Annotated in this window: 242 protein-coding genes, 4 pseudogenes and 3 riboswitches (2 of these 249 only partly in view); of the genes and pseudogenes, 188 read left to right on the plus strand and 58 right to left on the minus strand. The window is 42.6% G+C overall.

Annotated elements, in window-relative coordinates; all coding sequences use genetic code 11:
* From ACYH0O_RS05125 to ACYH0O_RS05210, 18 genes are all read left to right on the plus strand, one after another.
* Positions 1-281 carry the final stretch of a S8 family serine peptidase gene (locus ACYH0O_RS05125; protein ID WP_482631444.1) on the plus strand. 4,075 nt of this gene lie to the left of the window's left edge, so the window shows 281 of its 4,356 coding nt (coding positions 4,076-4,356); its start codon lies beyond the left edge, outside the window; it ends in the stop codon at positions 279-281.
* 408 nt (positions 282-689) lie between these two features.
* Entirely contained in the window at positions 690-1,694 is a 1,005-nt protein-coding gene (locus tag ACYH0O_RS05130) for a LacI family DNA-binding transcriptional regulator (protein ID WP_482631445.1), read from the plus strand.
* Positions 1,695-1,728: 34 nt separating this feature from the next.
* A complete protein-coding gene (locus ACYH0O_RS05135) occupies positions 1,729-2,679 on the plus strand; it encodes a sugar kinase (RefSeq protein ID WP_482632500.1) in 951 nt (316 codons plus the stop codon).
* Positions 2,680-2,724: 45 nt separating this feature from the next.
* Positions 2,725-3,270 carry a 6-phospho-3-hexuloisomerase gene (hxlB, locus tag ACYH0O_RS05140; protein ID WP_482631446.1) on the plus strand — a complete coding sequence of 182 codons (546 nt, stop codon included), beginning with the start codon at positions 2,725-2,727 and terminating at the stop codon, positions 3,268-3,270.
* 29 nt (positions 3,271-3,299) lie between these two features.
* Entirely contained in the window at positions 3,300-4,316 is a 1,017-nt protein-coding gene (gene allD, locus ACYH0O_RS05145; protein ID WP_482631447.1) for an ureidoglycolate dehydrogenase, read from the plus strand.
* Positions 4,317-4,424: 108 nt separating this feature from the next.
* Positions 4,425-5,417 carry a TRAP transporter substrate-binding protein gene (locus ACYH0O_RS05150; RefSeq protein WP_482631448.1) on the plus strand — a complete coding sequence of 331 codons (993 nt, stop codon included), beginning with the start codon at positions 4,425-4,427 and terminating at the stop codon, positions 5,415-5,417.
* Positions 5,418-5,473: 56 nt separating this feature from the next.
* Positions 5,474-5,950 carry a TRAP transporter small permease gene (locus ACYH0O_RS05155; RefSeq protein ID WP_482631449.1) on the plus strand — a complete coding sequence of 159 codons (477 nt, stop codon included), beginning with the start codon at positions 5,474-5,476 and terminating at the stop codon, positions 5,948-5,950.
* Entirely contained in the window at positions 5,950-7,224 is a 1,275-nt protein-coding gene (locus ACYH0O_RS05160; RefSeq protein WP_426891808.1) for a TRAP transporter large permease, read from the plus strand. Before ACYH0O_RS05155 ends, ACYH0O_RS05160 begins: the two co-directional genes overlap by 1 nt.
* Positions 7,225-7,254: 30 nt before the next feature.
* Positions 7,255-8,274: a zinc-binding alcohol dehydrogenase family protein gene (locus ACYH0O_RS05165; protein ID WP_482631450.1), complete on the plus strand. Its 1,020-nt coding sequence runs from the start codon at positions 7,255-7,257 to the stop codon at positions 8,272-8,274.
* A 36-nt stretch (positions 8,275-8,310) separates the two neighbouring features.
* The gene (locus ACYH0O_RS05170; RefSeq protein WP_482631451.1) at positions 8,311-8,970 is read left to right on the plus strand and encodes a bifunctional 4-hydroxy-2-oxoglutarate aldolase/2-dehydro-3-deoxy-phosphogluconate aldolase; all 660 of its coding nucleotides are present in this window, start codon (positions 8,311-8,313) and stop codon (positions 8,968-8,970) included.
* Positions 8,971-8,988: 18 nt separating this feature from the next.
* The gene (gene uxuA, locus ACYH0O_RS05175) at positions 8,989-10,059 is read left to right on the plus strand and encodes a mannonate dehydratase (protein ID WP_482631452.1); all 1,071 of its coding nucleotides are present in this window, start codon (positions 8,989-8,991) and stop codon (positions 10,057-10,059) included.
* A complete protein-coding gene (locus ACYH0O_RS05180; RefSeq protein WP_149154042.1) occupies positions 10,059-10,907 on the plus strand; it encodes an SDR family oxidoreductase in 849 nt (282 codons plus the stop codon). The genes uxuA and ACYH0O_RS05180 overlap by 1 nt, the downstream gene beginning before the upstream one ends.
* Before the next feature lie 213 nt (positions 10,908-11,120).
* Entirely contained in the window at positions 11,121-11,789 is a 669-nt protein-coding gene (locus tag ACYH0O_RS05185) for a GntR family transcriptional regulator (RefSeq protein ID WP_482631453.1), read from the plus strand.
* Positions 11,790-11,823: 34 nt separating this feature from the next.
* Positions 11,824-12,846, plus strand: a complete 1,023-nt coding sequence (locus tag ACYH0O_RS05190) for a TRAP transporter substrate-binding protein (protein ID WP_482631454.1) — start codon at positions 11,824-11,826, stop codon at positions 12,844-12,846.
* A gap of 14 nt (positions 12,847-12,860) precedes the next feature.
* Positions 12,861-13,373: a TRAP transporter small permease gene (locus ACYH0O_RS05195; RefSeq protein WP_482631455.1), complete on the plus strand. Its 513-nt coding sequence runs from the start codon at positions 12,861-12,863 to the stop codon at positions 13,371-13,373.
* Positions 13,358-14,635, plus strand: coding sequence for a TRAP transporter large permease (locus ACYH0O_RS05200; protein ID WP_148967751.1), 1,278 nt, complete (start codon positions 13,358-13,360; stop codon positions 14,633-14,635). Before ACYH0O_RS05195 ends, ACYH0O_RS05200 begins: the two co-directional genes overlap by 16 nt.
* 28 nt (positions 14,636-14,663) lie before the next feature.
* Entirely contained in the window at positions 14,664-15,671 is a 1,008-nt protein-coding gene (locus ACYH0O_RS05205; RefSeq protein ID WP_482631456.1) for a proline racemase family protein, read from the plus strand.
* 524 nt (positions 15,672-16,195) lie between these two features.
* Positions 16,196-17,812 (plus strand): collagen-like domain-containing protein, encoded by a 1,617-nt coding sequence (locus ACYH0O_RS05210; RefSeq protein ID WP_482631457.1) that lies wholly within the window; start codon positions 16,196-16,198, stop codon positions 17,810-17,812.
* Between the two features lie 366 nt (positions 17,813-18,178).
* On the opposite strand, the gene ACYH0O_RS05215 is transcribed toward ACYH0O_RS05210, so the two are convergent.
* The 3 genes from ACYH0O_RS05215 to ACYH0O_RS05225 all read right to left on the minus strand — a co-directional run bounded on the left by ACYH0O_RS05215 (position 18,179) and on the right by ACYH0O_RS05225 (position 21,012).
* Positions 18,179-19,276, minus strand: coding sequence for a hypothetical protein (locus ACYH0O_RS05215; protein ID WP_482631458.1), 1,098 nt, complete (start codon positions 19,274-19,276; stop codon positions 18,179-18,181).
* A 700-nt stretch (positions 19,277-19,976) separates the two neighbouring features.
* A complete protein-coding gene (locus tag ACYH0O_RS05220) occupies positions 19,977-20,168 on the minus strand; it encodes a hypothetical protein (protein ID WP_482631459.1) in 192 nt (63 codons plus the stop codon).
* 118 nt (positions 20,169-20,286) lie between these two features.
* The gene (locus ACYH0O_RS05225; RefSeq protein ID WP_482631460.1) at positions 20,287-21,012 is read right to left on the minus strand and encodes a MerR family transcriptional regulator; all 726 of its coding nucleotides are present in this window, start codon (positions 21,010-21,012) and stop codon (positions 20,287-20,289) included.
* A gap of 89 nt (positions 21,013-21,101) precedes the next feature.
* Here ACYH0O_RS05225 and ACYH0O_RS05230 point away from each other — a divergent pair, with 89 nt between their 5' ends.
* From ACYH0O_RS05230 to ACYH0O_RS05245, 4 genes are all read left to right on the plus strand, one after another.
* Positions 21,102-21,806, plus strand: a complete 705-nt coding sequence (locus ACYH0O_RS05230) for a CPBP family intramembrane glutamic endopeptidase (RefSeq protein WP_482631461.1) — start codon at positions 21,102-21,104, stop codon at positions 21,804-21,806.
* A 41-nt stretch (positions 21,807-21,847) separates the two neighbouring features.
* Positions 21,848-22,375, plus strand: coding sequence for a P-loop nucleotide/nucleoside kinase family protein (locus ACYH0O_RS05235; protein WP_482631462.1), 528 nt, complete (start codon positions 21,848-21,850; stop codon positions 22,373-22,375).
* 125 nt (positions 22,376-22,500) lie between these two features.
* Positions 22,501-23,076 carry a LysE family translocator gene (locus tag ACYH0O_RS05240; protein ID WP_482631463.1) on the plus strand — a complete coding sequence of 192 codons (576 nt, stop codon included), beginning with the start codon at positions 22,501-22,503 and terminating at the stop codon, positions 23,074-23,076.
* A 21-nt stretch (positions 23,077-23,097) separates the two neighbouring features.
* A complete protein-coding gene (locus ACYH0O_RS05245; protein ID WP_482631464.1) occupies positions 23,098-23,874 on the plus strand; it encodes an AraC family ligand binding domain-containing protein in 777 nt (258 codons plus the stop codon).
* Positions 23,875-24,065: 191 nt separating this feature from the next.
* Here the strand turns inward: ACYH0O_RS05245 and ACYH0O_RS05250 are convergent, their stop codons facing one another.
* Positions 24,066-24,719, minus strand: coding sequence for a lysozyme inhibitor LprI family protein (locus ACYH0O_RS05250; RefSeq protein ID WP_482631465.1), 654 nt, complete (start codon positions 24,717-24,719; stop codon positions 24,066-24,068).
* A gap of 330 nt (positions 24,720-25,049) precedes the next feature.
* Here ACYH0O_RS05250 and ACYH0O_RS05255 point away from each other — a divergent pair, with 330 nt between their 5' ends.
* The 3 genes from ACYH0O_RS05255 to ACYH0O_RS05265 all read left to right on the plus strand — a co-directional run bounded on the left by ACYH0O_RS05255 (position 25,050) and on the right by ACYH0O_RS05265 (position 27,795).
* On the plus strand, positions 25,050-25,673 hold the full coding sequence (locus ACYH0O_RS05255) for a DUF421 domain-containing protein (RefSeq protein WP_482631466.1): 624 nt from the start codon (positions 25,050-25,052) through the stop codon (positions 25,671-25,673).
* A 36-nt stretch (positions 25,674-25,709) separates the two neighbouring features.
* Positions 25,710-26,843 carry a zinc-dependent alcohol dehydrogenase gene (locus ACYH0O_RS05260; protein WP_482631467.1) on the plus strand — a complete coding sequence of 378 codons (1,134 nt, stop codon included), beginning with the start codon at positions 25,710-25,712 and terminating at the stop codon, positions 26,841-26,843.
* Between the two features lie 112 nt (positions 26,844-26,955).
* On the plus strand, positions 26,956-27,795 hold the full coding sequence (locus tag ACYH0O_RS05265; RefSeq protein ID WP_148967770.1) for a manganese catalase: 840 nt from the start codon (positions 26,956-26,958) through the stop codon (positions 27,793-27,795).
* A 62-nt stretch (positions 27,796-27,857) separates the two neighbouring features.
* Here the strand turns inward: ACYH0O_RS05265 and ACYH0O_RS05270 are convergent, their stop codons facing one another.
* A complete protein-coding gene (locus ACYH0O_RS05270) occupies positions 27,858-28,373 on the minus strand; it encodes a DUF3231 family protein (RefSeq protein ID WP_482631468.1) in 516 nt (171 codons plus the stop codon).
* A gap of 341 nt (positions 28,374-28,714) precedes the next feature.
* On the opposite strand from ACYH0O_RS05270, the gene ACYH0O_RS05275 reads away from it, so the two are divergent.
* Positions 28,715-30,436 (plus strand): aminoglycoside phosphotransferase family protein, encoded by a 1,722-nt coding sequence (locus tag ACYH0O_RS05275; protein ID WP_482631469.1) that lies wholly within the window; start codon positions 28,715-28,717, stop codon positions 30,434-30,436.
* A 275-nt stretch (positions 30,437-30,711) separates the two neighbouring features.
* Here ACYH0O_RS05275 and ACYH0O_RS05280 read toward each other — a convergent pair whose 3' ends face one another.
* Complete coding sequence (locus tag ACYH0O_RS05280) at positions 30,712-30,963, minus strand: hypothetical protein (RefSeq protein ID WP_482631470.1); 252 nt, start codon at positions 30,961-30,963, stop codon at positions 30,712-30,714.
* 262 nt (positions 30,964-31,225) lie between these two features.
* On the opposite strand from ACYH0O_RS05280, the gene ACYH0O_RS05285 reads away from it, so the two are divergent.
* The 6 genes from ACYH0O_RS05285 (at position 31,226) to ACYH0O_RS05310 (ending at position 37,132) form a co-directional block, all read left to right on the plus strand.
* Entirely contained in the window at positions 31,226-32,497 is a 1,272-nt protein-coding gene (locus tag ACYH0O_RS05285) for a S1C family serine protease (protein ID WP_482631471.1), read from the plus strand.
* 184 nt (positions 32,498-32,681) lie between these two features.
* Positions 32,682-32,930 (plus strand): hypothetical protein, encoded by a 249-nt coding sequence (locus ACYH0O_RS05290; protein ID WP_482631472.1) that lies wholly within the window; start codon positions 32,682-32,684, stop codon positions 32,928-32,930.
* 24 nt (positions 32,931-32,954) lie between these two features.
* Positions 32,955-33,839, plus strand: coding sequence for a peptidylprolyl isomerase (locus tag ACYH0O_RS05295; protein WP_482631473.1), 885 nt, complete (start codon positions 32,955-32,957; stop codon positions 33,837-33,839).
* A gap of 137 nt (positions 33,840-33,976) precedes the next feature.
* Positions 33,977-34,849, plus strand: a complete 873-nt coding sequence (locus ACYH0O_RS05300) for a hypothetical protein (RefSeq protein WP_482631474.1) — start codon at positions 33,977-33,979, stop codon at positions 34,847-34,849.
* A gap of 185 nt (positions 34,850-35,034) precedes the next feature.
* The gene (locus tag ACYH0O_RS05305) at positions 35,035-35,739 is read left to right on the plus strand and encodes a winged helix-turn-helix domain-containing protein (RefSeq protein ID WP_482631475.1); all 705 of its coding nucleotides are present in this window, start codon (positions 35,035-35,037) and stop codon (positions 35,737-35,739) included.
* A complete protein-coding gene (locus ACYH0O_RS05310; RefSeq protein ID WP_482631476.1) occupies positions 35,729-37,132 on the plus strand; it encodes a sensor histidine kinase in 1,404 nt (467 codons plus the stop codon). Before ACYH0O_RS05305 ends, ACYH0O_RS05310 begins: the two co-directional genes overlap by 11 nt.
* A gap of 130 nt (positions 37,133-37,262) precedes the next feature.
* Here ACYH0O_RS05310 and ACYH0O_RS05315 read toward each other — a convergent pair whose 3' ends face one another.
* Positions 37,263-38,198, minus strand: coding sequence for an iron-hydroxamate ABC transporter substrate-binding protein (locus ACYH0O_RS05315; RefSeq protein WP_482631477.1), 936 nt, complete (start codon positions 38,196-38,198; stop codon positions 37,263-37,265).
* Between the two features lie 271 nt (positions 38,199-38,469).
* Here ACYH0O_RS05315 and ACYH0O_RS05320 point away from each other — a divergent pair, with 271 nt between their 5' ends.
* Entirely contained in the window at positions 38,470-39,450 is a 981-nt protein-coding gene (locus ACYH0O_RS05320; RefSeq protein WP_482631478.1) for a DUF1835 domain-containing protein, read from the plus strand.
* Between the two features lie 25 nt (positions 39,451-39,475).
* Here the strand turns inward: ACYH0O_RS05320 and ACYH0O_RS05325 are convergent, their stop codons facing one another.
* Entirely contained in the window at positions 39,476-39,646 is a 171-nt protein-coding gene (locus ACYH0O_RS05325; RefSeq protein WP_482631479.1) for a hypothetical protein, read from the minus strand.
* A gap of 298 nt (positions 39,647-39,944) precedes the next feature.
* Between ACYH0O_RS05325 and ACYH0O_RS05330 the strand changes: the two genes are divergently transcribed.
* From ACYH0O_RS05330 to ACYH0O_RS05360, 7 genes are all read left to right on the plus strand, one after another.
* Positions 39,945-40,352 carry a YbaN family protein gene (locus tag ACYH0O_RS05330; protein ID WP_482631480.1) on the plus strand — a complete coding sequence of 136 codons (408 nt, stop codon included), beginning with the start codon at positions 39,945-39,947 and terminating at the stop codon, positions 40,350-40,352.
* Between the two features lie 28 nt (positions 40,353-40,380).
* Positions 40,381-40,563, plus strand: coding sequence for a hypothetical protein (locus ACYH0O_RS05335; RefSeq protein WP_262481860.1), 183 nt, complete (start codon positions 40,381-40,383; stop codon positions 40,561-40,563).
* A gap of 458 nt (positions 40,564-41,021) precedes the next feature.
* Positions 41,022-41,228, plus strand: coding sequence for a hypothetical protein (locus tag ACYH0O_RS05340; RefSeq protein WP_482631481.1), 207 nt, complete (start codon positions 41,022-41,024; stop codon positions 41,226-41,228).
* Positions 41,221-41,598 (plus strand): hypothetical protein, encoded by a 378-nt coding sequence (locus ACYH0O_RS05345; RefSeq protein ID WP_482631482.1) that lies wholly within the window; start codon positions 41,221-41,223, stop codon positions 41,596-41,598. The genes ACYH0O_RS05340 and ACYH0O_RS05345 overlap by 8 nt, the downstream gene beginning before the upstream one ends.
* Positions 41,599-41,943: 345 nt before the next feature.
* Complete coding sequence (locus ACYH0O_RS05350; RefSeq protein WP_482631483.1) at positions 41,944-42,618, plus strand: lysoplasmalogenase; 675 nt, start codon at positions 41,944-41,946, stop codon at positions 42,616-42,618.
* Between the two features lie 126 nt (positions 42,619-42,744).
* The gene (locus ACYH0O_RS05355) at positions 42,745-43,290 is read left to right on the plus strand and encodes a sigma-70 family RNA polymerase sigma factor (protein ID WP_482631484.1); all 546 of its coding nucleotides are present in this window, start codon (positions 42,745-42,747) and stop codon (positions 43,288-43,290) included.
* On the plus strand, positions 43,283-43,933 hold the full coding sequence (locus ACYH0O_RS05360; protein ID WP_482631485.1) for a hypothetical protein: 651 nt from the start codon (positions 43,283-43,285) through the stop codon (positions 43,931-43,933). Before ACYH0O_RS05355 ends, ACYH0O_RS05360 begins: the two co-directional genes overlap by 8 nt.
* A gap of 45 nt (positions 43,934-43,978) precedes the next feature.
* On the opposite strand, the gene ACYH0O_RS05365 is transcribed toward ACYH0O_RS05360, so the two are convergent.
* Positions 43,979-44,269, minus strand: coding sequence for a hypothetical protein (locus tag ACYH0O_RS05365; protein ID WP_482631486.1), 291 nt, complete (start codon positions 44,267-44,269; stop codon positions 43,979-43,981).
* A 568-nt stretch (positions 44,270-44,837) separates the two neighbouring features.
* On the opposite strand from ACYH0O_RS05365, the pseudogene ACYH0O_RS05370 reads away from it, so the two are divergent.
* The 6 genes and pseudogenes from ACYH0O_RS05370 to ACYH0O_RS05395 form a co-directional block, all read left to right on the plus strand.
* A pseudogene (locus tag ACYH0O_RS05370) lies at positions 44,838-44,966 on the plus strand (antibiotic biosynthesis monooxygenase); the annotation flags it as partial.
* 240 nt (positions 44,967-45,206) lie between these two features.
* Complete coding sequence (locus ACYH0O_RS05375; protein WP_482631487.1) at positions 45,207-45,605, plus strand: Rrf2 family transcriptional regulator; 399 nt, start codon at positions 45,207-45,209, stop codon at positions 45,603-45,605.
* Between the two features lie 212 nt (positions 45,606-45,817).
* Positions 45,818-46,720, plus strand: a complete 903-nt coding sequence (locus ACYH0O_RS05380) for an NAD(P)/FAD-dependent oxidoreductase (protein WP_482631488.1) — start codon at positions 45,818-45,820, stop codon at positions 46,718-46,720.
* Between the two features lie 713 nt (positions 46,721-47,433).
* Positions 47,434-48,603 (plus strand): MFS transporter, encoded by a 1,170-nt coding sequence (locus ACYH0O_RS05385; RefSeq protein WP_482631489.1) that lies wholly within the window; start codon positions 47,434-47,436, stop codon positions 48,601-48,603.
* A 418-nt stretch (positions 48,604-49,021) separates the two neighbouring features.
* Positions 49,022-49,615, plus strand: a complete 594-nt coding sequence (locus ACYH0O_RS05390; RefSeq protein ID WP_482631490.1) for a DJ-1/PfpI family protein — start codon at positions 49,022-49,024, stop codon at positions 49,613-49,615.
* A 197-nt stretch (positions 49,616-49,812) separates the two neighbouring features.
* On the plus strand, positions 49,813-50,262 hold the full coding sequence (locus ACYH0O_RS05395) for a 2-thiouracil desulfurase family protein (RefSeq protein WP_482631491.1): 450 nt from the start codon (positions 49,813-49,815) through the stop codon (positions 50,260-50,262).
* 209 nt (positions 50,263-50,471) lie between these two features.
* Here the strand turns inward: ACYH0O_RS05395 and ACYH0O_RS05400 are convergent, their stop codons facing one another.
* The gene (locus tag ACYH0O_RS05400) at positions 50,472-52,001 is read right to left on the minus strand and encodes a glycine betaine uptake BCCT transporter (protein WP_482631492.1); all 1,530 of its coding nucleotides are present in this window, start codon (positions 51,999-52,001) and stop codon (positions 50,472-50,474) included.
* A 592-nt stretch (positions 52,002-52,593) separates the two neighbouring features.
* Here ACYH0O_RS05400 and ACYH0O_RS05405 point away from each other — a divergent pair.
* The 7 genes from ACYH0O_RS05405 (at position 52,594) to ACYH0O_RS05435 (ending at position 56,110) form a co-directional block, all read left to right on the plus strand.
* The gene (locus ACYH0O_RS05405; protein WP_482631493.1) at positions 52,594-52,824 is read left to right on the plus strand and encodes a DUF3953 domain-containing protein; all 231 of its coding nucleotides are present in this window, start codon (positions 52,594-52,596) and stop codon (positions 52,822-52,824) included.
* A gap of 58 nt (positions 52,825-52,882) precedes the next feature.
* On the plus strand, positions 52,883-53,170 hold the full coding sequence (locus ACYH0O_RS05410) for a TIGR04104 family putative zinc finger protein (RefSeq protein ID WP_482631494.1): 288 nt from the start codon (positions 52,883-52,885) through the stop codon (positions 53,168-53,170).
* 198 nt (positions 53,171-53,368) lie between these two features.
* On the plus strand, positions 53,369-53,791 hold the full coding sequence (gene fosM / locus ACYH0O_RS05415; protein WP_482631495.1) for a FosM family fosfomycin resistance protein: 423 nt from the start codon (positions 53,369-53,371) through the stop codon (positions 53,789-53,791).
* Between the two features lie 348 nt (positions 53,792-54,139).
* Positions 54,140-54,352 (plus strand): hypothetical protein, encoded by a 213-nt coding sequence (locus tag ACYH0O_RS05420; protein WP_482631496.1) that lies wholly within the window; start codon positions 54,140-54,142, stop codon positions 54,350-54,352.
* A 58-nt stretch (positions 54,353-54,410) separates the two neighbouring features.
* On the plus strand, positions 54,411-55,067 hold the full coding sequence (locus ACYH0O_RS05425) for an HAD family hydrolase (protein ID WP_482632501.1): 657 nt from the start codon (positions 54,411-54,413) through the stop codon (positions 55,065-55,067).
* A gap of 42 nt (positions 55,068-55,109) precedes the next feature.
* Positions 55,110-55,421 (plus strand): hypothetical protein, encoded by a 312-nt coding sequence (locus ACYH0O_RS05430; protein ID WP_482631497.1) that lies wholly within the window; start codon positions 55,110-55,112, stop codon positions 55,419-55,421.
* Positions 55,422-55,540: 119 nt separating this feature from the next.
* Positions 55,541-56,110, plus strand: a complete 570-nt coding sequence (locus tag ACYH0O_RS05435; RefSeq protein ID WP_482631498.1) for a histidine phosphatase family protein — start codon at positions 55,541-55,543, stop codon at positions 56,108-56,110.
* A 172-nt stretch (positions 56,111-56,282) separates the two neighbouring features.
* Here ACYH0O_RS05435 and ACYH0O_RS05440 read toward each other — a convergent pair whose 3' ends face one another.
* On the minus strand, positions 56,283-56,738 hold the full coding sequence (locus ACYH0O_RS05440; RefSeq protein ID WP_482631499.1) for a hypothetical protein: 456 nt from the start codon (positions 56,736-56,738) through the stop codon (positions 56,283-56,285).
* Positions 56,739-56,764: 26 nt separating this feature from the next.
* On the minus strand, positions 56,765-57,769 hold the full coding sequence (locus ACYH0O_RS05445; protein WP_482631500.1) for a DUF3231 family protein: 1,005 nt from the start codon (positions 57,767-57,769) through the stop codon (positions 56,765-56,767).
* Between the two features lie 259 nt (positions 57,770-58,028).
* On the opposite strand from ACYH0O_RS05445, the gene ACYH0O_RS05450 reads away from it, so the two are divergent.
* The 5 genes from ACYH0O_RS05450 (at position 58,029) to ACYH0O_RS05470 (ending at position 61,405) form a co-directional block, all read left to right on the plus strand.
* Complete coding sequence (locus tag ACYH0O_RS05450; protein WP_482632502.1) at positions 58,029-58,244, plus strand: deaminase; 216 nt, start codon at positions 58,029-58,031, stop codon at positions 58,242-58,244.
* A gap of 151 nt (positions 58,245-58,395) precedes the next feature.
* On the plus strand, positions 58,396-59,340 hold the full coding sequence (locus tag ACYH0O_RS05455; protein WP_482631501.1) for an MBL fold metallo-hydrolase: 945 nt from the start codon (positions 58,396-58,398) through the stop codon (positions 59,338-59,340).
* Between the two features lie 116 nt (positions 59,341-59,456).
* Complete coding sequence (locus ACYH0O_RS05460; protein WP_482631502.1) at positions 59,457-59,954, plus strand: DinB family protein; 498 nt, start codon at positions 59,457-59,459, stop codon at positions 59,952-59,954.
* Positions 59,955-60,008: 54 nt separating this feature from the next.
* Complete coding sequence (locus ACYH0O_RS05465; RefSeq protein WP_482631503.1) at positions 60,009-60,380, plus strand: VOC family protein; 372 nt, start codon at positions 60,009-60,011, stop codon at positions 60,378-60,380.
* Between the two features lie 275 nt (positions 60,381-60,655).
* Positions 60,656-61,405, plus strand: coding sequence for a phosphotransferase family protein (locus tag ACYH0O_RS05470; protein WP_482631504.1), 750 nt, complete (start codon positions 60,656-60,658; stop codon positions 61,403-61,405).
* A gap of 228 nt (positions 61,406-61,633) precedes the next feature.
* On the opposite strand, the pseudogene ACYH0O_RS05475 reads toward ACYH0O_RS05470, so the two are convergent.
* Positions 61,634-62,218: pseudogene (locus ACYH0O_RS05475) on the minus strand (LOG family protein).
* A 74-nt stretch (positions 62,219-62,292) separates the two neighbouring features.
* On the opposite strand from ACYH0O_RS05475, the pseudogene ACYH0O_RS05480 reads away from it, so the two are divergent.
* The 3 genes and pseudogenes from ACYH0O_RS05480 to ACYH0O_RS05490 all read left to right on the plus strand — a co-directional run.
* Positions 62,293-62,403: pseudogene (locus tag ACYH0O_RS05480) on the plus strand (MBL fold metallo-hydrolase); the annotation flags it as partial.
* Between the two features lie 176 nt (positions 62,404-62,579).
* A complete protein-coding gene (locus ACYH0O_RS05485) occupies positions 62,580-63,098 on the plus strand; it encodes a YfiT family bacillithiol transferase (protein WP_482631505.1) in 519 nt (172 codons plus the stop codon).
* Positions 63,099-63,282: 184 nt separating this feature from the next.
* Positions 63,283-63,900 carry an NUDIX hydrolase gene (locus ACYH0O_RS05490; RefSeq protein WP_482631506.1) on the plus strand — a complete coding sequence of 206 codons (618 nt, stop codon included), beginning with the start codon at positions 63,283-63,285 and terminating at the stop codon, positions 63,898-63,900.
* Positions 63,901-63,989: 89 nt separating this feature from the next.
* Here the strand turns inward: ACYH0O_RS05490 and ACYH0O_RS05495 are convergent, their stop codons facing one another.
* Positions 63,990-64,631 carry a GNAT family N-acetyltransferase gene (locus tag ACYH0O_RS05495; RefSeq protein WP_482631507.1) on the minus strand — a complete coding sequence of 214 codons (642 nt, stop codon included), beginning with the start codon at positions 64,629-64,631 and terminating at the stop codon, positions 63,990-63,992.
* A 218-nt stretch (positions 64,632-64,849) separates the two neighbouring features.
* Between ACYH0O_RS05495 and ACYH0O_RS05500 the strand changes: the two genes are divergently transcribed.
* From ACYH0O_RS05500 to ACYH0O_RS05510, 3 genes are all read left to right on the plus strand, one after another.
* A complete protein-coding gene (locus ACYH0O_RS05500; RefSeq protein WP_482631508.1) occupies positions 64,850-65,395 on the plus strand; it encodes a GNAT family N-acetyltransferase in 546 nt (181 codons plus the stop codon).
* Positions 65,396-65,418: 23 nt separating this feature from the next.
* Positions 65,419-66,216: a class I SAM-dependent methyltransferase gene (locus tag ACYH0O_RS05505; RefSeq protein WP_482631509.1), complete on the plus strand. Its 798-nt coding sequence runs from the start codon at positions 65,419-65,421 to the stop codon at positions 66,214-66,216.
* 79 nt (positions 66,217-66,295) lie between these two features.
* A complete protein-coding gene (locus ACYH0O_RS05510) occupies positions 66,296-66,715 on the plus strand; it encodes a VOC family protein (RefSeq protein WP_482631510.1) in 420 nt (139 codons plus the stop codon).
* A gap of 160 nt (positions 66,716-66,875) precedes the next feature.
* On the opposite strand, the gene ACYH0O_RS05515 is transcribed toward ACYH0O_RS05510, so the two are convergent.
* Complete coding sequence (locus tag ACYH0O_RS05515) at positions 66,876-67,370, minus strand: GNAT family N-acetyltransferase (RefSeq protein ID WP_482631511.1); 495 nt, start codon at positions 67,368-67,370, stop codon at positions 66,876-66,878.
* Positions 67,371-67,607: 237 nt separating this feature from the next.
* On the opposite strand from ACYH0O_RS05515, the gene ACYH0O_RS05520 reads away from it, so the two are divergent.
* The 9 genes from ACYH0O_RS05520 to ACYH0O_RS05560 all read left to right on the plus strand — a co-directional run bounded on the left by ACYH0O_RS05520 (position 67,608) and on the right by ACYH0O_RS05560 (position 73,354).
* The gene (locus tag ACYH0O_RS05520; RefSeq protein ID WP_482631512.1) at positions 67,608-67,832 is read left to right on the plus strand and encodes a hypothetical protein; all 225 of its coding nucleotides are present in this window, start codon (positions 67,608-67,610) and stop codon (positions 67,830-67,832) included.
* Positions 67,833-68,189: 357 nt separating this feature from the next.
* Entirely contained in the window at positions 68,190-68,987 is a 798-nt protein-coding gene (locus tag ACYH0O_RS05525; protein ID WP_482631513.1) for a phosphotransferase family protein, read from the plus strand.
* Positions 68,988-69,434: 447 nt separating this feature from the next.
* Positions 69,435-69,578 carry a hypothetical protein gene (locus tag ACYH0O_RS05530; RefSeq protein WP_482631514.1) on the plus strand — a complete coding sequence of 48 codons (144 nt, stop codon included), beginning with the start codon at positions 69,435-69,437 and terminating at the stop codon, positions 69,576-69,578.
* Between the two features lie 69 nt (positions 69,579-69,647).
* A complete protein-coding gene (locus ACYH0O_RS05535) occupies positions 69,648-70,082 on the plus strand; it encodes a GNAT family N-acetyltransferase (RefSeq protein ID WP_482632503.1) in 435 nt (144 codons plus the stop codon).
* A gap of 76 nt (positions 70,083-70,158) precedes the next feature.
* Positions 70,159-70,497 carry a hypothetical protein gene (locus tag ACYH0O_RS05540; protein ID WP_482631515.1) on the plus strand — a complete coding sequence of 113 codons (339 nt, stop codon included), beginning with the start codon at positions 70,159-70,161 and terminating at the stop codon, positions 70,495-70,497.
* 29 nt (positions 70,498-70,526) lie between these two features.
* The gene (locus tag ACYH0O_RS05545; protein WP_482631516.1) at positions 70,527-70,970 is read left to right on the plus strand and encodes a pyridoxamine 5'-phosphate oxidase family protein; all 444 of its coding nucleotides are present in this window, start codon (positions 70,527-70,529) and stop codon (positions 70,968-70,970) included.
* A gap of 48 nt (positions 70,971-71,018) precedes the next feature.
* Positions 71,019-71,555 (plus strand): DUF4269 domain-containing protein, encoded by a 537-nt coding sequence (locus ACYH0O_RS05550; protein WP_482631517.1) that lies wholly within the window; start codon positions 71,019-71,021, stop codon positions 71,553-71,555.
* A 364-nt stretch (positions 71,556-71,919) separates the two neighbouring features.
* Positions 71,920-72,459, plus strand: a complete 540-nt coding sequence (locus ACYH0O_RS05555; RefSeq protein ID WP_482631518.1) for an RNA polymerase sigma factor — start codon at positions 71,920-71,922, stop codon at positions 72,457-72,459.
* On the plus strand, positions 72,449-73,354 hold the full coding sequence (locus ACYH0O_RS05560) for a stage II sporulation protein P (RefSeq protein WP_482631519.1): 906 nt from the start codon (positions 72,449-72,451) through the stop codon (positions 73,352-73,354). The genes ACYH0O_RS05555 and ACYH0O_RS05560 overlap by 11 nt, the downstream gene beginning before the upstream one ends.
* A gap of 50 nt (positions 73,355-73,404) precedes the next feature.
* Here the strand turns inward: ACYH0O_RS05560 and ACYH0O_RS05565 are convergent, their stop codons facing one another.
* From ACYH0O_RS05565 to ACYH0O_RS05575, 3 genes are read right to left on the minus strand one after another with little or no spacing between them, the layout of a single operon-like run.
* Positions 73,405-74,772 (minus strand): PTS ascorbate transporter subunit IIC, encoded by a 1,368-nt coding sequence (locus ACYH0O_RS05565; protein WP_482631520.1) that lies wholly within the window; start codon positions 74,770-74,772, stop codon positions 73,405-73,407.
* Between the two features lie 29 nt (positions 74,773-74,801).
* Entirely contained in the window at positions 74,802-75,068 is a 267-nt protein-coding gene (locus ACYH0O_RS05570) for a PTS sugar transporter subunit IIB (RefSeq protein ID WP_149158115.1), read from the minus strand.
* A 19-nt stretch (positions 75,069-75,087) separates the two neighbouring features.
* Positions 75,088-77,199, minus strand: a complete 2,112-nt coding sequence (locus ACYH0O_RS05575) for a BglG family transcription antiterminator (RefSeq protein ID WP_482631521.1) — start codon at positions 77,197-77,199, stop codon at positions 75,088-75,090.
* 263 nt (positions 77,200-77,462) lie between these two features.
* Between ACYH0O_RS05575 and ACYH0O_RS05580 the strand changes: the two genes are divergently transcribed.
* Positions 77,463-77,879 carry an HIT family protein gene (locus ACYH0O_RS05580; protein ID WP_482631522.1) on the plus strand — a complete coding sequence of 139 codons (417 nt, stop codon included), beginning with the start codon at positions 77,463-77,465 and terminating at the stop codon, positions 77,877-77,879.
* 51 nt (positions 77,880-77,930) lie between these two features.
* Here the strand turns inward: ACYH0O_RS05580 and ACYH0O_RS05585 are convergent, their stop codons facing one another.
* A complete protein-coding gene (locus tag ACYH0O_RS05585) occupies positions 77,931-78,113 on the minus strand; it encodes a CsbD family protein (RefSeq protein WP_482631523.1) in 183 nt (60 codons plus the stop codon).
* A gap of 190 nt (positions 78,114-78,303) precedes the next feature.
* On the opposite strand from ACYH0O_RS05585, the gene ACYH0O_RS05590 reads away from it, so the two are divergent.
* The 6 genes from ACYH0O_RS05590 to ACYH0O_RS05615 all read left to right on the plus strand — a co-directional run bounded on the left by ACYH0O_RS05590 (position 78,304) and on the right by ACYH0O_RS05615 (position 82,935).
* Positions 78,304-78,972 (plus strand): Type 1 glutamine amidotransferase-like domain-containing protein, encoded by a 669-nt coding sequence (locus ACYH0O_RS05590; RefSeq protein WP_482631524.1) that lies wholly within the window; start codon positions 78,304-78,306, stop codon positions 78,970-78,972.
* Between the two features lie 11 nt (positions 78,973-78,983).
* Positions 78,984-79,607: a kinase gene (locus ACYH0O_RS05595; protein WP_482631525.1), complete on the plus strand. Its 624-nt coding sequence runs from the start codon at positions 78,984-78,986 to the stop codon at positions 79,605-79,607.
* Positions 79,608-79,641: 34 nt separating this feature from the next.
* The gene (locus tag ACYH0O_RS05600; protein ID WP_482631526.1) at positions 79,642-80,352 is read left to right on the plus strand and encodes a zinc dependent phospholipase C family protein; all 711 of its coding nucleotides are present in this window, start codon (positions 79,642-79,644) and stop codon (positions 80,350-80,352) included.
* A 17-nt stretch (positions 80,353-80,369) separates the two neighbouring features.
* Positions 80,370-81,119, plus strand: coding sequence for a class I SAM-dependent methyltransferase (locus ACYH0O_RS05605; RefSeq protein ID WP_482631527.1), 750 nt, complete (start codon positions 80,370-80,372; stop codon positions 81,117-81,119).
* Between the two features lie 17 nt (positions 81,120-81,136).
* On the plus strand, positions 81,137-81,475 hold the full coding sequence (locus ACYH0O_RS05610; protein WP_482631528.1) for an NIPSNAP family protein: 339 nt from the start codon (positions 81,137-81,139) through the stop codon (positions 81,473-81,475).
* A gap of 278 nt (positions 81,476-81,753) precedes the next feature.
* Positions 81,754-82,935 carry a DHH family phosphoesterase gene (locus ACYH0O_RS05615; protein ID WP_482631529.1) on the plus strand — a complete coding sequence of 394 codons (1,182 nt, stop codon included), beginning with the start codon at positions 81,754-81,756 and terminating at the stop codon, positions 82,933-82,935.
* Between the two features lie 63 nt (positions 82,936-82,998).
* Here ACYH0O_RS05615 and ACYH0O_RS05620 read toward each other — a convergent pair whose 3' ends face one another.
* Positions 82,999-83,442 (minus strand): hypothetical protein, encoded by a 444-nt coding sequence (locus tag ACYH0O_RS05620; RefSeq protein ID WP_482631530.1) that lies wholly within the window; start codon positions 83,440-83,442, stop codon positions 82,999-83,001.
* Positions 83,443-83,645: 203 nt separating this feature from the next.
* On the opposite strand from ACYH0O_RS05620, the gene ACYH0O_RS05625 reads away from it, so the two are divergent.
* Positions 83,646-83,885, plus strand: coding sequence for a hypothetical protein (locus ACYH0O_RS05625; protein ID WP_149158123.1), 240 nt, complete (start codon positions 83,646-83,648; stop codon positions 83,883-83,885).
* A 239-nt stretch (positions 83,886-84,124) separates the two neighbouring features.
* Positions 84,125-84,955 carry a glycerophosphodiester phosphodiesterase gene (locus ACYH0O_RS05630; RefSeq protein WP_482631531.1) on the plus strand — a complete coding sequence of 277 codons (831 nt, stop codon included), beginning with the start codon at positions 84,125-84,127 and terminating at the stop codon, positions 84,953-84,955.
* 90 nt (positions 84,956-85,045) lie between these two features.
* Here ACYH0O_RS05630 and ACYH0O_RS05635 read toward each other — a convergent pair whose 3' ends face one another.
* Positions 85,046-85,579, minus strand: a complete 534-nt coding sequence (locus ACYH0O_RS05635) for a GNAT family N-acetyltransferase (protein WP_482631532.1) — start codon at positions 85,577-85,579, stop codon at positions 85,046-85,048.
* A gap of 583 nt (positions 85,580-86,162) precedes the next feature.
* Between ACYH0O_RS05635 and ACYH0O_RS05640 the strand changes: the two genes are divergently transcribed.
* The 4 genes from ACYH0O_RS05640 (at position 86,163) to ACYH0O_RS05655 (ending at position 89,457) form a co-directional block, all read left to right on the plus strand.
* Entirely contained in the window at positions 86,163-87,353 is a 1,191-nt protein-coding gene (locus ACYH0O_RS05640) for an MFS transporter (protein WP_482631533.1), read from the plus strand.
* Between the two features lie 131 nt (positions 87,354-87,484).
* Positions 87,485-87,928 carry a GyrI-like domain-containing protein gene (locus ACYH0O_RS05645; RefSeq protein ID WP_482631534.1) on the plus strand — a complete coding sequence of 148 codons (444 nt, stop codon included), beginning with the start codon at positions 87,485-87,487 and terminating at the stop codon, positions 87,926-87,928.
* A 409-nt stretch (positions 87,929-88,337) separates the two neighbouring features.
* A complete protein-coding gene (locus ACYH0O_RS05650; protein WP_482631535.1) occupies positions 88,338-88,856 on the plus strand; it encodes a hypothetical protein in 519 nt (172 codons plus the stop codon).
* Positions 88,857-88,950: 94 nt separating this feature from the next.
* Complete coding sequence (locus tag ACYH0O_RS05655; RefSeq protein ID WP_482631536.1) at positions 88,951-89,457, plus strand: DNA topology modulation protein; 507 nt, start codon at positions 88,951-88,953, stop codon at positions 89,455-89,457.
* A gap of 431 nt (positions 89,458-89,888) precedes the next feature.
* On the opposite strand, the gene ACYH0O_RS05660 is transcribed toward ACYH0O_RS05655, so the two are convergent.
* Positions 89,889-90,062: a hypothetical protein gene (locus ACYH0O_RS05660; protein WP_482631537.1), complete on the minus strand. Its 174-nt coding sequence runs from the start codon at positions 90,060-90,062 to the stop codon at positions 89,889-89,891.
* 205 nt (positions 90,063-90,267) lie between these two features.
* On the minus strand, positions 90,268-90,492 hold the full coding sequence (locus tag ACYH0O_RS05665) for an IDEAL domain-containing protein (protein ID WP_482631538.1): 225 nt from the start codon (positions 90,490-90,492) through the stop codon (positions 90,268-90,270).
* Between the two features lie 357 nt (positions 90,493-90,849).
* Positions 90,850-91,047: riboswitch (cobalamin riboswitch) on the plus strand.
* Between the two features lie 176 nt (positions 91,048-91,223).
* On the opposite strand from ACYH0O_RS05665, the gene ACYH0O_RS05670 reads away from it, so the two are divergent.
* The 18 genes from ACYH0O_RS05670 to cntE all read left to right on the plus strand — a co-directional run bounded on the left by ACYH0O_RS05670 (position 91,224) and on the right by cntE (position 110,872).
* Positions 91,224-91,448, plus strand: a complete 225-nt coding sequence (locus tag ACYH0O_RS05670; RefSeq protein WP_482631539.1) for a hypothetical protein — start codon at positions 91,224-91,226, stop codon at positions 91,446-91,448.
* A complete protein-coding gene (gene mmgD, locus ACYH0O_RS05675; RefSeq protein ID WP_482631540.1) occupies positions 91,449-92,564 on the plus strand; it encodes a citrate synthase in 1,116 nt (371 codons plus the stop codon).
* A 102-nt stretch (positions 92,565-92,666) separates the two neighbouring features.
* Complete coding sequence (gene prpD / locus ACYH0O_RS05680; RefSeq protein ID WP_482631541.1) at positions 92,667-94,100, plus strand: 2-methylcitrate dehydratase; 1,434 nt, start codon at positions 92,667-92,669, stop codon at positions 94,098-94,100.
* Between the two features lie 18 nt (positions 94,101-94,118).
* Complete coding sequence (prpB, locus tag ACYH0O_RS05685; RefSeq protein ID WP_482631542.1) at positions 94,119-95,033, plus strand: methylisocitrate lyase; 915 nt, start codon at positions 94,119-94,121, stop codon at positions 95,031-95,033.
* Positions 95,034-95,138: 105 nt separating this feature from the next.
* Positions 95,139-96,848 carry an acyl-CoA dehydrogenase family protein gene (locus ACYH0O_RS05690; protein WP_482631543.1) on the plus strand — a complete coding sequence of 570 codons (1,710 nt, stop codon included), beginning with the start codon at positions 95,139-95,141 and terminating at the stop codon, positions 96,846-96,848.
* Between the two features lie 15 nt (positions 96,849-96,863).
* On the plus strand, positions 96,864-97,751 hold the full coding sequence (locus ACYH0O_RS05695; protein WP_482631544.1) for an NAD(P)-dependent oxidoreductase: 888 nt from the start codon (positions 96,864-96,866) through the stop codon (positions 97,749-97,751).
* A 16-nt stretch (positions 97,752-97,767) separates the two neighbouring features.
* On the plus strand, positions 97,768-99,222 hold the full coding sequence (locus ACYH0O_RS05700) for a CoA-acylating methylmalonate-semialdehyde dehydrogenase (RefSeq protein WP_482631545.1): 1,455 nt from the start codon (positions 97,768-97,770) through the stop codon (positions 99,220-99,222).
* Between the two features lie 88 nt (positions 99,223-99,310).
* Complete coding sequence (locus tag ACYH0O_RS05705) at positions 99,311-100,096, plus strand: enoyl-CoA hydratase-related protein (protein WP_482631546.1); 786 nt, start codon at positions 99,311-99,313, stop codon at positions 100,094-100,096.
* A 14-nt stretch (positions 100,097-100,110) separates the two neighbouring features.
* Positions 100,111-101,181, plus strand: a complete 1,071-nt coding sequence (locus tag ACYH0O_RS05710) for an enoyl-CoA hydratase/isomerase family protein (RefSeq protein ID WP_482631547.1) — start codon at positions 100,111-100,113, stop codon at positions 101,179-101,181.
* Positions 101,182-101,601: 420 nt separating this feature from the next.
* Positions 101,602-102,450, plus strand: a complete 849-nt coding sequence (locus ACYH0O_RS05715; protein ID WP_482631548.1) for a histidine racemase CntK family protein — start codon at positions 101,602-101,604, stop codon at positions 102,448-102,450.
* Positions 102,450-103,253, plus strand: coding sequence for an SAM-dependent methyltransferase (locus ACYH0O_RS05720; protein WP_482632504.1), 804 nt, complete (start codon positions 102,450-102,452; stop codon positions 103,251-103,253). Before ACYH0O_RS05715 ends, ACYH0O_RS05720 begins: the two co-directional genes overlap by 1 nt.
* Complete coding sequence (locus ACYH0O_RS05725) at positions 103,253-104,569, plus strand: opine metallophore biosynthesis dehydrogenase (RefSeq protein WP_482631549.1); 1,317 nt, start codon at positions 103,253-103,255, stop codon at positions 104,567-104,569. The genes ACYH0O_RS05720 and ACYH0O_RS05725 overlap by 1 nt, the downstream gene beginning before the upstream one ends.
* A gap of 44 nt (positions 104,570-104,613) precedes the next feature.
* Complete coding sequence (gene cntA, locus ACYH0O_RS05730) at positions 104,614-106,206, plus strand: staphylopine-dependent metal ABC transporter substrate-binding lipoprotein (RefSeq protein ID WP_482631550.1); 1,593 nt, start codon at positions 104,614-104,616, stop codon at positions 106,204-106,206.
* A 51-nt stretch (positions 106,207-106,257) separates the two neighbouring features.
* Positions 106,258-107,190, plus strand: coding sequence for a nickel/cobalt ABC transporter permease (gene opp1B / locus ACYH0O_RS05735; RefSeq protein WP_482631551.1), 933 nt, complete (start codon positions 106,258-106,260; stop codon positions 107,188-107,190).
* A complete protein-coding gene (cntC, locus tag ACYH0O_RS05740; protein WP_482631552.1) occupies positions 107,191-108,090 on the plus strand; it encodes a staphylopine uptake ABC transporter permease subunit CntC in 900 nt (299 codons plus the stop codon). It abuts the gene before it with no gap.
* Entirely contained in the window at positions 108,087-108,893 is an 807-nt protein-coding gene (gene cntD, locus ACYH0O_RS05745) for a staphylopine uptake ABC transporter ATP-binding protein CntD (RefSeq protein ID WP_482631553.1), read from the plus strand. The genes cntC and cntD overlap by 4 nt, the downstream gene beginning before the upstream one ends.
* 1 nt (position 108,894) lies before the next feature.
* Complete coding sequence (locus ACYH0O_RS05750) at positions 108,895-109,641, plus strand: ABC transporter ATP-binding protein (RefSeq protein WP_482631554.1); 747 nt, start codon at positions 108,895-108,897, stop codon at positions 109,639-109,641.
* Between the two features lie 37 nt (positions 109,642-109,678).
* Complete coding sequence (cntE, locus tag ACYH0O_RS05755) at positions 109,679-110,872, plus strand: staphylopine family metallophore export MFS transporter CntE (protein ID WP_482631555.1); 1,194 nt, start codon at positions 109,679-109,681, stop codon at positions 110,870-110,872.
* Between the two features lie 95 nt (positions 110,873-110,967).
* Here the strand turns inward: cntE and ACYH0O_RS05760 are convergent, their stop codons facing one another.
* The gene (locus ACYH0O_RS05760) at positions 110,968-111,762 is read right to left on the minus strand and encodes a sporulation protein (RefSeq protein WP_482631556.1); all 795 of its coding nucleotides are present in this window, start codon (positions 111,760-111,762) and stop codon (positions 110,968-110,970) included.
* Between the two features lie 281 nt (positions 111,763-112,043).
* Between ACYH0O_RS05760 and ACYH0O_RS05765 the strand changes: the two genes are divergently transcribed.
* Positions 112,044-112,286: a hypothetical protein gene (locus ACYH0O_RS05765; protein ID WP_482631557.1), complete on the plus strand. Its 243-nt coding sequence runs from the start codon at positions 112,044-112,046 to the stop codon at positions 112,284-112,286.
* Positions 112,287-112,437: 151 nt separating this feature from the next.
* On the opposite strand, the gene ACYH0O_RS05770 is transcribed toward ACYH0O_RS05765, so the two are convergent.
* Positions 112,438-112,737 (minus strand): hypothetical protein, encoded by a 300-nt coding sequence (locus tag ACYH0O_RS05770; RefSeq protein WP_482631558.1) that lies wholly within the window; start codon positions 112,735-112,737, stop codon positions 112,438-112,440.
* A gap of 265 nt (positions 112,738-113,002) precedes the next feature.
* Between ACYH0O_RS05770 and ACYH0O_RS05775 the strand changes: the two genes are divergently transcribed.
* The 15 genes from ACYH0O_RS05775 to ACYH0O_RS05845 all read left to right on the plus strand — a co-directional run bounded on the left by ACYH0O_RS05775 (position 113,003) and on the right by ACYH0O_RS05845 (position 124,076).
* Complete coding sequence (locus ACYH0O_RS05775; RefSeq protein WP_482631559.1) at positions 113,003-113,197, plus strand: hypothetical protein; 195 nt, start codon at positions 113,003-113,005, stop codon at positions 113,195-113,197.
* 59 nt (positions 113,198-113,256) lie between these two features.
* Positions 113,257-113,802, plus strand: coding sequence for a ribonuclease FAU-1 family protein (locus ACYH0O_RS05780; protein WP_482631560.1), 546 nt, complete (start codon positions 113,257-113,259; stop codon positions 113,800-113,802).
* Positions 113,803-113,950: 148 nt separating this feature from the next.
* On the plus strand, positions 113,951-114,424 hold the full coding sequence (locus ACYH0O_RS05785) for a DUF2975 domain-containing protein (protein WP_482631561.1): 474 nt from the start codon (positions 113,951-113,953) through the stop codon (positions 114,422-114,424).
* A gap of 9 nt (positions 114,425-114,433) precedes the next feature.
* Complete coding sequence (locus ACYH0O_RS05790; protein WP_149157284.1) at positions 114,434-114,652, plus strand: helix-turn-helix domain-containing protein; 219 nt, start codon at positions 114,434-114,436, stop codon at positions 114,650-114,652.
* A 22-nt stretch (positions 114,653-114,674) separates the two neighbouring features.
* Positions 114,675-115,481, plus strand: coding sequence for a DUF817 domain-containing protein (locus ACYH0O_RS05795; protein ID WP_482632505.1), 807 nt, complete (start codon positions 114,675-114,677; stop codon positions 115,479-115,481).
* Positions 115,478-115,753, plus strand: coding sequence for a hypothetical protein (locus tag ACYH0O_RS05800; protein WP_482631562.1), 276 nt, complete (start codon positions 115,478-115,480; stop codon positions 115,751-115,753). The genes ACYH0O_RS05795 and ACYH0O_RS05800 overlap by 4 nt, the downstream gene beginning before the upstream one ends.
* Positions 115,754-115,989: 236 nt before the next feature.
* On the plus strand, positions 115,990-116,385 hold the full coding sequence (gene spxA, locus ACYH0O_RS05805; protein WP_149157287.1) for a transcriptional regulator SpxA: 396 nt from the start codon (positions 115,990-115,992) through the stop codon (positions 116,383-116,385).
* A gap of 96 nt (positions 116,386-116,481) precedes the next feature.
* Positions 116,482-116,895, plus strand: a complete 414-nt coding sequence (locus tag ACYH0O_RS05810) for an Rrf2 family transcriptional regulator (protein ID WP_482631563.1) — start codon at positions 116,482-116,484, stop codon at positions 116,893-116,895.
* Positions 116,896-116,985: 90 nt separating this feature from the next.
* Entirely contained in the window at positions 116,986-117,321 is a 336-nt protein-coding gene (locus tag ACYH0O_RS05815) for an IDEAL domain-containing protein (RefSeq protein ID WP_482631564.1), read from the plus strand.
* A 285-nt stretch (positions 117,322-117,606) separates the two neighbouring features.
* A complete protein-coding gene (locus ACYH0O_RS05820; protein WP_482631565.1) occupies positions 117,607-118,419 on the plus strand; it encodes an MBL fold metallo-hydrolase in 813 nt (270 codons plus the stop codon).
* Between the two features lie 84 nt (positions 118,420-118,503).
* Positions 118,504-120,243, plus strand: coding sequence for an ABC transporter ATP-binding protein (locus tag ACYH0O_RS05825; RefSeq protein WP_482631566.1), 1,740 nt, complete (start codon positions 118,504-118,506; stop codon positions 120,241-120,243).
* Entirely contained in the window at positions 120,240-122,018 is a 1,779-nt protein-coding gene (locus ACYH0O_RS05830) for an ABC transporter ATP-binding protein (protein WP_482631567.1), read from the plus strand. The genes ACYH0O_RS05825 and ACYH0O_RS05830 overlap by 4 nt, the downstream gene beginning before the upstream one ends.
* A 317-nt stretch (positions 122,019-122,335) precedes the next feature.
* Entirely contained in the window at positions 122,336-122,752 is a 417-nt protein-coding gene (locus ACYH0O_RS05835; RefSeq protein WP_149157293.1) for a GNAT family N-acetyltransferase, read from the plus strand.
* Positions 122,753-122,806: 54 nt separating this feature from the next.
* Positions 122,807-123,004 carry a hypothetical protein gene (locus ACYH0O_RS05840; protein WP_482631568.1) on the plus strand — a complete coding sequence of 66 codons (198 nt, stop codon included), beginning with the start codon at positions 122,807-122,809 and terminating at the stop codon, positions 123,002-123,004.
* Entirely contained in the window at positions 122,982-124,076 is a 1,095-nt protein-coding gene (locus ACYH0O_RS05845; protein ID WP_482631569.1) for an ATP-binding protein, read from the plus strand. The genes ACYH0O_RS05840 and ACYH0O_RS05845 overlap by 23 nt, the downstream gene beginning before the upstream one ends.
* A 27-nt stretch (positions 124,077-124,103) precedes the next feature.
* On the opposite strand, the pseudogene ACYH0O_RS05850 reads toward ACYH0O_RS05845, so the two are convergent.
* Positions 124,104-124,889, minus strand: a pseudogene (locus tag ACYH0O_RS05850) (putative hydro-lyase); the annotation flags it as partial.
* Between the two features lie 403 nt (positions 124,890-125,292).
* Here ACYH0O_RS05850 and ACYH0O_RS05855 point away from each other — a divergent pair.
* Positions 125,293-126,207, plus strand: coding sequence for a cupin domain-containing protein (locus ACYH0O_RS05855; RefSeq protein ID WP_482631570.1), 915 nt, complete (start codon positions 125,293-125,295; stop codon positions 126,205-126,207).
* A 173-nt stretch (positions 126,208-126,380) separates the two neighbouring features.
* Here ACYH0O_RS05855 and mce read toward each other — a convergent pair whose 3' ends face one another.
* The 3 genes from mce to ACYH0O_RS05870 form a co-directional block, all read right to left on the minus strand.
* Entirely contained in the window at positions 126,381-126,806 is a 426-nt protein-coding gene (mce, locus tag ACYH0O_RS05860) for a methylmalonyl-CoA epimerase (protein WP_482631571.1), read from the minus strand.
* 158 nt (positions 126,807-126,964) lie between these two features.
* Complete coding sequence (locus ACYH0O_RS05865) at positions 126,965-127,747, minus strand: YibE/F family protein (RefSeq protein WP_482631572.1); 783 nt, start codon at positions 127,745-127,747, stop codon at positions 126,965-126,967.
* Positions 127,744-128,883 (minus strand): YibE/F family protein, encoded by a 1,140-nt coding sequence (locus ACYH0O_RS05870; protein ID WP_482632506.1) that lies wholly within the window; start codon positions 128,881-128,883, stop codon positions 127,744-127,746. The genes ACYH0O_RS05865 and ACYH0O_RS05870 overlap by 4 nt, the downstream gene beginning before the upstream one ends.
* A 404-nt stretch (positions 128,884-129,287) precedes the next feature.
* Between ACYH0O_RS05870 and ACYH0O_RS05875 the strand changes: the two genes are divergently transcribed.
* Positions 129,288-129,614 carry a four-helix bundle copper-binding protein gene (locus ACYH0O_RS05875; protein ID WP_482631573.1) on the plus strand — a complete coding sequence of 109 codons (327 nt, stop codon included), beginning with the start codon at positions 129,288-129,290 and terminating at the stop codon, positions 129,612-129,614.
* A 49-nt stretch (positions 129,615-129,663) separates the two neighbouring features.
* Here the strand turns inward: ACYH0O_RS05875 and ACYH0O_RS05880 are convergent, their stop codons facing one another.
* Positions 129,664-130,347 (minus strand): response regulator transcription factor, encoded by a 684-nt coding sequence (locus ACYH0O_RS05880; RefSeq protein WP_482631574.1) that lies wholly within the window; start codon positions 130,345-130,347, stop codon positions 129,664-129,666.
* 18 nt (positions 130,348-130,365) lie between these two features.
* Positions 130,366-131,727 (minus strand): sensor histidine kinase, encoded by a 1,362-nt coding sequence (locus tag ACYH0O_RS05885; protein WP_482631575.1) that lies wholly within the window; start codon positions 131,725-131,727, stop codon positions 130,366-130,368.
* A gap of 173 nt (positions 131,728-131,900) precedes the next feature.
* Here ACYH0O_RS05885 and ACYH0O_RS05890 point away from each other — a divergent pair, with 173 nt between their 5' ends.
* The gene (locus ACYH0O_RS05890; protein WP_482631576.1) at positions 131,901-132,500 is read left to right on the plus strand and encodes a YdhK family protein; all 600 of its coding nucleotides are present in this window, start codon (positions 131,901-131,903) and stop codon (positions 132,498-132,500) included.
* Between the two features lie 426 nt (positions 132,501-132,926).
* On the opposite strand, the gene ACYH0O_RS05895 is transcribed toward ACYH0O_RS05890, so the two are convergent.
* Together ACYH0O_RS05895 and ACYH0O_RS05900 are read right to left on the minus strand one after the other, a co-directional pair.
* On the minus strand, positions 132,927-133,391 hold the full coding sequence (locus tag ACYH0O_RS05895; protein ID WP_482631577.1) for a DinB family protein: 465 nt from the start codon (positions 133,389-133,391) through the stop codon (positions 132,927-132,929).
* Between the two features lie 52 nt (positions 133,392-133,443).
* Positions 133,444-134,472, minus strand: a complete 1,029-nt coding sequence (locus ACYH0O_RS05900) for a serine hydrolase domain-containing protein (RefSeq protein ID WP_482631578.1) — start codon at positions 134,470-134,472, stop codon at positions 133,444-133,446.
* A gap of 202 nt (positions 134,473-134,674) precedes the next feature.
* On the opposite strand from ACYH0O_RS05900, the gene ACYH0O_RS05905 reads away from it, so the two are divergent.
* The gene (locus tag ACYH0O_RS05905; RefSeq protein ID WP_482631579.1) at positions 134,675-135,292 is read left to right on the plus strand and encodes an HAD family hydrolase; all 618 of its coding nucleotides are present in this window, start codon (positions 134,675-134,677) and stop codon (positions 135,290-135,292) included.
* Positions 135,293-135,440: 148 nt separating this feature from the next.
* On the plus strand, positions 135,441-136,643 hold the full coding sequence (locus ACYH0O_RS05910) for an ATP-binding protein (RefSeq protein WP_482631580.1): 1,203 nt from the start codon (positions 135,441-135,443) through the stop codon (positions 136,641-136,643).
* 104 nt (positions 136,644-136,747) lie between these two features.
* On the opposite strand, the gene ACYH0O_RS05915 is transcribed toward ACYH0O_RS05910, so the two are convergent.
* Both ACYH0O_RS05915 and ACYH0O_RS05920 read right to left on the minus strand, forming a co-directional pair.
* On the minus strand, positions 136,748-136,996 hold the full coding sequence (locus ACYH0O_RS05915; RefSeq protein ID WP_149157413.1) for a YueH family protein: 249 nt from the start codon (positions 136,994-136,996) through the stop codon (positions 136,748-136,750).
* 234 nt (positions 136,997-137,230) lie between these two features.
* A complete protein-coding gene (locus ACYH0O_RS05920; protein ID WP_482631581.1) occupies positions 137,231-137,533 on the minus strand; it encodes a hypothetical protein in 303 nt (100 codons plus the stop codon).
* Positions 137,534-137,719: 186 nt separating this feature from the next.
* On the opposite strand from ACYH0O_RS05920, the gene ACYH0O_RS05925 reads away from it, so the two are divergent.
* From ACYH0O_RS05925 to ACYH0O_RS05950, 6 genes are all read left to right on the plus strand, one after another.
* A complete protein-coding gene (locus tag ACYH0O_RS05925) occupies positions 137,720-138,208 on the plus strand; it encodes a DUF2798 domain-containing protein (RefSeq protein WP_482631582.1) in 489 nt (162 codons plus the stop codon).
* Between the two features lie 141 nt (positions 138,209-138,349).
* Complete coding sequence (locus ACYH0O_RS05930; RefSeq protein ID WP_482631583.1) at positions 138,350-138,853, plus strand: YehS family protein; 504 nt, start codon at positions 138,350-138,352, stop codon at positions 138,851-138,853.
* A 3-nt stretch (positions 138,854-138,856) separates the two neighbouring features.
* Positions 138,857-139,564, plus strand: a complete 708-nt coding sequence (locus ACYH0O_RS05935) for a M48 family metallopeptidase (protein WP_482631584.1) — start codon at positions 138,857-138,859, stop codon at positions 139,562-139,564.
* Positions 139,565-139,604: 40 nt separating this feature from the next.
* Complete coding sequence (locus tag ACYH0O_RS05940) at positions 139,605-139,994, plus strand: VOC family protein (protein WP_482631585.1); 390 nt, start codon at positions 139,605-139,607, stop codon at positions 139,992-139,994.
* A gap of 189 nt (positions 139,995-140,183) precedes the next feature.
* Positions 140,184-140,624 carry a Dps family protein gene (locus ACYH0O_RS05945; protein WP_482631586.1) on the plus strand — a complete coding sequence of 147 codons (441 nt, stop codon included), beginning with the start codon at positions 140,184-140,186 and terminating at the stop codon, positions 140,622-140,624.
* A gap of 149 nt (positions 140,625-140,773) precedes the next feature.
* On the plus strand, positions 140,774-141,196 hold the full coding sequence (locus tag ACYH0O_RS05950) for a VOC family protein (RefSeq protein ID WP_149157314.1): 423 nt from the start codon (positions 140,774-140,776) through the stop codon (positions 141,194-141,196).
* Between the two features lie 115 nt (positions 141,197-141,311).
* Here the strand turns inward: ACYH0O_RS05950 and ACYH0O_RS05955 are convergent, their stop codons facing one another.
* Both ACYH0O_RS05955 and ACYH0O_RS05960 read right to left on the minus strand, forming a co-directional pair.
* Positions 141,312-142,676 carry an MATE family efflux transporter gene (locus ACYH0O_RS05955; RefSeq protein WP_482631587.1) on the minus strand — a complete coding sequence of 455 codons (1,365 nt, stop codon included), beginning with the start codon at positions 142,674-142,676 and terminating at the stop codon, positions 141,312-141,314.
* Positions 142,677-142,735: 59 nt separating this feature from the next.
* Positions 142,736-143,578: a MerR family transcriptional regulator gene (locus tag ACYH0O_RS05960; RefSeq protein WP_482631588.1), complete on the minus strand. Its 843-nt coding sequence runs from the start codon at positions 143,576-143,578 to the stop codon at positions 142,736-142,738.
* Between the two features lie 424 nt (positions 143,579-144,002).
* Here ACYH0O_RS05960 and ACYH0O_RS05965 point away from each other — a divergent pair, with 424 nt between their 5' ends.
* Together ACYH0O_RS05965 and ACYH0O_RS05970 are read left to right on the plus strand one after the other, a co-directional pair.
* Positions 144,003-144,410, plus strand: coding sequence for a nuclear transport factor 2 family protein (locus ACYH0O_RS05965; protein ID WP_482631589.1), 408 nt, complete (start codon positions 144,003-144,005; stop codon positions 144,408-144,410).
* Between the two features lie 146 nt (positions 144,411-144,556).
* On the plus strand, positions 144,557-144,679 hold the full coding sequence (locus ACYH0O_RS05970; protein ID WP_482631590.1) for a hypothetical protein: 123 nt from the start codon (positions 144,557-144,559) through the stop codon (positions 144,677-144,679).
* A gap of 70 nt (positions 144,680-144,749) precedes the next feature.
* On the opposite strand, the gene ACYH0O_RS05975 is transcribed toward ACYH0O_RS05970, so the two are convergent.
* Together ACYH0O_RS05975 and ACYH0O_RS05980 are read right to left on the minus strand one after the other, a co-directional pair.
* Positions 144,750-146,327, minus strand: a complete 1,578-nt coding sequence (locus tag ACYH0O_RS05975) for a glutathione ABC transporter substrate-binding protein (RefSeq protein WP_482631591.1) — start codon at positions 146,325-146,327, stop codon at positions 144,750-144,752.
* A gap of 165 nt (positions 146,328-146,492) precedes the next feature.
* Positions 146,493-147,167: a DUF421 domain-containing protein gene (locus tag ACYH0O_RS05980; RefSeq protein ID WP_482631592.1), complete on the minus strand. Its 675-nt coding sequence runs from the start codon at positions 147,165-147,167 to the stop codon at positions 146,493-146,495.
* Between the two features lie 227 nt (positions 147,168-147,394).
* On the opposite strand from ACYH0O_RS05980, the gene ACYH0O_RS05985 reads away from it, so the two are divergent.
* Positions 147,395-148,243, plus strand: a complete 849-nt coding sequence (locus tag ACYH0O_RS05985) for an STAS domain-containing protein (protein ID WP_482631593.1) — start codon at positions 147,395-147,397, stop codon at positions 148,241-148,243.
* A 55-nt stretch (positions 148,244-148,298) separates the two neighbouring features.
* Here the strand turns inward: ACYH0O_RS05985 and ACYH0O_RS05990 are convergent, their stop codons facing one another.
* The 8 genes from ACYH0O_RS05990 to ACYH0O_RS06025 all read right to left on the minus strand — a co-directional run bounded on the left by ACYH0O_RS05990 (position 148,299) and on the right by ACYH0O_RS06025 (position 155,868).
* Positions 148,299-149,012: a Dph6-related ATP pyrophosphatase gene (locus ACYH0O_RS05990; RefSeq protein ID WP_482631594.1), complete on the minus strand. Its 714-nt coding sequence runs from the start codon at positions 149,010-149,012 to the stop codon at positions 148,299-148,301.
* Positions 149,013-149,194: 182 nt separating this feature from the next.
* Positions 149,195-150,496, minus strand: coding sequence for a hypothetical protein (locus ACYH0O_RS05995; RefSeq protein ID WP_482631595.1), 1,302 nt, complete (start codon positions 150,494-150,496; stop codon positions 149,195-149,197).
* Between the two features lie 4 nt (positions 150,497-150,500).
* A complete protein-coding gene (locus tag ACYH0O_RS06000) occupies positions 150,501-151,190 on the minus strand; it encodes a response regulator transcription factor (RefSeq protein ID WP_482631596.1) in 690 nt (229 codons plus the stop codon).
* Between the two features lie 16 nt (positions 151,191-151,206).
* Positions 151,207-151,971: a sensor histidine kinase gene (locus ACYH0O_RS06005; RefSeq protein WP_482631597.1), complete on the minus strand. Its 765-nt coding sequence runs from the start codon at positions 151,969-151,971 to the stop codon at positions 151,207-151,209.
* A 70-nt stretch (positions 151,972-152,041) separates the two neighbouring features.
* Positions 152,042-153,022: an ABC transporter ATP-binding protein gene (locus ACYH0O_RS06010; RefSeq protein ID WP_482631598.1), complete on the minus strand. Its 981-nt coding sequence runs from the start codon at positions 153,020-153,022 to the stop codon at positions 152,042-152,044.
* Positions 153,019-154,014, minus strand: coding sequence for an ABC transporter ATP-binding protein (locus ACYH0O_RS06015; protein WP_482631599.1), 996 nt, complete (start codon positions 154,012-154,014; stop codon positions 153,019-153,021). Before ACYH0O_RS06015 ends, ACYH0O_RS06010 begins: the two co-directional genes overlap by 4 nt.
* Positions 154,015-154,025: 11 nt before the next feature.
* Entirely contained in the window at positions 154,026-154,946 is a 921-nt protein-coding gene (locus tag ACYH0O_RS06020; RefSeq protein ID WP_113970311.1) for an ABC transporter permease, read from the minus strand.
* 16 nt (positions 154,947-154,962) lie between these two features.
* Positions 154,963-155,868, minus strand: coding sequence for an ABC transporter permease (locus ACYH0O_RS06025; RefSeq protein ID WP_482631600.1), 906 nt, complete (start codon positions 155,866-155,868; stop codon positions 154,963-154,965).
* 239 nt (positions 155,869-156,107) lie between these two features.
* On the opposite strand from ACYH0O_RS06025, the gene ACYH0O_RS06030 reads away from it, so the two are divergent.
* The 19 genes from ACYH0O_RS06030 (at position 156,108) to ACYH0O_RS06120 (ending at position 173,801) form a co-directional block, all read left to right on the plus strand.
* Positions 156,108-157,628: a glutathione ABC transporter substrate-binding protein gene (locus tag ACYH0O_RS06030; protein ID WP_482632507.1), complete on the plus strand. Its 1,521-nt coding sequence runs from the start codon at positions 156,108-156,110 to the stop codon at positions 157,626-157,628.
* A 66-nt stretch (positions 157,629-157,694) separates the two neighbouring features.
* On the plus strand, positions 157,695-158,939 hold the full coding sequence (locus ACYH0O_RS06035; protein ID WP_482631601.1) for an amidohydrolase family protein: 1,245 nt from the start codon (positions 157,695-157,697) through the stop codon (positions 158,937-158,939).
* Between the two features lie 18 nt (positions 158,940-158,957).
* Entirely contained in the window at positions 158,958-160,193 is a 1,236-nt protein-coding gene (locus ACYH0O_RS06040) for an amidohydrolase (protein ID WP_482631602.1), read from the plus strand.
* On the plus strand, positions 160,190-161,125 hold the full coding sequence (locus ACYH0O_RS06045) for a DMT family transporter (protein ID WP_482631603.1): 936 nt from the start codon (positions 160,190-160,192) through the stop codon (positions 161,123-161,125). Before ACYH0O_RS06040 ends, ACYH0O_RS06045 begins: the two co-directional genes overlap by 4 nt.
* A 202-nt stretch (positions 161,126-161,327) precedes the next feature.
* Entirely contained in the window at positions 161,328-162,650 is a 1,323-nt protein-coding gene (locus tag ACYH0O_RS06050) for a D-serine ammonia-lyase (RefSeq protein ID WP_482631604.1), read from the plus strand.
* A 254-nt stretch (positions 162,651-162,904) separates the two neighbouring features.
* Complete coding sequence (helD, locus tag ACYH0O_RS06055) at positions 162,905-165,232, plus strand: RNA polymerase recycling motor HelD (protein ID WP_482631605.1); 2,328 nt, start codon at positions 162,905-162,907, stop codon at positions 165,230-165,232.
* A gap of 207 nt (positions 165,233-165,439) precedes the next feature.
* Entirely contained in the window at positions 165,440-165,652 is a 213-nt protein-coding gene (locus ACYH0O_RS06060) for a hypothetical protein (protein WP_482631606.1), read from the plus strand.
* Between the two features lie 145 nt (positions 165,653-165,797).
* Positions 165,798-166,226 (plus strand): flavoprotein, encoded by a 429-nt coding sequence (locus tag ACYH0O_RS06065; RefSeq protein WP_482631607.1) that lies wholly within the window; start codon positions 165,798-165,800, stop codon positions 166,224-166,226.
* Positions 166,207-166,830, plus strand: coding sequence for a class I SAM-dependent methyltransferase (locus ACYH0O_RS06070; protein WP_482631608.1), 624 nt, complete (start codon positions 166,207-166,209; stop codon positions 166,828-166,830). Before ACYH0O_RS06065 ends, ACYH0O_RS06070 begins: the two co-directional genes overlap by 20 nt.
* Positions 166,831-167,392: 562 nt before the next feature.
* Positions 167,393-168,358 (plus strand): DUF2268 domain-containing putative Zn-dependent protease, encoded by a 966-nt coding sequence (locus ACYH0O_RS06075; protein WP_482631609.1) that lies wholly within the window; start codon positions 167,393-167,395, stop codon positions 168,356-168,358.
* A 30-nt stretch (positions 168,359-168,388) separates the two neighbouring features.
* Complete coding sequence (locus tag ACYH0O_RS06080; RefSeq protein WP_482631610.1) at positions 168,389-168,625, plus strand: hypothetical protein; 237 nt, start codon at positions 168,389-168,391, stop codon at positions 168,623-168,625.
* A 106-nt stretch (positions 168,626-168,731) separates the two neighbouring features.
* Positions 168,732-169,199 (plus strand): DinB family protein, encoded by a 468-nt coding sequence (locus ACYH0O_RS06085; protein ID WP_482631611.1) that lies wholly within the window; start codon positions 168,732-168,734, stop codon positions 169,197-169,199.
* A gap of 111 nt (positions 169,200-169,310) precedes the next feature.
* Positions 169,311-169,754 (plus strand): cell wall hydrolase, encoded by a 444-nt coding sequence (locus ACYH0O_RS06090; RefSeq protein WP_149157337.1) that lies wholly within the window; start codon positions 169,311-169,313, stop codon positions 169,752-169,754.
* A gap of 107 nt (positions 169,755-169,861) precedes the next feature.
* Positions 169,862-170,254 carry a nucleoside 2-deoxyribosyltransferase gene (locus ACYH0O_RS06095; RefSeq protein WP_482631612.1) on the plus strand — a complete coding sequence of 131 codons (393 nt, stop codon included), beginning with the start codon at positions 169,862-169,864 and terminating at the stop codon, positions 170,252-170,254.
* A 30-nt stretch (positions 170,255-170,284) separates the two neighbouring features.
* A complete protein-coding gene (locus ACYH0O_RS06100; RefSeq protein WP_482631613.1) occupies positions 170,285-170,773 on the plus strand; it encodes a hypothetical protein in 489 nt (162 codons plus the stop codon).
* Positions 170,774-171,116: 343 nt separating this feature from the next.
* On the plus strand, positions 171,117-171,707 hold the full coding sequence (locus ACYH0O_RS06105) for a kinase (RefSeq protein ID WP_482631614.1): 591 nt from the start codon (positions 171,117-171,119) through the stop codon (positions 171,705-171,707).
* A 176-nt stretch (positions 171,708-171,883) separates the two neighbouring features.
* Positions 171,884-172,324: an NUDIX hydrolase gene (locus tag ACYH0O_RS06110; RefSeq protein WP_482631615.1), complete on the plus strand. Its 441-nt coding sequence runs from the start codon at positions 171,884-171,886 to the stop codon at positions 172,322-172,324.
* 80 nt (positions 172,325-172,404) lie between these two features.
* Positions 172,405-172,590: a hypothetical protein gene (locus tag ACYH0O_RS06115; RefSeq protein ID WP_482631616.1), complete on the plus strand. Its 186-nt coding sequence runs from the start codon at positions 172,405-172,407 to the stop codon at positions 172,588-172,590.
* Between the two features lie 431 nt (positions 172,591-173,021).
* Positions 173,022-173,801, plus strand: coding sequence for an SDR family oxidoreductase (locus ACYH0O_RS06120; RefSeq protein ID WP_482631617.1), 780 nt, complete (start codon positions 173,022-173,024; stop codon positions 173,799-173,801).
* A gap of 55 nt (positions 173,802-173,856) precedes the next feature.
* On the opposite strand, the gene ACYH0O_RS06125 is transcribed toward ACYH0O_RS06120, so the two are convergent.
* Positions 173,857-174,777 carry a helix-turn-helix domain-containing protein gene (locus tag ACYH0O_RS06125; protein ID WP_482632508.1) on the minus strand — a complete coding sequence of 307 codons (921 nt, stop codon included), beginning with the start codon at positions 174,775-174,777 and terminating at the stop codon, positions 173,857-173,859.
* A 180-nt stretch (positions 174,778-174,957) separates the two neighbouring features.
* The gene (locus tag ACYH0O_RS06130) at positions 174,958-175,797 is read right to left on the minus strand and encodes a LysR family transcriptional regulator (RefSeq protein WP_482631618.1); all 840 of its coding nucleotides are present in this window, start codon (positions 175,795-175,797) and stop codon (positions 174,958-174,960) included.
* A 103-nt stretch (positions 175,798-175,900) separates the two neighbouring features.
* Here ACYH0O_RS06130 and ACYH0O_RS06135 point away from each other — a divergent pair, with 103 nt between their 5' ends.
* The 5 genes from ACYH0O_RS06135 (at position 175,901) to ACYH0O_RS06155 (ending at position 181,897) form a co-directional block, all read left to right on the plus strand.
* A complete protein-coding gene (locus ACYH0O_RS06135) occupies positions 175,901-176,749 on the plus strand; it encodes a sulfite exporter TauE/SafE family protein (protein WP_482631619.1) in 849 nt (282 codons plus the stop codon).
* A 507-nt stretch (positions 176,750-177,256) separates the two neighbouring features.
* Positions 177,257-178,546: a M20 family metallo-hydrolase gene (locus ACYH0O_RS06140; protein ID WP_482631620.1), complete on the plus strand. Its 1,290-nt coding sequence runs from the start codon at positions 177,257-177,259 to the stop codon at positions 178,544-178,546.
* A 53-nt stretch (positions 178,547-178,599) separates the two neighbouring features.
* On the plus strand, positions 178,600-180,210 hold the full coding sequence (locus ACYH0O_RS06145; protein WP_482631621.1) for an amidohydrolase: 1,611 nt from the start codon (positions 178,600-178,602) through the stop codon (positions 180,208-180,210).
* A complete protein-coding gene (locus tag ACYH0O_RS06150; protein ID WP_482631622.1) occupies positions 180,207-180,428 on the plus strand; it encodes a DUF3311 domain-containing protein in 222 nt (73 codons plus the stop codon). Before ACYH0O_RS06145 ends, ACYH0O_RS06150 begins: the two co-directional genes overlap by 4 nt.
* A complete protein-coding gene (locus tag ACYH0O_RS06155) occupies positions 180,428-181,897 on the plus strand; it encodes a sodium:solute symporter family protein (RefSeq protein WP_482631623.1) in 1,470 nt (489 codons plus the stop codon). Before ACYH0O_RS06150 ends, ACYH0O_RS06155 begins: the two co-directional genes overlap by 1 nt.
* A 162-nt stretch (positions 181,898-182,059) precedes the next feature.
* Here the strand turns inward: ACYH0O_RS06155 and nagZ are convergent, their stop codons facing one another.
* Entirely contained in the window at positions 182,060-183,748 is a 1,689-nt protein-coding gene (nagZ, locus tag ACYH0O_RS06160; protein ID WP_482631624.1) for a beta-N-acetylhexosaminidase, read from the minus strand.
* Between the two features lie 300 nt (positions 183,749-184,048).
* Between nagZ and ACYH0O_RS06165 the strand changes: the two genes are divergently transcribed.
* The 12 genes from ACYH0O_RS06165 (at position 184,049) to ACYH0O_RS06220 (ending at position 199,404) form a co-directional block, all read left to right on the plus strand.
* Positions 184,049-185,338: a spore germination protein gene (locus tag ACYH0O_RS06165; RefSeq protein WP_482631625.1), complete on the plus strand. Its 1,290-nt coding sequence runs from the start codon at positions 184,049-184,051 to the stop codon at positions 185,336-185,338.
* Positions 185,331-186,404, plus strand: a complete 1,074-nt coding sequence (locus tag ACYH0O_RS06170) for a GerAB/ArcD/ProY family transporter (RefSeq protein ID WP_482631626.1) — start codon at positions 185,331-185,333, stop codon at positions 186,402-186,404. The genes ACYH0O_RS06165 and ACYH0O_RS06170 overlap by 8 nt, the downstream gene beginning before the upstream one ends.
* The gene (locus ACYH0O_RS06175; RefSeq protein ID WP_482631627.1) at positions 186,401-187,471 is read left to right on the plus strand and encodes a Ger(x)C family spore germination protein; all 1,071 of its coding nucleotides are present in this window, start codon (positions 186,401-186,403) and stop codon (positions 187,469-187,471) included. The genes ACYH0O_RS06170 and ACYH0O_RS06175 overlap by 4 nt, the downstream gene beginning before the upstream one ends.
* 72 nt (positions 187,472-187,543) lie before the next feature.
* Positions 187,544-187,990: a hypothetical protein gene (locus tag ACYH0O_RS06180; protein WP_482631628.1), complete on the plus strand. Its 447-nt coding sequence runs from the start codon at positions 187,544-187,546 to the stop codon at positions 187,988-187,990.
* Positions 187,991-188,287: 297 nt separating this feature from the next.
* A complete protein-coding gene (locus tag ACYH0O_RS06185) occupies positions 188,288-189,121 on the plus strand; it encodes an STAS domain-containing protein (protein ID WP_482631629.1) in 834 nt (277 codons plus the stop codon).
* 162 nt (positions 189,122-189,283) lie between these two features.
* Positions 189,284-189,820, plus strand: a complete 537-nt coding sequence (locus tag ACYH0O_RS06190; RefSeq protein ID WP_482631630.1) for a hypothetical protein — start codon at positions 189,284-189,286, stop codon at positions 189,818-189,820.
* Between the two features lie 122 nt (positions 189,821-189,942).
* The gene (locus ACYH0O_RS06195; protein WP_482631631.1) at positions 189,943-190,275 is read left to right on the plus strand and encodes a hypothetical protein; all 333 of its coding nucleotides are present in this window, start codon (positions 189,943-189,945) and stop codon (positions 190,273-190,275) included.
* A gap of 214 nt (positions 190,276-190,489) precedes the next feature.
* Positions 190,490-192,553, plus strand: coding sequence for a DUF4179 domain-containing protein (locus tag ACYH0O_RS06200; RefSeq protein WP_482631632.1), 2,064 nt, complete (start codon positions 190,490-190,492; stop codon positions 192,551-192,553).
* Positions 192,554-192,763: 210 nt separating this feature from the next.
* Positions 192,764-194,671, plus strand: a complete 1,908-nt coding sequence (locus tag ACYH0O_RS06205) for a PTS mannitol transporter subunit IICBA (protein ID WP_482631633.1) — start codon at positions 192,764-192,766, stop codon at positions 194,669-194,671.
* An 84-nt stretch (positions 194,672-194,755) separates the two neighbouring features.
* Entirely contained in the window at positions 194,756-196,822 is a 2,067-nt protein-coding gene (locus ACYH0O_RS06210; protein WP_482631634.1) for a BglG family transcription antiterminator, read from the plus strand.
* A gap of 5 nt (positions 196,823-196,827) precedes the next feature.
* A complete protein-coding gene (locus ACYH0O_RS06215; protein ID WP_482632509.1) occupies positions 196,828-197,967 on the plus strand; it encodes a mannitol-1-phosphate 5-dehydrogenase in 1,140 nt (379 codons plus the stop codon).
* A gap of 786 nt (positions 197,968-198,753) precedes the next feature.
* Complete coding sequence (locus ACYH0O_RS06220) at positions 198,754-199,404, plus strand: 2OG-Fe(II) oxygenase (RefSeq protein ID WP_482632510.1); 651 nt, start codon at positions 198,754-198,756, stop codon at positions 199,402-199,404.
* 36 nt (positions 199,405-199,440) lie between these two features.
* Here ACYH0O_RS06220 and ACYH0O_RS06225 read toward each other — a convergent pair whose 3' ends face one another.
* A complete protein-coding gene (locus ACYH0O_RS06225) occupies positions 199,441-200,400 on the minus strand; it encodes a DMT family transporter (protein WP_482632511.1) in 960 nt (319 codons plus the stop codon).
* 92 nt (positions 200,401-200,492) lie between these two features.
* Between ACYH0O_RS06225 and ACYH0O_RS06230 the strand changes: the two genes are divergently transcribed.
* The 3 genes from ACYH0O_RS06230 to ACYH0O_RS06240 all read left to right on the plus strand — a co-directional run bounded on the left by ACYH0O_RS06230 (position 200,493) and on the right by ACYH0O_RS06240 (position 203,357).
* Positions 200,493-201,083, plus strand: a complete 591-nt coding sequence (locus ACYH0O_RS06230; protein ID WP_482631635.1) for a helix-turn-helix domain-containing protein — start codon at positions 200,493-200,495, stop codon at positions 201,081-201,083.
* Positions 201,084-201,436: 353 nt separating this feature from the next.
* A complete protein-coding gene (locus ACYH0O_RS06235; RefSeq protein ID WP_482631636.1) occupies positions 201,437-201,973 on the plus strand; it encodes a sigma-70 family RNA polymerase sigma factor in 537 nt (178 codons plus the stop codon).
* Positions 201,954-203,357: a DUF4179 domain-containing protein gene (locus ACYH0O_RS06240; protein ID WP_482631637.1), complete on the plus strand. Its 1,404-nt coding sequence runs from the start codon at positions 201,954-201,956 to the stop codon at positions 203,355-203,357. The genes ACYH0O_RS06235 and ACYH0O_RS06240 overlap by 20 nt, the downstream gene beginning before the upstream one ends.
* A gap of 53 nt (positions 203,358-203,410) precedes the next feature.
* Here the strand turns inward: ACYH0O_RS06240 and ACYH0O_RS06245 are convergent, their stop codons facing one another.
* Entirely contained in the window at positions 203,411-204,199 is a 789-nt protein-coding gene (locus ACYH0O_RS06245; protein WP_482631638.1) for a DUF2935 domain-containing protein, read from the minus strand.
* Between the two features lie 150 nt (positions 204,200-204,349).
* Positions 204,350-204,526: riboswitch (Lysine riboswitch) on the plus strand.
* Between the two features lie 111 nt (positions 204,527-204,637).
* Between ACYH0O_RS06245 and lysA the strand changes: the two genes are divergently transcribed.
* Positions 204,638-205,924 carry a diaminopimelate decarboxylase gene (gene lysA, locus ACYH0O_RS06250; RefSeq protein ID WP_482631639.1) on the plus strand — a complete coding sequence of 429 codons (1,287 nt, stop codon included), beginning with the start codon at positions 204,638-204,640 and terminating at the stop codon, positions 205,922-205,924.
* Positions 205,925-206,199: 275 nt separating this feature from the next.
* Here the strand turns inward: lysA and ACYH0O_RS06255 are convergent, their stop codons facing one another.
* Positions 206,200-206,949 (minus strand): GTP pyrophosphokinase, encoded by a 750-nt coding sequence (locus ACYH0O_RS06255; protein WP_482631640.1) that lies wholly within the window; start codon positions 206,947-206,949, stop codon positions 206,200-206,202.
* 374 nt (positions 206,950-207,323) lie between these two features.
* Between ACYH0O_RS06255 and ACYH0O_RS06260 the strand changes: the two genes are divergently transcribed.
* A complete protein-coding gene (locus ACYH0O_RS06260; protein WP_482631641.1) occupies positions 207,324-211,046 on the plus strand; it encodes a S8 family peptidase in 3,723 nt (1,240 codons plus the stop codon).
* 371 nt (positions 211,047-211,417) lie between these two features.
* On the opposite strand, the gene ACYH0O_RS06265 is transcribed toward ACYH0O_RS06260, so the two are convergent.
* Positions 211,418-212,131, minus strand: a complete 714-nt coding sequence (locus ACYH0O_RS06265; RefSeq protein WP_482631642.1) for a DUF1836 domain-containing protein — start codon at positions 212,129-212,131, stop codon at positions 211,418-211,420.
* 154 nt (positions 212,132-212,285) lie between these two features.
* Here ACYH0O_RS06265 and htpX point away from each other — a divergent pair, with 154 nt between their 5' ends.
* Both htpX and ACYH0O_RS06275 read left to right on the plus strand, forming a co-directional pair.
* Positions 212,286-213,167, plus strand: a complete 882-nt coding sequence (gene htpX, locus ACYH0O_RS06270) for a protease HtpX (protein WP_149157375.1) — start codon at positions 212,286-212,288, stop codon at positions 213,165-213,167.
* Positions 213,168-213,400: 233 nt separating this feature from the next.
* Positions 213,401-214,549 carry an N-acetylmuramoyl-L-alanine amidase family protein gene (locus ACYH0O_RS06275; RefSeq protein ID WP_482631643.1) on the plus strand — a complete coding sequence of 383 codons (1,149 nt, stop codon included), beginning with the start codon at positions 213,401-213,403 and terminating at the stop codon, positions 214,547-214,549.
* Positions 214,550-214,675: 126 nt separating this feature from the next.
* On the opposite strand, the gene ACYH0O_RS06280 is transcribed toward ACYH0O_RS06275, so the two are convergent.
* Both ACYH0O_RS06280 and ACYH0O_RS06285 read right to left on the minus strand, forming a co-directional pair.
* Positions 214,676-215,293, minus strand: a complete 618-nt coding sequence (locus ACYH0O_RS06280; RefSeq protein WP_482631644.1) for a LysE family translocator — start codon at positions 215,291-215,293, stop codon at positions 214,676-214,678.
* A 63-nt stretch (positions 215,294-215,356) separates the two neighbouring features.
* On the minus strand, positions 215,357-216,283 hold the full coding sequence (locus ACYH0O_RS06285; RefSeq protein ID WP_482631645.1) for a DMT family transporter: 927 nt from the start codon (positions 216,281-216,283) through the stop codon (positions 215,357-215,359).
* A gap of 118 nt (positions 216,284-216,401) precedes the next feature.
* Between ACYH0O_RS06285 and pdxR the strand changes: the two genes are divergently transcribed.
* From pdxR to ACYH0O_RS06335, 10 genes are all read left to right on the plus strand, one after another.
* The gene (gene pdxR, locus ACYH0O_RS06290) at positions 216,402-217,787 is read left to right on the plus strand and encodes a MocR-like pyridoxine biosynthesis transcription factor PdxR (RefSeq protein WP_482631646.1); all 1,386 of its coding nucleotides are present in this window, start codon (positions 216,402-216,404) and stop codon (positions 217,785-217,787) included.
* Positions 217,788-217,898: 111 nt separating this feature from the next.
* A complete protein-coding gene (rlmD, locus tag ACYH0O_RS06295; protein ID WP_482632512.1) occupies positions 217,899-219,263 on the plus strand; it encodes a 23S rRNA (uracil(1939)-C(5))-methyltransferase RlmD in 1,365 nt (454 codons plus the stop codon).
* Positions 219,264-219,445: 182 nt separating this feature from the next.
* Positions 219,446-220,903 carry a protein adenylyltransferase SelO gene (locus ACYH0O_RS06300; protein WP_482632513.1) on the plus strand — a complete coding sequence of 486 codons (1,458 nt, stop codon included), beginning with the start codon at positions 219,446-219,448 and terminating at the stop codon, positions 220,901-220,903.
* Between the two features lie 130 nt (positions 220,904-221,033).
* The gene (locus ACYH0O_RS06305) at positions 221,034-221,606 is read left to right on the plus strand and encodes a cysteine hydrolase family protein (protein ID WP_482631647.1); all 573 of its coding nucleotides are present in this window, start codon (positions 221,034-221,036) and stop codon (positions 221,604-221,606) included.
* Between the two features lie 162 nt (positions 221,607-221,768).
* Complete coding sequence (gene thiM / locus ACYH0O_RS06310) at positions 221,769-222,563, plus strand: hydroxyethylthiazole kinase (RefSeq protein ID WP_482631648.1); 795 nt, start codon at positions 221,769-221,771, stop codon at positions 222,561-222,563.
* A gap of 20 nt (positions 222,564-222,583) precedes the next feature.
* Complete coding sequence (thiD, locus tag ACYH0O_RS06315; RefSeq protein ID WP_482631649.1) at positions 222,584-223,396, plus strand: bifunctional hydroxymethylpyrimidine kinase/phosphomethylpyrimidine kinase; 813 nt, start codon at positions 222,584-222,586, stop codon at positions 223,394-223,396.
* Positions 223,393-224,049, plus strand: a complete 657-nt coding sequence (gene thiE, locus ACYH0O_RS06320; protein ID WP_482631650.1) for a thiamine phosphate synthase — start codon at positions 223,393-223,395, stop codon at positions 224,047-224,049. Before thiD ends, thiE begins: the two co-directional genes overlap by 4 nt.
* A 139-nt stretch (positions 224,050-224,188) precedes the next feature.
* Complete coding sequence (locus tag ACYH0O_RS06325) at positions 224,189-224,812, plus strand: TetR/AcrR family transcriptional regulator (RefSeq protein WP_482631651.1); 624 nt, start codon at positions 224,189-224,191, stop codon at positions 224,810-224,812.
* Between the two features lie 2 nt (positions 224,813-224,814).
* Positions 224,815-225,516 (plus strand): ABC transporter ATP-binding protein, encoded by a 702-nt coding sequence (locus ACYH0O_RS06330; protein ID WP_482631652.1) that lies wholly within the window; start codon positions 224,815-224,817, stop codon positions 225,514-225,516.
* The gene (locus tag ACYH0O_RS06335) at positions 225,516-227,732 is read left to right on the plus strand and encodes an ABC transporter permease (protein ID WP_482631653.1); all 2,217 of its coding nucleotides are present in this window, start codon (positions 225,516-225,518) and stop codon (positions 227,730-227,732) included. Before ACYH0O_RS06330 ends, ACYH0O_RS06335 begins: the two co-directional genes overlap by 1 nt.
* A 548-nt stretch (positions 227,733-228,280) precedes the next feature.
* On the opposite strand, the gene ACYH0O_RS06340 is transcribed toward ACYH0O_RS06335, so the two are convergent.
* A complete protein-coding gene (locus ACYH0O_RS06340) occupies positions 228,281-228,520 on the minus strand; it encodes a hypothetical protein (protein ID WP_482631654.1) in 240 nt (79 codons plus the stop codon).
* 12 nt (positions 228,521-228,532) lie between these two features.
* Entirely contained in the window at positions 228,533-228,682 is a 150-nt protein-coding gene (locus ACYH0O_RS06345; RefSeq protein WP_482631655.1) for a hypothetical protein, read from the minus strand.
* A gap of 136 nt (positions 228,683-228,818) precedes the next feature.
* Positions 228,819-228,925: riboswitch (SAM riboswitch) on the plus strand.
* A 94-nt stretch (positions 228,926-229,019) separates the two neighbouring features.
* On the opposite strand from ACYH0O_RS06345, the gene mmuP reads away from it, so the two are divergent.
* On the plus strand, positions 229,020-229,909 hold the 5' portion of the coding sequence (gene mmuP, locus ACYH0O_RS06350; protein ID WP_482631656.1) for an S-methylmethionine permease. It continues 523 nt past the right edge of the window; 890 of the gene's 1,413 nt are visible here — the first part of the coding sequence; it begins with the start codon at positions 229,020-229,022; its stop codon lies beyond the right edge, outside the window.

Below are 229,909 nucleotides of genomic sequence, written 5' to 3' on the forward strand. Positions count from 1 at the left end.
TGAAAAAAGGTGAATCGGTTAAAATTGAATTTGACAGTGAACCGGGGCTGGATGCAACATTCGTCATTCAAATGCCTCTGACAAATGCAAGAGCCCAAGTGTCAAACGCAAATGAGCTGCCGATGATGGAAATCTCAGAAGGACATTATGTCGGATACTATACCGCCACTTCAAATGTAAAAGCACCTGGAGCAGTCATTGAAGTGAAGGTGTCTGATGATTATGGAAATGTAACCACAAAGCGTGCAGAAGGAAAATTATATATTAACTCCAAGAAATAACTGGTGATAAGAAGAAGAGTTGATTCGTCAACTCTTCTTCTTTATGTTGTGCTTGCATCTCAGCTGATCCTTAAGCGGGTTGTTGGGGTTAGATCCTGTAACGGTCGGACCCTATTTTCTGTATACACCACACACTTGGTAATAAAATAATCCAACTATCCTTTGTCTCAACCGTGCGAACTTTACCGTAGTAAAAATCTAATTATAAAAATATTTTAAAAACTTTCTAAAAACCATTGTAAAACGCTTTCAATTTTCTTATAATTGAAAACAATCAACAACTAAACCGATTTAGTAAACCGATTTACTCATTTAAAGATTACGACAACAAAAAGAAAAAAGAATATAACCAAAATTTTTTCCTTTGTTACTAAACCGATTTAGTAAAAAGGGTATGGAGAAGGATTTATGAAAAGAATAACGATTTCAGATGTGGCACAGCATGCCGAAGTATCAAAAAGCACCGTCTCTCAATATATGAATAAACGATTCGACTACATGGCGCCGAAAACGAAGGAGCGCATCCGGATGGCGATCGAGGAATTGGGCTATCAGCCGAATATCGTGGCCAGAAGTTTGAAGCAGAAGTCGACGTCCACCATTGGCGTGATCGTGGCGAATATTTTACACACCTTTTCAACACAGACGATCAGGGCAGTGGAGGACATTTGCAATGAGCAGGGATTCCATATCATTGTCTGTAATGCAGATGACAATCCTGAAAAGGAACGTGAATATATCGAGATGTTGAGAGCGAAGCAAGTAGACGGTCTCATCATCTTTCCGACGGGCGGAAACATCGAGTTGTATCAAAGGATGGTAAAGGAAAAGTATCCTCTCGTATTTGTCGACCGGATCGTGGAAGGTCTCGAAACGTCATCGATCATGCTTGATAATGAAAGCGCTATTAAAATGGCCGTCAATCATTTTGCTGAAAAGGGATACGAACGGATCGGCATTATGACCACTTCCTTGCATCGACATGTGACTCCCCGTGTGGAACGGATCAATGGATTCAGAAGAGCGCTGCAAGAGAAGGGAATTCCTATTCGAGAAGAATATATCAAGTCTATGGAAATTGAATTCATACAGGATGGTCTCCATGACATGCTTTCAGCCGATGAACCGCCACGGGCATTGATTGCCGGGAACGACCTGACGTTGATCGAGATCTTAAGGTATATAAAGACAAATCATATCCGTGTGCCGGAAGAGTTGGCTTTGATCGGGATAGACGATGTATCATTTGCAAGTTTGTTTACGCCGGAATTGACAACGATTGCTCAACCGACGTTCGAGATGGGGAAACAGGCTGCAGAATTATTATTGAACAAAATAAAAGACCCGGACTTTATCGAGGAAAAGCATATTTATCGATTCCGACCGGAGCTGATGATTCGGCAGTCTTGCTGAAAATGTGGAAGAAAGAGGGGATGGCACCATGACCATGAAAGATGTAATCACCATTGGAGATGCCATGATTACGATGAATCCGACATCAAAAGGACCTATGAGATTCGTTCATTCATTTGAACGGAATGTAGGGGGGGCGGAATTGAATGTCGCCATCGGATGTGCGCGGCTGGGGTTGGATACCGGCTGGATCAGCCGATTGGGGAATGATGAATTCGGCCGTTATATCCAGCATTTTGTGAGGGGGGAAGGAATCGATACTTCCCAGCTGAAGCTGGTAGAGGGATATCCGACTTCCGTCAATTTCAAAGAAGTGCTGGAGGATGGGGCGGGCCGGACGTTTTACTACCGGTTGAATTCTCCTACGCTGACCCTTACGCCTGATAGTTTGGAAGAATCCTATATTGCCAATGCGAGAGTCTTACATATAACGGGAGTATTTCCAGCGATCGATGAAAAAAATGTGGCGATCATCAAGCATGCGGTCACGCTCGCGAAACGGAATGGCATCCTCGTTTCCTTCGATCCAAATATCCGATTGAAATTGTGGAGCAGAGAGAGGGCGAAGGAAGTGCTATTAGACATCCTTCCATTCGTGGATATCCTGCTGACGGGAACGGATGAAGCCGAGCTCCTGTTTGATACAAAGGATGAGAAGGAAATCATCGAAAAGTCGAAATTGCTCGGAGTCTCCTATGTCGCCTTGAAAAAAGGTGAGGAAGGTTCAGTGGGCTACCACAATGGTGAAATCATTCAATCAGCTCCTGTCACAGCCAGGAAAGTAGTCGACACAGTGGGTGCGGGAGACGGCTTCGATGCTGGCTTTCTATATGGGGTCCTGCAGCAATGGCCATTAAAGAAGATACTGATGTTTGCAAACACAATCGGTTCCATGGTGGTCAGTGTTTCAGGTGATAATGAAGGGCTTCCTTATCTGGAAGATGTGCTGGTCCAGCTGGGGGAGAAAGAATTTATCGAACGCTGATTCACTGGATTCCCATGCCGGAGAGAAGAAAGGGGAACACACTCGATGATGAAGAGGATGATCGAAACGATTCTGGATGAGAATGCACTTGTGCTAGCGGGGGTCGACAAGAAAGAAACCGATGAGCTGCTCAAGAAGATCAAGGAAGCAACGCGCATCTTTTTGTATGGTGAAGGACGTTCCGGGTTGATTGGCAAAGCATTTGCGATGAGGTTGATGCACTGTGGATACAACGTATATGTTATTGGCGAGACGATCACGCCGAGCATCGACAAAGGTGATCTTTTTTTGGGAATCAGTGCATCGGGCACTTCCCCTTCGCTCATACATCATTTTTCGAAAGCGGAAGAAGTTGGTGCGGCTACCTTTGTAGTAACCGCTTCTACCGAACATGGACTGCTTTCGGATGGAACAGTTGTGATTCCGGCAGCGACGAAACGCCGGCGCAAGGAAGAACCTGAAACTATTCAGCCGCTTGGAAGCCAATTCGACCAAAGCGCACACCTGCTGCTGGATGCCATCATTCTTGTCCTTCTTGAAGGAAGGGATCATAACGACGAACTGTTGCAAAGACATGCGAATGTAGAGTAGTAATCCAAATTTAGGATGGTGGTGAGAACATGGGGGAAGTGAACCTATCACATGAAGAGCTGCGGGAATTGGCTGCCGCTAAACTTGTCGGGGCAGGACTGGATTCACAACATGCCGGGGTTGTTGCCGATGTCCTGGTTCATGCCGACCTCCGAGGCGTCAGTTCCCACGGGGTACTGAGAACCGAACACTATGTCAGAAGGCTGCATGAAGGGGGACTGAATAAGAACCCTTCGTTCTCGTTTGAACAGACCGGACCTTGTTCAGGAATTTTCAATGGGGATGACGGTCTAGGTCATGTCGTGGCAAAAAGCGCGATGGAAGAGGCAATCAAACTCGCGAAGCAAAGTGGGATCGGAATGATCACCGTCACAAACAGCAGCCATTGCGGGGCATTATCCTATTTTGTCCAGCAGGCAGCCGCAGAAGGGCTGATCGGTGTCGCGATGACGCATACCGATAAGATCGTTGTCCCGTTTGGAGGAGCGGAGCCCTTTCTGGGAACGAATCCGATCGCGTATGGATTCCCGGCAAAGAACCACAAGCCTATCATTTTGGATATGGCGACGAGCAATGTCGCTCTTGGAAAAATCCTTTACGCAAAGGAAGCAGGGAGGGACATCCCTGAAGGCTGGGGTGTGGATGAACAGGGAAGTGCCACGACGGACCCCAATAATGTAAGCGCATTAACCCCATTTGCAGGTCCAAAAGGATATGGACTCGGCATGGTGGTGGATATCTTCTCAGGATTATTAGCCGGTGCAGCCTTTGGTCCCCATATTTCAAAAATGTATGGCGACTACAACCAGCATCGGAAACTGGGGCACTATGTCTGCGCGATCAATCCTACCTTTTTTACCAATAAAGATGAATTCCTTGGCTCGATGGACGAGATGATCGATGAACTTCATGGGATCAAGCCCGCTGAAGGTTTCGAGCAGGTATTCGTACCAGGGGAACCGGAACAGATTAAGGAAGAGAAACATCTGAGAGAAGGGGTACTGATAACCGAAACCGTTTATCAGTATCTGCAATCAGGAGAGTGACGCTTTACCTTGAAAGGGGTGATTTAGGAGAGGGGTATTTTCTTCAGGAAGATCAAACTCTTTAACGCATGTTCAAGGCGAAAATGAAAAAACAAGGGGGAAATGAAAATGAAAAAATTCAAATGGGTTGCGATGATCACAGCGATCATGCTGCTTCTTTCAGCTTGTGGATCGGAATCATCTTCAGGCAGCGGAGGAGAAAAAATAAAATGGAAATTCGGACATCTGGCGGATGAGAATCATATCTGGCATAAAACAGCTTTGGAGTTCGCTGATTTAGTCAAAGAAAAGACGGATGGCCAAATTGAAATAACGATCTATCCTAGTAATCAGTTGGGCGGGGAAACCGATACGATCAACAGCATCAAAGCGGGAACGGCGGACCTGGTCATTTCAGGTGAAACGATGGCGAACTGGTCACCGAAAGCTGCCTTGATGGCGGTACCATACGCATTCAGAGATGCAGACCACCTTCAAAAAGTGGTAGAGGGAGACATCGGTAAGGAGATTGAAGAAGAGATCAAAGATAAAGTCGGTCTGACACCTCTTTATTACCATACACGTGCACCTCGTAATTTAACGTCCAAAGAACCGATCAGCACGCCTGACGATTTGAAAGGATTCAGCATGCGCGTTCCGAACGTCCCATTATTCCTTGATGCATGGAAAGCGGCAGGAGCGAAACCGCAGGTCATGGACTTCAATGAAGTATTCACCGGCTTACAGCAAAATGTGATCGATGGTCAGGAAAATCCTGTTGACCTTATCCACAGCGGCGGATTATATGAAGTGCAAGACTATGTGAATGAAACAGAGCATGTGTATTCATGGATTTATATCCTTGTAGGAAACAAGCAATTTGAAAAATTGAGCGATGAAAACAAGAAAGCGGTTCAAGAAGCGGCCAAGGAAGCTCAAGTATTCGGAAAAGACCTTTTTGATAAAGAAATCACAGAATATGAGAAGAAGCTGAAAGATGAAGGCATGAAATTCAATGAAGTCGATCAGGATGCTTTCCGTGAGGCGATGAAGCCGGCGATCAAAGAGAGCTTGACCGACGAACAGTACAAATTATATGAAGACATCCTGGAAGCGGAATAAACCATGTAAGGCATATGTGAAGCATATGCCTTCTTTATAGAAAGGAGTGGGGGAGAATGAAGGGGACAAACATCCTTACACGGACATTGGAAGCGGCGACGATCTTATCGTTTCTCGGTGTCATCGTAGTAGTGCTGATACAAATCCTTTCCCGGTATTTGCCATACACAGCCGTTTGGACAGAAGAACTCACGAGATTTCTGTTTATCTATGCAATTTCCTTCGGGGCGCCGCTTGCACTGAAGAATAAAGAATTCATCAGCGTGGATATCTTAACGGGGTTATTGCCTAAAAAAATTCAAGAAATATACGAAGCGTTCATTTATTTAGTCGTTGTCGTTCTTTCCTTTGTCATTGCCTATCATGGATATACGTTCATTTCTGTCGGAAAAGGGCAGACATCAGCGACAATGGCCGTGGATATGTCCGTCATACATGCAAGCATTACGATATCCTTTGTGTTCATCGCCATCTATGCATTCATGCATGTCATGAATGCATTCTTAAGTCCGAAAGAAAGGAGTGAAAGCTGATGTTAGCAGCCATTTTATTTATTTCATTTTTAATTCTTATCTTTATCAGTGTGCCCATCGCATTCAGCTTAGGGATCTCTTCCATCATTTATCTGCTTATCGCCGATATCCCTCTTTCCATCGTCCCTCAAAAAATGTTTGCAGGGCTGAATTCCTTCGTACTGCTGTGCATACCTGGATTCATTTTGGCAGGAAACTTGATGAATGCAGGCGGGATCACAGAGCGCATCATCGGCTTTACGAATAATTTCGTCGGTCATATCAGAGGAGGGCTGGGTCTTGCGAATGTCGGTTCTTCCATGGGGTTTGCTGGTATTTCGGGTACCGCCCTCGCAGATACGGCGAGTATAGGGGCCGTGATGATCCCGGCGATGAAAAAAGAGGGGTACGATGCGGACTTCTCAGCAGCCGTCACCTCGTCATCATCGACTGTGGGTCCGATCATTCCGCCGTCATTGCCGATGATCATTGTGGGAACTCTCGCGAGTGTATCGATCGGGGATCTGTTCTTGGCCGGTGCCGTTCCTGGTGTACTGCTGGGATTAAGTTTGATGCTCGTCACGTATGTCATTTCGGTGAAACGGAAATATCCGAAAGGTGAACGACAGCCGATCGGTGTGATCGCTAAATCGTTTACAGGTGCTTTCTGGGCATTATTAATGACCTTTGTTATTTTATTTGGGATTCTGGGAGGCTATTTTACGCCAACAGAAGCTTCCATCGTAGCCGTCGTCTATGCGTTAGTGGTCGGGATGTTCGTCTATAAGGAATTGAAATTGAAAGATCTTCCCAAGATCCTACTGGATTCCATGGTCAGCACAGCCTCCATCATGTTCCTGGTCGGCTTTGCCAATCTGTTCGGATGGATCTTGGTGAGTGAGCAGATTCCGGTTCTCGTTGCAGATGGGATCCTCGGTATTTCGGACAATCCGATTGTGGTCATTCTCTTAATCAACTTGTTGCTGCTGTTTGTCGGAACATTCATGGAAACCATCGCAGCGCTGGTCATATTATTCCCAGTCTTGTTACCTGTGGCATCGAGTGTCGGAATGGATCCGGTTCATTTCGGCGTGATGATGGTGCTGAATCTGGTCATTGGATTATCCACCCCGCCAGTCGGTGTGTGCTTATTCGTTGCCTCGAGTATCGGGAAGGTATCCATAGGGAAAACGTCAAAGGCATTGCTGCCCTTCTTGGGAGCGAGTCTCGTCGTGCTCTTACTGGTCGCCTTCATTCCTGAAATCACTCTATTCCTGCCTGGTTTATTCAAATAGATTACTGGAAAGAAAAGGAGTTGCTTATTCATGAAAGCCGTTCAAGTAACCGGACCACATCAGTTGAGCATTGTGGAAAGAGAGAAGCCTGTCATCACCCATGAACAAGATGTTTTAATCAAAGTGAAAATGGTCGGCATCTGCGGATCGGACATTCATATTTATCACGGTACCAACCCCCTTGCCACCTTACCGAGAGTCATCGGACATGAAGTCACAGGGATCGTGGAGGCTGTCGGGGGTAAAGTAGACACGCTTTCTGTCGGGGATAAGGTAGTCCTTGAACCGATCGAGTCCTGCGGTCAATGTTATGCGTGCCGGTCAGGCAGGGGAAATGTGTGCAGTAACCTGGAAGTTTACGGAGTCCACCGTGACGGAGGCATGCAGGAATACATGGTCATTCCGCAAAAGCTGGTTCATAAAGTGAAAGAAGAACTGGACTATAAAGAATCGGTCCTGGTCGAACCGTTTACCATCGGGGCACAGGCGAATTGGCGTGGTGATGTCAGGGATGGGGACACAGTCTTCATCATGGGCGCCGGACCGATCGGGCTATGCTGTCTTAAAGTCGCGAAAACAAAAGGCGCAACAGTGATCATCAGTGATTTAAATGAAAGTCGCCTCGCTTTTGCCAAAGAGTGGGGGGCGGATCATACGATTGATGCTTCCCGGGTCCATGTCATAGAAGAAGTCATGGAGCTGACGAAACAGGAGGGAGCAAACGTGGTCATCGATGCCGTCTGTATCCCGCAAACCTTTGAACAAGCCATCGAAGCAGCATCAGCAGCAGGACGGGTCGTGGTCCTCGGGTTCGCTGAAAGGCCATCCCAAATCACGCAGTTGCCGATCACGAAAAAGGAAGTGACGATCACCGGGTCAAGACTTCAGACGAATCAATTTCCGGTAGTCATCGAGATGTTCAATGACAGGACAATCGATACGAGGGGAATGGTGACGCAGGAATTCCCGGTAGACCGAATTGAAGAAGCGATCCGCCTAATCGAGACATCACCAGAAGACGTACGGAAGGTGGTCATTTCATTCGGGTGATGCAAAGACTCTAAAAGAAGGAAGGAAAGATGCGCTATGATCAAAAAAATCGACATACTGAATCGAATGATGGAGTCCGGAGTAGTGGCAGTGGTGCGTGCAGAAAATAAGAGAGACGCTGAACGGATATCGGATGCCTGCATTCAGGGCGGGATCAAGGCCATCGAAGTCACCTTCACAGTCCCGGGGGCTGAAGAGGTGATCCGCTCTCTGAAAAGCACGTTTAGAACAGAAGAACTCATCCTCGGGGCTGGAAGTGTCCTCGATAGCGAGACAGCAAGAATTGCCCTATTGGCGGGAGCAGAATATATTGTCAGTCCCTGCTTTGATAAAGAAACGGCAAAGCTGTGCAATCGGTATGGGATTCCGTACATGCCGGGCTGCATGACGATTACAGAAATGAAGACCGCTATGGAATATGGTGCCGATGTCGTGAAATTGTTCCCGGGGAATACGTTCGCTCCTTCCATCATTTCATCCATTAGGGGGCCGATTCCTCAAATCTCTGTGATGCCTACAGGAGGGGTCAACCTCCAAAATGCGGCAGAGTGGATCAAAAGCGGGGCGGTTGCCATAGGAATAGGAAGTGACTTGACCAAGCCTGCGTCCCTTGGAAACTATGATGAAGTGACAAAACTGGCAACACAATATTGTGAGATTGTGAGAGAAGCAAGAGCGGCAAAAATGTATACATAAGAAGAGGAGGTTCTATCGATGAAGATGACATTCAGATGGTATGGAGAAGGAAATGATAGTATTTCCCTCCAGCAAATCAAACAGATTCCTGGTGTGGAAGGGATCGTCTTGGCGCTCCATGATGTCCCTGCCGGGGAAGAGTGGCCCTTAGACAAAATAGAGGAAGTCAGGAAACAGGCTGAACAATTCGGTTTGAACATTGATGTTGTGGAAAGTGTAAACGTTCATGAAGATATAAAGCTTGGCTTGCCTTCCCGCGACCAATACATTGAAAACTATAAACGGACGATCGAGAAATTGGCCGCTGCCGGTGTAAAAGTAATCTGCTATAATTTCATGCCGGTATTTGACTGGACAAGAACCGAATTATTTAAGGAAATGGAAGATGGTTCAACGGCCCTATTCTTCGAAAAAGCAAAAGTGGAAGATATGGATCCATTCGAATTGGTCGATAAGATCTCCAGTAACTCAGCCTTCACTATGCCTGGATGGGAGCCTGAAAGATTGTCGAAACTGAAGGAATTATTTGAAGCCTATAAACAAGTCACAGAAGAAGACTTATTTCATCACCTCGAATATTTTCTAAAAGAAATCATACCGGTTGCCGAGGAAAACAATATCAAAATGGGAATCCACCCAGATGATCCACCTTTCTCCATATTTGGATTGCCAAGGATTATAACAAATAAGCAAAATATCAAGAGAGTCCTTTCCCTTGTGGACAGTCCTTCCAATGGAGTGACCCTATGCAGCGGATCCCTCGGTGCGAACCCTGATAATGATGTAGCGGAAATGGTAAGAGAGTTCTCCGATCGAATTCCATTTGCTCATATCCGTAATGTAAAGGTATATGAAAATGGAGATTTCATAGAGACTTCCCACAGATCGAAGGATGGGACTGTCGATATCCTTGAAATCATGACAGCCTACCATGAAAAAGGATTTACAGGATATGCAAGACCCGACCATGGCAGACATATTTGGGGAGAAGAGTGCAGACCTGGATATGGTCTTTATGATCGAGGGCTTGGCATCATGTACTTATGGGGAATATGGGATTCACTAGAACGTGCGGGGAGGAATGCATAATGCTACCTCAACATGAAAGCTTGAAAGGTAAAGTGGCAGCAGTTACGGGAGGCAGCGGGGTACTCTGCCGTTCGATGGCTCTTGAACTCGCCAGGCAGGGAGTGAAGGTCGCGATCCTTAATCGGACAGCAGAGAAAGGAGAAGCAGTGGCCAAGGAAATCAGAGAGTCAGGCGGTGAAGCCATAGCCATCTCTTGTAATGTACTTGATGCTGAAAATGTGAAGGAAGCGGAAAAGGTTATCATCGAAGAATTGGGCATTTGTGATATCTTAATCAATGGAGCAGGCGGTAATGACCCTCGTGGTACCACTTCTAATGAAACATTAAACGTGGAAGACTTGGACACAGAAGGAATCAAAACGTTCTTTGACCTTTCTCCAGAAGGATTTGGATTTGTCTTTGACCTTAATATCCTCGGTACGCTGATTCCGACCCAGGTATTCGCGAAAAATATGGTGAATCGGAAAGGTGCCGTCATTATTAACATGTCCTCCATGAGCTCACCGTCTCCCATGACGAAAGTACCCGCCTATAGCGCAGCGAAAGCAGCGATCGATAACTTTACCAAATGGCTCGCGGTTCACATGGCGGACTCTGGAATTCGCATCAACGCCATCGCTCCCGGCTTCTTTTTGACCGAGCAAAACAAGGCATTATTAACCCATGAAGACGGCAGTTTAACAGAGAGATCAACCAAGATCCTTTCTCAAACCCCCATGCGCAGATTCGGTACTCCCGAGGACTTACTGGGTACGTTACTATGGCTTGTAGATGAGGACACGGCAGGGTTTATAACAGGTATTACGGTTCCTGTTGATGGTGGATTTATGTCTTATTCGGGGGTTTAGTGGTGTTAGAAATCCATTCGTTACTAAAATATTTATGAACTTAAAAACAAGAGTGAACCGGAGTTTAATTCAATTCCGTTCACTCTTGTTTTTTATGTAATTGAGGAATTTTGATAAGGGATATATTTTTATCTGAATATTAAAAGTTATCTAAAAATAATATTGAACTGGGATACAGTATGTCATATAATGAAAGTGCAAAGGAGAGATAACATGAAAAAAATATCAAATACTCTTATAAGAGAAAACGCCTTCGCTGAATTAAGAAGAATGATTCTCTCTCAAGAAATTAAGCCGGGTGAAAAGCTGAATGAAAAGGAGGTAGCAGAACAATTAGGTGTTAGTAGAACCCCTGTCAGAGAAGCATTTCATAAATTAGAATTGGAAGGATTAGTGGAAATCTTCCCAAGACGTTATTGCTTGGTTAAAGGTGTGACTCACGGCTGTATTCGTGAAATTCACCTGATTAGGTCCCAGTTAGAGCCTATGGCTGCTTACCATGCTGTTGACCATTTGTCGGATGAGGATATTGATCAATTAAGTAGTTTAATAGAAAAAACAAAAGAACTTATGGTTGAAGGCAATGCTCAAAAAATCATGGAACTGAATGATCAATTTCACAGGACCATCAATGAAGCATCGAACCTTTCTAGAATCGTATCAATATTGAATAACATGCAAGATTACATTGTATCTTTCAGATATTCTTTCATTTCAAGACCGGAACTCGCACAAAGGTCAATAGACGAACACGAAGAAATATTGTTTGCATTGAGAAAGAGAGATAAAGAATTGGTGAAAAAGTTAGTAACGCAACATTTAGAGGGCATCTCGGAATATGAAGATGTGATCTTGGAAGATTTAAAACCGGTCCCTAATTAATCAAGTGAAATTCACGAAAAAGGAGTGTGTTTCTATGATAAGAAAAAAATTGGAGTTAAGATGGATGGTTTCTATTCTGTTCACAATGGCTATTTTGTTGTCGGCATGCAGCAATGAAGCTGGAAAAGCGGGAGAAGATAAGCCAATTACTTTAAGCTTTGCTTATGAATTACCAGAGGACCACCCTTGGGGACATGGTGCTACGAAATTCAAAGAGATAGTAGAGGAAAGAACGAATGGGGAAGTGAAAGTAGAGGTTCATGGAAATGGGTCTCTTGCAGCATCCGGTAGAGAGATACAAGAAGGTGTGAAAATTGGAACAATCGATATAGGTATTTCATCTACACCGCTATCTCAAATGAATCCATATCTGGATTTGTTCTCATTGCCCTACATTTTCGGTAGTCGTGAACAAGCATGGGAAGTATTAGATGGACCTGTTGGAGATGAGGTAGGGAAAAAGTTAAGCGAGCACAATTTAACCTTCTTAGCTTATTGGGAAGATGGGTTTAGACAGATAACCAATAATGTCCGACCAATATCAGAAATTGATGATTTCAAAGGATTGAAGATTAGGGTACCTGAAAGCGATGTCAGACTTGAAACATTTAAAGCTTTAGGGTCGAGCCCTTTACCGATGGCATGGTCTGAAGTATTTACAGCTTTACAACAAGGATCCATCGATGGTCAAGAAAATCCTTTATCCGTTGTGAACAGCTCCTCTTTCTATGACGTTCAGAAATATTTAACGATTTCTAATCACGTTTATTCCCCGGCGACACTATTTATCAATTCTTCTAAATGGGATTCACTAACAAAAGATCAACAGGACATCATACTCGAAGCTGCTGGTGAAGGAAGAGATTTGAATCGTAAAATGAACCAAGAACAAGACGAGGAAATGGTAAAAGGGTTAGAAGAGAAAGGGATGGAAGTAACAGTGATTGAAGACGTCAAACCATTCCAGGAAGCTACCAAACCAGTATGGGATCAAGTATCAAAAGAGATTGGCGGAAATTCAAAAGAACTAATAGATGATATTACTAAGACACAGTAAAGGGTTGGTGTTACATGAAGAAAGTACGCCACTATATACATCTTTCTGTTAAAAGCATAAACATTCTGGTCATGTTTTTCATGTTTTTAATCTTGCTAATACAGGTCTTAACGAGAAAGTTTTTTAATTATCCTTTATCCTGGCCGGAAGAATTATCATTGATCACAATGATTTGGATTACTTTTTTTGGAGCGTATCAATGCACAATTGAGGGAAATCACTTGAAAATGGATTTCCTGGAAAGTAAAATCCCTGAAAAAATCAAGCCTTATCTTTTGATCATTTCTAAAGGATTCGTCATCTGGTTTTTATTCATCACTTGTTACTGGGGATGGACCTTTATTCAAAAGGCTGGAAATATAAAAATGCCGGTATCCGGTCTTCCTATGGGTCTTCCGTATTGTATTATTTGGATTAGTTTTCTTCTAATGTTATGTGAGTTTGTGATTCAAATAATCTTCCATATTAAAGAAATATCAAACCCGAAAAGCGATAAAGAGGAGGGTGAAGAATGCTCCCACTCTTAATGTTACTATTAATTCTCCTTTTTCTTGCTATAGGGGTTCCAATTGCATTCACACTTGGTCTAACAGCTGTAATCTTCATTATGTACTACTCGGACATCACGTTAGAACTGATTATTCAACAACTTTATTTAGGTACAAATAGCTTTCCGCTTTTGGCCATTCCCTTATTTATGTTGGCCGGGGCATTAATGAATCACGGTGGAATATCGGTGAGGTTGATTAATTTTGCTCTCGCCATTATTGGAATGGTAAGAGGCGGTTTAGGAATGGTCAATGTTGTGGCGTCGGTCTTCTTCGGTGCGATAACCGGAACTGCAGCTGGAGCGAGTGCCGCAGTAGGACAAATCATGATCCCAGCCATGAAAGAAAAGGGGTATTCACCAAGTTTCGCCGCAGCGGTAACCTCTGCAGGATCATCACTTGGCATTATCATTCCTCCTAGTGTACCAATGATTCTGTACGGCTCTATCTCTGGATTATCCGTTGCGAGCTTGTTTTTAACAGGCGTTCCTATTGGCATTGCGATTGCGATAGGTTACATGATTGTCGTCTATATCATATCTACTAAGAAGAAGTATGATTTTAAAGAAAATCCGTTTTCCTGGAACCTGGTATTTAAAACCTTTATCAGTGCCCTACCTGCATTACTCGTCCCAGTGGCCATAATGGGTGGCATCTTAACGGGATTCGCAACCCCCACTGAGTCGGCTGCTATTGCTGTACTATGTGGAATCATTGCAGGATTAATTTATAAACAATTAACATGGTCAAGCTTTATTAAAGCTTTAAATGAAAGTGTCGTCAATACGGCACTGGTGATGCTGATAGTAGCGACAGCCAAGATACTCGGATTTTCATTTTCATCTCTTGGAATCGGGCGAATGATGCTGGAACCGATTATGGGCTTCACAGATAACACGATCATGTTGATGTTAATTGCCAGTCTGATTCTATTCATTGGTGGATTCATATTTGATGGAACCGTCATGGTCCTTGTCATTGTGCCCCTGTTCTTACCTTTGGTTCAAGCCACATCCATTGATCCTATGCAATTTGCTATGGTGGTTATCATCGTTTGGGCAATCGGACAGCAAACACCCCCTGTTGCCAGCGGGCTTTACATAACAACCGCAATAGCAAAGGTCAGTATGCTTCAGGTAAGCAGGTACAATGTCTGGTTTATACTCGTTCTATTTATAGCCTTAATCGGAATGATTTTCTTCCCGGATGTAATGTTATATATTCCAAGATTAATGATTTAATCATTTCTAATAAAAAGGAGAATGCTAAATGAATTTTACAAATGTCGTTCAAGTGATTGATACCCACACATACGGAGAACCTACAAGGGTCATTAATGGGGGATTATTAAAGTTAAAAGGGAATACAGTGGCAGAGCAACGGGATTATATGGTTGAGCACTACCAATGGTTCAGAAACTCACTGATTCAAGAGCCAAGGGGTCACCGTGATATGTTCGGGGCAGTATTACTGCCTCCATTACAAGAAGGAGTGGACTTTGGCGTTATTTACATGGATAACGCGAACTTCTTGAATATGTGTGGTCATGCAACAATCGGAGTGGCAACGGCAATTGTGGAAACGGGACTAGTAGAAGTGAAAGGTGATGAGACAGAACTTGTTCTTGAAACCCCTGCTGGTCTGGTTTATCCGCGTGTGAAGGTTGAGAACAATCGAGTCACTTCTGTAACATTTAAAAATGTTCCCGGGTTCCTTGAAAAGCAGGATGTTGTCATAAACGCAGGAGAACTTGGTGAGATCAAAGTAGATATCAGTTTCGGAGGCAACTATTTTGCCTGGGTAGACATTGACCAATTAGGAGAGACAATTCATGTGTCCAATGGATCGAAATTAAAAGCAATGGCAAAAATCATTAAGGAAGAAGTAAATAAAGTGGTAAAAGTCCAACATCCAACGAAACCATATATCAATCATATCGATATTGTAACGTTCTTTGGAAAACCTACCATTCCAGAAGCAACCTATAAAAATGTTCACGTCTTTAGTGAAAATCAAGCTGACCGTTCACCAGGTGGCACTGGGACAACAGCAATGGTTTCAAGAATGATTGGAAGAGGCGAACTGGAAGTGGGGCAGGAAATTGTATGTGAAGGGTTTGTTGGCGGAAAGTTCTACGGAAAAGCGATTGAAAAAGTCGCTCTCGGAAAAAAAGAAGCGTATTTAACGGAAGTGAAGGGATCAGCCTTCATCACAGGGTTTAATAATATCTTAATTGATTCTAATGATCCGTTTAAGCATGGGTTTATGGTGGATTGAGTAAATAAAATGTGTATTCAGTTGTACTGATGTTTCAATAAGGAAAGCCGGTAATCATGGCGATTACCGGCTTTCCTTATTGTTTGAACATTGGCAAGGAAGGTTCCTATGCTTCCAAAGCAAGAGAGCACCCCTATACTTTGTTCGCATTACTGGTAGTTGATAATGGCAGGGCTCGGGTCCATTTTCAACACATTCTCGGGCTTCATGACTGGCTCATCTTTATCAAAAAAGATTTTGAATGCCCCATTCTGTCTCGTTTCGATTCATTACGTAAGTACTTCCGGTACGGGCCATGCTTGTCCACAGATGCTCCACATCCGTCAAAGTTTATTTTATTTGTAAGGACGGCACCGGGGAATTGGTGGACGAGGATTATCCGGGAGGTTGTTCTTTTCTGTAAGCTCCGATACATACTCGACTGCTTTCTGGCTTTCCAATTGTGTTTCTTTGATTGTCCAATCGAATTGGAATTTTTGTAAATATAATAATATAGATGTCGTATTTAAAAGGATGTGAAGCGCATGAGAGAGTTTTCGAATAATCGTTTTTTAAAACTAAGAAAAAAGAAATCATATTTTAATCCTGTCCCCATTGAAGTGGATCATTTGTTTGCTCCTGCTTCTTGTCAAAATTTATATCCATTTAAAACATTCAATTGTGAGGGACCACCAGGGCCAAGAGGTCCACGCGGATTTCGTGGCCCAGCCGGTCCTCAGGGAGATCCCGGTCCAGCGGGCCCACAAGGGGAACAGGGGATCCAGGGAGAACCAGGTCCGGCCGGCCCCCAGGGAGAGCAGGGTCTCCAAGGTCCACAAGGGGAAATCGGTCCAGCCGGTCCGCAGGGAGATCCTGGTCCAGCGGGCCCACAAGGGGAACAGGGGATCCAAGGAGAAACAGGTCCCACCGGCCCCCAGGGAGAGCAGGGTCTCCAAGGTCCGCAGGGTGAAATCGGTCCAGCCGGTCCTCAGGGAGATCCCGGTCCAGCGGGCCCACAAGGGGAACAGGGGATCCAGAGAGAACCAGGTCCGGCCGGCCCCCAGGGAGAGCAGGGTCTCCAAGGTCCGCAGGGTGAAATCGGTCCAGCCGGTCCTCAGGGAGATCCCGGTCCAGCGGGCCCACAAGGGGAACAGGGGATCCAGGGAGAACCAGGTCCGACCGGCCCCCAGGGAGAGCAGGGTCTCCAAGGTCCACAAGGGGAAATCGGTCCAGCCGGTCCGCAGGGAGATCCTGGTCCAGCGGGCCCACAAGGGGAACAGGGGATACAAGGAGAAACAGGTCCCACCGGCCCCCAGGGAGAGCAGGGTCTCCAAGGTGAAATCGGTCCAGCTGGTCCTCAGGGAGATCCCGGTCCAGCGGGCCCACAAGGGGAACAGGGGATCCAGGGAGAACCAGGTCCGACCGGCCCTCAGGGAGAGCAGGGTCTCCAAGGTCCGCAAGGTGAAATCGGTCCAGCTGGTCCTCAGGGAGATCCCGGTCCTGCGGGTCCTCAAGGGGAACAGGGGATCCAGGGAGAACCAGGTCCGACCGGCCCTCAGGGAGAGCAGGGTCTCCAAGGTCCGCAAGGTGAAATCGGTCCAGCTGGTCCTCAGGGAGATCCCGGTCCAGCGGGCCCACAAGGGGAACAGGGGATCCAGGGAGAACCAGGCCCTGCATTTGCCCAAGAAGGGTTTTCTGCAACGTCCAGTGCTCTGGGGGTATCTTCCACCCAACAAATTTCACAATGGTCAGTCAACTCTCCCTACTACAGCAATGTTAACTTCGACGCACCACAGGGGATTTATACGGTCCCTTCAGCTGGAAGGTATGCCATATATGCCACGCTCAATTATCAAACAACCGCAGCACTCTCAATCAGCCTGGGCTCGAACGTCAATCCTGCTTTTATCATCCGGAGGATCAATGATAATACAGATTTGGTCTCAGGATTATTCCCGATCTTAAATGTCAATGTCGTTCTTGTTTTGACATTACGGGCAGTACTGGGAAGTGGAACGGTTACATTGGCAGGAGATGTGGAATTAAATGCAGGGGACGAAATAGGTTTGTTTTATGAGGCGAATGGATTGAACATTTCTTTGAACATAGGGGGAGGAACAGGAGGAATGGTCTGGTCGGTTCATAAAATAGCTGAGCCCTAAAATTCATGAAATAAAGCTTATAATCTTGTAGTCTTCCAGGCATTTTTCAGGGTAGAGCGGGATAGTTCCCACGTTACTTTATGCATAAATATAGAGAGCGAATTTTGGGACATGCTCCCCGCCCAGTAATACTTTAACGTGCTGGGATCATATCCAGATTTCGAGCCAGTAGGACCTATCCCGGTGGTTCCATGTACATCACCAACTTTGATTTGATTATCTTTATCATAAATTTTTGTATGGAAGTATGGTGGGGATCAGGGGCACGACATTCCATAACCTATCTCAGGGATTACATTGTATGGGAGTACACGGCGGATCTCATGCTTCCAAAGCAAGAGAACCGCCCCTGTGCACTGCTTCCCACTATTGATAGTTGATGATCGCAGGGCTCGGATCCATTTTCAACACATCCTCGGGATTCATCACTGGCTCATCTTTATCATAAAAGATCTTGAATGCCCCATACTGATTCGGTTCATCACGTATGTACTTCCCGTACAGGGCCTGCTTGTCCGCGGATGTTCCCCAGCCGTCAAAGTTTATGGCGACTTCGACGTTGTCTGTCGGTTGGATCGAATCTTTATTCGTCAGTACGGCACCGGTGAACTGGTGTACGAGGACGAATTTATCCGGAAGGTCATTCTTTTCTGTGAGCTCTGAGACATACTCGACAGCCTTCTGGATTTCCTTACCATCCACTTGTCCGAGATCCTCTCCGGGTTTCTCCCCCTCAGCTACGTGGAATTCCGTATCGATAGCCAGGTGAACATGAGGATGTTTAAGCCACTTCTTGACCATTTCCACCTGCTCCATGACCGTGTCCGTTCCGAGCTGAATATCGAGCAGTACCAGTGCATCATGCTTTTCTGCAAGCTCCACATACTTTTCAATATTTTCCTCTGACGTCATGCGCACATAGTCGCCATCAGGACCTGGCTCACTCTGGGCCATTGTCGTGATCAACTCGATCGTCGGGACCGCCGGCCGGTCGGGATCAGCGTCGGAGTAAGCCTGCGTCTGTTCCTTCAGCTTCTTCATGTACTCCTCAGGCTCCAACTCTCCCAGAATCCCCATATTTTCAGAATCTGGCGTTCCGTAATAGGCGACTAACCGATAATCCTTCAATGGTCCGTCGGATATGTCTTTTACTCCGTCGGCAAGCGTCTCACCCGCAGGAACCGTACGCTCGGGATTTCCGCCCAGCGCGGCCTGCATTTCAGGGATTTCCTGTTGTTCCTTTTCTGATAGGCTTTTATCCAAGGAAACAGCATCTTGAGACGGTTCCAACGGTTTGAAGGGTTGTTCGTCTTTTTCTGATTCTTCGTTATCCGTTTTTTCCTTTTTGGATTCGTTTTGATTGGAAGACGGTGCTTTCTCCTTACTCTCCTCTGTGGTCGAAGGATCAGCACAACCTCCCAAAATAAGTAAGCCAGCTGCAAGTAGCATCCATAATTTTTTCATTGCCTCACACATCCTTTTATATAGAAGAATATGGAGGACTTTAACACATTTTCCTGTAGATGAAACCTATGTAAAGAAATTGATAGAAATTCTTAATGAGACAGGTCGCTTGTCCTTGAAGAATAACTTCCATATTTATAAAAAAGAAAAATAAGAATTTGTCTTGAGTATGATTCTTCAATTTGAAATAATTGGTACTAAGATAAGTTAGTCATATGAAAATTGAGCAAATAGAATCCAAACAAAACTAATAAGCTATTAATAAACCGATTTGATCTGGAAATCTATTTCTTGGTATTTTCTTTCATTCTTTAATGGAAAGGGTTGCTGGTTTTGTAGCTGCAACAAAGGGGGAATTCTAATTAAAAAGCTTTGGATTTTATTTATTATTAGTTTACCGATATTTGTTGTCTCATATGTTTATTCGTTTTTTATTTCAAGTAAAATCGCATATTTACCACATTCAGAATGTAAGCCTGAATTCATTTTCACACCACAAGATGTTCAATATTGCAGTGATATTTATGCAATTGATGTCTTTTTAATAGCCTTACAGACAAACCCGATTTCATATATATGTTTATTATCAGGGATTTACATCTTCAGCTTTTTTGCAAATATCATTTTTACAAACTTAAAGAACAGGATATAAGAGAGTCTCCTTGCTTATGAGGGAAGAAAGGGGGAGGTATTATCTAATTTACCAAATTCTATTAAACGACCAAACTATAAGAATGATACTCGTTACTCCCCAAGCTGTCGTTCCCGCGATCAACCAAATGATCGATTGGATAGTTGATTTATTCTTACCTTCCAGCTTTCTTTTAATAAAAGCGAGTACTGCAAATCCGATTATGAAGAAACTAACACTCATCCAAAGAAATAAGTCCAATCTCGATTCTCCTTTTTTCTTGAATTATTATCCAACAGCATAAGCAAAGAACTGCTTGCACAATTGCAAAACAATAGTATTGTAGAAGTTATTTTATCGGGGACTGATCTCAATGACCTTAACTCATTGCATACTCCATACAACGTTCCGCAAACTCCAATACATCATCCGAAATCGGGTATAGGCCGGTATCCTCTACAGGCTGTTTTCGTACTTCCCAGAATTTATCCATCAACTCTTTATCTCCTTGGAACATATCATTTGATAGTTCCAGTAACCTGGTCCCGGTTTGAAAGCCTTCTTCTGAATCCGCCTTGACATTGTGTTTGATGCACAATTCCATTCGCCGGATTAATGAAATATATTGCTGGGTTGTTTCGTCGTTGTTACTAAGGTTTGGAACGGACTTTTGTAAGAGGACCTGTTCATTTTCTTGGAAATAATCCATCCACTTCTTTGAGCTGTGTGGTGAACGGCGGACCAGTTCGGAGACGCGTTCCCAGGGTAAAGATTCTTCCAGATCCATCATATGAATTAATGAAGTCGTATTGGAGATGCTTGTTTGAAGTGTCGAGAGTTGTTCTTGCAGGTAATTGTAGTGTGAGACTAGAACTTGTTTGAAAGATAGTTTATCTAATATATTGCGAATATCCTCCAAGGGGAGTGAAAGAGATTTTAGGATGATGATTTTCTCTAATGTAAATAAGTCATCTTCTGAATAATAACGTTTTCCGCTTGCATCCTTGAAACTTGGTGTAAGGAGATCAATCTGATCGTAATAGCGAAGTGTGCGAATCGATATATTCCGCTCTTTGGCTACCTCCCCGGTGGTCCATCTTTTCATTCCATTCCCTCCCGAAAAAAATGCTTGCAGGTGACGTAACGTCACCTCCTATGGTTGGATTATACCATATATAGGAAGAGGGAAGATGAATGGAAAAGAGTCAAATGAACTGGAGAGGACAGGACCCGTGGGGTTGGAAAGAATTCGTATTATTGATGTTACTTGAATTTGGTTTGGTGATCGGATGTATTAAATTCGTGGTTAAGCCCCTATGTTCTGGGTGGCTTGACAATGAACTGTATGCCGGAACGTTAATGGGGCTAACCATAGCCATTATTCTCCTTTTAGGTGTTTATCTGATTGCACTACGTCCAAAACAGCTTTCCTGGAGCGAAGTAGGGGTCAAACCATACAATGTGAAAGATTGGAAAATCATAATCATCTATTCTGTCATCTTACTAGTTGGTGCCGTAATCATCGTCGTTTTGACCAGTTTCATAGGCAATTCGTGGGAGAACAGCAAAACAGAGGCCATGAAGCAAAATGCAACGTTCTTTACGATACTGATCGCCTTTATCTCTGCTGCAATCATCTCACCGGTATACGAAGAGATTTTTTATCGGGGTTTCTTATATCGCTGGTTGCGTACACGCATAGGATTGACTGGAGCTCTCGTACTTAGCTCGCTCATCTTTACCATTATCCACATCCCGACATACAACGTCATGCCGGTAAATTTCTTTAGCGGGATCCTTTTTGCTCTAGCGTATGAACGTACCAATTCCATCTGGCCATCGGTTTTGATCCACGGTTTGACGAATGGGATAATGGTTTTGCTGGCAAGTTTGGGGTAACTACAAAGAAACGCCAACTTATATAAAGGGAGAGTGCCCACATGTTCAACGATTTTAATTTTGAAACGATTTATCGTGAACGGAGTGTTTCTACACCACTAGTCGTCATGATGTGTGGTGTGGCCGGTTCCGGGAAAACGACATTCTCACAACAATTAGAAAAAAACGGCTTTGTGCGTCTTTCCATTGATGAAGAAATATGGGCGACTCATGGTCGTTACGGGATTGATTTCCCTATGGAAAAGATGGAGGAATACAAGAAAGAGGCAGAAAGTAAATTGCGCAATGTCTTATTGAAGCTCATTCACGATAAACAACAGGTGGTCATTGACTTCAGTTTTTGGGACCGTGCAAGAAGGGAGCAATATAAACAACTCATCGAAAAGTCCGGTGGCAAATGGAAGCTGATTTATATAAACGTTTCTCCTGATGATTTGCGTGAACGGCTTAAAATAAGGAACAAGCGGTTTGATGCCAATGCGTTCCCGATTACAGAAGAATTGTTAGCTTCCTATCTTAAGGGTTTTGAAATTCCTGATGGTGAGGGGGAAATGGTTGTTGAAAATTAGACTTTGCTGATACAGCAGACAGTGTTCAACGAAAGTAAGGAAATGGGATCCTGCAATAATATACTATAAGAAAGCTCAAAGACAGATGTATGATTACATGAGATCACTTGGAAAGGGGTTTCTCTATGAATTTTACATCTTTTTTAATTTACTGCATTATTATTACTTTTACTCCCGGCCCCACAAATATTGTTATATTATCCACCGCACATAATTTAGGGACGAAAAAGGCCATGCAATTTACGTATGGTGCTACGATTGCTTTCGGACTGCTGCTGGTTATTTCAGCTATATTGAATACTGTCCTTCTGACGATTCTCCCTAAAATCCTCATTGTGATGAAGATAGTTGGAAGTTGTTATATGTTCTATTTGGCTTATCAAATATACAAGATGGACACATCGAAGCCTACTGTACATCAATCGGGTACTTTTATGTCCGGCTTCCTTATGCAATTTTTAAATCCAAAGGTAGTACTGTTTACCATGACCGTCATTCCGAGTTTCATTTTGCCATTCTATATCTCAAAACCTGCGGTGACAGCAGGGGTTATCGTGATAACGGTTATTGGATTTATGGCCTTTACGACTTGGGTGCTCTTCGGTACCATTTTCAAAAAATTCTTACTGAGGTACAATAAGGCTGCTAATGTAATCATGGCGTTATTTTTAGCCTATTCTGCCTTCATGCTATGGATATAGGCGAGTGAAGAGGTGAAAAAATTGGAGAAATTCATTTATAAAAAAAGGGCAGACATTACCGCATTGTCAGCAAGTATTAATGAATTTTCATATAAAAAGCACGCCCATGAAGAGTATGCCATAGGTGTAACAATTCGTGGCATCCAGCGCTACAACTTGGATGGCAGCTTGCAACTCTCCTATCAGAACGGGGTGATGCTTTTTAACCCGGAACAGGCACATGACGGAATGGCCAATGATGAGTCCGGCCTTGATTACGTGATGTTATATATTAAGCCGCAATTGCTTTTAGAAGCCCTTGAGAAGAAGGATATGATACGTTTTCCTTCTCCGATTGTATATGATGATAGACTGAAACAAAGCATTTTAAATCTCGCTCATGGGATATTAGCTGATAAAGACGATGCGTTTTGTAGTGAACTATTTTTATCTCTAACGGATAGTCTCATTAAAACCGATCTTTCTACAGAAATGAAGAAAGATAACACCTTAATAAAAAAAGCGAAAGATATCCTTCATGCCCATTTGGCAAGTGGGCTTAAACTGGATGATATATCTAAAGAGCTCGGTTTATCGAAATATCAGTTCATCAGACTATTCAAGGCACATACAGGAATTTCCCCGTATCAGTACTATCTTAACGTCAAAATAGAACATGCTAAGCAAATGATAGAGAAAAGTGGAGATATTTATTCAGCAGTAGCTGAATGCGGATTTGTAGATTTAACGCATTTAAACAAACACTTTAAAAATGTATATGGTACAACGGCATTTGAATATAGTTCCTATCTAAATTGAGTGAGGAACCCAAGAGACATTCCTTTTGGTACCTTGCCTTGCTAAAGGATTACGCTATGACTCAGTTGAGATGACTGGGTTTTCTTTATGTGAAAAACGCAGAAACCGGTGGACCAAGGTACCTGTCCCTGTGGTTCAAAGGCGAAAAGAGAGGAAGTCCTGATAACTTCCTCTCTTTTCGCCATCATTATCTAATCCCTCATATACTCATTCACCAACTCATAACACCGATCCTTCGTCGACTCATATAAAGAGATGAGTAAAGCCACATTTTCAAACGTACCACCTTCATACTTCAGTCTTTCTTTCTCAGCTTTTTCTTCTTTCTGTTCGATCCATTTTAATTGTTCCGCTTTTAACTCCTTCATGACCTCTGGAGAAAGCTCTTTTTTCAGAAGTGAATAAATCTCATTTAATGCATTGTCATATTTGTCGTAAGATACTCCATAATAGTTTTTCATCGCGTTTGTGACACCTTTATCTGAATCCTTTTTATACGGCATTGCATCCATCTCTTTTTGGATGTTGTCCAGTTTGTTCAGATATTCTTTTCTTCCCCCTACTTTTGATATGGCAGTCGGATCTTCCTCCTGAATACTGTCTACCTGGACGTTGCTATCTTCCATTGATGATTCTTCCGATTGATTCTCCTCGTTGTTATCGGATTCCACTGTGCTTTCTGTAGATGAATCATTGGATTGAGAAGAATCATCTGTACTTGCTGGAATCGTATCAGACTCAGATTGATTAGATGCATCCTCTTCAGGTGAATGGCTACATGCAGACATGAAGACGAATAACATGGTTAAAAAGGATACCACAATAAACATTTTCGATTTCTTCATTTTTACAGCTCCAATTCCTTGTATAAAATGTACTATATGGTTTATTTTAACATATCTGGAAATAACCTTCTAACCTGTTTGGATTCGATTGTTCTGCTCCGCGGGGACGGTTCTTATGATGCTTTCTCCATAAATATGAAAGTTTTATTTATGAAATGGTTTATAACAATAAAAATCAATAGGTGTGGAATTTACCATGGTACCTGTCCCTGTGGTTCTTCGAATAACTCCATCCTTGTAGGAAAAGCTAATCCAGAACACACCTTTATCCCTCTTCAGTCTGAGAAGAGGGTTTTTGGCGATGAAAAGGTCGAAAGGATGGAATGTGTAATGGATTGGGATTGGATTTGGAAAGCGATTCTTATTGTTGTGGCGGGGACCTTATTGTTACGAGTCGCCGGGAGGAAGTCGATTTCCCAGATGACGCTTGCACAGACGGTCATTATGATCGGAATCGGGTCATTATTAATTCAACCGGTAGCTGGAAAGAATATCTGGACCACGATAGGTGTCGGGCTTGTCCTTGTCTTAACGCTGATGGTCATGGAATATTTGCAGGTGAAATCAGATCGTGTAGAACAAATGATCACAGGAAAATCAAAGCTTCTCATGGAAAATGGCATATTGATTGAAAAGAACTTTAAGAAGCTACGAATGACGGTTGATCAACTTGAAATGAAATTAAGGCAGCAGGGAGTCAGTAAACTTTCGGATGTGAAATGGGCGACGCTTGAGCCGAATGGACAAGTCGGGGTGGAATTGATGCCCCAGGCGAAGCCGGTGACGAAGAAAGATTTCGAACAACTCCAGGCCGAAGTGCAGAGACTGATCAATATGCTCGATGTCCCACCCACAGCAAAGAGGCCAGTCAGTCAGGAGGTGGGAGGGGAAGATATATTTAAAGAGATCAAGCAGAAGTCTTCCGTTAATCCTCCACCAAAACACCTTGAGTAGTAAAAGTAAGAATCTTCGAATGGAGGAAGGAATCTCATGAAAGCAGTCACGTATCAAGGAAAGAATTCTGTAGCCGTAAAGAAAGTGGACGACCCGCGGATACAAGATTCACAAGACGTCGTTGTCAACATTACATCCACAGCCATCTGTGGATCCGATTTGCATCTTTACCAAGGGAATTTCCCACTTCCGATCGGGTACGTCATTGGACATGAGCCGATGGGGATCGTGGAGGAAGTCGGAAAAGATGTGACCAAAGTGAAAAAGGGAGACCGTGTCATCGTCCCTTTCACTGTGGCGTGCGGGACATGTCACTATTGTGAGCATCACTTGGAAAGTCAATGTGATCATTCGAACCCCCATTATGACTCTGGAGGACTGTTCGGATACTCTGAGAAGTTCGGTAATTATCCCGGGGGACAAGCGGAATATCTCCGGGTTCCATACGGGAACTACACCCCTTTTTTAGTACCGGAGGATTGTGAACTGGAGGATGAGCAGCTTCTCTTATTATCCGATGTTTTGCCGACAGCTTACTGGAGTGTAGAGAATGCCGGTGTGAAAAAAGGGGACACGGTCATTGTTCTCGGATGCGGACCGGTCGGATTGATGGCCCAGCAGTTTGCCTGGAAAAAAGGTGCTGAGAGAGTCATAGCCGTCGATTATTTCGATTATCGCTTACGTCACTCGAAGAAGATGAACCATACGGAGACCTTTGATTTCACCCAATACGATGACATGGGAGAAACATTGAAGGAGTTGACCAATGGCGGAGCAGATGTGGTGATCGATTGTGTCGGGATGGATGGGAAGAAGTCGCCTCTTGAATACGTGGAGCAGAAATTGAAGTTGCAGGGAGGAACGATCGGACCGATACAGATCGCCACCAAAGCAGTCAGGAAGTGCGGAACGGTTCAACTGACCGGGGTATATGGCGGGCTTTATAACATGTTCCCCCTAGGTGCATTCTTTGCCCGTAATGTTACGTTGAAAATGGGACAGGCACCTGCGAGAGCCTATATGGCCCCTCTATATGAACAAATCGTCAAAGGGGAAATCGACTCCACTTCCATCATCACACATATACTTAAGCTTGAGGAAGCGGCAAAAGGGTATCAACTATTTAACCAGAAAGAAGACGACTGCATCAAAGTCATATTGAAGCCTTAACGGTAAGAAGGAGGGATTTAGTGTCCCTCCTTCTTTTTGTTCACGGGACACTATGAGCTTACATAAAGTGGAAGAGTGTTGTAAAAGAGAGATTGACAGAGGGGATGAGACTGTGTTTTACCATATTAAAGAGCTTCAGTATGAGGCAAAACCATGCAAGCCAAACCCGGCTTATGCAAACCAGCTGCAAGAAATTCTTGGTGGACAATACGGGGAAATTTCAGTTATGATGCAATATTTATTCCAGGGATTCAACGGACGTGCGGACAAAAAATTCCGTGATTTGTGCCTGGACATCGGGACGGAGGAAATCGCCCATGTGGAATTACTGGCCACCCTCATTGCCCGCCTGCTGGATGGTGCCCCCGTATCTGAACAGGAAGCGATGTATAAGAGTAATCCGGTTCTCGCGGCAGCGATGGGGGGAATGAATCCACAGCATGTGATTGTGAGCGGGTTGGGTGCGATGCCGGTGGATAGTGTGGGAAATCGCTGGACAGCGTCATATATCGGTGCAAGCGGGAACCTCCTGGCCGATTTCCGTGCCAACTTAACGGCAGAATCAATGGGCCGGTTGCAGGCAGTGAGACTGTATGAACTGAGTGATGACCCGGGTGTCCGTGATACGCTTTCCTTCTTGATCGCCCGTGACACGGCTCATCAGAATCAATGGGCTGCAGCCATCGCGGAACTTGAGGAGCGTGAAGGGGATATTGTCGTACCGACGACGTTCCCGAGGGAGCTTGAGAAGCAAGCGGTTTCTTACGATCTTTATAATCTATCCAGAGGGGAAGCGAGTGCCGAAGGACGATGGGCGAGCGGCCCGAGCATGGACGGGAAAGCGAATTTCCAATATATCAGTGAGCCTGGTCCATTCGGATCGAAACCTAAACTAGCCCCGGCTCCTAAATATGTACATGATACCGTTCCGATGCCCCCAATGATGAAATAACTAAAAAGATTCTCAAGATACTGGAATGTCACAGCAGCATGAGAATCTTTCCAATTCAGTGATTACTCACAATGTTCATTTTTGTTTTTGTGAAGGGGTGGAGGGATCAACCATCCCTTTTCTTTGTTTAACTTAAGTACTTTAGCACCCATCTGCGCTTTTTGCATATGAAATTGGCCGAACATCATCGCCACATCTTCACGGATGCTTTGTCCTATGATTGTGCTACATGCAACTAAGCCTGAAGCGATATTAGCAGATAACCCTGCTGCAACGGCAGGATCCGGCATGCGGGCACCTGTCGGAATATCATCAAGGCAGGCATGTGGAGGCTCTGGAGGTGTTGGAGGCAATCCAATCCCATTTTCCTTCAGAAGTTTTTCTACTTGCTTGATTTCTTCTTGCCCACCCTCGATGCTGTCCTTCAGTAACTTTTTCAGATCATCATCTCCGGCATGGTTAAGCTGCATCTGATATCCTGCAACAGTGGCTTTAGCCGTCAACAAATAGTTCCACGATCCAAATACTTCACCATAATGCAATGGTTCTTCCTGTGGATTCCCGCTTAAAATACCCATAATCATCCTCCTGATTGTCATATTGTGCCGCCTTTCAAAGTGAATGTTTCGAGCACAATGAGTATTTTCTCACTAATTAGATGGAAGTATGTATGTGATTTTTTACATTTTTTGTATATTTTAAAGAGGGAACGGTTCTCATGCTGTAGAAAAGTCCATACATCGCACAGCATCGGAAATCTGACTTCGGAAATAGTAAGCTGACGAGAACGAAAATTCATGATCATTCCTATATCTTTATGAGTCATCTGTTGGTAAAATTAGGATATCACTTAAACTAATCATCGTTTTTCATTATGTATAATTGAGCAAGGAATTCACGGCTAACAGGAGGTCTCGCCATGATTGATATCAAAACTGACTATATATTTAAAACGATCAAACCGATCAACAAGGGCTGGTCGAGTGATAAGAAATATTTTATTGAAACGGTGTCGGGTGAAAGACTGCTGCTTCGGACAGCGGACCGTTCAGAATATGAGAGAAAGAAGAGCGAGTTTGAAGCGATGAAGCGTTTGGCTGAAACGGGAGTACCCATGTCGAAGCCGCTGGAGTTTGGTACGTGTGACGATGGCGATGGGGTGTATACTCTTTTTACGTGGTGTGACGGGGAAGACGCGGCGGATATGCTGCCTAAGTTGACCAATACGGAGCAATACGTGCTCGGGCTGAATTCGGGTCGTTATCTCCGGGAAATCCACTCGATTCCTGCGCCAGCTGATCATGAGAAGTGGGAAACGAGGTTCAATCGCAAAGCGGACAGCAAGATCAAGCAGTACCAGGACTGTCCGGTGAAAATCGAAAACGGCGATCGAATCATTAAGTACATAGAGTCAAACAGGCATCTCCTGCGAGGACGGCCGCAAACGTTTCATCACGGGGATTATCACGTGGGGAATATGGTCATATCGCAAGAAGCAGAACTTTCCATCATCGATTTCAACCGGCATGACTTCGGTGATCCGTGGGAAGAGTTCAACCGCATCGTGTGGAGTGCTTCTGTCAGTCCTCATTTTGCGACAGGGCAGCTCAACGGCTATTTCAACGGACGGCCGCCGGAGGAGTTCTTCAAGCTCATGCTCTTTTACATAAGCAGCAATATGCTGTCGTCGGTTCCATGGGCCATGGCGTTCGGGGAAGAGGAAGTGGCCGTCATGAAGGAGCAGGCGAAGGAAGTGCAGGGCTGGTTTGACGGCATGGATAATCCAGTGCCGACATGGTATTTGGAAGACTTTTATATTCAGTACATCCATCAGACACCATACAAATTAAAGTCTCCTTTCGATTTCTCTTTTATAGAAGAATATGGGGAGGTCTTCAAGGTGTATGACGATCAGGACTCCGGAAATATCTGCTTCGGGGTAAAAAATGGCGACCAGAAAATGTTTATAAAATTCGCCGGGGCCAAGACAGCGCGATTTGAAGGCAAACCGGAAGAGGCGGTCGCAGAGTTGAAGGATGCCGTAAAGGTTTATGAAGATTTGGCACATCCCCATTTGGTCAAATTGCTTCGTTCGGAAGAAATCGGCGGTGGATTTGCCGCCATATTTGAATGGACAGACGGAGAATGCATGGGGAAGATGTATCCCCTGTCCAGGGAGAAATTTATGCAGATGCCGGACAGCACAAAAATGGACGTATTCCATGACATCCTCGACTTCCACATTCATGTGATGGATCAGGGGCATGTGGCCATTGATTTTTATGATGGCAGTATTCTGTATGATTTTTCAAAAGATGAGACCCTGATTTGCGATATCGACCTCTATTCCAAACGCCCCTATATCAATAAAGTGGGCAGGATGTGGGGATCCTCCCGATTCATGTCACCGGAGGAATTCGAACAAAGGGCTGTGATCGATGAAATCACGAATGTGTATCTGATCGGAGCCACCGCCTTTGCGCTGTTTGGTGGGGAGAAAGACCGGTCCATCGATAAATGGCGACTGAGTGAGAAGTTATATAGAGTGGCCTTGAAAGCTGTGAGCGATGATCGTGAGAAGCGTCAGCAGTCGCTGGTGGAGTTTAAGAAGGAGTGGATCAGGGACGATCTTGGAATATAGGTCCGTCCCTGTTGTTTTCCCGTTAAGGTGTTATGAAAATTCACCGAATGTCTCAATTGAAAGGGACGGACCTCCGCCTTTTTCAGGTGTGTTCCCCGACATGATGCAGCTCAGTCACCACTTTTTGTAGGAAATCAACAGCTTGTTTCACTCAACCACCATTCAATGGGTGGTTCTTTTTTTAGGCTGTTTTCCCATAAATTGGTGCTTTCAATTATAGAACAGGAAATGTTTAAGAAGTATTGAATAAAGGGAAAAAAGCCGTCAATTAATGACTATTTTGTAGGAGTGATTTTTCTTTTTCGCTGAATAACCAGAGCAACTATTACAATTAAAAACCAAAGTAAAAACACACAAGCATAATAGGGGTAGGAAGACGAATTAAAGGCATAAATAGTTTTGTCAAATATTGAGGGGTCTTTCTTAAATTCAATTGCGTAGCTTCCTACAATTCCACTAAAGAATGAAAAAAATAAAAAACCCAATGAACTTATAACAAGGTGAATGATGTAAATAAGTTTTTCCATTTGGTTTACCCTCCATTAAATAACTCATCTTCCTCTTTGGTGTAATTTTACACTGAAGAGGGAGATTGTCAATTATCATTAATGCTTTCATAACTAAAACCACAAACTTTACGAAAATAGTTTTTTTACAAAAATCACCCTCCCCATTCCAAAAAACTTCCCACCCTGTACACACATTGTTAATAGTTTCGTAATATTTTCCCTCTAACATGAAATCAACAGAAAGGTTCAACAGTGCAAAATCAATAGAGGAGGAAATTACATGCTAGAACATAATAATCAAAATGAAGAAATGAACTATACGGAAACAAACGATACAGAAGTCATTCAAAAAGAAGAGATGCAACGGACTCCAAAGCCGAAAAAGCCGTTTAAAGGAAGAGGGTTTCTATCCACGTTGGGTGCCGGGATCATCGGTTCGGTCCTGACAATGACGGTATTGCCTCAAACCGATTACTATCAGAACCTCGCTCAGTCGGGCATCGAACAATCAGCAGGTGACAACGGGCAGATAGAGACTTCGGGAGATTCAGGAATCAATCCTACAACGGTTTCAACGGGTAGCGGCGATGTGACAAATATTGTGGAAGATGCCTCTGAATCGATCGTCGGAATCGTCAATTATCAGCAGCAGAATGGCATGGGTGCTTCACAAGAAGCTCAAGCAGGGACAGGTTCAGGGGTTCTCTTCAAGAAAGAAGGGGACAGTGCATATATCATCACCAACAACCATGTCATCGAAGGGGCTTCCAAGATTGAAGTGTCTCTCTATGATGGTGAAAAGACCGATGCGGAGCTGATCGGAGCAGATCCACTGACGGATCTTGCCGTATTGAAGATCGATGGGAAATATGCGGACAATCTGTTGGAAGTGGGGGATTCCAGTGCATTGCGTGCTGGTGAACAGGTGATAGCGATCGGGAACCCACTCGGTCTCGATTTATCAAGGACGGTTACACAAGGGATTGTCAGCGCCGTCGATCGTACCATTCCAGTACAGACATCTGCTGGTGAATCTGAATTGAATGTCATCCAAACAGACGCGGCCATCAATCCGGGTAACAGTGGAGGGGCACTCTTGAATTCAAAGGGAGAGTTGATCGGGATCAACAGCGCGAAGATCTCGAACTCCGGTGTAGAAGGGCTCGGGTTTGCCATTCCAAGTAAGGATTTCCTGCCGGTCGTCGATGAAATCATCGAAACGGGGAAAGTGGAGCGACCGTATATTGGGATCGGAATGACGAATCTTGCCGATGTTCCGCGCCATTACCTGCCGGATCTGCCTAATGAAGTAGAAGGAGGTGTAGTCGTCGCGAGTATCGATCAAACATCAGCGGCAGCTGAAGCCGGTGTTAAAGAGGGTGATGTCATTACGGAGCTGAACGGAAATGCAGTAGCGGATGTGGCCGACTTGAGAAGGCAGTTGTACGGTGACCTGAAAGTAGGGGATAAGATCGACCTGACCATCTTCCGGGACGGTAAAGAAATGAAGGTCAGTCTGACTCTTACTAGTAATGCAATGATGAATGGATAAAGTTGTGGTCTGGAGAGTGCCTGGTACAAAGTGAGTGGAATGTACCAGGCACAGATCAAGTGAAATGTACCAGGTACAGGTCAAGTGAAATGTACCAGGCACAGAACAAGTGAAATGTACCAGGTACAAATCAAGTGAAATGTACCAGGTACAGATCAAGTGAAATGTACCAGGTACAGAACAAGTGAAATGTACCAGGCACAGAACAAGTGAAATGTACCAGGCACAGAACAAGTGGAATGTACCAGGCACAGAACAAGTGGAATGTACCAGGTACAGATCAAGTGAAATGTACCAGGTACAGATCAAGTGGAATGTACCAGGCACAGAACAAGTGAAATGTACCAGGTACAGATCAAGTGAAATGTACCAGGTACAAATCGACCAAACTGTACCTGGCACCAGAAACAACAATCGAAAAGAATACAAATAATTAAAGATAAAGGAGTACGGGTGAGTGGATAAAAAGAAGCGTTCGATCACATTATGGAGTGTAATAGGAGGCGTTGTCGTCGTCGGCACGATGCTTGTTATGTTCGGCTTTTCGAAGGATGAAGTGGTGGCAAAGGTGGGGGACAAGTCGATCAGTAAAGAGGACTTGTATACGACGCTTGTGGACCAGTATGGGGATGCAGCCCTGGATACTCTGATTGCCGAGAAGATTGTGGAGCTTGAGAGTGACGAGAAAAAGATCACAGTCAAGGACAGTGAGATCGAGGAGGAACTGGAGTCGCTCAAAGATTCCTATGGGGGCGAAGAGGCATTTAATGAGGCATTGGCCTCAAGTGGAGCGAGTCTTGATAGTGTCAAAAAGAATGTCCAATCGTTTTTGTTAACTGAAAAGTTGCTGAAGGACAGAGTCTCGATTTCGGATGATCAGATAAAGGAATATTTTGAAGCGAATAAAGAATCGTTTGCACAACAAGAGCAGGTAGAGGCAAGCCATATTCTTGTAGAAGATGAGGAAACGGCAAAGGAAGTGAAGAACAAGCTTGATGACGGTGGAGATTTCGCGGAGCTTGCCAAAGAATACTCTACTGATACGTCCAATGCCGAGTCAGGCGGAGAGCTAGGTTTTTTTGCAAAAGGTGAAATGGTGACGGAATTTGATGATAAGGCGTTTGCCATGAAGAAGGGTGAAATCAGTGAGCCAGTGAAGACGGAATTTGGCTATCATATCATCAAGGTGACGGATAAAAAAGAAGCGAAAGATGCGGTTCTTGATGATCATAAAGAGGAAATAAAGGATATTCTGTTTGATCAGGCACTTCAAACGGAGTATGGGACTTGGCTTGAGGAACAGAAAGAGGAGTACCAAATCGAAAATTTATTGAAAAGTTAATGATCCGGCAACTGTTTGTTCATACATTGGTCATAACTTCTGGAGAAAATGACAGGGCATGGGATTGAATCTTGACTTCATCGTCAGCTACATAGATGGGTTCGATCCCTGCAAAACCAATAAAGGAGGAAATAAAAATGAATAAGAAAACACTAACGTATGTACTGACAGGTGCCTTATCTATCGGGATCCTCGGGGCTATTCCAGCCTTTGCTGCCGAGGAGGATACGGCGAAGACGAACGAATCGGCGGTTGTAAGCGGAAAGTCGGAGTTTGGCGGACATCGTGGCGGTGGGCATGGGAAGTTCCATCTGAATGAGGAACAGTTGAAGGAAAAAGCAGAAGAACTTGGAATCGACAGCACCGATAAGGATACACGAGAACTTGCCAAAGAGATCATGGGTGCTGAACTCGAAAAAAGAGCAAAAGAATGGGGCATTGAAACCGAAGGAAAAGATCACCGTGCCGTCATGGAAGAAATCCGGCAAGCGGAACTGAACGAAAAAGCGAAAGAGCTGGGCATTTCCACTGATGGAAAAGACCAGGAAGAGCTCTCTAAAGCGGTAAGGGAAGCACTAGTTAAACAAAAAGCTAAAGAACTTGGAGTGGAAACTGAAGGCAAGGATCTGGATGAACTTGCAGATGAAGTCAGGGAAGCAGCACTTCTGAAGCAGGCAAAAGATCTTGGAATTGAAACAGAAGGAAAAGAGCATCATGAATTGAAAGAAGAGATATTCGAAGCGTCTATTCTAAAAGCTGCTAAAGAACTGGGAGTTGAAACAGAAGGCAAAACGTCGAAGCAACTGATGGAAGAGATCATGACCAATCATGCCGACGAAGCGAAGAAATTGGATTTCTTCCCTTTCAATAAAGAAAAGGGTTTCTTTTTCCACAAGGGCGGTAAGGGCCATCATGGTGGTCCAGGCCATGGAAAAGGTCCTCATGGATCTGCGCCTGAGACAGAACAGAGTGAGGAACCGGCAGCCGAATCTCCAAGTGACACATTATAAGGATTGGAATCCCCGCCAAGTGAGCGGGGGTTTTTCGTTAGGAGGAAACAATAGAATGAATCAGTCAAAACGGCTATACTTTAGATAGGGAGCCATGGGGACAGGTACCTTGGCACAGTCTTGGATAGGAGCCACGGTACCTGTCCCCATGGTTCTAGAAAGAAGTCGGGAAAGGAGCGATGTTGATGAACGTGCTGGTAGTAGAAGACAATAAGAGTGTCACGTCGATGCTTGAGATGTTTTTTATAAAAGAAGGGATTCAAGGAGAATTTGTCCACGACGGGGCTGATGGGTACCGGCGTTATAAGGAAGGTGAGTGGGATCTGGTCATCCTGGACTGGATGCTGCCGGGGATGGATGGCGTCACCATATGCAGAAAGATCAGGGAGGATGGGTCCAAGGTCCCGGTCATCATGCTGACGGCGAAAGACAGTGAATCGGATCAAGTGCTCGGGCTCGAACTCGGAGCCGACGATTATGTAACAAAGCCCTTCTCGCCCCTTGCCCTGATGGCAAGGATACGGGCTGTTACGCGGCGGTATCAAGGGGAGAAAAACAGTGGGGCAGGAACTCAGGATGTTTCGACGACAGACTTTCAAATCAGTAAGGAAACCCGTGAAGTCATTCTGAAAGGCGTTCCCCTTACGAATCTGACACCGAAAGAATTTGAATTGCTCTATTACCTATCACGACATCCGCGTCAAGTGTTCTCGAGGGAGCAGCTTCTCGAGCGGGTATGGGGATATGATTTCTACGGGGATGAGCGGACGGTCGATGTGCATATCAAGCGGCTACGCAACAAAATCGGCAGCAAGGAAAAGCCGTATCTACATACGGTCTGGGGAGTAGGATATAAATTCGATGAGACGGCGGCCGGGGATGAAATTTAGGTATCTTTATCAGCTGCTTCTCAGTCATACAAGCGTACTCATCATCGCCTTCATGATACTCGGTCTCCTGTTTTCCCAGTATGTCGAGAATCTTGTCTACGAAAATAAGGTCACGGAACTCAGGTCATATGGGGAGAAAATTTTATCAGACCTTGAAAGACCAAGCCCGAGAAGACCTCTCTATCTGGAGGAGTACAGCAGCTTGCTTCATGCCCGGAACATCGATGTGATCACGTTCAATCGCCAGGGGGAGGTATCATTCTCAAGGGGAGGGGTGTACCCGCGGATTGAGCTCTCCAAAGAAGAGTGGCAAAAAATCGAACGCGGTGAAACCGTCCCCCTGAAAAAAGATTTCGGCCGGTTTGACCAGGCTGTATCACTCGTCATCATGCCCCGGATCATCAATGATCAGCTGGCTGGCGGATTGATCCTGATTGCCCCGATCAGCGGCTCGAGGGAAATGCTGAGTGAGATCAATAAATATCTTCTATATATCGTGCTCCTGTCACTGGCGATTTCACTCTTGATCAGCTTGTTCTTATCAAAGCTCCATGTGAAAAGGATTCAGCGGATCAGGGATGCCACTTCCCGTGTGTCATCCGGTTATTACGATGTTCACGTCCCAAGCTCCAACTTCGATGAAATCGGCGATCTTGCCGAAGACTTTAATGAAATGGTCACGAAACTCCGGGCATCCAAAGAGGAAATCGACAGCCTGGAGAACCGGAGAAGGCAATTCATGGCGGATGTATCACACGAACTGAGAACACCGCTGACCACGATTCGCGGTGTCATCGAAGGAATCAGGAACGACATGATCCCCGAAGAACAGAAAGAGAAGAGCTTCGGTCTCGTAAGCGAGGAAACGAGACGGTTGATCAGATTGGTGAATGAAAACTTGGACTACGAAAAAATCCGTTCCAACCAGGTAGCGATCACGAAAGTAACCTTACCTTTACTGGATATCTTCGAAGTCATCAAGGAACAGCTCGACTTGCAGGCTGAAGAAAAGGGGAACGAAATTAGGGTGGTTGCAGATTCCGGAGCCACGGTACATGCGGATTATGATAGGCTCATCCAAATTCTGATCAACATCACGAAAAACAGCATTCAATTCACCTCTGGAGGAACGATCACGTTAAGGGGCTCCTCTTCCGGGACAGAAACCTTCATAGAAATCGAAGACACCGGAATAGGTATGGATCCCGAAGAAATCCAATCGATTTGGCGCAGGTTTTATAAAGCGGACCTGTCCAGGACGAATAATCCCTACGGTGAATTCGGTATCGGACTCTCCATCGTGAAGCAATTGGTGCTCATGCATGAGGGGACGATTGATGTTTTTAGTGAGAAAGGGAAGGGGACGAAGTTTGTGATTCGGCTGCCGTTGTAGGTAGTGGTGCTTGTTTCGACCAAGGGGATAGGTACCATGGCCATTTTCGTCATGATTGACTAAACAAGGGAAATAAAAAAACCGCATGGACTCCAACAATCAATCCATGCGGTTTTCATATGTTGTAAGATTAGTTCAGCTCTTCAAGAAATGCTTTTTTAAACACATCCAGAAGATATTCCAGTGTGATTGGATCACTATACGTGATCGCTTTCGTATCTAATTCTATGACTCTATTGTTTTGAACGGCAGGGATGTTCTTCCATGTCTGAGTTTCCAAAAATGAACCGTCACCGTCCTGGTTTTTACTAAGGACGATATAATCTCCCGCAAACTCCGGAAGGACTTCTGTACTTAGTGCAAAGTAGCCTGGTTCTAATGCATTTTCTTTCACTTTTTCAGGCATTTCCAGTTTCATTGTTTGATATAATAATTCGGTGCCGCGAGCCCAGTTATTCCCAAATACATAAGCTGACTTCGTATCGTATTCAAAGACCGATACAGTGGCATCCTCACCGATTTTTCCTTTAATCTCTTTCCCTGCTTCTTCCGCACGGGTAGTGAAATCTTCAACCCAATCTTTGGCTTCCTGCTCTTTATTAAGGAGCTTACCGATTTCGATTTGCTGTTCCAAGTAATCCAATTTCCCCCACGTGTAGGCAACCGTAGGAGCGATTTCACTCATTTTATCAATGTTTTTCGAGTGGGAACCCACTATGATAAGATCTGGATCCAGCTCAACGATTTTCTCGATGTTTTCTTCAGATACTACTTCAATTCCCTCCAGCTTCTCTTGAAACAGGGGATTCATATTCGTCCATTCATCGACGCCGACAATTTTTCCTTCCAAGGCAAGCACGTTTGGAGCGTTCGAAAGCGCCACAATACGGGTAGGATTCGCAGGTACCTCAACAGGACCGGTTTCTGATTGATATGTAATGGTTTCTGATGCTGTTTTCTGATTCGCATTCTCTTCCTTTTGTTCAGTCATTGCCGTCTCGGTGCTGCCACAAGCCTGAAGAATAAAGATTGCCAAGAGCAGAAACGGGATGAGTATTTTTTTCAAGTTGTTTTCCTTCTTTCTAATTAATATTGATAATCATTCTCATTATAGTACTAAATATACAGAGAACGATTATCATTGTCAATAAAATTTATCAGTGATTCTAAAGTTTGGATTTGGATGATGGCTTTAATGGGAGGGGGCTTTTTTAAAAAGGATCATTAACGGTTTGGTTTATTGGTACATCTGGGTTAACGTGGAGCTCCTTTTGGATTTTTTATGATATCATTACAAAATATGGATAGATTTTTCTATGTTAAGGCGGTGAAATAAATTGATTGATCAATTAAAAAAACTAGTGGAGCATTCAACGGAGGACGAAGTGAAATCCCTGCTATTCCACATGCTATTACGAATCAATATGGCGGAAGAGACAGAGCAAGCCCAGCTGGTGAAAGATTTGAAGAACACCTATCGTGGTTTTGTGGAGTTTAAAAGAAGTCAGGCTGAGACGGAAAAGACCTATCGAGCCGTCCATATCCTATTCGGAGATTCTACTTCCGGTAGTTTGAAAATAGCGTTAAAAGAAAGGGACGAGAGAGAGGTAAAGGTGCTCTCTTTTTCAGATGTGTTCTCCATCGGTCCGGTTTGGAAACTGCATGAAGAACGGGGGCTTCGACACCGGTATGAATGGCTCAATAATCACATTCTGTTTGAAGGTGATGATCTAACGGAACACCATGAAAGGTTCAATGAAACGATCTCGAAGATTGAGGCGATTCCTGACCATATCCCCATTACGATTTGGGCCGGGGGAAATGCTCACGAACAAACTGCAATGCGGTATGTTCTGTATCTATTAAAAGAAAAGCAAAACGATTTATTTATCATGAATACTACCCATTCTCATACCTTGCGCACCGGAGAACTTTCACCAGAAAAAGTAGGGATGCTGTATGGAAAAAACTCTGCTCCATTGAATAAAGAACAAAGATTAGCATACGAAGAAGAGTGGCAAGAGCTGTCTGCCACACAGGAAATTCTGAGAATATGGGAGAATGGCGAAATAAAAAGGGTCCGTGAAGATTATTATGATCAGTACATCATCCATACAGCTGAAAAATTACATAAAGAGCTGGAGAATCATGGGTTCATGAAATCAGCGCGACTTATAGGTGAAGTGCTGGGACATGTGGATCAATATATCGATGACGGATATTTTGAGTATCGAGTAAGGCATTTAATCATGAATGGCGTATTTGAGATCGAAGGGGTTCCGAAAGCGATGAGGTTTTATAGTGTGAAACTTAAATAGAAGGGGCGGTCTTTCACGCCCATAACTAATCCTGAAGCTTCTTATCCAGCTTGTCAGAAATGCATTGCAGGATCCGGTTCTTCTCTTGCTGGATCTTCAGGAATTTCATCAAGAACCAGATGATGAATACAATGGGGGCCAGGTAAAACAAAAGGGTCAATAGCGGGAAAATGCTAAACAGGACATGATTGGACATGGATGGGTCTCCTCTCGGTTATTGGATAATTATAACATAAACGTAGATACATGCTTTTTTATAGTCTGAGATTTTCCTTTTTTGAAAGAGGAGGAGAAAGATTGAAACAGAGCTACAGATTCTATTGTCACTTTCTTATAGTAATAGCGTCAGACCTTTTCCACATCCACCCGTCAATCGCCACACAATTAACATAAATCACCTAATCCACTAACCGGACCTTCCTGTTATAGTTATAGTACAATGGATGGAAGTAGAAATATGTCTATTAATCTAGCGATGGTAGGGGAAATCAATCATGACACTGAAAAAGATAAAGAGCATCCTGTTTATGCTGCTTGGTTCGATATCCCTGGTGTTCGGGATTGCCGGCACTGTACTTCCGGTTCTGCCGGGTGGCCCGTTTTACTTATTTGCCGCGTATTGCTTTGCGAAAAGCTCCAAGCGGATTGATCGTTGGTTTAAGAGCACAGTTATATATGATAAATATGTTCTGGCCTTCCTTCAAAAGAAGGGGATGACCCGGAAAGAGAAGATCAGGATCAACGTGACGGCTGATTTCTTTATTCTCCTCTCAGTAGTGTTCGTCGATATCCTGTTCGTTCGGATCATCTTAATTGGGCTCGCTTTATATAAACATTATTATTTTATAAAAAAAATCGAGACGATATATCCGAAGTCATATCAGGTGGAAAAGAGCCAGTGAGTAATGAACCAAGGAGTTACTAGAGACAATGCTGAAGAGTTATCAATTAAAAAGTGATTTCAGAGGGTTCAAAAAGGGAGCAGATTTCTATTTAATTGCTGAATCTGAGTATATTGGCATCAAGGAGTTTGTTTTACGAACGAAAGACTTATCCACAAGAATGATTATCTCTGAAAGGGAAATGGAGAAATATTTTATTCCTTTGAAATGATACTGTAAAAGATTCGTCGATGAGACGAGTCTTTTTTAATGACAAGATAAAGAACATTCGACAACCTGGCATGATTATGAACGAAAGTGGCATGATTAATGGAAATCCGGCACGATTTTTCTAAAACCGGCATGATTACTTCAAATCCGGCATGAATGTCCTCGAAACCGGCATGATTAGTAAGCGAAGGTTATCTTCACTCCATGATTCAACCCCAAGACCGGCCTGAGCACCCATGTAATATCGATTTTCCAGCTAAAACAGACAATCTTAGGGTTCTTCCATCGGAAAGTTTAAAATATCGATAAGTTTGAGGGGATATGCAAAGGAATTGCATCTGTGCTCCTTAAATGCAGCCAAGCCCCTTTGCCCTTTTTGTGAATAGGTATTGCCCAACACTATAACATTTGAAATAATTGACATTAATCATACATAAAGAGTAGTGAGGGGGAAACCAAATGATGTATTTTTTTCTTTTCGTCGGAATTCTAGTCCTTTACTTTGGCATTAGAATTTGGATTGGTTCCAGGAAGATGGAGTTTTATGGAGATAGCATCAAGAATACGTCCCGAAATTCCAGGGATGAAGCATACGAAAAGTCCGCCCGGCATACCCAACAAGCCATGAATTCGAATCACCATTCAGGTGGAAGTCCCAATGTTTAAGGGGAATGGGAAGTTTCATTTAAAAAGAATCATGATTCTTCTTGTAAACTTGATCACAGTGCTTTCATTGTTAGGATGTGCGGATGATGGAACGGGAATCATTGAAAGTGAGAAAGCTGAAGCCATTGCCATGGAACAATTTGAAAAAGATGTAGAGGAACATAATGAATCAAGCTTTAAAAAAATCAGTATGGATGACGTTGAACTCCTTTCAAAAGAAACCCATTTCAGTAGTGATTCAAAGGCCTGGGAAATAACGTTTAATTATAAGGATGGGCTCACTAGGGAAGGCTCAGTAACCAACTCGATTGCTCATTACAGTGTAGGGACAGGGGGAGAAATCATTAAAAAGTCAAATTCATTCAAATGAAAGACGCAAGGACCACGCATCTTTTGAATGGTTTTTGCGTTCATTTTTTATAAGAAAGGGGTCGGCATCAAGAAAATTCGACACGGAGGACCAATATGTGAATAAGAGGCTTAATAAATCAGATCCCAGCATGATTAATCTGAAACCGGAATGATTATTTCAAATCCAGCACGATTATAGCCCAAACCAGCACGATTATAGATCTCCCTGTAAAAGAGAAGCTGGTTCACATACTAAAATAAGATTCAACTAGATATTTATCCTGCCCATAGAAGGAATCCCCTCCCAAAAACAAGTATATATATGTCAATGGACTAAAAAAATTGCATAAACAGGATGTGAACGATGTTGAATAAATGGATCCTCCCAACTCTGATTGGAATCATGGCCGCAATCTACATATTCATCATTCCCCAAGAGCCATTAGCATTGAAAATCGTCTTTAAGCTGATTCCGATGCTACTCATCATTCTCTACGCATTCCGTCAGCTGCCCTTCAAACCAGTTCCGGCCATGCGCCTCATCATCATCGGCCTGTTTTTCTGCATGTTGGGCGATGGGTTTATTGCCGTGTCATTTGTTGCCGGGCTTGGAGCCTTCCTGGTGGGACACGTCTTCTATTTGATGGGCTTTATCAAAATGCCCCGTCTAAACATGACGCACCTCGCCGCCTTACTGCCGATTGGGTTGTATTCCTTCATCATCGGCCGACAACTGATTACCGCGCTCCAAACTGAAGGAAATGATGGGCTCGTGATCCCGGTTATTGCCTATATGCTGGTTATTTCCCTGATGGCACTAACCGCCATCCTGACCGAAAACCTATGGGCAACTGCCGGTAGCATCCTGTTTGTCATCTCGGACTCCATCCTGTCATGGAATATGTTCGTTTCAGCCATCCCTTATTCGGATGTCCTGATCATGACAACCTACTACTCGGCGCAGTTCTTGATTGCCAAAAGCCTCGCAAGCTTAAAGAAGTCAGTCGGGCATGAAGAGGGAAGAAGTATGAATATGTAAACAGCGTTTGCGCCTGTCGAGAGGTCTCGCCAGGCGTGTTTTTTTGACAAATTGTAAAAAAATCCAAACTTTCTCTATATAAGAAACGTCTTATTTAGTGAAGATACATACAAAGCAGGTGAGTGTTTGAAAACCGGAATTATTTCTAAATCCGAGAAAGATCGACTACTAGAGAAAGCCATGACGGAATACGGAAATGATGTTTATTATATTGTTTATTCCTATGTGAAGGAGCACAGCCTGGCTGAAGATCTGACACAAGAGATATTCATCAAGTTTTATCAAAAGATGGGTACCTTTCGCGAGGATTCCTCTCTCAAAACATGGATCATCAGCGTGGCTGTCAATCATTGCAAAGATTATTTAAGACGGTGGGATACACGTATGGTCAGTATAACGAATAAAATCAATGACATGGTCAAAGGAAAGATGGGCGCGCCGGAACAAACCGTGATCGAGAAGGAAAAGAATTCAGAGCTGATCCAAAGCGTGTTGTCCCTTCCCATCAAGTATCGGGAGGTCATCTTTCTATATTATTTTGAAGAAATGAAGCTATCTGAAATCGGGGCCTGTATGGATTTGAACACCAATACCGTGAAGACACGGTTGACAAGAGGGAAAGCGCTACTCGGTTCAACGATTAAACGGAACGAGGTGTATAACAATGGATGAGCTTAAACGTTTGCGTGGTCTGATGAAAGAAGAAACGTTCAAAGGGCATGGATTTACCAATAAAATGAGGGAAAATATTTTAAACGAGATTCATTCTAAGCGGCCAAAATCGTTCACCTTCAATAATAAACCAGTCCTGGCTCCGTTGATGTCCTTTTTATTCGTTGCGGCATGCCTTTCTTTATTCGTTTATTTCGGTGGGACCCAATTGGGACTCATTGACGGAAATAATGCTAGTGCACCTTTTTACCAATACGAGGCCAAAGATCGTCCCGAATCCCTCGGAGATGAATTCAAGTTTCTCACAAAGGCTCCATTTGAAGTAGAGAAGGTCACGACGGAAACAGGTGAGGATCCTTCAGGAAAAATAGAATTGGTGACCTTGACGGGAAAGGAAAGACAAACGATCAAACTGACGTTTCAATCCATTGAAGCAGAAACCAATCTAACCTTGTCTCAGGATGAAGTGAAAGTCGGTCAATCCAAAGGTAGCTATTATGAGTCTGAAGGTCCGGCAAAGGTCAGCCACCTGACATGGATTGAAGGGGATACCATCAAATACGAAATGGAATATTTTCCAGGGGGATCTGACGTCACTTTGTCCAAAAAGGATATGATTAAGATGGCTGAGTCGTTTCGTTAATCAAAGAAAAGGATGACAGATCCCAAATCCATCATCCTTTTCCCCTTAATATGTTCCATACACAACCTTAACGATGTTTCCGTACTTGTTATAGGTCACTTCTTTCCACTGATCCCCACCGTTTGCACTTCGATACATGATGATGGAATAGCTGCCTGAAGTTCTCCGATAATACTCCATCCAGGTGACTCCCCCTTGGCCGCCGCCATCTTCTATGACCTTTGTACTGTCATTCTCGGCTGCGAATGTCTGCGTCACCCCTACGGCAGCACCAGCAGAAAGAACCAGTGAACACGCAACCACATACTTTACTGAACATTGAAGGAAACCTAACACTATTGCCATCCCCTTTTGTTAATAAATGTAATTGTGTAGTCAATCATACTACAAATATCATTATCTGGATTAGGTCTAATTCTCTATTAATCGGGAGTGATGACCACTGAATAGGACGATAGCTTTATGATTCTAGTTGAGATATAAATATTTTAATAATTCAATTTCACTTAGTTGTGTGAAATTGGTGTCATTGAAGTGATGAATAAAGGATTGTGTGATTTTGAATATTTTGAAATAATTGGTATTTAGTTGAAAGACAGTTGTTGAGAATTCATTGAATTGAGGTGGAGTTGTGTCTAAATCCTTTTGGCAACCGTTAATTGCCGCAATTGGAACGATGGTATTGCTATACGTAATTGGTTTTATAGGAAATATAGATTTCCTTGTGTTCAAAATTTCACTCTCAAACACTGAAATTGCTTTATTACCAATCGCTATCGGGATAGTAGTGGCAATTGTTAGTGACCGGATTGTTAAATCCAGGTCTCTAGAATAGGGGGAATCATCGGGACGGTTCTACTGCTTCGGAAGCAAAAGAACCGTCCAGCCGGCGTATTATGTCCTAATATTTCCTTCAAAGCGAACGGAAGGGGATAGAGGCTATGGGGGAATGGCAGAAAAAATGGTGGATTAAGCCTCTCAACAGAAGGGATTCTTAGGCATAGAAAGTGCAAGCGATAATGAGTTGGGAATTAGGAGTCTTTAGATGCAATAAAGAGTTGGAAAGTTCCAGAATAAGAAATGCTCTTTTTCTTTATGAAAGGGCCAGATTTGTGAGGAAAGTTTTCAATACAATTTAAGATTTATACTAAATATAGGGTCAAAATGGTGAAGAATTTTTCGTCTGCATTCTTATTTAGGAAGCAGTAGTCTTGACAGATAAATATATTTAAGGATATTGTAGATATAATAAATCTATAATAGAGGTGTTAACATGAAATTTTCAAAAGCGACTAATTATGCTTTACACACCATGCTTTCTCTCGTTACTGCTTCTTCGATTGAACCTATAGGTGTCCAGAAACTGGCAGAATCCCAAGGTGTTTCAACAACGTATCTGTCTAAAATTTTAACCAAACTCGTAAAAGCAGGAATGATTGAATCAATTTCCGGAGCTCATGGAGGTTATCGATTATCTCGTCTAAAAGATGATATTACATTTTTAGATATCATTCACGCCATAGAAGGTACAGCTTCCTTATTTGAATGTGATTTTGTTCATGGAGATGAATGCTTAATTCAAGCCGAAATGAAAGAAGCAGAAGAAAAGATGAAGCAACATTTAAAAGAAGTTAACTTAGTGGACATAGCTCAAAAGCAAATGGGAATTTAACATAAGTCATTTTTTTAGTTTGCTTTAAAGATGAATATTTTCGTTTAATAATAGATTTAATGTATCTTTGATGTATTTTGGGGTGGATGATGAATTATTCTACACTCTTAAGAGCACCATCAATCTATATACCTTTAATTCTTTAAAAATGGAATCTTTTGTTTAATTACAGATATAATATATCTATATTATCTATTTAGGTGGTGTAATTTATGATTTATGAATGTGCGATTATTGGAGGAGGCCCTGCAGGGTTGAATGCAGCCCTTGTACTCGGGAGAGCAAGACGAAGTGTAGCATTGATTGATAATAATCAGCCTAGAAATGCTGTGACGCATGCCACTCACGGTTTCATTACAAGAGATGGTATAACACCGTCCGAATTCCGTCGTATTGCTTATAGAGAATTGTTGAATTATCCTTCTGTCAATCATCTACAAACTGAGATAGTTTCAGTCAACAAAACAGCTATGGGATATGAAGTAGTCGATATATCGGGAATTTGTATTCGGACAAAAAAATTAATTGTGGCAACAGGGGTAAAAGAGATTTTTCCTCACATCGAGGGCTTTTATTCGTTCTATGGAAAAAGTTTGTTTAATTGTCCTTATTGTGATGGATGGGAACTGCAGGATCAGCCGATTTTCGTTGTTTCTGAAAATCCATCTATCTTCCATATGGCGAAACTGCTCTTCAATTGGAGTAAAGATTTGGTTGTTTGTACAAATGGTCTTACACTTTTATCGGAAGAGCAAAAAAAGCAACTGCAATCAAAAGGGATTACTATGATAGAGAAACCCATTCTAGCCTTTACCGGACAAAACGGTAGATTGGAACATATTCGCTTTACAGATGGAACTAGCACTGCGAGAACTGGAGGCTTTGTCATGCCACAATTTGTTCAAAGCGCACCGTTCAGAGAGCAGTTGGGGTATGAAATGACAAAGTCGGGTGGGATCAAAACAGATGAATCAGGAAGAACCTCAATACCTGGTTTGTATTCTGCTGGAGATGCTTCCTATGTAAAACCATCTCAAGTGGTTTTTGCAGCAGCTGATGGGAGCCGTATTGCTATGACCGTTAATATGGATTTAACAGAAGAAGAGTTTGAATGACATCCAAACCTTTTAAAGATTGTTTTAGTCTATGTATTTCCTTAGTTGTTAGCTCACTATTTTGTTTTTTCTAAGATCGTATATTGAAAATTCATTTCCTTGGACTTCTTGCTAATGAACATTATCGATATGATGAAAAAGTTCTTTACAATAGGCTCTTTTCGTAAAGTTTGTTGCTATTTTAATGAAGAAAGTAGTAGTTGATTTCCGCTACAGGATGCTCGCTTTCCGCGGGGCTGGCGGTGAGCCTCCTCGGCTCCGCCTCCGGGGTCTCACCTGTCCAGCTATTCCCGCAGGAGTCGAGCATCCTTCCGCTCCAATCAACTATCTGAGCATGTATCCTTAATAGAAATCAATAAAAACAAGAATTTTAGCAAACAACCTTATTTAAGGTGAGTACAGATTGATTTCCCTTTTATTAAAAAAGAATTATTTTTTCTAGTTACATTGTTTTCTTGCACACCTTTAAGCTCTGTCACAAAAATTCTCTTAAAGATGGTGAGGGGAACTGCGCAGACTCCGGCGGATTTTGGGCGTGCCGAGACCCCGTTCGGCCAAGCTGAGGAGGCTCGACCAAACGCTAGCTGCAAGCGGGACAGTTCCCCACACCATCTAGCATACGCTAATGGACAGAGCCTTGCAGAGCTTATGTTAAAAAGCAACAATCTTTGAGAAAAGAGCCTTACAATAACATTGAGAAAAAGGAGAAAGAAATGAATCGTTTTGCAATATATTTGCTAGCTTTAGGAGCCTTTGGAGTTGGAACCGCAGAATTTGTTGTTTCTGGTATTTTAGAGATGATTTCAGAGGATTTAGGCGTATCAATCTCAATGACTGGGCAATTAGTTACCATATATGCTTTATCCCATGCAATAGGTGCGCTAGTGCTTGTTATGCTGACTGCAAAATACGAAAGAAAAAAAGTGTTAATGTATTCAATGCTTATTTTTGTTTTTGGAAATATCATTGCGTTTTTTAGTTTTAATTTCGGTATACTTATGTTTTCACGCATTGTCTTGGCAATGAGTGGAGGTTTGTATTTTGTTGTGGCAACCAATTATGCTGCACAACTTGCTCAGCCCACAAAGCGGGGTAGTGCAATTGCAACGGTTATTACCGGTTTTACCGTTTCTTTAATCTTAGGTGTACCGATTGGGACATTAATTGCTGCTTATATGGATTGGCGTTATATCTTTCTGTTTATTGCTGTCGTTACACTGTTCAATTTAGTGCTTCTAAATAAGTTCATTCCAAAATTAGCTGGAAATAAACAGATTTCTTTAAAGCAGCAATTGTTATTAATTCTAGACAAACAAATCATAACCGGTTTATTAACAACGGTATTTTGGATTCTTGGCTATACAATGGTATTTACTTACATTGCACCACTTTTAAGTAGTTTAGCTGGTTTCTCTATAGAAGATATTAGTACAGCTCTTTTAGTGCTTGGTTTGTTTGCTTTCATAGGCTCACGTGTCGGCGGATATGCCGTTGATAGATGGGGACCTGTTCGCACTATCTCTGTCAGTTTAATCGTTCACTCAATAATCTTAATGATATTCACGTCTATATCTACATCAACGATAGGTATTCTTTTTGCCATTATGATCTGGGGAACATCTGCATGGTTAACCACTCCTGCAAACCAATTTTATTTAATTTCTTTGAAACCGCAGTCATCAGAAATTGTTTTAAGTTTCAATACTGCTCTAATGAATATTGGTATGACATTAGGCGCTGGCTTAGGAGGAGTGGTAATTGAATATACATCTGTCTTGAATTTAGGGTGGATTGCGGGATTAACAGTATTACTAGCGTTATTAACTGCATCTATTTCGTTTGGATTGGATAAAAGGAGAAAAGAAAACTTTGTGAATAGTTGATTTATAAATACCTAGAATAGTGTTGATTAATAATAACCTTTTCTTATTCAACAACGAGTGCGAGAGTTAAATAAGTAAGATCTAGCTTCAACAGCCTTTTGATCTTCAAAAATCGGGCGCGTTTATCGAATGACGCGTCTTTTCGTTTATCGGGCCCAATTCTTGTATAATAGAAGGAAATATTAGAATTCGGTGAAGTGGTATGGCTGTACATAATCGTGTGCTTCCACCACCTAAAATAAAAGCAAAATCAATTTATATTTAATTATCACTATTAATAAGGTAATTGAGTCTTGCGATTTTGATCATCTGACCCATAAAAGGAAATATCGATTATTTAGCTAAAGACAAGTCTATTTTTAATAATTCTATATTTATATATAACTGTTACAAATATTTTTTTCAGGAGGTTTAAAAAATGCAACAGCGTACAGTTGGTATTTTACTATTTAACGATGTAGAAGTATTAGATTTTGCAGGACCATTTGAAGTTTTTTCTGTAGCGACTTTACCTAATTCAAATGAAAAGCCGTTTATTGTTAAAACAATATCTGAAAATGGAGACTTAGTTACTGCAAGGAATGGTTTGAAAGTTTTTCCTGATTTTAGTTTCGCTAACCATCCTTCATTAGATATTGTGATTATTCCTGGGGGGTATGGTGCTGAACAGATTGAAATAAACAATCCTAGTATCATTGAATGGATTAAAGCCCAGCAATCAAGAACAGAGTTTCTGACTTCAGTCTGTACTGGTGCGCTTCTTCTTGCAAAAGCAGGAATTCTTGATGGAAGAAAAGCGACAACGCATTGGATGGATATTGATAGATTAAAACATGAATTTCCTAAAGTATCAGTCCAGCGTGATGTTAAATTTGTCGATGAAGGATCAATTATAACATCTGGAGGAATATCAGCAGGGATTAATATGTCGTTTCACCTGATATCTCGACTGCACGGAAAAGATGTAGCTTTAGAGACAGCAAAACGAATGGAGTATGAAATTAAGTTGTAACTTTCCATTAACGAGTGAAAGAGGGACGATACTTCTGTGTGGTTAGGTTCTTTTGTTTAACGATCTTCCGAAATAGGAGAGCGATTCTGGAATAAGAAAAGGAATTATTCGAGAGTAAAACGAAGCTTTAAGTTATTCATTTAACGTGGAGTTAGTTGTACAAGTTTATTAGATGTTATTAAAATGAGGTGTCATCAATGATATTAGTGAGTTCTTGTTTAGCAGGATTGGAAGTAAGATATAACGGTACTCATTGTCTAGATCATAAGATTAGTAAACTAATAGAAGAGAATAAGGCAATACCTGTATGCCCGGAATTACTTGGTGGATTTTCAACCCCCAGAGAACCTGCTGAAATAGTAGGTGGTAACGGGGAAGATGTATTGGATGGGAAAGCTAAAGTAGTCGAGAAGTCAGGTAGAGACGTTACGGAACTGTACATAAGAGGGGCTTATGCTACTTTAAAAAAGGCCAAAGAGGTTCATGCAAATGTAGTTGTTCTTAAAGAGTATAGCCCATCGTGTGGAAGTTCAATGATTTTTAATGGTGAATTTAAAAGTAAGAAAATTGTTGGAAATGGAGTCACGACTGCATTACTCAAAAGAAACGGATTACAAGTAAGTTCTGAAGAACAGTTTTTTCTATAATCTCATGAGTTAGATCGAGTTATTTTCCATTATAGGGCGCTTTAATGAAAATTCAAAAACCCAGAACCACACTTGGTTCTGGGTTTTTACTGTTTAAATACAGTGCTAAATGCTGTGCCAATTTCTCTGTTATTTCCATAACTAATTAAGGTGTAATTTGAGTTTTTCCCTCCAAAAACGGAACCGCTTATATGGGACAGGTAATTTCCTTAGCCTGCCTTTTGATTTGATTTATCCTTTTCATTCGTTTTCCAATTATTCATTTGGATGTCATATTCTTTTCCAAGCTGCTTGACCAATCCATAGCACATGACAAGCACGACGAATGTAAGCGGAAGTGAACTTACGATGATTGCTGTCTGCAGTCCTGACAGGCCGCCGGACGCCATCAGAACAAGGGTGGATGCGACCAGGATAATTCCCCATACCATCTTCACACCGTTAGGAGGGTTTAATTTCCCACCTGTTGTGAGCATTCCAAGAACAAAGGTTGCGGAGTCGGCTGATGTGACGAAGAAAGTTGTGATAAGTGCCACAGTCAACACCGATAGAAGCGCACCAAACGGAAGATGTTGATAAATAAAGAATAGAGCCGTTTCTAGGCTTTGTCCTGAAACATCCAAGCCCTCCACCATCTCGAGGTTAATTCCTGTTCCGCCGAATACAGTGAACCATAAGGCACATACAAGGGATGGGACTAATAGGACCGCGATCGTGAACTCACGGATGGTACGTCCTTTGGACACACGTGCAATGAACATTCCCACAAACGGAGTCCAGGAAATCCACCAAGCCCAATAGAACACACTCCAGCCTTGGGTCCACGCAGCTTCATCCGCATTGAAAGGAGACAAGCGCAAGCCCATTTGAACGACATTTTGCAAATAGCTACCCATGGTGGTGGTAAACATGTTCATCAAGAATAACGTTGGACCAAGTATGAGCATGACAATAAACAATAAAACAGCTAACGACATATTGATATTACTTAATAACTTGATTCCTTTCGAAATGCCTGTAGTCGCTGAAACAATGAAAAGTACAGTGATGATCATCATGATGATGAACTGGACAAAAAAGTTGTTCGGAATTCCAATCAGATACTCCAGTCCAGCATTGATCTGTTGAGATCCCAATCCTAATGATGCCGCAACGCCAAATAATGTCGCAAACACGGCGACAACATCAATTGTCTTACCGATTGGGCCTTTCACCTTTTCACCAATTACAGGATGAAGAGTCGCGCTCATTAATCCAGGAGCCCCTCTGTTAAACTTCTGATAGGCCAGTGCCAATGCAACGATGGCATAAATCGCCCAGGCATGCAGTCCCCAATGAAGCCAGGTATATCGCATTCCCATAATTCCCGATTGGGCCGTCCCGCCTTCTCCTGCAGGTGGCGAGGAAAAGTGAGAAATTGGTTCAGAGACTCCGTAAAATAACAAACCGATCCCCATTCCGGCCGAAAATAGCATAGCAAACCAAGTCGGTCTGCTGAATTCGGGTTGTGAATCTTGTTTTCCTAATTTGATTTTTCCATATTTACTGAAAATCATAAACACGGCAAATATTAGAAAAAAGGTGGCGACCAGCTGATAAAACCAGCCGAATTTCTCAAGTACGAATCCCTTTGCTACGTCCATTGCAGATCCCAATTGTTCAGGTATCAATACCCCTATCAGGACAAAAACCACTGCAATTCCTACCGAGATCCTAAAAACGGACCTGTCCATTTGCATCAATCCTTTACTACTTTAATAGATAATCTTTAGTACCCAGTACAAATATCCATTAAATCATAGTTTGAATAAATAGAAAAAGACCTGACGCTTTCATATTTCGTCAAATTTCGCGATTTTCAACATAGAGATCAGTTCATCCATGTTAGGTATACAATTACTAGGGGATGGTTGTGAATGCTCCCTCATTCTCCTCCTTGAAGCTCATTCACTGGCACAAACCAGCATCCTTCTGCCTCCAAGGTCTCTAAGATCTCCTCAATGACCTTTCGTACTTTTCTGTATTGATCATAGGTGTGTTCTTAAATGAACTGTTCGAAATGGTGCATAAAAACCCTATTGAGCAAGGTAGTGAACTCGTCTAAAGATTTGTTGAACATGGATAGCAAAAGAGAGAGCTTCTATTTTTGTTCCGCAATATGGCCAGCGTGAAATAAAATCTGTAACGAAATTCAACTTCAAGAGTGCTTAATCTGGAACAAAATAAGCTTCTTTATTGTGAAATTAATCATTGAGTTACAGGTGATATTTTGAAATAATTGGTATTGACTTAAAGGTCTGTTTTATCAAAGAAGTTGACGGGGGGATTTTGTTGAAGATTTTACGATATGTTCTATCAATAGTTACTTTATCATTTGCTATCTTTGGACTGATTACAAACAATTTTCAGTTTAACCATATTATGATTTTTCTCTTAGGTCTAACAATGTTGGTTATGGGTATAGAAGAAATTCAAAAAGAACGAAAAGCAAATGGATTGTTACTTGTTGGTGTATTTTTATTTTCATTATTTGTATCAATTAAAGGCTTTTTACTAAGCTAACGGAGGAAAAAACAGGATGTAGTTTATTCGAGAAACTCTAATATCGAGGTGTTTTATTTTGCAGAAATGCGATAAATGTAATACTCAATTTAGCTGGAGTGAAATCTATACTTCTTTTGTATGGATATACAAACCAATAGAGTGTAATAACTGTAGAACGGAACACAGAATAACCATTTTGGGGAGGTTTTCATTTGTTTTTTGCACAATTGTACCTTCACTGATTTTTTTTAATTTCCTATCCCCTTTTGAAAATTTTATTCTAACTTTTGTAATAGGGATATACATTCTCTTGGTTGGTTCGTTGTTAACACCATTTCTTGTTAAGTATAAGGGGGTATTGTGAGATTATTCACTTAAGCCAAGGGGGCGATCGAACAACTGAACTCCAGATTTTCGTATTATTGAGCATGACTGATAATCGCCCCTACATTGTTATTGATTGTGTACATAAAATATTCCAGGAGTAGATAGTAGGATGCGAAGATAACAACAGTGAGTTCCTTCTTCATTTTAAAATGTAGTAAAGGATTGAGGTGAATAAATGACAATCAAAGGGCTTAATCATTTTCTATTTTCAGTTGCAGATTTAGAAACGTCCATTAAATTTTATCAAAAAGTATTTGATGCAAAATTATTAGTAATGGGTAGAAAAACGGCTTACTTGGATGTACAGGGTATGTGGTTTGCCCTTAATGTAGAGAAAGACATCCCCCGCAATGAAATACACCAATCCTACACCCATATTGCCTTTTCCATTGAAGAAAAGGATTTTGATAGTATGTACGACAAACTAAAGAAATTAAATGTAAATATCTTGTCAGGTCGTCCAAGAGATGAAAGAGATAAAAAGTCCATCTATTTTACTGACCCGGATGGCCATAAATTTGAATTTCATACAGGTACATTACAAGACAGATTGGATTACTATAGAGAAGAGAAGGCACATATGAAGTTTTTTGATTAAAAGGGTATCCAGGATAGAAGGGCGATTACTACATAACAGTGATCTGCTCGAATGCTACAGTTTATCAGCCACCCTTTTTACTTAGATAAACGGGCGGTTAAACGGAATAAGTTTGTGAAGGAGTTAATAGTTTGAATAATTTTGCCCTGATGTGTATCTTGCTTCTACTAGGTGTAATAATTGAATTTATCGGAACGAAATTCATTAAATATGCTAATAAAAGAAGAACTTTTTCATTTATTGTGTGGGGTGTTCTATTAATCACCTTCATTGTACTATGGTTTCTGGAAAATTCTTAATTCTAACCTAGATTAATAAGTAAACAGATCTTATTAGAGAAGGTGAAAAATGTTAGGTAAAATTAAAGCAATACCTGAGAAAGTGGCATTTACAATAGGCTTAGCTTTAATATTATTTAGTCCATTATGTATATTTTTCTTGTCACTTTTATTCCCTTTAGGCAATGGGACAAAGATGATTATAGGAAGCGTTGTTTATTTTTTTGCCATATTATTGATACTAAGTGCGGCTGATCAAAGACATTCTAGAATTGGTAAGTAAATGTGAGGATTATACAATGCAAGAAAGGCCGTGAAGTTATTTGAAAAGTTATAAAGCCATGCTATTTGATTTAGATGATACCTTACTTGATAGGGATCAGGCAGTAGATAAAATGTTTTCGGTTATTTTAGAAAAGTGTTATGAGGATGTTCCTCATCCAGCAAAAATCGAAATGTTGCATAGGTTCAAAGAATACGATAAAGGGAGCTATGGAGATAACAATAAAATAAACGTTTTGGAATCATTATTTGATGTGTTCCCACCGCATAATAGATTACCGCGCCATGACATTCAAGATTTTTGGAATCATCATTTCCCTCATTGTTTTTCTATAAATCAGCATACTTTGAATATCGTAAATACCATAAAGCAGCACGTTAAAGTTGCCATTATAACCAACGGCTCCACTCAGAGACAAAAAGCTAAAATAATGAACACTCGTTTAGAAAGTTGTTTTGATACAATCATTATTTCTGAAGAAGTGGGATTTAGTAAACCAGACAAACGCATATTTGAATTAGCGTTGCATAAGCTGAATGTGCAACCGGAAGATGCATTATTCGTAGGAGATGACTTAGAAAAGGATATTGCCGGCTGTCAACATTCACATATTAAGGGGATATGGTTCAATCCTAACAGGATCAAGAATGATAGCGATATCAAACCATATACCGAGATCGATTCTTTTGATAGATTAATAAGCTATATTACATAGAGTCATTCGTCTACTAAACAATAAGAAAAAAGGGGATTAAATATGTTTGGTTTACTTAATCTTGGGAGCCTCTTGCTTGGGCTGATTGCTTGGATACTCCCTATTTTGAATCTTACCCGGGATAAAAAACAGAATATAAATTGGGTTGTTCTTTCCATGATCAGTATCTGTGCTTGTGGTATTTCCCTATGTTTCCAGATTTTTTATACCTACTATAAAGTAACGGTTGAAGATTGGAGTGCTCTTATGGACACAATGTATGCCGTGGCTTATGTCTCAGCAATTCTTCTCACCGTTACGATTCTACTAAATGTCATCACTCTGAAAGTTTATCGTGGCAGAGCAGTAGAGTAGGATAGTTTTTTCATTATTATGGCATGACCCCAAGCACGGTGAAGCTTTAACCTGCCGGGGTTTTGGCCATGATATTGGGACAATGTTATAAATCGAACTTTAATGGAGGCAAATAAACGATGAGTACGTTTGTTTACATGGTGAGACACGGTGAGTCACCAAAGGAAGGAAATGAAAGAACAAGAGGATTAACTCAAAAAGGTCATTTGGATGCAAAACGGGTAACTGACATATTGAAAGATGAGAAGATTGACGCAGTTGTTTCAAGCCCCTATTTACGTTCCATCTTAACTGTCGAAAAGTTGGCTGAACAAATAGGTCAAGAAGTTTTAGTATATGAAGATTTAAAAGAGAGGATCTTTTCTTCTGAAGATAATCGAGTTTCTGATAAGGAATTGGTTCCACTGTTGAAGAAGTCATTCGTGGATTCAAATTTCGCTCCAGAGGGAGGAGAATCAAATGCTGATTGTCAAAAAAGGGCAACTAACGTTTTAAAAGAACTATTAGAAACTTTTAGAGATAAACATATCGTAATAGGATCACACGGGGCTGTTATGACCTTGATGATGGGATATTTCGATAATAACTATGACTTGGATTTTTCACATAGCACATCCAAACCTGATATTTATAGAATGGAATTCATAGAAAAGGAGTTAGTGGATGTTCGAAGACTGTGGGGTGTATAATCATTTTATTGTGGTGCTAGTTGTTCAATATTTACTTATTCATACTGATACACTAGAAGAAGGTGTGAGAATTAACAAAATTGAAAGAGGTATCTCTCAAAGAAGTTTAGTTAAACTTTCATGCAATTCAACATAAAAAAACCATCTTCAAAATATTATAAGTGATGGTTTTTTAAGATATTATATTTGAGATTTTTCCAACAATAAATCCGAATATTATTCCAGGAAAAACAAACAACATTGGGAGCCATATAGGACCCAATAACACGCCAAATATCGTTAAGTCAGGGGAGAAAATTAATCCAACAGTTACAAAAAACGCAGTGAACACATACGGAAGGAAAGAGTAAGGAGCTTTGTCTCCTCCTGCGTCTTTAACTGCATCCCACATAGAAAAAAAGTACAAGCAGGGATAAAACATCAACCACGGATAATTCGCATATTTTATTGCATTGGCAATTTCTCCGTGAAAACTCATAAGTATAATCTGATTGAAATTGGATTGTATATTAATCAGAAATTCAAGTATTAATAAAACGGTTCCTTTAAAATACTTTCCGTTTATATACTGTCCGAATCCGGGGAGTGCAATGCTCCATAATAATTTTTCAAATATATTCTTATTCACTCAATAAACCCCATCAATTGTACTTACTAGACTTCTTTTGCAATTTCTTTTCTATTAGGAGCAAGTGGGGGTTGTTCCAACCATTTATTTTGTACCATAATATTATACCATTTCTTTGTTACCATAAGATTTTTGAGAATAGTACCCTCATAAGCGGTCACAAGGTCTGTACGCATGGCTGATGCTAGTCCTGCCCCATGATAGTTTTGTGCAGCTTGAAATAAGAAACCGATATGATACATCATTAACTTATCGGAAAATGGAGAGTCCGTTGAAGTTGTCACTTCTGTTTCCCAAGATTTCGGAACTGGTAAGTTATCTGTTTGCATTATTCTTGAAAATGTTTTTATTTGACCATCAGCCGTGTTCTGGGAATCCGTTAAGAACTTTCTTACTTCTTTTATTTGAGCGACTTGACTGAATGCAATAGAAAGAGTTTTAGCCATAATGCTTTTTTTAAGGTTGAAAGAAATACTAATGATTTCTGTCGCTGCTAACTTTCTACCTTTTCGGAAAAATCCATCAGTGAAATCTTGGCTGGAAATAAATTCAGGGTTTTTAGCTGGATAAAATAAAGGATCTCTCTGAAAACTTCCCTTCTCAAGCAATAACTCAATTGTTTGATGATACATTTTTTTTGCATCGTTATTGCAGGAGTCATAAAATTCTCTTAAGTCTTTTCTAACAGAAACAGCTAATGAAGTACTGTGCCCTAACAAACCATGTAATGTCATGATATGTAAATAATTCAGGCAAAATATATCCGTGAACAATCTCTGTTTACTTTTAAAAAGGTCAGACTCAGTAAATCCAATTGGAACTGGAAACCCCTCGTTCTCAATAAAGGTTACTATTTGTTTCTTTTGTTTCCCAAACGTCTTAATAGCATCCTCAAAAATAGCCTTAATTGACTCGTCTTCAATAATGGAGACCATATATCTATTTACAATATCAACGGCTGTGCCATTTACATACTCTCCCCAAAGTGTTCCTATTTCGGAAGATGTGAGTTTAAATTTATTCTCATCCACATTATCACCTCATGGATACTATTTACCAATTCAGCAAGTAGTATGAATTTATGTGAGAGATAAGAGAACGTTTCGCTTAATTTTCTAAGAAGAACTTTATGAAGAAGTGTGAAAATCACTAGAAAGGTGAATTCTAATCAATAATAAGCGGCAAGAACCGAAATTAGTCGCGGTTCTCTTTTATTTAGGAAGATTTTCGGTGGATGGGGAATAGTGTCTGAGGGGAGAAATACCATGAAAAAAGCATGAATAAAGATAGATATCTTATAGAGTTTGCTCTTCAGAAAAATCTTTTGATGAGAATACATATCCACTTGGGGCTATTAGAGTGGATGAAAATCAGTACATCATTTCAAAAGGGCATAATAGATTACATCCGGAACGAGATGCGACTGCCCACGCTGAAATTGACGCTATCCGTAAGGCCGGCAAGTCAATATGTAATGCTAAAAATAATCGTGAACGTTTACAATAGAAAAGCTATCATTCCAGAGTAGGGGGCTTATCTGCATTAGGATAAGTTTCTTTTTTATGGGAATTAATTATTGAGTTTCTATCATTGATTTGAAATAATTGGAATTAAGTAATAGCTTCAACAACCATTATAGTTCCTGAGGGTGAGAACAGTGAAAGAGAAAATAAAAGACACTGATTATTTTAGTCTATACGCCTTATGTGACGGAGTCTATGCAGCTATCGCTAAGCCGGGAAAAGGTGCTTGGAGTAATGCCGGTATTGTTGACCTGGGTGAGGAATTGCTGGTGTTCGATTCACTTGCCACTCCTTCCGCTGGCTATGAGTTGAGGAAGCAGGCTGAAGAGATGACTGGGAAAAAAGTGAAGTACCTGATCAACAGTCATTATCACGGAGATCATATATTTGGAAATCAAGCATTTTCAGATACAACGATTATTTCCACTTCTCTAACAAGGGAATGGCTTGAAGAGAAAAATAAAATTGTAGATTTGCAGACAGAAATAGAAGAAACGGAAGGCTATTTGAATAAGCTAAAAGGTCAAATCGTGATAACTACAGATAGAGTCTTGAAAGCCAGTCTCACTAATCAATATAAGGAAATGGCAGCCATTCTAAAAGACTTACCTACTATGAAGCTCGTGCTCCCAACCGTTCTTTTTGAAGAAAAGATGGTGATTGAAGGCTCAAAAAGAAAGGTTGAACTGCACTGTTTTGGAGGAGGCCATACCCCCAGTGACACATTTCTGTACTTACCCCAAGAGAAGGTTGGGTTTATGGGTGATCTGGTAACAGTTGATTTACATTTACCGATTTATGATACGGAAGAATTTTGTGCCATTCTAAAAAAGGTGAAGCTACAGGATATTGAAATTGTCGTACCTGGTCATGGATCTCCAGGGGGGAATGAATTGGTGTGTACTCTAGAGAAGTATCTGTCCTTTTTGATTGAAAAAACTAAAGAAGCAGTGAAAAATGGTGTGCCATTCGAAGTCTTTGTTTCTAGCTTAGAAATACCTGACGAGTATGCCGAATGGAAAGGGGTTAATGGGATAAGAGGTAATCTATCTAAAGTGTATGCGTTTTATGCGGGGTAATTATCCTGGTTATCCAGGAAGTGGTGGTGAGGATGTAACCCATGCTACTTTTTTCATCAACTTGGAAGCCTCAGAACCTTCACTGGAAATCCAGTAAATAGAAAGGAAGTATTTATATGAATGACATTAAATTTCTTATTACTTTCAAAGGTGACCTAAACAATTATTCATTAGAACAGCTAAGGTATATATCAGAAGAACAGGTGTGGTCAATTGGACAGATGTATGACCATTTAATTGTTGTTGGCCATGAGTATCTTGATAGTATGGAAGAATGTGCTGCATTGAATGAGGAACAACCCCTTGGGAAAACAAAATTTGGTGAGCAATTATTTGAGAACGGAGGTTTTCCACCTATTAAAATAAGGTTACCAGATGAACTAAATGCTCCACCAAATAATTCAGACAGCAAGGAAGAACTAATTAGCAGGATGGAACAATTAATCCAACGATTGACTTATTGGGAAACGAAAGTGGATTATATACACCCAGAAAATAAAGTTGAACATGGAGGATTCGGCTGGCTGAATGCAAAGGAATGGTTTGATTTGGTCGGAATGCATTTTCGTCATCATTTACGTCAAAAAGATGAGTTGGAAAGGTACTTAGTATAGGTGGAAATTAAGGAAACTATTTGATATACCAAATGAAATAAAGGAGAGAAGAGTATGAGTAAATCATTTATTGAACAAGTACATTATATTAGAATTCCTGTAAAAGATTTAGAACTGTCTGCACAATGGTATAGAGATATATTAGGGCTCCAGTTAGTAAACATTACTGAGGGACTTGCGGTTATAAAAGTAAATGAAGGATCTTTCTTACTTATCTTAGTTCCTACTGAAGATGAAACATTTGCACATTTTACAATTGATAATGAACCAGAATTTAGCATTGGCTTTACAAGCCCGGAATTATCTAAATTTCATCAATATTTAATGGATAATCAAGTTAAGGTCGAGGATATAAAAGAAGATAATGGTCATGCCTTTTTCCACTTTTATGACCCAAGTGGTAATAAACTTCAAGTACACTGGTGAGATTAGACCAGCTTCATGAGTTGGGCCGATTGTGGAGAATACTCATGAGCAACAACTGCAAAGTGGAGTGACGTTTGAATAGGGAGAATAAATTCTATCGAATCAGATGAGTCTCTCGATTCTTTTATCATCTCTATGTTTAATAGAGTCCTTCAAAGTCAACAAGATACCAATATCTGTAGGGGAACCCTATTCTCGGAAGCAGATTATAGGCAAAAGGAAGCGTGAGACACATCCATCCTTTTTAAAAAAACAAGTAAAAGGAGTGAAAAACAATGAATTTAGGAACTCCTATTGCCATCGGAAATACAGCAAAAGTGTATCACTGTGAAAACAAGGTTTTCAAAGTTTTTAATGACTCATTACCAGATCAGGAATCTACTAATGAAGCTTATAAGCAAAAGTATGCTTATTCGTGTGGACTCTCTGTGCCGGAAATAGTTGATGTAACAAAAATAGATGGTAAACAAGTAATCATAATGGAACACATAAAAGGGAGAACTATAGGGGATTTTCTAACAGATAACATGGAAAAAACGGAATATTATATGAACATTTCGGTTGATATACAAATGAAAATACATAAAATCAAAGCTGATTCTATTGAACCTATGTCTGAAAAATTAAGTAGACAAATAGAAATTGCACCAGGATTGGATATTAAACTTAAATCTACCTTAATTAAAAAACTGGATTCAATGACCTTCGACGAAAAGCTCTGTCATGGGGATTTTCATTTATTCAACTTAATTCTGTCAGATCATAACGTCACCATTATCGACTGGGTTGATTCTAGTGCAGGGGATATACGTGCTGACGTATATCGAACGTATCTTTTGTATTCCCAGTTTTCAGTGGAATTGGCTGATATGTATATGCGTCTATATTGTGAGAAGAGCGGTTTGTCTAAAGATGAAATTTATCAATGGGCGCCAATTATAGCCGCGGCGAGATTGTCTGAGTGTGTTTCATCAGAAAAACCAAAGCATCTTCTGGAGATTGTCAATCAGTATTGTCCTATTTAACAACTTTGGCTGTACTTTTGAAAGCAAATTTGAATATGTTAGGACTGCTAAAAGAATCGATCTCAATTTTTCAGTAATATATTATTCTAAGAAAGCGCCGGGACAGATCTAGTCATTCATTTTTGCAATACTTTAGAAGCATTAGAACCATCCCGACGCTTCCCCTGTTGTCTATCTTTAAACTAAAAACACAGACCAAAGAAATTTTCTTTGGTCTGTGTCTTCTTATTAAGTCTCGTCTTTAGAAGTGATATAAGTTTTTACCTTTGGCGGCTCAAAGGCATAAAATTGATCTAATAAACGGGATGGGTTAGAATCTGACATTGCTATGGACAGATATTTTTCATTTAGGAAGTGCTCTTTTGTCATATGTTTAAACAAAGCTAATAGTGGATCAAAAAAATGATTAATATTCAAAAGACCACAAGGCTTTTGATGAAGCCCTAATTGTGACCAAGTAAAAATCTCGAAGTATTCCTCCATTGTTCCTGGACCACCTGGTAATGCAATAAATCCATCAGCCAAATCGGACATTTTGGTTTTTCTTTCATGCATAGAATCTACAACGATGAGTTCAGTTAGACGTTTATGTGCTATTTCTTTCTTTTCTAGAAAGCTGGGCATAACACCAATTACATTTCCGCCTTCTTCTATTACAGTATCCGCAATGGCTCCCATCAGTCCTACACGTGCCCCACCATAAACGAGGGTAATATCCCTTTTAACAAATTCTTTTCCTAGATTTTTTGCCCCCAATATATAAGATTCTGAAGCACCAGGGCTAGATCCTCAGAATACAGCTAATTTTTTCATCTTATGCCTCCTTAAATCACCACGAATATTATACAAAATTTAGAATTGTTTGTTAAACTATAGCTATGTAATGTGATCCACACTTTTGTTTAAATGTTGAGCAAGCAGAACAGTCTTTGACCAAGATTAAAAATCTTAAAGCTGAAAATTACTATTGCTATCATGGTGGGAAATTCACTTTATAATTATTTCTACATGCAAGCCAGGTTTTACATTCTCTATAATATATTAGATCTTCAGAAATCTTAGGATTATATTTAATAAGTAGTTAAATTCAATGAAGTGATGTAATCAAAATGGTACAACCCAGTTTTCATCCCTTTTCTAATCTTAGAAAACCAAATAGGAAGGAGTCGTTTAAATGGATTTACGTTATCCGATTGGAAAGTTTAATTATGAAGGTGAGCCTACAATCGAAGTATTAGAGAAGTGGATAATAGAGATTGAAGAACTTCCATTTCAATTAACAGAAGCTGTGAAGGGTTTAAAAGGTGAACAGTTAGATACACCTTACCGTTCTGAAGGGTGGACCATTCGTCAAGTAATCCATCACATTGCCGACAGTCATTTAAATAGCTACACTCGTTTTAAGTTAGCCCTCACAGAAAACAATCCCACCATTAAACTTTATGAAGAAGGGAAATGGGCTGAGCTCCCTGATTCAGAGTTACCAATAGACATTTCATTAAAACTTATAGAAGCGTTACACAGTAGATGGGTTTGTCTGTTACGTTCTATGAAAGCAGTTGATCTAGGGAAGACTTTCCAACACCCAGAATCAGGTGTTGTTAAGTTAGGTATTAATATTGGGATCTACGCTTGGCACGGGCGACATCATGTTGCGCATATCACTTCGCTTCGAGATCGATTAGGTTGGTAATGTGATAATATTCTGCAGTAACGTTTGCTAAAAGAATAGTTAGGGCGCACTCATCGAATTACGCGTCTTTTCGTTTATCGGGCCAGATTGAGTAAGTCAGAGTGGAAGAAAACCATGAAGTAAGGGGTGACGATTGTCCGTTAACATACTCATGTGTAAGAAAGTATAAGGTGGTGCAAGAACTATGAGTGACAAATGGCTAGAATGGGCAAAAAGGATTCAAGCATTATCTCAATCAGGGCTGACCTTTTCAAAGGATGTTTACGATATTGAGAGATATGAAGAATTACGAACGATCAGTGCGGAGATCATGGAGGAATACACGGATTTAGAAATGATAAAAATAAGGGAATTATTTACGAACGAATCAGGTTATCAGACACCGAAAGTTGATGTGCGCGGTGTCGTATTTAAGGATAACAAAATTCTAATGGTAAGAGAGAAAATTGATGATAAATGGTCTTTGCCAGGTGGATTTTGTGATGTAGGTTTGTCTCCAAGTGAAAACATCGTAAAAGAAATAAGAGAAGAATCTGGATATGATGTAACTCCTGTAAAATTACTTGCACTGCTCGATATGAACAAGCATCCCCATCCCTCGCAACCGTATCATTACTATAAAATATTTCTTCAATGTGAGGTGACTGGTGGAAAGGAAAGGAGTGGAATCGAAACAAAAGGAGTTCATTTTTTTGAACAAGGGAATTTGCCGGAGCTATCAATCGGAAGGAATACAGAAACTCAGATTAACATGCTATTTGAATTCTTAAGAGATCCTAGTAAAGAAACCGTATATGATTAATGATCATGAAGTTAAAGGGCGGCAGTTTAATGAGATATTGACCATAGAATTTGAAAAGAATAAGAGAAGCCCAAAAGGACATCTCTTATTTAAAATTCATCTTTTAATGAAGAATTTACAACGTCCAAGAAAAATTCAGGGGCTGATTGAAACTCTAAGCCATTGAAATCCTCATCGGGCATAAACTTTTTTAATATCGGTAAACTTTCATTCAGGTCATTTGTCCTTTGGCCAATGACTGAGTCAGTCAACAATTTGAACCCTAAATCTGAATATAATTTTATTGCTCTATAACTGGTAGGATGTGTGTGTAAAAACACTGGGTATTCCCCTTGAGATAAGGTATGCATGACATATGATAATAAACTGCGCCCAATACCTTTTCCCTCATAATGTTTGTTTACCTTGAACCAATGAACGGTCCAGACCTTGTTATACGCTTTCCATAAAAAGCAGGTTCCTATAGGCGTATCACTCTCATCACATACAAATAAACACCTTTTAAAGAATAAGTCACCAAATGGTAAATAAACTTGATTGAAAAATTCCGTCATGAAATTATGGTATTGAGTAGCTAAATCTATTGTATCAAAGGGCATTCTCTTCCATATATCTACTTCATCTATTCTACAAAAACGAACGTGAAAGCCTTCAGGTATTTTAGTTGTAGCAGAGGTATCTAATTTATTACATATCATAAATAAATTATAATCTGGTATTTCTTCTCTCATTTGAAACCTCCATTAATTATTATTTTTTAGAGTATATTTCAAATGAGTAGAAGCGTAATCTCTCAAAATTCATAAATAATCCTCCTTAATCAAAGCACAAGTGCATTATATATACTTATTATATTTGTGGTCAAATTCATGTAAAGAGAACATTAATTGTAGATATTCAAGTAAATAATGATCAGTTTGTAAATTTTATTAGGTGGTGTGGTGAATTCATGAACATTACAGAAAAATTTGGTGATGTTCCTCAAATCGAAACGGAACGTCTCATCCTTAGAAAAATCACATTAGATGATGCAGAAGATATGTATGTATATGCTTCGAATGAAGAAGTAACGGATTATGTAACTTGGGATACTCATTCTTCGTTGACAGATACAAAGAAATTTATAAATAGGTTTTTATCTCAATACGATGCTCCATGGGGGATTGAGCTTAAGGAGAATGGTCAATTGATTGGAACCGTTCACTTTGTTTGGTGGCAGCCGGAACACAATAGTGCTGAAATTGGATATGTTCTATCTAAAGAATACTGGGGCAAAGGTTTAATTACCGAAGCAGCAAATGCAGTCATATCTTTTGGATTCGAACATATGGATTTAGTCCGTATTCAGGCGAGATGCTTTTTAGAAAACAAGGGTTCAGAGCGTGTTATGGAAAAGTTAGGTATGTCTTTTGAAGGGATAAGTAGAAAAGTAATGTATGTTAAAGGGGAACATAAAGACTTGAAGGTGTATTCCATATTAAAATTTTGCGAATAGAGATTGAAGGGAGGATTACAAACTTGAACAAGTACGGGCAAGATTTATTTAAGGGCTCTGCAGGATATTATTCGAAATACAGACCTATGTATCCATCTGCTTTAATAAGATTTCTGGTTGAAACGTTCTCTTTAAATGGGGAGCAGAACCTCCTTGATTTAGGCTGTGGTACAGGGCAGCTTACCATAAGGTTTTCAGATTGGTGTCATAAAATAGTCGGTATAGATGTTGAACCGGAAATGATTGAAGAAGCTACGCGTATTCACCAGGAAGTAAGAATTGGTCAGATTCAATGGTTCAATGGAACCTTGGAACAGTACAACACTGAGAATCATGAGCATTTTTCTCTCGTGACGATAGCCAAGGCTTTTCATTGGATGGACAGACCAAACGTATTAGAGGAATTATTTGATATGATTTCCCCTGGTGGCGGGGTAGCGATCATTGATAATTATGAGCCCAATAAAACGTTGAAACCTTGGCAAATAAGGTTTAATGAAGTGATCGAAAAATGGTATGGAAAAGATCGAAAAGCTGGAAATTCAACCTATACTCATCCTGTTACCAGTCATGAAGAAGTCATATCCCAATCTAAATTTAACCTTGAAGTTCACACTTTACCGACATACGAAACCACTTGGACTATTGAGTCATTATTAGGGAACCTTTATTCAACATCCTATGGGTCTAAGCGTTTTATTGGAAGTGACGTCTCATTATTTGAACGTGAAGTGAAAGAGGCCATGCTCGATATTTGTGAATCTGGAGAATATAGAGAAGAATCAACGTCATCAGTGAAGATTGGGAGAAAAGTATTATGAAAAATATGGAAATTCCTGCAGGGTAAACACATATGAAAAGAGAATGTTTACTATATCTGAATGCGGGAGGGAATTTTAAATGAGCGAAAAATTATTAAGGGTTGGTACTACCTATATTCCAGTAACGAATGTGGATCTTTCATCTGAATGGTACATAAATAAATTGGATGCAGAATTAAGCTATAAAGATGAAGATAAAGCCATCTTGAATCTTGCAAACCAAAGTATTTTTCTTGTTAAATCAAAAGAAAATCAAAGTGCTAATTTCATAGATGTTTATGGAGAGGAACGCTTTTCTTTAACATTTGAAGTGAATGGTTTAGAAGCTTTAGAAACCATGCATAGGGATTTTATAGGTAATGGGATTCGGGTTGGCAATATAGAAAACAGAGGACACTCTGGAAGGAATTTTGTTTTTTATGATTTAGATGGAAATAAGTTTGATGTGTGGAGTGAACTTAGTCCAATTTTCCGGGAGAAATATTACATTTCACAGTGATCAGGAACGATTATTTCTTGTCCAAGGAGTGGCTAAGAAAAGCTGAAGATCATGCAGTTGATCTTTAGCTTTTCTTTATTCTGTTAAAGGCGTTTGTATAATGGAAGAAACGAGATCCATCCATCTAGCACAATAAGGAGCTTATGCCGCCCCAGGTAAATTAAATAATCAAGTGTAAAACATGTTGGGGTCCTTTAGGTCCCTCGTACATTTGTTTTTTATCTACGAAACCACATTTCAGGTAGAGATTTATGGCAGCAGTGTTCCTTTTGTTAACCCCAAGAACCACTTCATTGATATCAGGCAGAACGTTTTTCACAAAAGAAGGAAGGAGTTTTAATCCTTGTTTTGCCAGTCCTTTTCCTTGAAACTTCGAATCAATTGAAAAAGATGTTAAGATTCTGGCCTTTGGATTGTCACTATACTTAAGAACCTTTTCCCCATCTTCTAGTGCAAAATATCCGACTGGTTCATTATTACTCATGATTAATAAATGAATAGAAGTTTTGGAGACTTTCGGATGATTGATTTTTTCTAAAGGGAGACTAGTAAATTCTAGTTGATCTTCAGGCAAGTAAAAGTTGGACAATTGAGGTGTGTATTGTTCATTAAACTCAACTAGTTTAACTGTAGGGGTTATAGCATTTGACTTCATGATTTTCATCTCCAAAAAATATAATATTTTCCATTATAGGATATCGTGAGAGGCTATACAAGCTATATACTGTGTACTTCATAAGGGGTGATCACGCAGAATGTTAAAATCTGAGATTACAAATAGAATCATATCGTTAAAATAGAAAATTGTGTATTGCTATAGCTAAAGATTGGGAAAGGAATCCCTCCTTTTACCACTCGTATAGTAATCTCTCAATTGTCAATGAGGTGTTTAATGAAAAAGCAGATTGCAATTATATTAGGAGTATCTGTACTGTTGATCTCGTTGCTATTTTATATTGGCCCATTTGAACAATCCTTAATGATGCAGATGATATTTTTATTCTCCACTACTGTCATGTCCTATGCTTCGTTCAAAAACGGACATGCAAAGCCTTTCGTCGTTTTGTCCATTTGTTCCCTGGTTTCTCTTAGCTCGATATTGTTGATGTTAGTCTAGAGGTTACGGAAAAATCCCGACGTTTCCACGAAGGAATTATCGAAAAACTTCGACATTTTCTGTGTTTTTAGTTAGCGATATTTGTTATTATATAATGTAGAGATGTAAAGAAAGGGGAATCTATAGTACACATGTGGAATACCTTGAAATGATTAGTTAATTGGATAGAGACAGGCGGCGGTCCTTGATTCTTAAGGATGCGTTTATTTGTCTATCTGAAATCATTCAAGGGATAAATGATGTGGACAATTATATTCCCATTGCCAAGCAGATACCTTTGTATATCTGCTTTTATTTATGGGTGAAAATACATCTCAATTGACACAATCACAGCGTCCCTAAATTGGGGGAATCTAAATGAAAAGTCAGAATGAAAACGAAGAAATGCTAACAGGAGGGAATGTCTCGGACGTATATCGTTCGGGAGATACTATTCGACGGGAATTGAAGCCTGATAGTGGTAAAATCCATACGTTATTGCAGCATTTGGAAAGTAAAGGTTTTGATTTTGCACCGAAGTTTTTAGGCATTGATGAAAAAGATAGAGAGATATTGTCGTTTATTAATGGAGAAGCCGGCAATTATCCTTTAAAAGAATACATGTGGTCTAATGATGCTTTAAAAGGAATAGCGAAGATGCTCCGGTGTTACCATGATGCTGTGAGTGACTTTCCATTATCGGATGAATGGCAACCCATGGACAATACACCAGCAAGCATTGAGGTAGTATGTCACAATGATTTTGCCATTTACAATATTATTTTTAATCAAGAAAAACCAGTAGGTATCATTGATTTTGATGTTGCGGGACCAGGTCCGAGACTTTGGGATATCGCTTATACTCTCTACACCTGCGTTCCTTTAAGCAGGCATTATCATACCGAAACGGGTGAAGCTATTCACTACGACCCAACACATGATGCCGACCGTATAAAACAAAGAGTGACATTGTTTTTTGGATCCTACGGTATGGAGGGAATGGAAGAAGGTTATTTGGAGATGGTATTGCTCCGATTAGAGGGATTATGTAAATACATGAAAAGAAAAGCCGGTGAAGGTGACCTTGCTTTTCAAAAGATGATCGATGAAGGGCACCATGAGCATTATCAAAAAGATATAAAGTTTATTCGTGAACATGGGGAAGAATGGGTTTAAGAGGCAGGTCAGCAGAAAAGCGCGATTATTTGATATTTGCTGGACGGATTCATGTGAGGATTCATCACCCTTAAAGTAATTGGTATGGGGTTTAAACAGGATTTGACCGAAGTTTTTTAGAGAAGCGCAGGGACGGAACTCGTGCTTTTTTTCATTACGTAGGAAGCATTAGAACCATCCCGACGCTTCTCGTCACATACAAAGAAAACCCACCTCTAAAACAGAGATGGGTTTTCTTATTGAAACTTGAGGTCAATTTCAAGATGGTTTATATAGTATCACACACAGCCCGTTAATACAAAGGATAATAGTAAAGTGGGGAGAATTTCCTAATACAGGCATAGGGATTGTTAAAACATAGATAGTTTGAAATAATTGGAATGTGTGCTTTGGTGGTATCACATGGAACTGAAATAACGATCGTGACGTTTTGTTAGGAGGAGTCAAATGTTGATGAAGGTTTTTTTTATGCTTGCAGCGTTATCCATACCTGTTTCTATGTTATTTAACCAAGAAGCAATCGGGATGCTTTCGGCGATGTTATTAATGTTACTAGGAGCTTTCTTTAGTAAACCAAGGTTCAGTAAATAAGGGACTCCTAATCCAGTATTTTCTTGACTAAATCCAATGGAGGAATAGAATGTGAAACAAAACCCATACATGATCATCCAGTATCATCCCAAATATGCATCAGAGACCGTGAAAATGTGGCGGGAAAGCAAGGAGCAGGCTATCGGACAAAAAGAAGTTCACACCTTTGAAGATCATGTTGATTTTATCAATCATAGATTATCCGAGCAGTTCCAAATCGATTTAGCGATAATCGATGAGAAAGTAGTTGGCATGATTGCCTATAATAAAACAGAAATCAGCCAACTGTATATTCATGTTGGATATCAGGGGATCGGTATCGGTAAAGCACTGCTTAATAAAGCAAAAGAGCATTCAAGTGGAAGACTTACCCTCTATACATTTGATATAAATCAAAAGGCACAACGATTTTATGAAAAGCATGGATTTATCATCATTGGCAGAGGAAATGAGAATGAAGAAAATTTACCGGATATTCAGTATGAGTGGACAACAAAAAAATAAACAAATTGGTTTCGAATTAAAACCATTTACTGGTATTGACGTAGTGTCATTAAATGACTAGGTGTGTCTCAATTATATGCGTTGTTTTTGTGAGCAAAAAGAAACCTTTAACTTGAAAATGGAAGCGGATGTTGGAGCAGATCCTATCTGGTGTGTTGATTGCGGTTGTAATTTGGAGTTAGAGGACACTCCGTTATCAATTGAGTTAAAGAAGAAATTGATAGATTGGGCAAGTAAGTACGGGAAATGGATTGATTGGGATATAGATGAAATCATTTCAAATGGAATCGAAATGGAAGAGGAACATAATAGGGAAGGTGAAATTTTAACTGAACATGCCAAGCAGGAGCTTGGTGATAAATATAGAATAACATTTTCTCCTTCTACAATGGGACGAAGGTATAAAACATTGTAAGTTTTATATAATGAGAGGATGAAATAGACTTGGAAATTATTAATGGTAATAAAAGCTTTGATCTGGATGAATTGCTTAAAAAACCTCTATTTGCGCACCTTTCTACATTATCGAAGGAAGGGCCGAGAGAGTCACCTGTTTGGTTCTACTGGAAAAATGAACATATCTATATTATTGGGACTCCGTCTTCAGACAGTTTTCCCGGGAGAATCGAAGAAAATCCGGGGTGTGCCATTGGTATCGTAGATCTCGATCATACAACAGGAAAAGTATTACATGCAGGGTTCAGAGGTAAAGCCACGGTTGAGCCTTTTAATAAGACGATTGCATCACGGTTACTCGAGCGTTATCTTGGATCAGAAGAAGAGAAGTGGGATCCCAGATTTCAGGGGTTAGGCGATAGCAATATTTTAATAAAGTTTGTGCCTGAAACAGTGGTGGTAAGGGATCAATCTTTTATACCAAGCATTTAGGTTTTATATATTGCATTTTGAAGATTGTCAGGCAAGGGTGGTGTACCGATGATAGATTTATTTGAAAGAATGAAAATGGGGACGGAAAAGCAACAAGACGCATACTCAGCCATCAAGGAACTGGATATTATGAATGAGTTGAGTGCCTACAATCCTGTTCTATGCGGAACGCTGCCCATTGGTATAGACATTCCTGGCTCAGACCTGGACATTATTATGGAAGTACAAGAATTAGAGTCATTTGAAGAATTACTTCAAACGTTATACAACAAAATTGATGGCTTTAGAATCAAAAGGAAAACGATTAATGGGAAAGAAGTCGTGAAGGCGAATTTCACCTTTAAAGATTTTGAGTTTGAGCTGTTTGGCCAAGCCCAACCGGTACATAAGCAACATGCGTACCTCCATATGATGATTGAACATGAACTGTTGCAAAGATATCCTGCACTTCAACAGAAAGTGATACATCTTAAAAACCAAGGATACAAGACAGAGCCTGCGTTTTGTAAGCTATTAGACATTACGGGAGATCCTTATGAAGGTCTCATCCGGTTTGGGGTTGAAGAAGGGATTATCACAGGGTAGATAGGTAGTTGAAATCCATTGAACTAAATGATGCTGGAATCGATACTGAGCAGATGAAAGGCACTTCATCACCCCTATTTACATAGAAAACCCCGTTGTAGACATGATTTTGATGAAAATAGTGTGTAAATCCTTCAATCTAAGGGCTTATAGAGGTCAATGGAAGTCCTGCACCATCCATTGACCTCTATAAGCCTAATTTATGTTCCGTTTGTCGAAAAAACTTCAGTTGACGACAATACCTTGTCAACTGACATGTCTACAGAAGCGTCAGGTCACTTGTATTATAAAAGTTGGAAAAAGTTGTAACCTTTTAGTGGGTTCATTCGAATAATATATGAATGGAGAAAAAGGGGGGAGAAGCTTGTTTGATTCAGAGGATCTTGAGGTCACCATTTCCAAACTATATCAGGCGCATTATTTAGACGTGTATAAATTTCTGATCTGTTTCTCAGGTAACCGAAACGACGCTGAGGATTTAACACAGGAAGTATTTATCCGCGTACTCAATCATCTATCCCATTATAATCAGCAATCATCCATTAAAACCTGGATTCTATCCATCGCCAAACATGTCGCCATTGATCATTTTCGAAAGAAGAAATTTGTTTCCATCTTCAAAGAAGGCTTCTTCAAAAAAATAGTTTCCACTACTAAACAACCAATCGAACAGATGGAAGAAAAAGAATTACAGAAAACGGTGCATGATGCCATTTCCAGCTTGAAACCCGATTACAGATCCATCGTTATCCTCAGGGGGATCAATGAATTCTCAGTAAAAGAAACCTCTGAAATTCTTCAGTGCAGTCAATCCAAAGTAAAGGTAAGCTACCATAGGGCTTTAAAAGAGCTGAAAAAGAAGATAAACGTAGATGCAGAGGAGGTATTAAGGCATGCAAGGTGAAAAGGAAATCATCCAACTAATAAAAGAGACGTATCCTTTAGAACCGAGGAAGGATTTTGTTTCCACCACTCAGCATGTATTAGAGAAGTCTGCGAGAAGGAAAAGCAAAAGGCGTCGGTATAAAAACAGAACCTTGACCTCAATCGGATTAACCCTTTGTTTCATCGTAGCTTCCTGGCTTTTATTTTTCGACGGAACCACCACCATCAATCGAAATGTGGCATCACTCTTAAACGATGACTCCTTTCTTATCGGTGAGCAGCAACAACCTGCTGTTTACGTATATCACTCACATAACAAAGAGTCATTTATCCCCGAATTATCCACAAATCAAGCTTCTGAAGCGTTCGATGATTCAACGAATATTACATTAGTGGGAGAACGGCTTCAACAACAATTAAACAAAAAAGGTATAAACGTCATTCATGAACAAAAAGATTTCGTGGAAATATTAGACGAACGCAATTGGTCATTTGAGGATTCGTATAAAGTGTCGAGAGAACAATTCAAAGAGGTACTTAGAGATCATCAAACTATAGAGATGGCATTGGATATCCATCGGGACTCAAGGGAAAAGGCTGAAACGACTCTTAAAGTAGAAAATGAAGAGTATGCAAGAATGGTGTTCATTGTATCAAGGTCCAGCAGCAACTTTGAAGAAAATCTGAAATTTGCGAAGTTTGTGAGTGGAAAAATGGAAGAAAAAATACCTGGGCTATCCCGAGGAGTTTTAGTGAAATCGAAAGAAAATCCTGAAGAACAGAATACCTACAATCAAGATTTATTGGATCAAACAGTATTATTGAATATAGGCGGAGTGGAAAATACTCTTGAAGAAGAATTTCGGACAATAGACGTCCTGGCAGATGTAATAGAGGAAACAATGAAAGATTAAACAAAATAAAAAGCCACCCTCAATAAACAAAGAGGGAGGCTGAATTCATCTTATGCAACTTCAGTTTCTTCCTTCTCCCCAGTCCCCTTTGACTTAAAGCTGATGAAGAACAGGATAGCAAGAAGGACGATGATCGACGCGAAAACAATCATATTGGATTCGATCATGCTGACGAGATTCCCAAGCACGATTCCGACCAAACCGAAGTCCGCATCTCCAAATGTTGTTCCCTGGAATCCTAATGAGCCTAAAACGGGCAATAAGAGGGCGGGAAGAAAGCTGATCATCACACCGTTCGCCATGGAGCCGATGACTGCGCCTCTTCGACCACCCGTTGCATTGCCGAAGACTCCGGCAGCAGCACCTGTGAAGAAGTGAGGGACGAGTCCGGGAACGATTACTTTTAATCCTAATAGAGGTAAAAATAGCATGCTGACGAGACCGGCAATGAAGCTGAATAAGAAACCGATGATGACGGCATTACCTGCGAAAGGGAAGATGGCCGGGCAATCAAGAGCGGGTTTCGCATTCGGGACGATTTTGTCCGCGATCCCTTTGAAGGCTGGAACGATTTCACCAAGGAGCATACGTACCCCTGCTAAAATGATATACACACCAACTGCAAATGTGATTCCCTGCATAAAGGCAAAGACGAGGAAGTTCTGTCCGCCGCTTAGTTCTCCTTCAACGAAGGCCGGACCTGCTGCACCTGCAACGATAAAGAACAGGATGACCATCGTCAGGGATACTGAGACAGATGTGTCTCTGAGAAAGCCGAGTGACTTTGGAACTTTGATTTCCTCAGTCGATTTTGATCCTTTACCGACCGCTTTACCGACCATGGCGGAAGCCAAATAACCAATCGATCCGAAGTGGCCAACGGCAAAGTCGTCCGACCCGGTGACTTTGCGTGTGAAAGGCTGAAGCATCGCAGGCGATAGGACCATGAGTGCCCCGAGGATAATGGAACCGAGAATGATCAATGGTACTCCGGTAAATCCTCCAGTGGTTAAGATGACAGCGATTAGACAGGCCATGAACATAGTATGATGTCCGGTTAAGAAGATGTATTTAAAAGGACTGAATCGTGCAATAAGAATATTGACAACCATACCGAACAGCATGATCATCGCTGTCTCCGTACCAAAGCTTTCCTGTGCCAGGGCTACGATCGCTTCGTTGTTCGGGATCACCCCGTCGACTTCGAAGGCTTTATTGAACATGCTGCTGAATTGCCCCAGTGACTGGACTAGTACATTCGCACCCGCCCCAAGGATGACGAAGCCCATGACCGTTTTGAGGGTCCCGGAAACGACATCTCCTGAATTCTTACGTTGAATAAGGAGCCCGATTAAGGCGAATAGACCGACAAGGATTGCAGGTGTACCTAATATATCCTTCATTATGATATCAACCATTTGTATCGCTCCTTCCTTTTAATAGTGGACTAGATATTTTGTTCCAATGCAGCTCGGAGTTCGTTCTTATCCATCAGGTTCTTCAATTTCACGATATGTTTACGGCCATCTTCCAAGCTTTCTACAATATCCTCTGAACCGATGAAGAGATCCGCTTGCTCCGTCTTGGCTGTTGTCAGGTCCGTGTGGGATACCTCAGCTTCTTTTCCCATTTCCTTAAGAGCCGCTTTTACATTCATTTCTACAATCATGCTGCTGCCTAAACCATTTCCACATACGACTAATACTTTTTTCATCTTTTCTTCCTCCTCTAATTTATACTTCAATTGTTTGGTTGATTAATTCAATCACGGTTTGACGATCACTTGCTGAGATCAGCTGTTCCACGTTGTCTTCATTGGATAGCAGTTCTGTGAGCTGAGCAAGTGCTTTTAAGTGGGTTTGATTATCGATTGCCGCCAGTACGATGACCAGCTGAGCGCGATGTTTTTCTTTTTCTGAGAAAAAGACGGGTTCTTTAAGTCGCAAGAAACTCATCCCCAGTTGTTCGACACCGGTCTCCGGACGTGCATGGGGGATGGCGATATTTGGTGCGATGACAATGTAAGGGCCCAACTCCTTCACGTTCGTTATCATGGCCTCTACATAATCCGGGCGAATCGATTGCAGGTCGATCAGTGGTTGACTAGCCACCTTGATGGCTTCCTCCCAACTGCTTACTCGGTCTTTGATTTGTATGGTTCGTTCTGTCAATAATTCATTGAGCATAGGCTTTCTGATCTCCTTTATTCGTGGAGTATTTTGTTCTAAAAGGTGGACCAATTCTTTTTTCAGGTCTTCCTCTTGATGGATGGTCGCATGACGTTTGATGACATCCATCAGGTGATCGGTCACATTCTTTTCCTGTGGCTTCGAATCGAAAAGCTCATTCATACGTTGGATGACCCGTTCCTTTTCGAGATTAGTCAAGATGGCTGGAACGTGGACAACGGGAATGTCCTTCTCTTTGATATAATTGGTGGAAAAGATGATGTCTGCCTCGTACTCTTTCGTTCGATATTCCCTCATCGAAATCGTGGTGATGACATTCAGCCCGGCAATCAAATTTTCTAATTGGGTGCGGAGCATATTCGAGGTTCCGATCCCATTTTCACACACAATGAGGGCCTTGAACTTCGTCTCGACTTTCTTTTTCTCTTTCGTCAACCAGCCTCCGAAGTGGAGGGTAATGTAGGCTATTTCTGCGTATGGGACGGTCTTCCCGACATACCGCTCCAAGTGCCTCATCACCCGTTTTGTCAAATGAAAGATGTCCTGGTAAGTCTTTTGAATGCTGTCAGCCAGATCATTCGCGATAGAGAGCCCGTACTTGAGCCGGTAATACGTCGGCTTGATGTGGGAAATCAGATTTTCTTCCAGTCCACTTTTATCATCGAACACCACACAGGAGTAAAGCTGGAAATCATCAATCATCTGTTGCACGACTTCCTTCAGCCCTGATAATTCCTGTTCTGTGTAACGGTTGAAGTTATCTTGCTGGACTTTGGATCCCAACAGATTCATCGTAATAAAGCAAACCTCATCATCTGGAAAAGAGACTCCCTTTACGTTTTCAAGTTTATTCGTAATATGGAGGGCTGCCTTGTATGCTTCTGTTTGCTGCAGGACCTGCTTTTCTGCTTCAGGAACAAGAATATACTCTTGCAGCTCGATTCTCTTCATGATCATCAAGATGTGCAGGGACAGGATCTCCACCATCTCATCTGTCAGCGTCAATCCCAATTCTTTCTCAGCTTCATAAAGAATTTCTCTCACCAATCGCCTTTGATCCGTTTCATGTGACCACGTGGCCGCTTCCGGCTGGATCATCTTATGGACTTCATTCCGGACGTTCTGCCAATCCGGGTGTGAGAAGATGGTTGCCAGTATATTCGAAAGCATCGTTCTTTTAGCATCCTCTGGACCACTCAATCGGTAGCCTGAACCTTTCTTGTAATACAACCGCAAACCGGCTTCGCTGAACTCTTGCTTGATCTCTTTAATCTCCTTGGCGATCGTCCCCCGGCTCATGCTTGTCAGGCCCATAAACCGTTGCATCGATGCATCTTGTTCTTCTAATAATATTTTCGCTTTAATCAGGACTTCGCGTTCCTGCTTGGATAATTGATACTGCCAACCTTCGAAACTTTGATCCTTAGAAATCATCAACTTCGATTTCGATACAGGAGGCAGAAACAGTCCCTTGCCATGCATACTTACAATGGGTTCTAATCCTTGAGTCCGTAACCAACTATTAATCTGATCAAGGTCGTAATAAATGGTTCGTTGAGACAAATTCGTCCTGGCCACCAGATCTTTCGTCGGAATCGGATCAGTCGAATGTTGAATGATGGATAATAAGTGTGCACGCCTTTTATCCAATACCATGAGGATCCCCCTCTGTTATCATTTTTGCATAATTATATTGTTAGTTAATTAGATGATCATCTTATAAATCTAGTATAGGGGCTATTTATAGGTTTTGAAAGGGGTTTCAGTGTGCAGAGTTTGTAGGGGATGATTTTGCAAATTTGAACAGATGGGTGAAAAGACTGAGTTTTTTGTATAATAGAGGAATTGAGATTGAGAGAATAACGGATACCTATCCGTCCAAATTAGAAGAACAATAACAATACGAAAGTGGAAGTCATGTGAGTTATGAAGAGAATTGTCCATTCTGCAATCCAGACAAGGACAAAGACCAAAACATCGTATTTGAAAATGAATCCTGCTATTACCTGCAGCATAACAAGCACCAGGATGTATTAGAAGGGTCCGGGGTCATTGTTCCGAAAAACCATCATGCGGAGGTATTTGAATTAACGGAAAAAGAGTGGAACGATACATATGAACTATTACAAAAAGCAAAGAAATACTTAAACGAAGAATTTTCCCCAGATGGCTACACACTTGGGTGGAATGTCGGAGAGGTGTCTAATCAGTTTATCTTCCATTGTCATTTACACGTCATACCGAGATATAATGACGAACCGCTGGCTGGAAAAGGAGTTCGTTATTGGTTAAAGCAAACTGAGAATAAAAGAAAGAGACTGAAATCCAATGAATAGTCTATGACACGCCTAAGAACGATCCTTCTGCAGGCAGCAACTTAACTGCCGTTACCACCTTTTTTTAATAGATCCCTTCACATCGCCAACCTTCTCTTGAATCTTTCCTTTATCTTTGTCGCGTTCACCTTCCGCTATCTTTTTGTCGTCGTTGGTAAGCTTGCCCCAAGCTTTCTTCAAATCTCCCTCTGTTTGCTTTCGCTTCCCTTTTACTTGATCATGATTTTCTCGCATTTTCACTACCTCATTTCTTTAATTTGATGTTTTATTATTCAATATCCAAATGGGATAAAGTATAAACAAAAAGGGTGATAGCAATTTATGTTAACTCAGTAACAAGAAATAAAAATAATCATTGAGTTAAAAGGGGTGATTTGAAATAATTGGTAGTATGAAAAGGGCATTCAGATTAGGGGGGATATTCATGATTAACATATTCCTGTCTGGCGGCGGTAATGAGGAACAAACAGAGATGATAGATAAGGAGTTTGTTAAAGCAATTGATCATAACAAGCCGTTGCTTTATATTCCAATTGCGATGCAAGGCGAAATTCCTTATGAAGACTGTTACAAATGGATACATAGTGTGTTTAATCCTCTAGGCATTACTGAAATAGAAATGTGGACTGATTTAGAAGCTAAGTCTCTAGAGGATCTAAGGAAATTCTCCTCCATTTATATCGGCGGAGGGAATACTTTCTATTTGTTGAACACCTTACGTGAGACAGGCTTTGATGAAATTTTAAAAGAGTATACAGACAAAAAGGGTATTGTATATGGAGGGAGTGTCGGAGCTATTATTTTTGGAAGAGATATTTTAACAGTTTCACATATGGACCCAAACAATACAAATTTGAAGACCTTTGAAGGATTTAACTACATAGACAACTATTCAGTTTGGTGTCACTACAAAACTAGCAATGATGACTTAATCAAAGAATACATAAGCAAATTTGGATTTTCTGTCATTGCGTTACCAGAGGAAGCGGGCATTGTTATGAATGAGGGGGGACTGAAAGTAATCGGTTCGTCTCCTGCATATATTTTTAGAAATATCGACAAATATGTGTTTGAACCAAATGGGGAGAAATGAGGTGAAGTAAGATGTCCATCGAACAAGTAACAGAAATGTTGTTATCCCGATACCAAAAAGAGTTCTCGGAAAAACGCCGTTTCATTGTGGGTATCGATGGGTTAGGGGGAGCAGGTAAGACCACGGTTGCAAAAGAGCTTCGACATGCATTGGAGCTGGCAGATCATGAGGTTTTCATCGTTCATCTTGATGATCATATTGTTGAAACATATGAACGATATGGGACCGGGAATGATGAATGGTTTGAATATTATTTTCTCCAATGGGATATCAGATTAATCGAAACAGAGCTGTTCAGAAAGTTGCATGCTAGCGGTTCTATTACCCTGCCTTACTATCATTCTCCAACGGATACGGTCATAACGAAACCAATCCATCTGGCTCCGTCTGCCTTCATCCTTATTGAGGGTGTCTTCTTACAAAGGAAAGAATGGCGGCGATATGTTGATTTTATGGTCTATATTGATTGTTCACATGAATTAAGAGCTGAAAGAGTATTGGACCGTGACGTCTATCTCGGTGACGATCAAGCAAGGCTTGATAAGTATAGAAGAAGATACTGGTTGGCTGAAGATTACTACGTCGATGAGGTGGATCCGATAGGGAGTGCGGATTATGTGTACAGAGGTAGATAATCAAATAATAATACAATAAAGGGACTGAACGAATATGGCGACTTGGATGGTACATTTCAGAATTGCAGAGAACCTCCTGAATAAGGGAGTACTAGTATCTGAAAAAGAGTTTGTAGTAGGGAATATCGGACCGGATTGTGGTTTGCCTGATCAAGTGACGGGAGAATTTTTTCCTGACAAAAGAGTAACTCATTTTAAGGTGGATGGGAAAATCAATCCAGAATTGTTTCTGGATCAGTACATAAAGGAAGATAGAGTCGATGTTACCAGCCCGGGGTTCTCATTCTACTTAGGGTATTATCTTCACCTCGTCACGGATGTGGAATGGAGTCGGATGCATAGGGAAAAAAAGAAAGAGCCTATGTATCAAGACATACTGGGAACGCCCGAATACACTAGAAAGATAAAAGGTGACTGGTATGGTTCAGATTTTGTGTATTTACATGAAAATAGGGATACGATTTTTCATCATGTATTTCAACATATTAAGAGTTTCCCGGATTACCTGGATATTTTTCCTCAAGAACAGATTTCAAAACAGATCAAGAGAATTACAGAATTTTATTTAGGTGATTCTTATGCTTTTGCATTGGATCCGGAATATAGGTTTGACTATTTAACACCCGATGAAGTTACTCAGTTTGTTAACACGACGACCGAGAAATTATTGGCTCATTTACATTCAACTTTTGATGAGGAAATGTTGTGGGGGCAACGACAAATGATGAAACATGAGACGAAATAAGAAAAGGGGATGCTGAGATGCTGGATATTCTGAAACAAAATAAAAAAAGCTGGGATAAAGTCGCAAGCCATTTTAACGGAAAGGATGCATTACCGAGTTACGGGCCGTATACACAGACGGAAGATGAATTGAGGCTGTTTGATGAAATCACCAGCAAAAAGGTGCTTGATATTGGGTGTGGCAGCGGGCACTCGTTACTTTATATGAAGGAAATGGGTGCGGGTGAATTATGGGGCATTGACCTGTCAGAGACTCAAATCGAGACGGCAAAAGAAACGTTAAAGGGCTTGAATGCCAACTTATCCTGTTCTCCTATGGAAGAAGAGATTGGACTACCGAAGGATTATTTTGACATCGTATACTCTATCTATGCCATTGGCTGGACAACAGACCTCCCATCTACTTTAAGGTTGATACACTCATATTTGAAAACAGGTGGTTCAATGATCTTTAGTTGGGATCATCCCCTGTACCCTCATATGAAAAGTGAAGATGGCCAAATCTATCTGGATGGTTCTTACCAGGAAGAGGGAATCACCACGTACCCGAACTTCAAAGGCGAAGACGCTCCTGTCGTCATCCCGAAACGAAAACTGAGTACATATTTAAATGAAGTCATTAAAGCAGGATTTACGATTGAATCGGTTATTGAAAGCGACGTATCAGCTGCTTTTGACTCAGTGGAAGAGGAAGTTTCTGATCGCTATTATTCATTATATAAAGCGAGGAAATTTCCTACTACGATGATGATAAAGGCAAGGAAATAGATAAAAGGGGGACCATCATGTTCTATAGAAGAAAGTTCTATCTCGTCAAAAAAGAGTTCGTCGAAACGTTCAATGATCATTTCAATCACACCAATCTTCCGAACCAGCTTAAACATGGCTCGCGACTGATTGGGCGCTGGATGATAGATCATGATGGAGAGACAGTTGAGATTTTTGCCATTTGGGAATACGACAGTCAGGAAGATTATGTGAAGATTGAATCCAGCATCAGGAATGATGAAGAGCATCTGAATCGTATCAGGGGTTGGTACGAAGAGCATGGCGGGAGGGAACATGTCGCTAAGGAATATATCATAGAAATGAGAAATGAGGCGTTGGAGTCGACTGTTCGATGAATGGATTCACTTTTTGGGGAACGACAAAGTTCGGATCATAAGAAAATGGGTAACGGGTCAGATCCTCTAAATGTTGATGATGAATCAGATGAAGCTTGAATGAAAGGGGCTGACACTCAATAGGCTAAAGGTGGAGCAATTTTTATTGCTATATTATTTCATTTTTTCTGAACCTACATATTAAGGAAATGAAGATCATAAGGGACACTTTGTGGCGGATAACTTTTTTTGCATGTTAAAGAATCGTTAAACCGATACTATCTGTTGAGGTGAAAAATATGTATAAACTGTTGTCTCATAATGATCTCGATGGAGTCGGCTGCGGTATTTTAGCCAAACTTTCTTTTGGCGAGCGGGTCAGTGTACGCTACAATTCGATTGCAGGTCTTAATCGTGAAGTGGAATGGTTTTTAGAAAATGAGGGGAAAGATACTTCCTTATTGATTACAGACTTGTCTGTCAGTGAAGAAAATGAAAAAAGGCTGGAAGAATTCTTTCAATCAGGTGGAAAGGTTCAGTTGATCGATCACCATAAAACGGCTCTCCGGTATAATGATTATAAATGGGGCCACGTTGTGGTGGAGGATGAGGAAGGGAAGTTAACGTCAGCTACTTCTTTATTATATGAATACCTCATTTCTCATCAATTACTGGAGCCGACAGATGCTATAGCTGAATTTGTTGAACTCGTAAGGCAATACGACACGTGGGAGTGGGAGGAAAATGAAAACTACCATGCACAGCGACTGAATGCCTTATTTTTTCTCATTTCAATAGACGAATTTGAAGAGAAAATGATTTCACGACTGAAAACGAGTGACCATTTCCACTTTGATGAATTTGAAACAAAAATTCTTGATATTGAAGATAAGAAAATCGACAGATATATTCGCAGGAAAAGAAGGGAGCTCGTTCAAACAGAGACAGGGGGATTGTTTGCAGGTGTGGTTTATGCGGAATCGTATCACTCGGAACTCGGGAATGAACTCGGTAAAGAACACCCGCACCTGGACTATATAGCGATTCTAAATATTGGCGGCAAACGAATGGGCTTTCGAACCATCCACGATCATATTGATGTATCTGAAGTTGCTGCACAATTCGGTGGCGGGGGACATGCAAAAGCAGCCGGGTGCACGTTAACAGAAGATGCCTACAGGCAATTTGTAACCGATACCTATCATCTTGAATCGATACCAGAGGATGCGAAAAGAAATCGATATAATGTAAAAGGATCCACTTTTGGTACCATGTATAGAAACAGAAGGAATGAGACCTATTTTATCCATCCTTTAGAAAACGGGAAATGGATGATTGAAAAAAATAAAACAAAAATCAAACAGACCCACACAAGTTTTGAAGAAGCGGAAAAGTTCTTAAAAAGAACCGACTCAGCATGGCTTATAAAAGATGATGATTTCGTCAGAAACTTAATAGATGAGGTAAAAAAAGCTAGATAGTTTAAAAAAAGCGAACGGCGACAGCGTTCGCTTCTTTGAGGTTTTCAGTATTTTAATACTATGTTAAGAAGTGAATGAAACCCCCATAGATCGCAGAGCTTCTTTTGCTTGAAGTAAATAGGCCTCTGCTTGATCTTGCCATTGAATAATGATTTGAATGACTGGTTTAAATTCAGGGCTTGCGTTTTCTTCCATCACCGTTAACCCCTCACGCACCTGTTTATCTTGTTTTTCAGCATTGATGATACAGGTAACCATTGTTGTGATGATTGTTTGTTGTTGCTCTCCATTGACTAGTCTCACAGCAGATCCTACGGCGGTTACACGGTGGTAGGAGGCAGGGACTAAATGACTGTGCATTTCATTATTTCCCTCTAAGTTCTTTGTTTGTGGTATATGGAATAGCTCGCTGCTTATGGCACAAACCATCTCTTCTGCATTCAGGCTTTCCTGCAAGACAGTCATTATCGGTTCCCAGCCGTTCACTCTAAAGTAGTGTGGATACATATCAATCATCTCCTATATTTGATAAATGTAATGTTCATACCATAGATATGACGCAGTAAGTCCATTCATGTAAAAGGATTATTTTCTATTAGTAAGAAATGGTGTTCTAGGTTTTCACTAGGACAAACGACCAAAATACAAATTCATCATAAGATAGAAGGTGAGCATGAAGTATTTACTTGAAGGAAGGATGAGGAAGATTCATGTATTATGGTCACCCCTTTCATACAAGAGTTTATAACCCTCATATGAACCTGAAAAATGAGACCTTGAATGCCGTCAAACCGTTTGTTGATTATGGATTACATGAAGCAAGTTACACATCGTATTCTCATGCCCTCACCGAAGTAGCCGCCATCGCATATTTGCTTGGAAAAGGATATGACCCCCATACGGCCTATCATACGGTTGAATCATGGGAAAAGAATGAAAAGTTTTATTAAAGGTACAGAGGTCTGATTCCCCGTACGTGAGATCGTCATCGACGGGATGTCAGACCCCTTTTGTAAGTAAAATGAATCAGTAGCTAATTTCCGACAATAGATTTGTGAAAAAACGTAAGGAAAAAGGTCGGATTTTGTTAACAAAATCTATATTAAGCTGTATTGATATCTTCACACCAATACAACATCCCTTTTCTAAAATACAGTGGTATCCATATTTCAGATGGGAGATGAAGAATTTGAACAAAAAATTATTAATCGGTACAGGTGTTGCGTTTTCGCTGTTATTCAGCCCGTTCAGTCAAGTTTTTGCAGAAGAACCAACAGCAGGGGAAAGAAAGCAAGTGGATAATGTAGCACACCGCGGAGCTGCAGGTTATGCCCCTGAAAATACGATAGCTGGTTTTGATCTGGCGGTTGATATGAAGGCGGATTACATTGAAATCGATGTTCAAAGAAGTCAAGATGGTGAATTGGTCGTAATCCATGATACAACTGTGGATCGCACTACAGATGGAACGGGGAAAGTAGGGGATTTAACACTTGAACAGCTTCAAATTCTTGATGCAGGTAGTTGGAGGGGAGAAGCATTTGCAGGAGAGCCGATTCCGACCTTTGAAGAGGTTCTGGATCGTTACCATGGAAAAGTTGGAATTTTAATAGAGTTAAAGGCTCCAGAGCTTTATCCTGGTATTGAGGAACAAGTGGCTGAAGCATTAAAAGAACGGAATCTCGACAAACCCCAAAATGAAAAAATCATTCTTCAATCGTTTAACTTTGACACGATGAAAGAAATGGACAGGCTGCTTCCCCGAGTGCCGGTAGCTGTATTAACTTCTAACCTGGCGCTTACTACAAAGGAAGCTTTGCAAGAAATCTCCACCTATGCGGAATGGTTCAACCCAAGCTATGGAATCGTGACAGAAGAAGTAGTTGATCAAGTACACGCCCAAGGGATGCAAATCGGATCATGGACGGTACGCAGTCAGGAAACAGCAGACTTTCTGTTAGACATGAAGGTTGACGCGATCATTACGGATTATCCGGATTATGTAGATCCTGGAAACTAATATTCTTGTGAAAGGGGAGTAATAAGGTTCCGGTTACTTCAAAAAAAGAGGTTGTCCCAATACTTCATAAAGGACAACCTCTTATTAACTTTATTCTAAAAAAGCTTTTGAATAATGCACGACACCTCGTACATTTCTAAGAGAATGCTCAGATAATTCCAGAGCCATAAATACTTCATCAGGCACTTCAAATGGAGGCTTGATATTCCATAATACCGCTTGCTTAAAGCCAAACTTCGGATAATAATCTTTATGACCTAACACAATCACTGATTGAAAACCGAGCTCTTTAGCCTTTTGCAGGGCTGCACGTATCAATTGGCTTCCTATTCCCTTTTTTTGAAATGAGGGTGCTACAGACACGGGAGCCAGTGCCAGAGAATCTGCCACTTTATCGTGGTCTATAATAGTGATTTTAGATAGTAGGATGTGACCGACCACTTCATGGCTTTGGTTGATGGCAACCAATGAAAGCTCGGGTATAAATGCATCTGATTTTCTAATTTTATTTACAAGCAGATGTTCTTTCTTATCGCTATACTCCTCATGTGAAAATGCTTGTTTAGTCATTTCTTCTGTCGAGCTATATTCTTCAGGGCGTTCTTGTCTAATGAAGATATCCATTTATAGTCTCCTATTCTTTAATAAAAGTTGTTTGGTTCAAATATAAATGGTACTTTCTTAATGAATAGTGTCATTAAGAAAGTTTTCACCCCAGTAATAAACATATGTTATACAGACAAAAACCTCCAAGTTAGTATGTACTTATTTTATTCAGTTAAGAATTCGGGGTCAACCTCGGATAAGGATTGCTTGTCCAGAACCGGAAAGAACTATATAATAAAAAAGGATCTTAAACATAAAGGAGGGAAAATTCATGCATTCGTTTACTGTAGACATCAAAGCTGAGAAAAAATATCTTGTTTTCATGATGTCTATTTTTGGAATTTCAGCTGTCCTCGGGACAAGTATGTCCTTTTTTAGCTGAATTTCAATAATGTGAACGTACGTATGATTTCCTGAAAATAGCGAAAGCCACGGGGAATGCTTCCCTGTGGCTTTTTTTGATCTAGCTACGGCGGCTAGAGGCTCGAGGTCATAAACTAAACATGCAAAAAAGGCAATATGCGCCTTTCCGGCATGTTCATCTTATGCTTGTCGCCTCCGCTTTTCTATTAACCTTATGTTTATGAGAGGACGAAATGAAATGATAAAGACAAAAAACAATATTTATCTGCTATATTTTTATATATTCTTTGCCCAGTTATTCTTTGACCGGGCGTTGTGGGTCATCTACCTTGGTGATAAGGGGATGACATTCGGTGAAATCGGTATATTGGAGGCGTTTCTCCATTTAGCCATCGTCCTGTTTGAGGTTCCGACTGGGATGATCGCAGATTTGTATGGGAGGAAGGTCAGCCTGGTGATCGGGAATGTGTTCAGTCTCCTTTATGGGTTGTTCATGCTGATGAGCGGTACGTTCTCGATGTTTACCTTGGCCTTTCTATCCATGGGTCTAATGGTCACCTTTCATTCCGGCGCCGAGCAGGCGTTTGCTTATGACACGTTGAAAAATGAAAAACGTGAGAAGGATTATACGAAGGTAATTGGAAGCATGACGGCCATTTCCCTCTTATCATTGAGCCTTGCCAAATTCCTTGGGGGATTCATGGCAGAAATCAGCTGGGAATGGGTATACGGTGCAACCATCGTCACCCATGTCCTTGCTGTGATTCCACTGTTCTTCATGAAGGAACCGGAACGTGAAAAGACGGAGGATATCGGCGGACGATGGTATAACCAGTGGGTTCATCAATTTAAATTAGGGGTTGCCGCTTGGAGAAATAACAAGGTCATTCACCAGCCTGTTGTGCTATTCATCTTAGCGAGTGCAGTCATGGTGATCATGGTGTTCTACGGACAGGAATACTTCATTCAATTAGGTTACTCCCCTGTTGTCGTGGGTGCTGTGTTTACAATTGAAGGGCTCCTTGGCGTCGTGATGGCGAAGATCGCTTACAGGGTGGAGGCGCGATTTAAGTTCTTTAATATTTTATATTATGGCTTAGGTCTTTTCCTCTTCTTTTTCATCCTGTTCATCTTCGCCACGGACTGGGCGATCCTGTTATCGTTTTTGATCCTTGCACAGCTCTTGAGTCTGTTCGAACCGATCTTCAGCTCATTCGTGCAAAACTTTCTGCAGAGCAATATCAGGTCAACTTTCCTTTCCCTGATCGGATTAATGGAGAGCTTCGTCATCATGATCAGCTTTCCGATATTCGGATTTGCCATTGAACGTACGGGGTTTACCGACGGATTTGCGGGCCTGCTTCTGATTTTCTTCGTGCTGGCAGGCGGGTATTTGGTTGGTCAGAGATTTATTGAACGGATAAGGTAAAGAAGGAGCTTCTCACTTTTAGGTGGGGGGCTTTTTTTACATCAGAACAGGAAAATTATGTTAAAGTTGAGAGGTTAGAACTCAACTAGGGGGTCAAAATGAAATTATCCTAAATAAAAGGAGAGATTAAAGTGCATGGTGAAAAAATGAAAAAAACGTTCCGAGTAGTAGGTCTAAAAGGGGAAGGGGCTTTCACTGAATTTAGCACGGAGGTACCAAAACGTGCCCGGCAATTTCTAGAGAGGTTACATGAAATCGAAGCATTGCATGGTCCTGAAATCACCCTTTATGAACCCAAGAGGGATACGGACCATATGGAAGGGATCTATTATGTCGGGATCATGGTGGACGAAGCCCTCACAAAAGTTCCGGTGGGAATGGAATATATCGAACTGGACGAAGAGTATGTTACGGCGAGTGGGAACGTACAACATATTGGCGAGCTTCATAACGATCTTTTGAATTGGATGGATGAACAGGGATATAAAAGGAAACCTGAGTCTTATATTGTGGAGACCTATCATCCTTTGGAAAATGGCGAGGAAGAAGTAGCGATATACTTACCTATTCAATAGTAGGATTCTCCCCACGTCATTTTTCGAGATCATAAAAAGAAAAAGTGGATCATATATCAAAATTCCGGGTAATAAATGGTTGAAACCGGATCATAGATATAACTGAAAAGTGGTTCATAAGTCGTGAATACCGGTTGATATATTGGATGAGAGATGATTATCTACTCAAATAAGCTCATTGATGATCATAAAACGTGATATTTTCATAGGTCTTGATCAAAAACAATTGAAAGGGTGTTTAGTTGAAAGATTTTTATGGTCCTTATTTTAGTAGGTTCATGGAGCCCCGGGGAAAGGCACCTTGGCTTTAGGTGAAAAAGGATACCAACGGGATTGTCTCTGTGGTTTTTTTAGAATAGCTTAAATATACATGACCTATCTTGTCGTGTGACCAGAAAGGGGGAAATTCGTGTTTTTATTTATCGCATTTGCGCTGCTATTTCTAAATGTGGCGTTTCTTATTTTAAAGCTTGTGGCTCCTTACTCTGAAATGATGAACTCTTTTAAAACAGTGAATGGATTTTGGAAAGCTCAGGTGGCTTGTTTGGCTTTTGTCTTGCTCTTCGTATTTCTCCATTTTTCAGGGGAGGAGAGGGCCAAATGGCATATTAGCCCTGACTATGTTTCAGATGGCAATTTGTATTTAGGTGATGAGAAGGGGAGCATCGAATACAATTCATTTGTGATGGAGGAAGATAACTTTAAAACGAATCTGATACTTCCAGAGAAAGCCGTAGGTGCAGATAAAGTGCGCCTTCTGTTCACTCACGATGGCCGCGGAAAAAAAGCACCGATCGCGTTACCGCATTCTCGGGAGAAGGAACAACCAGTGACGCTGTGGTTTCCTGACAGTGGGAAATGGAGAATGGATATTGAAATAAATGGTTCCGTCTATTCTTCAGTCGTGTTGCCCGTCAAAGAGAAATAACCGAATCATAGGGATAGGTCCCTTGGCTTTTTTCCGGAATAAGGGCCAAAGGGCCTGTCCTTATGATCTTGAGAAAGAGAAAAAGGGGGTCCCCATGAAAAAGGTTGTACTTATTGGTTCAGGTGGATCGGGGAAATCTACACTGGCAAGGCAATTAGGTGAAAAACTAAAGATAGATGTTTATCATCTTGATGCGATGTTTTGGAAACCTAATTGGGTTGGTGTTCCAAAGAATGAGCAGAAAAAAGTTCAAAATGATTTAGTTAGAAAAGAAGAATGGATCATTGATGGGAACTATGGCGGGACCATGGAGATAAGACTGAATGCAGCAGATACCATCATCTTTCTCGATATTTCCAGAATAATTTGTGTCTACCGTGCTTCCAAAAGATTGTTGAAGTACAGAAATAAAACAAGACCGGATATGGGGGAAGGTTGCGAAGAAAGATTTGACTTGAAATTTTTTAAATGGATATGGAAATATCCGAAAACCAGCAGACCGGAAATTTTAAATATACTTAAACAATTGCCTAAAGATAAACAAGTCATCATGTTGAAGTCACCAAGAGAAGTTCAACAGTTCTTGGAAAAAGTAAGATGACTTTATTTATCTAAAGGGGATGAACGTCGTGAATTGCAAATTTTAAATATCTTATCAATCCTTTGTAGGGTTTCATTAGGAGCTTCAGCTTTCTTCTTGTTCAAAGCATTTTTTGAAACAGCCAAGGAAAATTCGACACGCTGGCATGATTACGATGGAAAGTGGCATGATTATTGTCATTCCGGCACGATAAATCTGAAACTGGCATGATTATCCGAAATCATGCTTGAAAGTAGCCTAAACCGGCACGATTACCGCGTAAAGATTACAATTTTCTTTTAAATCGCTTGTTTTTTTATACATAGTTGTTTCCACCTGGCGAATAGCAGGTTCCGATTAGAAAATCTTGAACACTCCCTGCGCTTTTTGAATTAAAAAGTAACCCAAAAATGGCTTGGTTCAAACCTCAAGCCATTTTTGGGTTGAATCAGCTATTCATTGATCTTTTGTTGCACCTGTTGGATTTTCTGTTGTGCTTTTTCAAGTTCGCTTTGAGCAAAATGACACGCATCTGCTTCAGAACCGTTTGAATTAACTTGCTTTAAATGAAGATGTGCTTTATGGATAATATCTTGGGCTTCTTGTAATTCGCTTTTAAAGTTCATAGCCGTTCATCCTCCATTAAATTATTCACCATTATCATGTGCAGGTCTTCAATGAATTACTCATCTCATATCATCAGGAGAGGATCATTCATCTCTTTCAGGTGAAAATGAAAAAGGAGAGAAACTCCTGCCAAAGTCAGCAAGAGAATTCTCTCCTTTTCATTATCCATAAAAACCAGTGGCTTATTTATATCCAATCAATCGATTATACCGTTACATCCTTTTCCTCGTGATCTTTACGGATCTGATTTAACTCCTCCGTGAACCGCAGGAATTCTTCTTTGTTTCGATCACGTAATGATTGGTCGATTTTCTGTTCGAGTTGCTCTTTCCGGAAAGTTAGCAGGGCCTTGTCCAAAATCATTTCTGCAAAAAGAGAGTCTATGCCGGGTACCTCGGACTGTGGTGAATTTAGCAAATACTTCTTCATGAAAAATCAACTCCTTGACCTTTTTTATATTATACTAACCATTATCTCAATATTCAAACATTTTAATCGAAAATAATAAATTAATTGAAGGGAAGGAAGTTGGAACCAGTTTCATTTAAGATTTTGTTAAGTTTGCTTTTCCTTATTCAGCTACTAATCCTCGGTGTTGAAACCGCCATTTACTCAGGTTTCGTATCAAAATTAATGAACTTTAAAAAATATTTCCCCGTGGCTTGGAAGTATTTAGCTGATTTGCTTGTCCCATACAAAAAAGCTTCAGAATTAAAAAGGAAAATATATCAAACAATAAAATTGTTTGTAATTTTTAGAAATATTTGATATGTTTGATTGGAAAACTGAATACGTGTAGAAGCAGGTGTAGAGGGATATGACGATCCTCTACTTAATAGGGAAGTTCGGTTAGAGTCCGACGCTGTCCCGCAACTGTAATTGGGAGCGATTCGAAAAAGCCACTGTCTTTAGAAATTTGAAGATGGGAAGGTTCGGAGAGTGATGATCATAAGTCAGGAGACCTGCCTGTTTCAGCACACATCAATACCTACGAGGATAGGGGGTGTTAAGTGCGAACGAGTGATCAACATTTTTTGTTTTGGCTTTTTGGGGGAACAGAAAATGTTTATTTAAGCATCAGTTCGATCTTAACAACTTCTTTTTAGAAGTTGTTTTTTTATTGTCCATTTTTAAACAAGACGGATTCGAGGTGAACTTCTTTGTATGGAACAGTTGAGTATTTTACTGATTACTTCAAAACGTGCATTATGAACAACTTCAGTGGAGAAAAGCCACTTATGCTTCCTTCTAATTATCAGCGATTGACAGAAGAAATCATAATGCGGATAGAAAAAAGAGAAGATAAAGAAGTTTGTCTGAGCAATCTTGAAAGGGCTTACAACAAAATAAATGATGAGTTATTTGGAGATAGGAGGAAGAGATGATTGGAAGCTAAAGAAAAATTTTTCCCCGGACTTGATGGTGTTGTTGCAGCAGAAACAAAGATCTCGTTTTTAGATACGGTACAAAGTGAAATTGTCATCCAGGGCTATGACCTTATTAAACTATCACAATCTAAAGAGTACATGGATATTGTCCATTTACTGCTGGAAGAGAGTTTACCTGATTCTGCAGAGAAAGAAGCGCTGGAAAAGGTGTTGAAAGGTGAATATGAAATACCTGGGGATCTGATTGAAATATTCAAACAGCTTCCTGGAAATACACATCCCATGGATGGGCTTAGAACAGGAATTTCAGCTCTTGCAGGATATGACAACAAACTCGATGATCGTTCATTACCCGTGAATAAAGGGCGGGCTTATCAACTTCTTGGAATGGTGCCCAACGTTGTGGCGAATAGCTATCGGATCATTCAACAAATGGAGCCGATCCGTCCAAACGAAGATCTATCATACAGTGCAAATTTCTTTTACATGATCACTGGGCGAGTCCCTTCTCTACTGGAAGAAAAGATATTTGACCGCTCTTTAGTCCTTTATAGTGAGCATGAGATGCCGAATTCCACTTTCACGGCAAGGGTGATCGCGTCTACTCATTCTGATTTATACGGTGCCTTAACCGGTGCGGTGGCTTCCTTAAAAGGGAACCTGCACGGAGGAGCGAATGAAGCGGTTATGTACATGCTTAATGAAGCAGGCAGTGTGGAAGCATTTGAAGAGTTGCTCGAAATGAAAATGATGAAAAAAGAAAAGATCATGGGGTTTGGGCATCGCGTGTATATGAAGAAGATGGACCCTAGGGCATTAATGATGAAGGAAGCGTTAAAAGAACTATGTGATGTAAAAGGCGACCACCTTTTATATGAAATGTGTGAAGCCGGTGAGAGAGTAATGGAGAGAGAGAAAGGAATCTATCCGAATCTTGATTATTATGCAGCTCCGGTCTATTGGATGTTGGGGATACCGATTCCACTATATACTCCAATCTTCTTTAGTGCCAGAACAGTCGGACTTTGTGCGCATGTGATTGAGCAGCACGCCAATAATCGACTCTTCCGTCCGCGAGTACATTATACAGGCGAGCGACGTGTATTTAATTAAACAACTGGGGAGTTGTAACGTCGCCCGCCTGATGCAAATGGATATTTTGGCGAATACCCATTTATATCATAAATAACTTTTAACAGAAAAGGAAGGTATCTCATGCTGAAAACGAACGAAACGACGAAAACCGATGTGTTATTGGAAGAAATAGCCGATTACGTATTAGATAGAGACATCACAAGTACGGAAGCATATGAAACGGCACGCTATGTATTGTTTGATACGCTTGGATGCGGAATTCTCGCTTTGAAATACCCGGAATGTACAAAGCTTCTGGGACCTGTCGTACCCGGGACAATTGTACCGAATGGGACTCGAGTGCCAGGTACATCGTTCGTCCTTGATCCTGTGAAAGGGGCATTCAACATAGGGTGCATGATCCGCTGGCTGGATTACAATGATACGTGGCTCGCTGCTGAGTGGGGACATCCATCTGACAACCTTGGAGGCATTCTTGCTGTAGCGGATTATGTAAGCCAGGTACGGATTTCTGAAGGGAAAGAACCCTTACAAGTTCGGGATGTGCTCGAAATGATGATCAAGGCCCACGAGATTCAGGGAGTACTGGCCTTGGAAAATAGCTTGAATCGTGTAGGTCTCGATCATGTTCTATTTGTGAAAATCGCAACGACAGCTGTTGTAACGAAGATGTTGGGTGGATCTCGTCAGGAAATCATTAATGCGTTATCAAATGCATGGATTGACAATTCAAGCTTGCGAACATACCGACATGCACCCAATACAGGCTCGCGAAAATCCTGGGCAGCAGGAGACGCAACAAGCAGGGGCGTTCACTTGGCAATGATGGCTTTAAAAGGCGAGATGGGCTATCCAACCGGACTTTCAGCACCTGGATGGGGATTCCAGGATATACTCTTCAATAAAAAAGAATTGGTACTTGGCCGTCCACTTGAATCGTATGTAATGGAAAATATACTGTTCAAAGTATCTTATCCGGCAGAATTTCATGCACAGACAGCAGCTGAGTGTGCGGTAAAGCTCCACCCATCAGTGATTAACCGACTTGACGAAATCGATGAAATCAGGATCATGACCCATGAATCAGCTATACGCATCATTGATAAAACAGGTCCTCTTCATAATCCGGCGGATCGCGATCATTGTTTGCAGTACATCACAGCCATCGGATTGCTTAAAGGCGATATCAAAGCGGAAGATTATGAAAATGAAACAGCCCTGGATCCAAGAATCGATTCCTTGCGTGAAAAGATGACCGTGGTAGAAAACAAACAATACAGTGAAGATTACCTTGATCCGAGCAAGCGCTCAATCGCAAATAGTGTACAAATTCGTTTCACAGATGGATCCGTTACCGAAAATGTAGAATTAGAGTTTCCATTAGGACACCGATTCAGAAGAGACGAAGCGATTCCAAAGATTAAGGAAAAATTCATGAACAATATCAAGACCCACTATTCTAGCAAACAACAGAGATTGATAGAAGAAGCCTGCTATGACAGGGACACATTAGAAAACATGAAAGTGAATGAATTTGTAGATTTATTCATTTAGAAAAGGAGGATGGCCAAGATGGCATGGATTGTAGACCAACCGTTAGCACAAACAGAGCTTGCGGACCAATTTCAAAAAAGTATGTCCAGTGAATCCATTTTGCAAATACCTGGCGCTCATGATGCGATGGCTGCCCTCATTGCAAAGGAGGCCGGTTTCTCAGCGCTTTATTTATCGGGAGCCGCTTATACAGCAAGCAGGGGACTCCCGGATCTTGGGATGCTGACGTCAACTGAAGTTGCAGAACGCGCCAAAGACCTTGTTCGTGCTACTAATTTGCCGGTATTAGTCGATATCGATACGGGATTCGGAGGATATCTGAACGTAGCACGTACGGCTAGAGAAATGGTGGAGGCCCATGTAGCTGCGGTTCAATTGGAAGATCAGCAATTGCCTAAAAAGTGCGGACATCTAAATGGGAAACAACTCGTATCTCCGGAAGAGATGGTTCAGAAGATCAGGGTGATCAAAGAGGTGGCTCCTTCATTAATTGTCGTAGCGCGTACGGATGCCCGCAGCAGCGAAGGACTGGAAGGTGCGATAGAAAGAGCGGCTATGTATGTAGAAGCAGGTGCCGACGCAATCTTCCCTGAAGCCCTTGAATCTGAAGAAGAGTTTCGACTGTTCCGAAACCGAATCCGAGTTCCGCTTCTTGCTAACATGACAGAGTTCGGGAAGACCCCTTACCATACTGCTGAAGAGTTTCAGGACATGGGTTTTAAGATGGTCATTTATCCTGTGACTTCATTGCGGGTGGCGGCAAAGGCATATGAACGGATCTTCCAGCTGATCAAAAAGGAAGGCACTCAAAGAGAAGGAATCCAGGACATGCAGACAAGAAGCGAGTTATATGACACCATTTCCTATTATGACTTTGAAAATCTTGATAAAGAAATCGCAAAGACTCTCCTAACCGATGAACATAAATCGTAAAGCATAAATGGTAAAAGGGAATCGTGATTCGCATCTATTGTAGGATGTAATCGATTAAACGCTTTTGGTAAATAAGCATAACAAGTCAAAGCGAGGAGGAAACGGATGGGCGAAGCAGAACTTCAAGCTAGTGAACGTTTATTTACTCATCATGGAGAGGAAGTATTTACTCCGGAAGATTTTAATGAGGAAGGTCATCTCATATCGAAAACAACAGAACGATTCGTCAAAAACGATGTAATTCCCCTGCTTGATTCGATTGATCAGCATGATTATGCCAACGTTAAAAAATTGTTTAAAGGAGCAGGGGAGCTTGGCTTGCTCAGTATTGAGGTTCCAGAATCGTATGGTGGCCTGTCACTGAACAAAAAACTTTCAGGGCTTGTAGCAGAGAAGATGGGATTTGGAGGTTCGTTCAGCGTATCCTTTAATATTCATGCAGGCGTAGGTACACTTCCCTACGTATATTATGGAACAGAGAAGCAAAAACATATGTACCTGCCTAAGCTCATATCGGGAGAATGGATTGGAGCCTATGCCTTAACGGAACCTGATGCAGGATCGGATGCACTAAATGCTAAAACGACTGCAGTGTTGAACGAAGAAGGGACATCCTGGCTGTTAAATGGTGAAAAACAGTGGATAACCAACGCACAAGTGGCGGATGTCTACGTCGTCTTTGCCAAAACCGGTGACGGCATGACTGCCTTCATTGTAGAGAGGTCTTTCAATGGGGTTTCAGTTGGCCCAGAAGAGAAGAAGATGGGGATAAAAGGATCTTCGACCGCCACTTTAATCTTGGAAGATGTCCATGTGCCGTCACAGAATGTCCTGGGAAAAGTTGGGCAGGGACATCATGTAGCGTTAAACATTTTAAACATGGCTCGGTTGAAGCTCGCCTTCTCGAACATCGGTACATCGAAGCAGGCACTGAAGCTTGCAGTGGACTACGCGAAACAGCGTACGCAATTTGGTAGACCAATCATCCGTTTTTCCATGATACAAGAAAAGATTGCGGAAATGGCGATTTCGATTTATGGGGCAGAGAGTGCCGCATACAGGACGGCTGACAGCTTAGACCAAGTGCTGGACTCTGCCGCCCCCTTAGATGATCGATTGAGAAAACTCGCACACTACGCAACCGAATGTGCAATCAATAAAGTAAACTGCTCCGAAGTCCTTGACGGGATTGTAGATGAGGCCGTACAGATTCATGGTGGGTATGGATACATGCAGGAATATGAGGTGGAAAGACTTTATCGGGATGCTCGGATAAGCCGGATTTTCGAAGGAACCAATGAAATAAACCGACTGACGATTGCTAAGCTTTTGATCAAAAAAGCATACCAATCTGCCGATTCAAGGAAGGAACACCTAATCCATAAGCATATAAACCGAAATCAGGAATACATCCACTTGTCTAAAATGCTTCTCGACAAATCTTTGAGAGCACTGACACATTTCCACATTAACATCCAGCAGGAGCAAGAATATTCCCGCTTGCTCGCCAACATGATGAAAGAAATCTATGTGATGGAATCTGCGTTCATTCGCTCAGAAAAAGCCATACAAAAGAACGGGATAGACAAAGAGCTATTGAAAACGAACATGACGAACATCATCTGTGAAGAGGGTTATCGAAGAATGGAAGAGATGACAGTCTTGATCATATCGGGAACAGAAACAGATGAAGCCCGCAGAAAAGGGATACTGGATGAAATCAAAAGCCTTCCTGTTCCCCTTTACAGAAATCTGTTTATTCAAAAGCGGGAAATCGCAGAACGCGTGTCTGAACATGAAAAATATATCGTGTGAACGGAGTGAAGTCTTGTGAAAAAGATCGGATTTATCGGTTTGGGCAACATGGGTCTACCTATGTCGCAAAATTTGCTTCTGTCTAACTTTACAGTGTATGGAATGGATCTGAATAAAGAAGCTGAGTTGTCCTTTCTTAAATCGGGAGGTACGGTCGGCGTATCGCTTGATGAGATGGTTGAACGATGTGATGTAATCCTGACAAGCCTTCCATCGACAAACGCAGTGGAGGAGATTTTCCTGGGGGAAAAAGGACTCGTTAACATCTCGGGTCCAAGTGTTATGCTCATCGATACGAGTACGGTAGCTCCAGAACTGAATAGCCGGATAGAAGAGGCGGCTAAGAAAAAGGGTGTGGAATTTCTGGCGGCACCAGTCAGCGGGGGTGTAGTAGGGGCAGTAAATCGAACACTCACTTTCATGGTCGGTGGTGTAAGGTCTGCCTTCGATAAGGCACTGCCTGTATTCAACGCGATGGGTGAGAATATATTTCATGTGAGTGAAAAGATCGACAGTGGTACAAATACGAAGCTCATCAATAATCTACTGATCGGATTTTATACAGCGGGTGTAAGTGAAGCCCTCCATCTTGCTAAGAATAGTGATCTTGATCTTGAAAAATTGTTCGAGATGCTCAACGTCAGTTATGGACAGAGCAGAATCTACGAGCGCAATTATAAAAGTTTCATAGCTGATGATACGTATGAGCCCGGTTTTTCTTTAAAGCTGCTGAGGAAGGATCTCGGGTTTGCTCTTGGACTTGCCGAAAAAAACAACGTGGAACTGCCGGTCAGCAAAATCCTCTTAGACCTATATGAAGAAGCTGAAAAGAACGGTTACGGGGAAAAAGACATGTCCATCTTATACAAAAAAATTAGTGAAAAGACGACAACCATTTTATAAGAAGGGGTGAGAATAGATGATTACAACAAATATTAAAAAAATGCAGAACAACATCAACGGAGAATGGGTAGATTCTACCGGAACGGATGTTGAAGAAGTAATCAATCCTGCGAATGGAAAAATCATTGCCTATGTACCTCTATCGACGAGAACGGATGTCGATCACGCCGTACAGGCCGCTCAAAAGACGTATGAGACTTGGTCATTAGTCCCTGTGCCGAACCGGACAAGACTATTATACAATTACTTAAGGGTTCTTCAAGAACAGAAAGAACAATTGGCTGAAATCATCACGATGGAAAATGGAAAAACGCTAAAGGATGCTCGTGGAGAGGTTCAGCGAGGGATAGAAGTCGTTGAGCTTGCGACTGCGACACCAACTCTAATGATGGGAGAGTCACTACCTGGGATTGCGGATGGAATTGATGGTTCGATTTGGCGTTATCCATTAGGAGTCGTTGCAGGAATTACACCTTTTAACTTTCCGATGATGGTACCACTTTGGATGTTCCCACTTGCGATTTCCTGTGGAAATACGTTTGTTCTGAAGGCATCAGAAAAAACTCCGATCCTAGCAGGTAGACTTGTAGAGCTGTTCTATGAATCAGGTTTCCCTAAAGGTGTCCTTAACCTCGTACACGGAGCAAAAGACGTGGTGAACGGTTTACTGGAGAACGAAGACATCAAAGCCATTTCTTTCGTTGGTTCCGAACCTGTGGCAAAGCATGTTTACCAAACGGGTACAGCTAACGGAAAGCGTGTCCAGGCACTTGCCGGTGCAAAAAACCATGCTGTAGTCCTATCGGATTGCCAGCTTGAGAAGTCGGTTCAAGGCATTATCGGTGCCGCGTTCGGCAGCAGTGGAGAACGCTGTATGGCGTGCTCAGTCGTTGCAGTCGTAGATGAGATCGCTGATGAGTTTATGGAAATGCTCGTTTCTGAAACACGCAAGCTGAAAACAGGAGACGGCAGGTCAGAAGATAACTTTGTAGGTCCCTTGATCCGGGAAGTCCACAAAAACCGTGTGCTCCATTATATTGACACCGGGGTAAGAGAAGGGGCTTCATTACGAGTGGACGGACGGGATCCTGAAGTAGGGGAAGGGTACTATGTCGGGGCGACCATTTTCGACCATGTGAAACCGGATATGAAAATATGGCAAGAGGAACTCTTCGCGCCAGTATTGAGTGTCGTACGAGTAAAAGACCTTGATGAAGGAATCAAACTCACCAATCAATCCAATTTTGCCAATGGTGCTGTTATCTATACGTCGAGCGGCAAAAGTGTCCAGAAGTTTCGCGATAAAATTGATGCCGGCATGATCGGTGTGAATGTCAATGTGCCAGCTCCAATGGCATTCTTCTCATTCGCCGGAAACAAAGCATCATTTTATGGAGACCTTGGAACAAATGGAAAAGACGGTGTCCAATTTTACACACGGAAGAAAGTAGTAACAGAACGCTGGTTCTAAACCTGACCGTAGGATCCCTCTATTTGTAGGATATAGGCATTTAGAGGGATCTATTTATCTTGAAATCTTTCAACTGGAGGGGAAAATCTTGAGTTACACATACGCAACGATTAGAAAAGAAAATGATATCACAATGGTCACATTGAACAATCCGCCGGCGAATACATTATCTTCTTCCTGTATCTCCGAATTGCGTTCCCTTTTTCAGGAACTGGTCAGGGATGATGAAACAAAAGCCATCATCCTTACAGGGGAGGGCCGTTTCTTCGTTGCGGGAGCAGACATTAAAGAATTCGTATCTAAATTAGGGGATCATGAACAGGGGTTGGAACTGGCGAAAAATGGTCAGGCTCTTTGCGATGAAATCGAAGGTCTTCAGAAACCTGTCATTGCCGCGATAAATGGGCCATCTCTCGGGGGTGGCCTGGAGTTGGCGATGAGCTGTCATTTCAGAATCATGTCAGATCATGCTACGGTTGGTCTTCCTGAATTAAAGCTTGGGCTGATTCCGACTTTCGGCGGCACACAACGGCTTCGCAAGATAACAGATACAGCAACCGCACTGGATATCATCCTTACAGGGAGGACCCTCTCTGCAAGAGAAGCCGTAGATCTTGGGATAGCTCAGTTAGCTGTAAAAGAAAGTGAATTGTTACAGACGGCAAGAGTAATTGCAACTTCGTTTGTGGAAGGGAAAAGCATGACCAGTGTGATGCGGGCAGTGGAGTGTATTGTACAGGGCAGTAACGTAAGTATGGAACAAGGATTAGAAAAGGAACGTAGAAGATTTGCTGAGTTGTTCCTGACAGAGGATGCGAAAGAAGGGATTCACGCATTCATCGAAAAACGCAAACCAGACTTCACTCATTCATAAAAGGAGGAGATAGAATGTCCGATGAAGTATTGTTTTCCGTTAACCCAAATGGTGTTGCTACGATTTTACTTAATCGCCCGAAAGCACTCAATTCTCTATCTCATGAGATGGTCATCGCTATCGGTGAAAAATTAAGAGAATGGAAGACAGACAATAGTGTATCAATCGTCGTCATGAAAGGTGCGGGTTCAAAAGCGCTATGTGCAGGCGGTGATATTAAATCACTCTATGAAGCGCGTTTGTCTGAATCCGCACGGCGAAAAGCAGAGAATTTTTTTGCTGAAGAATATGAGGTCGATATGGCCGTGTATCAATTTCCGAAGCCAGTCATTGCCTGTTTAGACGGAATCGTAATGGGTGGGGGCGTTGGACTAACATATGGGGCTAGTCATCGCATCGTAACGGAGCGGACAAAATGGTCGATGCCCGAGATGAATATCGGTTTCTTTCCGGATGTTGGCGCAGCTTACTTCTTAAATAAAGCTCCCGGGCACGCAGGTCGTTATCTCGCTTTAACGGCCTCAGTCATACAGGCTCAGGATGTTCTATATGTAAACGGTGCAGACATTTATATGGAAAGTGAGGCATTAGAACGTTTTATTGAAAAAGTGGAAAATACGGAATGGCGACATTTGAAGATGGAGGAAATTCTTGATCAACTGATTGATGAATACAAAACATATTCTTCTAATGAAAGAAAGATTGCCTCTATTCAAAGTGAAATCGATCGGCATTTCGCGTTTGAGACAGTTGAAGAAATCCTTCAATCCCTCGACAGTAAGAAAAGCGATTTTAACTTGAATGTGAAGAAATTGCTCCTTTCAAAGTCCCCTTTTTCATTGAAGATCACGTTAAAACAAATGATTGACGGCAAACAAAAGACAATGAAAGATTGCTTTGCAACCGATCTTCTTCTAGCCAAGAACTTCTTAAAACACGGAGACTTTTATGAAGGCGTTCGGTCTGTCCTCATTGATCGGGACCAGTCACCGAATTATGAGTACAAACATGTTTCAGACGTTACGAACGATGTGGTGGATTCATTTTTCAAACCGATTTCTCCTGTTTCAAAAATTGATAATTGATTTAATTCTAGTCATTGAGTAGTTAAGAGAGATGCTTAATTTACTGAGGGACTACCCGCTTGGAATTGAAAACGACAAAGCCTATAGGTGAGGGGTCTGTCTGACTGCAATAATAGTGAAAATGTAGACGGAATCTGCCTTCCCCTCACTATGTAGAGGGGAAGGTTTCTTTTTGATGCTAGCTAGAAGACCCCCTGATAGAAAACAAGATATGAGGGTAGCCCCTTTTTCCTAATTATGCTTATTGGATAAAATCCGATTGACAGAAACTAAAAAAAGTCATAGCATAATAAAGGTAAATCGTAACTATTACGCTTTAATGATGTTTCTTATATTTTTTTACATAATAAATCGTAATGGTTACGTATTAGTGATTTATCCTTTCAGTATCTCATTACCAAAAGAAGCAGAGGGGTCGAAATGATGCAGGAGATCGAGTTTATCAAATTCAACCCGACGGAGAATATGACAGTACTTGTAAAGACCAAACACCTCAAGGAAGAATATCATCAGATTGCGTCAAGGCTTATGGCATATGACAGTTTATATGCTGAACAGGTGGGCTTCATTGAAGAGTCAAAGAATACGGGTGCGGATTCCAGACTGCAGATGGCCGGGGGAGAATTCTGTGGGAATGCCTGCATGTCGTTGGCTGCCTTCATTGCTTCGGGAAATGCGCTGCCCCTCGGTTGTTCGACCACCATCCTGATGGAGGTCTCGGGCACCGACGAGTTAGTCCGGTGTGGTGTGAAGAATGAAATGGGCTTGTACCGTTGCAGCATGACAATGCCTATTCCCGCTAGGATCAAGAAACAAATGTGGGTGGTGGATGGAAAAGAACTTCCCGTCACGATGATCCATTATCAGGAGGCGGTTCACGCTGTATGGGAAGCGGGACAAGTGGACCCTTCATTGCGCCGGTCGGCGGAAACACTTGCGCGAATGATCAAGTCGTCCTATGAAGGGAATCTGGTCGGTGTTTTGCTCTATGATTCCCAAACCAACGAACTTGCCCCCCTCATCCATGTACCGGATGTAAACAGCATGATGTGGGAACGGGGGTGCGGATCAGGGACCGGATCATTGGGTGCTTATCTTGCATGGAAGCAGAAACGCTGCATCTCGTTGCAGGTCAAACAGCCAGGAGGGGAAATGCATGTAACCGCAGATTGGGATGAAGGGTCCATCACAGCGGTCAGGATTGAGGGGACCGTCGGAATTGTGGCAGAAGGAAAAGCATTTATACACATGATTGAGGAGGTTATATGATGAAGGCGAGCAAGACCTTTGAAGAAGATCTGCGCATCTATTTGGAACGGTTTGATGAAGCCATTCAAAGAAATAGCCTTATGGAAGGGGAGGCTGTGGCGTTAGAGGAATTAATCAACGAGTATTCACGATTCATTCTTAATGAAGAGTACATAAAGAGGTGGGATCAGTTAGCGGATCCACACCTGGTAGATCAGTTAAGAAATCTATCCGCCTTATCCGTGGCCAAGATGGAGAAGTTTCGTGCCCGGAAGCTATTGAGGGGAGATGGAGTGATAGCAGATTACTTTCAAAACATCGAGTCCTGCATTGAAGAGGAGTTCGGGCAGTTTCAGGTGACACGGGAATCGACTGTACTCCTTGTCGGCTCAGGTTCTTTTCCGATGACACCGCTCCTTATTGCGGGGCGCACAGGCTCGAAGGTAATCGGGATCGACATTGACGAAGAGGCGGTCACCATGGGACGGCAGGTTGTTGATCAGTTAGGCAAGGGTTTGAACATCACACTGGAATTTTCGTTAGTAGAACAGCTCAGAGATCTCAAGGAAGTGTCGCATATCATCTTCAGTTCGACGGTTGAAGCGAAATATGACATCCTGGATCAGCTATATGAGCTGACCAACGAAGAGGTAGTTGTGTCGATGAGGTACGGGGATGGTCTGAAATCCCTCTTCAATTTCCCTTCCCGTGAAGTAGATAAGAAGAAGTGGAGAATAGCAGAAAATAGTCTGCGTCCCCAGCAAATATTTGATATCTTAATCTATGAAAAAATTCGTCCCGCTAAAAGTCAGGAGGGTAATTGATGAAAATGGGTAAACGGGTGCTGGTCATAGGCACTGGACCCGCTTCGTTGCAAATTTGTATGATCGTAAAGAACCACCTGGGATGCGAGGTGGGGCTCGCAGGGAGGAATTCCGTCCGGTCGGAATCATTTTTTCAATCGTTAAAGATGAATGGAAATCAGATTCGGGTGTCCGTTCAAAATCACCAGAATGAGAGATTACAAGGTGAATGCCTGATTGATCATGTGTACCGCGGTCTCGGCACGATAAGGGGAGAGTGGGATGTCGTCGTATTGTCCGTCACTACAGACGCGTATCTGGACGTGCTCCACACTATTCCGAGGGAAGTATTCAAAGGCGTCCGGTCGATCGTATTGGTTTCACCGACTTTCGGATCCAATAGTCTTGTGAAGCATGACCTGGCTGATGTTCAACCCGAGGCGGAAATCATCAGCTTCTCTACTTATTTAGGAGATACGAGGTGGATTGAGAGGGATCCTTCTCACCATATCGTTACGACGGCGGTGAAGAAGAAGCTCTATATCGGATCGACCCATCGTCAATCGAAGACGGTTCAAAGCCTGATTTCGTTAGGGCAGGAGCTCGGGGTAGAGTTAGTGCAGACTGAATCCCCATTAGAAGCAGAAACACGCAATATTTCCCTCTATGTCCATCCTCCGCTCTTTATGAATGATGTGACACTGCAGGAGATATTTGACGCGGAACCTTCCATGAAATATGTGTATAAGCTGTATCCCGAAGGACCGATTACCCAGCATCTGATTAGGGATATGCTCGCCCTATGGCAGGAAATGATGGAGATCCTGAAAAGAGTGAATATCAAGCCACTCAACCTACTCCGATTCATGACGGACGATAACTATCCAGTAAGATTGGAAAGCTTATCAAGGAGTGACATCGAAAGGTTTGAACAGCTTGATAGAATCCACCAGGAGTATTTACTTTACATACGCTATACCTCACTGTTGATCGATCCATTTTCGACTCCTGACGAGGCAGGAAGGTATTTCGATTTCTCGGCCGTTCCGATCAGGAAGATGTACAGGAACTTAGAGGGAGAGCTGGATATCCCGAGAATGCCTAAGGAAGATTATTACCGGATCAAGATCATCCAGGGAATTGCACGATTCCTGGAAGTACCGAGCCCTACCATGGACAAGCTGATCAGGATCTATGAGGACAAGCTGACAGAAGTCGCGGAAGTCCATCATGATCAAAAACTTTCCGAAGCCTTTTCCATTCGAAGCTTCGAAGAGGATCTAACGAGGATTACTAGTGAGATGGGAAAAGAGTTGGTTACAAAATTTAAATCGTAATGATTTTGTTTTGTAGAGAGAGTACAAAAGGAGAGAAAAATGGGATGAAGAAGAGATGGACATTAAGCGTAATGATTCTTTTGATGATGATCCTCACTGCCTGCGGAGCGAAAACAGAAGGTGAACAGGACGCAGATAAGGATGAACTGGTTTATGCGACAGCCAAGGATATCAATGATATGAACCCTCATTTATACACGGGGTCTATGGCGGCTCAGGGAAAAGTGTATGAATCATTGGGTGAAAATACAGAGGATGGCATCAAGCCCCTGCTTGCTGAGTCCTGGGAGATTTCAGATGACGGCAAGGTGTATACATTCCACCTTAGGCAAGGTGTTACCTTCCATGATGGGGATCCGTTCAATGCCGAGGCAGTGAAGAAGAACATTGAAGCGGTACAGCGGAATGCGGAGAAGCACGCGTGGATCAAGCTTTCCACTAAAATCGAGGAGGTTCGGGTCATTGACGAGCATACGGTGGAACTTGCCCTGTCTGAACCCTATTATCCTGCCCTTACAGAGCTTTCGATGACAAGGCCTTATGTGTTCCTGTCACCCAATGACTTCAAGAATGGAGAAACGAAGGATGGAGTGAATGGTTATCATGGCACCGGACCCTATATCCTCGGGGAACATAAGGTAGACGAGTTCGCCCGGTTTAAAGCAAACGAAGACTATTGGGGAGGGGCGCCTTCCATCAAGGAAATTACGGCGAAGGTGCTTCCTGCAGGGGAGACGACATTCCTGGCTTTACAAAAAGGGGAGGTCAACTTTGCCTTCACAGATGATCGCGGTGCAGACAGCCTGAATGTGGAAGCGATGAACCAACTGGTCGATACAGGAGATCATCAAGTGGAAAGAAGTGAGGCGATGAATACGAAGATGATCGTCGCCAATAGCAGCAAAACGGATAGTCCCGTTACGGAGACGGCGGTTCGGGAAGCGATCTGGTACTCCATTGACAGGAAGACGATCTCAGAAGATATTTTGGACGGGACGGAAACAGAAGCCCATACCTTATTTTCATCCAATGTCCTTTATGCAGATATTGATCTGCAGAAGAGGGACTTCGATGTCAATAAAGCTAAAAAATTGTTAGAAGAAAATGGCTGGAAGTCCAGTGGTGATGGGGTCCGTGAAAAGGATGGCCGTCCTTTGGCCATGAAGCTATATTATGACGTCAATTCACCTTCTCAAAAAACAGAGGCTGAATTCATCCAAAGCTCATTGAAACAAATCGGTGCGAGTCTTGAAATCGTCGGTGAGGAATCCTCATCCATTGCAAGTAGACGATCAACTGGTGAATATGAATTATTATTTAATCAAACATGGGGTCTCGCGTATGATCCGGTCAGTACGATCGCGGCCTTCACTTCCGATGCTTCTTACCTTCATACAACCAAAGGCATTAGGCAGGCGGATGAACTTTATAGAAAAATCGAAGAAGTGATGGTGACAACGGACGAGGGGAAGAGGAAATCCCTCTATAAGGATATTTTGACGATCGTCCACGATGAAGCCGTATTTATCCCGATATCGAATGGCCGGATGACGGTGGTGGCTCCTGAAGGATTAAAGGGCCTATCATTCAAACAAACACAGTTTGAACTGCCATTCGAACAGATGAGATTCCAATAATGAAAAGGGAAGTGGTTTCCCTATATTGGAATATCCGAGAGGAGGATTGATTTGATACGCTACATCATTAGAAGGTTGTTGATTTCGATTCCGGTCCTATTGATGATCTCCTTTTTAACCTTCGTGTTGATGAGTCTGTCCCCGATGGATCCGGCCGAGGTCGTCCTCAAGTCCCAGGGGGTACCGGTCATTACGGATGAACTGATGGAAGAAACGAGGGAGGATCTCGGGTTTAACCAGCCCTTCTTCCTTCAGTACGGGGACTGGCTGTTAGACTGTCTCCGATTGGATTTTGGAACGTCCTTTGTTACGGGGCAGCCGGTATGGTCGCTCCTTGGACCGGCTTTAATCAATACAGTGAAGTTGACGCTCATTTCATCTGTTGCGGTCATGATCCTGTCGGTTCTCCTTGGAGTGATCTGTGCATTGCAGCAGGACAAAGCGGTGGATCAGTTTGTCAGGGGCATCTCGTTCTTCTTGACGGCCATGCCTTCCTACTTACTGGCATCTTTATTGATCTGGTATTTTTCCGTGAAGCTCGATCTATTTCCGACAAATGGCATGGACTCCTATACAAGTTACATCCTCCCTGTCCTGGTCATTACCATCAGTTATGCGGGGATATACTTCCGGGTCGTCCGAAGCTCGATGCTCCGTCAATTAAGTGAGGATTATGTACTTTATGCCAGGGCATGCGGCATGAAGGAATGGCGCGTCACCGTCTGTATCATACGTAACTCCCTACAGGTCGCCATTTCGGTCTTCTGTATGGCTGTACCGATTATATTAGGGAGCACGGTCGTCGTGGAAAGTGTGTTTGCCTGGCCGGGAGTAGGAAGTTTGAGTATCAGATCCATTGTCAGCAGGGACTTTCCGGTCGTTCAGGCCTATGTACTGATTGTGGCGGTGGCATTCGTGATGTTCAATGCCATTTCTGACATCTTGAATGCCGCTATGAATCCTAGAGTAAGGAATGATCATTAAATGAGACAATTAACGAATTTACGTCATGATAAGCTGGCGATGGTATCGTTGATCGTCATTTTCTTAACCCTACTGAGTGGTCTGTTTGCGCCATTCATTGCTCCACATGACCCTGCGGAAGTCGATATGGGCTTACGTTATGCACCCCCTTCATGGGATTATCTGTTAGGGAATGACCATTTGGGACGCTGTATCTTATCGAGGATCCTTTATGGCATCCGGCCGAGTGTCTTGTGGGTGTTGCTGGCACTGGCCATTTCCGTGGTGATCGGGACGATCGTCGGTTTCCTGTCGGGATATTTCGGGGGAAGGGTAGATGCGGTTCTGATGAGAGTCTGTGATATCATGCTGTCGTTTCCGGGATATGTCATGGCTCTTGCCATTATCGGTGTACTTGGGGTCGGGCTTGAAAATATTTTGATTGCCTTTATTGTCACAAAGTGGGCCTGGTTTGCCCGGGTCATCCGGACTTCAGTCAAACAATTTGCGGAATCTGATTATGTGAGGTATGCAAGGGCCATCGGGGTGGGACACGGCAGGATCATGCTGAAGCATATCGTACCCGTGACGCTTGCCGATATCGCGGTCATTTCCAGCAGTTCGCTTTCCTCGATGATTATGCAGATTTCAGGTTTCTCATTTCTCGGATTGGGGGTCCAGGCCCCTACTCCGGAGTGGGGGATGATGCTGAACGAAGCCCGCTCCGTGATGTTCACCCGGCCGGAGCTACTGCTTGCACCCGGGTTAGCTATCATCGTCATTGTAATGGCCTTCAATTTTCTCTCGGATTCCCTGCAGATTGCATTGGATCCAAGGAGCCGGGGCACAAAGGTTCAGAGGAGGAGCAACCTGTCATTTATCAACCAGGTATCAAGAAAAGAGGTGGCTGAATCAAAATGAATATTCTCGAGGTAAACGAACTGTCCATCGTCGATGAAAATACGGACCAATGGCTTGTGAAGGATAGCTCCTTCCACGTGAAGAAGGGGAGGACACTCGCCATCGTCGGGGAAAGCGGAAGTGGTAAATCCCTGACATGCCGGTCGCTGATGAGGTTGAACCAACCATGGCTGAAAGAAACCGGGACCGTCCTTTTTAAAGGGGAAGATCTCCTTACCCTTTCGAAAAAAGGAATGAGGAAGAAACGGGGCAAACAGATGTACATGATTATGCAGAATGGGATGACCGCATTTGATCCATCCCGTGTCATAGGCGTTCATCTACGTCAGGCGACAACGGAACATTTCAACTGGTCTAAAAGGGAGACGGAACGAAAACTGAAACTCGCCATTGAAAGCGTCATGATCAAGAATCCTGACGAAGTGCTGAACAAATATCCTCATCAATTATCGGGAGGTATGCTCCAAAGGATCATGATTGCTCTTGCCCTTATCTTGGAACCAGATCTCATCATAGCCGATGAGCCGACGACAGCACTTGATACCATCACCCAGTATGAAGTGGTGAATCAGTTGATCGAGTTACGGGAAAGAATGGGGTGCTCCATGATCTTCGTCTCCCATGATCTGGGAGTGGTCCGTCACATAGCAGATGATCTATTGGTGATGAAGACCGGCAGGATCATTGAACGGGGGAAGGCTCAATCGGTGTTCAGAGAGCCGGAAAAGGAGTATACGAAATACCTGGTATCCACCAGGAAATCGTTGAGTCACCATTTTAACAGTCTGATGGGGAGTCATTAATATGCTGAACGCTTATCATGTAAACAAATCATATCAACGTGGAGGCCTCTTTTCGAAAGAGAGGAAGCAAGTGCTGACCGATGTCAGCTTTGAAGTGAAGCGAGGAGAATGCCTGGGCATCATCGGGGAAAGCGGCAGCGGCAAATCAACACTGGGGCGGCTCCTGATCGGGATTGAAAAGCCGGACCGGGGAAACGTTACCCTTGATGGTGTTGATATAGCAGACACGAGCCGACGAATCGGGAAGATCAGCGCGGTGTTCCAGGATTACAAATCCTCCATCAATCCATTTTTTACAGTGGAGCAGGCCATCCTTGAGCCTCTTGAGCTGCAGAGGATATCAGAGGATCAACAGACCAAAAAGGTCGACGGATTGTTGAGTGAAGTTGGGTTGCCTCATACATACAAGCATAAATATCCCCATGAATTGTCCGGTGGAGAGATTCAAAGGGTGTGCATCGCGAGAGCAATCTCCACTGAGCCTTCTTGCATCCTCTTTGATGAAGCTATCAGTTCCCTTGATGTGTCGGTTCAATTACAGGTATTGGATCTCCTCCGGAAACTGAAAGAAACACATAGCATGACTTATGTGTTCATCACCCATGATATTCAGGCAGCCGCCTATATCTGCGACCGCATCCTCATCTTTCGCTACGGACAGGTGGAAGAGGTGGTGGAAACTGAGAGCTTAAAGGACGTTCAATCCGATTATGCGAAACACCTGTTGCGGGCATTGGTCACGTTTTAGTCCCGAAAATCATCAAGATGTCAGGAGGCGATAGACAGTGTATGGAGCATTATCGTGGCCATTCTTACGACTATATCTGGTAGTCCTTTGTTATTTCAGTTCCAACGCCATCCTGAATGTGCTCATCCCCCTTCAAGGAAAAGAGTGGGGAGCAAGCAACACGACGATCGGCCTGGTGATGGGGGCATATCTATTTACGACGATGTTCTTCCGTCCCTGGGCTGGTCAGATCATTCAAAAGTACGGACCGACCCGGATCCTGCGCATCATCCTGATCCTGAACGGGCTAGCCCTTGCCCTATACGCTATTTCAGGCCTGGGAGGCTATTTAGTGGCACGGATGCTGCAGGGGGTGGCGACGGCCTTCTTTTCCATGGCCATGCAGATCGGGATCATTGATGCACTGCCTGAGAAAGACCGGTCGCAAGGGATTTCGCTTTATTCTTTATTTTCCTATATCCCGGGAATCCTTGGTCCGCTACTAGCCATCGGAATCTGGCAGGAAGGAATGGATTCATTCGGTTACGTTATGATTGGGCTTGCCGTTGTGACGGGCTTATTTGGGTACAGCGCCAAGTTGGAAACGAAAGAAGATGAACCGATACCGGTAATAGATGGAAAAGGGGGAAAGATGTTTGCATCCTTTTCCAAATTGGTGGAAAATCCTTTCTTATTTAAATGCAGCGTACTCATGCTTGGTTCTTCAATCATTTTCGGGGCAATCACCACCTTCATCCCTCTATACGCATTACAGATGGAGAGTGGAAGTGCCGGAGTATTTCTCATGCTGCAAGCTGCAACCGTTGTGTTTGCACGGTTCACCTTGAGAAAACATATTCCATCTGACGGTAAATGGCATGCCCCCTTTGTCATGGGGACCATGCTTCTTCTAGCACTGGCAGCCCTATGCATCAGCTTCTCACAGATGTTCGGCAGCGTCCCGTTCTATGTGGGGGCTGTCGGGATCGGAATGGCACAGGCATTGATTTATCCAACGCTCACCACGTATTTATCTTTTGTGCTTCCGAAAGTGGAACGGAATGTCCTTCTGGGGCTCTTCATTGCAACGGCCGACTTAGGAGTTTCCCTTGGTGGGGTGCTGATGGGACCACTTGCCGACCTCTCGTCTTACTCGTTCATGTATGGGATGTGTGCCATATTGGGGGGCATGATGACCTTCTTTTCATTCAATAGAGGCAAAAGGGTATCGGTAAGGGAGGAAACATCTTGATATGTTCAAGAGGTGGAAGTTCGAGTCAATAGAAAGAAACGATCAGGGATTTATAGCCCCTGATCGTTTTTTAGTGGTTATGTTAATGTTCTTGGTTAAAGAACCTCATCAATAATCTCTTCAAACACATCACTCACACAGCTTCTCTTAAGCAGGATTTCCTGGTTATTGAGAGTCACGCTTCCTCTGTGCTCATCCAAGTTGAACTTTTCTTTTAAGACCGCCATCGATCCTTTGCTGCGTTTGTCGATTTCGAAGTAGATGGTGGAATCATGGTCGCCCTGAAGGATATAGACTTCGAGTTCGTCGAGCTTCCGACTGTATTTGCCGAAGGATGGAGTGAATTCATATTGCTGCACAAAAGGACGATTCGTTTTCACCCATGCGGGGGTGTTCTGACTCTCCATCTGCTTGAATTTAAACCCGATGACCTTGATGGCATCCATAATATTTTCATGTACGGTTGTCGGTTCAACGGATATATAAACCCTGTCCTTTGAATCAACAGCATTCTTGATATCGACACCTGTATCAATCCAGACCGGCGGAACATTCTTCTGCGTTTCAGGATGTACCATCGTGATCGGCGTATCCAGAGGAACCTTGAATGAGAATGGAATATGCTTCTTTTCTCCCTTAGAAATAGTGAAGGGCTCATTGAGCTGGTGGACTTCCACAACGGCAGGTGACAGTCGATCTCCGCCTTCATGACCGTACATCGTCATCAGCTTCAAATCGATTGATTCGATTCGCTGATCTGTATTTCCACCTTTCACCTCTACGACTCCCTCGAGCAGCTCACCCTGCTGAATATAATCCCGCTTCACCTTCGTATCAACCGTCGCGGAACCAATCCCAATACTCGCAACCACTTTATTGAAAATGGACATATGCATTCATCCCCCTTCTTATTATCCCTATCGTAGCATAGATTGTCAGGTTGGGAGGAAGGGGAAGTGTTCAAGATATATGAACACTTCCGATAAGCATCTATGATTGTCACGCCGCCGGAAATGCGTTACGCCAATCAGATCCTCCTTTTTAGACTAATGTATGAAACGCGTTTCATAGCAAGGGGAAAATAAAATAATGAGTCAAGCAGCTGGGCCTGTCATGTAAACTCCAATCCTCTCATATTCATAATAAAGACATCATAAGGGGGTGTGACATTTTGAATAACTTGATGATACCTGCTTTCATCGTGCTTATAATCCTTATTTTTATTATCTGTATCTACTTTATGACCAGGTACAAGCAACAGGCTGTTCAAGTCTTTACATTAGAGAGTTTCCTTCATTCGTCTAAACTGGGTGAAGATGAGGGGAAGGATCATAGCTTAATAGAAAAGGTGAATGATTATTTTGATGATGGAGATAGCGATGGGGATGGAGATGGTGGGGATGACGGGGCGTGAAATTCCCCGTCTTTTTTTATTTATGGAAGCGAGTTGCATGGGCCCCTGGATGGGCAAAGCATGTAAAGATTTAAAGGGAAATCGACACAGATGCTCAATTATTCGAAAATCGGCACAATAAAACATCGAAAGCTGGATACGTTCTTTCTAACTAGCCAGGCTCATTATCTGCATCTTCTATTGTATTCTCTCCGCCATCTCTAACAACCTGTCCAAACTGGTTGGCATTTTGACCACCTTTATCCGCGATCTGTCCGCCTTGGCTTGCATTCTCTCCATCTTTTCCAGTCAGGTTCTGCGACCCTTCCGATGCGGTTTGTTCCACACCGGCATTGCCACCTTCATTTGCAAGATTATTCGTATTATAAATATTGATATAAATTTTAATTCCATCTTTATCGTGCTTGAAGGAAACTTCTGAATTTTTAGGATCATCTTTATGTTTACCCAAGTTACATTCACCTCCCGTCTGGTATGTTACTACTAAAATATTCATTGCACTCGTAAGTGATTGTGAACTTGTCCTAGTGTTTCTGTTTTCTTTCTATTAACAGAAACACTGGTTTGTATATTCCAAAAAAGAAGGAACTCTTCTTCCAGTTAATAGAGATAACAAATAGCAGGATGTTTCAAATAAATGTAGAAGCATAAACATAGGGGTTTCCTGGATATACCAATTTATAAAGTGACTGAAATAATTATTGAAAGAGATGATCATGATGCTAAACTTCAACCGTCTTAATCACATAACAAACGCGGATGAATGGAAACAAGTATATGACGAGGAAATTCATAAACTCGACGAACTTTATCAAGAGGAAGAGCGCTTATATTATAAGATGTATGCGGAAGGGATTGAGAGTGAACGAATCAATGAAATCCTTTGCTTATTTGGCGGAAAGGTTATCTGAAGAATAATTCATGGAGACTGATTGCATGAGGACATAAACAGAAAAAGGTTTGAGGGATAATGATGCTTAAAAGAAAATATGGAGACCGTGCGGATTGGAAACGAGTAATCAAACGAAAATATGCACAGACGTATCTCGATAACGGGGAATATAAGGGCTATATCACATTATTGAATACAATAAAAGTAACGGAACCATTATCTGTTCGTTATGGGGAAAAGAGTGTATGTATTGTGGATGATGGTTATATGTGGCTGCAGCAATTTCCAATCGGTAAGAATCATTCAGTAACGACGATGTTTGATGCAGGTGGTGATATCGTTCAATGGTATATCGATGTTTGCCTTTGCAATGGAATAGAAAATGATATTCCCTGGATGGACGATTTATTCTTAGATATTGTCCTATTACCAACGGGAGAAATCATTGAAAAGGATGCGGATGAGCTTGAAGATGCTTTATTGAAAGGAATCATAGATAAGCCTCTATACGATCTGGTATGGAATGAAGTGAAAACCCTAAAAGGTCTCATAAGGAAGGGCAGCTTTGACTTGATAAAATGGTCACATAGCCATAAGGAAATCTTATCTAACCTTTGGCAGTAGCATGCATTAAAGCATTTCTTTATCACCAGGAATGCTTTTTATATTGTCTAATACAATAATAATCAACTTATTTTCAATAAGTTTTTATTGTAAAACGATAAATTATATATTAAGATTAAATTGAATTTAAATAAGCGAGGTGCTTTTGATGAAACGAGAAACACTCTTTTTGAAAATAGCTGTTTTTCTTATAGGAACCCCGGTTCTTGCTTTATGCGTATTCGGGTTGCCCTGGTTAGCGAAGGATTCGGCTGGTTCGGAGCTGGCATATTTGATATATGGTATCTTAGTCGTGATGTATGTATCGGCGATCCCGTTTTTCGTTGCCTTGTATCAGGCGATCAGACTATTAAGCTATATTGACAAGAACAACGCGTTCTCGGAATTATCGGTTAAGGCGTTAAAGAATATTAAATATTGTGCAACCACCATCTCGATCGTGTATGTGGCAGGGATGCCTCTCTTCTATCTCATGGGAGAGAAAGACGACGCCCCAGGGGTCATATTGATCGGGATGATGTTTGTTTTCGCTCCGTTGGTAATTGCGGTATTTGCGGCAGTTCTTCAAAAGCTATTAAAAAATGCCATCGATATAAAATCAGAAAATGACTTAACGGTCTGAGGTGAAAATATGGCGATTATAATCAATATTGATGTGATGCTGGCGAAAAGGAAAATGAGCGTGACAGAGCTATCGGAGAGGGTTGGAATCACGATGGCGAACCTTTCTATATTGAAAAATGGAAAGGCAAAGGCGGTTCGATTATCCACTTTAGAGGCGATCTGTAAGGCATTGGAGTGTCAGCCCGGAGATCTATTAGAATACCAAAGTGAGGAAGACATTCAATAAACAGGGTTTGGAGGCAAAAATCATGAGAGCATTAAAACAACTCGTTCGATTTGGTTGGGAGCAGGCCCTGTCCTGTTTGTTCCCTGTCGTCATTTTTGCCTCTTTGGCTTTGACACAAGTCATCCCGCTGCCCTTCTTGCCGCGGTATGACTGGCTGCTCATCATCTGCCTCCTGATGCAGTGGGGGATGCTGCGTTCCGGGCTTGAAACACGGGATGAACTCAAGGTGATCACCTTGTTTCACCTCATCGGGCTTGCCCTTGAACTTTTTAAGGTCCATATGGGCTCATGGTCTTATCCCGGGGAAGGGTATTCCAAAGTGTTCGGGGTGCCTTTGTACAGTGGATTCATGTACGCAAGTGTGGCGAGTTATCTTTGTCAGGCGTGGAGGAGGCTTAGGGTGGAACTGGTGAAGTGGCCACGGTTTTTAATCGTTTTCCCTCTTGCTGCTGCCATTTATTTAAATTTTTTCACCCACCATTACTGGATCGACGTTCGCTGGTGGTTATCGGGACTCGTTCTGATCGTCTTTTGGCAGACATGGGTCCTGTACGAAGTGGGCGGAATCCGTTACCGCATGCCACTTGCCCTTTCATTTGTGCTCATCGGATTTTTCATATGGATAGCTGAAAATATCGCCACGTTCTTTGGTGCATGGGAATATCCAAATCAAACCGATGCCTGGAGTCTCGTTCATCTAGGGAAGGTGAGCTCTTGGCTCTTACTGGTGATCGTCAGCTTTCTGATCGTGGCGATGTTGAAGCGGGTGAAGGGGAACGGTTCGGTTCAGGTTGGGGCGGATCCACTTTCCACCGGACATAACCAATGAGGTCAGGAGAGATAGGTTTAAAAAATATAGCTTTCTTTATCATCCTGGTACATACCATCATTTTTATTCTGTGGATCATGAACTCAGGGTACTTGTTTTCAACGGTTGGAACGACATTTTGGATTACGTCGGTAGCTTTAGGGTTCCTCATTCAAAAACAGCTGGATGATGTCATGATGTTAAGAAAGATATTGGTTATATCTAATTGGTGGATGGTGTTTTTGATGATCATGACTGTGGGAATTTATTTTGTTGTGAGTTCAATGCCTTAACCTTGATGAATGATTAATTGTAGATAAAATGATTATTCAGGTAAATGGTAAAAATAATTTCTACTTTTTGTAGAGGTGGAATTCTTCCTTTAGCCGGGAAGGGTTCTTTGTTTTGAAAAAAGATAGTTGACAAACCAAACTGTAAATTATATTATTACAGTGTATCCAAAAGACAACAAATTTTTTTAGGGAAACTGTTACTTTTTTTATTACAATTAAGAAGGAGTGAGTAAATAATGGTCAATTTATATCTGACACCGAGCTGCGCATCCTGCCGTAAAGCAAGAGCATGGCTTGATGAACACTCAATCGAATATGTGGAACGAAATATGCTGACAGAACCGTTGACACCTGACGAGATCAAATCGATTCTTCGCCTTACGGAAAATGGAACAGAAGATATTATTTCCACTCAATCAAAGGCTTTCCAAGAATTAAATGTAGACGTTGATTCGTTGCCACTCCAGGATTTATATACATTAATCAGAGAGAATCCACAAATGCTGAAGAGACCCATCATTCTGGATGAAAAAAGATTGCAGGTTGGTTATAACGACGAAGAAATCCGCAGCTTTCTTCCGAGAAAGGTTCGTACTTTTTCATACAAAGAGTTGCAAAAAATGGCCAACTAGGAGCACGTATCCCATGCGGTATTCTTGACTATTTAAACTGTAATATGTAAAATTACAGTAAGAGTCACAAAGCGCTTTTGATTTAGGAGGCAGGCCATGAATAGCGACTTTACTTTAGCCATTCACAGTTTAACGTACCTGGCACTGAAGGCAGATCGCATGTCGACAAGTGATGCGATTTCAGAAAGTGCCGGGGTCCATCCAGTCCGCATTCGTAAAGTCCTGAGTTTGTTAAAAAAACAAGGATTTATCACATCAAAAGAAGGAACGGGCGGTGGATTTATCTTTGTCAGGGAGTTAAGAGAGATCAATCTTTGGGATATCTATAAGATCACCTCTGAAGGCTCACTGCAGCCGAAATGCACGGATTCTAATGAAGAGTGTGTGGTAGGGGCCAATATGAAAAGCGTTCTTTTTCACATTTTCCTTGGTGCAGAAGTAAAACTGGGGGACTATTTAAAGCAATACACCATCAAAGATATTGTCGATTTGATCAATGAAGGAAAATAGAAGAAGGCTGGGAGACAGCTTTTTTCTGGTTTAAATGTAATTTAAAATATTACAGTTCAGTTGAAATTTTTTATAAGAAGGTGAATAAGGATGATGTCAGACAATCAATCAATCTTAAAAACGGGAGATTGGATCAAGGGTAAATCACACTCAGGTGAATTAATCATCGGATACATTGAGAACCTTGATATCCAAGGCACAACCGTAAAAGCCAAAGTTGTGACCAGTGATAATAAAACCATTGAAGGCAGTACCATCCCCCTATTGAGCAAACAGGTGAAAAAAATACCAGAAGCGAATGTGAAAAACAAGGAACAAATCCAGTACCTGATTGACCTGGCGCTTGCAACGGGTGATCAAGAGTGGTTCTTGGAATTGACCACCAAGTTGAATTCCATAAGGGAGCTTGCAGAGGGTATAAAGTGAACGTCATGAAAAGGAGCTGAAGAGCGGGATTCTTCACACCTTTTCATTTAGTGCGCAAATATAAACAGCGTTTTAATGCTATCCCTCAATTCCAACTATAAAGAAGCTGCTGATCCATTTTATTGGGTCGGTAGCTTCTTTTTTCTTAAGAATTTACCATACAGGGAGTCAACCACCTTCTCCTTCTAAAGTCGTAGAATACATTTGACCATTCGGTGGAAGAGGATTACTAGAAAATGGAATAGAATAAAAGAAGTGGTTAATAAAAAAAGGAGGAGATTTACGATGAACAAATATGTGTGTTCAACATGTGGAACCCAATACCCTAAGAGTCAGGAAGAACCTGAAAGATGCCCCATTTGTGAGGAAGAACGTCAGTATGTCAATCCAGATGGTCAAAGCTGGACGACTCTCGATGAAATGATCTGGAGAGGAATCTATCAAAATACCATTCTGCAAGAAGAACCGGGACTGTACAGCATCACCACTACGCCGAAATTCGGCATCGGACAGACGGCTTACCTGATATCGACTGGCGGCTACAATGTTTTATGGGACTGTGTCACGTATCTGGATGAAGTGACGATCCGGACCATTGAAGAGTTGGGCGGCATCGATGCAATCGCGGTTTCCCATCCGCATTATTACTCTGCACAGCTGGAGTGGGCTGACCGGTTTGATGCGGACGTTTATCTTCATCGGGATGACCAGGCCTGGGTCATGGAACCGGGAGAGAGGATCAGGTTTTGGGACGGGGAAGAGCTGACGTTGAGCGAAGGGATTTCACTGCACCGTCTCGGTGGGCATTTCAAAGGAGGAGCGGTCCTTCACTGGAGTCAGACAGGGGTTCTCTTGACAGGAGATATCATCCAGGTGGTGGCGGATACGGACTGGGTCAGCTTCATGTACAGCTATCCCAATTTCATTCCCCTGCCGGCAGGTAAAGTGAAGGAAATGGCTGAAAAAGTAAAGCCTTTATCTTTCCACAAGCTGTATAATGCCTTTCATCGGGTGATAGAAAAAGATGCCGATCAAGCGGTCCAACGATCTGCAGAACGATATATAAATGCTTTAGAAGGGAAACTGTTCTCTACATAATCGAAGGGTCCCCTCACTCTATTCGAATTATAGTGAATATTATAAAAAATAGGTATAAAATATAATTTTGTGAGGGGGTCAATCATGAACTTATTAAAAACAACTCTAAATCATTTTAAGCCTTATTGGCGGAAGCTATTAGTGGCTCTTGTGTTTTCCATCATCGGCGGGCTCTTTACGATCGTGCCATCGATTCTAGTGAAGCGGTTGGTGGATGATGTGATCGTTGGTGGGGACTTGAATTTCTTAGTCTGGGTCGTGGCCGGGATTCTCGGTGCGTACTTAGGAAAGTCCCTGTTTGAAACGATGCAGGAATATGTGCAGGTGAAAATCGGGCTCGATGTGATTACAGATATGCAGATCCGTGCGTTCAGAAAGCTACACCGGACGCCGATGTCGTTCTTTTCAAAGACACCGAGGGGAGATATGCTCTTCCGTCTGACTCATGATGTGGAATCAATCCAGAATCTGAACAATACGGTTGTTCCCCGTATCCTCCAGCAGGTTGTAGGTGCAATTGCGGCCTTTTCCACGGTGTTTGTTTTATTCTGGCCTGCTGCCATCGTGATGTTTGCCGTATTTGCGATTTATATCGTTCCTTCTTTTACATTAGGGAAGAAGATGCGAAAGATGAGCGCGGTCCAGCGTGAGATGAGTGCTGATATGTATCAGCATCTGCAGGAAAGCATTGAGAGTGTGAGATTGGTGCGGACTTATCAGACACAGGATGTAGAAGTGGGAACCCAAGAGAAGAAGCTCTCGGATTGGAAGCAGTTCTCGATTCGGGCGGCCCTCATCGGGAAGGTGAATTGGCGCTTGGGGAACCTATTCAATATCGCAGCTCCTGGTGTCGTTATGCTGATCGGTGGATGGGCGATTTGGGACGGGACGATCACGGTCGGAACCCTCGTTGCGTGCCTGAGCTTCATCCCCATCATGTTTCTGCCGGTCAGGTCCATGGCGGAGCATGCCTTGACGATTCAGCAGGCGATTCCGGCCCTGCAACGAATCTATGAATATTTTGATTTACCGGAAGAACATGAGGAGAAACTTCCTTCTTTTGGTCCGGTAAAAGGAAAGATTGACTTGGAGAATCTATGGTTTTCGTATCCTGGAAGTGATAAGCCGGTCTTGAAAGGCGTTTCCTTATCATTGAATCAGGGGAATCACATCGGGATCGTCGGTACGAGCGGCGGAGGAAAAAGTACCCTGGTCCAGCTTTTATTGGGGCTGTATGAACCTCAGCAGGGCTCCGTGATGATCGATGATAAGAATCTATTAGAATACAACCGGAACAGCTTTCGCCAGCAGGTTGGGGTGGTGTCTCAGGAAACCTTCCTATTGAACAGCACGCTCCGGCAAAATCTGTTGTACGGAAAAACAGATGCAACAATGGAGGAATTGGAGAGGGCTGTGGAAGCTGCGGGCTTGAAGGAATTGATTGATTCCCTGGACGAGCGATATGAAACGGTCGTCGGGGAGCGGGGCTTGAAGCTTTCAGGTGGTCAACGACAGCGCGTTGCCCTTGCCCGTGCGATCTTGAGACAGCCGCCTGTGCTGATCTTCGATGAAGCGACTTCTTCCCTGGACGGGGAAACGGAAGAACGGGTGCAGGCATCCTTAGAGAAGCTGATCCCGGGCCGGACGACGATCACGATCGCCCACCGTCTCGTCACGGTGAGGAATGCCGATGTGATCATCCTTCTCGATCAGGGAGTGGTGGCTGAAAAAGGAACGCATGAAGAGCTGCTCCTCATGAGGGGCAAGTATTATGAATTATACAAAGCCCAATACAGCGAGCTTGAAAAGGAGATGATCGGATGACAACCACCCAAGTGAAGAATCGTGACGGACGAAGGGTGCTTAGCTTCCTTCGTCCCTATAAAAAGTGGGTAATAGCAGACTCCATCGTCATTGCGATCAGTCAGGTATTCTCTGCCCTGATCCCGACACTCGCCCTCAGCTGGCTAGTTGATACGATCCTCCCGAATGAAAACTATAATTGGCTTTGGGGTCTCATGTGGCTCCTAATATTATCAGCGGTATTGGATCTTGTCATGATGGTGATCGACGAATATTTCTGTCACCAAACCGCGAAGACTGTGACGAATTGGCAGAAGTTGAGGTTGTTCCGTCATCTGCAGATCATCCCGTATTCGTTTTATCACCATAATTCCACAGGGGAAATGCTTGCGAGGGTGTCGGATGATCCGGATACGCTCCATAATTTCCTGGCGTGGGAAGGCTCGACGTTCATGGCGAGCGTGCAGGGGGTCTTCATTTACAGCCTGGTGTTGTTATGGATTCATCCTTACTTGATGATTACTAGTGTTGTCCTTGGCGTGATTTTCTATTGGACTTCTAATTATGTGGGGGCAAGAACAAGGTCTGCTTCTGCTGATGCAAGAAAAGAAGCGTCGAGATACCTGGAGAGATTAAGAGAATCGGTGACGGGGATTCACCTGTCGCGTGTGATGGGAGTCTCTGAAAGTGAAGTGGAAAGTGTCATCTCCATCCGGGATACCTTCGTTCAGCACTCGGTCAAGGAACTAAAAGCAAGAATGCAGTCGGTGGTGGTGATTGCTAGTTACAACGGATTCGCTTTGGGGCTTGTGTACTTAATCAGTACTCTATTGATATGGAATAAAGGGCTGACGAGCGGACAGATGCTGACGGCCGGAGGACTCGTGACCATTGCGGCGAATGAAATGCAGAAACTGCTCCGGAACTGGCTTTCTGTCAGGAGGACGGGGCCGGCACTGGATCGTTCTGAAATCCTGCTTTCTGAGGAAGTTTCTGAAGCCGAGGTGTCAGAAGGATTGCGTGGTGAACGGGCAAGCGGGAGCATCCGCCTCCAGGACGTGGCATTTGCTTATCCGGGGAAGGAGGAAAATGTGTTGAAAGGCGTGTCATTTTCCATTGGTGCCGGGGAGAAATGGGCATTGGTCGGTCCGAGTGGGTCGGGAAAATCGACGATAGTCGATCTGCTATTTAAGCTCTACGATACAGGAGTCGGACGAATTGAAGTCGACGGCAAGGATATCCGGGAATGGGATACAGCGTGGCTCCGTTCGCAAATGGCCATTGTGACCCAGGATGTGATGCTAAGAAGCGGGACACTCGCAGAAAACCTGCGCATCGGAAAGCGGGAAGCGACGGATGAAGAGCTCTTGAAAGCACTGGAAGATAGCGGCTTGGGCGAACTCATGGACACCCTGCCGGACGGACTCAATACCGCAGTCGGGGAAAGGGGAAGCCTGCTATCAGGAGGGCAGAAACAGCGTTTATCGCTGGCTAGAGCGCTCTTAAAGGACGCTCCGATTTTGATTCTTGATGAAGCGAGTTCGGCACTGGATCCAATCACAGAAACCAAGATCAACGAAGCGGTGATGAGAGCAGGGAAGAATCAAACAATCATCATCGTTTCCCATCGATTATCAACGGTTCTTTCTGCGGATAAAATTGTGGTGCTGGAGGATGGAAGGATTGTGGAAGAAGGAAAACATGCGGATTTGCTTCTGAATCAAACAGGAGTGTATTCAAGACTGTTTGGCAGGGAAGCTGAAATTGGCGGGAAGACGATTGATCATGTGTCGTAAGGGACGATGGAAGGGAACCACACGATCCCTCATAGGTTAGACATGATGCGGGAGCAGGAAAAAAACATACTCCGGCAAATGGAAGATAAGAAAATCTAAAGAAAATAAATCGGAAAATTAAAAGGTATGAAAGTGAAATCTAGTAGGTGAAAAACCCGACTCCTGGTTAAAGCAGAAGTCGGGTTTTTACTTTAAAAGGTCGAAAGAAACGCAGGAACTGTATCACGCCTTGGTCTCCAATAGGAGGATTTTTGAGACGTTTTATCGAACTATTAAACATCGCATAGTTAGAAATATCTATTTATTGGAGGATCCACATGAAACAGTATGAAATGCTGCCTAATACAACCCCGACCCTGGATGAATACGTAACCTTATGCTCAAGTGTAGGATGGAAAGAATATATGAATTTTGACGTTGCCGAGGCCTCGCTGGCTCATTCGGTTTACTCTGTCATGGTGAAGGACCGGAATGAAGTGATCGGGATGGGAAGGATCGTAGGAGATGGTGCTATTTATTTCTACATTCAGGACGTGGTGGTCCGTCCCGACTATCAATATAAGGGAATCGGGAAGGAAATCATGGATGACTTGATGCGCTACATCAAAGAACACGCCCCCAGTAAGGCCTTCGTGGGGTTGTTCGCTTCAGAAGGAAAGGAAGCTTTCTATGAAAAATACGATTTCAAGGATTACTCACCGAATATGACAGGGATGTTTAAAGTGAATCCATAAGAGGGACGGACCTCATCTGCATTCGACCAAAGACTTGAAATTTTGGAGGCTTACATGATGAACCATTCAGCGTTATTTAACGGATTACTGATCAACCTCCTTGTCATTCTGATCATTGTCTTATTAGTAAACTTCTATCATTTATCGAAGCATAGTTTGAATAAAGCTCATATGGGGCCCTTCCAAGTTTTTCTCACCAATATGGTGCTGATCGATCATTCTGAGTGTGTTGCTATCGCACCAATTACATAGTGGTTTCCTTTATGATTTACGTTTCATTCCTTTTTTAATTGGCGGGATATACGGGGGAAGAAAGGTCCTGCTTGGATTGGCCGTCACGATGATCGCCGTCCGGGTCCCGTTTATGGTGCATGGATTGATTGTCACGATCCTCCTCACGATCCTATCAAGTGTTGTAATCTACTATCTGTCTCCGAAACTATCTGAAAAGCCGTGGAGGATCAGAGTGTACTGGTTTACCCTCTTTTCCTTCTGTTACTCGATTCTTGGCCTACTGATCCCTTCGTTGTTCTTTGATTTTAAGGATTATCTGGCGTTCGTTATTTATTCTGGAGTTCTGACGGTATCTACCTTCCTTGTCTTGTACCTTTGTGAGATGATCAGGCTCACCGTGATTCTTCAATTGGAATCCATTAAATATGAAAAGATGCAGGTCGTCAGCCACCTGGCAGCAAGCATCAGTCATGAGATCAGAAACCCCTTGACGACGGTCAAAGGCTTTCTGCAATTAATCAATGAAAATCCAGCAAATCCTTCGACCAATACCGAATTATCGAAAGTGGCTGTCAGTGAAATCGACCGGGCGACGGAAGTGATCAATCATTATTTATCCTTTGCCAAGCCCCATCCAGAAGAAGAAAAGAAGCTGGATGTAACCATGGAAATCATGCGATCAAAAGACATCATCATGCCCCTTGCCCTCAAAAAAGGAGTTACGATGGATGTCGAATTATCCAATACTCATACCATAATGGGGGACTCCAACAAGCTTCTGCAAGTCCTCATCAATGTTCTGAAAAATGGCATCGAAGCAATGGAGTCAGGCGGAGCACTGAGTGTCATCAGCTATGAAGAAAGGGGTCGGTTGTTGATTGCGATCAACGACACGGGAATCGGGATGACCGATGAACAAGTCACCCGCCTTGGCGAGCCCTACTTTTCCCTGAAAGGATCAAAAGGCACGGGTCTAGGTATGATGACAGTCTTTCAATTGGTTGATGCGATGAGTGGTACGGTAAACGTTCAAAGTAAGGAATATCAAGGTACGACGATCACTCTATCATTCCCTGTTGTAACGGGATGAGGGACGGACCTCTTAGAGGTCCGTCCCTCATTTTCCTTCCTTCAGATACTCCTCATTGCTCCAGTCCGTGACGAACATATGACCAGGGGCATGGGTCATCATGAAGGGGATCTTTGCATGCAAGGCCACTGCTTGAGGTGTCACGCCGCAAGCCCAGAATATCGGTGTTTCTCCATCCTTGATGCCGACAAAATCACCATAATCGGGCCGGGTGATATCCCCGATGCCGATTTCTGTCGGGGCACCGATATGGACAGGAGCCCCGTGCATTTTAGGGAATAATGAGGTGATATCTACTGCTTTTTGTACCAGGTGATTAGGGACCGGCCTCATGGAAACGACCATTGGACCTTGGAACACACCGGATTTCTCCGTCTGGATATTCGTCTTATACATGGCAACATTCTTATTTTCCCCGATATGCCGCAAAGGGATCTCTCCCTTGATCAGCTGACTTTCAAACGTGAAGCTGCACCCGATGAGAAAAGCGACGAAATCATCTCGCCAGACATCATCGATCCGCGTTTTCTTTTCCACCAATTCACCATGCTCATACACGTGATAGAGGGGGATATCCGTTCTGATGTCGGAATCTTTCCCATACGTCGATTCGAATTCACCAGCTTCCAGCACTTCGACAATCGGGCAGGATTTAGGATTCCGTGTGGTGAAAAGTAAAAAGTCAGAGGCGTATTCCTTAGGCAGGACGACTAGATTGGTCTGGACATAATCCTGGCACACACCGGACGTATGTGATCGGTGCTCCCCATTTCGGATGCGGTTTCTTAGTTCTGACGGTAACATGGATTCAGCTTCCTTTCTTTGTTGATCGAATTTTCTCTATTTTAACACAGGAGGTCCATCGATAATGAAGTCGTTTCCTGAAAGGGACCAATTCTCCGGCTTTCTCTTAATCAAATAAATTATCAAATAGCCAAGGAGTATCCTTGCACTCTAGGGGAGGATAAACGAAAAATCCACTTTTCAACCAGGAACAGTCCGAGAAAGGTGAAGATCCCGACCAGGAACGGAAAATACCAGCAGTGCATGATGATTACCTCATTCACTATATTTTTCCAAATCGATCCACTGATTTACTATACCCGGCTGATAGATTGTTAATCTCTTGAACGTCGATCCGTTCAAATAGGTATGTGCACACTTACCTGGCACTTACATAGGATATCTTGGTAAAAATCTGAAGGGAATGAGCAGCATGTACAATGTTCCGATGACATATTCATATCAGCCTTATGCGAATACAGACCCCATGGCAAGAACCGGGGAGGAAGCGAATCAGCCAATTGCTGAAATCCTTTTCGACGGAATCAGGGGAAAAGCGGCAACAGTCGATCTGTACAGCCGATTAGCCGATGCAGCCCCGAATCAATACCACCAGTATGAACTTCTTCAACTGATGGAAGACGAACAGCGTCACTGGTGGCAACTGACCAATCTATATACTTCGCTTACGGGAAGTCAGCCCGTTTATCAGGTTGAGAGTGTTCCATTCTGTTCTTACCAGGAGGGACTGCAGAGAGGATATGAAGCGGAATTGGCAGATTATGAACAGTTCCGTGTCGGATGCTTGCAGGCCCAGCATCAACCTGTGTATGAGGTGTTCTCGAATGCATGTAAGGATGAATGGGAGCATGCGAGGCGCTTGAGTGTGCTTGGCGCGGATGAGGACAGTCGGATGACATCGATGGATTATGGTCCGGCACCGTTTGTCGTGGATATCGACGAGGCAACGGTTCAAAATGACACATTCCGCACCGCCATTTGGACGGGAGAGCATCTGCAAGTGACATTGATGAGTATTAATCCGGGAGAAGATATCGGGTTGGAAAATCATCCGAATCTGGATCAATTCCTGCGTCTGGAGCAAGGTCAGGGAATCGTCCGGATGGGAGACCGGCAGGATAACTTAACCTTTGAAAGAGAAGTGAAGGAAGATTATGCGATCGTGATCCCGGCTGGTACGTGGCATAATTTGATTAATACGGGTAATACGCCGATTAAACTTTATTCGATTTATGCTCCGCCTCAGCATCCTAGGGGGACGGTTCATGTGACGAAGGCGGATGCGGAGGCTGCCGAGGCAGGTCGGGGGTATTTTTATTCGGAATAGGGATTCATGTGAGAACGAGACTTGAACAGGGAAGGACGTTTTAAGTGTGTAGATAACCTGGTCTCATTCCTGATTCCACGGCCTTCCCAGTTCCAATCAATAGATTAAAGACGAGGGCTTATTGACAAACAAACGCATTGAACTCAAGTTGAGCCCAATGCGTTTTTGTGTGGTTAGATATTTTCCCCATCCGGATAATCACAATACTCGATAATCGTGCCTTCTGTATCAGCAGGGTTCAAATAGATCAATCTTCTGCCATGCTTGTTGATGCGAAGACTATCCTCCAATGTGCGGATCCCCTTTAGCTTCAGTTCCTCGAGAGCGGCATCAAGGTCATCCACACGATAGGCGATGTGATGGACCCCCTTACCTTTTTGCTTAATGAACCTGGCAATCGGGGACGTATCATTATTCGTCGGCGCAAATAATTCGGTTCTGGCGCCGTCCACCTCCATGATCGCAATCTCACTTTCGACACCCTTGGCATCACTTCTGTAGCGGTCGATCAGTTTAGCCCCGAGGACATTCTCGTAGAAGTGGATGGTATCTTCAATGTTTCTGACTGCTACCCCGATATGGTCGATTGTCTTTTTCATGGTCATTCTCCTAAAGTCTCATCAGTTTATGTGCTATCTTACCATATCCTTTAGATGACGTGAAAGAATCGGTTCGTCAACTGTGATTTTTCGACAAAAGGAAAAGAAGCTAACAACCTATACTACGGGCCGTTAGCTTCTTTTATAAAAAATTTTATTCAACGTTCAATCCTGTCCCTCGACCCGCTTCTCCGCTTCACCAAATAATAAGCCGTGATCCAGGAAGTAACCGGAATCGCAAGGGCGACGCCAATTCCCGCAGAACCGATGAAAATCATTTCGGAACTGAATACTTTGGAATTCACGATTTCCCCGATCGAGTAGGATAGGTCCTTGAACCAGATCAGCAGGCCCATATATCCTCCGAAGAAAGCAAAAAACAGTGTATTCGTGCTGGTTCCGAGGATATCCCTGCCAATGCTCAGCCCCGACGTGAATAGATTTTTTTTGCTGATGGTGGGATTATGATAAGCGATTTCCCGCATAGGCGAGGAAATCGAGATGGATAAATCAATGATGGCGCCGATCGTACTCATGATGATCATGGAAGCCCCGATTTTCACAAAATCCACTCCGACAAAAAGGGATAGCGCCCCGAGTTCCTCGGTCTCCTCTTCACTGAATCCCTGGATCATCGCCTGATCGGTCAACATCAGGATGAAGAAGAGCAGTAAGCCGGTGGTGATGATCGTCGAAAGAAAGGCTGTCACCGTCTTGATGTTGATCTCACTGATGAAAAACAGGGAAATGCAGCTGATCAGAGTGCAGGCGATCAGCGTCAGGATAATCGGATTCATATTCGGATCGTTCATCAAGATGATGGTGAAAAGAAGCACGCCGAAGTTCAGAAATAAGGCGACAAAGGACCGAGCACCTTTTTTTCCACCAATCGTGATCATTAAGATGAAAAGGATGGCTGCGAGATACAGTTGTACAGTCATAACCTAGCCTTCTTTCGGTTGACAAAAAAGATGGATGTATAGATGGCGATCGGGATCGCCAGTACAATGCCGATTCCCCCGGTCAGTGCCCTCGCCATTTCCAGTGAAAGATTCATGGAAAGGGTGAATCCCAGTGGGGAAGCATTTTTGAAAAACAAAATGAGCATGGGAATAGCTCCGCTGATATAGACGAAGAACAAAATATTCGTCATCGTTCCCATGATGTCCTTGCCGATATCGAACCCCGACTTCCTCAACGCTTTGATTGGGATGTCGTGATTCTTCTCGTACAGTCCGAAGATGGAAGACGATAGAGTGATGGCGACATCCATCACCGCTCCCAAACACCCCACGAGTATCCCTGCCATGAACACCATTTCATATGGACGGGTCAGGAATTGCATCTCCTCGTAACGGAGGCCGTTACCAGCGGTGAATCCTACCACAACATAAGCAATCAAGAGTGTCATGAACGTTCCGATCAAGGTCGCGACAACCGCTGCATACGTTTTTTCATTAAAGCCATTGACGAATAAAAGGGATATGCCGGTAAATATAATCACCCCGATGCTGCATACCACCAACAGGCTTATATCAGCTGAGTTCAGGTAAATGTCCAGGGCATAGGACAGGATGACGGCGTTGACTCCAAGGGTGATCAGTGAAAACAGCCCCTGCTTCTTCCCGACCACCAATAAGAGAAGGATAAAAACCCAACCGATGATCATCATGTATGTATCCCGTTTGACGTCTTCTATGTTCCCGGTCAGCTCCGTGGACCCGGATGAAGGGGAGTCGATGCTTACAAACAATGCATTCCCGGGGTGATATTCCTGATCTGTTGCCCCTGAGGAAGAATATTCATTGGTTAAAAGGATTGTCTCACCCTTTTGATCCCCGTTCTTCAGCTCAGCTACGATTTGCTGGGAGTAGAGCTTATCCTTATTTCCATTCATATCCTCCATCTCCGTTGTTTCCACAATCTTGGTACTAATCACTTCGGCAATCGGTCGATCATACCATTCATGATTGTGATAGACGAAATAGAGTGAAACGGCAACACATAGTGCGAGGATGATGTAGACAAAAAGATGTTTGAAACTTATGTTCTTCCGTTCAGTGATTTGTGCAAACAACAATTCATACCTCCATGATTTGAATAGAAAATAGTATATGTATGGGATGAAAGTAAAGGCTCCATCCTTCCGGTCTTCCATTGGTTTCTTGGACTAATGGAACGAGCATTTATTCATTATTCCATAAAAGGGGCGGTTAATCAAAAGAATGGACGGACCTTGTGCTTCCATAAGAAAGCATGAGGTCCGTCCCTTTTTATAACGGATAAACCGGGGTGTTCCCCTGCCTAATACAAGGGGCGCGCTTCCAAGATGACCTTGTTTACCCGCTATTTTTGCAAAAAACATGCAAATGAAACTAAACTTCTTTCTTATTAAATATATTCAACTTATCCGTTTATTGCCAGATGAACGGGATATAGTAAACGTGTAGGGAATACACAATCTTAAAGGAGGAGTTCACTTTGTCACACGAAAAATACCAATCAGCAATCAACGCCCTGCATGAATGTATGGTGGCTTGTAATCATTGTTATGATTCTTGTTTAAAGGAAGAAGACCTCGACATGATGAAAGAATGTATCCGATACGATCGGGAATGTGCGGATATGTGTGCATACTTAGAACAATCCTTAGTAAGAGGAACACCATTTGCATCGGAACTCGCTGGTGTATGTGCTGCGATTTGTGAAGCATGTGGGGAAGAATGCAAGAAGCATGATCATGATCATTGTCAGGCATGTGCCGATGCTTGCATCAAATGTGCAGCAGAATGTATGAAAATCGCCTAAAGGTATGAACATAAGAAAAGATCAAAGGACAAGGTGCCTTTGATCTTTTTTATGTTTTCCACTGGTAGCCGATGCCCCATATCGTCTTCAAATGATGTTCGATGGGGAAACCTGCTTTCTTCAGTTTTTCCCTTAAGTTCCTGATATGTGAATCCACGGTTCGGATATCGGTCGTGGAATGGATATCCCATACCATGAGAAGAAGCTGTTCCCGGGTGTATACCCGTTCTGTGTTCTTCATCAAGGAGTGCAGGATTTTGTATTCTTTTAACGTCAGAGGGCTGACTTCATTCTCATATTTTAACGTGTAGGAGTCTCCATCCAACGTAAAAGCCCCTCTGGTCAAGTGATGCTCTTCTACTTGGTCATATTGGTTAATCCTTCTGAATTGAGCATTCACACGTGCGACAAGTTCACCTTCGTCAAACGGTTTCGTGATATAATCATCAGCCCCGGAGTTTAAGCCTTTAATGGTGTCTTCCTTATCCCCTCTTGCCGTCAACATGATAATCGGGATATTTGAAAACTCCCTGATTTTTTCACAGGTCTGAAAGCCGTTCAGCTCAGGCATCATGACATCTAAAATGACCAGGTCAATAGAATGTTTCTTAACAGCCTGAATGGCCTCATAACCATTATTTTTCTTTTTGCATATATATCCATGAGGCTTTAGATAAAGCTCCAGTAGATTCAGCATCCTGCTTTCATCATCGATTAATAATATGGTATTCACCAGACTGACCTCCAAGCGTCACAGAATAATGTTGATTGATGTCCCTTTGTTTCGTTCACTTTGTATAGAGATATGACCACCATGTGCTTCCACCAGTTCTTTCACAATGGATAGGCCGAGACCTGATCCACCAAATTCCCTGGAACGTGATTTTTCCACCCGGTACATCCTGTTGAATACGTGTGGAAGTTCATCCGGTGGGATGCCCATTCCCTGGTCGTTAATCAAGAGGCTCAAATTCCCTGATTCGTTTCGCTCAACCGTAACCTCAGTCGTTGAATGGGGGGGCGAATGTTTTAGGGCATTATCCAATAGGTTCATAACAATTTGTTCAAGACGTATGGGATCGGCCTGGAACGGGAAACCCTCCTTTACAGTCAAAATGAGATCGATTCCCTTTCTTTTAAAAACAGGAGCTACTTTGTTTATGACTTTTTGAAAAAAAGAGCACGAATCGATGGTTTCAGATTGAATGGAGAAATTGTTTTCATCAATCTTTGCTAGCTCAAATAAATTCTCAATCAACGTCAGGATGGTTTTGGATTCTTCTTGAATGATGTTCAAATATACTTTTCGTTCAGTTTCCGGGATGTCCTCTCGAAGAGCCACATTGGCATACCCTTGAACATAGGTCAGCGGGGTCCTGAGCTCATGAGAAATATTCGCTAAGAATTCAGTACGCTCCTGTTGAATGGTTTCTAAATCATTCGCCAGCCTCTGAATGGAATCCGATAGATCCCCAAGTTCATCCTGACCCAGATCGGGGAGTTTCACCTCGAAATTTCCCTTGCTCAATTTTTCCGTCGCCTGCTTCATTTTTAACAAGGGGCGTGTCAAGAGTTTCGATAGGAGAAAATGGATCCCCGTTAAGATGATGAGACTCAGTATTCCTGCGAGAAGGAAATGGCTGTTCAATTGGCTGATCAGATTCCGTAACGGTGCGGCGCTCTTGAACATATAGACATATCCTTCGTTCCGTTCACTTTCGAAGGATGTGACGGTAGCTAAATAATTCATATCCTTCCAGTTTGATTCGATCACCCTTCCTTCACGGGGCAAGGATTGCGGGGGGACCTGGATGAGTTTACGCATTCCATCGGTTAATTCCCTGGAACCTATGATGACATTATGGTTTTGATCCGTGATCACGACTTCCGTTTCCGTTTTGGATTCCATGAGGGCTATGTGATGGAGTGTCGTTTCTGAATAACGATCTTCTAACACATCACGATGACTGTTTCCCCGGGATAGAATCGATTCAAACTCCTCTTCGATCCGTGTATCTATGATACTGTCATGTAGATAGAGCATCAATAACCCTTCCATCACGAGAACCGCGATCGTAAAGTAGAGGGCTAATTTGGTTGAAATTTTATTCATGGTAAAACCTCATTTTGTCATTTCCTTCATTTTACCGAAAAAATATGAAAAAACTATGCACACTGCCTGAAAGCCGGATGGCATTTGTCATAAACTCTTCATGATTCTTTTCCCTTTCTCCATATAAATTGCAATTTTACAGGATAAACTTTATTGAGAAGATGAAAAGGAGGATGACCATGAGTAGTAATAGTAAAAAAACGATCCTGTTACTCGTTACAGCACTGTTTTTCCTATTGGGAGCCTGCTCCAACAATGGAGAGGATACAGGAAACCATGAAGGCGGAAATAACCAGGAGAAAAAGGAAGAAATGGACGGGATGGATCATGATGGCATGAATCACTCCAGTTCAGGAGAAGTACCGGAAGGCTTGAAGGAAGCGGCCAATCCGACATATCCAGTAGGAAGCAAAGCCATCATCCAAGATGACCATATGAAAGGGATGAAGGGAGCCGAAGCCACGATCACTGGTGCTTATGAGACCGTCGTCTATACCGTTACCTATACACCGACCACTGGCGGAGAAAAGGTGGAAGATCATAAATGGGTCATACATGAAGAAATTGCAGAACATGGGGAGGAACCCTATGCATCCGGAGATGAGGTCGTCTTGGATACCGACCATATGAAAGGGATGGAAGGAGCGACTGCCACCGTTGAATCTGCTGAAGAGATGACGGTATATATGGTGGATTTCACACCCGTGACAGGTGGAGAAGAAGTTAAGAATCATAAATGGGTGACGGAGAGCGAGTTGTCACCGGCTGAATAAAGTTTAGTAAACCATAAAGCAAGAGCTTATTCTAAAAAAGGATAAGCTCTTTTTTTATGAAACAAAGAATTGGAGGAATCCTGAACATTTGAAATAATTAGGAGGGAAGGGAGGGAACAAGAGTATAGTTTCTCCTTTTAAACTTTTTTTATATATGTTTATTAAATGCGATAAGAAAGAGAGAGTGTCATTCTAGCGAAACAGCATGGTGATGAATCTAAAGAATGGAAGGTAGAAGACGGCTTTTCTAGACTTGTTCTTAGCCATTGTTGCCCTGGGTGTTTTAATGTGGGGAGGTATTGGCTATTTATATTAAGCTCATGACGGAGTATCAAAGTAGTTCACATACTAATGAAAAAAAGGCGAGATCTTTCTTCGATCATCGCCATCTGTTAATATATGGGATTTATCTTAATTTCAATTATGTTACAAATCAGAGATCTTCAGTACACGTTCCATCGCCTCAATATGTCCTATATGAACCGATTCATGCAAAACAGAAAACGAAGCGGCATCCATCATGGTTGTGAATCCATGTACCGGATTCTCCAAAGTCTGATGGAAAGTTTCAAATGGATTTTCATTTACCCGCTTTAGTTGATCCTTCAATTCATTGATCAGCTCCGTTAATGGTGGTGCCTGTCCTATCCAATTGGCCGGTTTCGTACCCGGGGCAAAGAAATCATTGTAATGGTCCGGAATATTCATGGGACGTTTAGCTAGTTCAAACATGAAGTATTCTGTTTCCGTAACCAAATGACCTAAATGCCATTTGATCGTATTGTTGAAGCCCTCTGGTTGAATGTTCACCATTTCTTCCGATAATTTTTCTGAAATCTGAATGGTCCAGCCCCTTACTTTATTGAATTGACCCAGTACAATTGAAGACATTGTATTCCCTCCATTTATCATAATTTTTGCTAATTTTATCCCAACTTAATACTCAGATCCCGAAATATCCCTCAATCGCTTTCGTTACCTCAAACGGCCCAGAGTCTCTATTGGATGGAATCGCCAGTTTCAAGTCAAGCTGAGGATAATAAGAGGAACGAAAACTGACTCCGGGATCATACCCCATCACATGAAACTTGTAGATCTCATCATCTCTTTGATTCATCCAAATTCCATAGCCGTAGTGCACCTCTCCATTCACATGGACATGAGGGATTAATAGCTTCCTGGTCGTTTCTTCATTTACTAGTTTATAAGAAAATAAAGCTTCCCAAAGGCTCATCATATCTGATGCTGTGATAAACGCACCTCCGTCCGCCCCGCCTTTTACAGGGATGGAATAGAGGTTGGTTCTCCAAGTATTTTCTTCCTTGTCCTCTATATACCCAAATGCCGTGCTATGAGGAAGGCGGTCCAATGAAAAATAGCCAGAACGGTCCATGCCTGCTTTCTGGAAAATCTCAGATTCTATGTAATCTGTAAAAGACTTCCCTGTTTGTTGTTCAATGATTAATCCCAAAAGGATGAATCCCGCATTATTGTAATGAAATCGATCACCTGGAGTGAATTTCATCCGACTGGATTGAAAGAATGGAAGAAAGTCCCCGAGAGATCTCATATGATAAACCGGTGTTTCTTTCCACAGCTCTTCAAAATCAGTCATGACTTCCTCATCGAAATAATCCGGGATTCCTGACGTATGCGTCAAAAGGTGGTGGATGGTCACGCCGTCATCAAAATGAGGAAAGTCGATATCCAAACAATCCTTTAAACGGGTGTTAAAAGAGAGTCCCCCCTTTTCAACTAATTGACCTATCCCTATACTTGTAAATAACTTACTTCCAGAAGCAATCCCGAATCGTGTGCCTGGGGTGTTCGGAAGGCGATCTGATCGATTCGCAAAGTCATGGGCGCTTTCTGATAATACTTCTGTCCCTTGTTTGAAAAGGACGACACCAGAGAAGTCGAGTTCTTTGCAGCTTTCATGTATAAAATTATGCAGCTCAATATGTTTGCTCATTTAAGTTTCCTCCATTATAGGCGATGACTTTACTAATCTTTTTATAAATTTTAACATAAATTTCCTGTTGTGTGTGATCAAAGGGGACTAAGTAACATAGATCACTTTGGAAATAACCCTTCCCCCTGAATTTCTGCTATACTACATGCAATTACATTTTTTCCCTGTCGAAAAATTAACAAACTGATTGGAGGAATCAATCATGGACAGCATCATCTTCGACCTGGACGGCACGCTTTGGGACCCAATAGAATCCGTTCTGGAAGCATGGAACAACGTCATCAACGAACATACCCAGTTAAAAGAAGGCATAACAAGGAAGCATCTTGAGGGAACCATGGGGCTTCAAATGAAGGAAATCGGGAAGAAATTGTTCCCTGAGTTGAACGAAGAGGAGCGGGAGCAGCTCCTGAAAGATTTGTCCCGTCATGAAATCCCGCACTTAAGTAAGCATGGAGGGAGTCTCTATAATCATGTGGAAGAGGTGATTGTAGAGCTGTCAAAGAAGTACAAGCTGTTTATCGTGAGCAACTGTCAGGACGGGTACATCGAGGCGTTTTATGACTATCACGGACTGGATAACCATTTTATCGATTATGAGAATCCCGGCAGGACAGGCCTTTCAAAAGGTGAAAATATTAAACTGATCATCGAGCGCAACCATTTAGATGACCCTGTATACGTAGGAGATACAGAAGGAGACCAAAAGGCGGCAAAAGAAGCGGGGATTCCATTTATATATGCACGGTATGGTTTTGGGGAAGCGGAAGAATATACGCAAGTTATTGATTCATTTGATGAGTTACTTAAAATCTTCTAATCATGTTGAGGAGGGACGGACCTTGTAAAGGTCCGTCCCTCCAGTTTTAATTGATTTCCAATATTGACTATTCCTGATTTTTGTAAGATAGTTACTATGTCCTGTCATAGATTGACAGAAATAGAGTTTTCTAGTGGGAGTATTTCTAATGAAGGAATTTCATGGTCGATTACATAAAAAATACTATTATATGATTGTTTCGTTCATCATCGTACTGATGTTGGCAGGTTTGCTGGTGGATAATCCAGTGAATTCACGATTTGCCGTGCATGGAGTGATGATCGTGGTCATCTCTATCTGTCTATTGGTTTATCCATGGTATGAGAATGCGTGGATGAAGTATGTGACGGTCATTTCGTCGACCGGTTATTTTTACGCGTTATTTTACTTGTATCCAGAAACTTGGTCGGAGTTTGTTTTGCTCTGTTTTATTCCTGCTTTTTCAATTCTCTTTTTTGACAAGAGGCTTTTTTATTTTTCACTTTTAATCAATTTTGCGTTCATTGCGTTTACATTCGGTTATATCGGGTTCGTGGATAAAGGGCAGGACTATCCTTACATCTTTATAGACTTGGTAGGGAATGTTGTGAACTTTTTGGCCAGTCAGATCCTCCTGTATTTTATCTTCCATTTAACAAACCTTCGAATACAGAAGCAACGTTTGTATTATGAACAGGTGCAGCAGGCGGAGCGGATGAGGACAACGGGGCAGCTGGCGGCGGCTGTCGCCCATGAAATCCGGAATCCCTTGACCGTCGTGAATGGATTTCTTCAATTTCATGTGGAAGATCCCGCATTCAGTCAAAGCCAGAAGCAGAGTTTTGCCCTGATGATGAATGAACTCGATACGGCGGAGCATGTCATTTCCCAGTTCCTGTCCGTTTCAAAGCCTGATGAAGGGGAGAAGGTGGACAACGTCGATGTTGAGCTGATTTTGCAAGATGTAACGGAACTCCTCAACATGTACGGTCTGTTAAATGATAACGGCATTGATCTCAACGTGGAAATGGAGTGTCATGTAGCGGCCAATTCTATTGAATTTAAGCAACTATTCATCAATCTAATTAAAAATGCCATCGAAGCCTCCCCGCATAGCGGGTCCGTTAAGGTAATAGCTGCCAAAGTAAAAGGCCATGTCTGCATTCAAATTATAGACAACGGACGTGGAATGAGTCAGGAGGAAGTGAAGAATCTGGGGACTCCGTTCTACTCCTTAAAAAGTAAAGGAACCGGCCTGGGTCTCATGATTTGCTTCAACATTGTGGAGAAATACAACGGGAGCATACAGTTTGACAGCGATCCGGGAGCTGGTACAACAGTCACTCTGAGATTTCCACTTATTCCTAATTAAAAAGAAGGTCCGTCCCTCAACGCACTAAAGCATTGAGGGACGGACCTTTCTTGATAAGCATGAAGAAACAGCAAATAAACCGTTTGCTGTTTTGTGTCTTGTATCTAAGAATGGCTTTGAACCAACTTTTCGATAGCTGTGACCAATTCGTCTGTATCACCTTGGAACATATGAAAATTAAGTGAGGATTGAAGTTTTGTATTTTGAATGCTAATGTCATCCTTTTGATTAAATTCTGCAGACCAATGGATTGTAGGTATCGATACGATAAATCGTTTGTCCGGTGTTTTATGGAGATAAACTTCAGCCAGTTTGTTTCCAGAGAGATTTATTTTCTCATACGAGGTTATCATGACATCACTCATTTCAGTTTTATGGTAGGTAAGGTAAAGTATAACAGGATTAAACTGTGAAGGTGAAGCATTACAGACTGGAGCAATAGTAAAGGAATATTTTAAAGTAGAGATTGACTTATTAAAACATGAATAGAAAAAATGTAGATATAGCAGGAGGGGTCATGTTGATAGATAGATGGGGTAAGGATGATTGATGGGTTCTTGATCGCTTCCGCATCGTTACAAAGAACATTAACGTTCAACCCGATTTTCAAGATTGAATACACGCTTATCGATTTCTGTTAGTCTTTTATTCAAATAGAGAAATTCAGATTCCGAGTTCTGTTTGGTCATTTTCAGCAAAGCAATGACATCTTCTGTTTGTGATGCTTCAATTCTTTTTACCGTTTCTTTGATGTTTCTTACGTCTGCTTGAGTCTCTTTCAAATCGTTACTGATGTTTCTAACATCCAATATAGTCTCCTTTAGCTCACCCCGAAACTCTTTAAAATCTTTTTGTAGATCTAATAAAATTTCTATCATTTGCTTTTCCATTGATATCACCTCCTGGATTCCATTATATAGCATGTAAATCGCTCATTCTACCCTAATATATTTCCTCTTTTATATGAAGGATTATACTCTCCCTCGGTCATCAAAACGTTCACGAAATGTTCACTTATGCAGCCTATCCCTCAATCGCTATAATGACTAGGTGTTCAAAAGAAGGGATGATGGAAATTGCCAACAACGAAGAAGGAAAATCTTTATTTTGGAATGATGATGTGCGTAGGGATGGTGGTGGTCATGACATTTTATAATTTAGTGATCAATAAGATGCTTGGCACTATACCTTTGACAGGAATCCTTGCTCAACTGATCCTGGGCTTTATCGTAGCTTTACTATTGGAATTATTTATTGTCGGACCGGTGGCGCATAAGATGGTGTTCTCTTTGCCATTCGACAAATCCAAGAGTTTGTATGTGATCCTGTTCACTTCCCTTTTTATGGTGGTGGGGATGGTTTGTATGATGTCGCTATTTGGACTGGGAATGACGTATTTTTTTGAAGGCCTGGGAGAGAGTACATTAGTTGAAAACTACATTCCGATTGTTTCTAAAAATTTCATCTTTGCTCTTCCTCTGCAGCTTGTCATCATGGGGCCGTTCATTCGCTTTGTCTTTGCTAAATTTGTTAAGGGGCAAGGGATGGCTGAATCGGTTCACTAATCCGGATGAAGACAGGCAAGTAGAGAAGAAGCTTATCTGTCATCAGGTAAGGTTCTTTTTCATCCAGGTCATACTATAAAACAAGTCCTTATAGTGGTAAGCTATTGTTTTAGTGTTAGGAAAATCTCAGGAGGTTGACAAATGAACCTAAATAATAACGATATATTAATCCGATTACGGTATGCACTCGATATCAAAAATACAGAAATGGTAGAGATCTTTAAGCTTGGAGGCATTGAGCTCTCAAAGGAAGAAGTGCTGAAGGTGCTCACCAAATCAAAAGATAGTGAAGACTTGGATGAAGATATGCTTGAGGATGAAGACCATATCCCATGCGATGATGAAATGTACGAGTCTTTTTTAAACGGATTCATTACGTTTAAAAGAGGACCAAAACCGGGACAGCCGGATCGACCGGTATTGACGTATGAGCATGTCAATAATCTTCTTTTAAAGAAGGTAAAGATCGCCCTCTCTTTCACAAGTGAGGATATGATAGAGATCTTGGATCTGGCTGGAGTGGTGATCACAAAAGGCGAATTAGGAGCGATTCTGCGAAGGGAAGGCCACAATAATTACAGAGTGTGCGGTGACCGTTATGCGAGGAATTTCTTAAAAGGATTGGCCATCCGATACAGGGAATAAAAGATGAACCATACTTATTCTGGTGTGACCATACAATTTGAGATTATATATAAGAACCGTAGTACGATCGGCATCTATCTGGATGGCTACGGACATATTGAGGTCCATGCACCTAAAGGGACCCCGGATGAATCGGTGATCCGGCTGCTGGAGGATAAGTGGGATGTGATCCTGCAGAAATCGAAGGAAATGAAGGATCGTCTGAATGGACCGCAGGAGAAGGTCTATGATCATGGGGAACCTTTCTTGTATTTGGGGAACTCTTTCCCCATACAGGTTCTTCACAATCAGGAGATCACAAAGGATCATGTCCTATTTGACGGAAAGACGCTGCACATCCAAGTAAAAGAGCTAGAGGAGGAACGTATCCAGCTGGCTTTGAAGCGTTTTTATTACAAGCAGTGCAAAGCGTTGGTAGAGAAAAGCATTGCGGTCCATCAACGTCACTTTAAAACCAAGCCCCGTTCCATCCGCATCACAGACAGCCAAACGACCTGGGGAACCTGTGATGGGAGAAGGCAGCTGACATTCAACTGGAAGCTTTCCATGGCCCCGCAGGATGTCATCGACTACGTGGTCATCCATGAAATGTGCCATATGGTTCACCTCAATCACGACCGGTCTTTCTGGCGGCTCGTCGGGAAGATCGTGCCGGATTATAAGGAGAAAGAGAAGTGGCTGGCGTTGTCCAGTTGGAAGATGACGGTGTAAGCAGGCCAGTCCCATACAAAAAAAGAAAGAAGTGAGGATTTTGATTAAGTATACTTGTCTCCATCACGTAAGTCTTACGGTGACAGATCTGGAAAAAGCGAAAGATTTCTATGGGAAAATGTTATGTTTAAACGAGATCACGCGCCCTGATTTTGATTTTCCTGGTGCCTGGTATGAAATAGAGGGGCAGCAGCTCCACTTGATCGTCGACCCCTCGTCGCAGACCATCCGTCAGGATAAACGCTTATCCAGCCGGGAAGGTCATTTTGCCCTAAGAGTGGAAAACTACCATGACACTCTTAAATGGTTAAAAAAGAACGAGGTTGAAATCCTTGAAAAACCTAACTCAAAAAGTGGATTTGCCCAAATTTTCTGTGCTGATCCAGATGGTAATCTGATTGAACTCAATATTGAACAAAAAGATCTATAAAACCAACAGGAGTGATGGACTCATGAAAGAGTCGCGCTCCTGTTGGTTTTATTTTTGAGAAAAACGTATTTAAATAAAATCAGTGGTAAAAATAAGGATGTTATCCGTTTGCGATAACACTTATTAATTGATAATTATTCTAAATAAGGATATAATACATTTATCACAATACAAAAGGAGAGAACATACATGAATCAACAATTAGTCGTGGCACTTAACAAACAACTTGCAAACTGGAACGTCCTTTACACAAAACTACACAATTATCATTGGTATGTAACGGGTCCGGAATTCTTCACATTACATGAGAAATTTGAAGAGTACTACAACGAAGCAGGGAATTATATTGATGAAGTGGCAGAAAGAATTCTAACGATTAAAGGGAAGCCAATCGCTACATTAAAAGAGTACCTTGAAACGGCTACCATTGAAGAATCCAATGGAAAAGAATCGTCCATTGAAATGGTCGACGCCTTAGTGAACGATTTTGAACAAATCGTAAAGGATTCCAAGAAAATCATTGAAGCAGCAGAAGATTCTCAGGATCAACCTACAGCTGATTTATTTATCGGAATTAAAACATCCCTGGAACAGCATATTTGGATGTTGAATGCATTTAATACCCGATAAGCCGAGAAAAGCATTGACCAATTTGGGTCAATGCTTTTTTATCATTTGATCCATTCGTCTCTCTCTTTTCTCGACTTTGTGAAGTGGATAATAGAAGAAGGAAAACGGAAGTATGGTATTGAAGTGAATAGGAGACAGGAGGTAGGAAAATGATACAATCTGTAGTTCATATAGCCCTAGTTGTGAAAGACTATGATGAAGCTATAGAATTTTATACGAAGAAACTTCACTTTACTTTAGTTGAAGATACATATCAACCCGAACAAGATAAGCGGTGGGTCGTTGTGTCGCCACCAGGTTCCTCAGGGACCACACTTTTACTTGCTAAGGCATCTAAGATGGAGCAGGAGCCTTTTATAGGAAATCAAGCAGGCGGAAGAGTGTTTCTCTTTTTAGGTACGGATGATTTTTGGAGGGACTATATCGAAATGTCCTCTAAAGGAGTTGAATTTGTAAGAGATCCGAAAGAGCAAGAATATGGGACAGTTGCGGTATTTAAGGACTTGTATGGTAATTTGTGGGATTTAATACAATTTAAAGAAGATCATTCCATCGCAAAGCGGGTAAGGTAAGGTCATGCTTATCTTCTATGTTTTATTAAATGACCAATGAGGTTGATCGTTATTCCAGGGGCTTATTAATGAAAAAGCCCCTGAAAACTTTCTTATAAAGTTCTATTACAATCCATTACGATATAAAAACTTTCTCCCTCGCATTAAATTTGCTCTGGAAAATGGTTTTTCGTGTGAAAGCAATTATGACCAAAGCGACGACTAATTCTGATGCCGGCAGTGCAACCCAAATGCCAATTACGCCAAACCATTGAGGTAATATCCAGAGGGCAGCAAGCAGAAGGATAAATCCACGCATGACAATGATCATAATCGATGGTCTAATATGTCCGATAGATTGATAATATGTCATATAGATGAAATTGATGCCCATGAATAAATATCCTGTGAAAAACAGCTGAATTCCTTGGATTGCAAGAGATTTAATTTCACCTGTCGTAACACCAAATAATGAAACAAGAAGAGGAGCTCCCATGAATCCAATAATGAAAAATACAGCTCCTAATAAGATTGCTGATTTCTCTGCTATTTTAACCGTATCCTTTATACGGTCTTGTTGATCGGCTCCATAGTAGTAGCTGATCATAGGCTGAATCGCTGAACTGATACCGAAAAAGGCGAGAAACATAAAGGCGTGTAAATAGTTAACAACAGAAAAGGCAGCTACTCCATTCGTACCGGCAAGTCTTTCCATCATCAAATTATAGCCTATGACAAATATCAATGTTCCCATTTCAGCAAGGAAACTTGGAAAACCAATTGAAAGGATCCTTAATAAAGAAAGATTAGACCATTTCAAACGTACAAACGTTAATGTAATGTCTTTTTTCAAAAAATGAGTAAGTAGCACAAGTAATCCAACCACTCCAGAAAGGACGGTAGCTAAAGCGGCACCTTTGACACCTAATTCCAGAGTGAAAATCATGACGTAGTTTAATACTATATTTATGACAGCTGATACCACTAAACTAATCATGGCCAGTTGAGGATTACCATCATTTCGAATGAAAATACTTAGTGCATTTTCCAGTGCCATAAACACTCCAAAAAGTAGTAGTACGCCAAGGTACTCCATGACAAATACCTTGGTATCCTGGTTAGCACCTAATAAAATTGATAATTGCTCTAAGTTAACGTAACCATATCCTCCGATAATCAATACGATAAGCGTGACCATCGCCATTGAAAATGTGAATATTCTTCTTGCCTTTTGGACGTTGTTTTCCCCAAGTGACATAGAATATAGAGCTCCGCCACCTATTCCAATCCAAAGGGAAATAGAAATAATAATGGAAAATACCGGAACGGCTATATTGATACTTGCCAATGCAATAGATCCTAATGCATTTCCTACGAAGATTCCGTCTACAACAATATTGATCGACATGAGCATAAGACCGATTAAAGACGGGATCAAATAGTGGAAGAAGACGTTTTTAACTGATTGATTCATTAATTTACCTTGGATGTTCGCTGACATCAGTATCCCTCCTGTCGTTTCCTACAAGAGAGAGTTTAAACCTTCAAGTAACTTGAAGGTCAAACTGTTTTTTTCTTCTGAACAGGAATTTCTATTTCTGTAACGAAATGTTGTTGATCTTTTACAACAGACTCATCAATAATCCCGATTTCAATCGGTGCGCCAATCATTTTATAACCAGAGATATTGAGTTCATTCAACAACAATGAATAGCTTTTTGCGACATCTTCATATGGTCCTTTATGAGGATAACAAGCATATAGCCCTTCTGGTAAATAAGCATCTTCCTCAGTCAGGTTCCTGTTCCACAATAGTTTAAATAGACTTTTATATAAGATTGGTCCATCATGATGAAGGCTATTGGGATCGACAGCAGCCCCAATGTCACCGGTGAATACTCCCTGGTTCAAAGAACTTGATTTTTCTTGATTCATCCCTTCAACATAGATTTCTTCAAAGTCAATGTTTAAATCAATCGGCTCGTCATGATATAAAAATGAAACCGGTCTTTTAGGATACGTCTTGTAGGTGACAACTTGGTGCTCAAATAACCCCATTCCATTTTCCAAAGTACTTAATTTATGGTTTATTTTCCGAGCTGTCATTTCTAATGTATACATTTCTTGCTGTACTTTGGTTAATTTTTTTTGTAATAGCTCATATGTGTTTTCTGGCGTTCTCACTTCCATATGACATTGAATATCTCTAATATGTAATCCGATTTTTCGTAAAAAAATGATGGTCTCAAGATGTACAAACTGATCAGCTGTATAATATCGATACTGATTCTCCTTATCTGTATATTTTGGTTTAAATAATCCTATCTCATCGTAATACCTTAATGTTGACTGTGGGATGGAGAATAGCTTGGATACTTCTCCCACCCTAAACCTTTTCTTCATCGAGTTCTCCTTTCCACTCATACATTTATTTCTTTTATTGAAAAATGAATGCTCGCTGCATTATCATTATGGTTGAAAACCATTTAACTATTCAATCAATCAAATCGTAAAACTATGGAGGTTATTCAGGAAAAGTAGGTGAAGGGATAGGCACCTTGTTCCGCTTGAAAGTAGAGGACGGATTGGAGGTATATAAAGCTTGACCATTGTTAGCTTTCTGATCATAGCTTGGATTCTAAGTTGGTTTAAATTTGAACAACTTTTTATCCAAGCATTTAAAGAGCTTTTCAACAAAGAAGTGACAAATGCAAGTTACTATTTCGTCTTTTTTGTATTGGCACAATAGGTGACATCACATTATTTTTTAATGGAACATTTTACGATAAACTTTGAAACCGTGAGTATGACTCTGGATATTGAAAGGATGATTGAATTGAAAGAAAGACAGCAAATGAATGATACACACTTGAACAAAGAGAAAGCAGTCTCGTTTCTACAACTAGTCGCATCGGGGAAAGTCCGGGAAGCATTCGAGCGTCACGTTGGACCTGACTTTCACCACCACAATCCTTATTTTCGCGGGGATGCAGAATCACTCATGGTAGCGATGGAAGAGAATGCAGAAAAGAATCCGAATAAGGTATTTGAGGTCAAACGCGCGATCGAAGAGGGAGAGAGCGTTGCCGTTCACTCCTATGTGAGACAACATCCAGAAGACCTTGGAGCTGTTGTGATCCACATCTTCCGGTTCCAGGATGACAGAATTGTTGAATTGTGGGATGTAGGTCAAGCCATTCCGGAAGATTCCCCGAATGAGAATGGGGTTTTTTAAATCTACATAGAGATCTATATAATAAGTCGATTCCAATTGGGATCGGCTTATTTATATTCATCAGCAGGATATAAAAAAACGAATGCCATCATATTTGCTGGCATCCATGTGCACTATATAAACAAATCGTAAAGGGTGGTGAAAGAATGTCTAAGCAGAAGAATAAGGACCTTAAAAATAATAAAGCGATGCCGAAGTCAGATGTGGAATTTGCACAAAATGGACTCGAAGAGGTGGCTATTAAGGCGCAGGAAAGAAAGAATAAGTAAATAGCAATAAAAAATGAGAAGTTACGCAACTTCTCATTTTTAGTCTTACTGAATCATTTCGTTAAAAATATTATTGTATGCTTATATCATTGATTTCCAAATAACCGGCAGGACTGATAGCAAAATCTTTTACATTGTTTCGAATCGCTGCCATGTTTTCAATCACACGAACCGGGATATAAACCGCGTCTTCCATTTCCAGCTCCTGAGACTTCGCATAGAGCTCCAATCTTTTCTCATGATCCATTTCAGAACGTGCCTTTTCAATCAGTTGATCGACCTCATCATTACTATAGAAAAATGTATTTCCGGCAGGTCCATGGGAATTACTATGGAAGAGGTTGTATTGATTATAATCCGCATCTCCAGTAGCATTTCTCCAACTGATGATAAACATTTCCGAATTTCCACTTGTGGCTTGCTCTACAAAGGTTCCATACTCCTGAATCTGTATTTCTAAGTCGATTCCAATTCCTTTTAGCTGGGATTGCATGACTTCAGCCAAACTGATTCTTTCTTTACTGTCCATTGTAAGCAATGTGGTTTTAAATCCATCAGGATACCCTGCTTCGGCCAGTAACCTCTTGGCTTCGTTTAAATTATATTCATATGCTTTCATATCCGGATGATAGCCAAACACTTTAGATCCTAATAAGGAGTTCGCTTTTTTTCCTATATTATTAAATACACCTTTCATGATGGAATCCATTTCAACCGCATGGGAAATGGCTTTCCGTACGCGAACATCATTGAAGGGCTCCTCCTGTACGTTAAACCCTACATACTCAGTACCAAAGCCTTCACTTCGGTATACTTCCACGTTATTCGATGCCTTTACAGAATCCATCATTGTTACAGACAGAGGTTCCGCAATGTGGGCTTCACCCGTTTCAAGCATGGAAATTCTAGTGGTCTCTTCAGGTACTACTTTGAAAACGACTTCACTTATAGTTGGTTTATCTCCCCAATACTTGTCGTTTCTATGAAACACGATCTCTTTTCCCGTTTCCCAGGACTTGAACACAAATGGACCTGTGCCGACCGGCTCTTGGATAATGTCTTTCCCATAATTTTCGATGGTTTTGGGACTGATGATTCCGCCTTCATGACTCGCCAGGATGGATAATAAAGGTGAAAAAGGCTCAGATAAAAGAAATTGAACGGTATGATCATCGACTACTTTTACTTCCTTGACCATTTTGAATACAACGGCTCGAGGCGAAGCCACTTTTGGGTCAGTTAATCGATCGAACGTTTTCTTCACAGCCTCGGCATTAAATGGTGACCCATCATGAAACGAGACATCTTCTCTTAGCTTGAACTCCCACGTTGTATCATCCAACTGCTCCCATTCCTTAGCAAGTAACGGCTTGATTTTGGCATTTTTATCTCTACCGACAAGCCCCTCGTAAATTTTACCGTGGGTAACACTTGCCGCATTGATGGTTGACATAAAATGATGATCGAGATTCTCTACATCGGATAGACGGGCAATGACCAGGCTATTCTCCTTCTTGGAAGCCTGTCCATCAGCCTGGTCACCTGAACTTGCCCCCATATTGGTGGAGCAACCGCTAATCGCTACCATCAGTACCATTATTACAATCATGAAAAACCTGCTTCTGAAATAATTTACCTTCGTCTTCATCTAATCATCCTCCCCTCCGTATTTATTTAATTATAAGAATTTTCAGACATATAAAATTAAGATATCTTTACTGTTTTTTTTGTTTTGTTGACATTTATTTTGGGAGGATGAGTTTATTATGAGGTTCTTTGCTAACAGGTGACGCCTTATGAGGAAAGGGACCGATTAAAAAGTTTGTATAAATAATCCGTCATCTTCTAGCCATTCGGCTACAAATATATCTTTATAATCAGAAATACCTTGTGACTTGAGTTGTTTTTTTAACCAAGCTTCATTTAATCCTAAATCAATTAGTTCATTCCATAAAACTTCCCCATCTCGAATTAAAGTAACCGGAACATAAACAGATTTTATAGGCATATTAAAATCTTCTTGAGTAGTTTTTTGATACTTTGTTTTTTTTAATATGCTGATGGAGCCGTTCGATTCTAAATAACAAAAAGCAACCTCCCGGATAGAAAAGGTTTCGCTTTGCCGAAGTAGGCTTTGCAGCTGATTGATATTCATTCGGTTTTTTTTCAATTCTTCTCGATCAACTATTCCATTTTTAATAAGGGCAGACGGTTTTCCTTCAAAAATGCCACGAAACGCTAAATACTTTTGTCCAAGATATTCGACCACGAAAAGTAAACCGCCCCATAATGCCATTGAGTATATAATATAAAAGACACCGATTTCATGGTCGTATAATGCGTTACCAAGTAATTCTCCCAATACAATAGCGGCAATAAAAGTGAAGGGGGTTATTTGATTAATGATTTTCTTTCCGACAAACTTAACGATTATAAAAAGAAGGAAAAATCCAATGATAAGTTCAGTAGTAAGATATATGACTTTCATAATATAAAAACTCCATTCAATCAAACACCATGAAAGTGTTCTATTTCTAATCTTTTTATGTTTGACAATACAAGCTAAAAAGATTCTTGTTTCATTCAAGAAAGGGCGCACATGAATAACATAGGTATAAAATATTCAATTTTCATTTTAAACCCTTGTTTTTGAAGGATTTTTATTCATAGACACGAATAAGGAATATATCAGGAATAAAAAAGGAGCGTGTAATTATGAGCAATGAATTTAATTATAAGGTAGATATAGCGGATTTTCTTACGGCTAACAGAGGGGATTTTAAGCAAAAACTCTTATCTGAAGCTGTAAACGTTGGTAGCAAAATCAATGATATTCTAGAAAAAGGAAACATCGATCTATTAAAGAATGCAGAAGTTTTAGCTCACTACATCGTTGAAAACAGAGAAGAAGAGCTGGTTGAATTTGCAAAAGTAGAGGGTATTGCATGGGCGCAACATTCTCTCACGCTTGCATTCAAACTGGAATGGGTACATGCAATTAGAAGAACATTATGGTATTTCCTTTATCAATATGATAATAAGAATGAGGATAATGAATCTCCACGAAAGAAATTCTTTGATTTGGAAAAAAGAATTAATGACAGCGTTGATCAGTTCCTGAATAATTTCTTTATCAGTTATTCTAATTACAAAGATGAACTGATATTGTCGCAGAAAAAGCTGGTGGAAAATCTATCGGTACCTATCATTCCAATCAATAGCTCGATTGCAGTATTGCCTTTAATCGGAAGTATAGATACCTATCGGGTTCATACACTGGAAGAAAAAGTGTTGATGGGAATCAGTTCTATGAAAATTCAAACCCTTATTATAGACTTATCGGGTATTGCTGAAATGGAATTGGATGTCATTTTTCAATTTGGTAAGATCTTAAATGGAATTAATATGATGGGATGCAAAGCCATCCTTACAGGACTGCGGGTAGAGCTTGTCAGAAAAATAGTTGATACAGGAGTCGCATTTGACGGTCAAATCGAGACAAAGGGGACATTACAGCAAACACTCAAAGAACATCTGGTGTTGGAATCGGGAGTGCAAATTTAATTTATAAGAGCTAAAAGCTGAAGATCAATCATCTGATCTTCAGCTTTGTCTTGATTCAATCTTCATGCAGGTTTGTTCTAACGCGATCCAGCTCCAAAGGCAAAAAAGCATAATCTCCGTCATTCAAAATCTCACGTTTTAAAACGGGAACAGGATGTTTGAAAATCGGTCCATCCACTACTGTGGTATGGAACTCTCCACCTTCTCCGCAAGGATCGATCCCTCGGGCTTCAAGTTCCTTTATGTATTCATGAGTTAATGTGCGCCCTAAATCTTCAGGGCGCATGCCCAGGGATAAATTAACCGTTACAACGATGGATACAAATCCCAGATCGATGAACTCTTCGACAGCTTCACGGTGGTTCATTCCCCATAAAGGCATCCCAAGCTTCAGCCTTGCGTTCTTCGCCACTTTTTCATGCCAGCAGCCGTGTTCAGGCATATCGAGGTCTCCCGTTACTAACACTTCTGCCCCTTGTTCCTTTGCTTTTTCTAAAAGGGTCATGAAGACTTTTTCATATTCTGTCCAACTGGCGGCTGCAGTGAATACGCGCAAACCGATCGATTCAGCTTGTGCACGGATAAGCTCCGGAGGCATTCCGTGGGATCTGGACCGCTTTCCTTCTTCCTCCAGCATCACAATCAGCCCGAGCGCATCTCCATCCTTCGATGCTTTGTATAGAGCTAAAACACTATCTTTTCCTCCGCTAAACGAAGTAATGAATGAATGCCCGCGAGCACCATGTTTCCATTCCTTTGATTCTGTCATTCTTATCTTTCCTCCTTAATGGTTTTTGTATCTTTCTAACTAGTTTCATCCTTCTTTCATTCTATCACGATGGGCTTATAGATAACATGATACCAGCCGGTGATAAGTGGATGCCTTAGTCCATAAAGACAAGGAGTCGCCTATTTGACGACTCCTTTACTAGAATCATTACTGGTTTGATTTCATTTTCTGTGAATCCGAATCTCATAAACTACTAGCAATATCACCACCAACCCACTCGACACGAAAAAGCTGATCCAGGTCGATTGAATTGAATTGTAGTTTAGGAGAGACAGCAACCCGGTCCCTAAACCTATCAACGAACAATAAGGGACGAGCATCGGAATCATTCTTTTATAAAAGATGACCACCAGCATGGTCGGGATGATGGATGCATACACCTGGGCAAAAAAGAAGATGAGCTCCATCAGATTCGGAGACAGGAGCGAGCTGATGAGAAAGAGTGAAAGGGAAAGCATACCGGAGACCAAATAGGTCTTTTTCAATTGCTGGTCTTCACTCCAATCGTACGTATGTTTCAGCATATTTCGGATGACCATGATCGATGTGGCATGGAGCTCGGCCCCCACGGTTGATGCAATGGCGCTGAAACAGCAGCCGATAAATAATAGAAGCAGGAACAATGAGTCGATTTTCTCCACCAGCTGACTCAATATGGAGTAAATGTTTTCAAAGCCCTGCCCATAAACCGCAATCAGTACAATTGCAGTGAAGGCAAGCGGGATGGTTGCCCATATGATTCCGGCCATCATAAAGGATGTTCGGACCTTGGATTTTTCAATGATATAGATTCGCTGCCAACTCGCCCGGTCGATCAATACTTGTCCGAATCCAATCAGAAATGCGGTAAGAATGAACAAGGTGATTTCATTATGTTTCAGAAATAATAAATAGGGATGGTACAGGAGTAATCCATCGTATACAGGAAAAATACCTTTTTGGATAAAAAAATAAACGGGAATCAGGATGATGGCTGCGAAAATAAACGAGATATGAATCCCTTCAAATCGATGGATTTGCTTCATGCCTCCTATGGACAACAAGAAGCAATATAAAAAAAATACGAGTAACCCTACATAAATCGGTGTTTTTAATAGAAAGTGGAATAGCACACCTGCCCCCAGTGCTTGTATGAGCAGGGAGTCAAGGCTTGTCAGGAGCAATACCCACATGACGAACCAGTATGACCGGCCACGGAGCCTTTCTTTCAATACATCTCCGAGAGTCAAGGAGTTTGGGAATCGTTCCCTGATATAGGGGGTGATGCACCCGAATAGAAAGAGAGAGATGGCTCCCATCATGGCATAACCAATTCCGCCTAGCAGTCCATATTTAACGAGTGTTTCAGGAGAAGACAAAATCGTATTGCCGGTCACCCATCTCGCTAGGAGCGAAACGACTCCATACGCCACTCCAAACGTGATGGTACCTTGTATATACTCACGGTAATTTCGTGGCTTCATTCAGTTAAACCTTCTCTCTTATCCGGTATTCCCTTGGAGTGTATCCTGTTTGCTTCTTAAATAATGAGCTGAAATAGTGCTGACTGCTGAATCCGCACTCTTCAGAGATAGAAGAGATGGACTTTTCGGTGTTCTGCCGAAGTAATCTCTGTGCGGCCTGGACTCTGAAATCATTTAGGTATTCAGAAAAGCTGATCCCCATTTCTTCATGAAACTTCCTGCTCAGATACGTACCATTAATATGGATCTGGCTCGCCAATGATGAAAGGGAGAGCTTATCGCTGTATTGTTCATGGATGATCGTTAACGCTTCCTGCACGATATGGGATTGGATTGAAGCGTATTTATATTGGTCGAGAACTTGAAATAATTCTTCTTCAATAATCGGTTTCGTTAAATAATCCTTTGCCCCGAGTCGCAGGGAGGCCTGTGCATAATCGAATGATTGGTAGGCTGTGACCATAATGATGTCGATTTGGTCATATTTCTTCATTTCAACCCCGAGTTCGATCCCTGATTTACCAGGCAGTTGAATATCGAGCAGCGTAAGGCGAATCGGATGTTCCGTCAGGATCTTTAAAGCCTGTGACGCATCCGCGGCTGTATGAATCGTCCAGTAAGGATATTTTTCGTGAATCATGTAGTTGAGCTGCTCCAGTTCAAGGGGCTCATCGTCAACGAGCAAAATATGCATTATGCTTCCTCCTTAATCAAGTAATGGTGTCTTCTCTGGTCATATGAGGCCAAAAGATCCGGACGCTCGTTCCTTTGGCTTCTTCATTCAGCTGAATAAGGATTTCTTCCTTTGGAAAGAGCATCTGTAATCGCTTCTGGATATTGTGCAATCCAATACCACGGTCTTCCTTTTGAGAATCAAGCGCGTTCAAAGCAGTTGATGAGCTGTTCCAGACTTCTAAGTACACTTTGTTTCTTTGCTCATTCAGGATGATGATCAGCTTGCCTTGTCCGGGATGCTTTTCCAGGCCATGCTTAAAGGCGTTTTCAACAAGGGTCTGCAGGAGGTATGGGGGGACTAGTGAAGCCTTGCAGCTCTCTTCCACGTTCCACACTACATCGAGCCGATCTCTGAATCTCAGCCTTTGAATGTCTAGATAATATTGAGTGTATTGAATCTCCTCCTCCATGGTGATCAAAGGGTCAGTCTGATTGTATTTGAACTTGAAGTATTTGGAAAGAACCTCGATGGAAGAAACCAGTTCTTCCTTGCGATTCAGACGTGCCAGGCTCAGGATGACATTAAGTGTATTGAAAAAAAAGTGGGGCTGGATCTGCTGGTTCAGTTGGTTGTATTTAGCTTCCTGCAATTCCTGTTCCAGAAGAAGTTCGTTCTTTTCTTTCTCCAGTTGATCCAAACGCTTTTCAAATAGAAAGAGAAATAATAAGCTAAAAGCCCCAATGATAGGGGCTAATACGGACAGCATGATATAAAATGAAAAGGATTCTTGTGTAATCATGTGAAGAACTCCTAAAAGTGATGAGTCATACTTTCTATCTTATAAGAAAACTAAGATTCTGAAAATATCTTTAGACATAATGGCACCTTGTAAAATGTTCCCCATGGCCGGTCATTGGAGGCAGTTCTGCTTTACACAAATCGTTTGCCAGAGGGCAGCGGGTGTGAAACTTACAACCGGATGGCGGATTCAATGGGGAAGGTACATCCCCTTTTAAAAGGATTCTTTCTCTTTTCTGAGAAAAATCAGGTACGGGGATGGCTGAAAGCAGGGCTTTGGTATAAGGGTGGGTAGGGTTGTCAAACAGCTCATGCTTTGTCCCGATCTCGACAACCTTCCCCAGATACATCACGATCACCCGATCTGATATATGTCGTACAACGCTTAAATCATGGGAAATGAAGAGGTACGTTAATTTCAATTCCTTCTGAAGTTTCTTTAACAGGTTCAAGATTTGTGCCTGAATGGATACATCGAGTGCCGATACGGCTTCATCACAAATGATTACTTTGGGATTGACAGCCAACGCCCGTGCGATTCCGATCCTTTGTCGCTGACCGCCGCTGAACTCGTGTGGAAGACGGTCCAGTGACGTAATCGGAAGGCCCACATAGTCCAATAATTCCTTCATACGATCTTCGTGTTTGAAAGGAGGCAGAACTTTTTGTATGGTCATGGCTTCTTTCAGGATCTTTCGGACGGTTTGTCTAGGATTCAAGGAGGCAAACGGATCCTGGAAAATGACCTGGATATCGCCCCTCATATTTCTTAATTCCTTTTTGGATAGACTGTTCAATTCGATTCCATTGTATTGGATACTGCCCTCCGTTGGTTTATCCAGCTGAAGGATGGCACGGCCGGTTGTCGATTTACCGCAGCCGGACTCTCCTACAATACTGAGGGTTTCCCCTTCGTACAGCGTGAAGGTGATATCATCCACGGCTTTCACCACTTGTTTCGGCTGGAACAATGACTCTCTTTTGATAGGGAAGTACTGCTTCAAGTCTTTTACTTCTAAAATAGGTTTTTTCTCTGTCATCACAGCGGTCATGTCATCTGCACCTCTTTCTCGGCATTATATAAAAAACATCTGATTTGACTGCCATCGTTCAAGGAATGGAGCTGTGGTTCTTCCTCGTGACATCGTGCAGTCGCCAATGCACAGCGGGGAGAAAATCGGCATCCCTTTGGCATGTTATAGGGGGAAGGGACACTGCCTGGCATCGTTTCCAGCTCTGCCTGGTCTTCATACAATTTCGGTAATGAAGACATCAGCCCATTTGTGTAGGGATGTTTCGGGTTTGAGAATAATTGTTCCGTCGAACTATATTCCACCACCTGTCCGGCATACATAACCGCTACTTTGTCACATAACTCGGCTACCACTCCTAAATCGTGCGTGATGAATATGATTCCCATATTTAACTTTCTCTGAAGATCCTTCATCAGCTCGAGGATTTGTGCCTGGATCGTCACATCCAATGCAGTGGTCGGTTCATCCGCAATCAGGACCTCCGGGTTGCAGGCAAGGGCCATGGCGATCATGACACGTTGCCTCATTCCGCCACTCAGCTGGAAAGGCTCTTGTTTCGCCCTTTGTTCAGGGGAAGGAATTCCTACTAATTCGAGCATTTCGACCGCTTTCTTCCATGCATCCTTTTTCCCGAGCTTTTGATGGATGCGAACAGCTTCTGCAATTTGCTCCCCTACCGGTATGACAGGATTCAATGACGTCATAGGTTCTTGGAATATCATGGAAATTTGGTTTCCGCGCACTTTTCTAAGCTCGGATTCGGACATTTTAAGGATGTCCTTCCCTTTCAATTCAATGGTTCCGTCCACTATCTTGCCAGGAGGGGAGGGGACAAGACGAAGAATCGAAAGGGATGTCATGCTTTTTCCACATCCCGATTCTCCTACGATCCCAAGCGTCTCTCCTTCGTGAAGGACAAAATCGATTCCATCCACGGCTTTCGTCACTCCTTTTTTCGAAGTGAAATGGGTTTTTAAGTTTTTTACTTCCAAGACCACATTTTTTCTCATTACAACCACTCCTAGTTAAGTTCAATTCGTTTGTTAAAGAATCGGTATAAAACGTCTACGAATAGATTGACGATCACGAAGACCAGGGATGCGACCAGTACCCCGCCCTGAACCATCGGGAGGTCCCGGGTACGAATCGAGTCAACGATCATTCGGCCGAGTCCATTGATGGCAAAGACGGATTCGATTAATACCGTCCCTCCGAGCAGTGCCCCAAACTGAAGGCCGACCACTGTTATGACTGGAATCAAAGCATTGCGAAGTGCATGCTTATAGATAATGGCAAAGCTTTTCAAACCCTTTGCCTGAGCAGTCCGGATGTAATCCTGCCTCACGACCTCAAGCATGCTGGAACGGGTCATTCGTGCTACGATGGCTGCTCCTCCGACCCCAAGCGTAAAGGCTGGTAGAATGATGTGCAGCATGCTGTCCCATCCTGCTACAGGTAAAAGCTGAAGTTTTACAGAAAATAAATAGATGGATAATAGACCTAGAAAGAAACTTGGCAGGGAAATTCCTAATAAAGCGACGATCATCACTGAAATATCTGTAGCTGAGTATGGTCTGACTGCGGAAATGATTCCTGCTGTCATTCCAAGGACAATCGTAATGAGAATACTGTAAAAGGCAAGTTCAATCGTGATCGGTAAGCGGGTCATGATTTCCTGGATGACAGGCTGTTGACTCTTCAAAGATTGTCCAAGGTCACCCTGGAAGACATTCATGATGTATTCTCCATATTGAACATACAAGGGGCGGTTTAAGCCGAGCTCTGTCCGTAGTTGGTTGATCGCTTCTTTCGAGGCCCCTTCCCCTGCAAGTATGATAGCGGGGTCTCCGGGAACCATCTGCATGATGAGAAAGACAACCAGGGTCACACCGAATATGACGGGGATGATTTCTATTAATCTTCTGAAAATGTACAATATCATTTCATATTCCTCCTTATTATGATTTCAGTCTCGGATCAAGCGCGTCCCGAAGGCCGTCCCCGAACAAATTAAAGCCGAGTACGAGAATGGAAATCGCCAACCCCGGGAAGAGGGCGATGTAGGGAGCCGTGAATAAAAAGTCCCTTCCGCTGGACAGCATCGTACCCCATTCAGGTGAAGGAGGCTGTGCCCCTAAGCCAAGGAAGGATAATCCCGCTGCTGAAAGGATGGCGGTGGCAAGTCGCAAGGATCCTTGAATGATGATGGGAGATAAAATGTTCGGCAGGATGTGCCTGAAGATGATGATGAAATCATTGGCTCCAAGCGACCGTATGGCATCGATATATTCAAGCTTCTTCGTTTCAAGCGTCGATCCCCGGACAACCCTTGCAAATAAAGGAATGGAGAACACCCCGACGGCAATCATGACATTCACAAGGCTCGGTCCCAGTGCAGAGATGATGGCAAGAGCCAATAGGATTCCAGGGAAAGCAAGCATGACATCCAGTATTCTGCTGATGACGGTATCGATCCAACCTCCGTAAAAACCGGAAATCAACCCCATGATGATGCCAAAGAAAGCACCGAAGCCGACTGCGGCGAAACCGACCCCCATTGAAAGACGGGAGCCGTAGAGGATCCTTGCAAGGATATCCCGCCCTTTATCATCCGTCCCCATCCAATGCTCTGTGCTTGGGGGTTGCAGTTTATTGTCCAGTCGGATTTCATAGGGATCATAAACAGCGAGTAAAGGAGCAAACAGGGCGATCAAAATATAGAAGAGAATGATCCCTCCTCCAACTACAGCTGCCTTGTTTTTCGAAAAGGTGTCCCAGAAGGGTTTGATCCTTTTTTCAAAAAGGCTCGGTTTAGAATCGAGTATGGGTGATTGAAGTTCTTGCACTTTGAGTTCTGTCGACATGACGTTTCCTCCTCATTGAAATGGTTTGTGTAATTCAAAGATAGAGGAAGAGGGATGGAAAGGGAAGGTGATAAGTTTGAATTGTCAAAATAATTAAAAAGTTGGTAAAGATATTGAAAATCATCTGCTGTTTTCTTTTTTATAATGCAGATAGGCACCAACAATACGGAAAAGGGAGAGTGGAGGAATTGAAAGAAAAGAAGAAGTATTTCAGGGGGATCGCAGGATTATTGGTCGTGATGGTCATGCTCATTACCCAGGCGTGTTCGACAAGTAATGTAGAAAGTGAAACCGCAAGCAAACAAGGCGGTGAATCAGAAGGCGGGGTACTGAAGGTCGTCCGATTATCCGATGCAACCAATTTGGATCCTCACTTCATCACAGATATTCCGTCCGCCAATGTACTTTATCAAAAAGTGTACGAGAGTCTTGTGACATTTGATAAAGAAATGAACATAGTTCCGTCACTGGCGAAGAGCTGGGAGCAGCCGGACGATACAACATGGGAATTCACATTAAATGAGGGAATCACGTTCCATGACGGATCTGAATTAAACGCAGAGGCAGTCAAAATAACGTTCGAACGCCTACTGGATCCAAACACAGGATCTCCTCAAAAGGATAAGCTCGGAATGATCAAAGAAATAAACATACTGGATGAATATAAAGTGCAATTCAAGCTGGATGCTCCTTATGCACCTCTATTATCGATTCTTGCAAGTAACGAAGGAAGCATCATGAGTCCGAAAGCTTTGAAAGAAAATCCTGATAGTCTTGCTAAGCATCCGGTCGGTACCGGGCCGTTTGCCTTCAAATCCTGGAAGTCAGGTCAGTCCATCACCCTTGGAAAAAATGAAGAGTATTGGGGTGAACAGCCAAATATTGATGGAATCGAGTTTCAGGTTGTACCAGAGGACGCGACACGATTAGCGATGATTGAAACGGGTGAAGCCCATATCAGTGATCAAGTGCCTGTGACTGAAATCGAACGTATCGAAAGCTCTGACACATTGAATCTGTATCGAACAGAAGGGTTAGCCGTCGAGTATGTCGGATTCAATACACAAAAAGAGCCCTTCGATAATGTAAAGGTAAGACAGGCCATTTCCATGGCAATTGAAAGAGAAGCAATCATTAAAGGTGTCTATAACGGAGTGGGGACGTTAGCAAATGCTGCCATGAGTCCACAAGTATTCGGTCATAGTGAAAACGTGAAACCGTATGAGTATGACCCGAATTCTGCCAAGGAGCTTTTGAAAGAAGCAGGATTTGAAAAAGGTCTCGAATTAACATTGATTACGAGTGACCGTAAAGAAAGGATCAATATGGCAGAAGTCATTCAGTCCCAGCTGAAGGGAATCGGGATCAAAGTCAATATTCAAGTGCTTGAATATGGTGCGTATATTGAAGCCGTAGATACTGGAGAACAAGATATGTTCATCGGAGGATGGGGGAATGCAACCGGTGACGGAGACTACAACCAATACAACTTGTTCCACTCTGCTTCCCACGGTTCACCAGGAAACCATTTCTATTACACCAATGAAAAAGTCGATGATCTCATCGAGCAGGCAAGAAAAGAAGTGGATCCGGAAGTCAGAAAGACATTATATGAAGAAGCGATGACCATTGAAATGGAAGAAGCGGTATACATTCCAATTCGAAATTACGAACATTTAGCAGTATACAACAATGAAGTGAAGGATTTCTGGTTGAGTGCTGCCAACTACTTAATGGTGAATGGCGCAACGATCGAATAAGGATGGTGCGGGTGGTGATGAGCCCATCCGTAATCTTGTAAACACTAAATCTTGGAGGTTGATTCTATGAAAACGATTTGGATGAAAAATGTAAGAATGGAAACCGGTTTTGAGAAAGAGAATGAAGTCGTGATAGGAACTCTTACTAAATATGCCCATGTCAAAATAGAAAATGGAAAGATTACGGCCATCGTGAATGACGAGTCAGCGATTGAAGCTGGGACAGCCGTGATGGATGCAAAGGGGAAGCTGATCCTGCCTTCCTTCTGTGAAATGCACATCCATATAGATAAAACTTACTACAGCGGTCCATGGAAGGCGTGCCGTCCGATCACAAAAGGTATTTTTACAAGAATAGAAGAAGAACAGGAGCTGCTCCCAAAACAGTTGCCATACGCTCAGGATAGGGCGGAAAAGATGATCGAGCTGCTGCTTCAAAATGGTCATACCCACATTCGGACTCATTGCAACATCGAACCGACTTCCGGTTTAAAGCACCTGGAAGTCACCGTTAAAGCATTAGAGAAGTATAAACATCACCTCACTTATGACATTGTGGCGTTTCCTCAGCATGGGCTTCTGCGTAGCAACTCTGTGGAACTGATGCGGGAAGCCATGAAAAATGGTGCGACCCTTGTCGGCGGAGTCGATCCGGCGACAGTGGACCGTCATATCGATCAATCGCTCTATACGACGTTTGACATTGCCACCGAGCATAATGCCGGTGTCGACATTCACCTTCATGACCCGGACACACTTGGGGCTTTCACCTTTGAACGTCTTGCAGATTTTACAAAAGAGGCGAACTTGAAGGGGCGTGTCACGATCAGTCATGCCATTGCACTTGGAGACCTTGATGGGCAATCACTTACAGATATGATGGCCATCCTGAAAGATCAAGAGATTGATATTACCACGACCATTCCGATTAACCGTCCAACCATTCCGGTTCCAACTCTGGATCAGTATGGTATACAGGTATCCGTCGGACATGACAGCTTAACCGATCATTGGTCACCTTTTGGAACAGGGGATACGATCGAGAAGCTGAATATCCTTGCTGAACGATTCCGACTGATCGATGAGTACTCCATCAACCGTACTTGGAAATATGCATCCGGCGGGATCACGCCGTTGGATGATGCAGGGAAGCAGGTTTGGCCTCAAGTCGGGGACGCAGCAGACTTTGTCCTGGTAGAAGCAAGCTGCTCAGCGGAAGCAGTGGCAAGAAGAGCAAAAATTGATTCTGTTTATAAAAACGGAGAAAAAGTGACGCTGCCTCAATCTGAATCCGTACTGATCAATAAATAATAGAAGGGAGACATTTCGATGATCTGGCTGAAAAATGTGAAGCTTGAAGTAGGAAATATGGAAAATGAAGGAATGACGGAAACGAAAACAGAGCTTTTTCATCTCGGTGTTAAGGAAGGGAAAATCGTTCAACAGCTGTCTCATACACAGTCCATACCCGAGACTGCTGATGTGGTCTATGATGTGAAAGGTAACTTGGCCATTCCAACTTTTAAAGAAATGCATAACCATTTGGATAAAACGTATCTAACCCTTGGATGGAAAGCAACGAAGCCTGTTAATAATCTGAAAGAACGACTGCAATTTGAAGCAGAGGAGCTGACAGAACTCGCACCAACGACGAAACAAAGAGCAATACGGATGATCGACGAAATCCTTTCAAACGGTTCAACTCATATTCGCACTCACGTAAACATTGACCCATACATTGGATTGAAGAACCTCGAGGGTGTCATCGAGGCATTGGACGAGTATAAACATGCAGTCACTGCAGATATCATTGCCTTCCCTCAGCATGGATTATTAAGAGATTCCGTGCCGACATTGATGAGAGAAGCGATGCGAAATGGAGCCACCATGGTAGGAGGCCTCGATCCTGCAGGAATCGATCGCTCAATTGAAAAGTCACTCTATGAAACGATGAATATCGCAACGGAGTTTAATGCGGATGTAGACATCCATCTACACGATAGCGGGCATGTGGGAACCTACACGATCGATAAGTGGATCGATCTGGTGGAAGAGTCGAATTGGCAGAAACGGACAGCCATCAGCCATGCCTTCTGTATCGGAGAGGTGCCTGAAATGAAACAAATTGAATTGGCAGAGCGTTTGAGGGAAAATGGTGTTTCGATCATGTCGACCATCCCTTTGACAAAATCTCTTCCGCCAATACAGCTCCTGGATGATCATGGCGTGGAGGTATATCTTGGGTGTGATGGATTCTACGACTCCTGGAGTCCACTGGGTCACGGTGACGTGTTAGAGAAAGTGTATAAATACGGACAGGTGACAAGAAGGAGCGATGAAGTATCCTTAAGAGACAGCCTGAAGTGGATAACTGGAGGAACAACAGCATTGACGAAGACAGGTGAATACAAGTGGCCGAAAGTGGAAGATGATGCAAGCTTTATCTTCGTTGACGCCGCTTCGTCAGCAGAGGTCGTTGCCAGAAGACCGAAACGACTGGCCGTGATGAACAAAGGAAAAGTGGTATATGGGTCTCTCTGGAGTACCCATGAGCTGGTGAAATGACAGAAAAGCTAAATGGAAAGCCCGTGTATCTCTACATGGGCCTCCTTTTTTGTGTGATATGCTGGGGAAGCAATTTTATATTCGGTGCGATATTAGTGCAATATTTCAAGCCGATGGAAATCGCTTTTTTAAGGCTTATTTTTATAACTTTGTTCCTGCTTATGGTGTTCTTCAAGCCAATTAAACAATTTCGTACGTTGAAATCCATGATCGTCCCACTGCTCTTCATCGGTTTTATTGGCGTAACCTTGAATCACTGGAGCTTCTATGCCAGCTTGACCACGGCATCACCCGTAACGGCTGCCTTGATCCTGGCTACAGCCCCCATTTGTACATCCCTTATCAATTCGGTTGTATTTAAGGAACGCAAAAGCCCGTTTTTCTGGATGTGGAGCCTGCTCAGCTTTTTCGGTGTGCTTCTGGTCATCATGAAGAAAGGCTCCATCGTGATCGGTATGGGAGAAGGATATATCTTTCTCACGATGCTTACATTTTCCGTCTTCATGGTCCTTGTGGAACGATATGCAAGGCATCTTTCTTCTATTCTATTGACCTTTTATTCGACCATGGTGGGGTTGATCTTGATGAGCGTATTTTTGCCATTCTCAGATGTCTCCGTATTGAGCGCCGTTCCGTTCAACATTTGGATGCTGCTTTTTTTTACAGCGATCATCATGCATGGTATATGCCCGCTTATTTGGAATCATTGTATATCAAAGGTTGGATCGACCAATACGTCACTCCTATTGAACATTGAACCATTTGTGGCAATGGTGGTGGGATATATTGTGTTGAAGGAGTCGGTAAGCGGGATGCAAATGATCGGGGCAATGATTATCTTATTGAGCGTCACAATGGCTCTCCATTCTAATCGAAGAACACAATGGGGGAAGGGGAGAGGAACCTTGTCACGACAAACACAAATACAATAGGATGAATTCTTATCGGACGAGGGGGGCAGTCTCCTCGTCCTCCAAATTTCTACAACTATTTCCCCGGAAATTGATAAAAAATCATAGAATTCTACAAACAGTGTCATACGGATCCATCTTCCCCTTCAAAAGATAGTCAACATTAAACTTCTAAAGGCACTAAAACTTCTGTAAAATGATACGTAAATCGAGGGGGAGATAAATGATGGAACTTACATACGGATTAAAACCTGCTTTACTTTCCGATCTAAAATCACTGAAAGAGACCTTTTGGTCAAACTCATCACTAATATCCTACGGCCATTCTGCAAAAAACACTGTAGATGGAACTGATATCTACGACGCAGAAAAGAGGCTTCTGCGATTTGCCCCATACATAAAACAAGCTTTTCCCGAAACAGAAGAGAAGAATGGAATCATTGAGTCACCTATCCAAAGGCTCTCGGTTATGCAGCAAGAACTGGAAAAGTATTATCAAACCACTATACTTGGAAAGTTACTAGTGAAATGTGATAATGAGCTGCCCATTGCCGGTTCCATTAAGGCAAGGGGAGGCATATACGAAGTACTGAAACTTGCAGAAACACTCTTGCTTGACCACGATATGATCCAATTGACGGATGACTATTCCTTGTTAGCCGATCGCTCGTTTAAGGAGTTCTTTTCACAATATTCCATTGCGGTAGGATCGACGGGAAACTTAGCCTTGAGTATAGGAACCATAGGTGCAGCTCTTGGTTTCAATGTGACGGTTCATATGTCACGTGAAGCGAAAGAGTGGAAAAAGGCGCTTCTCAGAGAAAAAGGAGTAACGGTGATCGAGCATCAGAACGATTTTTCCTATGCCGTTGAAGAAGGAAGAAAGCAATGTGTGAAGGACTCGAATTGTTTTTTCATAGATGATGAAAATTCGAAGGATCTCTTCATGGGCTATGCAGTCGCTGCACTGCGATTGCGAAAGCAGTTTGAAGAAAAGGGGATTACGGTCGACAGGGATCATCCATTGATCGTATATTTGCCATGCGGCGTTGGAGGTGGACCTGGAGGGGTGACTTACGGTTTGAAGCATGTATTTGGCGATCATGTTCATTGTTACTTTGCCGAACCAACCAATTCTCCATGTATGCTTCTTGGGCTATCGACTGGAAAACACGAAAATATTTCTGTCCAGGATATAGGATTAAGCAACCGGACAGAAGCCGATGGACTGGCAGTCGGGCGCCCTTCAGCATTAGCGGGAAGGATGGTGCAGAAACTGGTGAACGGCGTGTATACAGTGAATGATGAAAACTTATTTAAAATGCTGGCTCTTTTACACAAATCAGAGTCCATTTCCTTGGAGCCTTCAGCACTTGCGGGGATGTTGGGTCCAACTTCCCCACAGATACGAAAGCATCTTGAATCACTTTCACTAACTAATAATCAATTAAATCAAGCGACTCATCTAGTGTGGGCGACAGGCGGGAACTTGGTGCCTGCTTCGATTATGGAAAGGTATGTTGCTAAGGGGAAGGGTTTCCTATAATGCAGAGGGACGGACCTTGTGCTTTCAAATGAAGGCATGAGGTCCGTCCCTCTTTTCCTCACAAAAAAACTGCCAAACGATAATTAATTGTTTGGCAGTTTTCATATTTATGTTGATTAGAATTGATATTTATGATAAATTAGAACAGAAACGCTTAAATCGAGTAAATTAAAACATATTACCTCAATATTAATTATATAACATAATTTACTCTTTCGTCAACCCTCAATTTTTTTTGGAAAAGGAGTGCTTGGATGAATCTTGAAATTCGGCAGGAGCAGAAACGTGTGGACCGTGTCATTGAGACAATTGTGGAGCAAATCGGACGTCTGGAGGATGAAACCGGACGACGCCAAGAGGAAGTGGTGGAGATCCGCAAACACTTCTGGGATGAGGTCAAGGTGAATACGGATACGTTTGATGATTTTCTGGAAACCGTCCTCAGTTTGAGGCAACAGGCACAAGTGTTAACCGTCAGTCAAAGCACTCACAGACAGGCAGTCAAAAAGTTATCCGCTCTACAGCGCATGAAGGGCAAGCCTTATTTCGGACGTATTGATTTTACCGAAGAGGGAGAATCGGCTCCGGATAAGGTCTATATCGGTATTGCCACCTTGACGGATCAAAGTGGGGAGGATTTCCTGATTTATGATTGGCGCGCTCCGATTTCGAGCGTTTACTATGATTATCCGCCTGGTCCCGCAGAATACATCACACCAGGTGGCGTAATCGGAGGGAGGTTGGAGAAAAAATGGCAGTACCTCATCAGGGACGGCGTCATCGACTCCATGTTCGATACCAGCCTGACGATTGGGGATGAAATTTTGCAGGAGGTGCTTGGGAAGCGGACCGATACCCATATGCACAGCATCGTGGCGACTATCCAGCAGAAGCAGAATCAGATCATCAGGCACGATCACGGCAGGCTCCTCATTGTTCAAGGTGCAGCGGGCAGCGGTAAAACATCGGCAGCCCTTCAGCGGATTGCGTATTTACTTTATAAATATCGAGGCAGTCTTAAAGCGGATCAAATTATTCTGTTCTCCCCGAACGCCATGTTCAACAGCTACGTATCGAACGTATTGCCTGAGCTTGGTGAAGAAAATATGGAGCAGGTGACTTTTCAGGAATATTTGGACCATCGTTTGAGTGAGGAGTTCGAATTGGAGGGACCATATAGTCAATTGGAATACGTCCTGACTGAAACGAATGCCCCATCGTACCGGACCAGGACGGCAAGTATTTCCTTCAAGGCATCGACGGATTTCTTTGACATCATTAAATTATACAGAACGTCCCTGGAGGAATCCGGGATGCGATTCAAAGGAATTAAGTTTCGGGGAAAGCCGGTCGTCACAGCGAATCAAATCAAGGAACGCTTTTATACCAGTGATACGTCACTGCTTTTTCATAACAGGCTGGAGAAATTGACCGAGTGGATCAATAAACAGATTGATGAAGCAGAGAAGAGTGAACGGAGCAAGCCTTGGGTCGAAGAAGAAATCGAACTGATGAGCAATGAGGATTATCATAAAGCGCATCAGCACCTGCAGAAGAAAAACCCTTCGAATGATTATGAAATCGAGTATGAGGCTCTGGCACGATTGATTGTTCGCAGGAGATTCAAGAGACTGCGCAAAGCGATCGAGAGATTTCAATATGTGGACGTGAAGGGAATGTATCATCAGCTTTTTGCCGATCCGACGAACATCTCCACATTATGGATTGGGGAGATCCCTGAAGAGTGGAAGGATATTTGCCGTTCGACAGTGAACATGCTCGAGGAAGGGGAATTGTTCTACGAGGATGCGACTCCTTTTTTATTGTTAAAAGAGCTGATTCTCGGCTTTCAGACCAATACGTCGATTAAGCATGTGCTCATCGACGAAGCTCAGGACTACTCACCTCTTCAATTCGAATTCATCAAGCGTCTGTTTCCTGCAGCCAAAATGACCGTGCTTGGCGACTTTAATCAGGCCATCTTTGCCCATGCACGTGAGCACGTGGATTTCAGCACACTGACTGGACTCTACGGACAGGATGAAACCAACGTAATCAACCTGAATCAGAGCTACCGGTCCACTAAGCCGATCATCGAGTTCACACGCCGGCTTGTGCCTAGTGGAGATAAGATATCCCCATTTGACCGGGACGGGGAAAAACCTGTGCTCACCAAGGTCTCTGATCATGATGAACTTCATGGGCGCATTGCAGCGAAAATAGAAGAATGGCGGGGCCGGGACTATCATTCCATAGCCGTCATATGTAAATCTGCGAGAGAAAGTGAAGCCGCATACGCCTCCTTAAGTGGTGTGGAAGGCATCAAGCTCATGAAAAGCGCCTCCCTTGAATACGAACAGGGTGTGATCGTCATCCCGGCTTACTTAGCAAAAGGAATCGAATTTGACGCCGTCATCCTTTATGACGCATCCGCCCACTCGTATGGTGACGAAAGCCTCAGCCGCTTATTCTACACAGCCTGCACAAGAGCCATGCATGAACTGCAGCTATTCAGCGTTGGCGATCCGAGTCCATTTTTTGAACATATAGAAGCAGACCTCTATAGTAGTGAACCGTCTTAAATTGTTAACACAAAGGGACGGACCTTGTACTTCAAATCAGAAGTACAAGGTCCGTCCCTCTTTTTTATACAACGTTTCATATTGCTCACCTGATCTCATTATTAAGCTGAAGTTTTTTAAAAAAAGTGATTGAGTCAGGAGAAGTATTTTGAAATAATTGGAATAAAAGGAATTGTATAGTGTGATTTTTAATGAGGGGGAGTCTGAGTGAAAGAAAATATGAAACTGGCATGGATTGCTTCCTGGTTTTCACTAGTTGGTCAACTGGCATTTTTCATCTGTGTGGCGCTGTTCACAGGGGATTGGCGCTATGTCATGTGGAGTTTTATGGTCAGTATGGCAGCTGGAGTTCCAAGCATGATACGTACCTGGCTGGCGCAGAAAAAAATAAACGATCAAAAAGCGAGTTCCGTCCGATAAATACGGCTTCTGTGTTATTTAGGATCAAATGTGTTACTCAGGAGCAGGAGGGCAGGAGTGTTGAAGGTATTGGGAAATCGAATCAGATTTTAGTTTACTTTAGATAAGACTGATAATTGATCATGTCATTTTAGGAGGGGATTTTATGAGCGGACATACGTTCAGACCGTTTCTTGATGCATTTTTGGCAGCCTGGAAACGTTCATCTTTAATGGAGCTGGAACATTTCATTTCAAAGGATTATCAAGCAAGAGAAGTAACGGGAGGAGAAATCGCAGACTTTGGATATGAAGAATCGATTGATGGATGGAGGCAAGGGTTTCATTTCGTGAAGGCCAACGATGCAAAGTGGGATGTAAATGAAATGTCCATCATTCCGTTAAGGGAAGATGAAATCATGGTCATCCTATCTGCAACCATTCATATCCATGGAAAATCAATGGAGACCGCAAATCTCTTTTTTAATACATTCAAGAAGAACAATCATAACGAGTGGAAGCTGGTAAGAAGCTACATAGAGGCAGGGGTTTCTATCGAGAAACTTGAGGTGCAACATGAACAACCGTTGGAATGAATGGATATATAAACTCTGGTCTCCCTTATATGATACGTTTTTTAATTCAGGTGAATTTCGTAAAGCCCGGCAAAAGGTATTTCAAGGAGAGACGTATCATGAAAATCAACGAATCTTATTTGTTGGCGTAGGCACAGGGGCTGATCTGGAATGGATCCATCATCAGACACTGAACATTACCGCGATCGACTATTCGAATGAAATGCTTGAAAAAGCTAGAAGGAAATTTCGGGCCTCCCGGATACAATTTCTGAAAATGGATGCACAGAAGATGAGCTTTCACGATCATCAATTCGATGTAGTAATTGGGAGTCTTATTCTATCCGTTGTACCAGATGCAGATCAGTGTCTCAAGGAAATGATCAGGGTGTTGAAGAAAGATGGTGAGTTGATCCTCTTCGATAAGTTTATCCCTGAAGGAAGAGGGCTTTCTCCTATTAAAAAAGTTCTCAGACCGCTGATCAGATTAGCAGGTACCGATATTGGTCTAAGCTTCGAGGCACTAGTTGAAAAATATAAAGGAACGATATCTGTGCAAGAGGACATGCCATTGATGTTCAATGGCATGTACAGAAAGATTGTGATTATAAAGCGTCATCCATGAATGATACTTTATGATAGGTATTCACTAAAACTTTCTATCTCGTATCATTCACATTATCGATGTACTTCCTGGGGGTACTCGTCTAAAAAGGGTTGTTGTCCGGAAAGTCACATTTACTACTATTCGGCCAACCACTTTTTTATGAAATTCCAATGATTCCGTCCTGACCACAGAAACCTTAAAAATTTTTATCCTTCTCTGATTGAAAAAGAGGATCGTAGCTACAATAAGCACCAAGATAATGGGCATCGGTATGATGACAATTAACGCAACTCCAGAGTCTCCAAAGATGGGAATTCCTCCTCTCAGGTAATTGATCATAGCTTCTCTTTTCCCTTTTATTTTATTGCTAAAACTTTATGGAACACACTAAAATACAACGAGGGACGGACCTTGATCGAATAGAAAGAATACTAGACAAGATGCTCAATTATTAAAATAGAATGTTCCCATCAGATTCATGCTTTATTAATGAAAGAATGAAACTTTTCCTGAAAAAAAATACGTATAGAAATAATAAAATGGAATTTTATACCTAATTTGTAATGAAGGAGCGAGAAGAATGAAACCATTAGGAAAAACACTACTCATACCCTTGATATCTTTGTTATTCATAAGCTGTTCAAAAGATCAACCAGTGCATCAGAAGGTACAGGGAGCTCCGATTACATTCACACAAAATGAGCAGGAGTTCGAGATTATTTACATGTATGATGAAATGAAGGAATACATTAACAGCGTCCGGGAGAAATCTGGAAGCAGCAATGAGGCGGTGTATATTGACCAGGTTTTTGTACCATTCAAAGAGCTGTCCGATATGGAAAGCTTCAGCTTAGCTTATCCTTTTGAGCCCACGTATGAATTGGACAAGTTAGAGGAATCGATCGCTGACTTGATCCGGGATAAAGATTCCACCGATCAGATTATCAAGGAAGCCTTACTCAAATCAGCAGAGAAGCTTCCGGGGGACAATAAGAAAATTTTTGTCTTACCGGCAAATCCTGAAGATACGCTCGCTGTGGAAGAAATGGGTGGTGTCGAAGGAATCGTCTTGGCCGAGGATGTGATTGTGTTGAAACTTTTGCCCTCATTCGATAAAGGCATGTTAAAGTATTTGGTTGCCCACGAATATAACCATGCCATTGAGGGAGAAAGCAATGATGGCATGATGCACACTATATTGGGTGCGGTTGTGATGGAAGGGAAAGCAGATGTGTTTGCAAGTATTCTTTACCCACAAATCGATGTCCCCTGGAAAGACCCGATGAATACAGAAACAAAAGAAAAAGTAGTGAAAGAATTAATGGAAATCGGGGATTCAAGTGATCCAAGACTTCACTTAGGTCTCAGAAGCGGTAATCCTTCAAAAGGTATCCCACAATGGGCCAACTATAAAATCGGATTTGAAATCGTTCAGAGCTATATAGAGAACCATCCTGAAGTATCAGTTGGGAAGTGGACAAGCATGCATGAGCAGGAAATCATTGCTGGAAGTGAGTATGCGGTAATTACAGCGTACAAAGAATAATAAGATGATACAACCAATGGAGGATAAACAATGGACAATACCGACAAAAGAAACCGTTTAGATGAAGCTCCTTTTCAGTATCGGGTCAATAAAGATCAATCTGTTTTTATCGAACATGAAGGGAAGCGGGTGAAAATTTTAAAAGGGAGGGAAGCAGAAAAATTTATTAAAAACATGAACGCGGCTGAAAATGACAAAGCCGTCCAACTTGTCATGGCAAAGATAACAGGTAATTTCAAAAGGGGAAATGAACGGAAGAAGAGGTGAGTGTCAAGCACTCATTCAACAAAGGCAGAGATGGCATCAGCATCCACCTTGAACAGTGTACACATTACAAATGCTTACCTTAGAAGAATATATGCAGGAGGTTAAGATGAATCCCTATTGTAAATCAGCATTACATCAAATACAGGTTTGTATCGAAACCCTTGTGAAAATGGTCAACCAATTGGAAGAGAAAGACCTGCATGAAAGACCTGCCCCAGACAAGCATTCCGTAGGAGAACTTTTAGAACATATTGCACTAATTTGTGAAGCAGATTGGCGCATATCCAATGAAGCTTCTCAAGACGATATGGAAGCTTTTTATTCATCGGTTTCATATAAAGATTTACAATCGATACGAGAAGCTTTGCCGGAACATTTCGAATCACTTTGTTCTAACTATATGAACTTATCAGAAGAAGCTCTTCTCACTGAAACAACCTCCCATTGGGGTGTGACGTACACAAGATATGAATGGCTTTTACAAATTGTAGCTCATATGTATCATCATAGGGGCCAACTACATACTATGCTGGTCCATTGTGGCAGGGATCCAGGGCTTTTTATGTTTGAATAGTGGGAAGGCAGTCAAGCAGTTCTATCGTACTTAACAATCTAACCGCTTCTATTTTATAAATAATGACATCAATGTGGGCTTTTTTCATAAAATATCACTGAGGTGAAAAAAATGCCAAGAGTCAAATACACAGATGCAGACGTTGCCTTAATGGCGAGGATGATGCGAGCTGAAGCCGAGGGTGAAGGAAAACAAGGGATGTTGTATGTCGGAAACGTCATCGTGAACCGTGCGAAAGCGGATTGTTTAGACTTTAAAGAAGTGAGAAGTATCCGACAAGTCATATTTCACGTACAGGGAGGAAACTATTCCTTTGAAGCTGTTCAAAAAGGGAATCTCTTTTATAACAGAGCGAGATCGGTTGAAAAAAGATTAGCCAAAAAGAATTTGGATTTTTGGGCCCAGCACCCGGCGAAATATGCTCTCTGGTATTTCAACCCCTACGCCCCATGTCCTCCAACATGGTACAATCAACCTTTTTCCGGTCAATTTAAGAATCATTGTTATTATGAACCGGCAGCCGGATCTTGTGAAAGTGTTTATATCGGTGGTTAATTTTCCAGTAAGTAAGATAAAAGGGAGCCTCCTGGCGGGTGCTCCCCTTTTTAATTAAGAGTTTATGGTAAAATAAGGTTATGTTTTCAATAAGAAAGGAGCATCACATGAACTTTTATGTTGCATCAAGCTTTCATAACATTAAGCAAGTACGTGATGTCAGTGAACGTTTGAAAAGAAAAGGATATATCCATACATATGACTGGACTCAAAATAGCAGAGCCTCGACCGTTGAGGAGCTGAAAAAGATTGGTGAAAATGAAAAACAGGCCATCATCGACTCCGATGTGATCCTCGTTTTATTGCCGGGTGGAAAAGGAAGTCATGTTGAACTAGGGATAGCTCTTGGACTTAATAAACGAGTCATCTTATATTCCCCTCATAACGAATTAAGTGACTTTGCACTGACAACGACATTCTATCATTTGCGGGAAGTTGAAGTATGTACCGGAACCATTGAGGAATTAGTGGACTATGTGACTGCAGGAAACGTTATATGAAAAGAGTACTCCTAGCATTTTTATTTACTAGTGGGTTATCCCGTCATCGGGTGTTCGAATCAAGAAGCGCACACCAACTATACTTCTCCTTCCCGGCAAGAAGTGGACGACTTTATCAGCGAACATAACATCCATCCCTTGATCGTCGAAGAAACAGAGGACGCAACCATCATATTACTTCAAAATGGAATCTATTATCTTTCCACCAACGAGAATGATAAGTTGATAGAAGACAATGTCGGATGGAGTGGGAATGACGACCAAAAAGTGAACATCGGAATGAGCAATACCGGAATGCCCCATGCCCATGTGATCATAAACGATGAGCGCCTCCTCGATGAAGCAAAGGAAGTGAAAGTTGAGTTTCATGACGGCACAACGGTCATTCAGCCATTAGACGGTAAACGAGGAATGATCTTGTTTTATGATAAAAACAAAAGGGATCTCACCATCGACAACGAACTTCACCTATCGATCTACAATCAAGACCGCACAGTGATATATGAAGACAGCTTTTAATAATAGAGGGACGGACCTTGAACCCAACAAAGAATATTCGACAAGATGTTCATATTTTAAAAAAAGTGGAACATAAACATTGAAAACCGGTTCATAAATCCTGATTCAGGTTCATAAATCTCGAATTCGGACCGAAAAGTTGTTAACCTGGATCATAACTGTACTCAAACTACCTCCAGGCTTCTTTCCGCACACTCATCCATCCCTCTAAGTCCACTTTTTTTGTTAAAAGAGGACATTTCATGCATAAAACTTGGAGTTATTATGAGAGAAGGAAGAAATATCGAAGCCATTGATGCGATATTGCATAGTGACCGATTCTATTAAAAACAGGGAGAACATAATGAAAACCCAATTTGATATAAAGGAACTCCTGGCTACCATTCAATCTAATGACAGAACCATTTTAGGAATAGACGGCTTAAGCCGTTCCGGAAAAACAACGTTCGTGGAACAACTGAGAGAAAGTTTGAAAAGAGAGAAGATCGATCACCATATCTTTCATATCGATGACCACATCGTTGAACGCAACCAACGATATCATACTGGATTTGAAGAGTGGTATGAATATTTTCACCTGCAATGGGACGTTCATTGGTTAAGAGAAAATTTTTTTAGAAAGCTGAAACAGGACAAAGAAATCAATCTTCCGTTTTATGATCCACATACGGATACCCGTGACTGTAGAACGATTACGCTTCCACAGTCAGGTCTCATCATCGTGGAAGGTGTCTTTCTCCAAAGAAAGGAATGGGCAGATCTCTATCACCACCTCATCTTTTTGGATTGTCCCCGGGAAAAGAGATTTATGCGGGAAGCAGAGACTGCTAAACAGAAACGGGACAAGTTTGAGAATAGATATTGGAAGGCGGAAGATTATTATTTGAATACCTTTCATCCATGGGAAAGTGCTGATATTGTTTTGAAGACTTGATAACGATAGGATAGCTTAACCAAGCTTTCCTATCATGAAAAGCTGTCCCTTGTACCTTATAAAAATAAAACCGGGAACCAGTATCATGATTTTCCAGTTTTTATAAAAACAACGATTGAACTCCTTATTCACTTTTGAAATAATTGGTAGTAATAAGGAAGAGGAGGAGAAGTTTCTTGATTTCAAATGATCAACGTACACAAACAATTTATTCACCACCCAAACACATCATCTCAGCAGCAACGATCGTACAGAATGAAAAAGGAGAAATCCTGTTAATCAAAGGTCCACGAAGAGGCTGGGAAATGCCGGGGGGACAGGTGGAAGAAGGCGAGTCACTGAAGGAAGCTGCTATCAGGGAAACGAAGGAAGAATCAGGGATAGATATCGAATTAGTCAAATTTTGCGGGGTGTTTCAGAATGTAAGCCGTTCGATCTGTAACACACTGTTTTTGGCAAGGCCGGTCGGAGGGAAACTTACAACTTCCTCGGAAAGTCTGGAAGTCGCGTTCTTTCCGGTTGAGGAAGCCTTGGATATGGTCAATTGGAAGAACTTCAGGGAGAGAATCGAATACTGTTTGGATGAAACGAAACACCCGTTTTATATCGATTTTTGATACAGGGAAGTACCATTAAGTTAATATCGAAATAAGGGATAAATCCTCTGTGCCTTCATACTCTGTATAAGGGGTGATGAATGATGTGGTGGTTTGTGATCCTGATAGTAGGAACTTTACTATTTGCTTTACTCATCGATATCAGGCGAAAGAAAAGGGGGAACGACCGACATGTACAGGGGATTCACCCTTCTGCTAAACCTGGTGAAGATCGGAATTACACCATGGGAGGGGGGCGTGACTCCGGTGGCGGCTCCGGGCATTGATCTGAAGAGCTCAGAAAATCTTTTCTGGGCTTCTTTCTTCTGTCAGTTTGCGAGATTAATAGATTATGAAGGAGATTCCCTATCAATTTCATTCCTTTTATCGAGATAAAAAGGAAGCTTTTACGATAACCATAGATTGTCTTTTGAAAAAAATTCCATTATACTTCGAAGTGAGAGATGTAGACGAAAGGGGACTTCAATCAGACATGTGGACAATCTTGTAATGATAAACGAGATCAATGGACTATGAACCTATCATTTTGACGGGAGAAGTGTGTCTGTTTGACCATCATTTACAAGGAGCGCCTGGTGTGATTGAATACCCAACACCTTGAGTGGATGCCTTGGTATCCACTTTTTTTTGTGTCGGGAACAAAATGCATCTCTTCATGACACCTTTTCGCTTCCTGAAAAAATAGGAGGAATATAAAGTGACCAATCTAAAAGGAAAAGTAGCGATCGTGACAGGAGCAAGTCGTTCAAAAGGAATAGGGTCAGCGATTTGCCGTTCGCTTGCAGGTGCCGGGGCAGATATTTTTTTTACCCATTGGACCGCGTTTGATGAGGCGAGTGGAAATGGAGTAGAGAATGAGTTTCCTAAAACCTTATGTGAAGAATTAAAACAAATGGATGTACGTGCCTTTCATATGGAGGTTGACCTGAGCGAAGACGGATCGCTGCGTCGAATAATGGATCGGGTGGAGGAAACTCTGGGAACACCAAGCGTACTAGTAAACAATGCGACATTCGAGTCACCGGCCAATTTCCGGACACTGAATAAAGACATTCTGGATAAACATTATCAAGTGAACAATAGCGGGACTCTCATGCTGACGATGGAGTTTGCGAAGAGATATGAAAAAGCCTTTCCTGAAAGAAAAGACGGGCGGATCATCAACATGGTATCAAAGGGTCCAGATCCAAATAATCTGGCCTATATCGCATCAAAAGGTATGTTGATTGCTATCACTGAGCCATTATCCGTTGGCCTCGCGCCAATTGGCATCACCGTCAATTCAATTGATCCGGGTCCGACCGATTCAGGGTGGATCAATGAAGAGTTAAGGAATCACTTACTTCCGATGTTTCCAATGGGACGTCTAGGTGAACCCGAGGATGCAGCAAAGTTGATCCGATTTTTAGCCAGCGATGACTCCGGGTGGATTACCGGGCAGCTGATAAAATCAGAGGGTGGTTTTTTGGGTAAGTAATAAGAGGGACTGACCTCCTGCATAGCGGAGGTCAGTCCCTCTTTTCCTGAGGAAATTATTTAGGGATTTTATCTTGAATGAATTTCTGGTCAATATAGGGCATGATCGGAATGATTTCACTTATTCCCTTTTCAGATATTGCGTCTAAGGCAAGTTCATTCAGGTACTCTTTCTTCAGGAATGGGGCGATTGCGACAATGGATTTAAGTCCGTTAAGCTTATACCCTTCTTTAGCACAATGAATGAGCATTTCCTCACTAATAAAGGGTGCCATGGAGGACAAAGCTTTCAGCCCCATCGGCTCAAATGCCTTTGCTGCGCACTCATCTATAACTTCTTTGCTGATAAATGGTGCCATGGAAGTTAAACCTTCCAGCCCATTTGATTCAAGTTCCATTTTGGCACATGAATCTATGATGTCCTGGCTGATGAAGGGAGCCAAGGAGGTCAAGGCTCTCAACCCATAGGATTTAGATTCCGTCTTTGCACATGCGTCAATGATATCCTGGCTGATATAGGTTGCTATTGACGATAATCCCTCCAGGCCCCTTGATTCAAATTCTTTTTTTGCCAATGCGTCAATCGAATCTTGGTTAATGTAAGGTGCTATTAATGAAAGTTCCTCTGCAGATAATTCACCCTTTACATTTTGATAGACCATGTCTGCCTGGTCTAATGTAAGAATAGGTGCCGCGTTTATAAATTCTTCCTTTTGGATGGGCTTGGAATCAGCTAATGTCTCGTTCTCAACTAGCTCTTTGACTAACTGTGTACCTTTACTATTTGTTAAAATGTCGTCGATGCTGACTTGAAATATCTTTGCAAGTTCAGGCAGTTTAGAGATATCGGGCATTGTCTGCCCCCGCTCCCAGTTGCTGATCGCTTGGAAACTGGTCCCTAACAGATCTGCAAGCGCCATCTGTGTAATGTTTTTTTCCTTCCTTAACTGCGCAATTTGTTTCCCTACTTTTTTCATATCGAACAAAACACTCACCTCATTTAATAGTATAAAGTAAGTTTAGCTTTTATAAAGGTGAAAACCTATCAAGTGTTGCTTGAGTTCCCAAAAACAACGGATTCAAGTGTGAGTTGAAAGGTGATGTGGCAGGTAAAACATAGGGACGGACCTCCAGCTTAGCGGAGGTCCGTCCCTATGTTAAGAAGGATTCTCAATCAATCCCACTAATTCCCTTACGATTGATCCGGATTTTGCATTTTCGGGATATACGGCATAAAATGGCCGGTAAATCACATAAGGATCAATCGGGACAAGCTTTCCTTGAAGCACTTCTTCTTTAACCATTGAGCTTGAAAGAAATGCAATCCCGAGGCCTCTTACGGCTAGTTGCTTTATTAAGTAATGACTGCTTGCTTCCAGGATTTCTGTTGGCACGATGCGTTCGGATCTTAGAAAATCGTCGGCATATTCCCTAGTTCCTGATCCGATTTCACGGAGGATGAGAGGGGTGGAAAGTAGATTCATTCGGCTGCTTGCGAAGAATCGCAGTTCATCCCGGCTGATTACTTCTAGATGAAAGGGCTCGAGTCCCCTTGTTCCCTCCACAAGGGCAAGATCAAGATCATGGTGATTCAGCGCCTCTACAATGGTTTCGTGATTGTGGATCATCAGTTGAAGGCGAACGTGTGGATAGAGAATCTTAATTTTTTTGACAAAGTCGGGAAGCAGTACATCACTGACGGTGTGAGTGGCCCCGATCCTTAATAGGATTACCTCAGTCTTTTGTGTGACCTGTTCCATCTTTCTCCACAGCTCCAACATCTTCTTTCCTTGCTCAAACACTTGAATTCCTGCGGGTGTTAATTGAAAAGCCTGATTGGTAGAGGACCGGTGGATGAGTTCGACTCCCAAGGCTTGTTCCATTTTCTTGATGTGGACACTGACGGTCGGTTGAGACAGATTCAGGAATTCACTTGTTTTCGTAAAATGCTGTAGCTGGGCGAGAGTGACAAAAGTTCGAATCCAGTCCAGTTGCATAAAGTCCCTCCATTACAAAACGTAATTGTCTGCATTAATATTATTCATTTCTATTATAGCCTAAGGGAATGTATAATGTTAAACGAAGGAAGTGACCAACAAAATGGAATGGTTTTTATTTATCATAGGTGGTGCAGTCATCGGTATCATTTCCGGTTTCTTTGGCATTGGAGGCGGGATAGTTCTGACGCCAACCTTACTTGTACTTGGCTATGAACCGAGCCAGGCGATTATTCTTTCCTTAATGCTGACATTAGGATCGACTGTGACAGGGACAATGTCTCACATTCGATTAAAAAATGTAAACCCGAGATTAGCGGTTCTCCTCGGGGGATTCGGAGTGCTCGGGTCAGTCATAACCGTGCCATTCGTGAAGTGGCTCGATACGATGAATGGAGCTTCTACGGTTATCTCCATTGTCTATATTGGAATATTAAGCTGGTTTTCTTATCAGTTTTTAAGCAAACGACAAAAGGAAGCAAAAGCGAAAGGAGCATCTGCGGCTCCCTTGATTGGCCTGTTCACTGGTGTTATCTCGTCTCTTATGGGAGTCAGCGGTGGATTTGTCATGACCCCGCTCCTCTCGAAATGGCTGAAGCTTGATCTTACCAAAGCGATCGGAACCAGCATATCGGCAGCTTCCATCATTGTGTTATCGGGAATCGGCTCGTACCTGTATGCAGGGGAAGCACTCGATTATCGTCATGGAATCATGCTGATCATCGGAGCCTTGATCGGAACCCCGATCGGCTCAATCCAGCTGAAACGATTTTCAGGTGTGTCTGTCAAAAAGATGCTGGCTGTTTTGTACATGGTGGTCGCGGTCAGCGTGATTTTCAAGATGTTATCCATTTCCTCTGTCTCACTGGGACTGATTGTGGCATCCGTGCTTGTGTTCTTTGGAATGTTGATTTATTCACAGCAGCGATCAAAGAGAGCAGAAAATTATTGATTTGGCTGAAAGCTGGAAGACTGTTGAGCAAGCGGTTAACCACGTTAGTTCTGACGATGAGATGCATATCGAAGTAGAGAGGTCATTCGCATAGCGAGTGGCCTCTCTACTTTATTGCGGCGCTTAATGATATATTTTTCAATTTATGTAAATCGGATGGTTTTTTTAAAACGGACAGATTATCTTTTCCAGAGAGAGGGATCTAGTAGCTAAAAGTGGAGCTATATTTGCGAAAACCCCTGTGTAAATCGCTTCATTTTCAAAAGACTGGCAGGATTAAGTGAGAATGTTCTAGAAACTAGTCTAAATAGGGGAGTGGATGTCGAAAGGGGGTAGGTGTCCGATTTTCAGTTAATAGAGGTCTCTATTGATTTTTCTGAAATTTCATTCTTTTTGTCATTCTGTACAAATTGCCAGTTCTTTTATAGACATTGTGTCTAATGATAAACAAGCTGTTTCAAAATAAACTTTAATTAGGTTGATAAAAATGAAATAAAGGATGATCCTATGTCAATCAATCGAGAAAGATTAAAGCGTCATCTAGAGGAATTAGCAGAAATAGGGAAAATAGGGGAGACAGGCGTTTGCCGTTTGGCCCATTCCAAGGAGGATCGCCAGGCGGTGGAAGTGGTGAAAGGCTGGATGGAAGAGGCGGGTTTGACGGCAAAGATTGACGGCTTCGGGAATTTGATTGGAAGGATAGAAGGTGCCGACAAGGATAAACCGATACTTATGCTGGGCTCACATATTGATTCTCAGCCATATGGAGGGAGATTCGACGGGACAGCTGGTGCACTGGGAGCGATCGAAGTGGTTCACACAATGAAGGACAATGGAATCGTCCCGGACCGGACCATTGAAGTGATTTGTTTTTCCGATGAAGAGGGCTGCCGGTTTAACAAAGGAGTATTTGGGGTCCGAGCTATAGCCGGGATGCTGGAAGAAGGCGAACTGGACCGTAAAGACAAGCAGGGTGTGACTAGAAGAGAGGCGTTGAAGGAATTCGGGGTAGAACCGGATGTAACCGCAAGTCCGGTGTACGAGAAGGGGGATATCGCAGCGTTTCTCGAGTTACATATCGAGCAGGGGCCGGTCCTTGAAGAAAAGGGGAAACCCGTTGGCATTGTATCAGGCATCTCCGGACCAATCTGGCTGACGGTTACACTTGAAGGATTTGCGGGTCATGCGGGTTCGGTGCCGATGACGATGAGGCAGGATGCACTTGTCGGGGCTTCGGAAATCATCCGGAAATTCGATGAATTGGTTAAAAAAGAAGGTACCGAAACAACGGTCGGAACGGTTGGCAGCATGCAGGTGTTCCCGAACTCAAGAAATATCATTGCAGAAAAGGTGGAGTTCACCGTAGACCTTCGTGATATAGACGTTGAAGCGCGCACGAAACTCGAGGGAAAACTCTATCAAATCATCGAAGAAACTACTTCTGGTTACAACCTTAAATACGAGATCAAAGAAGATACCCGGAGCGAGCCAAGATATTGTGCAGACTGGATCAAGAACATTATGAGAGAGGAAGATGAAAAGCTCGGGATGGATTCACCGACCTTAATGAGCGGCCCCTTCCATGATGCTTTATTCATGTCCTATATAAGCGATTACGGGATGATCTTCGTCCGCTGCGATAAAGGCATCAGCCACAATCCACTGGAGTTTGCGGAGATGGATGATATTGAAAAAGGGGTGGAGCTCCTTTACGCCACGGCATCGAGGATTTGTCAAGGGGATGGGGACAGGCACCTTGTCCCAAAAGACGGCTCGGCTGCTATTCATGAAAAGTAAGAGAAGACTGGGACGAGGGACCTGTCCCTCTGTCCCATTTGGGAGGTGATTGTTTGAGAGCGACGATGCTCTTTATAAATGGAGAAGTGGTTACTGTGAATTCTGAATTTTCCGTGAAAGAAGCGGTTGCCATTAAGGATAATAAAATACTCGCAGTCGGCACGAATGAAGAAATTTTACCATATGCAGGTGAAGAAACGAAGATTGTGAATTTGGAAGGAAGAAGTCTCCTGCCTGGCTTTATTGACGCCCATGCCCACCTCGAACTTTATGGAACCAATAAGCTTGGGGTGAATGGCAAAGAGGCAGTGAGTATAAAAGAACTCCTCGGGAAGTTGAAGGAGAAAGCACGATTAACTCCAAAGGGAGAATGGGTACGGGGTTGGGGATATAACCAAAACACCCTTATAGAGGGAAGGCATATAACTCGGTGGGATCTTGATGAGGTTTCCACCGAACACCCGATTATTGTGGTTCGGACATGCGGGCACATATCCTGCGTCAATACGAGAGCGCTTGAGCTTGCGGGTGTTCATCCTGAAACACAAGACCCGAATGGAGGAAAATACGGCCGTGAAAATGGCGAATTAACCGGACTGCTGTTAGAAGCCGCACATATGAACATGTTTCTTTTAGCCAATTATTCTGAAGAGGAAGTGGAGCAGGGATTGGCCCTCGCTTCCCAGGATTATTTGGGAAAAGGAATTACGAGTGTCCATGATGCCGGGGGATATGGGCCAGAACATATTCGATTCCTTCAAAAAGCAGTAGGAGCAAAGAAAGTAAAGCAGAGGGTATACGCATTATACGGCTCGCTGCATGATTCTGTAGAAATGGTGGAGAAAGGCCTGGTAAGCGGAATCGGGACAGGCCTTGGGGATGAGTGGATGAAAATCGGTCCCGCCAAAGTGTTTATCGATGGAAGTAGCAGTGGTCCTACTGCTAAGACAAGGGAGCCATACTCGAGCAATCCCAATGACTCAGGCATTTTATATTTGAAGCAGGAAGAAATAAATGAGTCCCTCGGAAAAGCGCATGAAGCGGGGTGGCAAATCACCGCACATGCCATCGGGGACAAAGCGGTTGAAATGATGATTGAAGCCATTCGCCATGCTCTTGAACGACATCCCCGAAAAAATCATCGTCACCGTATTGAACATTCCGGTATGACCCCACCGGACCTCATTCATCAGATAAAAGAGTTGGAGATTGTTCCGATACCAAATCCAGCCTTCATTTATGAATTCGGAGACGGCTACTTGAAAGATTATGGAGAACGAGTAGACATCATGTTCCCATTAAAGAGCTTTTCAGAAGCACAGGTTCCTTTTGCCATCGGCTCTGACAGTCCCATCACCTTCGTGGATCCACTCCACGGGATTTACTCAACTGTCACCCGCATGAGTAAGTCCGGTGAAGTGATAGGGGCCAGTCAACGAATCACCATAGGGGAAGCGATTAAGGCCTATACATGGAACGGTGCATATGCAAGCTCTGAAGAGACAATAAAAGGCAGCATTGAAGCCGGGAAGCTTGCCGATCTGGTTGTGTTGAATGAATCGATTTTACACTGTGAACCTGAAAGATTACGAGAGTTAAAAGTAGAGTTAACGATCCTTGATGGGAAAGTGGAATATGCAGCAGAAAAGGAGGGTGTCTTATGAGTAAAAGCAAGTTTACGAAAATCTATTGCTTGTCTCTGATTTTACCGTTTCTACTATTGATTTTCCCCTTGTTTTCAATCGGAAACAGGGCAACCCCGATCATCATGGGGATGCCGTTTTCAGTATTCTGGGTAATTTTATGGATAATTATTACCTTTTTGATCGTTCTTGTACTCTATCGAATCGATCCTGACAAAGATGAAGAGGAGGTCAATTAATGGCAGATTGGCAGATTGCAATGATCATGATGATCGGCTACCTTGTGATTGCATTAGTGGTTGGTGTGATGGCAGGAAGAGGTCATGATAAAAATTCTTTAGATGAGTTTACCGTGGCAGGCGGAGGCCTCGGATTGGTTGTGATGTGGTTCCTGATGGGAGGAGCTGTATTTAGTGCCTTTTCATTTCTTGGCGCTCCCGGGTGGGCATATTCCAAAGGAGCACCTGCACTTTATATATTAACTTATACCGCTTTTGCGATTCTCCCATGGTACATCATCGGTCCGAAAATCGGGAAAATCGGCCGTAAATTCAATATATACACAGTATCAGGCTTTATGAAAAAACGGTATGGAGGCAAAACCCTGCCTATCTTAATCGGTGTCATTGCGTTACTCGCTTCCATTCAATACCTTGCCACGCAGATGAAAGGGATGGCCTACATCTTCAATATCATGACAGAAGGACGTATTCCCCTTTGGCTCGGAGCCCTGCTCGCGTATGGAATCGTAGTCGTCTATGTTGCAACTGGTGGATTGCGGGCAGCGGCATGGTCTGATGTGTTCCAGGGGATCTTAATGATTGTCATCTCGTGGGTAGTCGGCCTTGCGATTGTGAATAAGCTTCACGACAGCGTGGGTGGGATGTTTGCAAACCTCGTTCAGGACAACCCTGCCTTTTTTGAAATCGGAAATGAAGGGTCCACCATGTCAGGAACAGCTTATACGACCACGATTCTCGTATCTCTCATAGGGTTCTTAATGTGGCCACACCTATTTTCAAAGTCATATGCATCCAATGCACGTACGATAAAGAAAACCGTATTGGTGTATCCGATCTTTGCCCTGTTTCTTATCCCGCTATTATTTGTTGGCTTTTCCGCAGTGAATGTAGTCAATCCAGCTGACATAGGAGCACCGGATGAAATTCTTCCTTACCTGATCACCACAATCCTTAGCCTTCCCGGTTGGGTATACGGGCTTGTGGGTGCAGGAGCGTTAGCTGCAGCCATGTCTACGGCAGACGCCATCACCCACAGTGCCTCACTGGAATTTACGGACGGGGTCATCAAGAATGTAAAACCCGACCTTTCTGATAAAACCACATTGCTTCTGATGAGAATCGGTGTGTTTGTGGTCGGGGGACTTGCTTACTTTATCACCGTATTCGGGGGTCAGGGGCTCATCGCCCTATTGCTCGGAGCTTATGGCTCCATCGTTCAATTCGCACCCGGCGTATACGGAGCCCTCTATTCGAAAAGAGTGACCGGCCCGGCTGTTATCACAGGACTTATCCTCGGAACATTTGTAAACTACTATTACCAGCTAGTCGCAGAGACCACACCTTTCGAAATCCATGCAGGTATTCTTGGATTGATCTGCAACATCTTCATCGTCATCGTGGTCAGTGCTTTCACCCAGCAAAAAAGTATCAGGATTGCTGAAGAGTATCGCAATATCGGATCCTAATGGGACAGGCACTTTTTTTTTTCTGTGATAGCTGACGTAGCTGCCCTAGGTGGCACCAAGATAAAACCTTGAAAAAGAAATAACCAAGAATGTTGAATCAACATTCTTGGTTATTTGGTTTTGATCGTTTTTCTAATTATGACTTTTTAGACAACCCCTAGTTTATTGCTCGATCTTCTTTTTAATGGACTCAATCGATTGGTTAAGCTGCTTTAAGTCAACCTCTCCTGTTTGGATATCCTCCAGTTTGTATGCTTGTTTCAATTCAATGATACGGCTGACACTGGCGTCTATTCGACCCTCGGATATTTCCCCGTTTTGGACTGCCTTTTTAAGTGCGTCAATTGCCGCGAGAGCTTTATTATAATCATGTGCGATTAGGATTAGGTCGCTGCCCGCCTTTACGGATTGAACGGTCGCTTGGCCCATCCCGTAGTTGTTCGTAATTGCTTTCATTGTCATATCATCAGTGATCACGACCCCGTTGTAGTTCAGCTTCTTCCGTAAAAGGTCTGTGATAACGTTCTTGGATAATGACGATGGATAGGTGTCATCGATCTTGGGAAGCAGGATATGAGCAACCATGACGAGATCAGCTCCATTGTTGATGGCCTCCTTGAATGGAATCAGTTCCAGGGATTCGAGTTCTTGAATGCTTTTGTTGACAACCGGAAGCTCCAGGTGTGAATCAACGGAGGTATCCCCGTGGCCAGGGAAGTGCTTGATGGTTGAAAGAATTCCCTCGGATTGAATTCCTCTCATTGTTTGAATCCCTAATTCACTGACGATATCAGGGTGATCGCTAAAGGATCGATCGCCGATTACCGGGTTATTTGGGTTACTGTTCACGTCGAGAACGGGAGCGAAATCCAGATTGAACCCATACTCTTTTAATTCCTTTCCGAGAATCGTTCCTACTTCAAAGGAAACATCCGGATCGTTTAAGGCTCCTATCTTTTTGTTTGTAGGAAAGTTCACAAGCCCTCCAGGTAATCTTGTGACCTTCCCGCCTTCCTGATCGACACTTAATAGGAGTGGTAATGGATTATTGACGTTGTCTTTTTTCATATTATTAAGGAATTGGACCGTTTGACGGGGTCCTGACAAATTATCGGAGAAAAAGATAAAGCCCCCTACTTTGTGCTGCTGGATTAGGGTTTTCGTGTTTTCACCATCCTGAGTTCCATTCACACCGGCTATGATCATTTGGCCGATCTTTTCATCCAGGCTCATAGTAGAAAGGATATCTGATTCGCCCGTGTCGACTTTCTCTAAGGAGATAACGGAAATGTGATCTACTTTGGGATTTTTATTTTCAGTTGATGGTTTCGGCAATATCCATTTTAATTGGTAAAGGGAATTCACATCATAGATGAAAATGACCTGGTCATGTGAAGCATCCTTGTAATATTTTGTCGCATCGGGATTGCCACTGACTTCTTTAATGTCATTGAGTCGAATCAGCTGCAGTGCAGGGTCAAAAGAGCGCACTTCAAAAATTACGTTATCTTTGAAGCCGACTGTCGTAGAATACTTGGAGAAATCTTCGTAAATACCGGCTTCGGCTTGAACGGAATTGTCTGGTTTTCCCCATTTATCTGTTATGTCATCCATCTTTGTCAGCCCTGCTATGAAGGGGATATTCGGCACTTTTCCCTCTTCAGCCGCGGATACGACTTCTTTTACAGAAGCCATTGGTGAAGAATCATCTTCGCCATGATCCGGGTCTTCTTGGGATGAATGTTCGGAAGGTTGATTCTGATCCCTATTTTTTTCGATAAAAAAATAGTTTAGAGTGATCAAAATAAGAGTTAGAGATAAAAGGAGATAAATGATTTTTTTATAGGACATAAAATTCATCCTTTCTTTAATGGAGAATCCCTTTATAAAGGTAACATTACAGTACTATCCCTATAGATTGAATGACATTTTTAAGCCTGCTGATGCGAAAGTAGAGTCATTTTGAATGCCATTTTTTTTAGTTTCTTCTCCATCATGTATCTTGTTCTATTTCTTTTAATCATAAACGTATATAAATGGTAATTAATAGGGCGTATAGGCTATCCTTACATAATACTAACCTCCATATACATATTCAGCTTTGAATCGGGGATAGTATTTAAGAGATATGTATAGAAGGAGCCAATTATTATGGATTCTTTTTTAGTGGAAATCGATGCATCGATAGGGGGAAATGATGATTTTTTTCAAGTTCATCAAGATTTTGGCGACTTCTCCTTTTTATTGATGGGGCTTAAAAGTCTTATAGATGTGCAGAAAACGATCCAAGCGATCGAAGAACAAGTTAGTTCAGGGACGATGGGTGAGTTGCTTCATGATGGAGAGGAAGTCATTGAAGCGATTTTAGAAGGGAAGCTGATCATCTCCAGTGTGGTGGAAAATGGGTCTTTCTTCAGTATGGACGCAGTGGCAAAGACGCTGAATCGTTCAATTGAGCCACCTACCAATGAAAATACCCTCCAAGGACCATTGAGTTCTTTCAATGAGGACATCGATACAAACATTGGCATTATACGCAAAGAGATTGTTTCAAAAGACTTGAATGTAAGATCCTTTTCAGGAGGGGGCGGACAGAAAAGAACGCTTTCTGTAGTGTATCGTAAAGATAGCGCAGATAGGGATTATGTTAGCCGGGTCATCCATCAGGTCGAGTCCAATATGGATCAACCACTTCATACCATACAAGATGTGACGAAGATGTTAGGATTGTCGACCCGTACCCTGATTTCGCCCTTCAACACAACAGAGGCACCACAAGAAGTATACAGGAGTCTGGAAAAAGGAAAACTTGTATTACTTCTGGATAGAACGCCTTTTGCTCTTATTCTTCCAAGTGACTTTTGGGATATGTTCTTCCTTGAGAATGATCGGAATTTCTCTTTCCCTATCATGGTGTCCATGAGGCTGCTCAGGATTATCGGTACATTGCTTGCCCTTGTCTTACCAGGGCTGTATGTCGCGTTAGTCGCTGTTAATCCTGAGATGCTCCGTATTGAATTAGCATTATCTGTTGCTCAGACCCGTGAAGGTGTCCCTTACCCGGCATTTGTTGAGACCATTTTCATGCTTCTTATACTTGAATTGATATTGGAGGCGAGTATCAGGCTTCCGAAAAGCATCGGTCCTACCATTACGATGGTGGGAGGGATCATTCTGGGTCAGGCCGTAGTCGAGGCGAGATTAGTAAGTAATTTACTGATCATCATATTAGCAGCCACTACGATTGCCAACTCTACCATAATTGGATTTCAAAATTCCATCTCCATCCGAATCTTTAAATATCTTATCTTGATTCTTTCTTCGATTTTTGGTGTATTCGGTATATTGGCAGGATTATTCGCAGTATGTGCATACTTAGCTGGTATAAGCACTTTTGGGGTGCCTTACCTCAAGATTAAAGGAGTTAGTAAAAGTGGATAAAAGTTTGTATGTTGTCATCATGTACATTTTAACCCACATAGGACTTATTCTATTTCTGTATCCTAGCAATATCATTGACAGCTCATCTCAAGGACAATGGATTCCGATCATTATCGGAGTCATCGTACATTTCATCATTTTATTCTTGCTATTGACGGGACTTGATCGTTTCCCGCACCAAGATATCATCACTATTTATCTGGGTGCCGGCAAGTTGATGACATTCATTTTTCTGTTCCCCACTCTCCTCTATTTTTTAATGGCTAACATCATAACGGTCCGGGCGTATTCAGAAGTTGTTACCATTGTATTTCTATCAAACACTCCCTTATGGGCGATCATGGCATTGCTGGTTATCTTATCATGTTATTTGGCTATTAAGGGAGTGGAAGCGATCTTTCGTACAGGTATACTTCTCTTTTTTTTATTATTCCCATTGGTTTTCTTTATATTGGTGGTTGCGTTTCAGAATGTGGATTGGCATTATGTATACCCTTTATGGAATGAAGACTTCTCTTTTTTGACTGACTCCTCTTATCTCAGAAGCTTCTTTGCCATTGGTGGTGTATTCCTGTTTATAGGGTTTGTAAGACCGATCATTCCATATAAAAGGAATAAAGTATTGCTTGCTGCGGTTGCCCTCATTCCCATTTTTATCATATCTGTATATATTCCCGTCCTTACATTTGGCCAGGCGACAGCATCTACATTTATGTTCCCTTTCGTTATGACAGTCGATGCCATCAATATAACATGGCTTATGTTCGATCGACTGACCATGTTTTTCTTACTAAGTATAGTCATTTTTATATTGTTGTTTATCTCACTCGTATTATGGATGAGTGTAAGGATCATAAATAAATGTTTGCTGCCAACCATGAAACCATCCTATTTAGTAATAGCGATATCACTCATCATCTACATCATATGTTTGTGGATTCCGAATTGGAGTGACGTTGAACAGCTCTTTAAATGGAATACTTCCTTAAGATTCTATGTCATCTTTGGAGTCCCCATTTCAATTTGTATTCTTGGTGTCAAAGCAAGGAAGGAGGGTGAAAGTTGAGGTGTAAAAAAGCGGTTATCTGGCTTTTTCTCTTATTAATAGTTTTCATGATGAGTGGCTGTTGGGATACCAGGGATATTAATCATCGGGTGATGCCAGTTGTCATAGGCATCTCCAAGGATAGTGATCAATATAGAGTATTTCTGCAGATTCCTCACCCTCAGCAGAATATCATACAAACGAAAGTGGTTGTTGGTGTTGGTGAAACAATTAATGAAGTTATAGATAATATTAGTGCTGACATGGAAAGCAGTGTCGATTTGCTTCACGTAAAGGTAATTGTCATCGATCGACATCTTGCAGAAGAAGGTATGAAAGATCTTATATCAGGCATTATGAGGTCGAGGGATGTATCTTCGAAAGCATTGGTTGCCATATGTAACGACGATATTGACCAATTTTTCGAAAGTATGGAGACAAAAACCTCTCCACGCGGGACGACTCTTTTGGATTTCTTTGAAAAGAATGCCGGTTGGGACCCGCAGGTTGCTTTAACCAGGGTTTGGGAGGTATATAGAAGTATCCACTCTTATACCCGGGATGTGGCCATCCCAATGCTCCGGCTTGGAGAGACGACGTTAGTGGACCATGTGGGATCAGCGGTGATAAAGAACGGAAGAATGGTGGAAGAAATCAATGCTAATGAAACCCTTCTTTTTAATGCATTTAACGGTGAAAGCACTAAAGGGAAAATAGAGGTGCTCAATGAAGGAAGTGTCTTGATCTTAGGGAATACGATGGAGCATGTAAGTGAGGTGCAGGAAGGAAACCCATTCTTATATTCCAAAATTAAGTTGGATGTCATGATACTGGAAACAAAAGGGGATCCTACACAGAAAATGATTGAAAAGGGATTGGAAAAGCTTCTCACAGGACGTTTGAATAAGATGTTCACCAAGCTCCAGAATAGCGAGGCGGATATATTAGGACTGGGCCAATTTTTCAGAAAAGAAATACCGAGGATGGACTTAAAGGATTGGAGATCGAAGTATTATCAAAACTTGTCCACAGACTTTGTAGTTGATGTCGATATTCGGAATTCCGGGAATTTAAAGAACCCAGACTAAGCACATAATTTCCTTGTGTTTCAGCATTATAAGGAGACATATCTTTTTAACCGATATAGGGGTTGATTTAGCTTGATGGTAGTATGGGGACTCATTGTCTTTTTAGTAGTTGCTCTGATGATCATGCCAAAGAGGTTAACCGTTAGGGAAAATCTCATCATGTTTCCGTTCGTTGGATATTTTGCCGCAGTGGCACATATTCTGGTAGGACTTATGTTAGATTATGTGGATTTTGGACAAACCAAAAGTGTGGAATTTTCCGATTTTGCACTGGTTGTCTTTACTCCCTCGTTCATTGCACTTTTATTTTTGAATTTTATGAAACCGGATAAGCCTTTGTTTTATGTACTCCTTTGGACAATTTTCTCCTTCTTTTTAGAAATATTACTTAGTTTTAACGGTTATATGAAGCATTTAGAGTGGGAAATTTGGTATTCCATCCCCGTTTATGTAGTGGCATTCTTTTTGCTGCATTGGTTTTTTCAACATGTAGTCCGAAATGGATCTCAAGGCTCATAGGTTGTGTTTGTACATTGTACTTAAAAGATAGGGAGTTCTGCTAATACCAGAAATCATCCCTATCTTTTTTCGCTCATTTTTTGGGAATGCAGAAAATGAAACAACCTTTGTACACTATTTGTTTAACTTTTTCTTTCCAATTATGCATGTACATAGTACAGTACTTTTATAAGCGTATGAATATGTAATTTTGGGTATAGACCAATGAGATAGCAGTGGCAGAGTTTCTATTCTTCTTGCCAGTTAGGGTCATGGGTTATGGACTGATCACATTATCTTATAGAAAGAAGGTCGAATATGCAGGTATCGGAAAAGTTTTATGAATTTATGTGCGAACGTACATGGCAGCTGACGGAGAATTGGTATGAGTCGTTGGATAAAAGTGATCCTTCAGGCGTGTATTCTTCAAAGGATCCTAAGGTGATTCAAACATTGAAGCGTCAAAATCATGAATTTCACGAACGCTTTTGTGTCCTTTTTAAGGATATAGGACAGGATGCACTATGCAATTTCGCCCAGTGGATCGAGGGAATTGCAAAGGATGAAGAACACTTACAAACCCCTATTCACTATATACTTAGGGAGTTCTTCAGAACCCAGGATCAGTACCTGGAGATTTTGCAGGAATTTAGCCGCCAGCATGGCAGTGAGCTTCCACTGGAGAGAATCGAGTCATTCAGGGAATTGATTATTAAAACCTTTAGTCTTGTCATTTCCAAATTTTCCGAAGAAAATTACGAATATGCCCAAAGACGCCTGAAGGCACAGCAGGAAATGATCAGGGAGTTGAGTTCGCCGGTCATATTAATTGATAAGAAGACAGGGGTACTACCTCTTGTCGGGGATATCGATACAGGAAGAGCGAGATATATCCTCGAGAATACACTGGCAGAATGCGTCGATAAAAATGTTGAGCACTTATTCATTGATTTATCCGGTGTCATCATGGTGGATACGATGGTTGCACATCAATTATTCCAGATCATCGAAAGCCTGAACTTAATTGGTGTGAAGAGCACGATTTCCGGGATTCGTCCGGAAATTGCCCAAACAGCCATTCAACTTGGTGTATCATTTGAAAATATTTCTGTCACTTCGACTCTTGAACGAGCATTGAATGGGCAACGCTAGAATGAAGTCATTCAACGAGCGGTTACTCTGTAATCGCTCGTTTCTTTTTGTTCAATGGAAACTAATTGTTTAACGACAATCTGTATAGGGAATTACCCCCATTATAGAGTGAATATGGTATAAAATGCGTTTGAAGAAATTCAGGCTAGAAGGAGGGGCAACATGCAATTCGTCAAACTGATCCGATTCGACCAAAATGGATTTACCTGCGCTCCACTTCAATCCGATTCTATTTTTATAAATCGGGAGGTCGACAATCTCTTTCATACAGGTCAATCGATTTACACTTCCGAAATGATCCTGCCGCGATACACTGATCGGCAATGGTCCGGGTGTTTTTGTTATTTAGAGGAGTTTACTCAGGTGACTACTGAAAATCGCCATATAGGCTTCCTTCCCAGGGAGAGCGTGATCTGGGTGAGAAATAAGAGCCATCTCGGCGGCGGGATTCCCTACTTTAATTGCTTCGTTCATCCATTGGTGAAAGAAGGGAAAAAAGATGATGATATTATGATCATTGATACATGGGTGAAAATGCGCGTGGAGGATGCACTGGAACGAACGTATATTTGGAAAAAAGAGTATGGTTCGCTCCCTGAGTGGATCACGGAATGCTACCTGATGGAGGGGCAAGTGAAACGTCTGGTCTATCCTTCTACTAATGAAAAGACCATGGAATTTTGGTTAAGTAAAAATTAAACATACTGAAAGTCATGAATGCCCTGTCTTTTTGTTATAATACATAGTAATTGATCTTACAATCTAAAGAAGGTTGAAGTGTAACGTTTTTCGTTCACTTTCTATGTAAAAGGGGAATTCACTTGAAATTTGAAGAGATTAATCCAGAACTAGTGACATTATGTCGGACGTCAGATCCATTTCATATGGCAGAAACGGTGATCGGAGACCGATTAAGAGGTTTGGATATCCTGTCGTTAAAGGGGATAGAGCGTAAAAAGGCCCTTCCGAGAGACGTGGTCAACCTGTTGATCATCTATTTCTTCACAGAGGTCAAAGGCACGGTCTATCATAGAAACGCACTTTCTAAGTTATATAATCATTGGGTCTCTTATGAAGTGTTTACCTTCTCTAAGGCAAAAAAGATGATTGAGCTGGATATGGATGAGCAGCTCGGTGAAATTGACCGCAAATAGATATGCGAAAGGTCTGGATCTATTGGGATTCAGGCCTTTTTTGATGTTTAATATCTGAATGATGCACTAGCTCAATCCTTATCAATGCTTGTTCTGTCATTTGGGATTTGGCCTTCTAATTTCTTTGCCCCAAATACACACCCTTAATATGGTAAAATGGAATTGCATGTTTTATTTTTGGAATATTTCGTTTTTAGAGGAGTGGAATACATATATGGTCACACCGCAAACAGCTCCCTTTTTAGTCAGCAGGATGAGGGAAAAGGACCTGGAATCAGTCATGGATTGGTTTGTTCAGCGTAAACAATCGTTCTATGCCCTGGGACGGATTTATGTAAGTAAGCAAGAGGATCTGGAAGAGATATTTTATCGTTCGATCATCGTGGTACATAATGAATTACACCGATTGAAAAAAGAAACTTCATTTGAATCGTGGGCTGTTTCTCTTTTTATACATTATGGCCGGGATCTCTCTAAAAATAAAAATTTCCGGGATTCAGAGGGTCAGAAATCTGATCAAACGCTCTTTCATGCCTTACTTCAATTAGAAGATCTGGAGAAAGAGGCGATTGCTTTAACGTATTTCAACGAATGCTCTTTTGCAGAAGTTGGACGTATTCTGGATATTTCAGTAGAGAAGGTTAAGTCCTGTGTATTTTCAGGTGTACGAAAGCTTAGGGAAGAGTTGGGTCACGGTTCTTTCGAGGGCTGTCGGGAATATCATGAGCATTATCTTGAGTACTTAGGTAGAATGATGGATCGGCCTGAAAAGGTAGAGTTTGAGATGCATATTTACCATTGTCACGGTTGTCAGGAGGATCTGGCCTCTTTTCAGGAAGTGGTACTGACTTTGGCAGGAATGACAGATACCATAGAGGTCCCTGCTGGATTCATGGGGAGGGTCACGAGCAAGGTGGAGGAAAGAGAAGCGAGCAAGCAAAGGAAGAAAAAGAAACGGAAATCGATCTGGCTTGCCTTCGCAGGTGTTTTCGCGATGCTCGTATCGATCGGATTCGTGACAGGTAGATTCTCCAGTCTCTACTATGCATGGACGGAAGAGGATGAACAATTGCGTCCCATCCTCCAGCATGACCTGGGGGAACGGCTGAATCTCGAATCGGAAAGCAATGGGGTGAAGATCACCATCAAGAGTGTCGTCGCCGATGATGTACAGACTCTTGTCTTTTATGAAATAGAGGATACCGAGGAAGACAATCGCTATATGATGAATGCTCAAGAAGGCGTCCATATCGAAAATGAATATGACGTCATGAGGCGTGATGTGCAACACATGTTCTACTCAGCTCCCGTCGATCAGGGCGAAATACAAAATGAAGAGAAAAATGTGTATAAGGGCACCCTGAGCCTCCTGCCGGTTTCGGTGGATGAAGGAACAATTAAATTGAATGTAGCAAGGCTCATGCAAATAGTTCAGGACCCCCAAAAGGAAGGGGTTTACCGTGGGGAGATGACATTTGCCGAAGGGGATTGGAGCTTTGACATTCCGTTTACAAAGCAGTCATCCCGGGTGCATAAGCTTGATAAGGAAATCGACATTGACGGGATTCCGGTCCGCCTGGATAAGCTGACGATTGCGCCGACCACGACGCTCCTCCAGTACAGCTTTCAGAATCAGGGTGGGAACAGAAGGATTGATGTCATTACATTTAATTCCCTTGAAACGGATAAGAACAAGGTGGAAGCAGGCATCTTTGGAAGCAATATGTACGTGGAATCCTTTGATCAGGAAGGGTGGAGTGCCTTTACATCGGGCTTTGACACCTTATATTTTGAAAATCCCAAAGAAGTGAACATTCAATTTGATTCCATTCATTTATCTGTAGACGATCGGAAAACCATACCGCTTGATAACCTCAAGGACCTGCCCCAGACTTTCGAGTATCAAGGGAATACCATTTCCATTGATGAAATCCAGGCAGGAAATCCGGCGAAGTTGATTCTGAGTCATGATGTATCGAAGGATCGTGCCTATGAAAGAGTGAACTATGGGTTCTCCAGCGATTATTTGATGAATGAAAATACTTCAATTGGAGTAAGTGATGGCGATGGAGTATTGATGGATAAAACCGGCAAGGTCCATGAAATCGATGTATATGAGTATGATAAATTAGATCAACCCCGCTACTTCGAAACAGAGCAAACCATAGAATTTTATAACGATTCGTCCAAGGAAGATGTAAACTTGACCAAGCTTGAAATCGAAGGCTACAGCACAACGAAATATGTGGATGACCGGGTGAAGGTGAAGTTGGATTAGGAATATAGAAGAGGGACGGACCTCCTGCGCTAAAAGCATGCAGGAGGTCCGTCCCTCTTCAGTGAGAATAACTTCCCCCAACAGAGAAACAATAGGTTTGTCGTGACAGGGGTGACAAAGTTAGTTTTCATCGTTGTTGTAACCGTCACCATCTGGAGCCTATGATGGATGTAAGAGAAATTATTATTCAATCATGAAAGGATGAGAGAAGTGGCTCAATCAAATATGAAAGTCGCGGTACAAAAGTTTGGTAACTTCCTCAGTTCAATGGTTCTGCCGAATATTGGCGCATTTATCGCTTGGGGTTTAATTACAGCGTTGTTCATACCAACTGGGTTCTTTCCAAATGAAAGCCTTGCCAAACTGGTAGGGCCGATGGTTACGTATCTGTTACCGCTCTTAATCGGGTATACAGGAGGTAAGCTCGTACACGACCAGCGCGGTGGGGTCGTGGGTGCAATCGCGACAATGGGTGTCATTGTCGGTGCACCGGATACACCGATGTTCCTGGGTGCCATGGTCATGGGGCCATTGGGTGCTTACGTTATCAAGAAATTTGACCAGATGATCGAAGGCAAAATCAGAGCAGGATTTGAAATGCTCGTCAATAACTTCTCAGCCGGTATCCTTGGAGGAATCCTTGCGATCCTTGCATTTCTTGGCGTAGGACCTGCCGTTGATGCATTCACGAATCTATTGGTCGCAGGTGTTGACTGGCTGGTAGCAGCGGGACTGCTTCCATTAACAAGTATCCTGATTGAACCTGCAAAGATTCTATTCTTAAATAATGCCATCAACCACGGTGTACTATCACCAATCGGGTTGGAGCAGGTTCAACAGGGTGGAAAATCGATTCTATTCCTTTTAGAAGCAAACCCGGGACCGGGTCTTGGTATTCTGTTAGCGTTCATGTTCTTTGGAAAAGGAACAGCGAAACAATCGGCTCCAGGAGCAGGAATCATCCACTTTTTCGGTGGGATTCATGAGATTTACTTCCCGTACGTATTAATGAAGCCGATGCTGTTCGTTTCTGTCATCCTTGGTGGAATGAGCGGAGTGTTCACCCTTGTTTTATTAGGTGGAGGATTGGTATCACCGGCATCACCTGGTAGTATCCTTGCGATTACTGCGGTTACCCCTCCAGAAGGAATGGCGTACCTGGCAAACTTTGCAGCTGTCCTTGTGGCAGCAGCCGTATCTTTCATCGTGTCCGCAATAGTGTTGAAATCAAGCAAAACAAGTGATGAAGACATCGAAGGCGCAACGAAGAAAATGCAGGAAATGAAAGGCAAGAAGAGTTCTGTAGGAGGCCAAGTGAGCCAAGGAACAATGCCTGAAGAAGTAAACAAAATCGTCTTTGCCTGTGATGCAGGTATGGGCTCAAGTGCTATGGGGGCTTCACTCCTGCGCAAGAAAGTGAAGGCGGCAAGTCTCAACGTCAGCGTAACGAATACATCCATCAGTAACCTTCCATCAGACGCTCAAGTCGTCATCACACAGGAAGAACTGACGCCGCGGGCGAAAAATAAACTTCCGAATGCATATCACATTTCCGTGGATAATTTCCTATCCAGTCCGGAATACGACAAGCTGATCGCGGGTCTTCAGGACGGAATCACGGATGAGCAGGCAGAGGTTGTAGAAGAAGCAGAGGAAGAAGCGGTAAACGCTGAACCGAATGCAGATCACGATGATGATCTCCTCCTGGAAGAGAACATCTTCATGAACCAGGAATTTGCCACAAAAGAAGAGGCGATCCGGTTCGCAGGGGAAGCCCTCGTCAAAGCAGGATACGTGGAAGAAAGCTATGTAGATGCTATGATTGACAGAGAAGGAATTACTTCTACCTACATGGGTAATAATGTAGCCATTCCACACGGTACGGAAGATGCGAAGAAAGCCGTCATCAAATCCGGCTTCACAGTCGTTCAAGTTCCGAACGGCGTGGACTTCAATGGTGAGAAGGCGAAGATGATCTTCGGTATCGCAGGTAAGGATGGCACACATTTGGAAATCCTATCAGGCATTGCCGTTGTCTGCTCTGAGCAGGAAAACGTCGATCAGATGGTACAGGCCAAGTCAGCCAAAGAACTGAAAGATATCATTAACAGCAACTAGATCAATCATTCAGAAAGGCGGGATCTCTGCCTTTCTGTTCTCATTTGTATCGATAAAAGCTAATTCAGGGAAAGAGGGGAAAGCATGTTTATTACATCAAGGGAGAAATCCATCATTGAACTGATTGTAAAAACATCGGGGAAACATACCGTGTACTCTCTTTCTGCGTTCCTGAATGTGAGCGGGAGAACCGTTCAGCGCAACCTGAAATCCATTGAAAGCATTTTAAAACAATATCATTTAGAACTGAAACGAACGGCCAATGAAGGACTGTTCATCGAAGGGAAGAATGAACACATCTATCGCTTGATCCAGAATCTTGCCGAAGTGAATCCGACAGATGAAACACCAGAAGAGCGAAAGTTGAATTTGCTGATCATCCTTCTCCAAGAAGGGCCGTATTTTAAAAAACAGGTACTTGCACAGCAGTTGGGGATCAGCGTCACGACCCTCACCTCGTATCTCGATGAGCTCGCCGATTGGCTGCAAAAATACGGCATCACCTTGACAAGGAAACGAGGGGTAGGGGTTGAACTGATAGCGGAAGAAGCAGACAAGCGTCATGCCCTGGCAAGCTTCTTCCTCGTCTATTTTTATGAAGACATCATCGAGACCCTGTACGGGATGCAAAAGGGGAATCACCTAGATGAGCCGGTGTTGGGGTATTTCAAGGCAGACTATTTAGTCGCTGTCGACAGGGTGGTGAACCACTACTTGGCAGAGGGTCAGATCATGTTGACGGACAGTGATTATATCGGTCTCGTTGTGTATACTTGCCTGACGATACAACGAACCGAAAAGGGCTTCGAATTACAGAAATATGAGCAAGCGGAGGATGATTCTACTGAATATCAGCTGATGGACACGATAGGCAGGAAACTGAAAGATACACTTTCCATTCCAGTGACCAATCGGGATGTTCAATTTTTGACGGTCATTTTAAAAGGGTCCAAAGTTCAGGATCCCGACATCGTTTACTATGACAGTATCCTCCTCGGGCATCTCATCAAGAATGTAATCAAGGATGTATCGGCAGACCTCCATGTAGATCTGTCTGATGACTTTTCCCTTTTCCAGGGTCTTCTTGCCCATATGGGACCATCCATCTTCCGCCTGCAGCAGGAGCTGGATCTTTTCAATCCATTGACGGATGAAATCAAGAAGAAGTATCCCGTGTTATTTTTAGCTGTGAAAAAGAGCCTTGAAACGGAATTCAAGGATATCGCTTTTCCCGATGATGAGGTGGCGTTCATCGTCCTTCATTTCGGATCGGCCATGCTGATGAATGAAGAGAAGGTGAACATCCAAGCCGTGGTCGTCTGTCCGACGGGGATCGGTACATCCAAGATGCTCGCCAGCCGCATCCAGCGGGAACTGACAATGATCAATAAGGTGGAAATCCTGTCGATCAAGGATTTTCAGACGGCGGACCTTGGTGACTACGATATCGTCATTTCCACAGTCAGGCTTCCTTTTACGGAAGTGGAGTATATCCTGGTAAGCCCGTTATTGAGCGAAAAAGACATCGGATTCATCCAAAGCTATCTGCAGAATAACGTAGAAAAGCTGACAAAAAAGAAATACTTGAAAGCAACGCCCCGATCGGGTGAGAAAACTGAAGTCAGGATGCTCCTCAAGGAAATCAAGGATGTCCATTCCAGCATGGAAGCCATACTCACCAATTTCCGGGTTTACCGGAAGCAGTCGGCGGGAAGTCATCTCAGGATCCTGAATGAAATGGTGGAACAAGCGGAACGGGACAAACTTCTTCAACAGTCAAATGTGGTGATGCATCAGCTGATGGAAAGGGAGAAAAAGGGAGGACTCGGTATTCCGAAAACGAACATGGGTCTCTTCCATTGCCGGGACCATAACGTGAAGAAGCTGATCTTCCAGGTAGCCCATCTGGATGAACCGTGTAAAATCAAAGGAATGGACGGCGTGGAAATGGAAATGAAAAGTCTCCTCCTCATGCTAGCCCCTGAGGAGTTGAGCAGGCGGGAACAGGAGATCCTCAGCCTGATCAGTACAAGCTTAATCGAAGATCATATAAGCATGATGATTTATTCGTCCACGAACGAATCGATCATCCTGAAGAAATTAGAAGATCTCTTTCTGGACTACTTACAAACTAATTTGATAAAGGAATGATGATGTTGAAACAAACCGTACATTTTGGAGCAGGAAACATAGGCAGAGGGTTTATCGGAGCATTGTTTTCCCAATCAGGTTACCACGTGACCTTTGTGGACATCGCAGAGCGGGTGATCAACAAGCTGAATGAAGAAGGTCGCTACCAGGTGAAGCTTGCAACGGAAACGAAGGAAATGGAAACGATCGAGAATGTGTCCGGCCTCAACAACCTTCATCAAGAAGGGGAAGTCATCGACACGATCGGAGCGTCCACTTACCTGACGACGGCGATAGGACCGAACATCCTTCCGAGGATCGCTCCACTGATTGCAAAAGGGATTGGTCAGCGTGTAGCGTCATCAGATGAGCCGTTATATGTAATCGCGTGTGAAAATCAGATCGGTGCCACGGATATTTTGAAAAAGCATATTTTAGAAAATCTTGATGAAGATACGGTAAGTAAGCTTGAAGGCAAAGTTTTCTTCTTCAATTCAGCGGTGGATCGCATTGTTCCTATGCAGGATCAGGGTTCATTGGATGTCCTTGTTGAACCATACTATGAGTGGGTGGTGGAAACGAAGGAAGCGGTCCCTCCTGTTGAAGGGATGACGATTGTAGACGACCTTGCACCATACATCGAGCGTAAGCTGTTCACGGTTAATACAGGGCATGCGGTCATTGCTTACCTTGGTTACCTGCAAGGAAAACCAACGATCGATCAAACATTGGCGGATGATGCCATTGCCGATCAGGTTAAGGAGACATTGAAAGAAACCGGTGCTTATCTAGTAAAACAATACGGACTTGATGAAAAAGAGCATCTTGCTTATATTGAAAAGAACATAGAGCGCTTCAAAAATGCCTATCTGAATGATGATGTGACCCGTGTGGGACGTGCACCGATCCGCAAACTTGGTCCCGATGATCGTTTGATCCGTCCGACAACTGAGGCTCAAAAAGCGGGGCTCTCTTATTCTAATCTAGCCAAAGCGATTGCAGCAGCGCTATTGTTTGACAATCCTGAGGATGAACAAGCAATGGAAATTCAAGGTATGATCAAAGAGCACGGTCCGGCACATGTGTTGAAAGAAGTGAGCGGACTGGAAGAAGATAGTGAGATTGTGAAGGATGTTTTAGTGCAGTATGAAGGGTTGAAGAAATAAAATTTTAGAGGCTGGGACAAAAGTTTTTTATCCTAAGTCAAACCCGAACAAACCTGCTTCTTTGTGGGTAGATTTGTTCGGGTTTATTATTTATTTTCGAATCATTTGATTTTAGCTGTTTCCAGCGGTTGATTGGAGTGCAAGACGAAGACTCCTGCGGGAAAGGAGCTTATGTGAGACTTGTCCAGCTATAGGGCTTAGAGGCAAATGTCATAAGGCAGATCGTCCATGAAGGAAAAGAACGCCTTCAAGGCCGCTCCGCCTTATGCCAACCGCCTCTGAGCGAAGCCCCTCCGCTTTTCTACCCGCAGGCTTGCCGAGGAGGCTCACGGGCTACCCGCGGAAAGCGTAGTCTTGCACGGAAATCATTTGCGGTATGAAGAACCTACACTTCTATTGTTCGTCTTTTTATCGTGATTTTTAGTTTTGTCCCAGCCTTTTTTTGAGTGTGACGCATAAACCGGGAGAATTGACGCAAAAATTTTTAAAACGACGCATAAAACCCATCCGTGTCTTTTCTGTGACATCCCACATCCACGCCAATCCTACAACCACCCTCGGGTCCCATAAGATCCCTTATTTTTCATCGAAAAAAAGATAGATTTCCCCTCATCCCGGGTGTAAAATATATTAAAATACACACGCAGGAGGAAACAGCCAAATACAATCTACAGTTATGCCTATTGTTGCGATCGTTTTTCCAGATTGGAAGAATACATGTATGCTTCCACTAACATAAAAATTCAGAATGTTAAAAATACGATAAGAGGTTGATTAAAGTTGACAATGGATACTACTGATATAGCTGTAAAGGAACAAACGATTTTTCACCATACGGGGAATAAGATCAAAACGGGAGACCGGGATATTCAGATTATCTCGAAAATGGAGGAGCCGCTGATCGTCGTTCTTGGCAATGTGTTGAGCCATGAAGAATGTGATGAACTCATCCAGCTTTCAAAGGATCGGGTGCAACGTTCGAAGATAGGGAATACCCGTACCGTAGATGAACTTAGAACGAGCAGCAGCGTTTTCCTTCAAGAAGGCGAACATGACGTTGTGACTAGAGTTGAAAAGAGAATCTCTCAAATTATGAATATACCTGTGGAGCACGGAGAAGGTCTTCAAATCCTTAACTATAAGCCGGGTCAGGAATACAAGGCCCACTTCGATTTCTTCTCGGCATCATCGCGCCCAGTGAAGAATCCGAGAATCAGCACCCTTGTCATGTACTTGAATGACGTAGAGGAAGGCGGGGAAACGTACTTCCCGAAATTGAATTTCTCCGTCTCTCCGCAAAAGGGGATGGCCGTCTACTTCGAATATTTCTATGATAACCAGGAGCTGAACGACTTGACGCTTCATGGGGGGGCACCGGTTATCATCGGAGATAAATGGGCTGCGACCCAGTGGATGAGAAGAAAGATATTTAAATAAAAGTGAAAGAGGAGCATCCGGGATGCCCCTCTTTTTTTAACTTACCGATTTAATTGGTTTGATGATTCCGGAGTTCATTTTTTTCACGTTCAGCGTGTGGATGATCATGCCCGTGATAATCAGAAGGATGCCGATCAGGGCGAATCCTGATGGAAATGGAACGGACAGGATCGCCGCTTCACCTATAATGACAAATAGAATCTGTGTCGATTGGGTCGCTTCCACAGCGGCGAGTTTGCCAGGATGATGGCGGGCCTGATTTGTCGCAATGAAGAATAAGGATGTCGCAATTACCCCTGAGCAGATGGCGACGATAAAAGATTGTGTCACTTGCTGCGTGCTGGGTGCCCCCACCTTGAAAAACGCATAGCACCCCAGTATCAGCCAGAAAGGAGTGCTTGCAATCGTCATCCCCAGAACACGTTGGAAGGTATCAAGCTTTCCACCGCACACCTCCATCATCTTCCGGTTCCCAAGCGGATAAGCAAAGGCTGCGATGATTACAGGTAAGACACCTACGACCATTTCTGAAGGTGACAATCCACTGGCATTTTCCTGCTGGATGAAAAGAACCCCTACTAAAATGATCGATGAGATTGCCAGTGCTCTTTTTTGAATGGAGTGCCTGCGCTTGACCGGTCCCGAAGTATAAAACAAGGGAGCGAGCAAGATGCCTGCGACGATGGTAAATTGCCAAGTGCCCGCGACGAGCCAGCCCGGTCCATACGCAGCAGCATAGGTAATAGGGCCATAAAAGAGCACAAACCCGACAAAACTCCACGTCAACCACTCGAATGGCTTCTTCTTCATTTCAATCCAGACTTGATTTACATTCTTCCTTAAACCTACAATAAGGAATAGGAATGGGAGCATGAACAGGAATCGCAGGGATGAACTCCACATCCAGCTTCCACCCGCGAGCTCCATGGACCGGTTCAGAATAAAGGTGACGGCAAAGAACATAGATGAAATGACACCGAGAGCAAGTTCTTTGATGATGAACACTCCTTTCCGTTTCATATACTATAGTTTATTGTAAGTATATTATAATATACTTACATACATTGTCTATAGAAAGAGGTAGGAATATGAACAATGACGGTTTGACTTGGCAGGACCCGGAAAAATTGGCGCGCCATGTCGGAATGACACTGAGACATATACGACATGAGCGAGGCCTTAACCTTCAGGAGATGGCAGCCATGACCGATGTCAGTACTTTGACACTGGGCAAGATCGAAAGGGGAGAAGCGAATCCATCGTTGACGATCATCTGGAAAATCGCGAATGGTTTAGCAATCCCGATATCCGCCCTCCTCGTTGAAAAACAAGAAGTCCAGATTTCCAGGAAGAACGAAGGAAGCAAAGTGATCAGTGCCAATGAGTCCTTGACCCTGGAGCCGATGTTCACATCCTCAGGCTATGGTTCGTTGGAAACCCACAGAGCCTTCCTGAAACCGGACAGTGAGTACAGTGCCGATGCCCACCAGCCCGGGGTGGTTGAATTTGTCACCGTTATGGAAGGAAGGGTACGTGTGAAAGTGCAGGATGACGTATTCGAACTCGGTCAGTATGACTCGATCAAATTCCATGCGGATAAAGGACACAGATACATCAATATGGAATCAACGGAAGCAGTCCTGCATTTTGTGATGATTTACACGGGACGAACAGATTGAAGCTTATCGATGGGGATAAGCTTCTTTTTTTACAAAAAGCCTAACGATGGAGATTAAAAAAGGTTTATTCAATCTTTATTTGGCTTTGGTACCATTTTCATTCAAACTTCGTGCCGGCTGACTCCTTCCCATCTACTTAATTACGTCGGAATCATCCATGATTGCGTCATTTTCGAGGAGAATTACGTCATTATCAAAGATAATTGCGTCGATTTTACATTAAATGCGTCTCTTTCCATCATTTATGCGTATTTTTGAAATAAATGGTAGAAGCCCCCTTTCCCACCACACAAAAAATTCTTTGAAACTTTTCCCACCCCAACAGACTCTAATGAATGACAGGAGGTTAATCAATGGATGTAAATCTTGTGAAAAAAGCAACCAAGGGGAATGAACAGGCATTTGAAAGTCTGATCCACTCAGAAAGTGAGAAGTTGTACAGGATGGCATTTCTATATGTAAGAAATAAAGAGGATGCTCTGGACGTTGTTCAGGAGACGGTTTGTAAAGCATTCACCTCGATAGCCCGGTTGAAGAATCCGGAGTATTTCAGCACCTGGCTGATCAAGATCCTGATACATACGGCATACAGCATCTTAAAGAAACAAAACCGGCTCGTGCTGACAGGGGATGAGTTCCTCGATACCGCGCTCGTCTCAGAAGAATCGGACGTAGAAGGGCGGATCGACTTGATTACGGCTATGGCATCTTTGAATCAGCAATATCAAACGGTCATTATTTTATTTTATTTCCAGGGTCAGTCGATCAAGATGATTTCCGATACGATGGGTACCCCTGAAGGGACGGTCAAGACGTATCTTCACCGGGCAAAGCTGGAATTGAGAATGCTATTGGAAGGAGTGAATCAGTATGGACAAAAAATGGTTTGAGGGAGAAATGAATAACATCGAAGTACCGAAAGATGATGTTTTTCAGGCGATTTCAACTGGAATTGTAAAGGGAAGAAAGCAAAAGGCAAGAAAAAAAACGGTTAAGGTAAGCGCAGCCTTCACTACGGCAGCAGCCTCCATGGTTCTAGTTTCAGGCTTCCTATTCTCGCCTGTGAACAGTGCACTGGCTAAACTCCCCGTACTCGGCGGGATTTATGAAAAAGTCGGATCCGAGGTAGGAAAAGAACTTTATTCAAGCGATAAAGTCACCGAAGTCAATCAGGCTGCCACTTCCAACGATGTGGATGTGACGATTACAAGCACGTATTATGACGGGAACATAATCGGGGTTACCTTTAAAGCAAAAGGTGAGAATTTATCCATTGAACATATGGATGAAGGAAACCGACCAGTGAGCGGTTACAGCTATCACCTCTTCGACGGCAAGGATCAGAATCAATGGGGATCGGGAAGTTCGGGTCTTAAAAAAGACGGGGATGAGTTCATAGGCTCGATCGAATTTTACCGGGATGGGAAGGAACCTCCGGAAAACTTCACCCTTCCGTTAACTTTCACCCATATGGCTGATGTGAACGGGACCTGGACATTTGATGTACCGGTTAAGAGGATTCCATCTGAAACGATCCAAACAGATGCAAGGACAGAATCGCCGGATGGGAAGTTTGAGCTGCAAGTGTCATCCATCACTAAAGGAAAAGCTACGACTACACTGGAGTATACATATACGGTGGAGTCTGAGAAGGATACGTTAAATCTGATTGTGTTCGATGACTTAGGGAACCGGTTATCAAAGTCCAGTGCTGAGACACTTAATATCATCAAAGAAATTGAAGGTGATTATCGAAAGACTGTCAGGGAGCTATTCACTAATAAACTCAGTGTTAAGGCACAGTCGCTGAAAGTCCAGGCTGATATGGAGTGCGTAGATGAAGACGGCATCATCTCACTGAAGGATTCACCTCCATTCCAGGTGAAGAGCCCTCGTTTTGGTTATCAGGTTACTGTACAGGATATCAAAAACGTAAAAGGGAAGGTGACACTGGACTTCACCATCGATGCCATCAAAGAAAAACAATTCAATTATGACATTTTAGAGAATTTCGCTCAATTCGTTCAGTTGATCCCATCAAAAGATGTTAAAAGAAATGCCAAGGATGGACTGGATTATAATGAGATGTTGAATCATATGATCAGAAGTGATACAACGAAAACAGTGGATAAGGATACCCTCCGTTTTCAAACCACTTATGCATTACCACAGGATGCGAACCTTGAGGACTACTCACTAATCGTCCCATTTGAGACATTAAGCATGAATGATAAGCCAGTCAAATTGAAACCTTTCGAAATAAAACTGGATTAAGAAAAATCCCCGGAATTTGAATCCGGGGATTTTTTAATGAAAGGGTTGAGGAACTAAAGCCGCTGCTTTGTAGGATCACAGTCCGGACCTTGCTGGCTGGTTGCTTCTGCGAGTTTCGTTAAGTAATAGCATTCTTCCCTCAGCATATGATCGGCCATTAAAGCGGCGAAGGTACCGAGTGCGGCCTTGCTTAATTCCATCTCTTCAATTTCATCCAAGAATCCCATAAACAGCTTCATCTCAAGTTTGACATCGTCATTGAACCGTTCGAGAGCAGGGAAGTGGGTCACTTCTGTTCTCAGGAATCCTGCCATTTCAACGGCCTTTAAGTAAAAGGCTTCAAAATCCGTTGTGAATTCATCACTTTGCTTCTTGATTTGTTTTTCAACTCGGTCCATGTTGTCGGAGATAGCTCCAGCATGCCCTGCCGCATCTAACAGCCAAAGAAGATGGTGGTGGAGCTCGTGGAAAATTGGCGGCTTTTCACCTTTGGTCAAGTACTTCAAGACGCGGAGGTATTCTTCGAGCTCATTCACCATATGATTTAGGAATGTGGGGCCGAGACCCATTCTGATATCCCCTGTTAAATGACGTGCAATCAGTTCAAGTTTGAATTTCCTGAAGCGGAGGCTGACCTCTTCTGCCTGTCTGCTTAAAGAAATATCGGGATTTTTCTTCGAACGTTCCAGCAGTTGATCCCACTCCTCCTTAAAAGCATTGGCGGCAGTGATGGATTCTTTTTCTTTTGGAGCCAGGGAGTCATGGATAAACCGGGCATGATCTCCAAGCACCTGTAGCCAAAAACCATGTTCAAATCGAGCTGCTTCTTGATAACTTGGCATCTGTATCCTCCTCAGATAGTTTCCTTGTATATGTATTAAAAGAATCTTGGAAAAATGTCCTCCAGCTCGTCCAATGTGGTGAGGTGAAAAACCATTGACAACCATTTTAAGAGAATGATATAGTAATTCCAATAAAATAATAAATCACTCTCTGATAATAGAGGCGCGAGTATGATGAGTACCTTCTTTGAGAATAATGGATTCCGGGATAAGTTGGGAAAGGCAGATCGCCGAAGCAGAAAATAGCCAATTCTATTTTTTGTTGGGCCAGCATTGAAGAAATGTTGGACTGTCACAATGAAAAAGTTGTGGAGCACTATTGAAGAGATGTTAATACATAGTCTTCATCATGTGCTGGAACTTTTGATGATAAACCGTATGAGCATCGCTTCATACGGTTTTTTGTGTTTTTTAGAGAGAGTCAAAAGGAGTTAGGATATGAGTACAATTGATGTGAATATTCATGGAGATCTTGAAATCGGAGGGATGAGCACGGGTGAGTTGGTGGAAGCCTATGGGACGCCTTTAATGGTCTACGATGAAGGGATGATCCGCGGGAATGCGAGATTGTTCAAGGATGCTTTCAATATAAGTGGTTTGAAGTATCAGGTGGCGTATGCAAGTAAAGCGTTTTTATGTAAAGAGATGGTGCGACTGGCTGAGCAGGAAAATTTATCTCTGGATGTTGTGTCCGGAGGGGAATTGTATACGGCCCTGGAGGCGGGGTTTCCGGCATCCCGGATTCATTTCCACGGGAACAACAAGTCGGAGGAGGAGCTGCTCATGGCTCTCGAGGCTGAGGTCGGCTGTTTTGTCGTCGATAGCTTCTTGGAACTTGAACTTCTCCATGACCTGTCGAAGGAACGTGAGCAACGGGTTCAGATCTTGATCAGGGTCACACCAGGCGTCGAAGCCCACACCCACGAGTACATCACGACGGGACAGGAGGATTCGAAATTCGGATTCAGCATTTTTAACGGGCAGGCAAGTACGGCGATTCAACTGGCTATTCGCAAGCCATACTTCTCATTGCTTGGTCTGCATTCCCATATCGGATCCCAGATTTTTGAACGGGAAGGGTTTGATCAGGCGATTCAGGTGTTGGCTGATTTCATGCAGCGGATCCGTATCGAATTGGATGTGACGATGCCGGTGCTGAATATAGGCGGAGGATTTGGTGTCCGGTATACGGAAGAAGACCAGCCCCTGCCGATTCCAACTTATGTGAAATCTATTACCGATAGTGTGAAGGCCTATTTTGCAAAGAATGAATATCCGCTCCCTGAAGTTTGGGTGGAGCCGGGCCGAAGCATGGTGGCCGAGGCGGGTACGACGTTGTACAAAGTGGGATCGAAGAAAATCATCCCGGATGTGCGTACGTATGTCGCGATTGATGGAGGGATGACAGATAATATCCGCCCGGCTTTGTATCAGGCGAAATATCATGCGGTCCTGGCCAACCGTCCACAAGAGGAATGCACGGAGCTAGTGAGCATCGCAGGGAAATGCTGCGAATCCGGTGACATGCTGATCTGGGACCTGATGCTGCCACCGACGAATTACGGCGATATTCTTGCGGTGTTCAGTACAGGAGCCTACGGGTATTCGATGGCGAGCAATTATAACCGTATCCCCCGCCCGGCCGTTGTGTTTGTGCATGATGGGGAATCACGGGTCGTGATCGAACGTGAATCGTATGCAGATTTAGTTCGGAATGACCGATAAATAGGGTAGGTCTTCCCTTCCTACATTTGAATGGGTACTAGTTCCTGCCCTGAAAGTCCATAACTCAAACACACATTTGTATATAATAGAAGGCTGCGTCTAATGAGACGCAGCCTTCTATTATATATATTCATAAATCCTCTTCCGAAAGTATTATAAGTAATGGATGAACCTACCTGTCGGAACATAAGGATAGGTCCTCTGTCCCGGTCTGAAGATCCAGGTTCGAATTACAAAGACGATGAATTAAAGAATGCAAGCCCTTCTTTGTATTGTCAATCCTCCTCTTTTGAGAGTTGCGTCAGAAAATGATGAACTTCATTCGGCGTCATAATACTCGAATCCTCTCCATCCTCTTTTTTTAATATATTGATTTCATGATTGAGCTGTTCCATCTTGCGATCAAGTAAAGCCGCCTGTGCAGCGGCTTCCTTTAACCCATTCTGGATATGAGCAGGAATCTGTTTGTTATATTTGTAGTAAATTTTATGCTCTAGACTTGCCCAGAAATCCATGGCGATTGTGCGGATCTGAATCTCCACATACACGACTTCCACGCGATCCGTCAAAAAAATCGGAATCTGCACGATGAGGTGAAGGCTTTGATACCCATTGGGCTTCGGAGTCTTGATATAGTCCTTCACTTCCACCACTGTAATGTCATGTTGGGATTGAATCAAGTCCGACACCTTATAGATATCCTCGATGAACGAGCAGGTGATGCGTATGCCTGCAATATCCCGGATTTTTTCTTTCATCTGATCAAAGGAAGGTTTCATTTCCTTCTTTGACATCTTCTTCAGGATACTTTCAGGGGACTTTAGGCGGGTCGAAATATGTTCGATCGGATTGTATTCATGGATGACCTGGAATTCTTCTCTTAAGATATTGATCTTTGTCCGGACCTCTTCAAGGGCGAATTTATATGAAAGCATGAAGCGGTTCAGGTTCGTTCTCAGTTCTTTGAGGTTAATCTCGTTCACGTTGGCTGCTCCCTTAGATTGTAATGGTATCAGTATATCCAATTTTACCCCTTGACATCTAGTAAGGAAAAGTGACAAATATGTATCTATTTTCATAAATAAGTTGAATGGAAACCAAGAGTCGCTTTGAGAGTAGTTCTCTACTCCCGCAAAATAACCCCAATTGAGAAATGGTTGTGCTGAGACTTACAATTTAATTAACCACAGACATATAAAATTACTCCTAGAGAAACAAGCTTGCATCCCCGTATTAGCATACGACTATGTAAATAAGGAGGTGACACTGACGAATCTTAAGCTTGGTAGTCTACTTAAATATTTTTAGGACTACATACCTTCTTTATTTTATCCTCAGCTAGAATCTACTCATAAATGAATCAATTAACAAATGAGTTTAATAGAATAGGAGAATGTTCATGAAAAAGCTCAACGTGAAACCACTTCTTGTTGGATCGATTGCTGCGACGATGATTTCAGGTTCGATGTTCCAGGTAGATGCACTTGGTATCTCCTCCAATGGGAGTGAACTCGAGTCAAAGGTAGATAAGAATGAAGCAATCAAAGGGGAACATACCGTCACCCTTATCACTGGTGATGTGGTAAAGGTGTCGACTCTACAAAACGGCAAACAAATCATCAATGTGGAGCCTGTCGAAAAGAATGGAGAAGGCGTCAGGGTCATGACCATTAAAGACGAAACATTCGTATTCCCTAACTCTGCCATGCCTTATATGGCGGCAGGAAAACTGGATGAAGACTTATTTAATATTACAAAATTGATCGAGTATGGGTATGACGACAAGAATCAATCTTCAGTACCGGTCATCGTAGAATACCAAGACACAAAGGCAAGGGCTTTCTCAGCTGTTCCAGCTCCAAAAGGATCGAAGAAAGTGAGAGACTTGGAAAGTATTAATGGAGCGGCCCTTTCTGCAGAGAAAAAGCACGCAGAAACATTCTGGAAGGACGTCACCGTTCAAAGTGAGAGTAAAGAAATAGAGAAAGCACCCCTATTTGAACACGGTGTTGATAAAATATGGCTGGATGGACGTGTAGAAGCAGCTCTCGATCAAAGTGTGCCGCAAATTGAAGCGGATACCGCTTGGGAACAAGGTTTTACAGGAGAGGGAGTCAAGGTTGCCGTACTTGATACTGGAATCGACTCGGAGCATCCAGATATAGCAGGTCAAATTGATGATGCTGTAAGCTTCGTACCTGGTGAAGAAGTGAAGGACGTCAATGGTCATGGAACCCATGTTGCTTCCACCGTTCTTGGAACCGGTGCAGGAGATGGAAAACATAAAGGTGTCGCTCCCGAGGCCCGATTACTAGTTGGAAAGGTATTGAGTGATCAAGGATACGGGCAGGATTCCTGGATCATCGACGGAATGGAATGGGCTTCTGAGAATGCTAAAATCGTCAATATGAGTCTTGGAAGCGATATGCCGAGTGATGGAACAGATCCGATGGCAGAAGCGGTGAATAGACTGACGGATGAAAATGGAACTTTATTCGTCATTGCGGCTGGCAACAGAGGCGGCGAAGGTACGATTGGTTCTCCTGGAACTGCAGATTCAGCCTTGACGGTTGGAGCAGTGGATAAAGCGGATGAACTGGCGTACTTCTCATCAAAAGGTCCACGCTATGGAGATATGGGGCTAAAACCTGATTTATCCGCTCCTGGTGTAGGGATTGTAGCAGCTCGTTCCCAATATTCAGATGGAACCGGAGATTACAAAAGTTTAGATGGTACATCTATGGCGACCCCTCATGTTGCGGGTGCAGCTGCCATTTTAGCCGAAAAGCATCCTGACTGGGATGGCACTACATTAAAACAAGCTCTGATGAATACGACTAAGAAGCTTGATGGTTACCAACCTTATCATGTGGGTACAGGCCGGGTGGACATTGCAGCTGCCCTCGATTCACAGGTTAGAGCAACAGGATCGGTCTCATTCGGATTCTTTAAATGGCCACATGATCAAGCAGCTCCAGTAGAAAAGGTAGTGACCTATACAAATGATAGTGAGGAAGAAATCACTCTTGAATTGGAATCAAGCTTTACAAATGCTGAGGGAGAAGAGGCACCAAACGGCATGCTGACAGTCTCAAATCAAACTGTTACGGTACCGGCAAGAGGAACGGTGGACGTGAATGTAACACTCGATTCCACACTTGGTGAAACAGGGTCCCGCTACCAAGGATTCCTGACAGCCAAAAAGGACGGAACAGAACTCGTACGCACGACGATGGCAATGGTCAAGGAAGAGGAAAGATATCCTCTTACATTAAATGCAACCGATCGTGACGGATCGAAAGGACAGGCTTATGTAGTACTGTTCAGTGAAAAAATGGAGCCTGAAGTTTTCGCTGTCGATGGTTCATTAGAGCTTCGTTTGCCGCCTGGTACGTATTCCGCCATGACACTTATGGATGTCGATGTGGACACGGATCACGCCGGAGTTGCCCTTGTTGGAAATCCAGAAGTGAAGCTGAACGGTCCTAAAACCGTCGAGCTTGATGCACGAAAAGCGAAGGAAATCAAAGTAGAGGTACCAAAGAAAGTAGAAGCGAATTATCGACGTATGGAGTACCATCAAACCATCGGTGACATGCCAATGACGAGTTTATATTTAATGCCGGTATGGATTGATAAGATGTATGCTGTTCCAACCAAAGAGGTGAAGACTGGATATTTTGAGCAGCTCACTCGTTGGCGTCTGGCAAAACCACTGCTGACAATAAACTTTAAAGGAAAAGAATTGGATGATATCCCGTTAGCCGGAAGCACCTTATTAGATGGAAAGTACAATCTGTCCACCGTGTATGCCGGAAAAGGAAGTGCTGCAGACTTTGATCGATTGAAGGCAAAAGGAAAGGCCGTCGTAGTGGATCGAAATGCAGAGGTGAGCGTTTCACAACAAGCAACAAATGCCGCAGCTGCAGGAGCGAAGCTGGTTATCGTTGTGAATAATGAAGATAAAGAATTCAGCGTATATGCAGGAACTCCGGAATATACAGACAATCCACTAGCTGTTGCTGCCATCAGCAAAAAAGAAGGAGATAAGCTTGTAAAGGCGGTCCGTTCAGGGAATATAAAGCTGAAGGTGGAAGGGAATACTGATTCTCCATACGTGTATGACCTGATGGATGTCCATGAAGGATCCATCCCGAAGGACTTGACTTATGCACCAAAGGGCAAGGATTTAGCGAAAGTAGATACGCGCTACAATTCACATATTGAAACGGATGGGGGAGAATTCCGATATGACCTTCGTCCACATACAATGGGTGCTGTAGGTTTCCTTCAAAGACTTTCAATGCCGAGTGCCCGTACTGAATATGTATCGGCTGTAGAAGGTACAGGCTGGTATCACCAGGCAAATGTACTTGATGCAACGTGGGAAATCCGTCAACCACTCGTTACGTATACAAAAGGACAAAAAATCACAGAGAACTGGTTCTCACCGGTCGTCCGACCAAGTCTTGGACAAGGCTACTGGGGTCCTAAAAGACAAGGGGATTCTCTCCAAATCAATGTCCCTGCTTGGGCAGATGCTGGAAAAGGGAATACAGGTGGTACTGGATATGATGTATCTGTCCAAAATCAGACATCCCAATTGTACCAGGGAGATACATTACTGAAAGAAGGAAAAGGCCAGGCGATTTACGCTTTCGGAATTGCACCAGAGGAACGCACCCAGTTGAGATTCGTTACTGAAGCTAGACGTGATGAAGAACGCTGGAATACATCTACTCGCACGCATACGGAATGGACTTTCTGGACAGAAGCATCAGAGGAGTGGGAATATAACCTTCCATTCCTGACACTTGACTACGAAGTGGATACAGACGTCAACGGAGATGCTTTAGCCAACCGTCCGACTAACCTTGAATTATCAGTGGGCAAAGTAGAAGATGCGATCGGCTACGGAAACGTGGAGGGTGCTACCTTAGAGGTGTCCTTCAACGAAGGGAAGTCATGGAAGAAAGTGAAGCTTAACCGTGACGGAGACATATTTAACGTCACAATCAAGAATCCTAAGAACGCAACGAATGTTTCATTGAAGGCAAGTGCTTGGGATGATGAAGGAAATAAGATCACGCAAGAAATTATTAAGGCTTATGGATTGAGATAGTATTATATGAAGAAGATGCCTCATTCATTTTAAGGCATCTTCTTCTATTCCTATTAATTATTAGAAATCGTTGATTTACCTCCAAGAATATTTCCTCCAACGAAGGTTCTTCTACTTCAACCCGTCCATCATCACGAATGGGATAGAAGTATGGTTCATTAATCAGATGTTTTCCTTTTTCAATTCATATCTTTTGTTAGGAATGTTATATGTGTTTTTTATTTACTGGAAGAGATCAGAGTAGAAATCCTAACTGACAGAGTGAACTCTCTTTATCTCAATCAATAGAGGGACGGACCTAACATTTTGAAAAAAGAATCAAGAGGGACGGGCCTTCATTTGCAAAAATGAAGGTCCGTCCCTCTAAAATGTTAAGATAATGCATCCGTCACATATTTCTTCGTAGCTGCCTGATAATATCCTGCCTGTACCGTTAGCACGGATATGATAAGGACATTTAGGACAATTTTTAGATTCTCTTCCTTGATCCCGTTTAAGGAGGATAGCATGGTTATACATTCTTGATGAATAAATTGATCGATTAATTCATTGACAGAACCTGAAGCGGAAGACTTCATCGTCGGCAGTGATTGATGGTGGATCTGGTCAAAGACCGATGCATAGGCAAGGTAAAGATCTGTGGGATTGACGATGTCATCCGTACGGTCTTCTATGTTGTTGAACACCAGGACCAAGATCTTCCGGATGGATTCGAAATCCAAGGTAGCTTTGAGGTCTTCGACGATGAACAGCATGGCGGCTTGTTCGATGGTATATTTTTTTCCCAGCTGCGGGGAACCGATCAATCCTTTCACATCACGCTTCACCCAGTTCTGGACAGTGCTTTGGGGGAAGTTGGTGAATTCGATCAGATTTCCCAGGGAGACGATCTCATTGAGTGAAAATCCGGTTTCTCCTTTTGCTGGTTTGAGGATTTTTTGAATGATGGGAGGGAGGTCGTTTTCTTTATGTAGATTCATCCACGCATCCTGAAGCACCTTAATTGGGGACCTGCTGTTTATGCCGCTCAGAGATAGCAGCAGGTCGGCCATATTTTTACGTGTCAGTATAAACGTTCTCATCATGATTACCCCGTCTCTTTTACAATATCTTCTTCTATACTACTGGTTCAGTGGGGTCTCGTCAATTTCACCTTTTACTTGTATTTTCCCTAAAAAGGGCGTATAATAATTTTAGATACAGGTTCATATGAACTTGAAATGAGAGTGAGGAGACAAGATGGGGAAACGTATATTTTATTTCCTTTTAACGAACGTTTTAGTATTATTGACGATTAGTATCATTTTTTCCGTTACGGGCGCAGGGAACTACATCACTGCCTCAGGCGGAATTGATTTCGGTGCATTATTAATATTCAGTGCGATCATCGGTTTTTCCGGATCATTCATTTCATTGGCCATGTCACGGTGGATGGCGAAGAGAATGATGGGTGTACAAGTATTGAAGCCGGATGGAGCTCTATCTTCTGAGGAACGTGCTGTTGTCGAGAAAGTCCACCGTCTATCAAGAGCGGCTGGTTTAGTGCATATGCCTGAGGTGGGAATCTATCATTCTCCTGAAGTGAATGCCTTCGCGACTGGTCCTTCGAAGAAACGATCACTCGTTGCCGTTTCGACAGGATTACTTCGTGAAATGGATGATGACGCGGTTGAAGGTGTCATTGCCCATGAAGTGGCCCACGTTGCGAACGGGGATATGGTGACGATGACCTTACTGCAAGGTGTAGTCAACACCTTTGTCGTTTTCCTTGCACGAATCGCCGCATGGATTGCGTCCCGATTTGCAAGGGAAGAAATGGCACCAATCGTGCATTTCATTGCTGTGATTGTATTCCAGATCGTTTTCTCAATCTTGGGAAGTTTAGTCGTCTTTGCTTATTCCCGTCATCGTGAGTACCACGCTGACCGTGGTGGAGCGGACCTTGCCGGTAAGGATAAAATGGTCCACGCCCTGCAAATGTTAAAAGCATACTCAAGTCGTATGAAGGGTGAAGATGACACAGCCATCTCTACATTGAAAATCAACGGTAGACGAAAATCAGCGATCTTCTCGACTCACCCTGATCTGGATGATCGGATCAGTCGATTGGAAGCGAAGTAAGTAGGACTGGGACAGTTTAGAAGTCCTGTTTCGTTGTATATGAAAAAAGGTGTCGATTCCATTATTGGAGTCGACATTTTTTGTTGTATGTGGAAATAAAGGGAGTACGTATTCTGTTCACTGTAAATATCTATAAATTTCCATCTACAGGTAGTGACTGATGTTTTTTTATACGGCCGTGACCATTTGTACAAGCTGTGAATATTTTACTAGTAGAAGGGGTGATAGATTAAATGGTAAAAGCTAGTGATTTTTTAATAGCTTTAGATGATGGTCATGGTATCGGAACAGCCGGAAAGCGTACACCTTATATCCAGTCGCTTGGCAGACAGATCCGTGAAAATGAGTTTAATGAGAAAGTGACTTTCTTTTTGAAAGTTGAATTAGAGAGATGTGGATTCAGGACTATACTGACTGCTCCGACTGATGAGGATACACCATTAAAGTCACGTACGGACTTAGCCAATTCTAAGAGAGCCAATGCCTTGGTTTCCAACCACTTTAATGCCTTTGATGGAAAATTCGATGGTCCGGGAAAAGATGCTGAAGGGCATTCCCTTCATATATATTTCAATGATGCCCAGGATAGAAGGCTCGCTGAAAGCATAGCGAAGTACTTGCAACAGGGTACCAGGCAGGTATATCGCGGGATCATTGAGCAGAATCTTCATATGACAAGGGAGTTCAATGGGCCTGCGGTGCTTGTGGAGAATGGATTTATGGATAATGAGAGAGAAGCCCTGCTCATGATCAATGAAGAATTTCAAAGGGAATCGGCAAGGGAGCAGGCTCGTGGGATATGTGATTTTTTCGGAGTTCCTTACGTGGCTGCAGGAAGCGTTGTGGTACCTCCTGAAGCTGGGACAAGCAAGGATGTTATCGGGAAACGGGTGGAGAGCATATATAGAGGTGCTGAAGGACTGGACTTTTACAGTAAGCCGACCTTCCGTGATACCTACCGTGCAGGCACTCTGAAGTACGGATATGGGTTTCCAGAGATTATACGGAAGCTTAAGGTGGAAGGTGCTTATATGTATGAGGTCAAGAACTCAAGGGGACATGTGTATTATGTAACAGCAGCCCCGAAGTTTGTGAAGGTGGAAGGAATCGGTCAATCTACCGGAGGGTCCTCACCGCCGCCTTCATCAGGACCTGTCGCCATCGGGGAAATCACAGTCGTGGGGGTGGCGAATGCCGCCATCATACAGGATCGCCCTGACCGGTTGACATCAAAGGACTTGGGTACCATCGCAAAGGGCATGACGATTCCCATCACAGGATCCCTTAAAGGTAAAAACAGCGGTTCGGGCTACTGGGAAGTCATCTACAACGGCAGAAGAGCTTATATAACAGGAGAATTCGGACGTTACAAAGCCTATTAACAAGTCCACAATGGGGCGGGGGATATGTTCTCTGTCCCCATTAACGATCCGGAAAAAAGTGCGCCTTGATCCTTACATGTTGAAGGATATCAACATAACAGGGATAAGGCACATTTTGTCCTGTCCCTAGGACCCTCGTGATTGGAAGGCCAGTTTCAATCCGAGGCTTATGTACACAATTCCGATTCCTTTCCCCAGCCAATTTGTTTTGTTTTTTTTATTGAGGAAGAATGCTTCTCCAATGGCTGTGGATAGAAATACGAGAGAAGAAGTATACAGGATGCTCATCAGGACAAAGGTCAATCCCAGAATCAATAATTGCATATTGACGGGTAGGCCATCCCTTTGTATAAACTGTGGTAAAAAAGCCAGAAAGAATAGGGCTGTCTTTGGGTTCAGCAGTTCGATGACCAATGCCTGGCGAAAGGAAAGGTTGGCCATCCGCCGTTTCTCAATGGGCTTTACTGTCTTACTTTTATTCTGGGTGAATGTCTTAATGCCCAAATATATTAAATAAGCTGCACCCACGTATTTCACCATTTCGAAAGCAAGGGCCGATGTCATCAAGATGGCGGATAGTCCCACCACCGCTGCAAGGGTATGGATCAAGTCGCCAGCCGCGATTCCCAGAGCAGTAAGGAGTCCACTTTTCCTTCCACCTTTCATTGTTTGGGAAATCGTAATAAAAACGGCGGGACCCGGGATCAGAAACATCATGAATACGATCAGAATAAATGTCAGCACAGACTTCACATCCCTCTTTTTTATTCATTATCATATTCTATCGCTTGTTCATATTTTGTCACTCTATACAATGTTCTCTTGTACATACGTCTTTTCCTTCTTTGACGGAAGTGAAAGAAAGATGACTGACAGGATAATGAGTATTCCACCAATCAACTGATAGGAACCGAATGATTCCTTCAGCCAGGTAATCGATAGAATGACCGCAACAAGGGGCTCGATACTTGCAAGTATGCTTGTTTCGGTAGGGGACAGGTAGTTTAGGCTTCCGATGTATAGTAAGAAGGATAGAGTTCCTATAGTAATGATGGAGATCATCATGATAAACGATTTTACTGATAATAGCTCTGTCATTTTGCCCATACTCAACCTTTCATTCGAGAGGAAAAGAAACAATCCTCCAATCAACATACCCCAACCTACGATGTAGATGGTCCCCCATTTATTGATCAGCGATGTGGGATGAAGGGTATAGAATGTAAAGCCCAGCATCGTAAGGATTCCAAAGACAATTGCTTCTCTGGATAAAAGAACTTCTTCGACCGACCCGTTTGTCATCATGAAAAAAAGTCCAATCAACGCTGCCAGTACAGCCAGGAATTGAATCAAGGACGGGAGCTTCTTATTTTGGAAAGCGACATAGATGGTGATCAATACTGGTCCAAAGAACTGGAACAGCATGGCTGTCACGGCGTTGCTTACATGGAGTGCTTCGATGAAAGCAAATTGAGCACCGAGCATTCCGAGTACACCAAAGAGTAACAGATTCAACCAATCTTTCGGATGTTTCCAAATGGTGAATACGTTTCTGTTTTTGATATAGAGGTAGCTTAAGATAAAGGCACCGGCTAATAGAAGCCGGATGAACAGGAAGTTTACAGGTGTAAGACCTGAATTATGAAAAAGCCATTGAAGCATCGGTCCTGAAAGCCCCCAAAGAGCGGCCCCGCTTATAATCATGATTAATCCGATTGTACGTTTTGATTTCATATTTATGTTCCTCCTTGTTGATTAAAAATTGAAATGTTGATGAATATAGGAGTAGTATAAAATCAAACTGATATGGTTGATAGAGTCAGATTTAATGAAATGTAGGGGGTCAGATGAAGTGGTAGAGTTAACACCAAAGCTTGATATCAATAAAAAGGAACCTTTATATGTGCAGCTGTATGAATCGATTAAGCATGAAATCACTTCAGGAATGCTTTCACAAGGGACGAGACTGCCATCTAAACGTAAGCTGGCACAACACTTGCAAATTAGCCAAAGCACCATAGAAACGGCTTATGAGCAACTTGTCGCAGAAGGGTATATAGAGTCTCTTCCAAGAAAAGGTTTCTTTGTTTGTAAAATGGAACAAAGTCAGTATGACATAGATGGAAGCCTGCCTTTTGTGGAGGAGAAACCATATCGAAATATCCAATATCACTACGATTTTGCTTATACAGGTGTTGATTCAACCTCCTTTCCATTTGCCTTGTACCGGAAACTGGCGAATGAGGTGGTGAGGGAGGATAATGACGGATTTCTTATGCTGGGGCATCCTCAAGGAGAATGGAATCTGCGTAAAGAAATCGTAAAGTATATGTACGAGTCGAGGGGGGTACGCTGTTCACCCAGTCAAATCATCATTGGGTCCGGTACGCAACAGTTACTCAGAATTGTGTTTCAACTACTGCAGGAAAGTACGTATGCCGTGGAGGACCCGGGCTATCATCGTCAGCTCCTTACCTTTGAGAAGAGGGTGGATCAGGTGGAGATGATTCCTCTCGATCATGAGGGAATGATCCTGTCCCGGTTAGAGGAAAGTAAGGCGAATGTCGCCATTGTTACTCCATCTCACCAATTTCCATCCGGAAGCATTTTGTCCATATCGAGAAGAATGCAGTTATTGAAGTGGGCTCGGGCAAAGGAAGACCGATATATCGTGGAAGACGATTATGATAGTGAATTTCGTTACACAGGTAAACCAATCCCTGCCTTGCAAGGTCTTGATAGCCATCAAAAAGTGATTTATATGAGTACCTTCTCGAAGGCGTTAATGCCTTCCATGCGAGTGAGTTATATGGTTTTGCCTCTCCCTTTAATTGAGAAATACAAAAGAGAGTACTTTTTTTATACCCAGACTGTTTCAAGGCTTGAACAGGAAATTCTCATTGCGTTCTTGAAGCAGGGGCACTGGGGGAAACATATTCAAAAGATGAGGGTGACCTATAGGAAAAAGAGAGATGCACTCGTCACGGCCATATCCACCTTTTTCCCGAAGCAGGTTGAAATCATAGGAGAGGATTCCGGACTTCATATCCTTCTCAGTCCCCATAATGGCTTGACGGAAACGGAACTCATTCAAACAGCAAGGGCTTATGGTGTAAATGTATATCCAGTCTCTGTCTATGGAAGCAGTGATCATGCCACCGTGCTATTGGGATTTGCGAGTCTAACAGAGAAACAACTGGTAGAAGCTGTACAAGTCCTGGTTAAGTCCTGGTTTTAGAGACGGAGGGACAGATCCTTGTTGCATTCAACCTCCATTTTTAATAAAGTATAAAGTTAGACAGAAGTTTTCAAGGAGGACCAGAAATTGACGAATATCAAACCAGAAACCATGGTTGTTACAATAGAAGATTTGGATCAAAAAGGGTCAGGGCAGGCTGTGGTCTGGCGGGAGAATGAGCTCGGCAATCCGAAGAAGTTAAGGCTGACGATTCCTCAAACCCTACCTGGGGAAAGGGTGCAAGTGACGGTGGATCAGCCTGATCGCCGTAGACGAAAGGCAATGCCGGATGAAATCGTCGAAGCCCACTCTGAGAGAATCCCTGCACCTTGTCCGCACTTTGATCGCTGTGGTGGATGTGTATGGCAGCATTGGGATTATGACGGTCAGTTAAAGCAGAAGACGGATCATGTGAAGCATGCGTTGGAAGAGCAGGGCTTTAATCCTGACCTGGTACGGGATACGATGGGGATGGATAATCCGTGGCGTTACCGCAATAAGATGGAATTTACGTTTTCTCCTGAAGGTGCCCTTGGACTGCATGAGCAAGGGAATTTCCGTAAGGTCATTTCCCTTGAAACCTGCTTGATCGCAAGTGAAGAAATGGTGGAAGCGACAATGGAAGTCGCCGATTGGGTGAAGGATCATGGATTAAAAGGGTATAACAAGGACGAGCACGAAGGGTTACTTCGTCATTTAATGGTTCGTCAATCGTTTGTAACGGGTGAACTGATGCTTGGTCTGTTTGGGACTGAGGCGCCTGAAAATCATCAGGAAGCAGTGGACGACTTAGTTGCCCGCGTAGGTGAAAAATTTCCTCAGGTCAAAAGCTTATTGTGGCTTGAAAATACGGCATGGGCAGATCGAACGCAAGCAGAAGAAATTCATCTTTTAGCTGGTCGTGACTTTATTTATGATGAAATGGATGGATACCGTTTCCGTCTTTGGTTTGATACGTTCTTCCAGACGAATCCTACACAAGCTCAAAAGCTCGTTGACTTAGCGATTGAAATGGGACAACCGAAGAAAACAGAAAAAATGATCGATCTCTTCTGTGGAGTGGGGACGTTTTCTCTTCCATTCGCAAGCAGAGTCGGAGAACTTGCCGGCATTGAAATCGTGGAAAGTTCGATTCAGTCGGCTAAACGTAATGCGGAAGATAATGGTATCTCAAACGCGACATTCCTTGCCAAGGATGCTCGAAAAGGAATTGACCAAATGCTGGAGAGCTTCGGTCATCCACAGTTATTGATGCTAGATCCTCCACGCTCTGGTGCAGGCGGGAAAGTCATGAGACGTATCGGACGTGCCAAGCCGGAACGTATTGTATACGTATCATGCAATCCGGATACATTCGCGACGGATATCAAGGAGCTTGAACCATTCGGATACACTCTGGATGGTGTTCAACCTGTTGACTTATTCCCTCAAACGGTGCACGTTGAGTGTGTAGCGACCTTGACATTAAATAAATAATAGGGACGGAGTGAACAACAAGTTTCTTGTCCCACTACAAAAGGTGTCTGACCCTCACAAGGGCAGGCACCTTTTGTATTATTGGTGTACAATCCACATCATGTGTAAACTATAGTAGAGAGAAAGTGACAATGAAGAATATTTATGATGAAAATAAGTCAAATTCAAAAGAAGGAGATACTATGACAAAGGGAAACGAAGGATGGAACATAGAAAATAGCTATACACACTTGCCCGAATCTTTTTTTACTAGGCAAGAACCGACTCCAGTCAGTGATCCGACCCTGATCGTTCTGAATGATTCGGTAGCAACAATGCTCGGACTCAACGTCAAAGAATTGCTTGGAGAAAAGGGAGAAGCGTTGTTTTCCGGGAATGAAATACCAGAAGACGCTAAGCCTCTTGCTCAGAGCTATGCCGGGCATCAGTTTGGATATTTTAATATGCTGGGAGATGGTCGTGCGGTCCTGATCGGTGAACAGATCACCCCATCAGGTGAGCGTTTTGATATCCAGCTCAAAGGTGGAGGGAGAACCCCTTATTCCCGAGGTGGGGACGGTCGCGCAGGACTTGGACCGATGCTCAGGGAGCACATCATCAGTGAAGCCATGCATGGACTTGGGATTCCGACTACCCGAAGCTTGGCAGTGGTGACAACCGGTGAGACGATTTATCGGGAAACAGAACAGCAGGGTGCGATCCTGACCCGAGTAGCGGCAAGTCATCTTCGCGTCGGTACTTTTCAGTTTGCTTCAAAATTTGGAACGGTAGATGATCTCCGCGCATTGGCTGATTATGCGGTGGAGCGTCACTACCCGGAAGGTATTAAAGCACCGAACCGTTATCTTTACCTGCTTCAGGAAGTAATCAAGCGCCAGGCTGTACTCATTGCCAAGTGGCAAATGGTTGGGTTTATTCATGGAGTCATGAACACGGACAACATGACGATCAGCGGAGAAACCATTGATTATGGACCATGCGCTTTTATGGATACGTATGACCCGGCAACGGTATTCAGCTCCATTGATACCGGAGGGCGTTATGCCTATGGAAATCAGCCTCAAATTGCCGGTTGGAACCTTGCCCGATTTGCTGAAAGTCTTTTGCCGATTCTTCACAATGAACAGGAAGAGTCACTGAAGCTTGCTCAGGAAGCTGTGATGGAATTTCCTAAACTGTATGAAGCTCACTGGCTCGAAGGAATGAGAGGGAAACTCGGTATTTTCAACGAGGAAGAAGGGGACGAATCCCTTGCCCACGACCTGCTCGGTTTTATGAAAGAGAATCGTGCTGACTTTACGAATACGTTCCGTTCATTAACAAATGAAGAAGAATCCGATTTGTTTAAAAATCCGGAATTTCTTCAATGGAAAGAACGCTGGGAAGAAAGACTTAACAGGCAAGAAGAATCGAAAGAAGCAACTCATCAGTTAATGCGAAAACACAATCCATCTGTAATTCCTCGAAATCACCGTGTAGAGGAAGCGTTGGAAGCTGCGGTGGAAAGTGGTGATTACATGGTTATGGAGCGTTTGCTTGGGGTTCTTAAAAATCCTTATCAGTACACAAAGGAACAGAGCGAGTACACGACACTGCCTGAACCATCTGCTCGTGCTTACAGAACGTATTGCGGTACATGAAGAATGAACTTAATGCAGGAAGCCCAAAAGGTTTCCTGCATTATTTTTGAGTGTAAGAGGACTTTCTCACTGATAAGTCGAAACTATTCAAAGATAGATGAAAAAAAATGGAGATAAAGGAGTTTTTCTATTGAACCAAGCATTGCTCGTGATTGATGCCCAGCAGGAATTAATCGAAGGAAATGAAGGGGAACAAGCCGTATTTCAAAAAGAAAGGCTGATTGAAAACATTAATCGGGTCATCCAAAAGGCAACCGAAGCGGGTGCTCATCTCGTCTTTATACGGGATAAGGATGTCGGTGGCGGGGAAGGTGATGGATTTCAGGTTCACAAGGATATCCATGTTCCGGACAATGCCGCTGTGTATGATAAATTAGCAACCAATTCGTTTTATAGTACGCCATTACTAAGCTTTTTAAAAGACAAAAAGGTCGAACATGTCGTAATCATGGGATGCCAAACGGAATATTGTATCGACACCGCTGTTCGGTATGCAACGGTTAATGGATTGGACGTAACCTTGGTAGCAGATGGTCACTCGACGAAGGATTCATCCGTGTTAAAGGCTGAACAAATTATCCAGCACCACAACAAGGCTTTAAATGGTCATTATAATGTGGATCATTTCTCCGACGTCAGACAATCTGATGAAGAGTTGTTTCAGCCGAAGCATGATTTTTATCGGGAGAAATACGGAATGTAGAATAAGAAAAGCCCATTTTGTCTGGCAGAAAGCAGATGGAATGGGCTTTTTTTTGTCCTTGAATTGAAGTGTTTTCTCATTTGGATTCAACCCTGATATGCTATAGTAGTAGCATATCAGGGGCAGGTCCCGTCTTTCTTTCATAATGACAAAGGAGGAACAATGAGAATGTATGATTTAGTTCAGAGAGTACGAGAAGAAAATCCATTAGTACATAATATAACGAACGTAGTGGTCACGAATTTTACGGCCAATGGTTTGCTTTCTATCGGGGCATCCCCGGTGATGGCCTATGCGAAAGAAGAAGTAGGGGATATGGCGAAGTTGGCAGGGGCCCTTGTCCTTAACATTGGAACCTTATCGACAGACATCGTCGATAGCATGATCATCGCGGGAAAAGCGGCAAATGAAAAAGGGATAGCTGTTATTTTGGATCCGGTTGGAGCAGGGGCAACTTTATTCCGCACCGAGATGGCAAGGAAAATCCTAAATGAAATAAACGTCTCCATCTTAAGAGGGAATGCCGCTGAAGTGGCTCATGTTGCAGGAGAACAATGGTCAATCAAAGGTGTAGACGTCGGCTCGGATGGGGGAGACACGGTGGAATTAGCCCAAAAGGTGGCGGCGCAATTGGATTGTACCGTTGTCATAACCGGGAAAATCGATATCATCTCAAACCGGCAAGGAACCTATTCAGTGGCGAATGGTCATCCGATCTTAACGAAGGTCACCGGGACCGGCTGTTTATTATCATCGGTCATTGGTGCGTTTGCAGCCGTTGAGAAAGATCCATTAAAAGCTGCTGTAACGGCAGTTGCTGCTTATGGAATAGCAGCAGAAAAAGCAGCTGGTGTCACTTCTGAAAAGGGTCCGGGAAGTTTTCAAATTGAATTCATCGATCAACTTTCCTCCATTCGTGAAGAAGATGCTGCACTTGCAAAAGTAGAGAGAATCTAAAGAGGAAAGGTGTTAGTATCATGACTGTATATAAGGCATTGACGATAGCAGGTTCAGATAGTGGAGGAGGAGCCGGTATTCAGGCAGATATAAAAACATTCCACGAGCTTGGTTCCTATGGGATGTCGGTCATCGCTGCCGTAACCGCTCAAAACACGTTAGGCGTTCAAGGCGTGTATCCAGTTTCCATGGAAGGAATCGTTCAGCAATTGGATGCGATTGGACAAGACCTTGTACCCCATGCGTCAAAAACGGGCATGCTGCATTCCGGTGAAGTCATTGAGGCGGTAAGTGAACGAATCCATCATTATGGCTGGAAGAATCTTGTGGTGGATCCTGTCATGATCGCAAAAGGCGGAGCCAAACTTTTACAAGATGAAGCTATTCGCGCATTAAAGGAACAATTAATACCGCTTTCTGCTGTCATTACTCCCAATTTACCTGAAGCAGAAGTAATCACCGGTATAAAGATTGAAACACTGGACGATCGAAAAGATGCCTCTAAGATGCTGATTGAAATGGGTGCCAAATCAGTCGTCATAAAAGGTGGACATGCCGATGGTAAGCAGGTGATCGACCTCTTTTATGATGGTACTACGTTCGAGGAAATGGTCTCACCGAGAATCGAGACATCTCATACCCATGGTACAGGATGCACCTTCTCGGCTGCGATTACTGCTCAATTGGCTAAAGGAATGGACATCAAGGAAGCGGTCAAGACGGCTAAAACGTTTATCCGGGCAGCCATTGAAAACCCGCTTGGTATTGGGAATGGTCATGGTCCGACGAATCATTGGGCTTATAATAACAAGACATTAGGTGAAAGGAAATGATGGATAAACGAGAACAATTAGAGGATTTTCTTACTCTTTATTTTATTATGGGTAGTACAAACTGCCTGAAAGATCCGGTCTATGTGTTAGAACAAGCAATAGAAGGTGGGATAACCCTTTTTCAATTCCGGGAAAAAGGCTTGGGTGCCTTAGAAGGACAGGAAAAGATGAAACTTGCAGAAAAATTGCAGAAGGTTTGTAAGGACGCCGGGATCCCTTTTATCATAAATGACGATGTGGAATTGGCTTTAGCCATTGAGGCTGATGGGGTTCATATCGGTCAAGAAGATGAAAGGGCAAGTATGGTCCGGGAAAAAATCGGTCACAAACGGCTTGGGGTCTCCACTCATACTCTTGCCGAAGCGCAGCAAGCGATTGCCGATGGGGCGGATTACTTAGGACTTGGTCCCATCTATCCCACCCTTTCAAAAGACGACACAGTCAAAATTCATGGCTTGAACATCATCAAAAGCTTTCGAATAAACGATATTCCTATCCCGATTGTGGGGATTGGAGGCATAAGCTCAATGAATGCCAAAGAAGTCATCGATGCTGGTGCGGACGGAATATCGGTGATCTCAGCCATTTCAGGTGCCGAAAACATCACAGAAGCGGCGAGAGAATTGAAGAGAGCCGTTCGTCCCGCCCGATAAATATGAAACCAGGCCTGCCCCAACGCGTTAGCTCAATTAACGTGTTTAGGCAGGCCTTATTTGACATTCAAAAAAATACCAACTAAAATATGAATAGATTCATAAATGAACGTGTTCATATTTTAGGAGGAACAACAATATGGCAGGATTACGAGAAGATAAAAAACGGCAAACACAGCAGAACATTATGGAAGCGGCGAAACATATTTTTTCTGAGAAGGGATACCAACAGGCATCGATGGCTGAAATTGCAAAGGATGCCGGGGTAGGAACCGGGACCATTTATAATTATTTTCCTTCTAAGGGATCATTGCTGCTCCGTATTTTTACAGAAGAAGCCGAGGAGATGAAGGGGGCACTCGATGATCCATACGAGGATGAAGGTGATTTAGTACAGAGTGTGATTGGAGCCATGCACGAGTTTGCGGAGTTTTTCCAGCACTATCCGAAAGCGTTTTGGCGTGAGCTGTTTCACGTGATGACGGAGGAAGTGGAGGAAAGTATTCGCCTGAGGCAGGGGTTATTCGGCATCGATGAAGAGATGATGAAATGGATCATGTTTATGATCGAAAGCCATTCAGATTGTTTTCTCGTCAAGGTTGACCCACAGGAAGCGGCTTATGCCATCTTTAGTGCAGCCATGTCGGATACGATGTTTTACATGTATAACGAATCCATGAGTCACGAAGAGTACAAGGAACAGCTGGCGAGGCATATAGGATTTTTATTTGAAGGGAAAATAAAACCGGGAAAGAAGGAATGAAGATGAGCATCTTGAGTATCAATGGAGTTCATAAAACCTATCAAAGCGGCCAAACCACATTTCAAGCTCTGACGGATATTCACATACAAGTGGAGGAGGGAGAAATTGTCGTCATTCTCGGTCCTTCCGGTTCGGGGAAATCCACCTTGTTGAATGCCATTGGCGGCATTGATGGGATTGATTCCGGAAGTATCAAGATCAATGAGAAGGATATCACCCAGTTGAATGATCGTCATCTCGTGGATTATAGACGGGAAGACGTTGGATTTGTCTTTCAAATGTATAATCTGATCCCGAATTTAACGGTCTATGAAAATATCGAATTGACGGCGAATCTCACTCCAAAGGCATTGTCAATTCCAGAGGTGATTGATGCCGTTGGATTGTCGGGGATGGAGGATCGCTTTCCGCGTGAATTAAGCGGAGGGCAGCAGCAGAGAGTATCGATCGCCCGTGCTGTCGTGAAAGCTCCGAAACTATTATTATGTGACGAACCGACGGGAGCTTTGGATTCCGGCACATCAAAAGAAATTTTGCAGCTGATTGAGAAAGTGAATAAAGAGTTTAACACTACAGTCCTCATCATTACACATAATCAAGCGATCAAAAGCATGGCGAACCGGGTCATCACACTTAAGGATGGGAAAATTGAATCCGACTTGGTCAATGAACATCAAACCTCTGCTGAAGGGGTGGAGTGGTGATGCCTCTTCGAAAAAGACTCTTTCGGACCATTATGGAAAAGAAGGCGCAGTTTTTCTCTGCGTGGTTTCTGATCGTGATCAGCTCCATTGTGTTTTACTCATTTACCTCAGCTGGAACGAATCTCATTGATAATTTACAGATGTTTTTTAAGGAGAATAAGGTTGAAGATGCTCAATTCATTACACAACAGCCTTTGAAAGATATCAAAGAAATTGAAAAACAGAATGGGGCCGAAATTGACGAGAGGTATGTAGCGGATGTCCCATACAGTAAAGATACGACACTCAGGATGTTGGATGCCACTGAGGATGTCAATCTCCACTCTGTCGTGGAAGGTGAAAACCTGTCCTCGGAGCGGGATATCTTAGTGGATAAAAGTTTTGCCAAAGCTCATGACATTTCGATAGGAAACGAGGTTGAACTGGGAGGGGAAACATTTCGTGTTGCAGGATTTATGGCGATCCCGGATTACATCTATCCATTACAGGAAGAAACGGGCTTTCTGAAAAATCCTGATGCATTCGGTGTCGCGATCGTGAAACAATCTGTTGTATCAAAATGGGAAGATCATCAGATTTACTATAGTGTCCGCCTTTCAGTTGCCTCCCCAGAAGAACTGAAGAAGCAAATCAATCAAACGAATCAGATCATCAAATGGACAGATAAAAAAGAAAATAATCGCATTTCCTTCATCAAAGGGGATATTGCCGGTGTCAAAAAGATGGGACAATTTCTTCCGATAGGCATTTTGTTAATTAGTATGGTGATCATTCTCATATTATTGTGGCGTTTAATGAAAAAGGAATATGTGCAAATCGGTACATTGTATGCCCTTGGCTACAGGAAAAGGGAAATTATCCGTCATTATCTCTCCTATGCCGGGATTCTTGCCATCTCAGGGAGTGTCGTGGGCACGATCCTTGGCTGGGTATCCTTGCATCCATTGCTATCAGCTTTTGCGGCTTATTATAATCTGCCTATATTAGAAGTGAAGCCACATGTGGGTTATTTGCTTACGAGCTTATTGTTACCACTTGTTCTGTTCATCCCGTTAACCTATTATTTGGTTCAACGTGTCTTGAAGATCCCGCCCGTAAGTTTAATAAAAGGTGGGGAACGAAAGGTGAAAGTAAGCAGAATGGAGCGGTTATTTAAACTAAAGAAGCTGCCGTTCCGCCGGAAGTTCGTGATCCGGGAAATCATGCGAAACCTTCCAAGAGCGCTCTTTTTGATCATCGGTGTGATATTCGCCACATTATTATTGTTGTTCGGCTTCGTCACGAAGAACTCGATGGAGTACCTGGTGACTGATAATTTTCAACAAGTGTACGACTATGAGTATAGCTATCTATTCAAAGCTCCACAGACTGACCATCCTGAATCGGGACAGATCGGAGCTGTGGCTCCTTTTACCACAGATAAGGAGAGTTTGACGATTACGGGCCTGAAATCAGATAATACAGCCATTCGATTAAAGGACTCCAGCGGGGGAGAGCTTAAGGTCAATTCAGTCATCATGAATAAATCACTCTCGGATAAATTAGGGATTCAAGAAGGAGATTCGATTCATGTGACAAATGAATTGACGGACAAATCTTTTAACCTCACCATTGATCACATAGCAGAATCGTATCTTGGAAATATGATCTATATGCCTCTGGAGGAATTCAACCAATTAAATGACTATCCTTCAGGAAGTTATACGGAGATTTATTCAAACAAAGAACTCACGCTACCGAAAGAAAAGATCGTTTCGACAACCAAATCATCCGATACGATTGACGGATTCAAGGAAATGATCAAGCCATTGAACTATGGAGTAGCAGCGATTGCCTTTGTTGCTGCCATCATTGCTGTCATCATCATCTATATTTTGATTTCCTTATTGATTGAAGAAAATTCATTCAAAATTTCACTCATGAAGGTCATCGGTTATCGGGAGAAATCAATCATGGACATGATGATAGGCTACAATATTTGGTTTATCATCCTTGGATATGTGATAGGTATTCCCGTGACGCTCCTATCGATTTCAGCCTTTATGAATTCGATCACCTCAGAGATGAATGTGACGATTCCCGTAAAGCTGAATTGGATAAGTATCCTTATCAGCTTCTTCATCATCTTGGCATCGTATTATGTATCCCTATGGCTGAATCACCGGAAATTGAAAGGTGTTTCCATGAAGGAAGCGATTAACCGGAGTACGGAATAGTGACAGGTAGTTTGGATTTATGAGTGAGAAATGGCGTTTTATATGAAAATGAGGCTGGGACAAAACTAAAAAACCACGATAAAAATACGAACAATAGAAGTGTAGGTTCTTCATACCGCTAATGATTTCCGTGCAAGACTACGCTTTCCGCGGGTAGCCCGTGAGCCTCCTCGACAAGCCTGCGGGTAGAAAAGCGGAGGGGCTTCGCTCAGAGGCGGTTGGCATAAGGCGGAGCGGCCTTGAAGGCGTTCTTTTCCTTCATGGACGATCTGCCTTATGACATTTGCCTCTAAGCCCTATAGCTGGACAAGTCTCACATAAGCTACTTTCCCGCAGGAGTCTTCGTCTTGCACTCCAATCAACCGCTGGAGACTGCTAAAATCAAATGGACCCAAAATAAATAATAAACCCGAACAAATCTGCACACTAAGAAGCAGGTTTGTTCGGGTTTGACTTAGGCTAAAAAACTTTTGTCCCAGCCTCTTTTTTACGTTATCCTTCGAGTTCAGCGGTTTCGGAATCGTTTGTCCTTCATCCGTTCCATCAGCTCATCTACTGATACCTCTTCGCTTAAAAGATCGGGTCCCACTTTTGAGAGAGACGAATGGGTGCCCGGGCACTTCTTCGTCACGAAGAACCTCTATATCAGATGCACTATAGAGAAGTGCCGATTTATTTTCATTGGCCAACCGGAGCTGGCGGTTTGTTTTCGGGTTTCTGATATACCATTTCCCGTAAAGCTGAATGTGGGAGTAGATCGGGTACCCATTGTCAAAGCGGATGAGCATGGCTTTTCCCTTCTAATCCTCCCTTTTCACGAGTGACTCCTTTAGCAGATCCCCGTAGTCTTCTAAATGAGGGAAGGCAAAATATATATCTTCCACGGTTTTACTTTTAAGAGCACTTTCAACTGAATCTGCGGCTCGTCTGATTTCCGGACCTTCTGGCATGGCGGTTTCTCCTTTTTAATATAGTTGTTCCCTTTTTACACCTCAATGTAACATTCAGATAGGCTGGGCTACCCAGCAGTTTCATGGTCTTGACATTATTCCAATATATTGATAGAGTTTTAAAAAATCTACATATTTCTTATCCAGAGAGGTGGAGGGACTGGCCCTTTGAAGCCTCAGCAACAGGTCTGTGAAGATACTGTGCTAATTCCAGCGGGTGATTCAAACCCTGATAGATAGGAGCAATCTTTTTATTTGTCGGTGACGCACTCGTTCAGGGTGCGTTTTTTGTTTGTTCACTTTTTCCACAATATATTTAGAAGGAAGGGTGTTTTTGATGGGAAACGCAGGACAGAGTTTTAAAAGAGCGATGAAGACACGTCATTTAGTGATGCTTTCTCTTGGAGGGGTGATCGGAACCGGGCTTTTCTTGAGTTCGGGGTATACGATTCATCAGGCAGGACCATTTGGGACGATCCTTGCTTATTTGGTTGGGGCGCTGGTGGTGTATCTTGTGATGCTTTGTTTAGGTGAGCTTTCTGTCTACATGCCAGAAACGGGATCCTTTCATAGTTATGCTGCAAAGTTCATTGGACCTGGGACCGGGTACACGGTGGGCTGGTTATATTGGCTGTCATGGACAGTGGCATTGGGGTCGGAGTTTACGGCGGCTGGCTTGATGATGCAGCGTTGGTTTCCTTCGATTAGTGTATGGATCTGGAGCGCAGTCTTTGCTGCGTTGATTTTTGGACTTAATGCGTTGTCAGTCCGGTTTTTTGCTGAATCTGAATTTTGGTTTTCTTTAGTAAAAGTGATTGCGATCGTTGCGTTTATTGTAATTGGGGTAGGCGCGATCGTCGGATTCATCCCTCTCAGTCATTCAGAGCCCGCTCCGTTTTTCTCGAATATCACAAGTTCAGGGTTGTTTCCGAATGGAGCATTTGCCATTCTGATGACCATGCTTGCCGTCAATTTTGCTTTTTCAGGAACAGAATTGATAGGGGTCGCAGCGGGAGAAACAGAGGATCCATCAAAATCGATTCCTAAAGCCATCCGCACCACGCTTGTGAGATTGATCATCTTTTATGTAGGGACGATTGTAGTATTATCTGCTTTATTGCCGAGTCAGTCAGCCGGTGTATTGGAAAGTCCTTTCGTAGCGGTGCTTGGAGGGATTGGAATCCCGTATGCCGCCGATATCATGAATTTTGTGATTATAACGGCCAT

Source organism: Rossellomorea sp. H136 (assembly GCF_056838065.1).

Excerpts from the sequence above, each read along its gene's own strand:
- ACYH0O_RS05915 (WP_149157413.1), bottom strand. The coding sequence starts at position 136,996 with ATGATAACCTCGTATGAGAAAATAAATCTCTCTGGAAACAAACTGGCT.
- ACYH0O_RS06230 (WP_482631635.1), top strand. The coding sequence starts at position 200,493 with ATGAACAATGACGGTTTGACTTGGCAGGACCCGGAAAAATTGGCGCGC.
- ACYH0O_RS05525 (WP_482631513.1), top strand. The coding sequence starts at position 68,190 with ATGAAAAGTCAGAATGAAAACGAAGAAATGCTAACAGGAGGGAATGTC.
- fosM (WP_482631495.1), top strand. The coding sequence starts at position 53,369 with ATGACAATCAAAGGGCTTAATCATTTTCTATTTTCAGTTGCAGATTTA.
- ACYH0O_RS05625 (WP_149158123.1), top strand. The coding sequence starts at position 83,646 with ATGTATTATGGTCACCCCTTTCATACAAGAGTTTATAACCCTCATATG.
- ACYH0O_RS05225 (WP_482631460.1), bottom strand. The coding sequence starts at position 21,012 with ATGAAAAGATGGACCACCGGGGAGGTAGCCAAAGAGCGGAATATATCG.
- allD (WP_482631447.1), top strand. The coding sequence starts at position 3,300 with ATGGGGGAAGTGAACCTATCACATGAAGAGCTGCGGGAATTGGCTGCC.
- ACYH0O_RS05210 (WP_482631457.1), top strand. The coding sequence starts at position 16,196 with ATGAGAGAGTTTTCGAATAATCGTTTTTTAAAACTAAGAAAAAAGAAA.
- ACYH0O_RS06155 (WP_482631623.1), top strand. The coding sequence starts at position 180,428 with ATGGCAGATTGGCAGATTGCAATGATCATGATGATCGGCTACCTTGTG.
- ACYH0O_RS05600 (WP_482631526.1), top strand. The coding sequence starts at position 79,642 with ATGGCGACTTGGATGGTACATTTCAGAATTGCAGAGAACCTCCTGAAT.
- ACYH0O_RS06020 (WP_113970311.1), bottom strand. The coding sequence starts at position 154,946 with ATGATATTGTACATTTTCAGAAGATTAATAGAAATCATCCCCGTCATA.
- ACYH0O_RS05750 (WP_482631554.1), top strand. The coding sequence starts at position 108,895 with ATGCTGAACGCTTATCATGTAAACAAATCATATCAACGTGGAGGCCTC.
- ACYH0O_RS05260 (WP_482631467.1), top strand. The coding sequence starts at position 25,710 with ATGAAAGCAGTCACGTATCAAGGAAAGAATTCTGTAGCCGTAAAGAAA.
- ACYH0O_RS06345 (WP_482631655.1), bottom strand. The coding sequence starts at position 228,682 with ATGCCAGAAGGTCCGGAAATCAGACGAGCCGCAGATTCAGTTGAAAGT.
- ACYH0O_RS06220 (WP_482632510.1), top strand. The coding sequence starts at position 198,754 with ATGGATACTACTGATATAGCTGTAAAGGAACAAACGATTTTTCACCAT.
- ACYH0O_RS06260 (WP_482631641.1), top strand. The coding sequence starts at position 207,324 with ATGAAAAAGCTCAACGTGAAACCACTTCTTGTTGGATCGATTGCTGCG.
- ACYH0O_RS05945 (WP_482631586.1), top strand. The coding sequence starts at position 140,184 with ATGAATCAACAATTAGTCGTGGCACTTAACAAACAACTTGCAAACTGG.
- ACYH0O_RS05535 (WP_482632503.1), top strand. The coding sequence starts at position 69,648 with ATGATCATCCAGTATCATCCCAAATATGCATCAGAGACCGTGAAAATG.
- ACYH0O_RS05975 (WP_482631591.1), bottom strand. The coding sequence starts at position 146,327 with ATGAAGACGAAGGTAAATTATTTCAGAAGCAGGTTTTTCATGATTGTA.
- ACYH0O_RS05330 (WP_482631480.1), top strand. The coding sequence starts at position 39,945 with ATGACACTGAAAAAGATAAAGAGCATCCTGTTTATGCTGCTTGGTTCG.
- thiE (WP_482631650.1), top strand. The coding sequence starts at position 223,393 with ATGATGGATAAACGAGAACAATTAGAGGATTTTCTTACTCTTTATTTT.
- hxlB (WP_482631446.1), top strand. The coding sequence starts at position 2,725 with ATGATGAAGAGGATGATCGAAACGATTCTGGATGAGAATGCACTTGTG.
- ACYH0O_RS05785 (WP_482631561.1), top strand. The coding sequence starts at position 113,951 with ATGAAACGAGAAACACTCTTTTTGAAAATAGCTGTTTTTCTTATAGGA.
- ACYH0O_RS06330 (WP_482631652.1), top strand. The coding sequence starts at position 224,815 with ATGAGCATCTTGAGTATCAATGGAGTTCATAAAACCTATCAAAGCGGC.
- ACYH0O_RS05780 (WP_482631560.1), top strand. The coding sequence starts at position 113,257 with ATGATGCTTAAAAGAAAATATGGAGACCGTGCGGATTGGAAACGAGTA.
- ACYH0O_RS05595 (WP_482631525.1), top strand. The coding sequence starts at position 78,984 with ATGTCCATCGAACAAGTAACAGAAATGTTGTTATCCCGATACCAAAAA.
- ACYH0O_RS05995 (WP_482631595.1), bottom strand. The coding sequence starts at position 150,496 with ATGAAGCCACGAAATTACCGTGAGTATATACAAGGTACCATCACGTTT.
- ACYH0O_RS05640 (WP_482631533.1), top strand. The coding sequence starts at position 86,163 with ATGATAAAGACAAAAAACAATATTTATCTGCTATATTTTTATATATTC.
- ACYH0O_RS05375 (WP_482631487.1), top strand. The coding sequence starts at position 45,207 with ATGAAATTTTCAAAAGCGACTAATTATGCTTTACACACCATGCTTTCT.
- ACYH0O_RS05825 (WP_482631566.1), top strand. The coding sequence starts at position 118,504 with ATGAACTTATTAAAAACAACTCTAAATCATTTTAAGCCTTATTGGCGG.
- ACYH0O_RS05310 (WP_482631476.1), top strand. The coding sequence starts at position 35,729 with ATGAAATTTAGGTATCTTTATCAGCTGCTTCTCAGTCATACAAGCGTA.
- ACYH0O_RS05795 (WP_482632505.1), top strand. The coding sequence starts at position 114,675 with ATGAGAGCATTAAAACAACTCGTTCGATTTGGTTGGGAGCAGGCCCTG.
- ACYH0O_RS06285 (WP_482631645.1), bottom strand. The coding sequence starts at position 216,283 with ATGAAATCAAAACGTACAATCGGATTAATCATGATTATAAGCGGGGCC.
- ACYH0O_RS06200 (WP_482631632.1), top strand. The coding sequence starts at position 190,490 with ATGGTCACACCGCAAACAGCTCCCTTTTTAGTCAGCAGGATGAGGGAA.
- ACYH0O_RS06185 (WP_482631629.1), top strand. The coding sequence starts at position 188,288 with ATGCAGGTATCGGAAAAGTTTTATGAATTTATGTGCGAACGTACATGG.
- ACYH0O_RS05710 (WP_482631547.1), top strand. The coding sequence starts at position 100,111 with ATGTCCGATGAAGTATTGTTTTCCGTTAACCCAAATGGTGTTGCTACG.
- ACYH0O_RS06080 (WP_482631610.1), top strand. The coding sequence starts at position 168,389 with ATGGACAATACCGACAAAAGAAACCGTTTAGATGAAGCTCCTTTTCAG.
- ACYH0O_RS05205 (WP_482631456.1), top strand. The coding sequence starts at position 14,664 with ATGAATTTTACAAATGTCGTTCAAGTGATTGATACCCACACATACGGA.
- ACYH0O_RS05390 (WP_482631490.1), top strand. The coding sequence starts at position 49,022 with ATGCAACAGCGTACAGTTGGTATTTTACTATTTAACGATGTAGAAGTA.
- ACYH0O_RS05690 (WP_482631543.1), top strand. The coding sequence starts at position 95,139 with ATGGGCGAAGCAGAACTTCAAGCTAGTGAACGTTTATTTACTCATCAT.
- ACYH0O_RS05275 (WP_482631469.1), top strand. The coding sequence starts at position 28,715 with ATGATTGATATCAAAACTGACTATATATTTAAAACGATCAAACCGATC.
- ACYH0O_RS05905 (WP_482631579.1), top strand. The coding sequence starts at position 134,675 with ATGGACAGCATCATCTTCGACCTGGACGGCACGCTTTGGGACCCAATA.
- ACYH0O_RS05590 (WP_482631524.1), top strand. The coding sequence starts at position 78,304 with ATGATTAACATATTCCTGTCTGGCGGCGGTAATGAGGAACAAACAGAG.
- ACYH0O_RS05160 (WP_426891808.1), top strand. The coding sequence starts at position 5,950 with ATGTTAGCAGCCATTTTATTTATTTCATTTTTAATTCTTATCTTTATC.
- ACYH0O_RS06030 (WP_482632507.1), top strand. The coding sequence starts at position 156,108 with ATGGTCATGCTCATTACCCAGGCGTGTTCGACAAGTAATGTAGAAAGT.
- ACYH0O_RS05185 (WP_482631453.1), top strand. The coding sequence starts at position 11,121 with ATGAAAAAAATATCAAATACTCTTATAAGAGAAAACGCCTTCGCTGAA.
- thiD (WP_482631649.1), top strand. The coding sequence starts at position 222,584 with ATGACTGTATATAAGGCATTGACGATAGCAGGTTCAGATAGTGGAGGA.
- cntD (WP_482631553.1), top strand. The coding sequence starts at position 108,087 with ATGAATATTCTCGAGGTAAACGAACTGTCCATCGTCGATGAAAATACG.
- ACYH0O_RS06265 (WP_482631642.1), bottom strand. The coding sequence starts at position 212,131 with ATGATGAGAACGTTTATACTGACACGTAAAAATATGGCCGACCTGCTG.
- ACYH0O_RS06085 (WP_482631611.1), top strand. The coding sequence starts at position 168,732 with ATGAATCCCTATTGTAAATCAGCATTACATCAAATACAGGTTTGTATC.
- ACYH0O_RS06040 (WP_482631602.1), top strand. The coding sequence starts at position 158,958 with ATGATCTGGCTGAAAAATGTGAAGCTTGAAGTAGGAAATATGGAAAAT.
- ACYH0O_RS05620 (WP_482631530.1), bottom strand. The coding sequence starts at position 83,442 with ATGTATCCACACTACTTTAGAGTGAACGGCTGGGAACCGATAATGACT.
- ACYH0O_RS05215 (WP_482631458.1), bottom strand. The coding sequence starts at position 19,276 with ATGAAAAAATTATGGATGCTACTTGCAGCTGGCTTACTTATTTTGGGA.
- cntC (WP_482631552.1), top strand. The coding sequence starts at position 107,191 with ATGAGACAATTAACGAATTTACGTCATGATAAGCTGGCGATGGTATCG.
- ACYH0O_RS06035 (WP_482631601.1), top strand. The coding sequence starts at position 157,695 with ATGAAAACGATTTGGATGAAAAATGTAAGAATGGAAACCGGTTTTGAG.
- ACYH0O_RS05615 (WP_482631529.1), top strand. The coding sequence starts at position 81,754 with ATGTATAAACTGTTGTCTCATAATGATCTCGATGGAGTCGGCTGCGGT.
- ACYH0O_RS06335 (WP_482631653.1), top strand. The coding sequence starts at position 225,516 with ATGCCTCTTCGAAAAAGACTCTTTCGGACCATTATGGAAAAGAAGGCG.
- ACYH0O_RS06015 (WP_482631599.1), bottom strand. The coding sequence starts at position 154,014 with ATGAGAAAAAATGTGGTCTTGGAAGTAAAAAACTTAAAAACCCATTTC.
- ACYH0O_RS05985 (WP_482631593.1), top strand. The coding sequence starts at position 147,395 with ATGAGCAATGAATTTAATTATAAGGTAGATATAGCGGATTTTCTTACG.
- ACYH0O_RS05235 (WP_482631462.1), top strand. The coding sequence starts at position 21,848 with ATGTTCAACGATTTTAATTTTGAAACGATTTATCGTGAACGGAGTGTT.
- cntA (WP_482631550.1), top strand. The coding sequence starts at position 104,614 with ATGAAGAAGAGATGGACATTAAGCGTAATGATTCTTTTGATGATGATC.
- ACYH0O_RS06075 (WP_482631609.1), top strand. The coding sequence starts at position 167,393 with ATGAAACCATTAGGAAAAACACTACTCATACCCTTGATATCTTTGTTA.
- nagZ (WP_482631624.1), bottom strand. The coding sequence starts at position 183,748 with ATGTCCTATAAAAAAATCATTTATCTCCTTTTATCTCTAACTCTTATT.
- ACYH0O_RS05335 (WP_262481860.1), top strand. The coding sequence starts at position 40,381 with ATGCTGAAGAGTTATCAATTAAAAAGTGATTTCAGAGGGTTCAAAAAG.
- ACYH0O_RS05380 (WP_482631488.1), top strand. The coding sequence starts at position 45,818 with ATGATTTATGAATGTGCGATTATTGGAGGAGGCCCTGCAGGGTTGAAT.
- ACYH0O_RS05605 (WP_482631527.1), top strand. The coding sequence starts at position 80,370 with ATGCTGGATATTCTGAAACAAAATAAAAAAAGCTGGGATAAAGTCGCA.
- ACYH0O_RS05800 (WP_482631562.1), top strand. The coding sequence starts at position 115,478 with ATGAGGTCAGGAGAGATAGGTTTAAAAAATATAGCTTTCTTTATCATC.
- ACYH0O_RS06150 (WP_482631622.1), top strand. The coding sequence starts at position 180,207 with ATGAGTAAAAGCAAGTTTACGAAAATCTATTGCTTGTCTCTGATTTTA.
- ACYH0O_RS05955 (WP_482631587.1), bottom strand. The coding sequence starts at position 142,676 with ATGTCAGCGAACATCCAAGGTAAATTAATGAATCAATCAGTTAAAAAC.
- ACYH0O_RS05885 (WP_482631575.1), bottom strand. The coding sequence starts at position 131,727 with ATGAATAAAATTTCAACCAAATTAGCCCTCTACTTTACGATCGCGGTT.
- ACYH0O_RS06090 (WP_149157337.1), top strand. The coding sequence starts at position 169,311 with ATGCCAAGAGTCAAATACACAGATGCAGACGTTGCCTTAATGGCGAGG.
- ACYH0O_RS05865 (WP_482631572.1), bottom strand. The coding sequence starts at position 127,747 with ATGACTGTACAACTGTATCTCGCAGCCATCCTTTTCATCTTAATGATC.
- ACYH0O_RS05655 (WP_482631536.1), top strand. The coding sequence starts at position 88,951 with ATGAAAAAGGTTGTACTTATTGGTTCAGGTGGATCGGGGAAATCTACA.
- ACYH0O_RS05500 (WP_482631508.1), top strand. The coding sequence starts at position 64,850 with ATGAACATTACAGAAAAATTTGGTGATGTTCCTCAAATCGAAACGGAA.
- ACYH0O_RS05325 (WP_482631479.1), bottom strand. The coding sequence starts at position 39,646 with ATGTCCAATCATGTCCTGTTTAGCATTTTCCCGCTATTGACCCTTTTG.
- thiM (WP_482631648.1), top strand. The coding sequence starts at position 221,769 with ATGAGAATGTATGATTTAGTTCAGAGAGTACGAGAAGAAAATCCATTA.
- ACYH0O_RS05485 (WP_482631505.1), top strand. The coding sequence starts at position 62,580 with ATGGATTTACGTTATCCGATTGGAAAGTTTAATTATGAAGGTGAGCCT.
- ACYH0O_RS05400 (WP_482631492.1), bottom strand. The coding sequence starts at position 52,001 with ATGCAAATGGACAGGTCCGTTTTTAGGATCTCGGTAGGAATTGCAGTG.
- ACYH0O_RS05250 (WP_482631465.1), bottom strand. The coding sequence starts at position 24,719 with ATGAAGAAATCGAAAATGTTTATTGTGGTATCCTTTTTAACCATGTTA.
- ACYH0O_RS05855 (WP_482631570.1), top strand. The coding sequence starts at position 125,293 with ATGTACAATGTTCCGATGACATATTCATATCAGCCTTATGCGAATACA.
- spxA (WP_149157287.1), top strand. The coding sequence starts at position 115,990 with ATGGTCAATTTATATCTGACACCGAGCTGCGCATCCTGCCGTAAAGCA.
- ACYH0O_RS05530 (WP_482631514.1), top strand. The coding sequence starts at position 69,435 with ATGTTGATGAAGGTTTTTTTTATGCTTGCAGCGTTATCCATACCTGTT.
- ACYH0O_RS05300 (WP_482631474.1), top strand. The coding sequence starts at position 33,977 with ATGAATAAGAAAACACTAACGTATGTACTGACAGGTGCCTTATCTATC.
- ACYH0O_RS05200 (WP_148967751.1), top strand. The coding sequence starts at position 13,358 with ATGCTCCCACTCTTAATGTTACTATTAATTCTCCTTTTTCTTGCTATA.
- ACYH0O_RS06005 (WP_482631597.1), bottom strand. The coding sequence starts at position 151,971 with ATGATTACACAAGAATCCTTTTCATTTTATATCATGCTGTCCGTATTA.
- ACYH0O_RS05575 (WP_482631521.1), bottom strand. The coding sequence starts at position 77,199 with ATGGTATTGGATAAAAGGCGTGCACACTTATTATCCATCATTCAACAT.
- ACYH0O_RS05790 (WP_149157284.1), top strand. The coding sequence starts at position 114,434 with ATGGCGATTATAATCAATATTGATGTGATGCTGGCGAAAAGGAAAATG.
- ACYH0O_RS05540 (WP_482631515.1), top strand. The coding sequence starts at position 70,159 with ATGCGTTGTTTTTGTGAGCAAAAAGAAACCTTTAACTTGAAAATGGAA.
- ACYH0O_RS05775 (WP_482631559.1), top strand. The coding sequence starts at position 113,003 with ATGATGCTAAACTTCAACCGTCTTAATCACATAACAAACGCGGATGAA.
- ACYH0O_RS05395 (WP_482631491.1), top strand. The coding sequence starts at position 49,813 with ATGATATTAGTGAGTTCTTGTTTAGCAGGATTGGAAGTAAGATATAAC.
- ACYH0O_RS05635 (WP_482631532.1), bottom strand. The coding sequence starts at position 85,579 with ATGGATATCTTCATTAGACAAGAACGCCCTGAAGAATATAGCTCGACA.
- ACYH0O_RS05835 (WP_149157293.1), top strand. The coding sequence starts at position 122,336 with ATGAAACAGTATGAAATGCTGCCTAATACAACCCCGACCCTGGATGAA.
- ACYH0O_RS05700 (WP_482631545.1), top strand. The coding sequence starts at position 97,768 with ATGATTACAACAAATATTAAAAAAATGCAGAACAACATCAACGGAGAA.
- ACYH0O_RS05510 (WP_482631510.1), top strand. The coding sequence starts at position 66,296 with ATGAGCGAAAAATTATTAAGGGTTGGTACTACCTATATTCCAGTAACG.
- ACYH0O_RS06245 (WP_482631638.1), bottom strand. The coding sequence starts at position 204,199 with ATGCCAAGTTATCAAGAAGCAGCTCGATTTGAACATGGTTTTTGGCTA.
- ACYH0O_RS05360 (WP_482631485.1), top strand. The coding sequence starts at position 43,283 with ATGGATGAGCTTAAACGTTTGCGTGGTCTGATGAAAGAAGAAACGTTC.
- ACYH0O_RS05460 (WP_482631502.1), top strand. The coding sequence starts at position 59,457 with ATGAATGACATTAAATTTCTTATTACTTTCAAAGGTGACCTAAACAAT.
- ACYH0O_RS05935 (WP_482631584.1), top strand. The coding sequence starts at position 138,857 with ATGAACCATACTTATTCTGGTGTGACCATACAATTTGAGATTATATAT.
- ACYH0O_RS05830 (WP_482631567.1), top strand. The coding sequence starts at position 120,240 with ATGACAACCACCCAAGTGAAGAATCGTGACGGACGAAGGGTGCTTAGC.
- ACYH0O_RS05230 (WP_482631461.1), top strand. The coding sequence starts at position 21,102 with ATGGAAAAGAGTCAAATGAACTGGAGAGGACAGGACCCGTGGGGTTGG.
- ACYH0O_RS05610 (WP_482631528.1), top strand. The coding sequence starts at position 81,137 with ATGTTCTATAGAAGAAAGTTCTATCTCGTCAAAAAAGAGTTCGTCGAA.
- ACYH0O_RS06210 (WP_482631634.1), top strand. The coding sequence starts at position 194,756 with ATGTTTATTACATCAAGGGAGAAATCCATCATTGAACTGATTGTAAAA.
- ACYH0O_RS06340 (WP_482631654.1), bottom strand. The coding sequence starts at position 228,520 with ATGCTCATCCGCTTTGACAATGGGTACCCGATCTACTCCCACATTCAG.
- prpB (WP_482631542.1), top strand. The coding sequence starts at position 94,119 with ATGGCATGGATTGTAGACCAACCGTTAGCACAAACAGAGCTTGCGGAC.
- ACYH0O_RS05970 (WP_482631590.1), top strand. The coding sequence starts at position 144,557 with ATGTCTAAGCAGAAGAATAAGGACCTTAAAAATAATAAAGCGATGCCG.
- ACYH0O_RS05900 (WP_482631578.1), bottom strand. The coding sequence starts at position 134,472 with ATGAGCAAACATATTGAGCTGCATAATTTTATACATGAAAGCTGCAAA.
- ACYH0O_RS05840 (WP_482631568.1), top strand. The coding sequence starts at position 122,807 with ATGATGAACCATTCAGCGTTATTTAACGGATTACTGATCAACCTCCTT.
- ACYH0O_RS06300 (WP_482632513.1), top strand. The coding sequence starts at position 219,446 with ATGACAAAGGGAAACGAAGGATGGAACATAGAAAATAGCTATACACAC.
- ACYH0O_RS05990 (WP_482631594.1), bottom strand. The coding sequence starts at position 149,012 with ATGACAGAATCAAAGGAATGGAAACATGGTGCTCGCGGGCATTCATTC.
- ACYH0O_RS06190 (WP_482631630.1), top strand. The coding sequence starts at position 189,284 with ATGCAATTCGTCAAACTGATCCGATTCGACCAAAATGGATTTACCTGC.
- ACYH0O_RS05495 (WP_482631507.1), bottom strand. The coding sequence starts at position 64,631 with ATGAGAGAAGAAATACCAGATTATAATTTATTTATGATATGTAATAAA.
- ACYH0O_RS05490 (WP_482631506.1), top strand. The coding sequence starts at position 63,283 with ATGAGTGACAAATGGCTAGAATGGGCAAAAAGGATTCAAGCATTATCT.
- ACYH0O_RS06165 (WP_482631625.1), top strand. The coding sequence starts at position 184,049 with ATGGATTCTTTTTTAGTGGAAATCGATGCATCGATAGGGGGAAATGAT.
- ACYH0O_RS06095 (WP_482631612.1), top strand. The coding sequence starts at position 169,862 with ATGAACTTTTATGTTGCATCAAGCTTTCATAACATTAAGCAAGTACGT.
- ACYH0O_RS05560 (WP_482631519.1), top strand. The coding sequence starts at position 72,449 with ATGCAAGGTGAAAAGGAAATCATCCAACTAATAAAAGAGACGTATCCT.
- ACYH0O_RS06045 (WP_482631603.1), top strand. The coding sequence starts at position 160,190 with ATGACAGAAAAGCTAAATGGAAAGCCCGTGTATCTCTACATGGGCCTC.
- ACYH0O_RS05385 (WP_482631489.1), top strand. The coding sequence starts at position 47,434 with ATGAATCGTTTTGCAATATATTTGCTAGCTTTAGGAGCCTTTGGAGTT.
- ACYH0O_RS06065 (WP_482631607.1), top strand. The coding sequence starts at position 165,798 with ATGAGCGGACATACGTTCAGACCGTTTCTTGATGCATTTTTGGCAGCC.
- ACYH0O_RS06115 (WP_482631616.1), top strand. The coding sequence starts at position 172,405 with ATGATGTGGTGGTTTGTGATCCTGATAGTAGGAACTTTACTATTTGCT.
- ACYH0O_RS05340 (WP_482631481.1), top strand. The coding sequence starts at position 41,022 with ATGATGTATTTTTTTCTTTTCGTCGGAATTCTAGTCCTTTACTTTGGC.
- ACYH0O_RS05515 (WP_482631511.1), bottom strand. The coding sequence starts at position 67,370 with ATGAAGTCAAATGCTATAACCCCTACAGTTAAACTAGTTGAGTTTAAT.
- ACYH0O_RS06140 (WP_482631620.1), top strand. The coding sequence starts at position 177,257 with ATGTCAATCAATCGAGAAAGATTAAAGCGTCATCTAGAGGAATTAGCA.
- helD (WP_482631605.1), top strand. The coding sequence starts at position 162,905 with ATGAATCTTGAAATTCGGCAGGAGCAGAAACGTGTGGACCGTGTCATT.
- ACYH0O_RS05965 (WP_482631589.1), top strand. The coding sequence starts at position 144,003 with ATGATTGAATTGAAAGAAAGACAGCAAATGAATGATACACACTTGAAC.
- ACYH0O_RS05930 (WP_482631583.1), top strand. The coding sequence starts at position 138,350 with ATGAACCTAAATAATAACGATATATTAATCCGATTACGGTATGCACTC.
- ACYH0O_RS05305 (WP_482631475.1), top strand. The coding sequence starts at position 35,035 with ATGAACGTGCTGGTAGTAGAAGACAATAAGAGTGTCACGTCGATGCTT.
- ACYH0O_RS05585 (WP_482631523.1), bottom strand. The coding sequence starts at position 78,113 with ATGCGAGAAAATCATGATCAAGTAAAAGGGAAGCGAAAGCAAACAGAG.
- ACYH0O_RS05920 (WP_482631581.1), bottom strand. The coding sequence starts at position 137,533 with ATGGAAAAGCAAATGATAGAAATTTTATTAGATCTACAAAAAGATTTT.
- ACYH0O_RS05190 (WP_482631454.1), top strand. The coding sequence starts at position 11,824 with ATGATAAGAAAAAAATTGGAGTTAAGATGGATGGTTTCTATTCTGTTC.
- ACYH0O_RS05170 (WP_482631451.1), top strand. The coding sequence starts at position 8,311 with ATGATCAAAAAAATCGACATACTGAATCGAATGATGGAGTCCGGAGTA.
- ACYH0O_RS05720 (WP_482632504.1), top strand. The coding sequence starts at position 102,450 with ATGAAGGCGAGCAAGACCTTTGAAGAAGATCTGCGCATCTATTTGGAA.
- ACYH0O_RS05890 (WP_482631576.1), top strand. The coding sequence starts at position 131,901 with ATGACCATGAGTAGTAATAGTAAAAAAACGATCCTGTTACTCGTTACA.
- ACYH0O_RS05285 (WP_482631471.1), top strand. The coding sequence starts at position 31,226 with ATGCTAGAACATAATAATCAAAATGAAGAAATGAACTATACGGAAACA.
- ACYH0O_RS06275 (WP_482631643.1), top strand. The coding sequence starts at position 213,401 with ATGGTAAAAGCTAGTGATTTTTTAATAGCTTTAGATGATGGTCATGGT.
- ACYH0O_RS05725 (WP_482631549.1), top strand. The coding sequence starts at position 103,253 with ATGAAAATGGGTAAACGGGTGCTGGTCATAGGCACTGGACCCGCTTCG.
- ACYH0O_RS05820 (WP_482631565.1), top strand. The coding sequence starts at position 117,607 with ATGAACAAATATGTGTGTTCAACATGTGGAACCCAATACCCTAAGAGT.
- ACYH0O_RS05420 (WP_482631496.1), top strand. The coding sequence starts at position 54,140 with ATGTTAGGTAAAATTAAAGCAATACCTGAGAAAGTGGCATTTACAATA.
- ACYH0O_RS05715 (WP_482631548.1), top strand. The coding sequence starts at position 101,602 with ATGATGCAGGAGATCGAGTTTATCAAATTCAACCCGACGGAGAATATG.
- ACYH0O_RS05150 (WP_482631448.1), top strand. The coding sequence starts at position 4,425 with ATGAAAAAATTCAAATGGGTTGCGATGATCACAGCGATCATGCTGCTT.
- ACYH0O_RS05435 (WP_482631498.1), top strand. The coding sequence starts at position 55,541 with ATGAGTACGTTTGTTTACATGGTGAGACACGGTGAGTCACCAAAGGAA.
- ACYH0O_RS06105 (WP_482631614.1), top strand. The coding sequence starts at position 171,117 with ATGAAAACCCAATTTGATATAAAGGAACTCCTGGCTACCATTCAATCT.
- ACYH0O_RS05350 (WP_482631483.1), top strand. The coding sequence starts at position 41,944 with ATGTTGAATAAATGGATCCTCCCAACTCTGATTGGAATCATGGCCGCA.
- htpX (WP_149157375.1), top strand. The coding sequence starts at position 212,286 with ATGGGGAAACGTATATTTTATTTCCTTTTAACGAACGTTTTAGTATTA.
- ACYH0O_RS05810 (WP_482631563.1), top strand. The coding sequence starts at position 116,482 with ATGAATAGCGACTTTACTTTAGCCATTCACAGTTTAACGTACCTGGCA.
- ACYH0O_RS05950 (WP_149157314.1), top strand. The coding sequence starts at position 140,774 with ATGATACAATCTGTAGTTCATATAGCCCTAGTTGTGAAAGACTATGAT.
- ACYH0O_RS06000 (WP_482631596.1), bottom strand. The coding sequence starts at position 151,190 with ATGCATATTTTGCTCGTTGACGATGAGCCCCTTGAACTGGAGCAGCTC.
- ACYH0O_RS06010 (WP_482631598.1), bottom strand. The coding sequence starts at position 153,022 with ATGACCGCTGTGATGACAGAGAAAAAACCTATTTTAGAAGTAAAAGAC.
- ACYH0O_RS05425 (WP_482632501.1), top strand. The coding sequence starts at position 54,411 with ATGCTATTTGATTTAGATGATACCTTACTTGATAGGGATCAGGCAGTA.
- ACYH0O_RS05550 (WP_482631517.1), top strand. The coding sequence starts at position 71,019 with ATGATAGATTTATTTGAAAGAATGAAAATGGGGACGGAAAAGCAACAA.
- rlmD (WP_482632512.1), top strand. The coding sequence starts at position 217,899 with ATGGTTGTTACAATAGAAGATTTGGATCAAAAAGGGTCAGGGCAGGCT.
- ACYH0O_RS06325 (WP_482631651.1), top strand. The coding sequence starts at position 224,189 with ATGGCAGGATTACGAGAAGATAAAAAACGGCAAACACAGCAGAACATT.
- ACYH0O_RS05465 (WP_482631503.1), top strand. The coding sequence starts at position 60,009 with ATGAGTAAATCATTTATTGAACAAGTACATTATATTAGAATTCCTGTA.
- ACYH0O_RS05240 (WP_482631463.1), top strand. The coding sequence starts at position 22,501 with ATGAATTTTACATCTTTTTTAATTTACTGCATTATTATTACTTTTACT.
- ACYH0O_RS05980 (WP_482631592.1), bottom strand. The coding sequence starts at position 147,167 with ATGAAAGTCATATATCTTACTACTGAACTTATCATTGGATTTTTCCTT.
- ACYH0O_RS05565 (WP_482631520.1), bottom strand. The coding sequence starts at position 74,772 with ATGGTTGATATCATAATGAAGGATATATTAGGTACACCTGCAATCCTT.
- uxuA (WP_482631452.1), top strand. The coding sequence starts at position 8,989 with ATGAAGATGACATTCAGATGGTATGGAGAAGGAAATGATAGTATTTCC.
- ACYH0O_RS06235 (WP_482631636.1), top strand. The coding sequence starts at position 201,437 with ATGGATGTAAATCTTGTGAAAAAAGCAACCAAGGGGAATGAACAGGCA.
- ACYH0O_RS05255 (WP_482631466.1), top strand. The coding sequence starts at position 25,050 with ATGGATTGGGATTGGATTTGGAAAGCGATTCTTATTGTTGTGGCGGGG.
- ACYH0O_RS05470 (WP_482631504.1), top strand. The coding sequence starts at position 60,656 with ATGAATTTAGGAACTCCTATTGCCATCGGAAATACAGCAAAAGTGTAT.
- ACYH0O_RS06050 (WP_482631604.1), top strand. The coding sequence starts at position 161,328 with ATGATGGAACTTACATACGGATTAAAACCTGCTTTACTTTCCGATCTA.
- ACYH0O_RS05135 (WP_482632500.1), top strand. The coding sequence starts at position 1,729 with ATGAAAGATGTAATCACCATTGGAGATGCCATGATTACGATGAATCCG.
- ACYH0O_RS05520 (WP_482631512.1), top strand. The coding sequence starts at position 67,608 with ATGAAAAAGCAGATTGCAATTATATTAGGAGTATCTGTACTGTTGATC.
- ACYH0O_RS05345 (WP_482631482.1), top strand. The coding sequence starts at position 41,221 with ATGTTTAAGGGGAATGGGAAGTTTCATTTAAAAAGAATCATGATTCTT.
- ACYH0O_RS05155 (WP_482631449.1), top strand. The coding sequence starts at position 5,474 with ATGAAGGGGACAAACATCCTTACACGGACATTGGAAGCGGCGACGATC.
- ACYH0O_RS05665 (WP_482631538.1), bottom strand. The coding sequence starts at position 90,492 with ATGAAGAAGTATTTGCTAAATTCACCACAGTCCGAGGTACCCGGCATA.
- prpD (WP_482631541.1), top strand. The coding sequence starts at position 92,667 with ATGCTGAAAACGAACGAAACGACGAAAACCGATGTGTTATTGGAAGAA.
- ACYH0O_RS05660 (WP_482631537.1), bottom strand. The coding sequence starts at position 90,062 with ATGAACTTTAAAAGCGAATTACAAGAAGCCCAAGATATTATCCATAAA.
- ACYH0O_RS05570 (WP_149158115.1), bottom strand. The coding sequence starts at position 75,068 with ATGAAAAAAGTATTAGTCGTATGTGGAAATGGTTTAGGCAGCAGCATG.
- lysA (WP_482631639.1), top strand. The coding sequence starts at position 204,638 with ATGAGTACAATTGATGTGAATATTCATGGAGATCTTGAAATCGGAGGG.
- ACYH0O_RS05130 (WP_482631445.1), top strand. The coding sequence starts at position 690 with ATGAAAAGAATAACGATTTCAGATGTGGCACAGCATGCCGAAGTATCA.
- ACYH0O_RS05895 (WP_482631577.1), bottom strand. The coding sequence starts at position 133,391 with ATGTCTTCAATTGTACTGGGTCAATTCAATAAAGTAAGGGGCTGGACC.
- ACYH0O_RS05760 (WP_482631556.1), bottom strand. The coding sequence starts at position 111,762 with ATGTCCATTTTCAATAAAGTGGTTGCGAGTATTGGGATTGGTTCCGCG.
- ACYH0O_RS06240 (WP_482631637.1), top strand. The coding sequence starts at position 201,954 with ATGGACAAAAAATGGTTTGAGGGAGAAATGAATAACATCGAAGTACCG.
- ACYH0O_RS05280 (WP_482631470.1), bottom strand. The coding sequence starts at position 30,963 with ATGGAAAAACTTATTTACATCATTCACCTTGTTATAAGTTCATTGGGT.
- ACYH0O_RS06025 (WP_482631600.1), bottom strand. The coding sequence starts at position 155,868 with ATGTCGACAGAACTCAAAGTGCAAGAACTTCAATCACCCATACTCGAT.
- ACYH0O_RS05180 (WP_149154042.1), top strand. The coding sequence starts at position 10,059 with ATGCTACCTCAACATGAAAGCTTGAAAGGTAAAGTGGCAGCAGTTACG.
- ACYH0O_RS05430 (WP_482631497.1), top strand. The coding sequence starts at position 55,110 with ATGTTTGGTTTACTTAATCTTGGGAGCCTCTTGCTTGGGCTGATTGCT.
- ACYH0O_RS06125 (WP_482632508.1), bottom strand. The coding sequence starts at position 174,777 with ATGAAAAAAGTAGGGAAACAAATTGCGCAGTTAAGGAAGGAAAAAAAC.
- ACYH0O_RS05195 (WP_482631455.1), top strand. The coding sequence starts at position 12,861 with ATGAAGAAAGTACGCCACTATATACATCTTTCTGTTAAAAGCATAAAC.
- ACYH0O_RS06135 (WP_482631619.1), top strand. The coding sequence starts at position 175,901 with ATGGAATGGTTTTTATTTATCATAGGTGGTGCAGTCATCGGTATCATT.
- ACYH0O_RS05270 (WP_482631468.1), bottom strand. The coding sequence starts at position 28,373 with ATGGGTATTTTAAGCGGGAATCCACAGGAAGAACCATTGCATTATGGT.
- ACYH0O_RS05910 (WP_482631580.1), top strand. The coding sequence starts at position 135,441 with ATGAAGGAATTTCATGGTCGATTACATAAAAAATACTATTATATGATT.
- ACYH0O_RS06070 (WP_482631608.1), top strand. The coding sequence starts at position 166,207 with ATGAACAACCGTTGGAATGAATGGATATATAAACTCTGGTCTCCCTTA.
- ACYH0O_RS05165 (WP_482631450.1), top strand. The coding sequence starts at position 7,255 with ATGAAAGCCGTTCAAGTAACCGGACCACATCAGTTGAGCATTGTGGAA.
- ACYH0O_RS05960 (WP_482631588.1), bottom strand. The coding sequence starts at position 143,578 with ATGAAGAAAAGGTTTAGGGTGGGAGAAGTATCCAAGCTATTCTCCATC.
- mce (WP_482631571.1), bottom strand. The coding sequence starts at position 126,806 with ATGAAAAAGACAATCGACCATATCGGGGTAGCAGTCAGAAACATTGAA.
- ACYH0O_RS05815 (WP_482631564.1), top strand. The coding sequence starts at position 116,986 with ATGATGTCAGACAATCAATCAATCTTAAAAACGGGAGATTGGATCAAG.
- ACYH0O_RS06130 (WP_482631618.1), bottom strand. The coding sequence starts at position 175,797 with ATGCAACTGGACTGGATTCGAACTTTTGTCACTCTCGCCCAGCTACAG.